This window comes from Oceanithermus profundus DSM 14977, from assembly GCF_000183745.1.
Classification (GTDB): Bacteria; Deinococcota; Deinococci; order Deinococcales; family Marinithermaceae; genus Oceanithermus; species Oceanithermus profundus.
This window is the reverse complement of record NC_014761.1, coordinates 1501698-1720515: the sequence shown is the minus strand read 5'-3', so window position 1 is coordinate 1720515 and position 218818 is coordinate 1501698. Positions and strand designations below refer to the sequence as shown.

The window sequence follows — 218818 nt, the reverse complement described above, 5'->3', positions numbered from 1 at the left end:
GAGAAGGCCAAGCAGCTGCTGGCCGAGCTGGGTTGGAAGGACCTCGACGGCGACGGCTACCTCGAGCGCAAGACCGACGACGGCCGCACGGTCAAGTTCGAGATCGAATACGTGACGACCGCGGGCAACCGCATCCGTGAGCGCACCCAGGTCTTCTTCCAGAACGACCTGAAGAAGGTCGGCATCAAGGTCAAGATCAACAACGCCCCCTCCTCGGTCGTCTTCTCCAACGACTTCTTCTCCAAGGCCTACGACGGCAGCTGGAAGGGCCTCTTCGAGTTCGCCTGGCTCTTCGGCATCGTCGACGACGCCGGCGTCTTCACCTGCAAGGACTACATCACCGGCGAAACCTACGTGCCCACGCCCGAGAACAACTACTCCGGCGTGAACTTCGGCTGGTGCAACGAGGAGTTCGACCAGCTCCGCGCCAAGGCGATGATCGAGTTCGACGCCGCCAAGCGCAAGCAGTACTGGCAGAAGATGCAGGAGATCTGGGCCGAGGAGCTGCCCGCCCTGCCCTTCTACTGGCGCTCCAACCCGCTGGTGGTCAAGAAGGGCCTGGTCAACTTCGTCTCCAGCACCTACTTCGGCAGCTTCGGCTACCCCACCACCAACGCCTGGTTGATCGGCTGGGCCGAAAACGGCGCGCAGCAGGTCTTCGATCAGGCCAAGTACGGCATCAGCGCTTTGGAACAGTAACCTTTGGATCCCATCGTGGCCGCGCCGACGGCGCGGCCACGAATTTCTGAAGCAAAACAAGGGAAGAGGAGAATCTTCACATGATCGCGTACACCCTCAGGCGTCTTCTGCAGATGATCCCGCTGCTCTTTTTTGTTTCCCTGGCCATCTACACGCTGGTGGCCCTGCAGCCCGGCGATCCGCTCGAAGGCCTGATCTTTCAGAACCCCCACCTGACCCAGGAGGACATCGCCAAGCTCAAGGCCGCCTACGGCCTCGACCAGCCGATCCACATCCGCTACTTCAAGTGGTTGGGGCGCGCGCTCCAGGGGGACCTGGGGCTTTCGCGCACTTACGCGCAGCCCGCGGCCCAGTTCATCTACGGACGCATGCAGAACACGTTGCTGCTCACGGGGCTGTCGTTCCTGTTGGCGCTGGCGGTCGCCATACCCGTGGGGGTCTTCTCGGCGGTGCGGCAGTATTCGATCGCCGACTACGTGGTGACCTTCTTCTCGTTCGTCGGCTACTCCACCCCGGTCTTCTGGCTCGGCATCATGCTGATGCTGCTCTTCGCGGTCTGGCTGCCCGAGCGGCTGGGCCGTTTCGAACCCATCTTCCCGGCGGGCGGGTTCGTCTCGCCGGGGATGAGCCCCGACACCGTGGGCTGGTGGGCCTACCTCAAGGACCGCGCCTGGTACCTGGTCCTGCCCGTCTTCACCCTTTCGGTGCTCTCGATGGCCGGCTGGACCCGATTCACCCGCTCCTCGATGCTCGAAGTGCTGCAGCAGGACTACATCCGCACCGCGCGCTCCAAGGGGCTCAGCGAGCGGGTGGTGATCTACAAGCACGCGTTGCGCAACGCCCTGATTCCGATCGTCACCCTCGTGGGCCTGGCCATCCCCGGGCTGTTCAGCGGGGCGGTGATCACCGAGACGATCTTCTCCTGGCCCGGCATGGGGCGCGCACTCTTTGACTCGCTACTCGAGAAGGACTACAACGTGGCCATGGCGGCGCTCGTCTTCCTGGCCTTCCTGACGGCGCTGTTCAACCTGCTGGCGGACCTGGCGTACGCGGTGGTGGACCCCCGCATCCGCTACAACTAGGAGGCGACCGTGGCAAGCAACGTGAACGTGAAGAAGATCGAACGCGGGGAGTCCACCTGGCACCTGGCCTGGCGCCGCTTCCGCAAGCACCGGATGGCCCAGGTCTCGATGGTCGTCATCGTGATCCTGGTCGCGGCCAGCCTGGCCGCGCCGCTGCTGGTCTCGCTGGGCTGGATCCCCGACCCCAACGAGCAGCCCTCCGGGGCCAACCTCAAGGCCTTCTACTTCCTCCCGCCCGGCTCGCCGGGTCACCTCCTCGGCACCGACGAGCTGGGCCGCGACGTGTTCTCGCGCATCCTCTTCGGCGGGCGCATCTCGCTGCTGGTCGGTTTTTCGGTGGCGATCGTGAGCGTCATCATCGGCACCATCATCGGTGCGCTCGCGGGTTTCTTCTCGGGGCGCCCCTTCGACTTCTACGCGGGTCCCTTTTCCAGGCGCCTGCGGGAGATCGTGGCCGAGGGCAGCCTGGCCGCCTTCGGCCTGGCGCTGGCGCTCGGTTTTGCGGGGCTGGGCCTGCTCGTCTCGCTGGCGGCCGCGGGGCAGACCGGCGCGTTCTGGCTCGCCGCCTTGCTGGTCGCGCTGGGGGTGCTCGCGCTCAACCTCTTCGGCGTCTTCGGCGCCCACCTGAGCCGCATGACCTGGACCGTGCTGAGTTGGGGCATCCTGGGGGGCACGGCCTGGCTGATCTGGGACATCACCCGCACCCTGGCGCTGCCCGCGATCGGCGAGGGCGGCCTGAACGGCGCGCTTTCCACCGCCGGCCTGGTGATCGGCGGGGCCGCCGCGCTGGTGCTGGTGGTCTGGGGCCTGGTCGGGCAGCTGAAGCTGGACCTGGACATCGTGATCAGCCGCCTGATCGACTTCATGCTCTCGATCCCGACGCTGCCGCTCCTGCTGGTGCTCTCGGCCTTCCTGAACGACTCGCGCTCGCCGCTGGGGCGGCTGGCGCAGGGGGTGTTCGGGGAGTCGGCCTCGGTCTTCATCATCATCAGCATCCTGATCATCTTCGGCTGGATCACCTCGGCGCGGCTGGTGCGCGGCCAGATCCTGAGCCTGCGCGAGCAGGAGTTCTCGATGGCCGCCTACGCGCTGGGCGCGAGCGAGCCGCGCATCATGTTCCGCCACCTGGTGCCCAACACCCTGGCGCCGATCATCGTCGACGCCACCCTGGCGGTGGGCACGGCCATCCTGGTGGAGGCGGCGCTCTCGTTCCTGGGCTTCGGCATCCAGCCGCCGGTGCCGACCTGGGGCAACATGCTCACCGGGGCGCAGGACTTCATCTTCTACGCGCCCCACCTGGCCATCTACCCGGGGTTGATGATCCTGATCACGGTGCTGGCCTTCAACTACATGGGCGACGGCCTGCGCGACGCGCTGGACCCGCGCAGTCAGCTGTGAGAATGGTGCGTGGTACGTAGTGCGTAGTACGTAGTGAGCGGTACGCAGTTCGGTGGGTTCGGCCAGGGCCCGCGGGGGGAACCCCCCGCGGGCCCTTTTGCCGCCGTCGCGGTAGGCTGGGGGCATGTGGATCTACGGTCGCAATCCGGTGCTCGAGGCCGCGCGCGAAGGCGGGGTGCGCCGGGTGCTGGTGGCCCGCGGCGTCGAGCGCAAGTTCCTGAAGAAGCTCGAGGACGCGGGCATTCCCTACGAGCTGGTGCCCCGCATCGAGCTCGACCAGCTGGTGCGCACGACCCACCACCAGGGCATCGTGGCCGAGATCGAGGCGATCCGGCTGGCCGAGCCCGACGCCCCCCTGCGCCTGGCCCACAAGCGCGGCGAGCTGCCGCTCGTGGTGCTGCTCGACGGCATCACCGACCCGCGCAACTACGGCGCGATCCTGCGCAGCGCCGAGGCGCTGGGGGCGCACGGGGTGGTGAGCGAGACGCGCCGCAGCGCCCCCCTCTCGCCGGTGGCCGTCAAGGCCTCGGCGGGCGCGGCGCGGCACCTGCCGGTGGTGCAGGTGCCCAACCTGCCGCGCTACATCGAGGAGCTCAAGGAGGCCGGCGTCTGGGTCTACGGCCTGGCGGGCGAGGGCGAGGTGGCGCTCGAGGAGGCCGACTACGAGCGGCCGCTGGCCTGGGTGATCGGCTCGGAGGGCTCGGGCCTGCGCCGGCTGGTGCGCGACCGCTGCGACCAGCTCGTGCACATCCCCCTGCGCGGGCGCACCCCCAGCCTGAACGCCGCGGTGGCGGCGGGGATCGCCGTCCACTGGGCCCTGGCGGCCCGGCGCGGGTAGGATGGGGGTATGAACGTCGTCAAGACCGCCGCGCGGCTCATCCGCGCCGAAAGCCCCTCGGGCGGCGAGGCCCCGGCCGCTCGGGTGCTGATGGAAGAGGCCGAGGCCCTGGGCTTCCGGCCCCAGCTCGACGACGCGGGCAACGTGGAGTTCGCCCTGGGCGAGGGCCCCTTCGAGGTGCTGCTCACCGGCCACATGGACGTGGTGCCGGCGGGCGAGCCCGACGCCTGGCCGCACCCGCCCTTCGCGGGCGAGGTGGCGGAGGGCGAGCTCTGGGGCCGCGGGGCGGTGGACATGAAGGGGGCGCTCGCGGCCATGCTGGGGGCGATGGCGGACCTGGCGAAGGATCCGCCGCCGGGCCGGGTGCGTTTTTTAGCGGTGGTGCAGGAGGAGGTGGGCGGCCTCGGCAGCCGCTTCGCCGCCGAACGGCTCCGGGCCGACGCGGCGATCCTGGGGGAGCCTTCGAACAACCGGCTGATGCGCGGACACCGCGGCCGGATCGAGGTCTGGGCCGACTACGAGGGGCGGCTGGCGCACGCCGCGCGCCCCGAGCTGGGTCGCAACCCCCTGCCCGACCTGGGGCGGTTCCTGGCTGCGCTCGAGGCCTTCGAGACCGCCGAGCACCCCGAGCTGGGGCGGGCGAGCTGCACCCCTACCTACGTGGAGAGCCGCCCCCGGGCCACCAACGTGGTGCCGGGTCTGGCCCAGGTCTGCGTGGACTACCGCTTCGTGCCCGGCGAGGATCCCGAGGCGATCCTCGAGCGCCTGCGCCTGATCGCGGGCGACGCCTCCGTCTACGTACCCGAGACCGAACGCGCCAGCGGCGAGGTGACGATGCGCTACCCCATGGTCTTCCCGCCGCACCTGGTGCCCGCGGACCATCCTCTGTTGCAGGCGGCCCTGGCCGAGCTGGGGCAGGAGGAGGCCGGCGTCTGGTGGTTCACCACCGACGCGCCCTACCTGGCTGCGAGCGGCGCCGTGGTGCTGGGGCTGGGCCCCGGCGACCCCGAGCTGGCCCACACCACGCGCGAACGCGTGCCCGTGGACGAGCTGGAACGCGCCCGGGCGCTGTACGCGCGCCTGACGCGCCGGCTCCTGGAGGTGTTGCATGGAAACGCCTAGGACCAAACGGATCGGGGGGCGGGTCTACGCTTTCCTGCTCTTCGGAGAGCGCCCCATCGTGGACGGCTTCGCCGCCGAGCTGCGCGCCGCCGGCATTCCCGCCGAGATCGAGCGGCCGCCGGTGGAGCTGGAGGGGATGCTGCCCACGATGACGCCGACCTCGCTGTGGGTGCCCGAGGACCAGCTCGAGCACGCCCGCCGGCTCCTGCGTCTGGAGGACGAAGAGGCGTGAAGAGGCGTCACGCCGGCACCGACTACGTGATGCTGCTCGAATGCGAGCCGGTCTTGGCCGAACCGATCGTGCGGCGGCTGCGCGAGGCGGGCATCGCCGCGCGCGTCTTCGGGCCCTACGCCGACTTCGCCGGCATCCTGCCCGAGGCCACCGGCCCCGTGGGGGTCTGGGTGCCCGAGGCGGCCGAGGCCGAGGCGCGCGCCCTGCTGGAGGACGCGGGTGGCGACGCTCGGGATTGACCTGGGGGGCACCAAGATCGCCCTGGGGGTGCTCGAAGGCGGACGCCTGATCCAACGCGGCCGCATCACGACCCCCCGGGAGGGTGCGGAGGCCGTCTTGCAGGCGATGATCGCGGCGGCCAACGAGGCGCTGGCCGAGGCCGGGGCGCCGGTGACGGCCGTGGGGGTGGGCACCCCGGGCCCCATCGACTACGAGCGCGGCGTCGTCGTCTTCGCGCCCAACATCGCGCGGTTCCGCGACGTTCCCCTGCGCGCGCGGCTTGAGGAGGCCTTGCAGCGCCCCGTGGCGCTCGAGAACGACGCCAACGCCGCGGCGCTGGCCGAACACCACCTGGGCGCGGCCCGGGGCGCGGCGAGCTCGTTTTTCGTGACCGTCTCCACCGGCATCGGCGGCGGCCTGGTGGCGGACGGCCGCGTCTGGCGCGGCGCCTACGGCCAGGCGGGCGAGTTCGGCCACCTCACCGTCCTGCCGGGGGGTCCGGTCTGCGGTTGCGGCAACGCCGGCTGCCTGGAGGCGGTGGCGAGCGGGCGGGCGCTGGCGCGCGATGCCAGCTACGCCTACGCCGAACCCCTGGACACGCCCGAACTGTTCGCGCGCTGGCGCGCCGGCGAGGCCAAGGCCGCGCGCATCGTCGAGGCCGCCGCGGACTACCTGGGCCAGGCGCTCGCGGACGCTCAGAAGCTGTGGGATCCGGAGGTCGTCGTCGTCGGCGGTGGGGTGGCCCTCGGCGGCGGCGAGGTCTGGCTCGAGCGCGTGCGCCGGGCCTTCGAGCGCCACGCGGCGGGGTGGCGCACCGCCCCGCTTTTGCCTGCGCGCCTGGGCGAGGACGCGGGCGTGATCGGCGCGGCGCTGGCGGCGCGCGCGCTGGCTCCGGAAGGCCCTTAGCCGCTGCGGCCGGCCGGGTCCCCTGGGCGCTCGAGCTGGTAGAAGACCCGCGGCCCCCGGCGGGCCAGATCCACCGCACGGTAACCGTGGGCGAAGGCCCAGGTGAAGGCCTCGCGGGTGAAGAGCCGCCAGGCCTCGGCGAGGCCCAGGTCGCTGGCCTTGAGGGCGTCGAGGTCGGGCGGCACCTCCAGGTAGACGCGCGGGGCGCTCGGGGTGAGCAGGCGCTCGGGGACCAGGCCCAGGCCCTCCCCCCGGGTGAGCGCCAGGGGTTCCCCTTCGGGTTCGGGCGGGGGCGGGATGCGCTCCAGCCGCTCGCGCACCCGCGGGTGCTCGAGCTCCCAGCTTATGAGCAGCCGGTCCGCGGGGATGCCCGCGTACAGGCCGGTGCGCAGGCCGTAGAAGTCGGGGAAGTAGCGGCCCGCCCAGGCGCCGAGCTTTCCGAGGTTGAACCGCGCGTTCTTGGTGAGCAGCGGGTCGAAGGTCCAGGTGACCAGGTCGTAGCCGCGCTCCAGCGCCCAGCGGCGCTGGTAGCGCTTGAGCGCCAGCGCCACCCCCTTGCCCTGCCAGTCGGGGCGCACGCCCATCTGGTGCGAGTGGTGCCAGACGCGGCCGCCCTCAAAGGCCGGGAAGCCCCAGACGAAGCCCACGGCCTCGCCCCCGGCCCAGGCCAGGGCGACGAGGCCGCCCGAGTGCTGGCTCGCCACCAGCGCCGAGTGCGGCGCGATCTCGCGCTCGCTGAACCCCCAGGCGGCGATCTGCAGGTCCTCGGTCAACATCACCTCTTCGGTGCCGCTCGCCTCGCGCACTTCGATCATGAACCTACGTTACCCGCTCGGCGGCGGGATTGGAAAGAACCCCTCCAGCACGCCATAATGAGGGCATGAGCGAGCTGGGCCGCTGGCTGGTGGCCGTGGGGCTGTTGATCGTCTTTGCCGGGTTGCTGCTTTGGTGGTGGCCGGCGCTCTTCGGCTGGTTCGGCCACCTGCCGGGCGACCTGCGCTTCGAGCGCGACGGCGTGCGGGTCTTCGTCCCCGTCACCTCCATGCTGCTCGTCAGCCTGATCCTCACCCTGGGGCTCAACCTGGCGCTGTGGCTGCTCGCCGCCCTTTCGCGCTAGCGTGTACACTGGGCACCGTGAACGCCCACCTGCGCGGGCTTCTTGCGCTCACCTTCGTTACGCTGATCTGGGGCTCGACCTTCGTGGTGGTCAAGGGGGCGCTCGAGCAGTTTCCGCCCAGCCTGCTCATGCTGCTCCGCTTCCTGGTGGGCGCAGCCTTCTTCCTGCCCTTCTGGAAGCGGGCCCGCGGCGCCTGGGGTCCGGGCCTGGACCTGGCCTTCTGGGCCTTTTTGGGCTACGCCACCCAGACGATCGGCCTGCTCTACACCACCGCCGGGCGCAGCGCCTTCATCACCGCGCTCAGCGTGGTGCTGGTGCCGGTTATCGCGGGCCTCGCGGGCCGGCGCGTGCCCGTCTGGGTCTGGCTCGGAGCCCTGGCCAGCTTCGTGGGGGTGGGCATGCTCGCCTACGACGGCAGCCCGCCGAACGCGGGCGACCTCTGGACGCTGGCCACCGCCGTGACCTACGCGGTCTACATTCTGCGGCTGGAGCTGCACACCCGCACGCACGACGCCTTCGTGCTCAGCCTCACCCAGCTCGTGGGGCTCAGCCTCTTCGTGGGCGCCTGGGCCTGGGTGAGCGGCGACCTGGCGGCGCTGGCGGGGCTTGCGGTCCCCTGGGCGGCGGTGCTCTACCTGGGGGTGGCCGCCACCGCGCTCACGACCTGGCTGATGGCCGTGGGCCAGCGCAGCGTGAGCGCGCCCGAGGCGGCGGTGATCTACTCGATGGAGCCCGTCTGGGCGGCGACCTTCGCTTACTTCGTGCTGGGCGAGGTGCTCGGCCTGCGGGGGCTGGTCGGGGGCGCGCTGGTGGTGCTGGCCGTCGCGGTGGTGCAGTGGAGCGCTGCGGCGGCCGAACGGGGCCGCACCGCCGGGTAGGATGGGACCATGCGCAAGCTGGTGCTCGTGCCCACGCCGATCGGCCACCTGGCCGACGTGACGCTGCGGGCGCTCGAGGTGCTGAAGGAGGCCGAGGTGGTGGCCTGCGAGGACACCCGGCGCACGGCCAAGCTGCTGCGGCACTACGGCATCGCCACGCCGCTGGTTCGGGTCGACCAGCACACGCTGGACCGCGCCGAGCGGCTGCTCGAGGAGCACGCCTACGTGGCCTACGCCTCTGACGCCGGCACCCCGGGCATCAGCGACCCCGGCGCCGAGCTGGTGGCGCGGGCGCTCGCCAGGGGCTTTCGCGTCGAGGTGCTGCCGGGGCCGACGGCCTTCGTGCCCGCCCTCGTGGCCTCGGGGTTGCCCACGGCGCGGTTCGTCTTCGAAGGGTTCCTGCCGACCGGCCGCGCCCGCAGGCCGCGGCTCGAGGCCCTGAGGCGCGAGGCGCGCACCGTGGTGCTCTACGAGGCGCCCCACCGGCTCGAGCGCACGCTGTCCGACCTGCTGGCGATCTACGGTCCCGACCACCCGGTCGCGCTGGCGCGCGAGCTGTCCAAGAAGCACGAGGAGATCTGGCGGGGCCGGCTCGAAGAAGCGCTTGCGCGGTTCCGGAAGCCGCGCGGCGAGTTCGTGATCGTCCTGGGGCCCCGCGAGCTTCCCGAAGACCGCCCCGACGCCGCGGCGCTGGCCGCGGAGCTCGCCGCCGAGGGGCTCGGCGGCCGGGCGCTGGCGGAGGCGCTCGAGGCCCGGAGCGTGCCCCGCAACGAGGCCCGCAAGTGGGCCTACCGAAAGGAGAAGGCATGAAGCGGATCGGTGTGATGACCAGTGGGGGCGACGCCCCCGGCATGAACGCCGCCCTGCGGGCGGTGGTGCGCTGGGCGGCGGCGAACGAGGTCGAGGTGGTGGGCATCCGACGCGGCTACGCGGGGATGATCGAGGGCGAGTTCGTTCCGCTGGCGCCGCGCGACGTGGCCAACATCATCCAGCGCGGCGGCACGATCTTGCGTACCGCGCGCAGCAAGGCGTTCCTGGAGCCCGAGGGGCGCGCCGAGGCGGCGCGCCGGCTGGCCGAGGCGAAGATCGACGGCCTGGTGGCCATCGGCGGCGACGGCACCTTCCGCGGCGCCATCAAGATGACCCAGGAGCACCGCATCCCCATTGTGGGGGTGCCGGGGACGATCGACAACGACCTCTACGGCACCGACTTCACCATCGGCTTCGACACCGCGGTCAACACCGCGCTGGACGCCATCGACCGCATCCGCGACACCGCCGCCAGCCACGAGCGCGTCTTCTTCATCGAGGTGATGGGCCGGCACGCCGGCTTCATCGCCCTCGACGTCGGGCTCGCCGGCGGAGCCGAGGTGATCGCGCTGCCCGAGATCCCCACCGGCCCCGAGGAGATCGCCGAGCAGATCCGGCTATCCGAGGCCAAGGGCAAGCACTCCTCGATCATCGTCGTGGCCGAGGGGGCCTACCCCGGCGGCGCCGACACGCTGATGAAGGCCGCGCAGCAGATCCACCCCTTCGAGGGGCGGGTCACCGTGCTGGGCCACATCCAGCGCGGGGGTTCGCCGACCGCGCGCGACCGGGTGCTGGCCAGCCGCCTGGGGGCGGCGGCCGCCGAGACGCTGGTTTCGGGCAGCAGCGGGGTGATGCTCGGGGAGGTCGAGGGCGAGATCGCGCTCACGCCGCTGGCCGAGGCGGTGGAACGGCGCAAGCCGATCGACCGCAGCGTCTACGACCTGGCGACGGTGCTGGCCGAGTAGCGGCTAGCGCGAGGGTTCGGGGCCGAAGAAGACCTTGCGCGCCACGGGGTGCTGCCAGACGACGGCGAAGAGCTTGGGCGCAAAGGGGCTCGAGGCCACCGCGTCCTGGATGATGGGCGGGGCCGAGAGCGCCGGGTAGCGGATCGCGCCGGTGGCCGGGCTGTACTCCGAGGGCAGCCCCACCCAGAGCACGAGCGCCAGGAAGGCGCCCCAGACGAAGCCCGCGAGGCCGCCCAGGATGGGGTCGAGCTTGAAGGGGAAGCTGACCGGCAGCAGCCCGCTCACGAAGGCGGCGGCCAGCCCGCTGCCGAGGCCGAGCAGGAGCAGCCAGGAAGGGCCGGGCACGTAGTCGAGGCCCAGCCAGTAGAGCGCCGCGGCGATCGGCAGGGCCAGCAGGAAGCCGCCCCCGCGCCGCACGCCCATCGCGGTGGCCAGCGCGGCGGTGGTGATCGCCAGGACGTCGAGCCAGCTGAGCATTGGCCTCAGTATACGTCGCGCCCGCGGGGGCGCGGGTTCAGCCGCGCCCGTAGTCGCGGAAGAAGCGCCGCAGGGTCTGGACGCCGAACTCGAGCGCCTCCACCGGGATGCGCTCGTCGGCGGCGTGGATGAGGCGCGAGAAGTTCAGGTCGGGCGGCAGCTTCATGGGGGCGAAGCCGTAGGTCTGGATGCCCAGGCGCGCGAAGTGGCGGCCGTCGGTAACCCCGGAAAGCAGGAGCGGCACCGCGCGCGCCCCGGGGTCGGCTTCCTCCAGGGTGCGCTTGAGCAGCGGGTAGAGGCTCCAGTCCACCTCCCCGGGTCCCGGGTCGTGGCGCACCACCCGGGCCTCGAAAGGGACCGGGATGATCTGCTCGAGCTCGGCGATGAGGTCGTCGGGGGAGAAGCCGGGCAGCAACCTTCCGTCGAGCTGGAGGCGCACCTCGGCGGGCACCACGTTGACCTTGTCGCCGCCCGTGACGATGGTGGCGTTCACGGTGTTGTGGAAGAGCGGCTGGAAGAGCCGGCCGCCCTCGCCCAGCGCCTCGAGGACGCGGTCGGTGAGCGCGGGCTTGAGCGCGGCCAGCACCCCGGCGCGCGCTGCACCGCTGAGCCCGGCGGCGATCTCGCGGAACATGCGCTCGGCGACGGGCGTGACGTGCACGGGGGTAAGCTTCTTGTCGAGCGCCACCAGCGCCTGCCCCAGCTTGGCCATGGCCCCGCCCTTGTGGATGAGCGAGCCGTGGCCGGCGGGGCCGGTAAAGGTAAGCTCGATCCAGCTGATCTGCTTTTCGGCCACCATCACCGGGTAGAAGCGCCGGCCGGCGATCTCGAGGCTGAACCCGCCGAACTCGCCCAGGGCGTGCTTGATGCCGGCGAACCGCTCCGGGTGCTCATCGGCCAGCCAGCTCGCGCCGTAGTCGCCCCCGGCCTCCTCGTCGCTCACCAGCGCCAGCACCACGTCGCCGGCGAGCTCGCCTGCGGCGTGCGCCTCCACCAGCGAGGCCAGGTACATGGCCACCGCGCCCTTCATGTCGAGCGCGCCGCGTCCCCAGACGAAGCCGTCCCTCTCCACGCCCTCGAACGGCGGCACGCTCCAGTCCTGCCCTTCGGTGGTCACCACGTCGAGGTGGCCGTAGACGAGGATCGGCGGCGCTTCGCCACGCCCGCGCAGGCGCGCCACCAGGTTGGGCCGCTCGGGGTCGCGGGCGAGCAGCTCGGAGTCGATGCCGTGGTCTTTGAGCCAGCCCTGCACCCAGCGCATGGCCTCGGCTTCGCGGCCGGGAGGGTTGGTGGTGTCGAATCGGATGAGTTGCTGCAAGAGCTGGACGACGTTCGTACCTTCCATTCGCTTCTCCTTGGGTTTTACTATAAAGCCCATGCAGAGCCTACAAGTCGGGGGCGTGCGGGTCTGGTTGCTCGACTCGGTGACCCAGGGCGGTCCCGAGCAGACCGGCGCGGTGGTGGTGACGGGCTCCCACGGCGGTCTCAGCGCGGCGCGCTACGCCGCCGCCTACCGTCCGGCGCTCGTCGTCTTCAACGACGCCGGCGTGGGCAAGGAGGCGGCGGGGGTGGCGGGTCTGGCCCGGCTCGAGCGCGTGGGGATCGCGGCCGTGGCGGTCAGCGCCGCCAGCGCCCGCATCGGCGAGGCGGCCGACACCTGGGCAAGCGGCGTGATCAGCCGCGTCAACGCCCCGGCGGCGGCGCTGGGCTTCCGGGTCGGGGTGCGGCTCGCAGAGGCCGTGGCGGCGTTCGCGGAGCGGGGCGGAGGGTAGCGCCGGGGACGCCCGGCAAGGGCGGGTCCGGGGCGACGAAAGAGCGGGACGCTTCCTGGCGGCGTGTGCGGCGTCTGCGGGGGCCCCGAACCGCTCCCAGGCGCGGCCAAACGGGCCCGCCGCCTCGAGCGGCGCGGTCCGGTCCTGATCCCCGCCGGCTCCCGTAGAATGCGGTCGTGCACGTCTTCGTTCTGAAAGGCGACTTCGAGCTGCTCGACGCCTACGTCCCCCGGCTCTTCGAGCTGGGCGCGCGGGGCCTGGAGGAGAAACCCGGCGAGGTCTGGGCCTACTTTCCCGAGCGGGTGGAGCTGCCGCTGCCCGGCCGCTGGCGGGAGCTCCCCGACGAGGACTGGCTCGAGGCCTGGAAACGCGACCTGAAGCCGGTGGTGGCCGGCCCCTTCGTGGTGCTGGCCCCCTGGCACGACTGGACGAGCCCCGAGCGCCGCATCGTGCTCGAGCCCGGCATGGCCTTCGGGACCGGCCACCACGCCACCACGCGGATGGCGCTCGAGGCCCTGGCCGGCGAGAACCCCGCCGGCAAACGGGTGCTCGACGTGGGCACGGGTTCGGGCATCCTGGCGATCGCCGCCGCGTTGCTGGGGGCCGAGGCCCTGGGCGTGGACACCGACGCCAGCGTCGTCCCGGTGGCCCGGGAGAACGCCCGGCGCAACGGCGTCGCCCCCGAGTTTCGGGTGGGCAGCGTGGAGGCGGCCGAGCCGCCCTACGACGTGGTCGTGGCCAACCTCTACGCCGAGCTGCACGCCGAGCTGGCCCCCGCCTACGCCCGGCTGCTGGCGCCCGGGGGGCGGGCGCACCTGACGGGCGTCCTGACCGGGCGCGCCCCGCGGGTGCGCCGCGCGCTCGCCGACGCCGGGCTGCGCCCCGCGGGCGAGCGCCGCGAGGGGGAGTGGGCGCTCCTCAGCTTCGAGCGATGAGAAAGCCGCGCGTCTTCGTGCCCCGCATCGACCCGGAGATCGTGCTCGCCGGGGGGGAGGCGCACCATCTGCTGCACGTGCTGCGCGTGCGGCCGGGGCGCGAGGTGGTCGTCTTCGACGGCGCCGGCCTCGAGGCCGAGGCCCGGGTGACCCACGCCGGCGGGGGCGCGGTGCGGTTGGCGGCGGGCGAGCCCCGGGCGGTGCGGCGTGAGCCGCCGCTCGCGCCGGTGCTCTACGTGGCCCTGCTCAAAGGCGACAAGCTCGCCGACGTGGTGCGCGCGGGCAGCGAGCTGGGGGTGGTCCGCTTCGTTCCGCTCGTCACCGAGCGCAGCGTGCCGCGGGAGATGGGGCGGGCCAAGCTCGAGCGGCTGCGTCGCATCGCGGTCGAGGCCGCCAAGCAGTCGGGCCGTTCGCGGCTGCCCGAGGTGGCCCCGCCACGGGCGCTCGCGGCGCTGGAGCCGGTGGACTTCGGCCTCGTCGCCCACCCCGGCGCGGCGCGGACGCTGGCCGAGGTGGCCTGGCCCGAGGCCGGGGAGGCCGCGCTCGCCAGCGGTCCCGAGGGCGGATTCACCGAGGCCGAGGTGGCGCACCTGGCCGGCCTGGGCTTCGCGCCCGTCTACCTGGGCCCGCGCATCCTGCGGGCCGAGACCGCGCCGCTGGTGCTGGCGGCGGCCGCGGCCGCGGTGCGCGGGCTTTAACCCGCTTCGCATCCGCGCGCGATAGCGTGGAGGGGATGAGGCCGCTGCCGGTGCTGCTGCTGTTGCTGTTGTTGGGGGGTTGCCGCTACACCTTCTGGCCGCTGATCCCCCCCGAGGCGCCCTTTCCCGATCGGGTGCAGGTCATGGGCAGGCTCGAGCCCGAGGGCGAGGCGGCGCGGGCCGTGCTCGTGGTGCGGCGCTGGCCGGAGCCGAACTACCTCGAGCTGCGCTGGTACGCGGACGAGGAGCTGATCGAGGAGCGCTCGCTGTGGGTGGAGACGGTCGGCGAGCTGGAGGTGCGTTTTCCTGCCGAGGCGGGCCGCTTCCACCGCCTGCTCGTCGTGGTCGCAGGCCGGCCCGTACTGCAGCTCGACCTGGGCGAACCTAACCTACCCCCGCCGCCCGCAGCGCCCAGCCCAGCACCAGGGGAAGGGTCAGAAAACTGATCAGCGTCGAGAGCACCACCACCCGCGCGGTGCGCGCGGCGTCGCCGCCGAACTCGGCGGCCATCAGGTAGGTGTTCACGGCCGCGGGCATGCCGCTGATGAGCACGAGCACCACCAGGTCCGCGCCCCCCAGCCCCAGCGCGCGGCCGATCCAGAAGGCGGCCACCGGTCCGCCGAGCACCCGCAGCAGGCTGGCCAGCAGGTCGTAGGCCCCCACCTGGATGCGCGACTCGGCGATCTGCATGCCCAGCGCCAGCAGCAGCATGGGGATCGCGCCCTGGGCGAGCATGTGCACGCCCCCGCCCAGGTTGGCGGGCAGCTGGAGGTTGGCGGCGTTGGCGGCGAGGCCGAGCACCACGGCCCAGATGAGCGGCAGGCGCAGGGTCATGGCCAGCTGCTCGCGCAGGCTGCCGCCGTGGAAGAGGGCGGGTCCGAAGCTGAAGAGCAGCACCGTGGCCACGACGAAGACGATCGTCGCGCGCTCGAGCCCCACCTCGCCCAGCGCGAAGAGGGCGACGGAGAGGCCCATGTTGCCGGTGTTGGGAAAGGCCGTGGTGGCGGTCAGGCTCGCCCGAACCGGCGCGGGCAGGCCGAAGAGCCGCCCCGCGAGCCAGCCCGCGAGGGCGAAGGCCGCCGAGGCGAGGGCGAAGGCCAGGGCCAGCCGCAGCGCCCCGGCCAGGTCGGCGGTGTTGCGCCAAAGCTGGTCGAAGACCAGGAAGGGGACGAGAACGAAGAGCGTGAGCCGCGTCAGCGGCCCGCGGTCGAGCCGCAGGATCCGCGCGGCGAGGTAGCCGGTGGCCACCATCAGCGCCACCGGCGCCACCGCCCCCAGCAGCACGCCCGCCCCGCCCACGGTCAGGCCTCGAAGAGGATGGGGATCAGGATCGGGTCGCGGCCGGTCGCCTTGCGGATGAACTTCTTGGCGGGGTAGTAGACGTCGTCGCGGATCTGCTCGAGCGGCTTCTTCTCGCGCACGCCCCGCTCGATCGCCTCGAGGGCCACCCGACGGATCTCGGCGTGCAGCCGCTGCCCCGCCTTGACGAAGCCGCGGCTCACCACCTCGACGACGGGCTGCTCGGAGACCAGCGCGGTCAGGATCACGATGCCGTCGGCCGCCATGGCCTGGCGCTCCTCGAGGATGTCGTCGGTGATGTCGCCCACCCCGAGGCCGTCCACGTAGAGGGCGCCGGCCTTGACCCGGCCCGTCTTCTTCAGGTCGTCCGCGGTCAGCACCAGCACGTCGCCGTTCTCGGGAACGATCGTCTTGACCGGGGGCTTGGGCATCTTCTCGACCAGCCACTTGAAGTTGGTCTGGTGGCGCACCTCGCCGTGCCAGGGCACGAAGAACTTGGGCTGGACCAGGTTGTAGAGGAAGCGCAGCTCCTCGCGGCTGGCGTGACCGGAGGCGTGCACCTTGTAGGCGGGCGGGTAGAGGACGTGGGCCCCCAGCTCGTAGAGCTTGTTGATCACCCGGTTCACCGCCTCCTCGTTGCCGGGGATGGGGCTGGAGCTGAGGATCACGGTGTCGCCCTCGCCCACGCTCAGCTTGGCGTGGCGGCCGAAGGCGAGGCGGCTCAGCACCGCCATGGGCTGCCCCTGGGAGCCGGTGGCCAGCACCAGCACCTCACGGTCGGGGATGTCCTTGATCTCGTCGGTGGTGTAGAGACGGTCCTTCACCTCCAGGTAGCCCAGTTCGAGCGCGATCTTGGCGAACTTGAGCATGCTGCGGCCTTCCATGGCCACCTTGCGTCCGTGCCGCTCGGCGGCGCGGATCACCGACTGCACCCGGTGGATGTGCGAGGCGAAGGTGGTCACGAAGACCCGGCCCTCCGCCGCTCCGATCGCGGCGTCGAGCGCCACGGCCACCTCGGCCTCGCTGGGGGTGATCCCCGGACGCTCGGCGTTGGTCGAGTCGGCGATCAGGAGCAGCACCCCTTCGGCGCCGGCCTGGGCCACCTTGGCCAGGTGGCTCACCTTGCCGTCCACCGGCGTGGGGTCGAGCTTGAAGTCGCCGGTGTGGACGACGTTGCCCACCGGGGTGCGGATGATCAGCCCCGAGTTGTCGGGGATCGAGTGGGTCATGCGGAAGAGGTCGACGGTGAAGTGGCGTCCGATCTTAAGCGTCTCGTCGGGGCTGACCACGTTGAGGTCGAACTCGCCCGGCTTGAGCCCGAACTCCTCGAGCTTGCCGCGCAGGAGGCCCAGGGTCAGCTTGGCCCCGTAGAGCGGGATCTTGGGCAGCTGCGGCAGCAGGAAAGGCATCCCGCCGATGTGGTCTTCGTGGCCGTGGGTGAGGACCCAGCCCTTGATCAGCCCCGCGTTCTCGACCAGGTAGTCGATCCGGGGGATCAGGATGTCCACCCCGGGCATGTGCTCCTCGGGGAAGGCGAGGCCGCCGTCGACGACGAGGATCTCGTCTTCGTAGCGGAAGGCGGTGATGTTCTTGCCGATCTCGCCCATGCCCCCGAGGGGGACGATCTCGAGTTTGCCGATGGAAAGGGGACCCTTGGGCTTGCGGCTGCGCGAGCGGCGCCGGCCGGGCTTGCGGGTGGGTTTGGATTGTTCGCTCATGCGTTCTCCTAACGCGGCCGGGCCGCCCGCTGGGCGGCCGGCCGTAACGTGCCGGGGTTAGCGGCGGCGCGGTCCGCCCGAGCGGGGCGGGCGCCGCGGCGGAATCTTGCCTTCGAGCTCGGGGCGCACCAGGTCGACGCGGCCCTTCTCGTCGATGCGGTTCACCTTGACGGTGATCTTGTCGCCCACCTTGAGGTGGTCCTCCACTTTGTCGACGCGCTCCTCGGCGATCTGGCTGATGTGCAGCAGCCCCTCGGTGCCGGGGAAGAGCTGGATGAAGGCGCCGAAGTTGGTGGTGCGCACGACCACGCCCTCGTAGACCTCGCCCACCTTGGCCTCGCGGGTGAGGTTCTCGATGCGCGCCTTGGCTTCCTCGGCGGCCCCGCCTTCGGCCGAGTAGATGCGCACGGTGCCGTCTTCCTCGATGTCGATCGAGACGCCCAGCTCCTCGAGCGCGCGGATGTTCTTGCCGCCGGGGCCGATGACCGCGCCGATCTTGTCCACCGGGATCTTGAGCGCCAGGATGCGCGGCGCGAAGGGCTTGAGCTCCCTGCGCGGCTCCGGCAGGACCTGCTCCATCTGGTCGAGGATCGCGAGCCGCGCCGCGCGCGCCTGCTCCAGGGCGCGGCGCATCACCGCGGCGTCGAGCCCCTGCACCTTGATGTCCATCTGCAGCGCGGTCACGCCGTCGCGGGTGCCCGTCACCTTGAAGTCCATGTCGCCCAGGGCGTCCTCCATGCCCAGGATGTCGGTGAGCACCACCGGCTCGCCCTCCTCGGGCTTGACCAGGCCCATGGCGATGCCGGCGACCGGCTTCTTGATGGGCACGCCCGCGTCCATCAGCGCCAGGCAGCCGGCGCAGACGGTGGCCATCGAGCTGGAGCCGTTGGACTCGAGCACGTCGCCGACCACGCGGATGGTGTAGGGGAAGGCGTCCTTCTCGGGCAGCATCGGCTTGAGCGCCCGTTTGGCGAGGTTGCCGTGGCCCACCTCGCGCCGGGAGACGCCGCGCAGGCGCTTGACCTCGCCGGTCGAGTAGGGCGGGAAGTTGTAGTGGACCAGGAAGTCTTCCGACTCGTCGAGGCCCAGGTCGTCGATGATCTGCTCGTCGCGGCCGGTCCCCAGGGTGACCGTGCCCAGCACCTGGGTCTCGCCGCGGGTGAAGATCGCCGAGCCGTGCGAGCGCGGCAGCACGTCCACCTCGATCCAGATGGGGCGGATCTCCGCCGGACCGCGGCCGTCGGCGCGCTTCTTCTCCTCGACGATCATGCGGCGCAGCTCGCGTTTGGTCACGTCGCCGAAGGCCTGCTTGTAGAGGGCACGGCGGACTTCGGCGTCCTCGTCCTCTTCCGGGACGATCTCGGCGACGAGGGCGTCGCGGAAGGCGTCCAGGGCCTCGGCGCGTTCGTGTTTGGAGGCGGTGAGCAGCACGTCCTTCAGGCCGCGCTCGATCGCGAGCCGGTAGAAGGCCTCGAGCTCCTCGTCCGTAAGCGTCGGCGGCGGGCTCCAGGCGAACTTGGGTTTGCCCAGCTTTTCGCGCATCTCCTCCTGCAGCGCGATCAGCGGCTGCATCTCGCGGTGGGCGAAGTCGAGGGCCTCGACGAGCAGGTCCTCGCTCACCTCTTTGGCCCCGGCCTCGACCATGATGATCGCGTCCTTGGAGCCGGCGACGATGAGGTCGAGGTCGCTCTCGTCCAGCTGCTGCAGGGTGGGGTTGAGGACCAGTTCGCCGTTCACCCGGCCCACGCGCACGCTGGCGATGGGGCCGTCCCAGGGCACGTCCGAGAGCATCAGCGCCGCCGAGGCCGCCAGCGGCCCCAGCACGTCGGGCGGGTTCTGCTGGTCGGCCGCCAGCACGGTCAGGATCACCTGGACCTCGTGGCGGAAGCCCTTGGGGAAGAGGGGGCGGATCGGCCGGTCGGTCATGCGCGCCGAGAGGATGGCCTTCTCGCCGGGCCGGCCCTCGCGGCGCATGAAGGAGCCGGGGATCTTGCCGATGGCGTAGTGGCGCTCCTCGAACTCGACCGTGAGCGGCAGGAAGGGCATGTCGATGGGTTCCTTCGAGCCCTCGGCGGTGGCCATGACGATCGTCTCGCCGTAACGCACCCAGACCGAGCCCGAGGCCTGGCGGGCGTACTTGCCGGTCTCGATGACGAGCTCGCGCCCGCCCAGCACGGCGCTGAAGCGGTGGGGTTGGGGGGTGTTTTCCGTAGCGATGGGCATATCGGTCACCTGTCTGCTTTCTTCGTTACGCGACAAAGCGGGACCGGAGCCCCGGTCCCGCCGTCGCTTTGTACGTCCAGTCTACTTCCTGAGGCCAAGTTTCTCAATCAGGCTCTTGTAGCGCTCGGCGTCTTCGCGCTCGAGGTACTTGAGCAGGCGCTTGCGCTGCCCCACCATCTTGAGCAGACCGCGGTGCGAGTGGAAGTCGTGCTTGTGGGCGCGCAGGTGCTCCGAGAGGCGGTTGATGCGCTCGGTGAGGAGCGCCACCTGCACCTCGGTGGAGCCGGTGTCGCCGGGGAACTGGGCAAACTTCTCGATGATCGCCTGTTTTTCCGTTGCGGTTAGTGCCATCGTTTCCTCCGTCAGGCCGGGGAGCGCCGGAGCCCTCCCCGCCTCAAAGCAAACCCCAGCCTACACCCCGCGCCGGCGGTTGTCAAACCGCGCGCCCCGCGCCCAACCCAAAACCGCCCCGTTGGGGGCGGTTTTGGGAGTATGGAAGACCGTTCACCACAGGCGCATGCCGGGGACAGGCACCATGTGAATGAACAACTGCACCAGGGTGGGCATGTAGACGATCAGGACGAGCAGCGTGGCGGCTCCCCACCAGAAGAAGAGGCGGTCCATGACCTTGACCCCGTTCTTGCCCTCGGGGCCGGAGATGGCCTCGGCGAAGGGAATCTCGGGAACCTGGTCGGCCGGCAGGCGGCGGCGCGAGAGGAGGGTGGCGTAGAGGACGTAGAAGAGCTGCACCGCGGCGATCGTGAGGAGCACGCCGGCGATGGCGTTGAAGACCATGTAGAAGGCGGAGCTGGCGTAGATGCCCTCGTTGACCGCGTTCATCGCCGAGATGTGGGCGCGCCGGGGCACTCCCTGCAGGCCCATCATGTGCATGCCGAAGGCCATGAACATCATGCCCACGAACCAGAGCCAGACCCCGGCGAGCGCGGTGCGCGGCGCGGCCAGGGGTTTGTGGGTGATGTGCGGAATGAGCCAGAAGGCGATGCCGAAGAAGGTGAGGGTCGAGGCCGTGGCCACCGGCAGGTGGAAGTGCCCCGGAATCCAGGTGGTGTTGTGCACCACGTAGTCCAGGGTGAAGCTGGCGTTCACGATGCCGCCGGCGCCGCCGAAGATGAAGGCGATGGCGCCGAGCAGCTGGGCGACGACGCTCGGGTTGTTCCAGGGCAGGGCCTTGATCCAGCCCAGCATCCCCTTGCCGCCGTTGGCGCGGCCGGCCAGCTCGAGCGAGGCGGCGATGGTGAAGGCGGTCATCAGGCTGGGGATGGCCACCATCATGGTCAGCACGGTGTGGACGCCCTTCCAGAAGGCGCTGATGCCGGGATCGGCAAACTGGTGGTGGAAGCCCACGGGCGTGGAGAAGACGAGGAAGCCCAGGAAGGCCATGCGCGCCAGCGGGTCGGAGATCAGCTTGCCGCCCGCCTGACGCGGCAGCAGGCCGTACCAGGAGACGTAGGCCGGCAGCAGCCAGAAGTAGACGATCGGGTGCCCCGACCACCAGAACAGGGTGCGGGTGATCAGCGGGTCGACGCCCTTGACCCAGCCGAGCGACCAGGGGATCAGGAAGAAGACGGCGGAGACCACGAGGCCGATGGCGGCTAGGCCCCACATCATCCAGGTGGCCGTCGTCATGAAGGTGACCAGCGGGGTGGGCTTGCCGGGGTTCTGCTTCTTCCAGCGCACCCACATCTCCACCGAGAGGAAGACGCTCACGAGGCTGGAGACGATGATCAGCGCGGCGCCCACGTAGAAGGCCCAGTGCCCCTGCAGCGGAGCGTAGAAGGTGTAGAGCACGGTGGCGTCGTTGAGCAGCAGCGGCCAGGCGGCGAGCGCCAGGCCGATCAGGGCGATCCACCAGGCGGCCCAGGCCACGGGCATCAGCGGGCGGACGTTCGAATCGCGCGCCTGCAGGTAGAGGAGCGAGCCCTGAATGAAGAACTGGGTGAAGACGATGGCGTTGAGGACGCCGTGCAGCGTCAGGCCCTGGTAGTACGACTTGAAGAGGGGCTGGAGGGCGGGGTAGAGGTCGATGTCGGCGTAGTTGAAGATCTGGAAGGGGCCAAAGATGACGCCGATGGTGAGGGCGATGAAGCCCAGCACCATGAAGTAGAGCGACACCTTCTTCTCGGGATGGGTCGCGTAAATGTCTTCGGGGGAAACGCTACGTACGGCCATGTTACTTGTCCTCCACGATGATCTTGCCGATCATGTCCTGGTGCCCGAGGCCGCAGTATTCGTTGCAGATGACCAGGTACTCGCCGGGCTCGTCGAAGGTGTGCTCCACCTTGCCGACCTCGCCGGGGATCACCTGGACGTTGACGTTGGTGCCGCGGATGTGAAACCCGTGCTGCACGTCGGGGCTGGTCACGTAGAAGACGACCTTGGCCCCCTTGGGGACGCGGATCTCGCCCGGCAGGAAGGTGAACGCCTGCGCGAGCACGTAGGCCGTGTAGACGTTGTCGCCCGTCTTTTCCACGCGGGGGTTGGCGAAGAGGCTGCCCTCGTTGCGCACCGTCGTCGGATCGATGCGCTCGGCCGCGCTGGGCACGTAGAAGGCGAAGCCGGTCAGGGTGTAGCCGATGAAGATCAGAAAGACCACGATCATGACGAGCGCGAAGAGCAGCCAGCTGCGCTCGTAGCGCTCGATCGCGTGGATCAGTTTCTCGTTGTTCATGGCTAGCCCCTTTGGATGAAGAGGTAGAACACGCCGCCCCAGAAGACGAGGATCGTGGCTACCAGTACGCCGATGACGAACATGGTTCCTGTGGGCCGTTCTTCATTGCTCATCTTGATACACCTCCGCAAGCACTGACTTAAGCGTACGAAGACGACGTAGGACGTTTGTCCCATTTTACGCTCATCTTCGCGGCGCCGCGGCGGGGACGCGCTAAAATGGAAACGGCCATGAAAAACGCCGAGATCGCCCGCATCTTCTCGGAGATCGCCGACATGCTCGACTTCCTGGGGGACTCGCCCTTCCGGGTGCGCGCCTACCGCTCAGCGGCGCGCTACCTGATGGACATGGAGGAGCCGATCGAGCGCGTGGCCGAGGGCGGCGAAAAGGCGCTCGACGAGCTGCCCTACATTGGCCACGACCTGGCCGCGAAGATTCTCGAGTACCTCGCGACCGGCCGGGTCAGGAAGCACGAGGAGCTGAAGAAGCAGGTGCCGCCGGGGGTGCTCGAGGTGATGCGGGTGCCGGGGGTGGGGCCGAAGACGGCCAAGCTGCTCTACGACGAGCTGGGGGTTGACTCGCTGGCCGCGTTCAAGGAGGCGCTCGAGAGCGGCCGCGTCCTTGAGCTGCCGGGATTCGGCGAGAAGAAGCGGGCGCGGCTGCTGCACAACCTCGAGCTCGTGGAGGCCGCGGGCCGGCGCCGTCCGCTGGGGGAGGTGCTCTGGGTCGCGCGCGCGCTCGTCGAGCGGCTCGAGCAACTGCCCCAGGTGGAGCACGCCGCGCTCGCGGGATCGGCGCGGCGCTACAAGGAGACCGTGGGCGACCTCGACCTGCTCGCCGCCAGCCGCCGCGGCCGCGCGGTCACCGACGCCTTCGTGCGCTTCCCCGAGGTGGACGAGGTGCTGCTCTCCGGGGCCAGCCGCGCGACCGTCTTCCTCAAGACGGGCCTGCAGGTGGACCTCAAGATCGTCGAGCCCGACGCCTGGGGTTCGGGACTGCAGTACTTCACGGGGAGCAAGGACCACTCGATCCACCTGCGCACCATGGCCCTGGACCGCGGCCTCAAGATCAACGAGTACGGCGTCTGGAAAGGGGCCCGGCGCATCGCCGGCAAGACCGAGGAGGAGGTCTACTCGGCGCTGGGGCTGCCCTGGATTCCGCCGCCGTTGCGCGAGGACCGGGGCGAGATCGAAGCGGCCCAGGCGGGCGCGCTGCCCGAGCTGGTGCAGCTGGACCAGATCAAGGGCGATTTGCAGGTGCACTCCACCTGGTCCGACGGCAAGGCCACCCTGGAGGAGCTGGCCGCGGCCGCCGCCGAGCGCGGCTACGCCTACCTGGCCGTCACCGACCACTCGCCGGCGGTGCGGGTGGCCGGCGGGGTGCCGCCGGAGAAGGTCGCCGAGCGCATCGCCGCCATCCGTGCGGTCAACGAGAAGACCGGCGGCCGTCCTTACCTGCTGGCCGGCGCCGAGGTGGACGTCCTGCCCGACGGCCGCCTCGACTACCCCGACGAGGTGCTGGCCCAGCTGGAGATCGTCCTCGTCGCCGTTCACGCCCACTTCAGCCTCGACCGACAGCGGCAGACGCGGCGGATCCTCAAGGCGCTCGAGAACCCCTACGTCCACGTCCTCGCCCACCCCACGGCCCGCCACCTGGGAAAGCGCGACCCCATCGAGGCCGACTGGGAGAAGATCTTCGAGACCGCCCGGGCGCTCGGCAAGGCCGTGGAGATCGACGGCTACTACGCCCGGCTCGACCTCCCCGACACGCTGGCGCGGCGCGCCGGCGAGCTTGGGCTCACGGTCAGCCTTTCCACCGACGCCCACGCGGTCGACCACCTGCGCTTCATGGAGCTCGCGGTGGGCACGGCGCAACGGGCCTGGCTGGGGCCCGACCGGATCCTGAACACCCGCAATCTGAAGGAACTGCAAAACTGGCTCGAGGCCGTGCGCGGCTAGCCCCGCCGCCAGGGCAGCTCCAGCGGCGCCTCCCGGTAGGGGCGGACCGCCCGCAGAGGCAGGCCGTGTTTGCGCCCCCAGGCCTCCCAGGCGTCGGCGTCACGCGTGAGGAAGAAGGCCTCGAGCTCGCGTGCGAGCGCAGCGTCGTCTTCCGGATTCGTGCGGGGAGCGGCCCAGTCGGGCCGGCCGGCGGCTTCGCAGAAGCGGGCCCAAAGGTGCGGCTCGAGTGCCGCCAGCGCCACCCTCCCGGTGGCGGCGGGGTAGACGCGGTAGGCGGGGTTCGATCCGTCCAGCCCGGGGATCGGTGGGTAGCCGAAGGCGCCCGCCGCCTCGCTCAGGTAGACCTCGTAGAATCCCCCGCCGCGGCGCAGCCCGTCGAGCGCCGCCAGCGCCGCCCAGAGCGCGCCGCTCACGTCGGCGAGCTGGGCGTGCGGCCAGGCCCCCTCGAGCCGCTCGAGCAGCCCCGAGGCCGCCAGGTAGGTGAGGTCGTGCCCCGGGGCGGCGGGGTCGTCGCGGTGGCCGGCGAGGCGCACGTAGACGAGGCGGGGGTTCTGCGCGCGCAGCACCGGGTAGCCCAGCCCCAGCCGCTCCATCGCCCCGGCGCGGTTCGACTCGAGCAGCACCGCCGCGTCCCGCACGAGCTCGAGCAGCTCGGCGCGGCCGCGCGCGCTCTTGAGGTCGAGGGTGACCGCCTGCTTGCCCTCGTTCAGCCAGGCGTGGGCTTCGGGCCGCCAGCGCGCCAGGTCGTCGCCCGCCGGCGGAAGCACCCGCAGCACCTCGAAGCCCAGGCGTTCGAGCACCCGTCCCGCGAGCGGCCCCGGCAGCAGCCGCGTGAGGTCGAGCACCCGGCAGCTCAATAGACCCGACCCCCCAGCGGCACGTCGCGCTCCACCGCCAGCAGCACGACCCGGCCCCGGTCGTCGGGCACACCGAGGACGAGCACCTCGGAAGGAAAACCGGCGATGCGCCGCGTGCCCAGGTTGACGGCCGCGACCACGGTCCGCCCCTCCAGGTCTTCCGGCCGGTAGAGCTCGGTGAGCTGGGCGCTGGAGGTCTTCACGCCGAGCGGGCCGAAGTCGATCCAGAGGCGGTAAGCGGGGACGCGCGCGCGGTCGTGGACCTCCGCGCGCACGATCCTGCCGACGCGCAGGTCCAGCTCGGACCAGGCCCGCAGCGTGTTCGTGGGATTTTCGTCCGGCTTCGCCATCCCCTCCATCGTAGTACGCCGGCCCCGCGCCGGATTCCGGCGCGGGGCCGGCGCCACTGGAGGCGGCGTCAACGTGCGGGGCTTTGCAGTTCCCAGGCGGCGTCCACGTAGTCGAGGTAGTTGTAGACCTTGCGCAGGTAGCCGGTCCAGAGGTCCGCCAGGCGGATCTGCAGCTCGTAGAGTTGCAGCTCCAGCTCGTCGGCGGACGCCTCGCCCGATCCGCTGCGCGCGGCCGCCAGCTTTTCCTCCACGCTTCGCAGCTCCTCAAGGGCCAGCCGCACGCGGCGCTCGGCGAACGCGGCGCTCTGGCGGTAACGTTCCCGCTTCGTCTCCACGCGCGACCGGGCCTGCGCGAAGCGCTCGCTGCGTTGCTGCAGCTCGAGCTGCGCCCTGCGCACGGCCGTGTAGGCCGTCGCGTCCAGCGGTACGGTGAGGGCGAGCTCGAAGCCGTACTCCCAGCTCCCGTTCCCGCTTCCCGGCGTCTTGACCACGAGCTGGGTCGAAGGGCCGCGGCTGGAGGCGGAAACCTGGAAGCGGCCCCCGTCGTTGCCCACCCCCGCCCAGACCGACAGGTCGGGGGCAAAGCCGGCCCAGAGGCGCCGGAGTTTGAAGCGCGCGCGTTGCAGCGCGTAGAGGTCGCGCCGGTAGTCGGGCACGTCTTCGAGCGGCACCTCGGGCAGCTGGAAGAGCACGGGCGCGGCCGCGGGCGGGCCTTGCAGGCCGTAGGCGGCGGCCTCCTGCTGGGCCAGTTCGAACTGGACGAGGGCTTCTTCGTGGTCTATCTCGGCCTTGGTGTCCGCCTCGCCCGCCGCCCGCGCCCGGTCCCGCAGGCGTTGGCTTAGCTGCAGCCGCGCGTAGCTCTTGTACAGCTCGGCGTAGGCCGCAAGCGCGTCGAAGACGCCGCGGCGCAGGCTGCGGCGTACCGCGCGCTCAGCGTTCTCCAGGGCCTGCTTGCGGCTGAGGAGCTGTTCCGGGGCGTACGACCAGCCCAGGGAGCCGCTCGCGGTGTAGACGCCCCCTTGCTGGACCTTGGCCTTGAGCTGTCCGGAGACCCCCACCTGCGCCGCGACGTAGTCGATCCGGGCGAGGAGCGCCTGCTCCACGAGCAGGTCGTGGTCGGGCGGGAGGTAGCCGAGCGCGTCCTCGGGCGCGGCCGCCCGGGCCCGGCCGCCGAGCGCGACCGCCGCAACCAGGACGAACGCCAGGGCCAGGGACAGCGGAGCGGTCAGGCGGGTGGGGTGGCGCATCGCATCACTCCTCTCCAGACGGAGGCAGCGGGTACGACTCGACGGAGACCTCGCCGTCCTCCTTGAACGTGTGGCAGCGGATGCAGCCGTCTTGGAAGTGTTGGGGGAAGAGCTCCGAACGCGTGAGGTGGAGCCGGTGCAGCAGGGGAGCCAGCTTCAGCTTCCCCTGGTGGCAGAGGGCGCAGTCGCGCGGGGCCTCCTTGATGATGCCCAGCTCGAAGACCGGAGGGTGCCCGATGCGCTCGCTCAGCGCCGCGATGGCCTCGGGCAGGGGGAACCCGCCGAGGGCGTGGCAGCCGACGCAGCTGTTCGGCTCGACCTGTTGTTCGAGCTTTTCCGGGTAGGCGTGGCAGTCGCGGCAGAGAAGCGCGGGGCCGCGTCCGTGCGGGCGGGTTTCGAAGGCCGCCACGTCGGCGTCGGTGGCGCGGGTGGAGGGGTGGGGCCCGTGGCACTGGAAGCAACCCAACGCGGGCGCGGCGACGTGTGCCTGCTGCACCTCGGCCGGGGAGACGGTGTCCACGACGGGGCCGTCGGACTGGGCCAGCACCGCGACGAGGGCGCCGACGAGCAGACCGACCAGCCACCACGACGTTTTTCCGATCACGCTCTCAACCCCTTTGGGCTGCGGGCAGGAAGGGAGGCCCCCTCCTGCCCGGCGACGAAGGCCGTACGGATCGGGCTACTGGTTCTTCCAGGTGCCCGGATCGCCGGTCTTGAACCCCGCCGACACTTCGTGGCAGACGAAGCAGGGGATGGTGTCCGCGTCAGGCGGGGGCGTCGACTGGTAGGTCCCGGGTTCGGGGTGGTTGCCGTGGCAGTCGCTGCACTCGAGCGTGGGGGCCGACCCCGCGGGGGGGTGCTGGCCGCCGCCCGTCTGCGCGAACGCCATGCCCGGCAACTTCACGTTGGGCATGAGACCCACCAGGGCCAGAAGGCCGATACCGAGTCCAACGCCGAACACCACCACCGTTAGCAACTTCACAAGCGACCGAATCATATGCGGCTCCTTTCTCTACAAACCCAAAAGCCTGAATCCATGCACGGAATGGACGCTAAAGGTGTGCGCTGCGCCGAACGTTCGCGTTCTCGCCTTCTCACCCCCCTTATACCCTTGAGTACATGATAATAAAGGGTATGAACACATAATCAAGAGTATGGATGTCCCGGGTCGCAGCCGGTGCCGCGGCCCGGAAGAATCTCGAACGCAAAGGGAAAAACGCGGGCGAAGGAACGAGGCGCTCTAGGAGGGGGGTACGAATGACCCGGCCTCCAGCCCCTCGAGCAGACGCCGCGCTTCGGCGCACGCCTGCTCGAGCAGGCGGTCCAGGCGCTCGTCCTCGAGGAAGACGGCCCGCGCCGCGAGTTTCTGGAGGGCGGCCGCCGGAGGCCAGGCCTCGAAGGCCTCGGCAAGCTCCGACAGCGTCAGCGCGTCCGGGTCGTCGAGAAAGGCGAGCAGGGCTTCTTTTGCGTCCATGCCCCCATGGTAGTATGGCGCGTGTTCGAGCACGACGACCCCCGGCGGCGGGCCCTCGCCGCCGCCCCACCGGAAGAGCTGCGCCGGCAGCTGGAACGTTTGTTCGAAGAGCCTCCCTCGCCGTTGCGCGACGGAACGATCGCCTTCGTCTACCTGAACCTGGCCCGCCGCCTCGAAGGCGACGAGGCGGAGCGTTGCTTCGTGGCCGGCTACAGTTACGCCCGGACCAGCCGCGACCCCCAGGCCCGGCCGCTCGCCGAGCGGGTGCGGGAGGAGTTTCCGGCATGGCGTCGCTAGGCGCGTGGGCCGCCGCGGCCATCCTCGCCAGCGGGGTGCTGGTGGTCGTGGGCGTGCTGCTGATCCGCCGCGGCCGCCGTGACCTGCACCCCAAGGCGATGCTCGCCGCGGTCCTACTGGCGGCCGCCTTTCTCGTTCTCTACCTCATCAAGTGGACGTTCGTGGGGGCCACCCACTACGCGGGCCCCGAGTGGGGGCGCGCGCCCTACCTGGCGCTGCTGCTGACCCATACCGTTGCCGCGACGCTGAATCTGCCGCTGGTGCTGGCCGCGGTCTACTGGGCGGTGCGGGGCGAGTGGGCGCGGCACCGCGCCTGGGTGCGCTGGGCGGTCCCGGTCTGGCTCTACGCCGCGCTCAGCGGCTGGATAATCTACCTGGTGCTCGCCCGATACGGCGTGCCCGCCTGAGCGTCCGAACGAAGAGAGCGCCGTGCCTGGGGGCACGGCGCTCGGGTTTTGGTTGCGGGGGCAGGATTTGAACCTGCGACCTTCGGGTTATGAGCCCGACGAGCTACCAGACTGCTCCACCCCGCGTCGCCATCGATTAATTTAACAAAGGCGCGGAAGGCTGTCAAGCGAGGTTCGAGGCCCGGCCGCTCCTCCGGCGGCGGCGGGCGGCGGGGTAAAGGTGCCGATTTTCTTGTGACGGAAGTGAAGATCCTGATAGAATAGCGCAAAGAATGTCGGTACCGGGAGGAAGTCGTCTTATGAAACCAACGTGGATCATCCTACTGCTTCTCGGGAGTTGGTTCGCCTATGCGCAAACCGCCCCGTCCGCCAGTCCCGATCCAGCGGCTTTGGAGGAGCAGCTGAAAAGTCAGCCGGGGGACCTGCCCACCATGGTCGCGCTGGGGCGCGCCTACCTGGACGTGGGCCGCTACGACGACGCGGCGCGGGTCTTCGAGGACGTGCTGGCGCTCGACTACGAAAACTTCCAGGCCCACTTCGGCCTCGGCCTCGCGCTTTACCGCAAGGGCGACCTGCGCGGCGCGCTCTTCGAGTTCGACCAGGTGACCCGACTCTTCCCGGACCGTTTCGAAGGCTGGTACAACCTGGCCGTCGCCTACGCCGACCTGGGGCGCTGGAAGGAGGCCGCGGCGGCGTTCAAGAAGGCCCTCGCCCTCGGCGAGGAGCAGAACCTGGCCCCCGAGGTGCTGCGGCCCGCCTACCTGGGCCTGGCCTCCTCACTGCGCAAGCTCGGCTCCCCCGAAGAAGCGGCCGCGGTCCTGATCGAAGCGCTGGGGAAGGTGGGCGAGGACGAAGAACTGCTCTACCAGGTGGCCGACAACCTGGCGATGGCCGGGAAACCCAAGGAGGCGATCCCTTACCTGTACAAGGTGCTCAACCGCGACCGCGGGCACGTGGCGGCGGTGAGCCTGCTGGCCGACATCTTCGTGGGGCAGGGCCTCACCGATCGCGCGCTGCGGGAGCTCGACCGCTCGCTGCAGGCCGTGGACGATCCCGCGGTGCGCGCCAACCTGCTGCTCAAGAAGGCCATGGTCCTCAAGCCCACGGACCCGGACCGGGCCTCGCAGCTGTTGCAGGAGGCGACCCGCCTGGACTCGCGCCTCTGGCAGGCCCACTACGACCTGGGCACCCACTGGCTGCGCGCGGGGGACGCGGACCGCGCGCTGGTGGCCTTCCAGAAGGCGTACAGCGTGAAACCCGACGAGCCGCGCATCCTCGTGGGCCTGGCCGCGGCGTACTTCCAGAAGAAGGACTACAAGCAGGCCTCGCGCTACGCCAAGCTGGCCGCGGCCGCCGCGCAGGGCGACGTGCGGGCGGACGCGCTGCTGGTCGCGGGCAAGAGCGCGTACCGCCTCGGGCGCTACGGCGAGGCGCGGGCGCTGCTCCTGCAGGCCGTGGACCTGGTTCCCGACCGCGCCGAGGCCTGGTTGTGGCTGGGGCTGGCGGCCTACGCGCTGCAGGACCTCGACACCGCGGTGCCGGCGCTCGAGCGGGCCGTGCAGCTCGACCCCTCGCCGGTGGCCCGCCTCAACCTGGGGGCGGCGTACCTGGCGTCCAAGCGCTTCAGCGACGCCGAGCAGGTGCTTACCCAGGTGGTCCTGGAGGACCCCAACAACGCCGAGGCCTGGTACAACCTGGGCTGGGCCCTCAAGGCGCTGGCGCGCGAATCGGAGGCCCAGCGCGCCTGGAAGCGGGCTTTGGAACTGGGCTTCGAGCCCGCACGCAGCCTCATCAAGAAATGAGCTCGTCAAGGAGAACCTATGCGCTGGTTACGAGAAAACTGGATTGACGCGCTTATCTTCGCGGTGTTTGCGGTTACGGTCGTCGGGATCGTGCTCTTCCTCACCGGCGTGAACCCCTTCAAGACCAAGGCCCCCTCCGGGGTGACGGCCCCGGTTCCCATCGCCGCGCCCGCGCAGGGCGAAACGACGGCACCGGGTGTGGACGCCGAGGCCCCGGCGGCCGAGGAGCCGGTCACCGTGGTGCCGCTGCTGCCTGAAGCGCCCGAGGCCGCCCCGGAAGAGCCCGCCGGCGCGCCGCCGGCCGAACCTGCGGCCGCGACGCCCGCGGCCGGTTCCGCGGCACCCGCCGGCCGCACGGAGACCGCTCCGCCCCCCGCCGCCCCGGCGGGGCCGGAGACGGGCATCTTCCGGGTTTCGGTGGGGGCCTTCGGCAACCCGCTCAACGCGTTGGCGCTGGCCCAGAAGCTGGAGGCCCAGGGCTACGCCGTCCGCCTCGAGCCCGTAGGGCGCGTCACCCGCGTGGCCGTCGGCCCCTTCACGCGCCGCGGCGACGCGGTGCAGGCGGCCGAGCGGCTGGCCGACTACGAGCCGCAGATCTACCGCGGCGACAGCCCCGAACCCACCCAGACCTACCTGCAGGTGGGGGCCTTCAAGCAGCTGGCCTCGGCCGAGGCCACGGTCCGCGCGCTGCGCGACCAGGGGATCGGCCCGGTGGTGCTGCAATACCGCAAGCCCTGGATCAAGGTCTGGGTCGGTCCCGTCGCCCCCGAGCAGCTCGCGGCGCTCAAGCGCCGGCTCGTCGAGGCCGGTTTCGAAGTCGTCGAGGTGCGCTAGTGGCCAAGATTCCGGACGCGACGATCACCAGGCTGGTGCGCTACCTGCGGGCCCTGGAGCGCATGGAGGAGGCCGGCGCGGTGCGCACCTCGAGCGAGGAGCTGGCCCGCGCCACCGGCGTCACCGCGTTTCAGGTGCGCAAGGACCTGGCCTACTTCGGCAGCTACGGCACCCGCGGCGTCGGCTACACCGTCCCGGTCTTGCGGCGCGAGCTGCGCCAGATCCTGGGGCTGGGGCGCAAGTGGCGCTTGATCATCGTGGGCATGGGCCGTCTGGGGCAGGCGCTCGCCGACTACCCCGGACTCGCGGAGGGTTACGAGCTGGTCGCGGGGTTCGACGTCGACCCCGGGATTCTCGGCCGCAGGGTGGGGCCGGTGACCGTGCGGCCGATGGAGGAGCTCGAGGCCACGGTGCGGGACGAGCACGTCGACGTCGCCCTGCTGGCCGTGCCCGAGGGGCAGGCCCAGGGCGTGGCCGAGCGGTTGGTCCGGGCCGGGGTGCGGGGGCTGCTCAACTTCGCGCCGGTGGTGCTGAGCCTGCCCGAAGAGGTGGCCGTCGAAAACGTAGACTTTATGGCTGGACTTTCCCGTTTAGGTTTCTTTATGCTGAACCCAAGGTGGCGAGAGGAGATGATGGGATGAAGAAGTGGCTGATCTTAGGGGTATTGCTCGCGGCCGGGGCGCTGACCTCGTGCGGGCTGGACGTGGGGTTTAAACCGTACTATAAGGTGAACCTGACCCCCGACGCCTGGGGTTTCGCCGTACAGAACGGCGAGCTGACGGTGGTCGGCAACCTGGCCCAGGTGCTGGTCAGCCCGGGCGCGCCCGAAGGCGTGCTCGAGCGCGTGGAGGTGCACTACCTCGACGGCGCCGGTCAGGAGATCGACCCCGGCGACTCGACCTACACGGCCAACGTTTCGGTACCTATCCCTCCCGGCATCGTCTGTCCCGCCAGCGACGGCGGCACCCAGCAGTGCACCAAGAGCAGCGCGGACTGGGAGTACGGCTGGGCCCTGTCGGAGCCCTTCGAGTTCAGCCTCGACGGCAAGATCGCCGCGATGATGTACCAGGCGTTCCTGAACAACGCCAACCACCTCGACTGGCACGCGCGCGTCGTCTTTTACGCGCGCACCTCGGGTGGAAGGGCGGTCCAGTGGGAGCAGGACATCAAGATCCTCTTCCCGCTTGAGGCGCAGTAGCCCGGCGCTTTGCGGGTATACTCGACTCGGTGAGCGTAGAGCCGTCGTTGTCCGCCCTGCCCGAACCGGGCGAAGCCTTCGAGCGAAGGTTGCGCGCCCTGCTTCGTTCCGACGTCGAGTTCATCCAGCTGATCGAAGACGACCTGATCGCAGCCGGGGGCAAGCGCATCCGCCCCCGGCTCGCGTTGCTGGCCAGCCGCGCCCTGGGCGGCGTGCCCCACGAGATGGAGCTGGCGCTGGCCGTCGAACTGCTGCACTCGGCGACGCTGCTCCACGACGACCTCGTCGACGACGCCGAGACCCGCCGCGGCCGTGAGGCCGCCTTCCGCAAGTACGGCAACGCCGTCTCCGTCCTCTCCGGCGACTACCTGCTCAGCCGGGTCCTCTTCCTGCTGGCCGAGACCGGCCGCATCGAGCTCGTGCACCTCTTCGCCGAGGCGGCGCGTCAGCTCGCCGAGGGCGAGGTGCTGCAGTTCCAGGCCGCGGCCTATCAGGAGTACTCGGAAGCGCAGTACTACCGCATCATCGAGAGCAAGACCGCGGCGCTGATGCGCGCGGCCACCGAGGGCGCGGCCCTCCTGGGGCGGGCGCCCGAGACTCTGCGCATGGCGCTGGTCACCTACGGGCGCGAGTACGGCATGGCCTTCCAGATGCGCGACGACTACCTCGACCTCATGGGGGCCTCCGAACGCCTCGGAAAGCCCGTCGGCGGCGACGTGCGCGAGGGCAAGGTCACGCTGATCACGCTCTGGCTGCTCGACGCCGAACCCGAACGCGTCGGGAAGGTGCTGCTGCGGCGCGGGCGCGAGCCCGACGACGTCGCCTTCCTGCGGGAGCTGGCGGTGCGGACCGGCGTCGCCGAACGCGTCGTCGAGGTGATCGGCGAACGCATCCGCCGCGCCCTCGCGGCGCTGGAGGTGCTGCCCGGCTCCGAGGCGAAGTCCGCGTTGGAAGGTTTGGCCCTTGCGGAACTGGAGCGGTTGCAGTAGACCTAAGCATCGTGGCGGACCAAGGAGGTACCCATGCTCAAGAGCGCCTACAAACCTCCCGGTGAGCCGGGGCTATGGCACGATTTTCTGGCTCAGCTCGAACGCACCTTGGCGCACGTGAACGCCCACCCGGCCACCGTGGAGTACCTGACCCACCCCCGAAGAACGGTGGCCCTGACCGTGCCCGTCCAGCTCGACGACGGCACGGTCAGTTTCTTCAGCGGCTACCGGGTCGTCCACAACATCGCCCTGGGGCCGGCGCGCGGGGGCGTGCGCTACCACCCCCGCGTCTCCCTGGGGCAGTCGGTGGGGCTCGCGGCCATCGCCACGATCCAGTCGGCCGTCTTCCGCCTGCCCTACGGCGGCGCCGCGGGCGGCGTTTCGGTGAACCCGCGCAAGCTCTCGATCGGCGAGGTCGAGCGGCTCACCCGCCGCTACGCCGCCGAGCTGGTGGACGTGATCGGCCCCGACAAGGACATCCTGGGCCCTGACCTGGGAACGGGCGAGCGCGAGATGGCCTGGATGATGGACACCTTCTCCACCAACCGGGGCTTCACCGAGCCCGGCGTCGTCACCGGAAAGCCCCCGCAGCTCGGGGGCGTTTCCAAGCGCGGCGAGGCCGTGGGGCGCGGCGTTCTCTACGCCGTCGAGGCCTTCACCCGCTTTCAGGAGCAGGACCTCGCCGGCAGCACCGTGGCCGTGCAGGGCTACGGCAAGGTGGGCCGCGCGGTGGCGCGGCTCTTTTCCGAGGCGGGGGCGAAGGTGATCGCGGTTTCCGACGAGTGGGGGGCGGTCTACAACCCCGACGGCCTCGACTACAAGGCGCTGCTGGCGCACTTCAAGGAGACGGGGCGGGTCGAGGGCTTTTCCGGGGCCCACACCATCGGCCGCGACGCCCTGGTGGGCCTGGACGCCGACTTCCTGATCCTGGCGGCCCTGGAAGGGTTGATCAACGAGGGCAACGTGGATCAGGTCCGGGCCCGGGTGATTGTCGAATCCGCCGTCGGGGCGGTGACCGCCGACGCCGACGCGCAGCTGCGACGCCGCGGGGTTCCGGTCGTGCCCGACGTGATCGCCGGCGGCGGGGGCCTGACGATGGACTACCTCGAGTGGGTGCAGAACTTCTCGATGTTCAACTGGTCGGAGGACCGCGTCTGGTCGGCGATGCAGCGCCGCGTGGCCCAGACGCTGGAAGAGGTGTGCACGTACGCGGAGGCCCACGCGATCGATCTGCGGCTGGCCTCCTACGCCATTGCGGTGGATCAGATCAACTTCTCCACGCACATGCGGGGGGTGTATCCATGAAGAGCGAACCGTTGTCCTACCTGCCGTCCGGCGACCAAGGCCCCTGGGGGATCTACCTGGAACAGGTCGAGCGCGTCACCCCCTACCTGGGCAAGCTGAAGTACTGGGTCGACACCCTGAAGCGGCCCAAGCGGATCCTGATCGTCGACGTGCCCATCCACCTCGACGACGGCACCGTGGTTCACTTCGAAGGCTACCGGGTCCAGCACAACACTTCGCGCGGGCCCGCCAAGGGGGGCGTGCGCTACCACCAGGACGTGACGCTTTCCGAGGTGATGGCGCTGGCGGCCTGGATGAGCATCAAGAACGCGGCCGTGGGGCTGCCCTACGGCGGCGGCAAGGGCGGGATCCGCCTCGACCCGCGGCAGCTCTCCCCCTCGGAGCTCGAGCGCGTCACCCGCCGCTTCACCTCCGAGATCGGCATCCTCATCGGCCCCAAGAAGGACATCCCCGCGCCCGACGTGGGCACCGGCCAGCGCGAGATGGCCTGGATGATGGACACCTACTCGATGAACGTGGGCTCGACCACCCCCGGCGTGGTCACCGGCAAGCCGATCGCCATCGGCGGCTCGCTGGGCCGGCAGGACGCGACCGGCAACGGGGTCTTCTTCACCGCCGCCGCGGCGGCCGAGAAGATCGGCCTGCCCATCGAGGGCAGCCGCGTGGTGATCCAGGGCTTCGGTAACGTGGGCAACGCCGCGGCGCGCGCCTTCTACGACCACGGCGCCAAGATCGTGGCCATCGCCGACGTGACCGGGGCGATCTACAACGAGGAGGGCATCGACCCCTATGACCTGATCCGTTACGTGGCGGAGTCGGAGACGCGCGGGGTGCGCGGCTACCCGAAGGCCGAGCCGCTGCCCGCCGCCGAGCTCTTCGCGGTGCCCTGCGAGTTCCTGGTCCCGGCGGCGCTGGAGCGCGTCATTACCGAGCAGAATGCCCACAAGGTGCAAACCAAGATCGTCGTCGAGGGCGCGAACGGCCCCACGACGCCGGCGGCCGACGACATCCTCGCCGAGCGCGGCGTCGTCGTCGTTCCCGACGTCCTCGCCAACGCCGGCGGCGTGACGGTCTCCTACTTCGAGTGGGTGCAGGACTTCAACTCCTACTTCTGGACCGAGGAGGAGATCAACCAGAACCTCGAGCGCGTCCTGCGCGAGGCCTTCGAGGCCGTCTGGCAGGTGGCGCAGGACCGCAAGGTGCTCCTGCGCACGGCCGCCTACATCGTGGCGGCGACGCGCATCCTCGAGGCGCGGGCGCTGCGCGGCCTCTACCCCTGAGCCCGTCCGGCCCAGGCCTTGGCCCGTTCCCGCGGGGATGGGCTAGGCTTGAAGTATGGCACGCCCGCTCGCCGCCGCGCCCGACTGGCCGCACTGCGGTCGGGTCACCCTCAAGCCCTTCGCTTACGGCCTCACGGCCGAGGAATGGCGCGGGTTCTGGGAGAGCTTCCGCGATCCCGAGATCGCGGAGTGGAACGGCAACCGCCCGCTGCGGATGCCGCTGTGGCTCTTCAAGCGGGTGGTGCAGGGGGAGATCAAGCGCGGCGACCGCCTGGGCTTCGTCGTCCTCGACGAGCACGGCGACTGGCTGGGCACCCTCGAGCTCTACGAGATGAAGGGGCGCGAGGCCACCCTGGGCATCATCCTGGGCCGCAAGGACCGCTGGGGGCAGGGGTACGGCCGCGAGGCGGTGCGGGCGCTGCTCGACTACGCCTTCGGCACCCTGGGGCTCGAGCGCGTCAAGCTGCGCACCTTCAGCCACAACCTGCGGGCGCGGCGCGCCTTCGCCGCGGCGGGTTTCCGCGAGGTGGGCGTGGAGGCGTTGCCCGGGGGGAAGCAGGACACCCTGATGGAAGTGCGAAAGGAGGAGTGGCGTGCGCCTTGCGGTGGCGGATGACGTGCGGCCGGACTACCTGAGCGGGCTTCCCGGCGGCGTGGAGGTCGTGCGCTTTCCCCTGGAAGGGGCGCCGGGCCCGGAGGTCCTGGCCGCCGAGTTCGTGGTGCCCACCCGCCGGCCGATGGCCGAGGCCCTGGAGCGGATGCCCAACCTGCGCGTGGTGCAGACGATCTCGGCGGGGGTGGACTGGGTGCTGCCCTTCGTGCCCGAAGGGGTGACGCTCGCCGACGCCCGCGGCGTCCACGACGTGGCCGTGAGCGAGTGGGTGCTGACCGCGTTGCTCGTGGCCACCAAACGCGTGCCCGAGCTGGTGGAACGTCAAGGGGCGGCCGCGTGGGACGGCGGCTTCCGGCCGGGCGAGCTCTGGGGGCAGACCGTGCTGATCCTCGGCTACGGCTCCATCGGCCGGGCGGTCGAGGCGCGGCTCGCGCCCTTCGGGGTGCGCGTCCTGCGCCTCGCCCGCCGGCCGCGCGCCGGGGTGCGCACCCTGGAGGCGATGCCGGAGCTGCTGCCGCACGCCGACGCCGTGGTGCTGCTGCTGCCGCTCACCCCGGCGACCCGGGGGCTGGTGGACGCCGCCTTCCTGGAGCGGATGAAGCCCGGCGCCCTGCTCGTCAACGCCGGCCGCGGCGCCCTGGTGGACACGGGCGCGCTCTTGGAGGCGCTGCGCGCCGGCCGCGTGCGCGCCGCGCTCGACGTGACCGATCCCGAACCCCTGCCCCAGGACCACCCGCTCTGGCGCGCGCCCGGGGTCTGGATCACCCCGCACCTGGCCGGCAGCTCGCCGCGGCTGCGGGCGCGCGGCTTCGCCCTGGTGCGGGCGCAGGTGGCGCGCTACCTGCGCGGCGCGCCGCTGTTCAACGTGGTCCGCGAAGGCTACTGAGCGGCGTAGAATGGGGGCGTACGCCATGGACTTCGATCTCAAGCGCTTCCTGCGCGAGCGGTACCAGGTTTCCGGGCTGGTGGCTCCGGGCCGTTTCGAAAGCGAGCTGGCCAAGCGCATCGGCACCCCGAAGAAGCGCAAGCCGGTCCTCGCCGCCTGGCAGGCCTACCTCGGCGAGCCCGGCCGCGAGGCGGTGCGAAGATTTTACGGGCGGACGCTCGAGCCGGGACCGCACCGGCTCGAGGCCCTGGTCTACGCCCTGCACTACCCCTTCCTGCAGTTCTACGCGCGCGTGGTGCCCGAACTGCTGCCCGCGGGCGGCCGCGTTCTCGAGGTGGGGGCCTACACCGGAGCGCTCGTGCACGCGCTGGCGCTGCAGCGCCCCGAGCTGGAGTGGCACGCCCTCGAGCCCCTGCCCGAGGCCGTGCGCCGCGGCGAGGGGGTGGGCCGGGAGCTGGGGCTCGAGGTCCGCTGGCACACGGACTGGTGGGAGACGTTCGAGCCCGCGGAACCCTACGACGCGGTGCTGCTGCTCTCGGTCCTCCCCGAGGGCTACCTGCGCACCGACCTGCCCCCCGAGTTCGAAGACGACGCCGCGTTCTACCGCGCCTTCGAGCTCTGCGAGCGCCTCGAGCGGCTGGGGCGGGTGCTCGCGCCCGGCGGCCGGGTCCTCTACGGCCACGGCCCCTTCCTGGGCAAGCACCCCGCCGCCTTCGAGCGCCTGCTGGAGGCGATGGGCTTCGAGGAGGTGGAGCGGCACGGTTCCGGCGACTACGTGCTGATCGGCGCCCGCCGCGGAGCGACGCTGCGCGACGCGCGGTCCCTGGGCGCGCGCCGCCCCGCGCCGGACGCCCCCGCGGAGGAGCCGCCGGCGGACCGCGGTGCGCGGGCGCGGGCGGCGCTGGCCGCCGGCGACGCGCGGGCAGCGCTGGAGCTGCTCGAGGGCGTGGAGGGCGACGAGGCCGCGGAGCTGCGCGGCCGGGCGCTGGCGGCGCTGGGGCGCTGGCGCGAGGCCGAGGCGGCGCTGGTCCAGGCCGCCGGCGAGGAGGCCCGCGACCTGCGGGCGCGGGCGCTGGTCGAGCTGGGCCGCGGAGCCGAGGCGCTGGAGCGGCTCGAACGCCGGGCGGCGCGCGACCCCGAGCGGCTGCGGCTCCTCGCCCGGGCGTACGCCCAGGCGGGCCGGGAAGCCGACGCGCTGCGCGCCTTCGCCCGGCTCGAGAGCGAGCGTCCCCCCGAGCTCGAGGCGGTGCTCGAGCGTTTCTCGGAGAAGCTGTTCCGCGACCTGCGCGCGGGGCGGCTGGCCGAGGTGAGCCGCCGGGTGGAGTTCGCCGAGGACCTCTCGCGCGACTTCCTCACCCGCGAGCTGCTCTACCTGGGCCTGCACGCGGCGCTGGGGCAGCGGCTCTGGGCGCGCGCGGAGCGTTACGCCCGCCGCCTCTACGACCTGGGCGAGGTCAGCGGCGCGGTGGGGCTGGCGCTCGCGCACCTGCGCATCCGCGACGTGGACGAGGTCGAGACGATCGAGCAGGCCGACCTGGAGGCCGTCGAGCCCTACCTGACCGACGCGGTGGCGCGCAGCGAGGAACCGCTGGCGCTGATGGCGCTGGGGCGGTTGCGCTACGAACAGGGGCGGTACGAGGAGGCGCGCCGGCTCCTGGAGCAGGCGGCGCGGGCCGCGCGCGGGGCTCCGGTGGGGGCCGCCTACCGGCTGCTGGCCGAAGTGCTCGAGCGCCTCGAGGCCCCGCTGCCCCAGGTGCTGGGGGCGCACAAACGGGCCCACGCCTTCCACCCTTACCCGCCGGGCCGCCTGCTCGAGCTCGCGGAGCGGGCCGCCGAGGCGGGGGAGGAGGTGCTGGCGCGCGAGTTCCTGGGCGCCCTGCGCGAGACCGGCCTGGCCGAGCTGCCGCGGGCGCGCACCGGCGACCTGGTGCGCCTGATCGAGGCCCTGGAGGGCGCGTGGGAGGCCTTCCGGGTCCTGTGGGACGCGCTCGCGCGCACGCCCGGCGCCGGACCCGAGGCGCTGGAACAGGCCTACCGGCTCTCGCGCCCCTTCGCCGCCGAGGAGGAAGCGGAGCGCGCCTTGACCGCCTACGTGGGGGCGCTCAACCAGCAGGGGCGCGCGCAGGAGGCGCTGGCGGTGCTCGAAGCCGAGGTCGAGCGCCGGCCCCACGTGCTCGGCCTCCTCTTCGACCTGGCCGAACAGTACGAACGCCTCGGGCGCTTCACCGAGGCGCAGGCCGTCTGGAAGCGCGCCCTTGAGGCCGCCTACTACCAGGAGAAGGACCTGGAGCTGGCGCGCGAGGTGCTGCGCAACCTCCTCTTCCTCAACCCCCACGACCCCGAGCTCGAGCTCTACCTCGCCGAGCTGAAGGCGACCTCGGCCAAGCTCGCCGAGCTCGAAGGCGCCCCCGACGCGCTCGCGGGGCAGACCCCCAAGAGCGTGATGACCGCGGACCTGCCGCGCTTTTCGGGGGAGTACCTGATCGTCCTCGGCGGCCACACCCAGCTGCGCAGCCGCCTCAAGCCGCGGCTCGAAGAGCTGGGCCTCAGGGTCGACTGGTTCGACTCCGACTCCACCACCGCGGCGCGCGAGAGCCTGCGCCGCATCCAGAGCCGGCTGAGCCGCGCCCACGGGGTGATCATCGTCAGTTCCTACGTGGGGCACGACCTCTCCGAGCCGGTCCGGGCCGAGGCGCTGGCCCGGGGCGTGCCGGTCTACATCACCCCCGGCCGCGCCCGCGGGGTGACCGGGCTGGTGCGCGCCCTCGCGGAGTTCGCCCCCGAGATCATCAAGAAGGCGATCGGCTAGGCTCCGGCTGGTATGATAGGCGGCGATGACGCAAGAAACCCCCATCGAAAAGCTTGCGATCAACGCGCTAAGGTTCCTGGCCGCCGACGCGGTGGAGGCGGCGAAGTCGGGCCACCCGGGCATGCCCATGGGCGCGGCGCCGATGGCCTACGTGCTCTGGCACGACTTCCTCAAGCACAACCCCGCCGACCCGCGCTGGCCCGACCGCGACCGCTTCGTGCTCTCGGCGGGCCACGGCTCGATGCTGCTCTACGCGCTCTTGCACCTCAGCGGCTACGACCTGCCGCTCGAGGAGCTGAAGCGCTTCCGCCAGTGGGGTTCGAAGACGCCGGGCCACCCCGAGTACGGCCACACCCCGGGCGTCGAGGTGACGACCGGGCCCCTGGGGCAGGGGATCAGCACCGCCGTGGGGCTGGCCCTCGCCGAGTTCAAGCTCGCGGCCGAGTTCAACCGCGAGCGTTTCCAGATCGTCGACCACCACACCTACGTGATCGCCTCCGACGGCGACCTGATGGAGGGCGTCGCCTCCGAGGCCTCGAGCCTCGCGGGGCACTGGAAGCTGGGGAAGCTGATCGTCCTCTGGGACGACAACCGCATCTCCATCGACGGTTCCACTTCGCTGGCCTTCAGCGAGGACGTGCTGGCGCGTTACAAGGCCTACGGCTGGCAGACCCTGATCGTCGAGGACGGCAACGACACCGGCGAGATCCGCGCGGCCATCGAGGTCGCCCGGGCCCACACCGCCGCCCCGACGCTGATCGCCGTGCGCACCCACATCGGCTTCGGCAGCCCCAAGCAGGACACTCCGGACGCCCACGGAGCGCCGCTGGGTGAGGAGGCGCTGGCGGCCGCCCGTGAGAAGCTGGGCTGGCCCTACGGCCCCTTCGAGATCCCCGAGGAGGTCTACGCCCATTACCGCCGCGCCCTGGACAAGGGGCTCGCGGCCCAGGAGGCCTGGGAACAGCGTTTCGAGGCCTACAGCTGGGAGTTCCCCGAGCTGGGCGAGGAGTTCACCCGCAGGGTCGTCCAGGGGGCGCTGCCCGCGGGCTGGCGCGAGCGCCTGCCGCGCTTCGAGGCGGACGCCAAGGTGGCCACCCGCAAGGCCAGCGGCCAGGTGCTGGCCGCGCTCTCGCCTCACCTGCCCGAGCTGCTCGGCGGTTCGGCCGACCTGACGCCCTCGAACAACACCAAGGCCCCCGACATGGCCGACTTCTCGCCCGAGAACCCGACGGGCCGCTACATCCACTACGGCGTGCGCGAGCACGCGATGGGGGCGATCCTGAACGGGCTGGCGCTGCACGGGGGCTTCCGCCCCTACGGCGGCACCTTCCTGGTCTTCTCCGACTACATGCGCGGGGCGGTGCGCCTGGCGGCGCTGATGGGCACCCCCGTCGTCTACGTCTGGACCCACGACTCGATCGCCATCGGCGAGGACGGCCCCACCCACCAGCCCGTCGAGCACCTGATGAGCCTGCGGGCGCTGCCAAACCTGTGGGTGATCCGCCCCGCCGACGCCGCCGAGACCGCCGTGGCCTGGAGGATGGCGCTCGAGCGCACCTCCGGCCCCACCGCGCTGATCCTCACCCGCCAGGGGCTGCCGGTGCTCGACCGCGGGCGCTACGCCCCGGCCGAGGAGGCCCTGAAGGGGGGGTACGTCCTCAGCGAACCCTCGGATCCGCCGCGCGGCGTCCTCGTCGCCACCGGCAGCGAGGTGGCCCTGGCGCTCGCCGCGCAGGAGCGGTTGGCGGCCGAGGGGCTGCCCGTCCGCGTCGTCAGCCTGCCCTGTTTCGAGGCCTTCGAGGCCCAGGACGCCGCCTACCGGCGCGCGGTGCTGCCGCCCGAGCTGCCGGCGCTCGCCGTCGAGGCCGGGGCCACGCTGGGCTGGGAGCGCTACGCCGACGAGGTGATCGGCCTCGACCGCTTCGGGGCCAGCGCCCCCGGCGAGGTCGTCTACCGCGAACTGGGCTTCACCGCGGAGCACGTGGCCGAGCGGATGAAGGCCCTGCTGGAAAGGTAGCCTATGAAAAGGGTCGTCAGTGTATCCATCGGGTCGTCGAAGCGCGACTCCAAGACCGAGGCCGAGTTCCTGGGCCGGCGCTTTTCCATCGAGCGCATCGGCACCGACGGCAGCTTCGAGAAGGCCATCCAGCTCATCCAGCAGCTCGATGCCGACCCCGAGGTGGCCGCGATCGGGCTTGGCGGCATCGACCTCTACCTCTACGCCGCGGGCCGCCGCTACACCATCCGCGACGCCCTGAAACTGGCGCGCGCCGCGAAGCAAACGCCGGTCGTCGACGGTTCGGGGCTCAAGCACACCCTCGAGCGCAAGGTGGTGCACGACCTCGACGCCGAGCTCTCCTGGAAGGAGCGCAAGGTGGTCATGACCTCCGCGGTCGACCGCTTCGGCATGGCCGAGGCGCTGTGGGAGCACGGCGCGGAGATGGTCTTCGGCGACCTGATCTTCGGCCTGGGCGTGCCCGTGCCCATCCGCACCCTCCGGGGGCTGCGCATCCTCGCCCGCATCCTGCTGCCCGTCTTCACCCAGCTGCCCTTCAAGATGCTCTACCCCACGGGCGAGAAGCAGGAGAAGCAGATCCAGGACTGGCGCGGCAAGTACTACGACTGGGCCGACGTGATCGCCGGCGACTTCCTCTACATCAAGCGCTTCATGCCCCCGTCCATCGCGGGCAAGGTCGTGCTCACCAACACCACGACCGAAGAGGACGTGGAGATGCTGCGCGCACGCGGCGCGGCGATGCTGATCACCACCACCCCCCGCCTGGGCGGCCGCAGCTTCGGCACCAACGTCATGGAGGGCGTGATCGTGGCCCTTGCCGGCAAGTACCCGCTCGACGAGCGCGACTACCTCGAGTACATCGATCGCCTGGGCCTGGGGCCCAACGTCACCCGCTTCACCGGAAGCGAATAAAATGCGGATTGGAGGCTCACCTGCATGATCAGCGTAACCGACCTGAGACCCGGCACCAAGGTGGAGATGGACGGCGCCCTGTGGGAGTGCGTCGACTATCAGCACCAGAAGATCGGCCGCGGCGGCGCCAAGGTGGTGGCCAAGTTCAAGAACCTCGAGACCGGCGCCACCGTCGAGCGCACCTTCAACTCCGGCGAGAAGCTGAAGGACATCTTCGTCGAGGCGCGGGAGATGCAGTACCTCTACCCCGAGGGCGACGATCTGGTGCTCATGGACCTCGAGACCTACGAGCAGTACCACGTCCCCAAGGCGGCCGCGGGCGAGGCCGGGAAGTTCCTCAAGGAAGGCATCACCCTGATCGCCGACGTCTACGACGGCCGGGTGATCAAGGTCACGCCGCCCACCGTCGTCGAGCTCGAGGTCACCGAGGCCCCGCCCGGCATCAAGGGCGACACCGCCTCGGGCGGTTCCAAGCCCGCCACCCTCGAGACCGGAGCGGTGGTCAACGTCCCGCTCTTCATCGAGGCCGGCGAGGTCATCAAGATCGACACCCGCACCGGCGAGTACGCCGGCCGGGCCTAGGGAGGCGCACGTGAACGCCAAGGAGATCAAGGCCATCCTGCAGGCGATGGTGGCCACCGAAACCGACGAACTGACGCTCGAGACCCCCGACTTCAAGCTGTCGGTGCGGCGCAGCGTGCCCGCGCCGCCCCCCGCGCCCGCTCCGGCGCCGGCCCCGGCGGCCGCTCCGGCCGCTCCGGCTCCGGCGGCGCCCCCCCCGGCGGCCGAGGCGCCCGCGCCCGCGGCCGCGGGCGAGCCGGCGGCGGAGGCCGCGCCCGAGGCGGGCGAATGCCCCGGCTGCGTCGAGATCACCGCGCCCATCGTGGGCACCTTCTACCGCAAACCCGCCCCCGACGCCGAACCCTTCGTGAACGTGGGCGACCGCATCGAAAAAGGGCAGGTCGTCTGCATCATCGAGGCGATGAAGCTCTTCAACGAGATCGAGTCCGAGGTCTCCGGCGTGGTCCGCAAGATCCTGGTCGAAGACGGCGAACCCGTCGAGTACGGCCAGCCGCTCTTCCTCGTCGAGCCGGCCTAGGGGGCGTATGTTCAAGAAAGTCCTCATCGCCAACCGCGGCGAGATCGCCCTGCGCATCCTGCGCGCCGCCCGGGAGCTGGGCGTGCGCACCGTGGTGGTGCACTCCAAGGCCGACGCGGACAGCCTGCCGGTGCTGCTAGCCGACGAGGCCATCTGCATCGGGCCGGCCAGCCCCCAGCAGAGCTACCTCAACATCCCCAACATCCTCTCGGCCGCCATCATCAGCGGCGCCGACGCCATCCACCCCGGCTACGGCTTCCTCGCCGAGAACGCCCAGTTCGCGGAGATGACCGCCGAGCACGGCATCACCTTCATCGGGCCCACGCCCGAGAACATGCGCATGCTCGGCGACAAGGCCACGGCGCGCCGCATCGCCCGCGAGGCGGGGGTGCCGATCGTGCCGGGCACCGACGCGCTTGAGAGCGTGGAGGAGGCCCTCGCGGCCGCCTCCGAGATCGGCTACCCCGTCATTCTCAAGGCGTCGGCCGGCGGCGGCGGCCGCGGCATGCGCGTGGTGCACAACCCCGAAGACCTCGAGAACGCGGTGCTGCAGGCGCAGGAGGAGGCCCGCGCCGCCTTCGGCAACCCCGAGATCTACCTGGAGAAGTACGTCGAAGAGCCCAAACACGTCGAGGTTCAGGTGCTGGGCGACGGCGAGCGGGTGGTGCACCTGTGGGAGCGCGACTGCTCGATCCAAAGGCGGCACCAGAAGCTGCTCGAAGAGGCCCCCTCGATCCTCCCCGACGAGGTGCGCGAGGGCCTGGTCTCGGCCGCGGTCAAGCTGGCCGAGCACATCGGCTACACCTCCGCGGGGACGCTCGAGTTTCTGGTCGACCGCGAGGGCCATTACTACTTCATCGAGATGAACACCCGCATCCAGGTCGAGCACCCGGTCACCGAGATGATCACCGGGGTCGACCTGGTGGCCGAGCAGTTCCGCATCGCCGCCGGCGAGGGGCTGCGCCTGCGCCAGGAAGAGATCGAGGCCCGCGGCCACGCCATCGAGGTGCGGATCAACGCCGAGGACCCCGATCGCAACTTCCGGCCCTCGATCGGCAAGATCGAGACCCTGCTCTGGCCCGGTGGCAACGGCGTGCGCATCGACTCCCACGTCTACACCGGCTACGCCATCCCCAGCCAGTACGACTCGCTCATCGGCAAGGTGATCGTCTGGGGCGCCGACCGCGAGGAGGCCATCCGGCGCATGAAGCGGGCCCTCGCCGAGACCGTCGTGGACGGCCCGGGCCTCAAGACGACCGTCCCCTTCCACAAGAAGGTGCTCGACAACGCCTTCTTCCGCCGCGGCGCGATCTACACCAACTTCATCGCGCGCCGCATGTCGGAGTGAGCGGGCGATGCGGTAAGGTGGAGCCATGGTGGAGTACGAGCTCAGCGACGCGGCGATCATCGGCATCATCACCCTGAGCCTCGAGGGGCTCGAAGGCGCGCGCCTCGCCAGCGGCGGCGGCCGCAGCGTGGGCGACGTGCTCTCGGGCCGCCGGGGCCGTCCGGTGCGCATCTCCCGGGAGGAGGGACGCATCCGCGTGGAGTTGCAGCTGGTGGCCCGCTACGGCGAGCCCCTGCGGGAGCTGGCCGAGCAGGTGCAGCGCACCGTCTACGACGTCCTCACGGCCACGACCGGGCTCAAGGTGGAGGCCGTGGACGTGGTCTTCGCCGACGTGACCGCCGAGGGGGAGCATGCGGCGTAGGGCGCGCGAGCTGGCCTTCAAGGTGCTGTTCGAACATCTCCAGGGCGACGTGCCGCTGGAGGAGGCCTGGCGGCACGCGCTCGAGGGGGAGGAGCTCGACGAGGAGGGGCGGGCCTTCGCGCGCCGCCTCGTGGAAGGCTTCGCCCGCCGCGCCGCCGAGGTGGACCGCATCCTGGCCGAGACCGTCGAGGGCTGGGACTTCGGACAGATGTCCAAGACCGACCTGGCGGTGCTGCGGCTGGCCACCTACGAGATGCTCTACGAGGACACCCCCTTCGCGCCGCTGATCGAGGTGGCCGTCAAGATCGCGGGCAAGTACGGCGGGGAAGACTCCGGAAAGTTCGTCAACGGGGTGCTCGCGCGGCTCAAGCGGCGCATCGACGCGGGGGAGCTCACCGCCGCGCCCAAGAAGGACTGAGAGGAGAACGACGTGCCCACACGGATGAGCGGTCACGAGGTTGCGAAATCCGTATACGCGGAGCTGCGTGAGGTGCTGGCGGGCCTCGCCTACACGCCGGCGCTGCGGGTCGTGCGGCTGGGCGAGGACCCGGCCTCGGTCTCCTACACCCGGCTCAAGGACAAGCGGGCCCGGGAGCTGGGCCTCGACAGCCAGGTGATCGCCCTGCCCGAGGGCACCGCCCAGGAGGAGCTGCTCGAGCTGATCGCCCGGCTCAACGCCGACGCCGACGTGGACGGCATCCTGGTGCAGCTGCCGCTGCCGGCGCACGTGGACGCCCAGGCCGTGCTGGAGGCCATCGACCCCGCCAAGGACGTGGACGGCTTCCACCCCTTCAACGTGGGGCGGCTCTGGTCCGGCGGGCGCGCGCTGCGCCCCTGCACCCCCTCGGGGATCTTGCGCATCCTCGACCACTACGGGATCGGGCTCGAGGGCAAGGAGGCGGTCGTGGTGGGGCGCAGCAACATCGTCGGCAAGCCGCTGGCGGCGCTGTTGCTGGGGCGCAACGCCACGGTCACGGTCGCGCACTCGCGCACCCGCGACCTGGCGGCGGTGACCCGCCGCGCCGAGGTGCTGGTGGCCGCGGTGGGGCGGCCCGGCACGATCACGCCGGAGATGGTCCGCGAGGGCGCGGTGCTGGTGGACGTGGGCGTCAACCGCGTGGGCGACCGGCTGGTGGGCGACGTCGACCCCGAGGCCTGGGCGAAGAGCTCGGCCTACACCCCGGTGCCCGGGGGAGTGGGGCCGATGACCGTGGCCATGCTGCTCGCGAACACGGTGCAGGCGGCGAGGTGGCGCCGGGGATGAAGGCGCTCCTGGCCAACGAGGTGCTGTGGGCCGCGTTGATCGCCAACCTCGTGGCCCAGGGCCTCAAGCTGGTGATCCACTACCTCTTCGAGCGCCGCTGGTCGTGGGAGCGCCTGCTCGAGTCGGGGGGCATGCCCAGCAGCCACTCGGCGATGGTGACGGCGCTCGCGACCGGGGTGGGCTTCGTCGCGGGGCTCGACAGCGTCGCCTTCGCGGTCGCCCTGGTCTTCGCGCTGATCGTGATGTACGACGCCACCGGGATCCGGCGGGCGGCCGGCCAGCAGGCCGAGCTGCTCAACGACCTGGTCGAGGAGCTGCGGGCGGTGCTGCACGAGGGCTTCAAGCCCAAACCGCTGAAGGAGTTGTTGGGGCACACCTACCTCGAGGTGTTGATGGGCGCGATCCTCGGCGTGGTCGTAGCCTGGCTCTACGTCGTCCGCTAGCGCGGCGCGGTAAACTTGTCCCAACGGGGTCTGTTAATATTGAACCGAGTATAAGACGAGGGGGTCGCTATGTTGTCGCCGTTGGAAAAACTGCTGTTCGTCCTGGCGTTGCTGGCTTCGGGCTACTTCGGCGGAATCGGGTTCTGGCGCATCTACAAGGCGGTCGCGCGCGGCAAGCCGGCGCCCGGCCGCCTCGACCGCCTGCCCGAACGGATCGGCCACGCGCTCTGGCTCTTCGTCACCCAGCGGACCGTCTTCAAGCGCCGGCCGCTGGTCTCGGCGCTGCACGCCCTCGTCTTCTACGGCTTCATCTACTACCTGGCCGTCAACCTGGTCGACGTGCTTGAGGGCCTCTTCGGTCTGCACGCGGTCGGGGGCTGGTGGAACCCCTACAACCTCCTCGCCGACCTGCTGACCGCCGCCATCCTGGTGGGCATCGTCGGCCTGATGATCCGCCGCTTCGTGCTGAAGCCGCCCGAGTTTACCTTCAACCCCCGCGTCAAGCTGCACGAGAAGGTGGCCGCCGGCATTCCCCGCGACTCGGCGATCGTCGGGGCCTTCATCACCTTCCACGTGGGCTCGCGGTTGCTCTCCAAGGCCGCGCAGCTGGCGCTCGAGGGCGCCGACCCCTACCAGCCCGTCGCCTCGGCGTTGGCGGGGGCGCTGGCCGGCATGGGCGAGGGCGGCCTGGTCGTGCTCGAGCACGTCTTCTGGTGGGGCGCGATCGGCTCGATCCTCGCCTTCATCCCATACTTCCCCCGCTCCAAGCACATCCACCTGATGGTCTCGGCCTTCAAACTCACCTTCCGCGCAGAGAAGCCGGGGGTCCTCGACCCCATCGACTTCGAGGACGAGACGGCCGAGTCGTTCGGGGCGGCCCGGCTCGAGGACTTCAGCTGGCCGCGGCTGATCGACCCCTACGCCTGCATCATGTGCAACCGCTGCGCCGACGTCTGCCCGGCCAACGTCACCGGTAAGGCGCTCAACCCCGCGGCCCTGATCATCAACGAGCGCTACGAGTTCAACGACATCCTGCCGGCCTTTGCCGCCGGTGAGGCGAGCCCGCGCCCGCTGCTCGAGTTCGCGCTCGACGCCGACGCGCTTTGGTCGTGCACCACCTGCATGGCCTGCGTCGAGGTCTGCCCGGTGGGCAACGAGCAGATGCTGCACCTCGTCGACATCCGCCGCGAGCGGGTGCTGATGGAGGGCGACTTCCCCGCCGAGCTGCAAAACGCCTTCCGCGGGATGGAACGGGCCGGCAACCCCTGGGGCATCAGCCAGGAAAAGCGCCTGGACTGGGCCGAGGGGCTCGACTTCAAGGTCCCCACCACCGCCGAGAACCCGCACCCCGAGGTGCTCTACTGGGTGGGTTGCGCCGCCAGTTACGACCCGCGGGCCCAGAAGATCGCGCGCAGCATGGCCGAGATCCTCAACGCCGCCGGCGTGGACTGGGCGGTGCTGGGCACGCGGGAGAAGTGCACCGGCGACTCGGCGCGGCGCGCGGGCAACGAGTACCTCTTCTTCCAGCTGGCCACCGAGAACGTGGCCACCCTGAACGAGGTGGCGCCGAAGAAGATCGTGACCACCTGCCCCCACTGCATGCACACCATCGGCAACGAATACCCGCAGTTCGGCGGGGAGTACGAGGTGGTCCACCACAGCGCCTTCATCGAGCAGCTCCTCGCCGAGGGGCGGCTCGACGTCAAACCCTTCGACGCCGGCGCCAAGGCGACCTTCCACGACCCCTGCTACCTGGGCCGCCACAACGGCCAGTACGAAGCCCCGCGCGACGTCGTGGGTGCGCTCGGCTTCGTGGTCGAAGACCCGGGCCGCAACCGCGAGAACGCCTTCTGCTGCGGGGCCGGCGGCGCGATGTTCTGGAAGGAGGAGGCCCCGGGCGCGGAGCGCATCCCCGAGAACCGCTACCGCGAGCTCGTGGGCACCGGGGCCGAGGTGATCGCCACCGCCTGCCCCTTCTGTACCCAGATGTTCGAGACCGAGGCGGCGGGGACCGAGGGCGGGCCGGAGGTGCGCGACCTCGCCGAACTGGTTGCCGAGGAGCTGCGCAAGAAGCGGGCCTACCTGGGCAGCAGCCGCCCGGCGTTGGGTTAGCCGCACGCCCGTCCCCGAGGGCTATACTTGAGTACCCCACTCGGGTATACTGGACCCATGAGCGAGGAGACCCAGAGCCCCGCCGCGGCTCCCGAAAACGCCGAGCTGCCCACCAAAGAGCAGATCCTCGAGGCCCTCAAGGTGGTCAAGGACCCCGAGATCCCGATCAACGTCGTGGACTTGGGCCTGATCTACAACGTCGACGTCAAGCCGAACGGCATTGTCGACATCGACATGACGCTGACCGCGATCGGCTGCCCGGTGCAGGACATGATCAAGGCCGACGCCGAGCTCGCGGTGATGCGGGTGCCCGGGGTCAAAGGGGTGAACGTCGACTTCGTCTGGAGCCCGCCCTGGACGCCTGCGAAGATGAGCGAAGAGGGAAAGAAGCAGATGCGCATGTTCGGCTTCAACGTCTAGGAACCCGCGAAGAAGAGGGCCGGCGCCGCGGCGCCGGCCTTTTCGTTAGACTGAAGCCATGCGTTACACCCGAGAGCGGCTCACCGAGCTCGAGGACCGCGTGCTGGCGCCCTACGCGATGCGGGCCTCCCGAACCCGCGGTCGCGCGCACCCCGAGCCCGAGTCGGCCTACCGCACGCCCTTCCAGAAGGACCGGGACCGGGTGCTCCACACCACCGCGTTCCGGCGGCTGGAGTACAAGACCCAGGTCTTCGTCAACTACGAGGGCGACTACTACCGCACCCGGCTGACCCACACCCTAGAGGTCGCCCAGGTCGCGCGCAGTCTGGCGCGGGCGCTGGGGTTGAACGAGGACCTGGCCGAGGTCGTGGCCATGGCCCACGACCTGGGGCACCCCCCCTTCGGCCACGCCGGGGAGCGGGTGCTGGCCGAGCTGATGGAGGCCCACGGGGGGTTCGACCACAACAAGCAGTCGCTGCGCATCGTCACCTGGCTCGAGCGCCGCTACCCCGGTTTCCGCGGGCTCAACCTCACCTGGGAGGTGCGCGAGGGCATCGTCAAGCACGAGACCGTCTACGACCTTCCCTCGGCCGAGGACTACGAGCCGCAGCTGCGCCCCACGCTGGAGGCGCAGATCGTCAACCTGGCCGACGAGATCGCCTACAACGCCCACGACCTCGACGACGGTCTGCGGTCGGGGCTGCTTCGCCCAGAGCAGCTCGCCGAGGTCGAGGTGCTGCGCGAGCTCGCCGCCGAGCTGGAGCTCGACCTGGGCCGCCTCTCCGAGTTCGACCGCCGGGTCTTCATCCGCGAGCTGCTGGGCCTGATGATCACCGACGTGGTCGCGGCCACCGACGCCGTGATCGGGGCCGAGGGCATCGAGAGCCTCGACGACGTGCGGCGTTTCCCCGTGCCGCTGGCCCGCTACTCGGAGCGGCTGGGGGCGCAGATGGCCGAGCTGCGCGCCTTCCTTTACGCCAACCTCTACCGGCACTTCCACATCGTGCGCCAGGTGGCCAAGGCCAAGCACGTCCTCGAACGGCTCTTCGAGGCCTACACCCAGATGCCCGAGATGCTGCCGCCCGGGGTGCAGACCGCCGCCGAGGAGGAAGGGCTGTTCCGCGCCGTCTGCGACTACATGGCGGGGATGACCGACCGGTACGCCCTCGACGAGTACGCGCGCATCTTCGACCCCTACGGCCGCTAGCCGCCGGGGTTGGGGTTCTTCCAAAGCGCCAGGCCGCGCACCGGCGCGTAGACCTCGATCGGCTCGAGCGGCTCCCCGTCGGCCGAGAAGCGATGGATGCGGTCCGAGCCCCTGCGGGCCGCGTAGAGGATGCCCAGGCTGTCGACGACGACGTCCACCAAGCTGAGCGGGTCTTCGTTTTGCATCGCCGGCAGGGCCAGGCTCTGGATGACCTTGCCCTCGGGGTCGAGCTTGCGGATCTTCTGGGCGTCGGCGTCGAAGATGTAGAGGTGGTCGGCCTCGTCGATGCCGAGGCCCGAGAGCACGCGCAGCTCGTCCGAGCCCTTGCTCTTGCGGAAGGCGTAGCGCGAAAGGTAGCGGCCCTCCAGCGAGAAGCGCTGCACCTGGCGGTTGCCGTAGTCGAGCACGTAGAGGAAGTGGCGGCTGGCCACGATCTTGCGCGGGGTGTTGAACTGGCCCTTGCCCGCCCCCTTGCCCCCGAAGCGCCCCAGCGGGGTGCCCTCGAGGTTGAAGCGCTGGATGACGTGGTTCTCGCTGTCGAGGACGAGCAGCTCGCCCAGCTCCGAGGCCGTCACCGAGGCGGGGTAGAGGAACTCGCCGGGTTTGACGCCGTAGGGGCCGATCGAGGCGACGAGCTTGCCCTCGGGGCTGAAGCGGTGGACCATGCGGCTCTGCCCCGAGCCGTACTCGAAGACGGTGATCCAGACGTGCCCCTCGCGGTCCACGGTCAGGTCGAGCGGCGGCGAGGCGAACATGCCGGGGGCGGTGCCCACGCCCGAGAACAGCTTCAGCGGGGTGCCGTCGGGCTCAAGCAGGCGGATCGAACCGCGCTTGGCCTCGGCGGCCACGGCCAGGTAGAAGGGGCGCGAGAGCTCCTGGGTGTCCTTGAACTTGCCCTTGAGGGTCTCGATGACCTCCTCGAGGGTGGGGCGCTTGTCGGCCTCCTTGGCCAGCATGCGCATGATCAGGTCGTTGATCGGGGCGGGGATCTCGGGGTTCAGCTGCTTGGGGGGCGTGGGCAGCTCGTAGATCTGTTGGTGGATCACCGACTCGTAGCCGCCCTGGAAGGGCGCCTGCCCGGTAAGGCTCTCGTAGAAGACGATTCCCAGGCTGTAGATGTCGGAGCGGTGGTCGATGCGCTGCCCCTTGGCCTGCTCGGGGCTCATGTAGACCGGGGTCCCGATGCGCGCGCCGGTGATCGTCAACCGGGTGAGCACCTTGCCCGCGGCGATGCCGAAGTCCATGAGGCGCACGCCCTTGGGGTCGACGCGCCCCTCCTCGTCGATGGCGCTGCGCAGGATCATGATGTTGCCGGGCTTGATGTCGCGGTGGATGATCCCCTGGGCGTGGATGTGGCGCAGCGCGTCGGCGACGTGGCGCATGATGTTGATGGCCGCGGGTACGGTGAGCCGGCGGTTCTCGATGAGGCGGTCCAGCTCCTCGCCGTCGAGGAACTCCATGGCGATGTAGTGGGTGTCGCCGAAGGCGCCGTGGTCGTAGACGCGCACGATGTTGGGGTGCTTGAGCTTCTGCAGCACCTCGGCCTCGCGGTGGAAGCGCTTGACGAAGCGGGTGTCGCTGACGAACTTTTCCTGGGGGATCTTGAGCGCCACCATGCGCCCGTCGCTCTTGCGGCGGGCCTTGTAGACCGAGGCCATGCCCCCGATGCCGATGCGGTCGAGGATCTCGTAGCGGCGCTCGAGCTCGGGGGCGGTCGTCTCCCGCAGCGTCGGGTTGCGGCGCGCCTTGGGGCCCCGCGCGCGCCGGGGACGGCGCTTGCGGCGGCCGCGCGCACGCGCCGGGCGGAGCGCCACCGGATAGGCGACGAGGCCGAGCGACCCCAGCCCCAGCGCCGGCCCCACCGCGCCCCCGGCGTAGCCCAGCAGCGCCACCTCCGCGCCGATCACCCCCACGCCCAGCAACGCCATGAGCGAGGTGTTGAGCCGGAGCGCCAGCACCAGCGTCAACAGGAACAGCGAGAGGGCCACCGTGTATTCGATCATCGTATCCGCACCGCCACGACGGTGATGTTGTCCGTACCGCCGCGCTTCACCGCTTGGGCTGTCCAGTAGTCTACCGCGGATTCGAGGTCCTTTTGGTCCAGGTCGACGACCCACTCCTCCGGCGGCACCAGGTTGTACAGCCCGTCGGTGGTGAAGACGTAGACGTCGCCGCGCACCAGCTCCACCGGGGTGATCTCGAATTCCGCGTCCTCCACGCCCAGGGCCTGGGTGAGCATGTTGCGCCAGGGGTGCTCCTCCGCCTCCCAGTCGGTCATCCGGCCCATGCGCACCTGCTGGGCCACCCAGGAGTGGTCCTGGGTGAGCAGCTTGAGCTCGCCGTGGCGGTAACGGTAGGCGCGCGAGTCCCCGATGTGGCCGATGAAGCCCTTGGGGGCGTTCTCGAAGGCGACGAGCGCGGTCATCGTGGTGCCCATTCCCTGGCTGCCGGGGTGGCGTGCGGCGTAGTTGCGGATGCGCCGCTGCGCCAGGGTGAACGCCTTGAGCACGAGCCGGTCGAGCGGCACCCCCGGCCGGTGGCTCGCCAGGTGGTCGGCGTAGGCGCGCACGGCCTCGCTGAGGCTGTCGATGGCGATCTTGGAGGCGATCTCGCCCGCCTCCGCGCCGCCCATGCCGTCGGCCACCCCGGCGACCAGGAGGTTGCCCTTGGGCGTCGGGTAGACCGCGGCGCGGTGGAAGTCTTCGTTGTTGCGCCGGACGCGGCCAATGTTGGAAGCGGTGGCGATTTCCAGACGGTCGGTAAGGTGCATAAGCCGCGGGACTCCTTCCCTTTATAATAACCGTTGAATGGACTTCGAACTGAGCGACCTTATCGAGCTCTTTGCCTACAAGCTGGACGACCTCGAAGCCGGACGGGAGCCGCGCGGGGGGCGCGGTTCGATCCTGCGTCTGCGGCGGCGTCTGCTGGAGACCAAGCTGCCGGGGCCGCTGGCCAAGCGCTTCCGCGAGGAGGACCGCCGCTGGCGGGAGCTGCAGACGGCCGAGCCGTCCGCGGCGGCCGGCCCCGAGGCGCCGGCCCGCTCCGAGCCCGCCGCGGGCGAGCTCGACCTGGGCATCGTCGACCTGCCGCTCGAGGAGGACGTTCCGGCCGAAGGCGCCCTCGCCCAGGGGGTGCTGCAGGCGCTGGCCGAGGACGTCTACTGGGCGGGGCTGCGGCGCGACCTCAAGCGCGTCGCGCGGGGCCTGGTGGGCGGGCAGCGCTACGAGCTGCGGCTGGCCTACGCCTTCTTGCAGAACTTCGAGGCCTACGCCCAGGCGCCGAGCTTCGCACGCGACTTCAACCTCTCGAAGTTCACGCTCAGCGAGCCGATCCCCGCGCTTTCCGACCCTCTGGTCACCCTCGACGACGAGGAGATCGCCGCGGCGCTCCTGCGCGAGGTCTTCCAGATCGCGCTGCGCCTTGGCGACGGCCGCACCTACCCGCTGCCCCTGCCGCCCGAAGGCGTGGTGCCGTACCTGCGGCGGTTCCTGCGCCGCATCATCGAGACCCCCGAGTCGCTGCCGCTGTCCGCGCCCGGCGGGGGCCCCAGCACCGAGGAGCTGCGCGCGGCGCTCGACGAGGCCCGGCGCAGCGCCCTCACCGCCCACGAACGCGAGCAGCTGGTGCGCGACCTGGAGGCCAAGCTGCGCGAGGTGGCGGCGCAGGAGCGGCGGATGCGCATGGTGGCCGAGGAAGACCGCCGCCGCTTCATGGCCGCGGCCGAGCGCCTGAGCGCCATCCTCCGCCGCTACCTGCCCGCGCCCCGCGGCGAGGCGGCCATGCCGGTCGTTCCCGAGCCCTTGGGCGAGTCGGGCGCCGGCCCCAAGCTCGACGAGCTGGACCGCGAGGCGACGATGGTCACCCTGCGGCGAATGCCGACGCGGCTGGCGCTGGGCGGGGTGCCGCTGACGCTCAGCGTGGCGGGCGAGCACACCCAGCTGACCGTGGCCGACGAGGACCGCCCGCTCAAGCCGGGCGAACCGTTGATGGTGCCCTACGAAAACTGGGAGGTCTGGGCCTTCCTGCGCGACGACTACGTGCACGTCCGCCTCGAGATGCGCGAGGGGGCGCAGCTCTCCGCGTTGCTCTCGGAGGGCCGGGTGCTGGCCCACCTGGTGCACCCCCACCGGGACTACGCCTACCTGCGGCTGCTGCGGGCCTTCTCGGCGCGCCTCAAGGGCCCCGTCAACTACGAGGAGTTCGCTCCCGAGTCGGCGGCGAAGTTTCCGGAGGCCTCGCTGGACACGCTCGAGGCCTTCGCCCGCAAGGGCCTAGGCGTGGTCAAGGACCGCTTGAAGCGCACCCCGGGCGGCCTCAAGCTGATGCGCGAGGTGGCGACCTCGCTGGGACTCGAGCCCGAGGGGCAGCGGCTCCTGCGCGTCCTCGGCGACTGGCTCAACTTCCGCCCGCCGACGCGAGAGACCCTGGGCGGCGAGCTGGGGGTCTCGACGATCGCCGGGGAACCCGTCAACGTCAAGGCCGGGAACCTCGTGCTCTCGGTGCGGCAGACCGACGACGCCGTCTACGTGGGGGCCGCGGGGGCGGTGCCCCGCAAGCTGGGCGACCTGCTGATCTGGCCGCTCGAGGACGGGGCCGTGGTGATCGCGCGCGAGGGCAGCCGGCTGGCCCACACCCAGGTCAAGGTAGTTTAAAACGGTTGCCACTTTACGCGCCGTCTCGTTATAATCCGAGCCAATGCTGAAGGTATTACAAAACCCAGACTTCGCACGTCTGTTTATCTCGAACTTTATCTCCGAGGTCGGTAGCCAGATCTACCGCATCGCCATTCCGGTCTGGGCCTACACCCAGACCGACTCGGCGCTCACCGCGGCCATGGTCATCGCCGCGCAGTTTTTCGCCAAGATGGTCGTGGGGCCGTTGCTATCGCCGCTGCCCGACCTCTACGACCGCAAACAGCTCATGTTCTGGTCGGAGGCGCTTTCGGCGGTGGCGGTGGCGTTGCTGCCGCTCTTTTTCATGCAAAGCGTCGCGGGCTGGGTCTTCGTCGCCCTCCTGATCGGGGTGCTGCAGTCGATCGGCGACCCCGCGGTGAGCACCGTAGTCCCGGAGCTGGTGGGTAAGGAGGACCTGGACGCGGCCAACAGCCTCATCGAGCTGCCCCGCCGCTCGCTGGAGATGGTCTTCATGGGCATCGCGGGCGTGCTCGTGGGCTTGCTGGGCGCCTACGCCGCCTTCTGGATCGACGCGGTCTCGTTCGCCTTGTCGGCGCTGGTGCTCTTGACCCTGCGGCCGTTGCCGGCCCCGGGCGACGGCATGGGCAAGAGCGGGTACTGGGGGATGGTGGCCGGCGGGCTGCGCTACGTCCTCAGCAACCCGGTGACCCGCTACGTGATCGGCGTGCTGGCTCCGGCGGCGATGTTCGGGGCGATCGACGCCACGGTGCCGCCGGTTCTGGCCACCCAGGTCTTCGCCGGGGGGGACGACCAGCTGGGCTCGATGTACTACGGCTTCATGGAGGCCTCCTTCGCTACCGGCGCCGTCCTCGGCCTGCTCGCGGTCACCACGGTGACGAAGCGGTTCTCCCGGCCGCTGGCCTTTCTGGGCGGACTCGTCGTCTTCGGCGTGGCCGAACTGCTGATCGGCGTCTTCGAGTTCTGGGGGCCGGTGCTCGTCTTCCTGGCGGTCATGGGCTTCACCAACCAGATCTTCATCGTGCCCGCGCGTTCGCTCATCCAGCTGGGGGTGGAGCCGCGCTTCCTGGGCCGGGTGATGGCCGCCTGGGGGGCGGTGATGGGGGGCGCGGCCCTGGTGGGCATGATGCTGGGCGGCTTCCTGGCCCAGTACTTCGGGCCCCAGCAGGCCTTCATCATCGGGGGCGGCGGCGTCCTCGCCGCGGCGTTGTTCGGCTGGGTGCGCGGCGTTCCCAAGGTATGACCCGCTGGTCAGTTATAGTGGGGCATGCCTGAAGCGAGCCTACCCCGCTGGGACCTTTCCCCGCTCTACGACTCCACCGAGGACGACCGCTTCCTCGCCGACTGGGCGGCGCTGGAGCGCCGCATCGACGCCCTCGCCCGGGCCCTGGAGCGGCGCCGGGTGGGGCAGGCCGACGCCGAGACCGGCCCCGAAGCCTTCCACGACGTGGTCGAGGCCCTGAACGCGGTGCACGAGGCGGCCCTCCCCCTCCGGGCCTACGTCCACCTGCGCCAGGCCACCGACGCGGGCGACCGCGCGGCCGCGGCGCGGATCAGCGAGCTCGAGGGCCTGCTGCTGCGCGTGGATCGCTGGATGCCGCGCATCGTGGCCTGGTGGGGCGGTTTCGAGCCGGGGGGTTGGGCCGGGGAGTACGCCCTGCTGCTGCGTGAGGCGCGGGTGCGGGCTGCCCACCAGATGAGCGAGGAGGAAGAGGCGCTGGCCGCCGAGCTGGCCCTGCCGGGCGAGCGCTCCTGGGTCCGCCTCTACGGCAACGTCTCGAGCCGCATCGCCGTGCGCTTCGAGGGCGAAGAGCGCCCCATCACGGCGCTGCGCAACCTGGCCTACGATCCCGACGAGGCGCGGCGCAAGGCGGCCTACGAGGCCGAGCTGGCCGCCTGGAAGGCGCACGCCGACGAGATCGCCGCCAGCCTGAACGGCGTCAAGGGGGCGCGGATCGTCCTGAACCGCCGCCGCGGCTGGACGGACGCACTCGAGCCCACGCTGCACGAGCGGCGCATCACCCGCGCGGCGCTCGCGGCCATGCAGCGCGCGGTGGAGGCCAGCCTGCCGGTGTGGCGGCGCTACTTCCAGGCCAAGGCGCGCCGGCTGGGCAAGGCGCGCCTCGACTGGTGGGACCTCTTCGCCCCCGTGGCCGAGGAGCGGCGGCGCTGGAGCTGGGACGAGGCCCGCGCCTTCATCGTGGACCACCTGCGCGCCTTTTCGCCCGCCGCGGCCGATCTGGCCGACCGCGCTTTTCGTGAGCGCTGGATCGACGCCGAGCCCCGCTCCGGCAAGCGCGGTGGGGCGTTCTGCATGCACGTCGGCGGCGGGGCGAGCCGCATCCTCGCCAACTACACCCCCAGCTTCGACGCGGTTTCCACGCTGGCGCACGAGCTGGGCCATGCCTACCACAACCTGCGCCTCGCGGGGCGGCCGCCGCTTCTGCGCCGCACACCGATGACGCTCGCGGAGACGGCTTCGATCATGAACGAGACGGTGGTCACCCGGGCGGCGCTCGCCGAGGCGGAGGGCGACGACGCCCTCGCGATCCTCGACACCTGGCTGTCCGGCGCGGCGCAGGTGGTCGTCGACATCCACGCCCGCTTCCTCTTCGAGTCGTGGGTCTTCGAGCGGCGTGCGGGGCGCGAGCTTGCCCCCGAGGAGTTCTCCGAGCTGATGACCGAGGCCCAGGACCGTACCTACGGCGAGGCGCTGGCCTCGCGCCACCCCTACATGTGGGCGGTCAAGCCCCACTACTACGGCAGCGACTTCTACAACTACCCGTACACCTTCGGGCTGCTCTTCGGCCTCGGCCTCTACCGCGCCTACCGGGACGACCCCGCGGGCTTCGGCGAGCGCTACGACGCGCTGCTCGCGGACACCGGCGTCGAGGACGCGGCCGCGCTCGCGTCCCGGTTCGGCTTCGATCTCGAGGACGAGGCCTTCTGGGCCGGGGGGCTCGAGCTGCTCGCCGAGGACGTGGCCCGTTTCGAGCGCGACGCGGGCTGAACGCGGAAGCGGCCGCGCTTCGTGCTAAACTGTACGTACTATGATCGAGCCAACGGTGGCCTTGTACGGCGACGCCTTCAACCGGGCGGCGTCCGTTTTGGAAGAGTTGATCGACCAGGCCCAGGTCCGCTACGTGCTGCTGGTGGACCGCAAGGGCTTCGTGCTGGCCCATCGCGAGGCCCTCTGGGCCCCGCGCCCGCCCGCGCTCGACTCCATCGCGACGCTTGTGGCGGGCAACGCCGCGGCCACCCAGGCGCTCGCCAACCTCCTGGGCGAGCCCAAGTTCAACGAGCTGGTCAAGCAGGGGGAGAAGCAGGGGCTCTACGTCGAGGAGGTCAACGACCTGACCCTGCTCGTCATGATCTTCGACACCGACACCCCGATCGGCCGCGTCAAGCTCTTCGGCAAGAAGGCGGCGAGCGAGCTCGACGAGATCACCCGCAGCGCCGTGGTCATGCCCCGGGAACTGGGCATCGACAAGGACTTTCACGAATCCGCCGACGCCATGCTGGACGACCTCTTTGGAAACTAGACCATGAGCACCATCAACTTCGCGAACCGCGAGATCAACTTCAAGATCGTCTACTACGGCCCCGGCCTCTCGGGCAAGACCACGAACCTGCGCTGGGTCTACCAGACCGTGCCCGAGGGCCGCAAGGGCGAGATGGTCTCGCTGGCCACCGAGGACGAGCGCACCCTCTTCTTCGACTTCCTGCCCGTGGACCTGGGGGAGGTCAAGGGGTTCAAGACCCGCTTCCACCTCTACACCGTGCCCGGCCAGGTCTTCTACAACGCCAGCCGCAAGCTGATCCTGCGCGGCGTCGACGGCATCGTCTTCGTGGCCGACTCCGCCTCCAACCGCCTGCGCGCCAACGCCGAGAGCATGCGCAACCTGCGCGAGAATCTGGCGGAGTACGGGCTCAGCCTCGAGCACATCCCGATGGTGCTGCAGATCAACAAGCGCGACCTGCCCGACGCGCTCCCGGTGGACATGATCCAGGCGGTCATCGATCCCGAGGGGCGGTTCCCCACCTTCGAGGCCGTGGCCACCGAAGGCAAGGGCGTCTTCGAACCGCTCAAGGACGTGAGCCGCAGGGTGCTCTCCAAGCTCGCCGAGCACACCTGAGGCCGCCCCGCCCGCCCGTTCGCCCGCCCCAAGGGGCGGGTTTATGCTGGGGAAGATGAAACGAACCCCGCTCTACGACGAACACCAAAAGCTGGGCGGCCGCATCGTGGACTTCGCCGGCTGGGCGCTGCCGGTGCAGTACACCTCGATCACCAAGGAGCACCTGGCGGTCCGGGAGGCCGTGGGGCTCTTCGACGTGAGCCACATGGGCGAGTTCTTCGTGCGCGGCCCGCAGGCCCTCGCCTTCCTGCGTTGGGCCACCCTCAACGACCCGGCCAAGCTGAAGGTGGGCCGGGCCCAGTACTCGATGCTGCCCAACGACCGCGGCGGCGTGGTGGACGACGTCTACGTCTACCGCACCGGCGAGGAGGAGTACCTGGTCGTGGTCAACGCCGCCAACGTGGCCAAGGACTGGGCCCACCTCAACGCGCTGGTCGGGAGCTTCGACGTCGAGCTCGAGGACGCCTCCGACGCCTGGGCGCTGATGGCGCTGCAGGGGCCGCGGGCCGAGGGCGCGCTGCAGACGCTCACCGACACCGACCTTTCCCGGGTGCGCAAGAACGCCACCCTGGCGCTTACCGTAGCCGGCGTGCCCGCCCGCATCGCCCGCACCGGCTACACCGGCGAGGACGGCTTCGAGATCTTCACCGCCCCCGAAGACGCCCCGGCGGTCTGGCGGGCGCTCCTGGAGGCCGGAGCGACCCCGGCGGGCCTGGGCGCGCGCGACACCCTGCGGCTCGAGGCCGGTTTCCCCCTCTACGGCCACGAGCTCACCGACGCCACCAACCCCCGCTGCACTCCGCTCGCCTGGGTGATCAAGGACAAGCCCTACTACGGCCGCGAGGCCCTGGAAGCCGCAGCCTGCGACGAGCGCCTGGTGGGGATGGTAATGGAGCGCGGCATCCCCCGCGAAGGCTACCCGGTCCTCGCCGGTGGCGCGCCGGCGGGCCGCGTCACCTCCGGCACCCAGTCGCCCGTGCTCAAGAAGGGCATCGCCCTGGGCTGGGTGCGCGCCGACCTGGCGGAGGAGGGGACCGAGCTGGCCGTCGAGGTGCGCGGACGCGCCCTGCCCGCACGCGTCGTCCGGCCGCCGTTCGTCCCGCTCGGAAAGAAGTAGCTGCGCTAAGCTAGAACGAGGAGGCTCGCTATGAACGTTCCCGCTGACCGCAAGTACACCCGCTCCCACGAATGGGCCAAACAAGAGGACGGCCTGATCGTCGTCGGCATCAGCGACTTCGCCCAGGAGTCCCTGGGCGACGTGGTCTTCGTCGAGACCCCGGAGGTGGGCCGCGAGGTCCAGGCCGGCGAGGCCGTGGCCGTCGTCGAGTCGGTGAAGACGGCCTCCGACATCTACGCGCCGGTCTCCGGCAAGGTCGTCGAGGTCAACGAGGCGCTGGCCGACGAGCCCGAGCTGGTCAACGGCGACCCCTACGGCGCGGGCTGGATCTTCAAGCTCGAGCCCAGCGACCCCGCCGAGTTCGACGCCCTGCTCGGCCCCGACGACTACACCAAGGTCATCGAAGAAGAGTCCTGAGGGAGGACCCATGGACTTCACCCCGCACACCCCGGACGACGTGCGGGCGATGCTCGAAGCGCTCGGAATGCAGGACCTGCGCGAGCTCTTCGCCGATCTGCCCGACGCGCTCCTGGAACCCGACCTGCGCCTGCCCGCGCCCATGAGCGAGCAGGAGATCCTGGCCCACCTACGCGAGCTCGCCGCCAAGAACACCCCCGCGGACAAGGCTTTCCTCGGCGGCGGCCTGCGCCCCCACTTCGTGCCCAGCCTCGTCCCCGCGCTCGCCCAGCGCGGGGAGTTCCTCACCGCCTACACCCCTTACCAGCCCGAGGTGAGCCAGGGCGTGCTCCAGGCGGTCTTCGAGTACCAGACGATGATCGCCGAGCTCACCGGCCTTGACGTCTCCAACGCCTCGCTCTACGACGGTGCGGCGGCGCTGGCCGAGGGCGTGCTGCTGGCCCTGCGGCAGACCCGGCGCATGGGCGTGGTGGTGAGCCAGGGGGTGCACCCCGAGTACCGCCAGGTGCTGGCCACCTACCTGCACGCCGTGGGGGCCGAGCTGCGCACCGTGGCCCTTGAAGGCGGCCTGACCCCGCCCGCCGAGTTCGACGACTCGGTGGGCGCGGTGGTGCTGCAGAGTCCCAACTTCCTGGGCGCGATCGAGGACCCCGCCCCCTGGGTGGAGGCGGCCCACGCCCGCGGGGCGCTGGTCGTCTACGTGGCCGACCCCCTCAGCCTGGCGCTCCTCAAGCCGCCGGGTGAGTGGGGCGCGGACATCGCCGTGGGCGACGGCCAGCCGCTGGGCAACCCCATGAACTTCGGCGGGCCCCAGTTCGGCTACATCGCCGTGCGCGAGAAGCTGGTGCGCCAGCTCCCCGGCCGCCTGGTGAGCCAGACCCACGACTCAGGCGGTCGCCGCGGCTACGTGCTGGCGCTGGCCGCGCGCGAGCAGCACATCCGCCGCGCCAAGGCCAAGAGCAACATCACCACCAACGCCCAGCTGACCGCGCTCATGGGGGCCATGCACCTGGCCGCCCTGGGCCCCGAGGGGTTCGCCGAGGTGGCCGCCGCCTCGGTGGCGCGGGCGCACGCGCTCGCGGAGATGCTGGCCCGGCTTCCCGGGGTGGAGCGGGTGACGCCGGAACCCTTCTTCAACGAGTTCGCGCTGCGCCTGCCGCGTCCGGCCCCCGAGGTTCGGGCCGGGCTGGCGGAACGCGGCTGGCACGCGGCCGCGCCCGTCCCCGCCGAGTACGGTGCGAACCTGGCCCTCTTCGCCGCGACCGAGCGCCACGAGGAAGACGACCTGGCCGGCCTTGCGGCCGCCCTGAAGGAGGTGTTCGCGTGAAACGCGACTTCCCGACCCTCTTCGAACGCTCGCGCCCCGGGCGGCGCGGCACCCGCCCGCCCCGCCCGCCCGAGGTGGATCTGGCCGGCCTCCTCGGCGCCGAGAACCTGCGCTCCGCCCCGCCGCGGCTGCCCGAGGTGGACGAGCTCACGGTGGTGCGCCACTACACCAACCTCAGCCGCCGTCAGGTGGGGGTGGACACCAACTTCTACCCCTTGGGCTCGTGCACGATGAAGTACAACCCCCGCGTGAACGAGGCGGCCGCCGCCCTCTTCGCCGAGCTGCACCCCTACCAGGACCCCGAGACGGCCCAGGGCGCGCTCCAGATCGTCTACGAGCTGCAAGAGTACCTGGCCGAGATCACCGGCATGGACGCGGTGACCCTGCAGCCGGCGGCGGGGGCGCACGGCGAGCTGACCGGCATGCTGCTCATCCGCGCCTACCACGAGTCGCGCGGCGAAGGCGAACGGCGCCGGATGGTGCTCGTGCCCGACAGCGCCCACGGTTCCAACCCGGCGACCGCCAGCATGGCCGGCTACCAGGTCAAGGAGGTGCCCAGCGGGCCCGACGGCGAGGTGGACCTGGACGCCTTGCGCGCGGCTTTGGGGCCGGAGGTGGCGGCGATCATGCTCACCAACCCCAACACCCTGGGGCTGTTCGAGCGCAAGATCCTCGAGCTCATCGACGCCGCCCACGACCAGGGCGTGCAGCTCTACTACGACGGCGCCAACCTCAACGCCATCATGGGCTGGGCCCGGCCCGGCGACATGGGCTTCGATGTCGTCCACCTCAACCTGCACAAGACCTTCTCCACGCCCCACGGCGGCGGCGGGCCCGGTTCGGGCCCGGTGGGGGCCAAGGCCCACCTGGCGCCCTTCCTGCCGGTGCCCACCGTCAAGCGCGAGGGCGAGCGTTACGTCCTGGACTTCGACCGGCCCCAGACGATCGGGCGGATGCGCTCGTTCTACGGCAACTTCGCGGTGATGGTGCGGGCCTACGCCTACATCCGCATGCTCGGGGCCGAGGGCCTCAAGCGGGCTTCGGCCATGGCGGTGCTCAACGCCAACTACCTGCGCAAGAAGCTCGCCGCGGCGGGCTACAGGATCCCTTACGACCGGCTGTGCAAGCACGAGTTCATCGCCCAGCCGCCCGAGGGGCTGAAGGCGCTCGACGTGGCCAAGGCGCTCCTCGACTACGGCTACCACCCGCCCACGGTCTACTTCCCGCTCATCGTCAAGGAGGCGATGATGATCGAGCCCACCGAGACAGAGAGCAAAGAGACCCTGGACGAGTACGTAGAGGCGATGGCCGAGATCGCGCGGCGCGGGCTCGAAGACCCCGAGTGGATCGCCCACACGCCCTACCGCACCCCGGTGCGCCGCCTCGACGAGGTGGCGGCGAACCGCAAGCCGGTGCTGCGCTGGAGGCCGGAGGAGGCGTAGATGGGGCGTTCCCGTCTCGCGGACGCGGTGCGCCGGGCGCGCGCCGAGCTCGAGGCCTGCATCGAGCGCGAGGAGCTGGCCTACGGACCTGACTACTACCTGGACGTCGCGCGCATGGAGGACGAGGGGCCCGCGCCCGACCCCTGCCTCGAGCGCTTCAACGAGCTGGTGGCGGCGGTGCGGGCCTACCGCGAGGACGGCGGCGCACTGGGCGACCTCGACCTGGGCGTGCACGCCCGCGCGGTGCGTGCGGCCCTGGAGGACGAGCCCCCGGCATGAGGTGGGCCGCGCTCCTCCTGTTCCTGGGCGCGACGGCGCTGGCCTGGCCGCAGGAGGCCGCGATGCAGGCCTTCTGGGGGGTTGAGCTCTCGGCGGCCGGCCCCGCCTACTTCGGGATCCAGGGGCGCTACGAACGCGAAGCGGGCCCCTGGAGGCTGCACCTGGAAGGGCGGTTGCGCCTGGGGGCGCCGGCCCGGGGCGAGGGCGACGCCTGGCTGGAGCTGGCCCCGGCGGGACCGTTGCGGTTGCGGGCGGGTTTCGCCCCCTGGTTCGCCGCCCCGCCCGCCGAGGGGCGCGGATGGGGCGGGCGCGCCGAGCTGGCGTTCGGGGGCCCCTGGCGGCTCGCGGCCGCAGCCGCGGCCCCCGCCGCGTTCGGCGGGGGCGTCGGTTACGAGACCGGACCGTGGTCGGCCTGGCTGTGGGCGCGGAGCGACGGGCCCGCGCTCTACGTACACGGCGGACGCGGCGGCTGGAGCGTAAACGGATGGTACCGCGCCGGCTACGCCTCGCTCCGGCCCCTTCGCGCCGGCCTGCGGTTCGCGGCCCAGGCCGGTCCCTGGAGCGGGTTCGGCGGCTGGCGCAGCGACGCCGGCGTCTTTCTGGGGGGGTCCTGGCAGGGCCCGTTGCGGCTCGGCCTCGAAGGCCGCTGGAACCCGGGCCGCGCCGCGGCGGCGGGGGTGCGCGCCGAATACCCGCTGGCGCCGGGGTTGACCCTCGCCGGCCGTTTCGACTACGCCTTCCGGCCCTTTCGCGCCGGGTCGCTGGGGCTCGAGCTGCGGGTGGACGCCTACGCGGCCCCGGCCTCCCAGGGCGAGTAGCCGGCGGCCACGAAGTAGAGCCCCTGGGGCGGCGCGGTGGCGCCGCCCTCGCTGCGTTCGGGGTTTTCCAGCAGCCGGGCCACGTCTTCGGGCGGCCGGCGGCCCAGCCCCACCTCGACCAGGGTGCCCACCATCGCCCGCACCTGACCGCGGACGAAGCCGCTGCCCACGAAGTGCAGGTGCAGTTCGCCCCCCACCGCCTCCACGTGCGCCTGGTAGAGGCGGCGCACCGTGGCCCGCTTCTCGCGGTTGGCGAAGGCGCCGAAGTCGTGCTCGCCCACCAGCGTGCGCGCGGCCGCGGCGATCGCCGGGAAGTCGAAGGGCTGGGGCACCCACCAGACCCGGTGGCGGTCGAGTGCGGTGGGCTGGCGGCGGTTGAGCACCCGGTAGAGGTAGCGGCGCCAGCGGGCCGAGTAACGGGCGTGCCAGTCGGGCGGCACCTCCTCGGCCTCGAGCACGCGCACGTCGGGCGGCAGCAGGGCGTTCAGCGCCTGCGGCACCCGCTCCACCGGGACGGTGTCCTCGGTGTCGTAGTGCACCGGCATCGCCAGCGCGTGCACGCCGCTGTCGGTGCGGCCCGCGGCCGTCACCTTGGGGCGCGCCCCCGGGATCCGCGCCAGCGCCGCCTCCAGCACCCCCTGCACCGTGCGTTCGCCCCGGGCCTGCAACTGGAAACCGGCGAAGTCGGTGCCGTCGTATTCAAGAACGAGCTTCAACCTGCGCACGACCCCAGCCTAACCCGCCCCGCCGCCGCGGTTCAGCGTCGCTCCGCGGGCGACGCCAGCACGACGGCCCGCTCGCGGGCCCGCAGCCGCGCCGCGTCGCCGGGGCGGAAGGGGAGCCGGTAGTCCGCCTGCACGCGGAAGCTTCCCGCGGGGCCCCGGACCTGCAGGGTCACGTCGTGGCCTTTGAAGTAGCGCGCCTCCACCACCACCGGGGCGCCCTCCGCGCCGAGTTCGAGGTGTTCGGGGCGCAGCGAGAGCAGCACCCGGCCCTCGGCGGCGCGGTCGAGCTCGATCGGGCCCAAGGGCGTGTCGGCCACCCGCCCGCGCGCGGTCCCGCTGAGGAGGTTCGTGCTCCCCAGGAAATGGGCCACGAACGCCGTCCGCGGGCGGTGGTAGACCTCTTCCGGCGTCCCGATCTGTTCGATGCGGCCTTCCCGCAGCACCGCGATCCGGTCGGCCGCGGCGAGCGCCTCCTCCTGGTCGTGGGTGACGAGCAGCGTTCCCACGCCCCGACGCCGGAGCAGGCCGAGCACCTCGCTGCGCGTGCCCTCGCGCAGCGCGGCGTCCAGGCTGGAGAAGGGTTCGTCGAGGAGGACGAGTCGGGGTTCGGGGGCGAGGGCCCGCGCGAGGGCGACGCGCTGCTGCTGCCCGCCCGAGAGCTCGTGGGGGTAGCGTCGGGCGAAGGCGGTCAGACCGACCTGCTCGAGCACCCGCTGGGTTCGTTCGCGCCGCTCGCGCGCGGGGATGCGGCGGAGGCCGAAGGCCACGTTCTCGTAGACGTTGAGGTGGGGAAAGAGCACGTACTCCTGGAAGACGTAGCCGATGCCCCGGCGCTCCGGCGGCAGCTGGCGCCCGGGGGTGCCGAGCAGCCGGCCGTCCAGGCGCAGCCACCCCCCGTCGGGCCGCTCGAAACCGGCGATCAGCCGCAGCGTCGTCGTCTTTCCGCTTCCCGAAGGGCCGAGCAGGGCCAGGATCTCTCCGGCGTCGAGGGCGAAGGAGAGGTCTTCCACCGCGGTGCGGCGGCCGTAGCGCTTGGTCAGTTCCCGGACTTCGAGCAGGCTCATCTTTGCTTCTCCAGTTGCGGGATCAGCGCGGCCGATCCCAGGCCCACGAGGGCCAGCAGCAGCACGAAGGGGGCGGCGTAGGGGTAGTTCGCCTCCTCGGTGTAGTCGAAGGCGGCCAGGGCCAGGCTTTCGAAGCCGAGCGGCGCCAGCAGGAAGGCGAGCGGCAGCTCCTTCATCGCCCCCAGGAAGACGATCAGGCCCCCGGCCAGCAGGCCGGGGCGGATCAGCGGCCAGCGGATGCGCAGGAGCACCTCGAGCCGCCCCGCCCCCAACCCGCGGGCGGCCTCCTCCAGGCGCGGGGGCAGCGCGAGCATGCGGGCGCGCAGCGGCCCCAGCGCCTCGGCGAGAAAGTGCACCGCGTAGACGAGGATCAGGAGCGGCAGGGTTTGGTAGAGCTGCGGCAGGTAGCTGAGGCTCAGGTAGACGTAGCCCAGTCCGAAGGCCAGCGGCGGGCTGGCGTACCCCAGGTAGGCCAGCCGGGCGGCCAGGCGAGCGAGGGCGCCCGGGTGGCGGGCGGTGAGCACCGCGAGGGGCGTGGCGGCGGCCACGCTCAGCAGCGCGGCGGGGAGGGCCACCGAGAGCGACTGTCCAAGCGCCCGCGGCAGGTCGGCGACCACCCAGTTGGCCGCGAGCTTCGCCGCCCAGTAGCCGGCGGGCAGCAACGGCAGCGCCAGGGCGAAGAGCGGGACCGCCGCGACCGCCAGAAAAGCCGGCGGACCGAGCCGGCCCAGCGGGGCCAAGGGGGCGGGCGGCCCCGTGCGCCCGGGGCGGTTCGGGTTCAGCCAGCGCCCCTCCAGCGTCAGCACCAGCAGCGCCAAACCCAACAGCCAAAGGGCCAGGGCCGCGGCGCGCTCCTGGTCGTACAGCGCCGCGTACTGCAGGTAGATCGCGTAGGAGAAGGTTTCGTAGCGCATCAGGCTGACGACGCCGAAGTCCGCCAGCACGTGCAGCAGCACGATCGCCCCGCCGCCGAAGAGGGCCGGCTTGAGCGCGGGCAGGACGACGCGAAAGAAACGGGCGGCCGGTCCGTGGCCGAGGCTGCCCGCCGCTTCCTCCAGGCGCGGATCCAGCGCGCCGAGCGCCGCCTTGAGGTTGAGGAAGAGGTAGGGGTAGGTGTAGGCCACCAGCGCGATCCAGGCCCCCACGAAGCCTGAAGGGCGCGGCGGGGCCCAGCCGAAGACCTCGGCGAGCACCCCCGCGGGCCCGGTGGCGGCGAGCAGGCCGTAGGCGAGCGCGTACCCCGGCAGGGCGAGGGGCAGCACCAGCAGCACCGCCAGCCAGCCGCGGCCCGGTAGCGCGGTGCGCACCACCAGCCAGGCCAGCGGCAGCGCCAGCAGCACGTCGGCGGCGAGCACCGCCGCGGCGAGGAGCAGCGTCCGCCCGAGCAGCGGGAGGTAGCCGGGCGTCCTCCACGCTTCCCCGCCCTCCACGGCGCGGACGAGCAGGTGCAGCAGCGGCAGGAGCACGGCGCCCGCCGCCAGCACCACGGGCAGCCACAACCAGGGGGAAGGGCGCATGCGTTAGAACCAACCGGCTTCGCGAAGCAGGCGGATCGTTCCTTTCAGATCGGAAAGCTGTCCCAGGGAGACGTTCGGGGCGAGCCGCAGCAGCTCCTCGAGCGAGGGGAGGCCCGCCGGCGGGGCCACGCCGGTGACGAGGGGGTACTCGAAGACTTCCCGGGCGAAGTAGCGCTGGGTCTCTTCTTCCAGCAGGAAGGCGAGGAAGCGCAGCGCCTCGGCCTTCCGCCGGGAATGGACCAGCACCGCCGCGCCGCTCACGTTGACCAGGTTGCCCACGTCGCCGGGGGCGAAGAAGGCCTGCGCCACCGGAAACTCGGGGCGGGTCGCGCGGATGCGCAGCAGGTAGTAGTGGTTCGGCAGGGCGAAGTCGATCTCGCCGGCCGCAATGCCCTCGAGCAGGGCGGTGTTCTTCGCGTAGGCGCGGGCGCCGTTCGCTTTGAGGTCGCGCAGCCAAGCCAGCGTCCGCGCGTCGCCGTGAACGGCGCGCATCGCGGTGACGAAGGTCTGGAACGAGGCGTTGGTGGGGGCGATGCCGACGCGGCCCTGAAAGCGCGGCGCGGTCAGGTCGAAGACGCTTCCCGGAAGTTCCCCCGCCGCGGCGCGCTCCGGAGCGTAGGCCAGGGTGCGGGCCCGGCCGGTGACGCCGATCCAGCGGCCGTCCGGATCCCGGAAGCGCGCGGGAACCCGCTCGAGCAGCGCTTCGGGCAGGGGCGCGAAGCGCCCCGCTTCGGCGAGCAGGCTCAGCGCCCCGGCGTCCTGCGCGAGGAAGAGGTCGGCGGGGCTCCGGTCCCCCTCCTCGAGCAGCAGCAGGGCGAGCGGCGCGGTCTTGCCGTACTTCACCCGAACCCGCAGGCCGGTGGCCTGCTGGAAGCGTTCGATCGCCGGTTCCACCAGGCTCTTGGAACGGCCGGAGTAGACGACCAGCGGCTGGGCCGCCCAGGCCAGCGCGGACGAGACGACGAGCAGCATCAGGAAGGGGATTTTTCGGTTCACTTCCGGGCCACCTCCGAGGGGCAGTATAGGCGGCCCCGGCTCCATAATCAAGTATTCCGACCAAATTACTGTAGTATTGCAAACGGTAACCGTTCGCAAACTCGTTTCGCTTCCCGGCCCCTTCACCGGCCGCGCGGGAAAACCCTGCCGCCCCGGGCCGGGGGCCGCCTTGCGCAGGTCGCGGAACGCTTGTATACTGCTAAAGTTGCGGGACCCCGGTGTCGGCCCCGGCACCGGGCAGCCTTCCGCCTCCTGAAGGTCCGATCGGGAAGGGCCAAGGAGGCGGTTACAATCGGAGCCCAGCGTGGGCTCCGGGAGGTTCTTGCCAAGACGGGGGCGATCGCCCAGGCGGTGTCGCCCGGAAAGTGAAGGGAGTGAGGTAGGCTTGCCGACAATCAACCAGCTGCTACGCAAAGGCCGCAAGGCGGTCAAGAAGAAGACCAAGGTCCCGGCGCTCAAGGGGAGCCCCTTCCGCCGCGGGGTCTGCACGGTGGTGCGCACCGTGACCCCCAAGAAGCCGAACTCGGCGCTGCGCAAGGTGGCCAAGGTGCGCCTCACCAGCGGTTACGAAGTGACCGCGTACATTCCGGGCGAGGGCCACAACCTGCAGGAACACTCGGTCGTGCTCATCCGCGGCGGCCGCGTGAAGGACCTTCCGGGCGTGCGCTACCACATCGTTCGCGGCGTCTACGACACCCAGGGCGTCCAGGACCGCAAGAAGAGCCGCTCGAAGTACGGGACCAAGCGGCCCAAGAGCTGACGAGGTAAGGTATGGCACGCAGAAGAAGAGCAGAAATCCGCAAGCTGGCCCCCGACCTGGTCTACGGCGACGTCGTCGTCTCGGCCTTCATCAACAAGATCATGCGCGACGGCAAGAAGAACCTCGCCGCCCGCATCTTCTACGACGCCTGCAAGCTCATCCAGGAGCGAACCGGGCAGGAGCCGCTCAAGGTCTTCCGTCAGGCGGTGGACAACGTCAAGCCGCGCATGGAAGTGCGCAGCCGCCGCGTGGGCGGGGCCAACTACCAGGTGCCCGTCGAGGTTTCGCCGCGCCGTCAGCAGTCGCTGGCGCTGCGCTGGCTCGTGAACGCCGCCAACCAGCGCCCCGAGCGCACCGCCGTCGAGCGCATCGCCGGTGAGCTGCTCGACGCGGCCGAGGGCAAGGGCGGCGCCGTCAAGAAGCGCGAAGACGTCGAGCGCATGGCCGAGGCCAACCGCGCCTACGCGCACTACCGGTGGTAGCCATGGCGGTCAAGACGGAGTTCGACCTCAAGAAGACGCGCAACATCGGGATCGCCGCGCACATCGACGCCGGCAAGACCACCATCACCGAGCGCATCCTCTACTACACCGGCCGCATCCACAAGATCGGCGAGGTGCACGAGGGTGCGGCGACGATGGACTGGATGGAGCAGGAGCGCGAGCGCGGCATCACCATCACCTCGGCGGTGACCACGGCCTTCTGGAAGGATCACCGCATCAACATCATCGACACCCCGGGCCACGTGGACTTCACCATCGAGGTCGAGCGCTCGATGCGCGTCCTCGACGGCGCCGTGGCGGTCTTCGACGCCAGCCAGGGCGTGGAGCCGCAGTCGGAGACCGTCTGGCGGCAGGCCGAGAAGTACCGGGTGCCGCGCATCGCCTTCGCCAACAAGATGGACAAGACCGGCGCCGACATCCTGCTCGTGCTCAACAGCATGAAGCAGCGCCTGGGCGCCCGGCCGGTGCTGATGCAGTGGCCGATGGGCCAGGAGGACGAGTTCCGGGGCATCATCGACCTCGTCTCCATGAAGGCCTACACCTACGGCAACGACCTGGGCACCGACATCCAGGAGATCGAGATCCCCGCCGAGTACCAGGAGGTGGCCGCGGAGTGGCACGACAAGCTGGTCGAGGCCGCGGCCGACCTGGACGAGGACGTGATGATGAAGTACCTCGAGGGCGAGGAGGTGACCGCCGAGGAGCTGAAGAGCGCCTTCCGCAAGGGCACCATCTCCCTCGACGTGACCCCCGTCTTCCTGGGCTCGGCGCTCAAGAACAAGGGCGTTCAGCTCCTGCTCGACGCCGTGGTGCAGTACCTGCCCTCGCCCCTGGACGTGCCCCCCATCAAGGGCGCGACCCCCGACGGCGGCGAGGTGGAGCGCACCCCCGACGCCGACGGTCCGCTGGCGGCCCTGGCCTTCAAGATCATGGCCGACCCCTACGTGGGCCGCCTCACCTTCGTGCGCGTCTACTCCGGCACCCTCAAGGCCGGCTCCTACGTCTACAACTCCACCAAGGGCAAGAAGGAGCGCGTGGGGCGGCTGCTGCGCATGCACGCCAACCACCGCGAAGAGGTGGAGGAGCTGCTCGCGGGCGACCTCGGCGCCGTCGTGGGCCTCAAGGACACCGTGACCGGCGACACCCTGGTGGGCGACGGCGACGACCCGATCGTGCTCGAGTCCATCGACATCCCCGAGCCCGTCATCTCGGTGGCTATCGAGCCCAAGACCAAGGCCGACCAGGAGAAGCTGGCCATGGCGCTCTCGCGGCTGGCCGAGGAAGACCCCACCTTCCGGGTGCACACCGACCCCGAGTCGGGCCAGACCATCATCTCGGGCATGGGCGAGCTGCACCTGGAGATCATCGTCGACCGCCTGAAGCGCGAGTTCAAGGTCGACGCCAACGTGGGCCAGCCCCAGGTGGCCTACCGCGAGACGATCACCCGGATGGTCGACGTCGAAGGCAAGTTCGTGCGCCAGTCGGGCGGCCGCGGCCAGTACGGCCACGTCAAGATCAAGGCCGAGCCGCTCCCGCGCGGCGGCGGCTTCGAGTTCGTCAACGCCATCGTCGGCGGCGTGATCCCCAAGGAGTTCATCCCCGCGGTGCAGAAGGGGATCGAAGAGGCCATGCAGTCGGGCCCGCTCATCGGCTTCCCGGTCGTGGACGTCAAGGTCACCCTCTACGACGGCTCCTACCACGAGGTGGACTCTTCGGAGATGGCCTTCAAGATCGCGGGTTCGATGGCGATCAAGGAGGCCGTGCAGAAGGGCAGCCCGGCCATCCTCGAGCCCATCATGCGGGTCGAGGTGACCACGCCCGAGGAGTACCTGGGCGACGTGATCGGCGACCTCAACAGCCGCCGTGGCCACGTGCTGGGCATGGAGGCCCGCGGCAACGCGCAGGTCATCAGCGCCCACGTGCCGCTGGCCGAGATGTTCGGCTACGCCACCGACCTTCGTTCCAAGACCCAAGGCCGCGCCTCGTTCGTGATGTTCTTCGACCACTACGCCGAGGTGCCCAAGCAGGTGCAGGAGAAGCTGATCAAGCATTAGCGCGACGCGCAAGGAGGAAACCATGGCCAAAGGTGTATTCGAACGAACCAAGCCCCACGTCAACGTGGGCACCATCGGTCACGTCGACCACGGCAAGACCACCCTCACCGCGGCGATCACCTTCGCCGCCGCCGCCGCCAACCCCAACGTCGAGGTGGCCAGCTACGAGGAGATCGACAAGGCCCCCGAGGAGAAGGCCCGCGGCATCACCATCAACACCGCCCACGTGGAGTACGAGACCGAGAAGCGCCACTACTCCCACGTCGACTGCCCCGGCCACGCCGACTACGTCAAGAACATGATCACCGGCGCGGCCCAGATGGACGGCGCCATCCTGGTCGTCTCCGCCGCCGACGGCCCCATGCCCCAGACCCGCGAGCACATCCTGCTCGCCCGTCAGGTGGGCGTGCCCTACATCGTCGTCTTCATGAACAAGACCGACATGGTCGACGACCCCGAGCTCCTCGAGCTCGTCGAGATGGAGGTGCGCGAGCTCCTCAGCGACTACGAGTTCCCCGGTGACGACGTCCCCGTCATCGCCGGCTCCGCCCTCAAGGCCCTCGAGGCCCTCCAGGCCAACCCCAACACCCAGCGCGGCGAGAACGAGTGGGTGGACAAGATCTGGGAGCTCCTCGACGCCATCGACGAGTACATCCCCACCCCCGAGCGCGACGTCGACAAGCCCTTCCTGATGCCCGTCGAGGACGTCTTCACCATCACCGGCCGCGGCACCGTCGCCACCGGCCGCGTCGAGCGCGGCAAGATCACCGTGGGCGAGGAGGTCGAGATCGTCGGCCTGCGCCCCCACCCACAAGACCGTCGTCACCGGCCTGGAGATGCACCGCAAGATCCTCAACGAGGCCATCGCCGGCGACAACGTCGGCGCCCTCCTGCGCGGCGTCGCCCGCGACGAGATCGAGCGCGGCCAGGTCATCGCCAAGCCCGGCTCCATCACCCCCCCACACCAAGTTCGAGGCCTCGGTCTACATCCTCAAGAAGGAGGAGGGCGGCCGCCACACCGGCTTCTTCACCGGCTACCGCCCCCAGTTCTACTTCCGCACCACCGACGTCACCGGCGTCGTCACCCTCCCCGAGGGCGTCGAGATGGTCATGCCCGGCGACAACGTCGAGTTCTCCGTCGAACTCATCAAGCCCATCGCCCTGGAAGAAGGCCTCCGCTTCGCCATCCGCGAAGGCGGCCGCACCGTGGGCGCTGGGGTCGTGACCAAGATTCTGGAGTGAGGTGAGGGATGCCAAAGATTCGCATTAAGCTGCGCGGTTTCGACCACAAGAGCCTGGACGCTTCCGCGCGCAAGATCGTCGAGACGGCCCGGCGCAGCGGCGCCAAGGTGGCGGGGCCGGTTCCCTTGCCCACCCGCATCCGCCGTTTCACCGTGCTGCGCGGTCCGTTCAAGCACAAGGACAGCCGCGAACACTTCGAGATCCGCACCCACAACCGTCTGGTGGACATCACCAACCCCAACAAGAAGACGATCGAGAGCCTGATGACCCTCGACCTGCCGACGGGCGTGGAGATCGAGATCAAGACGGTGGGAGGTGGCCGGTGAAGGGCATCCTAGGCGCCAAAGTGGGCATGACCCAGATCTGGAAGAACGACCGCGCCATCCCCGTGACCGTGGTGCTGGCGGGCCCCTGCCCGGTGGTGCAGCGCAAGAGCCCGGAGCGCGACGGCTACGCTGCGGTGCAGCTGGGCTTCGTGCCGCTCGAGCCCAAACGGGTCAACAAGCCGATGAAGGGCCACTTCGCCAAGTTCTCGGCCGAGCCGGTCCGCTACCTGCGCGAGATCCGCGACTTCGAGCCCGAGGGCGACGTCGTCACCGTCGAGATCTTCCAGCCCGGCGACAAGGTGGACGTGACCGGCACCAGCAAGGGCCGCGGCACCGCGGGCGTGATGAAGCGCTGGAACTTCGCCGGCGGCCCCGCCTCGCACGGCGCCCACCGCATCCACCGCCACGGCGGTTCGATCGGGCAGCGCAAGGCGCCCGGCCGCGTCTACAAGGGCAAGAAGATGGCCGGCCACTACGGCGCGGAGCGCATCACGGTGCAGAACCTGGAAGTGGTCGAGGTGATCCCTGAGGAGAACCTGCTCCTCATCAAGGGCGCGATCCCGGGCCCCAACGGCGGCCTGGTGGTCGTGCGCGAGACCACGCGCGACAAGGGGGCGAAGTGATGTACAAGGTTCCCGTCATTCCCGCCAAGGGGAAGGCCACCTCGCGCGAGCTGCCCCTCCCCGAGGAGGTGAACCCCCACGTCCTCTACGAGGTGGTGCGCTGGCAGCTGGCGAGCCGCCGCCGCGGCACCGCCTCGACGAAGACCCGCGGCGAGGTGAGCTACTCGACCCGCAAGCTCTTCCCCCAGAAGGGCCTGGGCCGCGCCCGCCACGGCAGCCGCGGCGCGAACATCTTCGTCGGCGGCGGGGTCGTCTTCGGCCCGCGTCCGCGCGACTACGGCTACACCCTGCCTCGTAAGGTGCGCCGCGCCGGCCTGGCCATGGCGCTGGCCGACCGCGCTCGCGAGGAGAAGCTGCTCATCGTGGAGGCCTTCGCCGGGGTCGAGGGCAAGACCAAGCAGTTCGTGGAGTGGGCAAGCAAGCACGGTCTGGACGGCTCCGAGCGCGTCACCCTGGTGACCGCCGACGAGAACGTGCGCCGCGCAGCGCGCAACCTGCCCTGGGTCGTGACCCTGAGTCCCGAGGGCATCAACGTCTACGACATCCTGCGCACCGACCGGCTCGTCCTCGACGAGGCGGCGCTGGCGCTCGCGCTCGAGCGCGCCGGCATCGGAGGTGAGGCGTGAAGACCCCGTACGACGTGATCATCGAGCCGGTGCTCTCGGAGAAGGCCTACGGCGGCTACGCCGAGGGCAAGTACACCTTCTGGGTGCACCCGGACGCCTCCAAGACCGCGGTCAAGAACGCGGTGCAGCAGGCGTTCAAGGTCAAGGTCGTGGACGTCAACGTGATGAGCGTGCGCGGCAAGAAGAAGCGCATGGGCCGCTACGAGGGCAAGCGCCCCGACCGCAAGAAGGCGATCGTGACCGTGGCCCCGGGCCAGAAGATCGAAGCCCTGGAAGGGCTGATTTAGAGGTGAACCATGGCGGTTAAGAAGTTCAGGCCCTACACCCCCTCCCGTCGCTTCATGACGGTGGCCGACTTCTCGGAGATCACCAAGACCGAGCCCGAGAAGTCGCTGACCGAGCCGCTGAAGAAGACGGGCGGGCGCAACAACCAGGGGCGCATCACCGTGCGCTTCCGCGGCGGCGGCCACAAGCGCCTCTACCGCATCATCGACTTCAAGCGGCGCGACAAGGCCGGCATCCCCGCCCGCGTCGCCGCCATCGAGTACGACCCCAACCGCTCGGCGCGCATCGCCCTGCTCTTCTACCGCGACGGCGAGAAGCGCTACATCATTGCCCCCGAAGGGTTGAAGCCGGGCATGACCGTTCAGTCCGGCCCCGAGGCGCCGATCCAGGTGGGCAACGCCCTGCCGCTGCGCTTCATCCCCGTGGGTACGGTGGTGCACGCCATCGAGCTCGAGCCCGGCAAGGGCGCCCAGCTGGCGCGCTCGGCCGGCACCGGCGCGCAGATCCAGGGCCGCGAGGGCGACTACGTGGTGCTGCGCCTGCCCTCGGGCGAGCTGCGCCGCATCCACGCCGAGTCCTACGCGACCGTGGGCGTGGTGGGCAACGCCGACCACAAGAACATCGTCATCGGCAAGGCCGGCCGCACCCGCTGGCTCGGCCGCAAGCCGCACGTGCGCGGCTCGGCGATGAACCCGGTGGACCACCCCCACGGCGGCGGCGAGGGGCGTGCGCCCCGCGGACGTCCGCCCGCCTCGCCCTGGGGCTGGCAGACCAAGGGCAAGAAGACCCGCAAGAAGCGCAAGCCCTCGGACCGGTTCATCATCAGCCGGCGGAAGAAGAAGTAGCGAGGTGAAGCATGCCGCGTAGTCTGAAAAAAGGCGTATTCATCGATGACCACCTTCTCGAAAAGGTCGAGGCCATGAACGCCGCCGGCGAGAAGCGGGTCATCAAGACCTGGAGCCGACGCTCCACCATCGTTCCCGAGATGGTCGGGCACACCATCGCCGTCTACAACGGCAAGCAGCACGTGCCCGTCTTCATCACCGAGAACATGGTGGGCCACAAGCTTGGCGAGTTCGCGCCGACCCGCACCTACCGCGGGCACGGCAAGGACGTCAAGCAGGCCAAGAAGCGCTAGGGGGGCGGAGCATGGAAGCGAAAGCCGTGGCCAAGTACATCCGCATGTCTCCGCGCAAGGTGCGCCTGGTCGTGGACCTGATCCGCGGCAAGAGCGCCGACGAGGCCGACCAGATCCTCAAGTACACCAACAAGCGGGCCGCCCACGCGGTGCGCAAGGTCCTGAAGAGCGCGGTCGCCAACGCCGTCAACAACCACGACCTGCTCGAGGACCAGCTGGTGGTCAAGGCGGCCTACGTCGACGAGGGCCCCACCCTCAAGCGCATCCTGCCGCGGGCCCGTGGCCGCGCCGACATCATCAAGAAGCGCACCAGCCACATCACCGTCATCGTGGAGGAGAAGCATGGGTAACAAGATCAACCCCATCGGCTTCCGCCTGGGCATCACCCGGGACTGGGAGTCGCGCTGGTACTCGGGCAAGAAGGGCTACGCCCAGCTGCTCGAGGAGGACCGCAAGGTGCGCGAACTCATCGAGAACGAGGTGGCGCACGGCGGCATCGCCCGCATCGACATCGAGCGCGCCGCCGACAACCTCTCGGTGACGGTGCACGCGGCCAAGCCGGGCGTGATCATCGGGCGCGGCGGCGAGACGATCAAGCGCATGCGCGCGGAGCTGCAGAAGATGTTCCCGAACCGCACGATCGCGCTCAACGTCCAGGAGGTGGGCAACCCCAACCTCTCCGCGCCGCTCGTGGCCCAGCGCGTGGCCGAGCAGATCGAGCGCCGCTTTGCGGTGCGCCGCGCCATCAAGCAGGCGGTGCAGCGCGTCGTCGAATCGGGCGCCCAGGGCGCGAAGGTTGTGGTCTCGGGCCGCATCGGCGGCGCCGAACAGGCCCGCACCGAGTGGAGCTCCGACGGGCGCGTGCCGCTGCACACCCTCCGCGCCAACATCGACTACGGCTTCGCCCTCGCCCGCACCACCTACGGCGTGCTGGGCGTGAAGGCCTACATCTTCAAGGGCGAGGTCATCGGTCAGCAGAAGCCGGCGCGCAAGGCCGCCGCGGCCGCGGGCAAGCCCGAGCGCACCCGCCGCCGCCCCGCCGTGCGCCGCCGCGTGAAGAAGGAGGCCAGCGATGCTGATGCCTAAACGGCTCAAGTACCGCAAGCAGCACCGCGGCAACATGCGCGGGGCCACCAAGGGGGGCGACTACGTCGCCTTCGGCGAGTACGGCCTGGTGGCGCTCGAGCCCTCCTGGATCTCCAACCGCCAGATCGAGGCCGCGCGTGTGGCCATGGTGCGCCACTTCCGCCGCGGCGGGAAGATCTACATCCGCATCTTCCCCGACAAGCCCTTCACCAAGAAGCCGCTGGAAGTGCGCATGGGTAAGGGTAAAGGCAACGTGGAAGGCTGGGTGGCCGTGGTCAAGCCCGGCCGCGTGATGTTCGAGGTTGCCGGCGTGACCGAGGAGCAGGCGCGCGAGGCCTTCCGCCTGGCCGGCCACAAGCTGCCGATCAAGACCAAGTTCGTCAAGAGGGATGCCTACGATGAAGCTCAATGAGATGCGCAACCTGAGCACCGAGGAGCTCTACGAGCAGGTGCGCGAGAAGAAGCGTGAGCTGATGGACCTGCGCTTCCAGGCCTCGATCGGGCAGCTGGCGCAGAACCACCGCATCCGCGAGACCAAGCGCACCATCGCCCGCCTGCTCACGGTGATCCGCGAGAAGCAGCAGGCGGCGGAGTAGGGGAGGAGAGCCGATGCCCAGAAAAGTACTCACCGGCGTCGTGGTCAGCGACAAGATGGACAAGACGGTCGCCGTGCTGGTGGAGCGCCAGTTCCCGCACCCGCTCTACGGCAAGGTGACCAAGCGTTCCCGCAAGTACCTGGCCCACGACGAGGAAAACGCCTACAAGGTGGGCGACGTCGTCGAGATCGTGGAGGCGCGGCCCATCTCCAGCCGCAAGCGCTGGAAGGTGACCCGCCGCCTCGAGGAAGGCCGCATGGACGCGGTCGAGCGTTACCGCCTGCGCAAGGAGCGTGGTAAGGCATGATCCAGCAGGAAACGAGTCTTACGGTCGCCGACAACTCCGGCGCGCGCCGCCTCAAGGTGATCCGCGTGCTCGGGGGCTCGTACCGGCGCTACGCCAGCATCGGCGACGTGGTGGTGGCCTCGGTCAAGGAAGCCATCCCCGGCGGCGTGGTCAAGGAGGGCGAGGTCGTCAAGGCGGTGATCGTGCGCACCAAGAAAGAGGTCAAGCGCGCGGACGGCAGCGCCATCCGCTTCGACTCCAACGCCGCGGTGGTGCTCAACAACCAGGGGGAGCCGCGCGGGACCCGCGTCTTTGGCCCGGTGGCGCGTGAGCTGCGCGAGCGCAAGTTCATGAAGATCGTCTCCCTGGCGCCGGAGGTGCTCTGATGCAGCCCAAACTGCACGTCAAGAAGGGCGACAACGTGGTCGTGGTCTCGGGCAAGGACCGGGGCAAGACCGGCCGCGTCATCGCCGTCTACCCCAAGAAGCAGCGGGTCGTCGTCGAGGGCGTCAACGTGGTCAAGAAGGCCATGCGCGCCACCCCCGACAACCCCCAGGGCGGTTTCCACGAGATGGAGGCGCCGGTGCACGCCAGCAAGGTGCGCCCCGTCTGCCCCAGCTGCGGCAAGCCCGTCCGGGTCAAGAAGAAGCTGATCGAAGAGGAAGGCAAGGTCCGCCGCATCCGCGTGTGCAACCACTGCGGCGCCGCCCTGGACGAGGAGTGAGGTGAACGATGCCTTTGGAGATTAAACTCAAACAGCGCTACGTCAGCGAGGTGCGTCCGGAGCTGATCCAGCGCTTCGGCTACGACAACGTCTGGGCCGCGCCGCGCCTCGAGAAGATCGTCATCAACCAGGCCCTGGGCGAGGCCAAGGAAGACGTGCGCATCCTCGAGAAGGCCGCCGAGGAGATCCGCCAGATCACCGGGCAGAAGCCGGTCATCACCCGCGCCAAGAAGTCGGTCTCGAACTTCAAGCTGCGCAAGGGGATGCCCATCGGCCTCAAGGTGACGCTGCGCGGCGACCGCATGTGGGTCTTCCTGGAGAAGCTGATCAACGTCGCCCTGCCCCGCATCCGCGACTTCCGCGGCGTCAACCCGAGCGGCTTCGACGGCCGCGGCAACTACAACCTGGGGATCCGCGAGCAGCTGATCTTCCCCGAGATTTCCTACGACCAGGTGGACGCCGTGCGCGGCATGGACATCGCCATCGTGACCACCGCCGAGACCGACGAAGAGGCCAAGGCTCTGCTCGAGCTCTTGGGGTTCCCCTTCCGTAAGTAGAGGAGCGACATGGCTAAGAAGGCACTCGTAGAAAAGGCGAAGCGCAAGCCCAAGTTCAAGGTCCGGGCCTACAACCGCTGCACCCGCTGCGGCCGTTCGCGCGCGGTCTACCGCTACTTCGGCCTCTGCCGCATCTGCATCCGCGAGCTCGCGCACAAGGGCCAGCTTCCGGGCCTGAAGAAGGCTTCCTGGTAGCGAGGGCCGGTCGGGGGGTTTCCCTCGAGACCGCTCGCTGAGCCTTAGGAGACAAAAGGAGAGAAGATATGACCACCGATCCCATTGCGGACATGCTCACCCGGATCCGGAACGCGCTCATGGTGCACAAGGCCACCGTGGACGTTCCGGCCTCCCGGTTCAAGGAAGAGATCGTCAAGATCCTCGTGCGCGAGGGCTACCTGAAGGGGTACGAGCGCGTCGAGAACGACGGCAAGCCGCTCCTGCGGCTCGAGCTCAAGTACGGCCCCCGCCGCGAGAAGGCCATCAAGCACATCCAGCGCGTCTCCCGTCCCGGCCGCCGCGTCTACGTGAGCGCGGACCAGGTGCCGGTGGTGCGGCGCGGTCTGGGCATCGCCATCGTCTCCACGTCCAAGGGCGTCCTCGTCGACCGCGAGGCGCGCCGCAAGGGCGTGGGCGGCGAGGTCGTTTGCGAGGTGTGGTGAGATGTCGCGCATCGGCAAGCTTCCCATCCCCCTGCCCGCGGGCGTGACCCTCGACGTCAAGCCCGGTCAGGTGACCGTCAAGGGCCCCAAGGGCCAGCTGGTCGTGGACTTCGACCCCGACCTGGAGATCGCCGTCGAGGAAAACCAGGTCGTCGTCAAACGCCCCACCGACAGCCGCCGCCACCGGGCGCTGCACGGGCTCACCCGCTCGCTGGTGGCCAACGCCGTCGAGGGCGTTTCCCAGGGCTTCGTCAAGGAGCTCGAGATCAAGGGCATCGGTTACCGCGCCAAACTGCAGGGCGGCAAGATCGAGCTCTCGATCGGTTACAGCCACCCCGTCATCGTCGAGGCCCCCGAGGGCATCACCCTCGAGGTGCCCGAGCCCACCAAGATCCGCGTTTCGGGCATCGACAAGCAGAAGGTGGGCCAGGTGGCGGCGAACATCCGCGCCATCCGCCCGCCCGACGCCTACCACGGCAAGGGCATCCGTTACGCGGGCGAAGTCCTGCGCCTCAAGCCGGGTAAGGCCGGCGTGACCGGAGGTTAGTCATGGCCCGATTGAACACCTTTCAGCGTCGCAAGTACCGCACCCGCAAGCGCGTGAAGCGTTCCGGGCGCCCGCGGCTCACCGTCTACCGCAGCCTCAGCCACATCTACGCCCAGATCATCGACGACGAGGCGGGCCAGACCCTGGTGGCCAGCTCCACGCTCGCGCTCGGGGTGAAGGGCAACAAGACCGAGGCCGCCAAGCAGGTCGGCGCCGACATCGCCAAGAAGGCCGCCAGCAAAGGCATCAAGCAGGTGGTCTTCGACCGCGGGGCCTACAAGTACCACGGCCGGGTCAAGGCGCTGGCCGAAGCCGCCCGTGAAGCGGGGCTCGAGTTCTAAAGGAGGACGGCATGCCAGAAACCGATTTTGAAGAGAAGATGATCATGATCCGGCGTACCGCCAAGACCTACAAGGGCGGCCGTCGCTTCCGCTTCGGGGCGCTCGCCGTCGTCGGCGACCGTCAGGGCCGTGTCGGCGTGGGTCTGGGCAAGGCCAAGGAGGTGCCGCTGGCGGTGCAGAAGGCGCAGAACATCGCCCGCCGCAACCTGATCGAGGTGCCCCTCGAAAACGGCACCATCCCCCACGAGATCGAAGTCGTCTACGAGTCGAGCCGCGTCATCCTGCGGCCTGCCGCCCCGGGTACCGGCGTGATCGCGGGCAAGGTGCCCCGCGCCATCCTCGAGCTCGCGGGCGTGACCGACATCCTCACCAAGGTGCTGGGCAGCCGCAACGAGATCAACGTCGCCTACGCGACGATCGAGGCGCTCAAGCAGCTGCAGACCTGGGACGAGGTCAAGAAGATGCGGAAGGAGGCTTCCTGATGGGTACCCTTCGCGTCAAGCTGGTCCGTAGCCCCATCGACTTCCCGCGCGACCAGAAGGCCACCCTGCGGGCGCTGAAGCTCACCAAGATGAACCGCGAGCGCGAGCTTCCCGACAACCCCTCGGTCCGGGGCATGATCCGCAAGGTCGAGCACCTGGTCCAGATCGTCGAGGTGAAGGAATGAAAGTCACCGACCTGAAACCCAACCCCGGCGCCACGAAGCGCAAGAAGCGCGTCGGCCGCGGCACCTCGAGCGGCCACGGCAAGACCGCGACCCGCGGCCACAAGGGGCAGAAGTCGCGCTCCGGTGGCCTCAAGGACCCGCGCCGCTTCGAGGGCGGCCGCTCCACCCTGATCATGCGCCTCCCCAAGCGGGGGATGCGCGGCCAGGTTCCGGGCGCGATCAAGCGCCCCGAGTACCAGACGGTCAACCTCGGCCGCCTGGTGGAGCGCTTTCCCGAGGGCGGCGAGGTGACCCCCGAGCTGATGGCCAAGGCGGGCCTGATCCGCAAGGCGGGCGGTCGGGTCAAGGTCCTCGCCCACGGCGAGGTGACCGTCGCCCTCAAGGTCCACGCCCACAAGTTCTCCAAGAGCGCCGCCGAGAAGCTCGCCGCCGCTGGCGGCGAGGCCCTGACGCTGGAAGCCGAGCCTGGCGAGGAGGCCTGAGATGCTGCGCGCGTTTAGGGATGCCTTCGTGGTCCCGGAGCTGCGGCAGCGCCTCTTCTTCACGCTGATGATGCTGGCCGTCTACCGGCTGGGCACCTTCGTGCCCACGCCGGGGGTGGACACGGCCAAGGTCTCCCAGTTCCTGGGGACGGCCGCGGGCGGCGTCTTCGGCATCATCAACCTCTTCTCGGGCGGCAACTTCGAGCAGTTTTCCATCTTTGCGCTGGGCATCATGCCCTACATCACCGCGGCGATCATCATGCAGCTCCTCACCACCACCGTGCCGGCGCTCGAGAAGCTGCAGCGCGAGGGCGAGGAAGGCCGCCGCATCATTACCCAGTACACCCGCATCGGCGGTATCGCCCTGGGCGCCTTCCAGGGGCTGTTCTTGGCCGTGGGCTTCCTCGAGAACAACGGCGGGCAGTTCCTCCTGCCCGGCTGGGAGCCCGGCTGGGGCTTCCGACTCATCGTCGTCATCACCCAGGTGGCGGGCATCGCCCTGCTCTTGTGGATGGGCGAGCGGATCACCGAGTACGGCCTGGGCAACGGCGTTTCGCTGATCATCTTCGCCGGCATCGTGGCCAACTGGGTGCCCCAGCTGATCGGCCTCTTCCAGCTCGTCTCCCGCGGTGAGGTGGGGATCGTCAACGTGATCTTCTTCTTCGCCTTCATCGTCCTGGCCTTCGCGGGGATGGTGGCCGTCACCCAGGCCGAGCGAAGAATCCCGGTACAGTACGCCCGCAAGGTGGTGGGCCGCAAGATGTACGGCGGCCAGACGACCTACCTGCCGATCAAGCTCAACGCCGCCAACGTCATCCCCATCATCTTCGCCGCGGCGATCATCCAGATCCCCATCTTCCTGACCGCGCCCTTTCAGGCGAACAGCCCGATCGCGTCCGCGATCGCGAGCTTCTTCAACCCGCGCAACCCCAGCGGCCTGATCATCGAGGTCATCCTCGTCATCCTCTTCACCTACATCTACACCGCGGTGCAGTTCGACCCGCGCCGGATCGCCGAGAACCTGCGCGAGTACGGCGGCTTCATCCCCGGCGTGCGCCCCGGCGAGCCGACGATCAAGTTCCTCGAGCACATCGTCAGCCGCATGACGCTCTGGGGCGCCCTCTTCCTGGGGGTGGTGACGGCGCTGCCGCAGATCATCCAGAACCTGACCAAGGTGCAGTCGCTGGCCTTTTCGGGGATCGGCCTGTTGATCGTCGTGGGCGTGGCGCTCGACACCCTGCGGCAGATCGAGTCGCAGCTGATGATGCGCAACTACGAGGGCTTCCTCTCCAAGGGCCGGATCAAGGGGCGGAGGAACTTCTGATGGCCGCGGGGTCGATGGTCGTGATCTTCCTGGGGCCGCCGGGTGCCGGCAAGGGCACCCAGGCGGCCCGGCTCGCGGACGACCTGGGCCTGGTTAAGATCTCGACCGGCGACATCCTGCGCGACCACGTGGCCCGCGGCACCGAGCTGGGGCGCCAGGCGGGGCCGATCATGGAGCGCGGGGATCTCGTGCCCGACGACCTGATCCTCGCCATCATCCGCGAGGAGCTGGCGGGGATGCCCGAGGTCCGCGCCATCTTCGACGGCTTCCCGCGCACCACCCGCCAGGCCGAGGCGCTCGACGCCCTGCTGGCCGAGCTGGGCGCCCCGGTGAACGCGGCGCTGCTGCTCGAGGTGCCCGAGGACGAGCTGGTGCGGCGGATGCTGAAGCGCGCCGAGCTCGAGGGCCGCGCCGACGACAACGAGGCGACGATCCGCCGCCGGCTCGAGGTCTACCGTGAGCAGACCCAGCCGCTCGTCGACTACTACGCCGCGCGCGGGGTGCTGAAGCGCATCGACGGCCTGGGCGACCCCGGCCGGATCTACTGCCGCATCCGGGAGGCGCTCTAGTGCCGATCGTCCTCAAGAGCCCCGCCGAGATCGAGCGCATGGCCGAGGCCGGCGCGCGCCTCACCGAGGTGATGGACCGCATCGCCGAGGCCGTGCGCCCGGGGGTGAGCACGCTCGAGCTCGACCGCATCGCCCGCGAGGGGATCGAGGCGCAGGGGGCCAAGCCGGCCTTCCTGGGCCTCTACGGCTTTCCGGCCACGATCTGCGCCTCGCCGAACGAGGTCGTCGTGCACGGCATCCCCTCGGAGCGGCCGCTCGAGGAGGGCGAGATCCTCTCGGTGGACGTGGGGCTCTTCTACGGGGGCTACGCCGCCGACATGGCCCGCACCTTTCCGGTGGGCGCGGTCTCCGAAGAGGCGGCGCGCCTCATCCGGGTGACCGAGGAGAGCTTCTGGAAGGGGTTCGAGGCGGCGCGTCCGGGCGCGCGGCTCGGCGACGTCTCCGCCGCCATTCAGCAGCACGTGGAGGATGCGGGCTTCTGGGTGGTGCGCGAGTTCGTGGGCCACGGCATCGGCAGCGAGATGCACGAGGACCCGCAGCTGCCCAACTTCGGCCGGCCCGGCGTGGGGCCCAAGCTGCGCCCGGGGATGACCCTGGCCATCGAGCCGATGGTGACCCTGCACGCCGCGCCTGTAGTAGTATTGGAAGATGGCTGGACCGCCAGCAGCGGGCGGGGGAACCTCGCTGCCCACTACGAAAACACGGTGGCGGTCACCGAGAGCGGCCCAAGGCTTTTGACGGGAAGACGCTAGGGGGAGCAGAGTGGCGAAGGAAAAAGACACCATACGCGCGGAGGGCGTCGTCCTGGAGGCGCTGCCCAACACCCAGTTCAAGGTCAAGCTGGACTCGGGCCTCGAGATTCTGGCCTACGTTTCGGGAAAGATGCGCATGCACTACATCCGCATCCTGCCGGGCGACCGCGTGGTGGTGGAGATTACCCCCTACGACCCCAGCAAGGGAAGAATCATCTACCGGAAGTGAGGTTTGGTCATGAAAGTGCGTGCTTCGGTCAAGAAGATGTGCGACAAGTGCAAGGTGATCCGCCGCCACGGCCGGGTCTACGTGATCTGTGAGAACCCCAAGCACAAGCAGCGCCAGGGGTGAGGTGAGGAGGCAGCATGGCTCGTATCGCAGGTGTTGAAATTCCCAGGAACAAGCGCGTGGAGATCGCGCTGACCTACATCTACGGCATCGGCCGCACCCGCGCCAAGGAGGCGCTCGAGGCCACCGGAATCGACGGCTCCATCCGCGTCAAGGACCTTTCCGAGCAGGACGTGGTGAAGCTGCGCGACTACGTCGAGAACAAGTGGAAGCTCGAGGGCGAGCTCCGCAGCGAGGTGCAGTCGAACATCAAGCGGCTCATGGACATCGGCTGCTATCGCGGGCTGCGCCACCGCCGCGGCCTGCCGGTGCGCGGGCAGAAGACCAAGACCAACGCCCGCACCCGCAAGGGGCCGAAGCGCACCGTCGCCGGCAAGAAGAAGGCGCCGCGCAAGTAGCTTGCGTACCGGATGAAGATCGGGTACACTCCTAAGGTTGCTCCAGCCGCCGGTGCGGCGAGGGCCAGTTGATACTCCAAGGAGGAGAGTATGGCCAAGGCTAAGAAAACCAGAACGACGCGAAAAAAGGTCAAGAAGCAGGTCGCGCACGGGAAGGCGTTCATCCACGCGACCTACAACAACACGATCATCACGATCACCGACCTGGACGGGAACCCCGTAACCTGGTCCTCGGGTGGCGTGATCGGTTACAAGGGCAGCCGTAAAGGCACCCCCTACGCCGCGCAGCTGGCCGCGATGGACGCCGCCAAGAAGGCGCAGAACTTCGGCATGACCCAGGTCGACGTCGTGGTTCGGGGCACCGGCGCGGGGCGCGAGCAGGCGATCCGCGCCCTCCAGGCCAGCGGGCTGCAGGTGCGGTCCATCGTCGACGATACCCCGGTCCCCCACAACGGATGCCGTCCCCGCAAGAAGAAGCGGGCGTAGGAGGAGCTGAACCATGGGCAGATACATTGGTCCCGTTTGCCGGCTTTGCCGCCGTGAAGGCGTGAAACTCTACCTCAAGGGCGACCGCTGCTACAGCCCCAAGTGCGCCATCGAGCGCCGGCCCTACGCGCCGGGGCAGCACGGTCAGCGCCGCGCCCGCCGTCCGAGCGACTACGCGGTGCGGTTGCGCGAGAAGCAGAAGATGCGCCGCATCTACGGCATCAGCGAGAAGCAGTTCCGCAACCTCTTCGAGGAGGCCTCGAAGAAGAAGGGCGTGACCGGTACGGTCTTCCTGCGCCTGCTCGAGAGCCGCCTCGACAACGTCGTTTACCGTCTGGGCATCGCCAGCAGCCGCAAGCAGGCGCGCCAGCTGGTGCGGCACGGCCACATCGCCGTGGGCGGCCGCAAGGTCACCGTGCCCAGCTACCGGGTGCGCCCCGGCGACGTGATCGCCGTGACCGAGGCGGGCAAGAAGATCGGCGCCATCCAGGCCAACGCGGAGGCGGCCAAGGGCCGCAAGACCGGGCCCTGGCTGGAGTTCGACCCCGAGAAGATGGTGGGCAAGTTCCTGCGCCTGCCCGAGCGTGAGGACCTGGCCCTGCCCGTCAACGAGCAGTTGGTCATCGAGTACTACTCGAGGTAAAGGAGGCGGTCTTGTTGGAAACCTTAACGGCGAAAGCCCCGGTACTGACTTCCCGCGTCGAGGGGAACTACGGCGAGTTCGTGCTCGAGCCCCTGGAGCGCGGCTTTGGCGTCACCCTGGGCAACCCGCTGCGCCGCATCCTGATGTCCTCGATTCCCGGTACCGCGGTCACGAGCGTCTACATCGAAGACGCGCTGCACGAGTTCGCGACCCTGCCCGGCATCAAGGAGGACGTGGTCCAGATCGTCCTCAACCTCAAGGAGCTGATCGTCAAGTTCCACGAGCCCGGTTCCAAGACGCTGCTGCTGCGCGTCGAGGGGCCGCGCGAGGTCTACGCGCGCGACCTGGTCGTGCCCTCGAGCGCCGAGCTCGTCAACCCCGACCTCTACATCGCCACCCTGGGCGAAGGCGCCAAGCTGGTCATGGAAGTGCGCGTCGACGAGGGCGTGGGCTACGTGGCGGCGGAGAAGCACGGCATCAAGGACCGCATCAACTCGATCCCCGTCGACGCCCTCTTCTCGCCGATCAAGCGCGTGGCCTTCCACGTCGAGGACACCCGTCTGGGCCAGCGCACCGACCTGGACAAGCTGATCCTGCGCATCTGGACGGACGGCTCGGTCACCCCCGACGCCGCCCTGGCGCAGGCGGTCGAGATCCTGCGCGGGCAGCTGGGCTACTTCGACCAGCTCGCGCCGCAGGCCGCCCCCGAGCCCGAGGCGGCGGAGGCGCCGGCGCCCGAAGCCGCGCCCGCCGAACCCGAAGAGGCCGCGGCCGAGCCCGGCCGTGAGGGCATCGCGCTCGAGGACCTGGGCCTTTCGACCCGCGTGCTGCACAACCTCCGCGAAGAGGGCATCGACTCGGTGGCCAACCTGACCGCGCTCACCGAACGCGAGCTCAAAAAGGTGCCCGGCATCGGGGAGCGCAGCGTGGAAGAGATCAAGGAGCGCCTCGCCGCGCTCGGTCTCGCGTTAAAGGAGTAAGCCATGCGCCACATGAAGACCGGACGCAAACTCAACCGCTTCAGCGATCACCGTCGCGCGATGTTCCGCAACATGGCCACGGAGCTCCTGCGGCACGGGCGCATCCGCACCACGATCCCCAAGGCCAAGGAGCTGCGCCGCTTCGTCGAGCCGCTGATCACCAAGGCCAAGCGCGGCGACCTCTCCGCCCGCCGCCAGGTGATCCGCGAGATTCACGACCTCGACGTGGTGCGCCGCCTCTTCGACGACATCGCCCCCCGCTACGCCGAGCGCAACGGCGGCTACACCCGCATCCTCAAGCTGGCCGAGCGCCGGCGCGGGGACGGGACCCAGCTCTGCATCATCGAACTCGTCGAGTAGCGCCGCCGGCGCACAAGGCGACGCCGCCCCAAGGGGCGGCGCTCGTCGTTTCCGGCCGGACTAGCCCTCTTCGGTTCGGGGCTCCTCGGAGGCCTCGGCACCCGCGTTTTCGGTGTTCGCGAGCTCCTGGGTCACGTCGGGGAAAACGCGGCGGCCGCCGCCCTCGCGCTCGAGCAGCTCCCGGTATTCCTTGAGGTCGATGAAGCGGTCGGTGGCGCTGCGGATGTCGAGGTCGACGAGCTCGGGAATGCCCAGAAGGTGCACCTCCTTGCCCATCGTGCGCACCGCCTCCACCGCGGGCACCAGCTGCGCCGCGCCGCTCGCGAGGAGCGCCACGTCCCAGCGGGGGGCGGTGATGAGCAGGTCGGTGGCGATGTGCGCCTCGAAGCTGGGCGCCTCGCCGCGCACCTCGCGCGAGCGCACCGAGTAGCCCATGAAGATCAGGGCGTCCAGGAACTTTTGTTGCCGTTCGTCGTTCCAGTCGGTGATCGGCGCGTAGTAGAAGGCGTTGAAGAGCGCGAAACCGGAAGGGAAGTGCTCGATCACCTTGCGATGGTCCACGTTCCAGCCCATCCGCTTGGCGCAGTTGTACACGAACGAGCCGTCAATAAACAAAGCCAATCTATCCACGCGCCCATCATACTCTATGCGCCCGGCAAACGAAACGGCGCGGGCGCGCCCGCGCCGTTTCCGGACGTGCGGGCCTCAGCCCTTCTGCGGCTCGCAGGTGTTGACCCCGAGCAGGCGGTACAGCGGGCAGAAGCGGAAAGCGGCCGTGACCACCAGGATGATGCCGACGATGAGCGCGACCGTACCCCAGGTACCGGCGATCCAGCCCAGGAAGTAGGCGAGGAGCAGCACCACACCGAGCACGAAACGGAAGATCTGATCTCCCTTCCCAACGTTGCAGCCCATGATGTCACCTCCTCTTCAAGCCTAGCAGAAGGCGGCGGCGCGTGCGTTCCCCAAGCCACCTTTGCGCTCCGTCCGGGAACGCGGTGCCTGCGGCGCCAAAGGTCAGCGGCGGGGCCTGGCCGCCCAGTACGAGCGGGCCGCGCCGGCGATCAAGACGACGGCGGCGGTCAGAATCATGAGGCCGAGGGCTTGTCCGGGCCAGCCGGAGAAGTAGACGAGCAGCAGCCCGGCGCCCAAGGCCAGGCGAACGGCGGGGCGGCCCTGCTTTGCGTTGCGGTCCATGTCGTCCCCCTTCCGCACCAAGGTACCGCGGGCCGGGCGCGCCGGGTGTTTCTTGGATTACCTTTGATCGTCGCCCACGGTCAGCACCACCTTGCCGAAGACGGCGCGGTCTTCCAGCAGCGCGTGGCCCCGGGCCGCCTCTGCGAGCGGCAGCACCCGGCCCACCACCGGGCGAAGCGCCCCGGCCTGGACGTGGCGCATCACCTCGAAGAGGCGCGCCTTCGAGCCCATCGTCGAGCCGTAGATCGTCAGCTGGCGGTAGAAGACGTGGGCCAGCGGGGTCTGGGCCAGGTAGCCGGAGGACGCCCCGACGAGCGCGATCCGGCCTCCGTTGCGGGTGGCCTTGAGGACCCCTTCCCAGAACTCGGCGCCGGTATGGTCGGCCACCGCGTGCGCGCCGCCGCCGGTGAGCTCGCGCACCCGCCGGTGCCAGCCGGGTTCGCGGTAGTTCACCGTCTGTTCCGCCCCCAGCGCCCGCGCCCGCTCCAGCTTCTCCTCGCTGCCCGCGGCGGCGAGCACCCGGGCGCCGAAGAGCCGCCCGATCTGCAGCGCCGCGCTGCCCACGCCCGAGCCCGCGGCCATGACGAGCAGCCACTCGCCCGGGCGCACCTTCAGCTTGTCGACCACCATCTGCCACGCGGTCAGGAAGACGAGCGGCACCGCGGCGGCCTCTTCGAAGCTCAGGTTCGCCGGTTTGGGGAGGAGGTTGGCCTGGGGAACGACGACGTACTCGGCGTACCCGCCCCAGACGTGTTCGCCGAGGATCCGGTACTCGCCGCAGAGGTTGTCGCGTCCCGCCAGGCAGGCTTCGCACCGCCCGCAGGAGAGGCCGGGATTCAGCACGACCTCGCGGCCCAGCAGGTCCGCCTCCACGCCCGGACCCAACGCGTCCACGACGCCGCTGACGTCGGAGCCCAGGACGTGCGGCAGCGGCAGCTCGGGCGAGGCCGCCCCCTTGCGCACCCAGACGTCGAGGTGGTTGAGCGCGACCGCGCGTACGCGCACGCGCACCTCGCCCGGCCCCGGTTCGGGATCGGGCAGCGTGGCGGGCCCGAGCACCCCGGGCCCGCCGCGGGCGTTCATGACCACGGCTTGCATGGGTTCAGCATAACGCCCCGCGGAGGCGGGGCGTGCGGGCTAGAGGGCGCGGACGGCCGCCGCGACCTCGTCGTAGGGCGGTTCCTGGCCGGGATTGTCGGCGATCCAGGCCCAGCGAATCTTCCCCTTGGCGTCCGCTACGAAGGCGGCGCGCTGCGCCAGCTCCTTGAGGCCCTTGAGTTCGGGCAGCACCACGCCGAAGGCGCGGATGGCCTCCTTGTTGAAGTCGGAGAGCAGCGGGTAGTCGATGCGGTTCTTCTCGGCGAAGGCCGCCTGGCAGAACGGGGTGTCGACGCTGATGCCCACGACCTGGGCGCCGACCTCGTTGTAGGCCGCCATGCTGTCGCGGAAGGTGCAGAGCTCCTTCTCGCAGACCGAGGTGAACGATCCGGGGAAGAAGAGGATCACCAGCGGCCGGCCGCGACCGTACGCGGCGAGGTCGACGGGCTCGAGGTCCTTGTTGAACACGGTGGCCTGGGGTATGGGGTCGCCTACGTTTACGCTCATCTCGATCCCTCCGCGTTCCAGCCTACCCCGGTGGGCCGCGGGAAAGGTGACGCGTGGCAGAATACGGGGGATGGTCGAGGTCCGGGGCCGCCGCGTCGTGATCACCCCGCCCGCGGGTGCGGTGGCCTTCGTGGCCGACGTGACCGACTGGACCCACGATCCCTGGCCCCTGCGCGGCCCCGTCGAGCTCGAGCTGCCGCGGGGGGCGATCCTGGAGTACGCCTTCCTGGACGCCGCTGGCGCGCCCCTGGCCGACCCCGACAACCCGGCGTCGGCGCAGAACCCCTGGCGCCCGTACGCGCGCGTCGTGCGGCTGCGCGGCGCCCCCTCGCCCCCCTCGTACCCCAAGGCGTTGCTGGGGCGGGTGCACCCGCTGCGCACCGGCGGTCGCCGGATCGTCGTCTACGAACCCCCGGCGGGTCCGGCGGCCTCGCTGCTCGTCTTCGACGGGGTGGCCTACCACCGCATCGGCAGGCTGGCGCACGCCGCCGAGGCGCTGTGGCGCGACGGGGCGATCGTGCCGCTGCGGCTCGTCTTCAGCGAGCCCGAGGACCGCGAACGCGAGTACCGCTTTGACCCCGCGCTCGAGCGGCACCTGCTCGACGACGTCCTGCCCGCCGTCGAGGCGGCGTTCGGCCCCGGAGGCCCCTGGGGGGCGTGGGGGGCGAGCCTGGGCGGGCTCGCGGCCCTCTGGCTGGGGCTCGAGCACCCCGACGTCTTCGCGCGGGTCGGCGCCCAGTCCCCGGCGCTGCTGGCCGCACCCGGTGGGCGCGACGCCCGCCGCGACCCCGAGTGGCTTGCGGAACGCTACCGCCGGGCCGAGCGCGGCCCCGCACGGGTCGCGCTGCAGGTGGGCCGGCTCGAGTGGCTGCTGGCTCCGGCGCGCCGCTTCGCGGCGGTGCTGGCGGAGCGGGGGACGGCGCACGAGTACCGCGAGTACCCCAGCGGCCACAACTGGACCACCTGGCGGATCGGCGCGGCGGAGGGGCTGGTGGATCTGTTCGGTGCCGACCTTGACGTAAGATAGGGCCGTGCCGCGCGACTGGGACGCCTACTACCAGGGCAGCCCCGAAGCCTTCGACCCCGCCTTCGTGGTGCGGGCCTACGGTTTCCTGCTGCCCGACGGGGAGGTGCTCGACCTTGCCGGGGGAACGGGGCGCAACGCCTTCTTCCTGGCCTGCCGGGGGCACCGCGTCTTCCTGCTGGAGAAAAGCGCGGTCGCCGTCGAACGGGTGCGCGCCATGGCGCAACGGCGGCGCGCCGCGGTGCACGCCCTGGTGGCCGACCTGGAGGCCGCGCCCGGCGACCTTCCCCCCGGCCCCTTCGCGGGCGTGGTCGTCAGCTACTTCGTCAGCCGGCCGCTGATGGCCCAGCTCGCGCCGCGGCTCAAGCCGGGAGGCCTGGCCCTCGTCGAGGGGTTCAACCGCAGCGAGGCGCTGCGGCGGGGGCGGCCCGAAAGCCCGCACTACTGGGAGCCGGGCGAGTTGATGCGCCCCCCCGAGGGGCTCGAGCTGCTGGCGGCGGGGGAGGGCTGGCAGGGGCTGGCCTACCGCAGCTGGGCGGTCTGGCGCCGGGGCTGAGCCCGGACGGTATACTCAGGACCATGAACAAAATCTGGTCGCACATGCGCGACGCGCTCGAGCGCGTCAGCGGTGCGGGCCCCGAGACCGCGGGCTGGAGCGAGCGCGGCTACCAGGCGGCCGCCTGGGTGGGCCTGGTCGTCCTCGCCTGGGCCTTCGCCTGGCTGGGCAAGGCGGTCACCCTGCGGGCGGCGCGCCGGCTCGAGCCGCGGGTCCGCCGCCGGCTGGCGGGCGGTTGGGACCTGGTCTTCTGGAGCGCGGCGCTCGTCTTCGCCGTGGCCGTCTTCGGCCTCGGGGATCCGCAGGAGGTGGCGCGCGCCGCGGCCAAACTGCTCTTCGTCTACCTCGTCTGGGTGGCGCTCGAGGCGTTCGTCGAGGGGCGGCTGGTGCGCCGGGGCTTCGACCCCAACCTGGTGCTGCTCCTGCGCTACGTGACCCTGACCCTGCTCGTCGTCTGGGGCGCCTATATGGTGGCGGGGGCGCAGATCGCCCCGGTGATCGGCGCTCTGGGTGTCCTCGGTCTGGCCGTGGGGCTGGCGGCGCAGGACACCTTCTCGAACTTCATCGCCGGCATCATCCTGCTGATGGACCGCCCCTTCAAGATCGGGGACTGGGTGCAGATCGGCGGCGAGTACGGCCAGGTCGAGGGGCTGACGCTGCGCACCACCCGGCTGCGCACCCCCGACAACGAGAGCGTCGCCATCCCCAACGCGGTCGTGGCCGGGGGCGAGATCAAGAACCTCTCGGCCGGCGGTCCCCTGCGGCTGCGCATCCCCGTGGGGGTGGCCTACCGCCACGACCCCCGCGAGGTGCGCAAGGTGCTCGAAGCCGTCGTCGCCGCGCACCCCAAGCTGCTCTCCGACCCCGCGCCGGCGGTGCTGGTGACGGGCCTGGGGGACAACAGCGTGGACTTTACCCTGGTGGTCTGGATTCCCGAGCACGAGATCCCGGGGTACCCGGTCGTGGCCGCCGAGCTCACCGAGGCGGCCAAGATCGCCCTGGACGAGGCCGGCATCGAGATTCCCTTCCCCCAGCGCACCGTCTGGTTCCCCGAGCCGTTGCGGGTGATTCAGGAAACGCCGTCCGGCGGGTAGGCCGCCTCCAGCGCCTCCCACAGCGGCAGCAGCGCCGCGTGCAGCCGGTCGAGGCCGGCTTCGCTGGGCCGGAGCTGCGATTCCGTGCGCTCGAGCAGCCCCTCCGCCTCCAGCCGCTCGATGGCCGGGGCGAGCACGCGTTCGAGGTCGGCGAGGCCGCTCCGGCGCGCCAGCGCGGCGAGGTCCACCCCCTCGCGCAGGCGCAGCCCCATCATCAGGCCTTCCTTAGCGTGCTCGAGGGGGCCGATCGTTTCGCGCGCGGGCGGCTCGCCCGCCGCCCAGCGCGGCAGCGGCGGGTTCGTGCGCCGTTCGGCCACGCCCGGGCCCGCGTGGGTGTAGAAGTGGGCGCTGGCCGCGGGCCCCAGCCCGCCCCATTCCGCCATGCGCCAGTAGGCGAGGTTGTGGCGCGCCTCCTCGCCGGGCCGGGCGAAGTTGCTTACCTCGTAGCGCGCCAGCCCGGCCCGGCCGAGCACCGTTCGGGCCAGGGCGAAGGCCGCCGCCTCGCGGTCGGGGTCGGGCTCGAGCCCCACCAGGGCGAAGGGCGTTCCGGGTTCGACCTGCAGCGTGTAGGCGGAGACGTGGCCCACCCCCAGCGCCGCCGCGGTCTCCAGGTCGGCCCTCACGTCCTGGCCGGGCAGCCCCAGGATCAGGTCCACAGAGACCCGAAACCCCGCGTCCAGCGCCTCCTCCACGGCCCGGAGCGCGCCGCGGGCCTTGTGGGCGCGGCCCAGGCGCGCGAGCACCGGGTCCTGGAAACTCTGCACCCCCAGCGAGAGGCGGTTCACCCCCAGCGTGCGCAGCCGTTCGAGCCGGGCCGGGGAGAGGGTGCCGGGGTTGGCCTCGAGGGTCACCTCCGCGCCGGGCGCGAGCGCCCAGGGCAGGGCGGCGAAGAGGCGCGCGAGCTCGCGGTCGCGCAGGTAGCTGGGCGTCCCGCCGCCCAGGTAGAGGGTGGCGAGCGTTCCCGGCCGTTGGGCGTGGAGGGCTGCAGCCTCGGCCGCGAGCCGCTCCAGGTAACGCTCCACCAGCCCCGGCCCCCGGCGCACGACGTGGAAGTCGCAGTAGGGGCAGATCGTGGGGCAGAAGGGGACGTGCAGGTAGAGGTGGCGCATCGGCGGCCTCATTGTATGCGGCGCTAGGATGAGGGGGTGGAAGGGGTCGTCCTCACCCGCAACCCCGAGAAGGACCGCGAGCTCGCCCGTCGCCTCGACGCCTTCGGGGTGCCGTACGCGAGCGTCCCCTTGCTGGAGCACGCGCCCGGACCCGACTTCCCCGACCTCGCCGGTGCGTTGGGCGAGGCCTGGGCCTGGGTGGCCGTGACCTCGCCCACCGCGGCCGGTTTCCTGGCGCGCGCCTGGGAGGCGGCGGGGCGGCCGGCGCTGCGGGTGGCGGCGCTGGGCGGAGGCACGGCCCGGGCGCTCGAGCGCGCGGGGCTCACGCCCGAGTTCACCGCCCCCGAGGCCTACGGCCGGGCGCTGGCCGAGACCCTGCCGGAGCCCGGCCCGCTGCTCTGGCCCACCTCGAGCCGGGCCGGGGAGGAGCTGGGCCGCGTCTTGGAGGCCCGGGGCTTCCGGGTGCGGCGGCTCGACGCCTACACCACCCGCCCCCGGCCGCTCGCGCCGGAAGAGGTCGCGCGGCTCGAGGCCGCCGCCGTCGCGGCGGTCGCCTCGCCCTCGGCGGTGGCGGCTTGGGTGCGCGCCGCCGCGGCCCGCCCTCCGCTGGCCGCGATTGGGCGCGTGACCGCGGAGGCGGCGCGCGCCGCCGGCTTCGTCTGCGTGGTCTGGCCGGAGCGGCCCGGGGTCGCGGGCTGGGCCGAACGAATCCGCGACTTGTACGAGGAAAAGGGACACCTGCCCTGAGGTGGTTTGGGGTAAACTGCCGCTTGGGAGGGCGTCGTGGAACCGCCGCTGGAGCTCGTCGGAATCAGCCACAAGACCGCACCCATCGGGGTGCGCGAATGCGTGGCGGTCTCCGGGGCGCGCCTCGGGGTGCTGCTCGGGGAACTGGCCGACGAGGCCGACGAGGCCGTGGTCGTCTCGACCTGCAACCGCACCGAGGTCTACCTGGTGCGGCCGCGGCGTTCGGCGCTCGAGATCTACCGCGACCACCTGGGCCAATACACCGCGTACGCCTACCGCCACCGCGGTCAGGCGGCGCTCAGGCACCTCTTCCGCGTCGCCGCGGGGCTCGACAGCCTGGTGGTGGGGGAGGCGCAGATCCTGGGTCAGGTCAAGAACGGCCTCTTCGCCGCGCGCGAGGCCGGCACGACCGGCCCCATCAGCGAACAGGCGTTCCAAACGGCGATCGCCGCCGGCAAGCGGGCGCGCGCCGAGACCGCGATCGGCCGCGGCGCCACCAGCGTGGCCTACGCCGCGGTGGACCTCGCCCGCGCCGTCTTCGGGGACCTGGCGGGCCTGCGGGCCCTGGTCCTGGGCGCCGGCGAGATGGCCGAGCGGGTGCTCGAGCACCTGGCCCACTACGGCGCCCGCGAGGTCTGGGTGCTGAACCGCACCCTCGAGAACGCGGAAAAGCTCGCCGGGCGTTACGGCGGCCGGGCCTGCGGCATGGAGCACGTGGCCGAGGCGCTGGCCTGGGCCGACATCGTCATCGCCTCCGCGGCCGCCCCCCACTACGTGGTGCGCGAGTCGCGGGTGCGCGAGGTGCTGGAGACCCGCACCCAACCGCTCTTCCTCATCGACATCGCCCTGCCGCGCAACGTGGACCCGGCGGTGGGCCGGCTGGCCGGCGCCTACCTCTACAACCTCGACGACCTGGAGACCGTGGCCGAGAAGAACCGCGCGGCGCGCGCGGGCGAGCTGCCCCGGGTGGAACGCATCGTGGAGGACGAGCTCGCCGGCTGGATGGAGTGGTACGCCGGCCACGTCGCCGCCGACCGGATCCAGCGGCTCAAGGCCTGGATCGAGGACGGGCTGCGGCGGGAGCTCGAAGCGGCCCTCGGCGGTGCGGCGCGAGGCGAGGAGCTTGAGCGGCTGGTGCGGCGGCTCAGCGGCAAGACCGCGCACCCCCTGATTCAGATGGCCAAGGATCCCAAGCTGGGGCCGCGGCTCGAGCGGATGCTGGAGGGCTAGCGTGACCGCCGCCCTGGCCGGCCTGGGGGCGCTCGTACTCCTGGCCTCGCTGGTCTGGGACGAGCGGCGCTCGGGCTGGTCGCTGTGGTTCTTCTTCGCGGCGGCCGTCTGGCACGCCGTCACCACCGGACAGGTGCTGGGTTCCTCGTTCGAAGCGGCGATGCTGCTCGTCATCGGGCTGGTCGGGGTGGCGCGGGGCTACGCGGCCCGGCCCCGCTGGCGCACCTGGGTGCGCTACGCCTACGCCACCGCGCTCTTCTTCGCGCTGCTCTCGCTGCGTTTCGTGGGCACCACGAGCGGACCGCTGCCCTGGTCGCTGGTGGTGTTTCACGCGGGGGTCCTCACCCTCGCTTACGTGAGCCTGACCGTGGCCTTCCTGGCGGCGGTGGCGGGCTGGGCCCAGCACCGCCGGCTCAAGTCCGCCCCCTGGCGTTCGCTCTCCGCACCGCCGCTCGTGGGCCTGGCGCGGCTCGAGGGCCCCTACCTGCGCGCCGGCTACGTCCTCTACACGGTGGGGGTGCTCACGGGGATGGCCTGGGCCTGGCGCCTGTGGGGGAGCCCGGTCGCCCCCGACGTCAAGGAGCTGGCCACGCTGGTGACCTGGGCGCTGTTCACGCTGCTGCTGCTCGAATACCGGCCGGGCCGCGTCGGCGGCGGCCGGGTGCTCCTCTGGTGGGCGGCCTACGCCGCCCTGGTCTTCGTCTTCTTCGTGGCCCCGTACTGGGGCGGACGCCACCCCGTTTAGCATATGTAAAGCAGCACTTGACAATACATAAAATTAGGGTTTACAATCAGGCCAAGGAGGTCCAGATGCTGGCTTCGGTTTCTTGGCAAGACCCTGCGGCGCTCGCGGCCCGCGTGCGCACGCTCCGCCGCGAGGCGGCGGCCGCCCGGCGCGGCGGTTTCGCAGCGACCCCGGAACCGCGGGCGCGAAACGAAGGCCGCCCCCGGACCTTCCCGGGCGTGGAAAGGCTGGGAGGCGCTCATGGATGAGTTCATGCGGATCGCCAAACTGCTCGAAGAGGGCAAGATCGACCCCGAGGAGGCGGGGCGGCTGCTCGAGGCGCTGGACGAAGGCGGGCGGGCGCCCGCCGCGGCGGGCGCCGCCGGGCGCCTGCGGGCGCGCCTCGAACGCGCCGACCTGGAGGTGCGCGTGCGGGAGGGGCTGAGCGCCCCCGTCGTCGAAGAGGACGGCGGCTTGGGGCTGCGGCTCGAGGCCGCCGACGGGGGCTGGCAGCTCACGGGAACCTCGCGGCAGCGCTTCCTCGGCGCCTTCGGCCTGCTTTCGGCCCGAAAGGCGGCGGTGCTGGCGCTCCCGGTCGGGGTGGGGCTCGAGCTGCGGCTGGGCCAGGGCGAGGTCCGCGTCGAGGGTGTGCTGCCGGCGCTGAAGGCGCAGCTGGGCCAGGGGAGGCTGCGCTTCGCCGCCGCCGAAGCGCTGGACGTGCAGCTGGGCCAGGGCGAGGTCCAGGGAAGCGTCCGCATCACCGGCGGCCGTCACCGCGTGCGGCTGGGCATGGGCAGGGTGAAGCTGGTCCTGGCGGAAGGAAGCGACGTGCAGTTGCACGCGAGCACGAGCCTCGGCGAGCTCAGGGTCCGCGGCGGCCTGCAGCACCGCGGGGAAGGGCGCGCCCAGCACTTCGAGGGCGCGCTGGGCAGCGGGCAGGGCCGGCTTGAGATCGCCGTAGGCATGGGGGAAGTGGAGGTGGAGACGCCATGAACGAAGAACGCAAACGAATCCTGCAGATGTTGGCCGAAGGGCAGATCACCACGGAAGAGGCGGCCGAGCTGATCGAGGCGCTGGGCGACGCGCCGCATGCGGATGCGGAGCTGCGGCCGGGGGGTCCGGCGCGGCTGTTGCGCATCTACGTGCACGACCCGGAGGACGCCACCGAGGTCAAGGTCAACCTGCCGCTGGCGCTGGCGCGCTTCGCGCTCAAGTTCATCCCCGAAGAGCAGCGGGCCCAGATCGCCGAGGCCGGTTTCGACCTCGACGAGCTGCTGGCCTCGCTGAAGAGCGAGACGCCCGAGGGCCGGTTGGTCGAGCTCGAGCAGGCCGACGGCACCCGGGTGATCATCGAGGTCGTATGAGTTCCTTGCTGAACAGGCTGCGCCGCCGCCAGCCCCGCTGGCTGCACTTCGAGGTTCGGCCCGGCCGGGGGCGGGGGCTGCGCTTCGTCCTGCCGCTCGAGCCCTTCGAGACCCCGATCGCCTTCCTGATCGCCCTCGCGGGTTGGATGGCGCAGCGCAAGCTGGGGGTGCGCGGCGGCTGGCGGCTGCTGCTGCAGCCGCCCCGGCTCGGCCTCGAGCGGCTTCGCCCCGACGAGCCGCTGCTGGAAGTCAAATCGCGCGACGCCTACGTCGTTCTGCGTATCGGAGGACTGCTGTGAAACCGCTCATGCCCTACGAATGCCCCGTCTGCCACGCGCGCCTGGAGGTGACGGGACTGGCCTGCCCCAGCTGCCAGACCCGCATCGAGGGGCGTTTCGCCGTCAACGAGTTCGCCGCGCTGCCCCCGGAACAGCTCGAGATCCTGCGCCTCTTCGTCAAGACCCGGGGCAACCTCAAGGAGATGGAGCGCATCCTCGGCGTCAGCTACCCCACGGTGCGGGCGCGCTTCGAGACCCTGCTGCGGGTCCTCGGGTACGAGGCGGAGGCGGGTTCCGACGTGTCCGTGGAGCGGGCGCGGGTGCTCGAACAGCTGGAGAAGGGCGAGATCAGCGCAGATGAGGCGGCGGAGCTGCTGCGTGCTTTAAAGAAACACTGAAGGTGGTGCCCTCGCCCACCTGCGACTCCACCCAGACCTCGCCGCCCAGGGCCTCGACGATGGCCTTGACGATGGCCAGCCCCAGGCCCGAGCCGCCCGCGGCGCGGTCGCGCGCCTTGTCCACCCGGTAGAAGCGTTCGAAGAGGTGGGGCAGGTGCTCCGGCGGAATGCCGGGGCCGTTGTCGCTCACCTGCACGATCACCCGGCCCGGCGGCCGCCGCACCCGCAGCGTGATGCGGGTGGCCCCGGCCTTCACCGCGTTCGCGATCAGGTTGGCGAAGACCTGGTGCAGGCGTTCGTCGTCCCCCTCCACCCAGACCTCGTCGGGCGCCTCGAGGACGATCTCGCCCTCGAAGGTGGGGGCGTACTCGCTGGCGATCTCCTGCAGCAGGCCGCGCAGCTCGACGGGGCGCACCTCGAAGCGCCAGCCCCCTTCGCTGCCGGCCAGCTCGAGCAGGTCGGTGACGAGCTTGGTCATGCGCTCGCCTTCCCGCCGGATCGTCTCCAGGCTCTCGCGCTGCACCTCGTTGACCGGGGTGCGCCGCAGCAGGTAGCCGACGTGCCCCAGGATCGCGGTGATGGGGGTGCGCAGCTCGTGGGAGGCGTCGGCGAGGAAGCGGCTCTGCGTCTGGAAGGCGTGCTCCAGCCGCTCGAGCATGCGGTTGAGCGCGCGCGCCAGCGCCGAGACCTCGTCGTGGGTCTCGGGCTCGGGCAGGCGGGTGCGCCCCTTGATGCTCACCTCCTCGGCCTTCTGGGCGATGGCCTCGAGCGGTTCCAGGGTGCGCGCCACCAGCAGGTAGGTGAGCACGCCCCCCAGGGTGAGGACGAAGATCGAGGTGAAGAGGAAGACGCGCGAGAGCTCGGCGAGGGTGGACTCGAGCGGCCGCAGCGGTTTGGCCACGAAGATGGCCACCCAGGTCTCCAGGTTCAAAGGCGCCGTGGGCGCTTTGACGAGGACGCCGTAGACGAGCAGCCGCAGCGGCGGTCGGTCGCCCTGCGGCAGCTGAGCGGTGGCCCAGACCTCGCCCTTCTGCAGGAGCTGGGCGTAGTCGTTCGGGGTCAGGAGGAGGCGCTGGCCCAGGGTGCGGCTCGTCGCCGCGATCACCTCGTTGGTGAACGACTCCGGCGTCGGGTGGCTGGGGATGAGCAGGTCGATCTCGCCGTAGACCGAAGGCGGCAGCACCTTGTTGAGCACCCCCGAGCGCGAGCCGATGCTGAACTCGATCTCGTACTGCTGGATCACCTGGGCCATCGCGTCCTGCAGCTCGGCCCGCAGCGTCTGGTAGAGGTAGCGCTGCAGCAGCGCGTAGACGCTGGCCCCGATGACGAGCAGCGACAGCGAGAGCACCAGCAGCGTGAGGAGGGTGATGCGGGTGCGCAGGTTCACGGGGTATGGCCGGGGCCGCTCGCCACCTTTCCTCGGGGAGTGGGGATCAGTCCTCGCGCAGCACGTAGCCGACGCCGCGCACGGTGTGGATCAGCCGGCGCTCGCCTTCGGCCTCGAGCTTCTTGCGCAGGTAGCCGATGTAGACGTCGACCACGTTGGAGCCGCCCTGGTAGCCGGGCCAGACCTTTTCCTCGATCTCGAAGCGGCTGAAGACCTTGCCGGGGCTGCGGGCGAGCAGCTCGAGCAGCTCGAACTCCTTGTTGGAAAGCTCGATGCGGCGGCCGCCGCGGAAGACCTCGCGCCCCTCGAGGTTGATGATCAGGTCGGCGACGCGGATCTCGCCGGTGATCGCCGGGGTGACCCGGCGCAGGTGGGCGCGCACCCGGGCGAGCAGCTCCTCGATGGAGAAGGGCTTGACCAGGTAGTCGTCGGCGCCGGCGTCGAGGCCCTCGACCTTGTCGGTGACGGCGTCCTTGGCGGTGAGGATGAGGATGGGGATGTTCGAGGTCTTGCGGATGCGCCGCGCCACCTCGAGGCCGTCCATGACCGGCAGCATCAGGTCGAGGATGACCAGGTTGGGGCTGGTCTCGCGGAACTTGGAGAGGCCGGTGATGCCGTCGTACGCCACCTCGGTGCGGTAACCCTCGGCCTGGAGCTCGAGCTCGATGAAGCGGGCGATGTCCTTCTCGTCTTCGACGATGAGGATCAGCGGTCCGTCCATGTGTTCGCTGGCTTCGTAGTCGTGTTCCATCATGGTTTAGGTATAGCCTACTTTCTCATGAGAAAGTGGCGTATATCTTAAGAATACACTCATTTATGAAAACCGTCAAGCCGGCGGGCTAGCTGCTGGCGGCGAACAGAACCCAGACGGCGGCGAACATCGTGGCGCTGCCCCCGAGTACGAAGAGGTGCCACAGCTCATGAAAACCGAAGCCGCGGAAGTTGGGCCGCTTGAGCGCGTAGACCAGCGCGCCCACCGAGTAGAGCGCGCCGCTGGCGAGCAGCCAGCCCAGGGCCGCCGGCGGCAGCTGCAGCTGGGGCACCAGGAAGACCGCGAGCCAGCCCAGGCCCAGGTAGGAGAGCGTCGAGAGCCAGCGGGGTGCGGTCATCTTCCAGAGCTTGAGGGCGATGCCGAGCGCCGCCAGCCCCCAGACGAGGCCGAGCCAGCCCCAGCGCGCGACGCCGTCGAGGCGGGTGAGCAGCACCGGGGTGTACGACCCGGCGATGAAGAGGAAGATGGCCGCGTGGTCGAGCTTGCGCAACCAGGCGAGGCCGCGCTCCCCCAGGCGCGCGGCGTGGTAGCCGGCGCTGGCGGCGTACATCAGGAACATGGTCACGCCGAAGACGACGGCCCCCGCCACCAGACGGGGATCGGGCCAGGCCAGCGCCACCAGCCAGGCCAGCGCCGCGAGGGCCAGCAGCGCACCGGCGGCGTGGGTGTAGGTGTTGACGGGTTCGCGCGGGGTCTTCACCCTTCGAGCCTACGCCGAACCCGCTTGAGCTGGGTGAGCCTCGGGGGCGCGGGCGAAGACCCAGAAGCGGTCGGTCAGCGGGTCGGGGGTGCGGCCGCCGGGGTAGGTGAGGCAGAAGACGGGGCCGTAACCCAGCCGCTCCAGCATCGCCCTAACCTCTTCGGGCTCGTAGCCGCGCTCCAGGTGCACCTCGACCTCTTCCCCCACCCAGGCTTCGAGCCGGCCCAGGCGGGTTTCGGGGTCGTAGCCGTAGACGAGGCGGACGCCGTCCTCCTCCCAGACCTCCTCGCGCCAGAGCTCGCGCAGGCCCTCGGGGGTGTTCAGGTCGGCGGCGAGCCAGCCCCCGGCGTGGAGGTGCCGCAGGGCGGTGCGGAAGGCCGCCTCCAGGTCCGCGGGTTCGGTGAGGTTGTTGAGGCTGTCGAAGGCGGAGTAGACGAGGTCGAAGCGGCGCCTCAGGTCGAAGCCGCGCACGTCGGCGCGCTCGAACCACACCCCCGGCAGCTTGGCGCGGGCGCGGGCGAGCATCTCCGCGGAGACGTCCACCCCCGCGGCCTCGAGGCCGCGGGCCACGAAGGGCTCGAGGGCGCGGCCCGTCCCCACCCCCAGCTCGAGCACGCTGCGCGGGAAGCAGCCCTCGCCCCCCAGCACCGCGAGCACGAAGCGCGCCCATCCCTCGTAGGGGACGTCTTCCATGAGGTGGTCGTAGACCCGGGCGAGGATCGAGAACGGCGGGTGCGGTTCCACGCCCCCCAGTCTACGGCGGTACAATGGAACCATAGCACCCCCCTTTGGGGAGAAAGGACCGAGCATGAAACGTTTCCGTACCCGTGCGCTGCACGTGGGTTCGCGGCCCGACCCCGCCACCGGGGCCCACGTCACCCCCGTGTACCGCACGTCCACGTTCGCGTACGGATCCTTCGACCGCGGCGCGCGAATGTTCGCGGGCGAAGAGTCCGGCTACGTCTACACCCGCATCGGCAACCCCACGGTGCGGGTGTTCGAAGAGAAGCTGGCGAGCCTCGAGGGCGCCGAGGACGCGGTGGCCTTCGCCAGCGGCATGGCGGCGATCGCGGCGCTGACCCTGACCTTCCTGCAGCCGGGCGACGAGCTGGCCTTCCTCGGCCCCCTCTACGGCGGCACCGAGGGGCTCTTCCTGGAGACGCTCGCGCGTTTCGGCATTCAGGTGCGCGACGTTTCCGAGGAGCCGCCCGCGGCGTGGGTGGGCCCCAAGACCCGGATGCTCTACGTGGAGACGCCCACGAACCCGACGCTGCGCATCCACGACCTGGCGCAGGTCGGCGAGGTGGGGCGCGCGCACGGGGTGCTGACCGTCGCCGACAACACCTTCGCCACCCCCTACCTGACGCGGCCGCTCGAGTTCGGGCTGGACGTGGTGGTGCACTCGGCGACCAAGTACCTGGGGGGCCACGGCGACGCGATCGGCGGCGTGGTCGCGGGGCCCGGGGAGATGATGCAGGAGCTGCGGATGCACGGTCTGCGCCACGTCGGCGGGGCGATGAGCCCCGAGGACGCCTTCCTCTTCATGCGGGGAATCAAGACGCTGGCGCTCCGCATGGAGGCCCACTGCGACGGCGCCGAGGCCGTGGCCGCCTACCTGGCCCGCCACCCGGCGGTGGCCCGGGTCTACTACCCTGGGCTGCCCCAGCACCCCGGGCACGAGGTCGCCGCGCGGCAGATGGACCGCTACGGCGGGATGGTGGCCCTCGAGCTGCACGGCGGCTTCGACGCGGCCCGCGTCTTCCTCGACGGCCTCGAGCTCTTCACCCAGGCGGTCTCCCTGGGCGACGTCGAGTCGCTGGCCACCCACCCGGCGAGCACCACCCACGAGCTACTGCCGCCCGAGGTGCTCGAGCGCCAGGGGATCACCCCCGGGCTGGTGCGGCTCTCGGTGGGGATCGAGGACCCGCGCGACCTGACCGAGGACCTGGAGCAGGCCCTCGCGCGCGTCGAGCGCAGCCTCGTCTCCTGACGGGACCGGTCAAGAAGAAGGCCGCCGCGCTTTGCGCGGCGGCCCGTCCTTCGAGCGGCGGCTACGAGACCTTCTTGTAGCGCAGGTACCAGCGCTTGAACTCGACGTACTCGTCCTTCTTCGCTTCGTCGGCCTTGATGTCGTCGATGGTGCCCGGAGGCGGCACGATCGCCGACTCGCCCGGACGCCAGTCGGCCGGGGTGGCCAGGCCGGTCTTGTCGGTGAACTGCAGCGCGTCCACCAAGCGCAGCACCTCGTCGATGTTGCGGCCGTTGGTCAGCGGGTAGTAGAGCATCGCGCGCAGGATGCCCTTGTCGTCGATGACGAAGACGGTGCGCACGGCGGCGGTGTCGGCCGCGGCGGGGTGCACCATGCCGTAGAGGCTGGAGACCTTCATGTCCAGGTCGGCGATCACCGGGAAGTCGATGGTGATGCCGGTCAGGTCCTCCAGGTCCTTGATCCAGGCCAGGTGGCTGTAGATGCTGTCGATCGAGAGACCGACGAGCTGCACGTTGCGCTGGGCGAACTCGTCCGCGCGCTTGGCGAAGCCCAGGAACTCGGTGCTGCAGACCGGGGTGAAGTCCGCCGGGTGACTGAACAGCACCACCCACTTGCCCTTCAGGTCCGAGAGCTTGAGCGTGCCCTTGGTGGTCTTGGCCTCGAAGTCAGGCGCCGGTTCGTTGAGCCGCGGAAGCGAGACGACTTTTTCCGTGTTTTCCATACCCGTATACCTCCAAGGGGTAGGATAGCGCAAATCACGTTTTAGTGCAAGTCATTACTATTAGCTGTTTCTGAGGCGGGGCGGCGTCGTAGAATGCTCGTGCATGCACTGGCTGATCGACGCGGCGGACGGCGGGGCTTCGGAGCGGATGCTGGAGCGCGCCCGCGAGCTGACGGCCCAGAGGCGCCGCGTGTGGTGGTTGACGCTGCCCTCGAACCGCAACTTCGCACTGCGGCGGCTCGCGGCCCGGGGCGCGACCCTGGGGGCCGAGGCGGTGCACTTCCAGCAGGTGCACCAGCGGGTGCTGGCCCAGGCCGGCCGCACCGGAACCTTTCTCTCGACCGGCCTGCGGGTGGCGCGGGTGGGGGAGGCGCTGCGCGAGCTGGCGGGCGGGCGCATGCCCGCGCCCGGCGAAGCGCGCCTCTTCGCCCGGGCCATCGCGGAGCTCAAGCGCTTCGAGGTCGCGCCCGCGGAGGTGCCGGTCGGCGACGAGGAGTCCCGTAGGCTGCAGCGCGTCTACGCCGCCTACGAGCGGGCCAAGGGCGCGGCGCTGGACCCCGACGACGTGGCCCGGCTCGCCGCCGACCTGGTGGGGGAGGGCGCCTGGCGCCCCGAGACCGACGCGCTCTTCGCCGCCGGTTTCTGGGAGCTCTCGCCGCTCGCGCTCTCGCTGCTGACCGCGATGGAGCGGGCCGGCGTCGAGGTCTGGGCGTCGCTCCCCGAGCCCCCGGGGCCCGCGGAGGACCCGCCGCGGCTGCCTTCGGCCGTCGAGGTTTGGCGCGCCGAGAACCCGGTGCACGAGCTGCGTTGGGTGCTGGCGGGCCTCAAGCGCGACCTTCTGGTCGAGGGGCTCGAGCCCCTCGACCTCGCGCTCGTCGTCCCCCCCGAGCGCCTGGAGGCGACCAAGATGCTGGCCCGGGAGTACGACCTCTACCTGATGGACGAGACCTACCACGCCCCCAGCGAGGAGGAGCCGGGCAAGTTGCTGGTCGACCTGCTGCGCTTCCCCGACCACCCCACGGCCGAGGGGCTCTTCCTCTTCGAGGAGCTGGCCCCGCTGGGGCGGGCGGCGCTGGCCCGGGGGTTGGCCGGCCTGGACGCGATCCGCAAGCTGGCCCGGCAGCTCGACGAGGCCGAGGGCGGCCGCCTGGCGCCGGCGCTGGAGGAGGTGCTCGCCTCCCTCGACCCGCTCGCCGGCGCCCCCGTCGACGAGGCGGCGCGGCGCGCCCACCTGCTCGCCTGGGCGGAGCGGCTCGTGGACGGGCGTCCGCTGCTGGCACAGAGCCGCTGGCGCGAGGTCTTCCTGCTGCGCGCCCGCGAGGCGCTCGAGGCCGGGGGCCCCGAGGGCTTCCGGGCCTGGTGGGCGGGGCTCTTGGAGCGGGTGCGCCTGCGCGCCCGCCGGCCCGGGGGCGTGGCCCTGCTCAGCCCCCGCGAGGTCAGCGGCCGCCGTTACCGCAAGGCCTACGTCCTGGGCGCGAGCGAAGGGGTCTACACCCTGGGCGAGCGTGAGGACTACTTCATCCCCGAGGAGGCGCGCCTCCCCTGGTCCGAGGTCTTCGCGCGGGTCTATGCCGAACGCGGGGTGCTGCCGCGCCGCCTGCGGGGGCGGGACGTGCACCTGTGGCGCAGCCTTCGGGCCCTGGCCGACGAGGTCGTGATCAGCTACCCGGAGGCCGACGGGGGGCGGCCCCTCGAGCCCGAGCGCGACCTGGTGGGCGCGGCCGAGCCCCGGCCCATGGGGCCGGTGCCGCTGGTGAGCCGGGCGCTCTCCCGCGAAGGCGCGGGGTACCGCGCCCCCCGCGAGGGCGTTCCGCTGCCCCCGCCCAGCGGCCTGAGCCAGGTCTACCGTTTCGAGCGCAGCTACGGCGGCTGCGGCTTCCGCTCCTGGCTCGAGGCCCGCGAGGGCCTGCGCCCCGACGAGGACGAGCGTCCCGAATGGTACCGGGCGCTCGAGCGGCTCGCCGAGGCGAAGCGCGAGGGGCGCGCCCCCGACCCGGACGCGCTCGCCCGCTGGGGGATGACGCCCGACCGCTTCGAGCGCCTGACCTTCTTCCCGGGGGTGAGTTTCGGGGAGCTGACCGTGCACGTCCACGCCGGTGAGCGCGAGGGGCGCACCGCGCGCGTCTTCCGCTTCGGCGAGGAGCGGCTTACGGAGGCCGAGGCGCGCGAGCGGCTGCGCGACCGCTGGGCCGAGTTCATCGTCGCCGGAACCTACCTGCGCCGCGGCTACGCGGTGGAGCTGTGGTACTGGCCGCTGGGCGGGCCGCCGGTGCGCGGGTACGGCGCCGACCCGCGGCGCGACCGCGAGGCCTGGGTGCGCAAGTTCCAGGAGATGGCCGACCAGCGCCGCCGTTGGGCGGAGCGGGCGCTGGAACGCTGGCGCGCCGCCCGCGCCGAGGCGGTGCCGGGCTGGCACTGCCGCAGCTGCCCCTTCGCCGACGTCTGCCGCAAGGACGAGGTGGAGACGTGAAGGTTCGCATCGCTTCCGCCGGCACCGGCAAGACCTACGCGCTGACGAGCCGCTTCACCGCCGCGCTCGCCGAACATCCGCCCTACCGCCTGGCGGCGGTCACCTTCACCCGCTCGGCGGCCGCCGAGCTGAAGGCGCGCCTGCGCGAGCGGTTGCTGGCCATCGCCGCGGGCCGCTTCCAGCCCTCTGGGGCGGAGGACGTCCCGCCCGAGGCGGTGGTGCGGCGCGCCGGGGCGTTGGCCACCGAGGTGCTGGGCGCGACCGTGACCACGATCCACGGCTTCTTCGCCGAACTGCTGCGCCAAAACGCCCTGGCCCTGGGGCTCGAGCCCGACTTCCTGCGCATCGACGCCTCGGAGTCGCAGCAGATCTTCGCCGAGGAGGCGCGCGCCTACGTCTACCTGAACGAGGAGGACGACGCGCTCGCCGAGGTCCTCGGCCGACTCTTCGCCAAGCGCTCGCTGGCGGCCGAGCTGCGGCCGCAGGGGGAGGCGGCGGAGGCGTTGTGGGCCCATTTCCGGGCGGTGCTGGAACGCTACGCCCGCCGGCTCGGGGGCGAGGCGCTGGGGCCGGCCGACATCGAGCTGCACGCCTGGCGGCTGCTCGAGCGCGCGGGCCGCGAGGAGGCGCTGGCGGCGCGCATCCGCTCGCGCCTCGCCCGGGTCTTCGTGGACGAGTACCAGGACACCAGCCCGCTGCAGGGCCGGGTCTTCGCGGCGCTGGAGGCGTTGGGGGTGGAGGTCGAGGTCGTGGGCGACCCCAAGCAGTCGATCTACGCCTTCCGCAACGCCGACGTGGAGGTCTTCCGGGAGGCCATGCGCCGCGGGGAGCCGCTGCCGCCGCTGGTGACCAGCTGGCGCCACGACCGGGCGCTGGTGCGGTTCCTCAACCGCTACGTCGACTGGGTGGCGGAGGAACGCCCCGAGGCGTTCGCGCGCGCGGAGGCGCCGCCGGTCGAGGCCCGGCCCGACGCCGGGCCGGGGCGGGTGCGGCTCCAGCTCGTGCAGGGCGAGGCCCGGCAGGACGCGCTGCGGCCCTACGAGGCCGACCAGCTCGCCCGCTGGCTGCAGGAGCGGCACGCGGAGCACGCCTGGCGCGATATGGCCGTGCTCGTGCGCAGCCACAGCTCGGTGCCCCTCCTCGTTCGCGCCCTTGCCGCCCACGGTCTGCCGCACGTCGTCGTCGGCGGGCGCGGGTTCTACGACCTGATCGAGGTGCGCGACCTGGTGCATGCGGCGCGGGTGGCCCTCGACCCGCGCGGACGGTTCAGCCTGGCCGCCTTCCTGCGCGGGCCCTTCGCGGGGCTGGACCTGGGCCGCGTCGAGCGGGTGCTGGCGGCGGAGGACCCGCTCGCCGAGCTCGAGCGCGCCGCGCCCGAGGTGGCCGAGCGCGTCGACCGCCTCGTCCGCTGGGTGCAGACCCTCCGCCCCCTCGACTTCTTCGAGCGGATGGTGCGCACCCCCTTCCTCGAGGGGGCGAGCTACCTCGAGCGGCTCGAGCCCCCCGCCCGCGCCAACGTCGACCAGCTGCTCTTCAAGCTCGCGAGCCGGCGCTACGGACGGCTCGAGTTCTTGCTGCGCGACCTCGAGGACCTGCGCGGCAGCGACGAGGCCGGCGTCCCCGAGGGCGGCTTCGACGCGGTGCGGATCTACACGATGCACGGCAGCAAGGGGCTGGAGTGGCCGGTCGTCGCCGTCTTCGACCTCAACCGCGGCCAACCCGACGGCGCCGAGCCCTTCTACGTGCGTCCCGGCTCGGGCGAGTTCGCCGCTGAGGGCGACCCCGACTACCCGCGCTTCGCCGCCGAGTGGAAGGAGCGCGAGCGGCAGGAGGCCTACCGCCTGCTCTACGTCGCCCTCAGCCGCCCCCGGTCGCGGCTGCTGCTCAGCCTGAGCGTGCAGCTCAAGCCCGACGGCGAGGGGCTCCGCCCCAAGTTCTGGCGGCGCACCCTGGGGCGCACCCTGATCGAGGAGATGAACCTGGCGGCGTGGGACGCGCTCGAGGTGGAGCGGCTCGACGCCGCCCGGCTGCCCGCGCCGAAGGCCGCCGCGGCCGCGCCCCGCCGCGCCGCCGACGTCGACGAGCGCCTGCGCGCCCCGGTGGAGCCGCTGGCGCGGCCGCCGGTCTACTCGCCCAGCGCCCTCAAGGCCGAGCGCCCCGCCCCGCCCGAGCTGGACGACGAGGGCGACGTCGCCGTCGAGCTCGAAGAGCCGGGGGTGGATCCGGGGCTGGTGGCGCGCACCGTGGGCATCCTCGTCCACTACGCCATCGGTCAGGACTGGGGCCCCGAGCGCCTGCAGGACCTTTGGAACCAGGAGGCGGTGCAGCGCCTCACCGAACCCGAACGCACGCGGGTGAAAACCGAGGTGGCCCAGCGGCTGGAAACCTACTGGAGGCTGCTGGGAACGGAACTTCCGGCCCTCGACGAGCGGGACGAGGACTACGCCGAGTTCCCGCTGCTCCTGCCCACCCGCACGGCGCGGCTGGACACGGTCTGGGAGGGCGTGATCGACCGCCTCTACCGCGTGGGCGACGTCTGGGTGCTTGAGGACTACAAGACCGACCGCGAGCTGCACCCCGAGCGCTACCACTTCCAGCTCGCCCTCTACCGGCGGGCCGTGGCCGCGGCCTGGGGCATCGAGCCCGAGGCGCGGCTGGTCTACCTACGCTTCGGCGAGGTCGTCCCCCTCGAGGCCCAGCTCCTGGAGGAGGCCTTCGAGCGTGGGACGCGCGAGGCCGAGGAGGTCTAGCGCCGCGTCGGCGCGCTCGATCGCGAGCGTCCCTTCGACTTCGCGGCCGCTCCGGATCAGCAGCAGCCCCGACCAGCGCTCGAGCACCGCGCCTTCCGCGCGCGGCGCGGCCTGCGCCGCGGCGCGCAGCAGCAGGGCGGCCTCCCGCTCCCGACCCGCGGCGAGCGCGGCCCGCAGCCGCGCCCTAAGCTCCGGCGTCAGGGGCGTCTTCGAGGCGGACCTCCCAGGTGATCTCGGCGTTGAGGTTGGCCGAGGCGCTGCAGAACTTCTCGTGGCTCAGGCGCACGGCCTGGGCGAACTGTTTCTCGGTGACGCCCTCGCCGCCGCCCACGTGGACCACGTGGATGTGGGTGTAGCGCCGGGGGTGCTGCTCGGCGCGCTTGCCCGTGACCTCGACCCGGTAGTGGGCGAGCGGGGTGCGTTTCTTCTTCATGATGTCGACCACGTCGTAGGCGGTGCAGCCCCCGAGCGCCGCCAGCAGCAGCTCCATCGGGCGCAGGCTCACTGCGGGGCTTCCCCCGTCCACGATCACGGTTTCGCCGCTCTCGTTGCTGGCCGAAAAACGCTTCTCGCAAAGTTGCCGTACCACCACGGTTCTCTTCTCGCCCATCTTCCCTCCGGCCCCCACTCTACTAGAGCAGGCCGTGGGTGTAACCGCCGTCCACCATGACCGCCTGCCCGGTCAGGTACGACGCCGGTTCGCTCACCAGGAAGGCCGCCACCGCGGCGATCTCCTCGGGGCGCGCCATGCGCCGGGCGGGGATCTGGGCCAAAAGCCGCTGCTCCAGCGCCTCGGGCGTGGTGTTCTGACGCGCGGCGTTGTCCTCGAAGAGGTGCTTCACCCGCTCGGTCGCGGTGTAGCCGGGGCCCAAGGTGTTTACGGTGACGCCGTCCGCGGCGACCTCGCGCGACAGCGTCTTGGCGAACCCGGTCACGGCCGCGCGCAGGGCGTTGGAGAGCGCCAGGTTCTCGATCGGTTCCTTGACCGAGATGGAGGTGACGAAGAGGATCCGGCCCCAGCCGCGTTCGCGCATGCCGGGCAGCACCCGCCGCGTCAGGCGGATCTGGGGGTAGAAGAGCAGCTCCGCGGCGGCGCGCCAGGCCGCCTCGTCGAGGGCGTGGGCCTCGCCGCTGGGGGGGCCGCCGGTGTTGCCCACCAGCAGGTCGACGGGTCCGAACTCGCGCTCGGCGAAGGCGACCAGCTGCTCCGCGGTCTCGGGGTCGTTCAGGTCGCCGGCGTAGTAGGCGGCGTCGCCCGCGGCCGCGCAGATCTCGGACGCGGCGCGCGCCAGCTTCTCTTCGTTGCGGGCGGAGAGCACCACCCGCGCTCCTTCGGCGGCCAGGGCGTCGGCGATGGCGCGGCCGATGCCCTGGGAGGCGCCGGTGACGATGGCGGTCTTGCCCTTGAGTCCCAGGTCCATGCCCCCATTATCGCAGGCCCGCGCGGTGTAGGCTGCGTTCATGGAGATCCGCGTCCTGGAAGAGCTGGTCGAGTTCGGCCAAGAAAAGATGAAGAAGATCCCCGTCTTCGACTCGCCCCACATGTTCTACGACCTCTACGCCCTGCTGCCGGGGCAGATGCAGAAGGTGCACGCCCACGAGGGCTCCGACAAGGTCTACCTGGTGCTCGCCGGCGAGGTGCGGGTGCAGGTGGGCGAGGCGCAGGCCACCCTGACCACGGGGCAGGCCACCCGGGCCCCGGCGGGAGAGGTGCACGGGGTCTGGAACGCCGGCGAGCAGCCGGCGGTGCTCCTGGTGGTGATGGCGCCGCGGCCTAGCTGAGCCGTTTGTAGTACCAGCTCAGGGTGGGGCCGCCGTCCTTGAGGTAGCGGTAGCCGAGCTTCTTCCAGAAGGCGACGGCGCCGGGGTTGTGGCCGTAGACCGCCGCGTAGAGGCGCCGCGACTCGTGCGCGAGCAGCGACTCCAGGTCCTCGATGGCGGCGCGCCCGAAACCGCGGCCCTGGTGGGGCTCGGCGATCAGGATCAGCGTCACCGTGGCCTCGTCCTCGCCCGGGTAGCGGCGTTTGAAGTCGAGGTAGCCGACGGTCGCACCGGCGTGCTGCACCAGGTAGGCGCGCCGCGCCGGATCCGCCAGGATCGCCTCGACCTCGCGCTCGACGTCGGGGAGGCCCGGTACCTCGATGCCGATCCGTTCGAAGTGGCGCGGGCTCGCCCGGTAGACGGAGTGGATGCGGGGCGCGTCCCCCGCGCCTACGGGCTGCAGCTCGACCGCTCGTGTGGGCATCATCTCAGCGTCATTCTATCCAGTCGCGGGTGAAGGTTGTGTGATGAGCGCGACGAAGGCCAGGGCGTAGTCGCGTTCGTGGCTCAGGGTGACGAGCGCGGTCAGGCCCCGTTCGGCGAGGGCGCGCTCGAGTTCGGGGCTGAAGCGCAGCACCGGCCGCGGCCCCTGGTGCGCCACGGCCACGTCACGCCAGCCGAGCGGCTGGGGCCAGACCTTGGCGAAGGCCTCCTTGGCCGCCCAGCGGACCGCGAGGCGGGGGGCGGGGTCGGCGGCGGCGAGCGCGTAGGCCCGTTCCTCGGGGGTGAAGTGGCGTTCGAGGAAGCGCCGGGGATGGCGCCGGTAGACCCGGCGGATGCGCTCCACCGCGACGAGGTCGCTGCCGATGGCGACGATCACGCCTGCAGTATACTTTCGGGGCGATGGCGGAGCTGCCGGGGGCCTTCCTGAACAAGATGGCCGAGCTGCTGGGGGACGAATACCCCGACTTCCTGCGGGCCCTGACCGAGGAGGAGCGCAGCCACGGCTTGCGCGTCAACACCCTGAAGCTCACCCCGGCCGAGCTGCGGGCGCGGGCGCCCTGGCCGCTCGAGCCCATTCCCTGGAGCCCCGCGGGCTTCTACTACCCCCCGGAGGCCCGCCCCGGACCCCACCCCTACCACTACGCCGGCCTCTACTACATCCAGGAACCCAGCGCCCAGGCGGTCGGCGAGGTGCTGGACCCCCGGCCCGGCGAGCGGGTCCTCGACTTGGCCGCGGCGCCCGGGGGCAAGACCACCCACCTCGCCGCCAAGATGGCCGGGCGCGGCCTGCTCGTGGCCAACGAGGTGGACTCGGGCCGCATCCGCGGCCTGCTCGACAACCTCGAGCGCTGGGGGAGCACCCAGGCGGTGGTGCAGGCGCCGGTGGCGCGTTTGGCCGAGCGCTGGGGGGCGTTCTTCGACCGGGTGCTGCTCGACGCCCCCTGCAGCGGCGAAGGGATGTTTCGCAAGGAGCCGGCGGCCGCGGCGCGCTGGGGCCCGGCGGCCCCCGCGCGCGCCGCGGCGGTGCAGGCGCGCCTGCTCGAGGCGGCCGCGGCGCTGGTGCGGCCGGGCGGGGTGCTCGTCTACGCCACCTGCACCTTCGCACCGGAGGAGAACGAGGGCGTCGTGGGCGCCTTCCTGAGAACCCACCCCGAGTTCGACGTCGAGGACGCCCGCCTCCACCCCAGCTTCGCCCCGGGCGTTCCCGCCTGGGGCGGGGGCGAGCCGCGGCTCGAGCGGGCCGCCCGGCTCTGGCCCCACCGCCTGCGCGGGGAAGGGCACTTCCTGGCGCGGCTCGTGCGGCGCGAGGGCGCGGCGGGTTCGCCTCCGCGCTTTCGCCCGCCGCGGCCCGACCACCGGGCACTGGCCGAGTGGCGCAGCTGGGCGCGCGACCACCTGAAAGACCCGCCCGAGGGGGCGCTATGGGAGCGCAGCGGGCACCTCTACCTTCTGCCCGATGGCCTGCCCGACCTGGGCCGGATCGCCACGCCGGCGCCGGGCCTCTACCTGGGCCAGGCCAGGAAGGGCCGCTTCGTTCCCGCGGCGCACCTGGCCCACGCGCTCCCGCCCGGGGCGGCCGGACCGGAGCTCGCCCTCGGCGCCGACGACCCCCGGGCCCTCGCCTTCGCGCTGGGCGAGCCGGTGCCGCACCCGGGCCCTGGCGGCTGGTACTGGGTGACGGTGGAAGGCTTCGGACTGGGCTGGGGGAAGGCCAAGGGCCGGGTGCTGCGGCCGGCGCACGCCCGGCTCTAGCGTTCCAGGATCTCGTAGACGAGGTCGAGGTCGTGCACGACCTCGGGGCCCGGTTCGCCCAGCCGCACCAGGTAGGCGTGCCAACCGCTGCGGCGCGCGACGCGAACGTTGTCGGGGTAGTCGTCGAAGTAGGCGATCGCGTCCGGAGGAACCCCAAGCTCCTCGCTCACGCGTCGGTAGATCCGCCCGTCGGGTTTCAGCAGGCCCAGGGTGTTGCTCGCGAAGAAGCGGTCGACGAACTCGGCGAGGCCGTGGTAGGCCAGGCTCTCGCGCAGGCTGGGAGTGGTGTTCGAGAGCACGGCGACGGTGTACCCCTGCACCTGGAGCCATTCGAGCAGCGGCCGCGCCCCGACCGTGGGCTCGATGAAGCGGTAGTAGGGCCAGGTGGCCACCAGCTCGGCGGGCGAGCAGCGGCTCCCGAGCCGCCGCAGCAGTTCCCGCGCCATCTCCTGCCAGAAGCGCGGCTCTTCCCCGGGCGGCACCTTCAGCCTGCGGATCTCGGCGGCGTAACGTTCCCAGAGCGGCGCCAGGGTCGCGAGCAGGCCGTCGGCGTCGAGCCCGCCGGGGGTGCAGCGCGCCAGCCACTCGGCGAACCGCCGCACCACGCCGCGGGCCGGCTGCATCAGCACCCCGTCGCGATCGAAGACCACCGCCCGGATCATGGAGCCATTTTATCGGGATCGTGGTCCCGGAGCGCGGGGCGCACGCCCCGTTCGGTGGCCAGGAAGTCCACGGGGACGTCCCAGGGGTCGCGGGGCAGGGCCTCGAGCACCAGGGCTTCGGGCACCAGGCCGATGCGCAACACCCGCGGCGGCAGCGTGGCCAGGAAGCGGTCGTAGTAGCCGGCCCCGTAACCGAGCCGTCCGCCGGCGCGGTCGAAGGCGAGGCCGGGGACGACGACGGCGTCGAGCGTCGCCGGATCGACCTCGGGCGCACCCGCGGCGGGCTGCGCGAAACCGTAGCGGTGACGTTCGCGCGGGGCGTCGAAGGGGTGCACGCTCAGGCCCTCGGCGGTCGTGCGCGGCAGGAAGTAGCGGGCCTCGGGGTGGAGCCGCAGCAGGCCCAGGGGCGAGAGCTCCCCTCGAAACGGCAGGTAGAGCATCACCCGGCCGGCCCCCCGCCGGCGCAGGAAGCCCGCCAGCGCCGCGACCGCGGCCTCGCCGATCCGCTCCGTGTCCAGGCGGGCGCGCCGCTGCAGCAGTTGCTTGCGCAGCTCCGGCTTCATGCGGATTAGTCTAACGCCCGCCGCGGTCTTGACACTTGAGCGCCATGAGTGTCAAAATGCCCAGCGGAGGAACGATGCCGACTTACGTGTACAAAGGACTGGAAAGCGGCGAGTACTTCGAAGTGGAGCAGAGCATCCACGACGACCCGCTGACCCATCACCCGGAGACGGGCGAGCCGGTAAAGCGTGTGATCCAGCCGGTGGGCGTGATCTTCAAGGGTTCCGGCTGGTACGTGAAGGATTCCCGCAGCTCCGGCTCGCAGGCCGGGAAGAAGAAGTCCGAAGGCGGTTCCGAGAAGGCTGCGAAAAGCGCCGCCGCGGACTGAGCGGACGGCGGAGGGTCAACGGGGGCGGCACGGCCGCCCCCGCGCTTCATTTCCAGGGCCCGAAGCTGATCGAGTCCCCCTCCTTGACGCCGCGGGCGGCGAACCAGCCCTGGTTCACCTCCAGCGCCCCCACATAGGCGAGGCCGGGCGCGTAGACCGGACAGCGGTCCGATTCCTCGGGCGGAAGGGTGCAGGGGTCCATGTCGAGGATGCGCACGATGCGTCCGTTCTGGTCGAAGAAGGCGATGGAGAGCGGAATCTTGGTGTTCTTCATCCAAAAACCCACGTCGGTCGCCCTGGGGAAGAGGAAGACCATGCCGTGGTCTTCGGCCAGCTCGGTGCGGTACATCAGCCCCCGCATCTGCTGTTCGGGGGTCTCGGCCACCTCCACGACGAGTTCGTAGGTCTGCGTCGGGGTGGTCACGTAGAGCACCCGCTGGCGCAGTTGCAGCGGCGGCGGGGCGGATTCGAGCCGCAGCTGGGTGGCGGCGAAGTAGCCGTAGGTTCCCAGCGCCACGACCGCGCCGATCAAAAGCCACTTAAACTTGGCCATCGTGAGATCACCTCCCGGGCGATGCGGGCTTCCAGTTCGTCTTCGGGCAGCTCCGCGTCGAGGACCACGAAGCGTTCGGGTTCGCTTTGGGCCAGGCTCCGGTACCCCTCGCGCACCCGCCGGTGAAAGGTGAGCGACTCGCCTTCGAGCCGGTCGCGCCCGGCCAGCCGCGCCAGCCCCCGTTCGGGCGGCAGGTCCAGCAGGAAGGTGAGGCTGGGGCGGACGCCGCGCAGGATGCCGTCGCTCACCGACCGCAGCCAGGCGAGGTCGAGGCCGCGGCCGTAGCCCTGGTAGGCGTAGGACGAGTCCACGAAGCGGTCGCAGATCACGAACGATCCCGCGGCCAGGGCGGGCTCGAGCACCGTGCGCACGTGCTCCGCGCGGTCGGCGGAGTAGAGCAGGAACTCGGCCTCCGGGCTCATGGCCGCGCCCTGGTGCAGCAACCAGCGACGCACCTCCCGCCCCAGCTCCGTCCCCCCGGGTTCGTGGGTCAGCACCGTGGACACCCCCCGCGCCCGCAAGCGGGCGGCCAGCCGCGCGGCCTGGGTGCTCTTGCCCGAACCCTCGGGGCCTTCGAAGCTGATGAAGCGCAGCGGTTCCGCCATGGTCACAACCCCGTGGGGCGGTCGAAGAAGGTCCACGGCAGGCCGAACTCGGCCTCGATCCGGGCGGCCAGCGCCTTCACCCCGAAGGTCTCGGTGTCGTAGTGGCCGGCGTAGACCACGTTGATGCGGCGTTCGAAGGCTTCGTGGAAGACCTCGTGCTTGGGTTCGCCGGTGATGAAGACGTCGAGCCCTTCCTCGTCGGCTTCGACCAGCGTCCAGGCGGCGGCGCCCGAAACGATGCCCCCGCGGGAGATCAGGTCGCCGCCGCCCTGGTGCACCAGGCTCTGCATGCCGGTGAGCTGGCCCAGGCGGTCGGCCACGTCGTGCAGCGTGGTGCCGGCGGGGAAGCGGCCCTTGAACCCGATCTTGACGCCCTTGTAGCTGCCGAAGGGCTCCAGGTCCACCATGCCCAGCTCGCGGGCGAGGACGGCGTTGTTGCCCACCTCGGGGTGGGCGTCGAGGGGCAGGTGCGCGGCGTAGAGGCCGATGCCGGCGTCGAGCAGCGTCTGGATGCGTTTCTTCACGTGCCCCCGGATCGCCAGCGGCTGGCCCCAGAAGAGGCCGTGGTGCACGATCAACAGGTCCACCCCCGCGGCCACCGCGTCGTCGAAGGTGGCCTGGGCGGCGTCCACGGCCACGCCGATGCGTTCGATGGTTTCCTTGCCCTCCACCTGCAGGCCGTTGAGGGCGAGGTCGGGGTAGTCGTGGATCTTCAGGAAGTCGTCGAGCCAGGTTACGAGGCGGTCTCTTTGCATGGTTGCTCCTTCGAACGGCGTCCGCGGATCAGGAAGATGGCGACCGCGAGCACGAGGGTGATCGCCCCCAGCAGCCCCAGCTCCACCATCGTCTCCTGGAAGGCGAGCGGCGCGGGGGCGGGGGAGGAGGTGCTGAGCGTCGCGGTGATCACCAGGATGCGCCGCACCGAGGCGATGATGCCCACGATCAGCACCGGTTCGATCTGCAGGACCCCGGTCTCGAGGAAGGTGAGGGTGGTGTAGACGACCTGGGCGAGCATCAGCGTGAGCAGCGAGCCGTTGAGCAGCGCCAGCGTGCCGTCGGTGTAGCTGGCCTGGGCGTAGAGCCCGAAGACGTAGACCAGCGTGTAGCCGAGGTAGACCAGCGCCCCGATCATCAGCGAAACCGCGACGAGCCAGTAGATGACCCGCTCCCCGTGCTCGAGGGGAGGGATCAGGTTGGGGCGCAGGCGCGGCACGACCCCAGTCTACCGCCGCCGAATTAGGAAGATGGCGAAGGCGAAGCAGACGATGGCCAGCGACAGCAGCCCCAGCTCGGCCAGAACCGCGAGGAAGTGGGCGCTGTCGAGGCTCATTTCCACGGTGCTCTCGGCGGTGATCACCAGCATCCGCCGCACCGCGGCGATCACGCCCACGACCAGGAAGGGCTCGGCCTCGAGGTGGCCTTCGCGTGAGAAACGGGCGACGGTGTAGATGATCTCGGCGATCATCAACGCCAGCAGCACCCGGTCCAAGAGCCGCACGATGGCCCCGGCCAGGTTTTGACTGGAGAACAGCCCGATCGCCTCCCAGACCGCGAAGCCCAGGAGCGCCGCGGCGGCGAGCGAGAGGATGTAGCCCGCGGCCAGGTAGATCGACGCCTCGATGCGTTCGAGCAGGCTGGTCGGGAAACGCTCCATGCCTTAGTTTAGCCCGGGAGGTTCGCACCGGGAACGTGATCCCCGGTACCGGGCCGGTCTGGCGGCCCCGGCGGAGGCTGGTGCGCAGCACGCGGTGCGCAAGCGCCGTAGGGGGCGGACCCGGGTTCCTGCCCGGCTTGTGGCGGGCCAACCAACGGCGTCCGAAGTTCGGCTTTGCGTCCGGCATGGACCCCTGCTTTCGCAGGGGCAGGCCCGGTCCCGCCTTGCACGTCCAGGGTGACGGAGTTTGTCTAGCACCCGCGAGACCCTGAATCAAGTTCAGGACAAGCCCCGGATCTCGCTCCGCTCGTCCGGGGTGACGAAGAAAAAGAGAGGGCAGAAAAGACGCCCCCGTCGTTCCGGACAAGCGGGCCGTTGACCCGCTCGAGCCGGGCCTGCCCCGGACCTGATCCGGGGGTCCATGCCGCGCCTGAACCCCACGATTCGGTCACCGAAAAGCAATGCTCCCTCCCCTGGGGGAGGGTTGGGGTGGGGGTTGTTGGTGATGCTTGGGCCAAAAGCTGGTCGCTGGTGCATGGCCGGCCCACACCCCACATCCGGCATTCCAGCAAACAACCCCCCTCTGGCGGCTACGCCGCCATCTCCCCCAAGGGGGAGGCTTTAAAGTCGGCCATCAAACAAACCGTAGCGTTCACCATGCTTTAAGCTTTGGATCCCCCCGCTTTCGCGGGGGCAGGTCCAGCTCGCGCAGGTCTACGACCTGCTTGGCTGGAATGACGAAAAAATGGCTGAATAAAATCCACTTGTAGCCCAACTGCCAACTCGTCATCCCAGGCAAGCGGCGAAGCCGCGCGACCTGGGATCCAGACCGGGTCACCGACCCGCGATTGAGGTTGCGTCAGCATTCTGGCGAATAGATGGCGACTCGTTGGTATCAACCTAATTTCGGCTTACCGCTCAGCATTGACCCCGGATCTCCCTCGGCTTCAAGCCTCGGTCGTCCGGGGATACGGCTTTGGTTGCGGAAAAGAAAAAGTGGTTCGCGTCCCCGGCCAAGCGTCCATTGCGGCCGCGCGAGCCGGGCCTGCCCCGGACCTGATCCGGGGCCCGTGCCGCGCCCGAACTCCACGATTTAGTCGCCGCGAAAACGAACCTCCCTCCCCTTGGGGAGGGCCGGGGTGGGGGTTGTTGGTGATACAACGGCCAAAAGTCGGTCGCCGGTGCATGGCCGGCCTACTTCCTACCAACTACACCCCACACCCCTCTATTCCAGCCCAAGTAATTTCCGCGCCAGGGCGACTTCGTCCCAGGGTAGGGTTTCGCTGGCTCGTTCCAATGTGCGTTCGTGCCCCTTGCCGGCCAGGACGACGGTGTCGCCCGGGCGGGCGAGCTCGAAGGCCAGGGCGATGGCGCGCGCGCGATCGGGCTCGAGCAGATAGTCTTACCCCTCACGCCCGCCGGATTCCCCAGCCCGACAGACTTTGAAAAGCCCCCAAATTGGCCCAAATCGCGCCGCTTACCACCGCCGTAAGCGGGTCGGGTGAATGCAGGGTTTGTCTGTCAACTGCTCACACAAAACACATACCCCTTCAACCATATCGCTTAGGGCGACAAGCCATCTTCATATACTTATCACCCTGCTCTAACTCTTCCAGCATCTGCGCAAATCGCTTTTCTCTCGTCTCCGTCCGCTTCGCTCTGGTTATCCATCCAATATAATCATTCTGCTGGTACGGCGGGCGGCTACGATAAGCTTCCATCAGCCTGCGCTCAACCAGCGCATCACGAATATATCCGGCATTTCATAGCGCGGTCGCTTCAGACGAGTGCCAGGGCCACCCATCTCACACTTGCTCTATCGGTTGATTGATTTCTATCAAATTCCCGTCCGGATCGCGGAAATGCGCTGTGCGAATACCCCAGTCCGGATGATCTGTTGGTTCTACAACCATTCTCACGCCCTTCAAACGCAAATACTCACTGGTTTCGTCCACGCTCGCTACACCAAATATCAGACACACACTATCCTTACTTTCCACTCTCTCCGGCAGTTTTTCCGCTCCGACTGTTGCCGCCATTTCCCTTTTGTCAAACAAAGCAATATTGACTGTTCCCGTAGAAAAATCGGCGTAAGTGTCATTCTCTGTCCCAAATGTCGGCGTGAACCCCATCACATCTCGATAGAAGAGGAAGCACTCCCGAAAATTCGTCACCAGCAAACGCGTAAAATCGTACCTAAATTGCATGTTTTCTCCTTTGGCTCAATCTACATACCTCTTATCTGGCAGGCTAACGAGGGCGTAAGCTGACCGCCGTGTTTGCAAACGCAACCCGATTTTACACGAAAAAATGTACACGAAAAACGCGCCGCATACCCTGAGCCGAAGGCGTGTCAGCTTTACGCGGGGTTAGCCCGCTCTGCCTTTAAGGTTCATCATACTGCCATCTCAAAGAGATTACTCATTTTTCAGTTTCTCGCGCAGACGCATACATAATGCGTCTATCTCTTCTGCGCCACCACGAGGTGCGCCTGGCCACTCGTCCACGTGGATACCCCAATATTCACGTGGCGCACCAGGATAACGCGGTACTACATGAACGTGAAGATGGTGTACAAAATCTCCCAGCACAAATACATAAACATGCTCTGCTTTTTCGCTGGCTTTGAGCACTTTGCTTAGGCGTGCCACCATCAAACCTATCGCCTGGGCTTCTACATCTGTTAATTCTGCCACTCCTGGAACATGCCGCTTTGGTTCAACCATAAGATAACCCAGATAAGCTGTGGCTTGCCCTTCGCGGATTTGAGCATGTCCTATGTAAACCAGGTCATCTTCGTAGATTGCCCCGCCGGGAATATGTATTTCTTTTCGATGTTTGCGGCAAATGAAGCAGTCGGGGTCATACTGTATCAAGTTGACGATTCCTTCCCTTCCAAAAGGCTGTATTTGTTTGTCTTTCTTACCACACAGCTGTACGGGATGAACAAGCGGGCTAACGTGAGCGTAGGCGGCAGTGGCGGGTTTGCACAACCCACACTGACATTGTAGCACCAGCGTTGGCAAAATTGCGCCGATTCTGGGAGCGGCGTAAGCCGCTGTCCGCTGCACACAGGGTTGGGTTGCCATCTTCCAATTCAAGCAGTATTTATATGATTTCGTTCCCGTATGTCTGCCGTAAATGCCAATTCGTCAAACCCAGTTCTCTTCCGTATATCTTCGTCTGCGTTCCCACTATTTCATCATCTCTCCTATTTCCTTTGTATTCTCCACTCGCGGTTCGGGAATTGCCAGCACTTTTTTCATGTTTTCCTTTTCATATCTTTCCAGCACAAATCTTGCTGCACCACCATACCTGTCATTCACTCCCCATACGATCGCTGTAATATCCGCCGCTATTATTGTCCCCATGCACATGAGGCACGGCTCTACAGTTACATAAAGCACGCTTTGGTGTTCGTGTTTTCGCGAATACTTTCCTGCTTTGCGTATTACCTCGATTTCAGCATGTGCAGTTGGATCATTTCTTGGTATCACCAGGTTGTAGGCCTGCGCAATGCCAATCCGGATTACATCCATGATAACAGCATCTACCGAATACGTTTTAGACGCTTCGCCTTTCTTGCTTGTTCTAACGCAAGTTGGAGACCATTTGTTATTTGCTCATCCGAAAGGTTAATCTCAGCTGGACCCATCGCTGGTCTTTTTTCAAAAATGTACGCTTCACTCCGCCAAAGCTAATCGGCAACCCAACAACGGCGTCAGCGGCTTGCGAGCCAAGCGAGCGAAGCGAGTGCTGGCGAGCAAGTTACGCATAAAAAGTCAGCTTACACTTTACAACTCAAAAGCACTTTTCGCGTGCCGCTTATGCTTCTAAGCTAAGTCTGCCTTTGGCCTGTTCGCTTGTTGACCGTTCGGAACTGCATCCTCTCCGTTTGGACGCTTACCCTTGCCAATAGTATGGTGCTTGCAGCACCGGTCGGCCAGAGTGTCAAAGCGCTCACCATGCTTTAGGCTCTGGATCCCCCGCTTTCGCGGGGGCAGGTCCAGCTCGCGCAGGCCTCTGGCCTGCTTGGCTGGAATGACGAAAAATGGCTGAACAAAATCCACTTGCAGCTTAACTGCCACCTCGTCATCCCAGGCAAGCGGCGAAGCCGCGCGACCTGGGATCCAGACCGTGTCACCAAGCCGTGACCAGTTTTTCAAAAGCGTCAACGATGGATGATATTTGCTTTCTCCCCTCGGGAAGGGCCGGGGCGGGGGTTGTTGGTGATACAACGGTCAAAAGTCGGTCGCCGGTGCATGGCCGGCCTACTTCCTACCAACTACACCCCACACCCCTCTATTCCAGCCCAAGTAATTTCCGCGCCAGGGCGGCCTCGTTCCAGGGGAGGGTCTCGTTCTCGCGCTCCAGCGTGCGTTCGTGCCCCTTGCCGGCCAGGACGACGGTGTCGTCCGGGCGGGCGAGCTCGAAGGCCAGGGCGATGGCGCGGCCGCGGTCGGGCTCGAGCAGGTAGTCTTTTCCTTCGCGCCCGCTGGCTTCCTCCGCCCCCCGGGCCAGCTCGGCCAGGATTTCCTCCACCGGTTCGCTGCGGCTGTCCTCCTCGGTGAAGACGGCCAGGTCAGCCAACTCCACCGCGGTGCGGCCCAGCGGCGCGCGTTTGCCGGGGTCGCGCTCGCCGGCGGAGCCGACGACGACGACGAGCCGCCCCTCGGTGGTCGGCCGGAGCGCGGAGAGCGTGGCGGCCAGGCCCTTCGGGGTGTGGGCGAAGTCCACCACGACCCGGAAGGGTTCGGTCCGCACGATCTGCATCCGCCCCGGCACCCCCGCGAACCGCGGCAGCTCCGCCGCGGCGCGCTCCGGGCTCACGCCCGCGGTGTAGGCGGCGGCCAGGGCCGCGAGGGCGTTTTCGGCGTTGTAGCGCCCCAGCATTGGCAGCCGGGTTTCGAAGCGGCCCTCGGGACTCGCAAAGGCGAAGGCGAGCCCGGCGGCCTCCTCGTGCACCTCGAGCAGCTCGAATTCGCCCCCCGGGCCGTAGCTCAGGTGCGGCCGGTGCACCAGCCGCATGGCGTAGGGGCAGGCGGTGTTGAGCACCGCGAGCCGCGCCCGCTCGACCAGCAGGGCCTTGGCGCGGAAGTAGCCCTCCATGTCGCCGTGGAAGTCGAGGTGTTCGGGGCTGAGGTGGGTCCAGACGGCCAGGTCGAAGTCCACGGCGTCGAGCCGGTGCTGGGCCAGGGCGTGGGAGCTGGCCTCGAGCACCGCGTGGGTCAGGCCGCCTTCGACCATCCGCGCCAAGAGCCCCTGCACCTCCGGCGCCTCGGGGGTGGTGAAGTGGCCTTCGGGGAAGGCGAGCCCCGCGCCGGCGTCGTAGCCGACGGTGCCGATCATCCCGGTTCGCCGGCCGCTAGAGGCCAGCAGGTGGTGCAGCAGGAAGGTGGTCGTCGTCTTGCCGTCGGTGCCCGTGACCCCCGCGACCCAGAGCTTTTCGGAGGGGCGGCCGTGGAACTCCGCCGCCAGCCGCGCCAACGCCGGCCGCAGCTCGGTCTCGGGCAGGCGCAGGTAGGGCACCCCGGGGCTCAGCGCCCGCGCGCCCGCCACGGCCACGGCGCCCCGGGCCACGGCGTCCGCGACGAAGGCGTGCCCGTCGAAGCGCCGGCCCGGCAAGGCCACGTAGACGAAGCCGGGCTCTACCCGCCGCGAGTCGTGGGTCACCCCCCGCACCTCCACGTCGGGAGCCGCGAGGCCGAAGGGGGCGAAGAGTTCGCGAAGGGTCATGGGTTCACTCGAAGAGCTCGAAGGGCTGGAGGCCGCGCACCTCGAGCTGCTGGTAGATCCAGCGGCGGTCCTCGGGGTTCTCCACGAAGTCCAGCTCGTCGCCGGGCAGCGTGAGGACCGGCACGTCCTTGAGGCCGCCCACCCACTCCTCGTAGAGCTGGTTCAGCGCCGCCAGGTATTCTTCGGGAATCGCGCGCTCGTAGTCGCGTCCCCGCTTGGCGATGCGCGCCTTGAGCGTCGTTACGCCGGCGTGGATGTAGATGAGCAGGTCGGGCTGCCGGAGCGCCCGCGCCACCCCCTGGAAGAGCGCGGTGTAGGTGGCCCAGTCGCGGTCCGAGAAGTGCCCCTGCTGCCGCAGGTTGCGCGCGAAGACGTGGGCGTCCTCGAAGACGGTGCGGTCCTGCACCACCCGCCGGCGGGGGTTGATCTCGCTCAGGTGCTGGTCGAGCCGCTTGGCCAGGAAGAAGACCTGCGAGTGGAAGGCCCAACGCCCCATGTCGAGGTAGAAGTCGGCGAGGTAGGGGTTCTCCTCCACGGCCTCGTAGACCGGGTGCAGCCGGTAGCGCGCCGCCAGCAGCCTGGTGAGCGTGGACTTGCCCGATCCGATGTTTCCGGCGATGGCGATGTACATGCCCGCCCTCAGTCTACGCTGGCCCGGGCCAGCACCTGGCGGGTGACCCAGTGGGCGGCGGCGGGATCGTCGGCGTAGTTGACGTCGGTGTTGTCGAAGACCCAGAGGCGGCCCCGGTAGCGGGCGAAGTGGCGGTCGTAGGCCTCGGTGAGGCGCTCGAGGTAGCCCGGGTCGATGCCGCGCTCGAAGCTGCGGCCGCGGCGGCGGATGCGCTCCAGCAGCACCTCCAGCGGCGCCCGCAGGTAGATCGTCAGGTCGGGGGTGGGGATGCGCGGCGAAAGGCTCTGGTAGAGCTCCTGGTAGAGCTCCCATTCGTGCCCCTCGAGGTTGAGGGAGGCGAAGATGAAGTCCTTGTCGAAGAGGTAGTCGGCGACCACCGCGCGCTCGAAGAGGCGCGGCTGCGCCAGGTGTTCGAGCTGCTTGTAGCGCGAGAGCAGAAAGAAGACCTGGACCTTGAAGGCGTAGTGCTCCGGGTCCTCGTAGAAGAGCGGCAAAAAGGGGTTTTCCTCGACGACCTCGAAAAGCGCCTCGCCCTCCAGGGCCTGGGCGAGGTGGCGGGTGAGCGTGGTCTTACCGACCCCAATGGGTCCTTCGATGGCGATGTACACGTCGTCTCCCGGGTGTCAGCGTCGTGCGGTGAGTTGCACGGTCACGGTGATCTTCTGGCCGTTTCTCCAAAGGGTGAGCTCCACCTTCTCGCCCGGGCGGCGGCGGGCGATCTCGCGGATCACGTCGAAGCGGTTCTTGACGGCCTTGCCGCCCACGGCGACGATGACGTCGCCCAGCTCGACGAGTTTGCCGTAGCGGTCGCGCCGCGCACCTTGCAGCCCCGCGGCCTCGGCGGGCGAGCCCGGTTGCACCCGGTCGACCATCGCCCCCTGGGTGCTTTCCAGGCCCGCCAGGCGCAGGGTGAGCGGATCCAGCTCGGTCAGGTCGACGAGCGCCGCGCCCAGCCAGCCGCGCTGGGGCACCCCGAACTGCTCGAGGTCGTAGATGCTCTGCACCACCAGGTAGGCGGGCACGGCGATGCCCAGCCCGCCAATGCCGCTGGCGCCGCCCAGCACCGCGTCGATCACCCCGATGACCCGGCCCTGACCGTCGAGCAGGGGGCCGCCCGAGTTGCCGGGTTCGACGCGGGCGTCGGTGTAGAAGATCTCGGGAATCTCGATGCCCACGTCCCCCTCGCCTAACTGCCCCACGTAGTCGAAGGGGCCGCTGCCGGAGATGACGCCGACGGAGACGAGGTTGCGCTTGCCGAAGGGGGAGCCGAGCACGATCGCGGTCTGCCCGGCGAGCACCTTGGTTTCGCGGGCGAAGGTGAGGGTGGCCGGGGCCGTGGCTCCGTGCACCTCGAGGATGGCCAGGTCGATGCCGCGGTCCACGGCGAAGACGTCGGCGGGGTAGCTGCGGCCGTCGTAAAGGGTGACCGTCAGGTTCTTGAGGCCGTCCACGACGTGAAAGTTGGTGACGACCCGGCCGCTCGAGTAAAAGAACCCCGAGCCCCAGACGGCGTCCTCGCCGCCGGCGTAGGTGGGGGTGCCCTGGATCTTGACCACGGCGGGCATGGCCTCCTGGATCACCCGGACGCGGGCGGCCTCGGCCGCGCCCGAGACCTCGGCCCAGGCGGGCAGGGCGAGCACGGCGATCAGCCAGAGGGCCGTGGCGAGGGAGGGGCGCAGGTCGCGGGGTCGCATTCGCCTTAAAGTATACGGCCCGGGTCTTAAACTCGCGTAAGATTACATGGCTTCGGGGGCGCCGATGCCGAGCAGACCGAGGCCGGTGGCCACCGTCTGCTTCAACCGGCGCACCAGCGCCAGCCTGAGGCCGCGCAGCCCCTCGGGAGCGGTGAGCACCGGGGTGGCCGGCCGGCCGTCTTCCTTGGCGTTGTAGTAGGCGTTCCAGGCGGCGGCCAGGTCGAGCAGGTACTGGGCCAGCACGTGCGGCGTCTTGAGCTGGGCCGATTTCTGCACCGACTCCTCGAAGCGCAGCAGCACCTTGGCCAGCTCCACCTCGTAGGGCGTGGCCCGGTCGAAGTCGGGTGCGTCGGCCAGGCCTTCGGCCTCGGCCTTACGCAAAATCGAGGCGGCGCGGGCGTGGGCGTACTGCAGGTAGGGGGCGGCGTCGCCCTCGAAGCTGAGCGCCTGGTCCCAGCGGAAGTCGATCTGCTTCTTCGGCTCGGTCTTGACCATCGCGAAACGGACCGCGCCGATGCCCACCATCCGCGCCACCGCGTCCGCGTTCTCCAGGCCGGGGTTCTTCTCGGCGATCACCGCGCGGGCGCGGCGGACCGCCTCTTCGAGCACCTCGTCCACGCTGACGGTGTGCCCTTTGCGGCCCGAGAGCGGCCGGCCCTCGAGCAGCACGGTCTCGTAGGCCAGGTGGTAGGCCCCCTCGGCTAGGTCGTGGCGGCCGGCGGCCTCGAGCGCCGCCTTGAGCACCTGCTGCGGGTAGCTCTGGCGCACGTCGATGACGTTGATCGTCTCCTGGGCGTTGCCGAAGGGCATGGGCTCGCCTTCGGGGTGGCTGGTGTAAAGCTCGCGCCCCGAGGGCTGGCGGGTGAAGGGCCGGAAGCGCAGCCCCTCGAGAAGGCCCATCTTCCAGAACTGAAAGGCGATGTCCTTGGCCGTGTAGGTCGCGGTGCCGTCCGAGCGGAGCAGCACCAAATAGGGGTCTTCCATCCCCTCGATGAAGGCCGAGGTGTCCATCACCAGCGCGCCGGCGTACTTGCCCTCGGTCGGGCGGCTCACGTAGGGGGTTTGCTCCAAGAGCGCCAGCGCCCGCTGCAACAGCCCCTCGCGCACGAGGTCGGACTCCCAGACGAGGACGTCGTACTCGGCGTTCAGGTCCCACATCGTCTCGAGCTGGGCGGTGAGCAGCTTCTCGATCTCGCCGCGCAGCTCGCCGGCCTCGAGCCGGTGCAGCACCGCGCGAATGGCCGGCTCCAGCCGCGCTTTGGCTTCTTCGTCCTCCATTTCACGGTGCAGGCGCACGTAGGCCTCGCCGACCCAGTGGTCGTACTTCTTGGCCCCGTCGTAGGTGAGGCCGTAGTGCTCGAGCGCGAACAGGCTCTCGGCCGACTGGCGTCCGGTGTCGTCGATGTAGTTGAGCACTTCGACCCGGCGCCCGGCGAAGTCGAGGATGCGGGCGATGGCGTCGCCCAGGGCGACGTTGCGCAGGTGCCCCACGTGCAGCTCCTTGTTGGGGTTGACCGAGGTGTGCTCCACCAGCACCTTGCCGCCCTGCTTGGGCGCGGGCTCCACCGGCCGGGCGGCGGCGCGGGCGAGCCAGGCGGGGTCGAGGAAGAAGTTGACGTAGCCGCCCACGACCTCCACACGCGCGACGCCCTCGGGCGGTTCGATCCGCTCGGCCAGCTCGGCGGCGATCCGCGGCGGCGCCTTGCGCAGGACCCGCGCCAGCTGGAAGGCGACCGGGGTGCCGTAGTCGCCGGGTTTGTCCGCGGGGGTTTCCTGTACGTCGATCTCGGGGGGTTCGCTCACGCCCATGCGCTCGAGGGCCTGGGCGACGGCTCGTTGGAGGGGGGCCTTGACGCCGGTCATCAAGGGGCCATTCTAACCGGAAGGGCGGCCCGGAGGCCGCCCTTCGCCGGCGCTTGCGGATTCAGTGGCCGCAACCGCAGCCCCCGCCGCAGCCGCAGCCCTCGTGGGCGCGGGCCGGCTGGATGACGAAGCCTTCGCCCTGTTCGCCTGCGGTCCAGTCGATCGTCGCGCCCTCCAGCTGGGTCCAGCTGACGGGGTCGACGCGGATCGTCACCGTGCCGGCCTGGAGCACGACGTCGCCGTCCAGCGCGTGTTCGTCGACGCTCATGCCGTACTGCACGTGGTGGCCGTGGCCCTGGGCGTAGACCCGGACCGCGGCCCGGGGTTTCTCGAGCTGCTGGAGCACCTCGGCCAGCTTGGCCGCGGCCGCTTCGGTCACGGTGAGTCCCACTGCGGTCTGCGTTTCCATGGCGCAAGGGTATCACGGCCTGGAGCAGGCGAAGGGAAGCGAGGTGACAAACGTCCCGCCTCCTTGGGGGGCGGGACGTTTGGGTTCCGGGCGGCCGTCAGGCCACGGGCTCGAAGCGCGCCTGGAAGAAGCGCAGGTACTTGGGCTCGTAGACCATCCTGAGGCCTTTCGCCTCGTGCCGGCGGTCGAAGACGGCCTTCACCGACTCGGCCACCACGTCCATGTGCGCCTGGGTGTAGACGCGGCGGGGGATGGTGAGGCGCACGAGCTCGAGCTTGGGGTAGTTGTGCTCGCCGGTCTCGGGGTTGCGGCCGGCGCTCACCACGCCGCGCTCCATTCCGCGCACCCCCGAGTCGGCGTAGATGTGGGCGGCGAGCGCCTGGGCGGGGAACTGGTCCTGGGGGATGTGCTCGTAGATCTTGCGGGCGTCGAGGAAGATGGCGTGGCCGCCGATGGGTTGGACGATGGGGATGCCCCAGTCGGTGAGCAGCTCGCCCAGGTAGCGCACCTGGCCCACGCGGGCACGCACGTAGTCGTCCTGCACCGCCTCCTGGATGCCGATGGCCAGCGCCGCCATGTCGCGCCCGGCCATCCCGCCGTAGGTGTGCAGCCCCTCGTAGACCACCACCAGGTTGCGGGCGGCCTCGAAGTGGTCTTCGTGGTTGAGCGCCAGCCAGCCGCCGATGTTGACCAGGTTGTCCTTCTTGGCGCTCATCCAGGCGCCGTCGGTGTAGCTGCAGAACTCCTTCAGGATCTCGGCGACGCTCTTGTCTTCGTACCCCGGCTCGCGTTCCTGGATGAAGTAGGCGTTCTCCATCATCCGCGTGGCGTCGAGGTAGACCCGGATGCCGTACTTGTCGGTCAGCGCCCGCACCGCCTTGATGTTCTCCATGCTGATCGGCTGGCCGCCGGCCATGTTAACCGTGCCGGCCACGCTGACGTAGGCGATCTTCTCGGGCCCGACGCGCTGGATCAGGTCTTCCAGCTTGGCGAGGTCGATGTTGCCCTTGAAGGGGTGCAGGCTGGCCGGGTCATGGGCCTCGTCGATGATCACGTCCACGAACTTGCCGCCGGCCAGCTCCTGGTGCAGCTTGGTGGTGGTGAAGTACATGTTGCCGGGGACGTACTGCCCGGGTTCGATGGCCACCTGGCTGATCAGGTGCTCGGCGCCGCGGCCCTGGTGCGTGGGCACGATGTACTTGTAGCCGTAGTAGGTGCGGATGGCCTCTTCCAGGTCGTAGAAGTTGCGGCTGCCGGCGTAGGCCTCGTCGCCCAGCATCAGCGCCGCCCACTGGCGGTCGGACATGGCGCTGGTGCCCGAGTCGGTGAGCAGGTCGATGTAGACGTCCTCGGAGCGTAGGAGGAAGGTGTTGTACCCCGCCTCCTCGATGGCGCGCTGGCGCTCCTCGGGGCTCATCGTCTTGATGGGCTCGACCATCTTGATCTTCCAGGGCTCGGCCCAGGAGCGGCGGCCGAACTGCTGCCCCATGGTGACCACGTGTTTCTCGCTCATGTGAACCTCCTTGGCGTTCAGCCGCAGGCTAACACGCGCGCCCCGTGTCGGCTAGACGACGCCCGACCCCCGCGCCGGCGTCTAGCGTAGGGGCATGAAACGAATGGGGTGGTTGGCGTGGGCGCTGCTGGGATCGGCGCTGGCGCAGGGCGCCTGGCAGCTGCTCGAGATCCCCCGGGAGGGACCGCTCGTCTCGTTGCGGGCGATCGAGGCGGGCGGCCCGCCGCCCCAGGGCATTCCCGCGCTGGGGTTCGGCGGCAGCCACAACGGCGCGGTGGAGCCGAGTCCGCCGCCGCGCTTCGAAAGCGTCGAAGCGGCCCGCGGCTGGCTGGACGCGCGGGAGCCGGTGCTGGTGCTCGAGCTCGCGGGCGAGGCCCGCGCCTACCCGCTGCAGATCATGATCTGGCACGAGATCGTCAACGACGTGGTGGCGGGCCGGCCGGTGGCCGTGACCTACTGTCCGCTGTGCAACAGCGGCCTGGGCTTCGACCGGCGCCTGCGCCTTTCGGACGCGCAGGCGGAGCGGGTGCGGGCGCGCAACCCCGAAGCCGCGCTCGTGCGGTCGGGCGCGGGCTGGACGCTCGAGGTCACCCTGGGCACCAGCGGCCTGCTCTACAAGTCGAACCTGCTGATGTTCGACGACGCCACGGCCACCCTCTGGTCCCAGATCCTGGGCCGGGGGGTGGTGGGGACGCTGGCGGGGGTGCGGCTCGAGCCCCTGCCGGTGCAGCTGCTGGCCTTCGAGGCCTTCGCGCGCGCCCATCCAGAGGGCCGGGTGCTTTCGCGCGCGACCGGCTACGAGCGAAACTACGGCGAGAACCCCTACTTCGCCTACGACGCCCCCGAGGGGCGGCCCTTCCTCTTTCGCGGCGAGCCCGACGCGCGCCTCCCCGCGATGGAGCGGGTGGTGGCCGTGCGGCTCGGGAACGAGGCCGTGGCCTATCCCTACGGCCTGCTGCGCGCGGCGCGGGTGGTCAACGACGCCGTTGGCGGGGTTCCGCTGGTCGTCTTCTGGAGCCCCGGCGCCGCCAGCGCGCTCGACCGCGCGCGCGTCGCCCGCGGCCGCGACGTGGGGGCGGCGGGCGTCTTCGACCGGCGGATCGCGGGCCGCGAGCTCGCCTTCGTCTGGGACGGCGGGGGTTTCGTGGACCTGCAAACGAGGAGCCGCTGGGACCTGCTGGGGCGGGCGCACGCCGGGCCCCTGGCGGGCCGCAGGCTCACGCCCCTGACCCACGACAACACCCTCTGGTTCGCCTGGGCGGCCTTCTTCCGGGACACGCGCGTCTACGGCGCGGGGCGCTAGGCTTCTTCCTTGCCCGCCGAGAGCACGGCCAGGAAGGCCTCCTGGGGCACCTCGACCTTGCCGATCGCCTTCATGCGGCGCTTGCCCTCTTTTTGCTTTTCCAAAAGCTTCTTCTTGCGGGTGATGTCGCCGCCGTAGCACTTGGCCAGCACGTCCTTGCGCAGCGCGCGCACGGTGCTGCGGGCGATGATCTTGCCGCCGATGGCGGCCTGGATGGGCACCGCGAACTGCTGGCGCGGGATCACGTCCTTCAGCTTTTCCACGATGGCTCGGCCGATCGTCTGGGCCTTGTCTCGGTGGGCGATGAAGGCCAGCGCGTCCACCGGCTCGCCGTTGACCAGGATGTTCACCTTGACCAGGTCGCCCGGCTTGTAGCCGATCTGCTCGTAGTCCATGCTGGCGTAGCCGCGGCTGAGCGACTTGAGGCGGTCGTGGAAGTCGTAGAGGATCTCGCCGAAGGGCACCTCGTAGACGAGCTCGACCCGCTTGCCCAGGTAGTTCATGGTGACCATCTGACCGCGCTTTTCCTGCAAAAGCTGCATGATCGGGCCCACGTAGTCCTCGGGGGTGTAGACCGAGAGGCGCACGTAGGGCTCGCGGATCTCCTCGATCAGGGTGGGGTCGGGCAGGTCGGAGGGGTTGTGGACCTCGATCTCCTCGCCGCTTTTCAGGGTCACCTTGTAGATCACGCTGGGGGCGGTGGCGATGAGGTTGAGGTCGAACTCGCGCTCGAGCCGCTCCTGCACGATCTCGGCGTGCAGCAGGCCCAGAAAGCCCACGCGGAAGCCGAAGCCCAGCGCCTCGGAGGTCTCGGGCTCGAAGTCGAGCGCGGCGTCGTTGAGCTTTAGCTTCTCCAGCGCGTCGCGCAGCTTGTTGTACTCCTGGGTGTCCACCGGGTAGAGGCCGGCGAAGACGACCGGTTTGGCGGGCTTGAAGCCGGGGTAGGGGGCGTCGGTGGGGTTGGCGTCGAGGGTGACGGTGTCGCCGACCTGGGCGTCGCCGATCTCGCGAATGCCGGCGGTGAGCCAGCCCACCTCGCCGGGGCCCAGTTTTTCGGTGCGCTCGAGCGCCCCCGGGCGGAAGACGCCGGTGCGGTCGACCTCGAAGGTCTTGCCGGTGGACCAGATGCGGATGACGTCCCCGGGCTTGACGGTGCCTTCGAAGACGCGCACGTAGGGCACCACGCCCTGGTAGGCGTCGAAGATGGAGTCGAAGATCAGCGCCTTCAGCGGCGCGTCGGGGTCGCCTTGCGGCGGGGGGATGCGCCGGACGACGGCCTCGAGCACCTCGTCCACCCCCTCGCCGGTCTTGCCGCTGGCGAAGATGCACTCCTCGGCGGGGATGTCGAAGGTCTCTTCGATCTCCAGCGCCACCTCCTCGGGGCGGGCCGAGGGGAGGTCGATCTTGTTGATCACCGGGATGATGACGTGGTCGTGCTCGAGCGCCAGGAAGAAGTTGGCCACCGTCTGCGCCTCGACGCCCTGGGTGGCGTCCACCACCAGCAGCACGCCCTCCACCGCGGCCAGGGCGCGGCTGACCTCGTAGTGGAAGTCCACGTGGCCGGGGGTGTCGATCAGGTTGAGAATGTATTCTTCCCCGTCTTTCGCCTGGTAACCGAGCCGCACCGCCGCGGCCTTGATGGTGATGCCGCGCTCGCGCTCGAGGTCGAGCGAGTCGAGGAACTGCTCGCGCATCTGCCGCTCGCTGACGGCGCGCGTCTTCTGCAAGATGCGGTCGGCCAGCGTGGACTTGCCGTGGTCCACGTGGGCGATGATGGAGAAGTTGCGGATGCGCTCCTGCACAAGCTCTAGTCTACAGGCCCTGCGGAGGTCTGAACAGGCGGCCTCCTCCGCCGCAAGGAACGACCCCCGCGCGTGGCGGGGGTCTGGTGCCGGGAGCGGGACTCGAACCCGCACGGGGGAAACCCCCAACGGATTTTAAGTCCGTTGCGTCTACCGATTCCGCCATCCCGGCCCGGCGGGCGCTACGCTCATCCTAGCCGGGCCGGGGGCGTTTGCCAACCGCGCTAGTAGCAGCCGTAGGCGTTCGTGACCGTGTCCAGCACCCGGTCGGCCCGCACCAGCCCGGCTCCCGTTTCGACGTCGACGCCCGCAGGGTCGAGGTCCTGCGCGGCCGAGCGCAGGCAGGTGGTCACCTGGCCGGGCGTGGGCAGACCGGCGTTCTTGGCGTAGTACTGGCTGATGTAGAGCGCGGCGACGCCCGCGGCGTAGGGCGTGGCGAACGAGGTGCCGTCGCCTTGCAGGTAGGGTTCGGCGTCGTTGATCGTGGGGATGCCCGCGCCGATGACGTTCACCCCGGGCGCGACCACGTCCAGGTCGCTGCCGTAGTTCGAGAAGCTGGCGCGCGCGGGCGGCGTGCTGGTGTTGGGGTCGCCGTTGTCCGTCGCCCCCACCGCGATCGTGTACTGCGAGCTCGCCGGATAGCCCACGAAGCTGTCGTTGAAGTTGCCCGAGGCCGCCAGGCTGACGACGCCCTGGTTGTAGGCCGCTTGCAGGGCGGCTTCGATGGTGGCGTCGGGGCTCGCGGTCATGTCGGCGCAGGCGGTGCCGCTGCTGTCGAGCAGGCAGAGGCTGAGGTTGAGCACGTGCGCGCCCCGCTGGCGCGCCCAATCGACGGCGTCGGCGATCGTGGCGCTCGTGCCGTTGGGGAAGACCTTGAGCGGCATGACGTAGGCCAGGTTGTTCGTGCTGCCCGCCATGCCCTGGGCGTTGTTGGTCTCGGCGGCCACGATGCTGGCCACGAAAGTGCCGTGGTCGTCGCCCGCCGCCGGGTAGGGGTCGTCGTCGCCGTCCGAGAAGTCGTAGCCGAAGATCACGTGGGCGGCGAGGTCGGGGTGGTCGTTGGCCACGCCCGAGTCGATCACGCCCACCACCGGGCGGCAGCCGCCGGAGAGGAGCAGGTCCCAGCCCTGGGTGATCTGCATGAGGCCGAACTGGTCTTGCTGGTAGGTCGCGAAGAGGGTGTCGTTCGGGGTGTAGAGGGGGCCGTAGCGGTAGTTGGGCTGAACGTAGACACCCAGACCGCTCGCGAGGATGCGCCGGGCCGCTTCGGCCTCGCCGCCGGCTTCGGTGCGGTAGCGGATCCAGCCGTCCAGGCCGGGGGCGGACAGGCGCTCGAGCCCCAGCTCGGCCTCCAGCGCCGCCACCTCCGCGCTTTGCAGCGTCACGCCGTCGGGGCGCAGCACCAGCAGCTCGCCGGGGACGTAGGCCACCCCGTCGAACCGCCCCATGCCCGAGGGCGCCGCGTCCCCGGCCGGAGCCTGGAGCGCCAGGCTCAGGCTCCCCGGGGCGGGGCAGGCGTCCGCAGGGGGCGTGGGGGCGCTGGCCGTGATCTGGGTGCCGGCGCTGGCGGTGCCGCCGCGCCCGTCGCTGACCGTGAGCGTCGCGGTGAAGCTGCCCACGTCGTAGCTGTGCAGCACCGTCAACAGGCTGCCGCAGGCGAACTGGGCCGGGGTCGTCCCGTCCCCGAAGTTCAGGGTGCAGCTGAGCGTGTCCCCGTCCGGGTCGAGGGCCGAGACGGTGAACTGCACCGACAGCGGGGCGTACCCCGTCGTCGGCGCGGCGGTGAACGAAACGATCTCGGGCGGGGTGTTGATGCGACATCCCGCCAGGACGAACAGCAGAAAGAGCAGGGCGGTACCGACTTTCCTGTACATGGCTTTACTTTACCCTTTGGGGGGTAACGCGCAGGTTAACGTGCGTTAAGGCAGGGTTAAGGCGGGCATGCGGAAAAGGGGCTCGGGGGCGACCTGGACGGAGGCCTCGGTTCGCGGCTCGCCCCGGTCGCAAAAGCCGTTGGCGGTGTCGTCGCGGCAGGCGACGACCGCGTAGGGGGCGCTGGGCAGGTAGACGGCGAAGTTGCCGTCGGCGTCGGGGGTGACCCAGCGCTCGAAGGGGCCCCGGAAGCGCACGCGGTAAGGGCCCGGGGGCAGCTCCAGCGCCAGGGCCTGCGGAAGGTTGAGGAAGCCGTAGCCGTAGTACGCGTCGCGGCCGGGCGGGCCCAGGTCGGTGGCCGTGGCGGTGAGCCGTTCGAGGGCCGCCTCGGTGCTGCGGCCGGGGTCCTGCGCGAGCAGCAGCGCCAGCGCCGCCGCCACCTGGGGGCTCGCCTGCGAGGTGCCCATGTAGAAGGCGTAGTTCGGCCGCTGCGTCTGGAAGTTCCAGGTCGTCGAGAGCACGCCGTCGGGGTAACCGTCCCCGTCGGCGTCCTGCTGGACGTCGCCGCCCGGGGCGCTGAGGGCGACGCGGTCGTTGTGCTGGCTGTACCAGGTGGGTCTGGGTTCGCCCGCGGCGTTGTCCACCGCGGCCACGGAGAGGGCGCCCGGGCAGCTCGCCGGGTAGAAGTAGGCCGTTCCGCCGCTGTTCCCCGCGGCGGCCACGACGAGCGCCCCCGCGGCGCGGGCGTCGGCGACGGCCTCGCACATGGCGTTGGAGAACAGCGTGGCCCCCAGCGACAGGTTGATGACCTGGGCCGGGTGGGGATTGCTGAGCGTCTGCCCCTCCCATTCCACGGGCAGCCCGGCGGCGTAGCGGATGGCGGCGGCCACGGCGCTGAAGCTGCCGTTGCCCGTTTCGTCGAGCACGCGCAAGGGCAGAACCTTGACGTCCGCCGGCCAGGCCAGGCCCGCGAGCCCGGTTTCCGAACAGATGGGGTCGCCGTTCGGGTCGTAGCACGCGGGAGGCAGCGGGTTCACGCCCGTGCGGGCGGCGATGATCCCGGTCACGTGGGTTCCGTGGCTGCCGGCTTGGGGGTTGCGGTTGTCGCCGGGATCGGTGGGGTCGGGGTCGCCTTCGACGAAGTCGTAGGCCCCGTCCGCCGGGCCCCAGAGGCGGTCGGTGAGGTCGGGGTGGTCGTAGCGCACGCCGGTGTCGATGACGGCGACGGTGACGCTGCGGGGGTAGCCGTCCAGATAGGCCCAGCGCGCCCCGGTGCGGCGCAGGTGCCACTCGAGCGGGTAGTACTCGTCGCTCGGCTCGCCCAGGGCCCGGACCGTGCCGTCGGGCTCGGCCCAGACCACGTTGGGGTCGCTTTGCAGCCGCGCGAGCAGCGCCGCCGCGTCGGCCGTCTCCAGGACCCGCAGCGTCGGCGTTCCCGCGGACTTCGCCCCCAGAGGGGCGGCTCCGGCGTCGCGGTAGCGCACGAGCACGCGGGTGGGGGCGGGGGCGGGGGCGGGCTCCGGAAGCGGGCGGGCGGGCAGGTCCAGACCCGCGCGCGCCGCGGGGGGTTCGACGACGCGGCCCTCCACGCGCACCAGCGGCCAGCGGACGGTGAGCGTTCCCTGCAGGTCCCCCCGCCACTCGAGCGTGAAACGCTCGGCGGGGAGGTTGGGGGCGCGCTCGAGCGGGGCCTCCAGGGCCAGCACGGCGGGGCCGATGCCCTGGGCGGGCTCCACGCGCAGCCCCTCCGGACCCTGGATCCGCCAGATCGTTCCGTCGGGGACCGGCAGGTTCAGGGTCCCGCGCCCGTCGAAGTTGAGCGTCAGGTCCCGGGGCGCTTCCGGCAGGCCGCTCGAGCAGGCGGCCAGCAGCGCGGGCAGCAGCACGGCGGCAAGGCGGCGCATGCCCCTAGCCTACCTCCGGCACGCCCTTGGGGTGGGCCGCGCGTTCGCGCCAGCGCTGCAGCAGGAAGAGCGCCAGCGCCAGCGCCCAGAGGTAGGAACCGACGGGCGTCGGTTTGCGCCCGGGCGCCGGCAGCTCGGCGGGCTCCGTGAGCCAGGCGCCGCCCGAGTCGCGGGCGAGTTCGCGCAGGCGCTCGGCGCCGTCGACCGCGGGCCACTCGCTGGGCTTGGGGGCGGAAACGGTGAAGACGGTGCGGTCGCCGCTGGTGACGCGCACGCTGCCCGAGAAGCCGCGGGGCAGCCGGAGGCGGAAGGTGAAGGGGGCGGTGGGCTCGAGCGGCTCCACCCGCCCCGCCCACTGGGCCAGCGGCAGCGGGTCGAAACGTCCGTAGACCCAAAGGACGGGCCCCGCGTCCGTGGTGGACCAGTCGTAGCGCGGACGGGCGGGGGTCGCGGTGAGCCAGCGCGCCAGCTGCGCGAGCAGCCGCGCGGCCCCGGGGTCGTCCTTCCAGCTGCGCCCGAGGTCGGTGGCCAGCGCCGCGACGCGGCCGCCCTCGACCTCGCCCAGGGTGAGCAGGGGCCGCCCTGCGGCCGTCTGCACGACGACCTGGGCCCATCCCGGCGCACGCGCCGGCAGCAGCACCGGGACCGGGGCGAGCTCCCGCAGCCCCTGGGTGACGGGGTGTTCGCGCAGCTGGAGGCGGAAACGGCCTTCGACCACGGGGGGCTTGAAGGCCTCCTCGCCCAGGAGCGCCAGCACCTGCGGCAGCGCCGCGGGGTCGGCCAGGTCCAGGAAGCGCCCCCCGCCCTCGCGGGCCAGCCGCGCCAGGAAGGGACGGTCGGCGTCGGCGCCCAGCGCCAGGGTGAGGGTCTTGACCCCCCGGGCGGCCGCCTGGCGGGCCCGCGCCAGCGTGCGCTGGGGATCGTCCTCGAGCTGGCCGTCCGAAAGGACCAGGATCCAGCGGGTGCGCGCGTCGAGGGGCTCCAGCGCCTCGGCGGCGGCGGCGTAGGCCGTGGCGAGCTGGGTGCCGCCGCGGGCCTCGAGCGCGTCCAGGCGGGTCTCCGCTTCGCGCTTCGCGCGGTAGGTCATGGCCTTGGGCGCGAGCAGCCAGCGGCTGCGCGAGGCGAAGGTGACGATGCCCAGGGTGTCTTCGGGTCCGGCCGCGTCCACGAGTTTGCGCGCCCCCTCGACCGCGCGCGCCAGCTTGCTGGGCGCGCCAAGGCCCATCGACCCCGAGACGTCCAGGACCAGCACGAGCGCCGCGCCCTCCTGGGGCTCGGGCTCCAGGGGGATCTTTTCGGCCAGCAGGGTGCGCTGCCAGCCGCCGAAGAAGAGGCCCTTGGGGGTCGCGGTCCACAACGCCGCGCCGCCCTGGCGGAGGTAGCGCTCGAGCCGCGCCCGGTCCGCAACGTTCCAGGCCTCCGCGGGGCCGCCGATCACCAGCAGTTCGGGCACCTCGGCCAGGTCGGCGGGGGTTCCCTCGGTCACCGTCCAGCCCGCCGCCCCCAGGTAGGCGGCCGCCGCCGGGTCGTCCACCACCAGCACCCGCCCCGGGCCCAGTGGGTCGAGCGTCACCTCGGCGCGGTCGCGGCCGATGGGCGTCTCCAGCCGCACGCGCACGGTGGTGCGCCGTTCCAGTTCGAAGCGGTAGGGCACCGAGCTGGTTCCCGCCGGCAGCCGGCGTTCGTAACGGGTCGTCGTTCCTCCGCCCTGAAAGCTCAGCCGCGCCGTGGTGGGCTCGGTGCTCTCGATCACGGCGCGCACCTCCACCGTCTCCCCGAGTCTGGGTGCCGCCGGGGCGATCAGCCGCGCGATCCGGGCGTTCGGCCGCGGGGCGACGTGCAGGGCGTAGACGGGTACGGGGCTGTAGACCCGGCCGCTCCAGAGGCCGTCCGAGATCAGCACGATGCGGTCGGGCGCGTGCGCGAGAACCGCGTCCAGGGCGGGCTGCACCAGTGTGCGCCGGCCCAGGTCGTTGCGCCGGGCGTCGGGCCCGGGCAGCGGCTCGGCGCGCTCGGCGAAGGCCCAGAAGCGGGTGCCGGGGGCTGCGAGCTCGGCCGCGATGCGGCTGGCTTCGGCGGGGGCCGAAGGGCTTTGGTCGATCAGCACCACGGTGCGCTCGTGCTCGAGCGGCAGCGTGGGGCCGGCGGCTCCCAGCACCAGCAGCAGCACCACCAGGCGCAGGAGCGGCTCGCGCACCCCAAAGAGCAGCGCCAGCGCGAACAGGAAGCCCGGCTGTTCAAAGCCCAAGGCCTAGCCTCCAGCGCCGGCGCCGAAGCGCCGCTCGACGTACTCCTCCAGGATCTGCACGAACTGTTCGGGGATGCCCTCGCCGCTCAGGGTGGTGTAGAGCTCGCCGTCCACGTAGACCGGAGCGCGGGGCGCCTCGCCCGAGCCGGGCAGGCTGATGCCCACGTCGGCGTGCTTGGACTCGCCGGGGCCGTTGACGACGCAGCCCATTACCGCCACCTTCAGCTCCTCCACGCCCGGGTAGCGCGCGCGCCAGGCGTCCATCTTGAGCGCCAGGTAGCGGCTCACCTCCTGCGCCAGTTCCTGGAAGAAGGTGCTGGTAGTGCGCCCGCATCCGGGACAGGCGCTCACCGAGGGGGCGAAGCGGCGCGCTCCCACCGCCTGCAGGATCTCCTTGGCCACCTCCACCTCGCGCGTGCGCGGCTCGCCCGGCACCGGGGTGAGCGAAACCCGCAGGGTGTCGCCGATGCCCTCGGCCAAGAGCGGCGCCACCGCCGCGGCGCTGAAGACCACCCCGCGGTCGCCCATGCCCGCCTCGGTGAGGCCCAGGTGCAGGGCGTAGGGGCTCTTCGCAAGCTCGCGGTAGACCAGCCAGAGGTCGGCCGGGGCCGAGACCTTGGCGCTGAGCACGATGCGGTCGCGCGCGAGCCCGATCTCCTCGGCCAGCTCGGCCGAGCGCAGCACCGAGACGACCAGGGTCTCCAGCAGCACCTCGTGGGCCGTCTTCGGCTCGGGGCGGCGGGCGTTGGCGTCCATGATCTCGGCCAGCAGCGCCTGGTCGAGGCTGCCCCAGTTGCCGCCGATGCGCACCGGCTTGCCGTGTTCGAGGGCCGCCTCCACCATCGTGCGGAAGTTGCCGGCGGCCCCCGCTCTTGCGCCCACGGTGCCGGGGTTGATGCGGTACTTGTCGAGGGTGCGGGCCATCTCCGGGAAGCGCGCGAGCAGCAGGTGGCCGTTGAAGTGGAAGTCGCCCACCAGCGGCACGTCCAGCCCCTCGTCCTCGAGGCGCATGCGGATCTCGGGCACGGCCCGGGCCGCGGCCTCGTCGTTGACGGTGATGCGCACGATCTCGCTGCCCGCGCGCGCCAGCTCGGCCACCTGGCGCGCGGTGGCCGCGGCGTCGGCGGTGTCGGTGTTGGTCATCGACTGCACGCGCACGGGCTCGCCGCCCCCCAGGGCTACGGAGCCCACGCGCACGGTCGGGGTGCTTCGTTTCACGTCTTCAAGGGTAACAGGGGAGGGGATGAAGGGGGTGGGAAGGGGGCGGGTGCCGGTGCGCTGCGGCAGGGCGGACCCATGGGTTCGCCGGTAACGTCGTGGCGAAGGGCGGGCGCGAAGCTGCGGCGACCCCGACCGGATGCCGGCGTCGGTGGTAGGGCGGTTTCAACCCCCCACGCTCCTACGACTCGGTATTCGTGCGGTTCGCGGCGCCTCCGAGATCCCGAATCAAGTTCGGGACAGGCCCTGAATCGAGTTCAGGAAAAGCCCCGGATCAAGTCCGGGACAGGCCTGGAACTTCGATACGCGCACGGGGCAGCCGAGCACGTTTTGTAAACAGCACCGTCGAGACCCCGGATCTCGCTCTGCTCGTCCGGGGTGACGAGGAATGTAGAGGACGCAAAACACACCCCGTCGTTCCGGACGAGCAGGTCGCCTGCCCCGCGAGGCTCCGAAGCACGTCCGGTGCAGACCCCGGATCTCGCCCGCTGCGCGGGCTTGTCCGGGGTGACGTGGAAGGAGAGGTGAGGCGCAGTAGTACTCCCCGTCGTTCCGGACAGGGAACCGCAAGGTTCCCGTGATCCCGGGTCAAGCCCGGGACAGGTCCGGAACCTCGCAGCGCGCATAGCGTGGGCGATGACCGGTGGAAGCGGGGCTTGCGCGGTTCCGGGTGAAGGCGGGGGCGGGCCACCGGGCCCGCCCCCGCCGCAGCGGCCGGAACCGTCGCGCTATTCGCGGATCTTGTACCCCGCTTCGAGGACCGCCGTGACGATGCGGCCCATCTCCTCGTCCACCTCGGCGTCGGTGAGCGTGCGCTCGGGGTGGCGGAAGGTCAGGTGGTAGGCCAGGCTCTTCTGCCCTTCGGCGAGCGGCCGGCCGCGGTAGACGTCGAAGAGCTCGGCCGCCTCCAGGTAGGGGCCGCCAAAGCGGCGGACGAGGTCGAGGACCTCGACGTGGGGCACGTCCTCGGGCACCACCACCGCCAGGTCGCGCCGCGCGGGCGGGAACTTGGGCAGGTCGCGGAACTCGCGCGCCGCCTCGGGGAGCGGGAGCACCAGCTCGAAGAGGTAAACCGGGCCCAGCTCCAGCGCCTCCTCCACCTCGGGGTGGAGCCGGCCGATGAAGCCGCGCGGCTCGTCGTTCCAGAAAACGGTGCCGCTCACCCCCGGGTGCAGCGGCTGGTGCGGCTGCGGCCGCACCTCGACCCGCGCCCCGGCGCGGGCGGCCAGCGCCTCGAGCAGCCCCTTGACGGCCGGGTAGCCTTCGCCGTAGGCGGGCTGCCAGGTGGCCTCGACGAGCGGCCCGCCCAGCACCGCCGCCAATCGGGTCTCCTCGACGTCGAGGAAGACGTGGCCCAGCTCGAAGAAGAAGCGGTGGCGCTCCTCGCGGTTCGCCGCCAGGTTCTCGAGCAAGCCCGGGTAGAGCGCGGTGCGCAGGGCGTTCTTGCTTTGGTCCATCGGGTTCTTGAGGAAGCGGCGCGGCTCGGGGGCGCGGGTGAGGCTCAGGTAGGCGGGGCTCTGCCAGGTGTAGTTGATGACCTCCCAGCCGCCCAGGCCGCGCATCGCCCGCCGCAAGGCCTCCTCGCGCCGGTAGGGCTCCTCGGCGTTCAGGTTGTCGGGGGCGGGGATCAGCGCCAGCGGCTCGGTGGGCACGTGCTCGTAGCCGAGGATGCGGCCCACCTCCTCCACCAGGTCCTCCTCGATGTTCAGGTCCACCCGCCAGGTGGGCGGCCGCACCGTATAGGGCTCCTCCCCGCCCGCGACCTCGCAGCCCAGGCGCGCGAGCGCCGCCAGCTGGCTTTCCGTATCGAACGCGGTGCCGAGCAGCCGGTTGGCGTAGCTGGGGCGGAAGGGCACCCCGCGCCGCGGCTTGTCGCCGCCGACGTCGACCACCACGTCGCCCACGGCGCAGCCGGTCCAGCGCTGCAACAGGTGCAAGAAGCGCGCCGCGGCCCGCGGGGGCAGGTTGGGGTCGACGCCGCGCTCGAAGCGGTAGCTGGAGTCGGTGGAAAGCCCCAGGCGGCGGGCGGTCAGGCGCACCCGCACCGGGTCGAAGTGGGCCGCTTCCAGCACCACCTCGCGCGTCTTCTCGGTGACCTCGGAGTTGGCCGCGCCCATCACGCCAGCGACGGCCACCGGCTCCGTGCCGCTGCCGGTCTTGCGGGCGATGACCAGGTCTTCCGGTGTGAGCCGGCGCTCCTCGCCGTCGAGGGTGACGATCTTCTCGCCGGCCTTCGCGCGGCGGACGACGATGCCTTCCTTGACCTCTTCCAGGTCGAAGGCGTGCAGCGGGCTTCCCAGCTCCCACATGGTGTAGTTGGTGGCGTCGACGACGTTGTTGATGGGCCGGAGGCCGACGGCCAGCAGCTTGCGCTGGGCCTCGAGCGGGCTGGGGCCGATCTCCAGGCCGCCGGCGTAGCGGGCCAGGTAGCGGTCGCAGCCCTCGGGGTCGGCCACCTCGACGGTGACGAAGCGGGCGACGGGGCTTTCCTCGATCTCGGTGGAAGGTTCGACCAGCTCCAGCTCCAGCTTGGCCGCCAGGTCGCGGGCCACCCCCAGCACGCTGAAGGCGTCGGCGCGGTTGGGGGTCAGCTCCAGCTCGAAGACGACCTCCGCGGGCCAGACCTCGGCCAGTTCGCGGCCGGGCTCGAGCGCGTCCGCCGGCAGTTCCAAGAGCCCCCCGGCGTACTCGCCCACGCCCAGCTCCGCCGGGCTGAGCGCCATGCCCTCGCTCGCCACGCCGCGGATCTCGCGGGCGGTAATCTCCGTTCCGTCGGGCAGCACCGCCCCCGGGCGGGCCACCGCCAGGCCGATGCCGGCGCGGGCGTTCGGCGCGCCGCTGACCAGGGTGACGACCTCGCGACCGACGTCGACCTCGAGCTTCTTGAGTTCGGTGCCCGGGACTTCCTCGGCCTTCAGTACCCGCCCGAAGACGACGCCTTCGGGCGGCGGGGGCAGGCGGTGCACCTCCTCCACCGCCAGCCCCAGGGCGTCGAGCACCTCGCGCACCGCCTCGGGCCCGGGAAGGTCGGGCAGGAACTCGCGCAACCAGGAATAGGGTACGTTCATCAAGGGCCTCCTAGGGACGCGGGAACTGGCGCAGAAAGGCCAGCCGGTTCGAGTAGAAGTAGCGGACGTCGGGGATGCCGTAGCGCAGCATGGCGATGCGCTCGACGCCCAGGCCGAAGGCGAAGCCGGTCACGTTCTCGTAGACGCGCGGCAGGCCCGCCTTTTCGCGGGCGTCGTCGGCGGCCTTGAAGACCGCCGGGTGGACCATGCCGGCGCCGCCCACTTCGAGCCAGCGGCCCTCGCCGGTGCGCGGGTCGGTCCACCAGACCAGGAACTCGACCCCCGGCTCGACGAACGGGAAGAAGCTGGGCTGCAGCCGCACCTTGGCGTTTTCGCCGTAGAGCGCCCGCGCCATCGTGAGGAGCGCCCCCTTGAGGTGGGCCAGGGTGATGCCCTCGCCCACCGCCAGCCCCTCGAGCTGGTGGAACATCGCCTCGTGGGTGGCGTCGGTGGCCTCGTGACGGTAGACCTTGCCGGGCACGACGATCTGGAAGGGCGGGGTGTGGGCCTCCATGTAGCGCACCTGCATCGGCGAGGTGTGGGTGCGCAGCAGGTGCCCGTCCTCGAGCCAGAAGGTGTCCCACATGTCGCGCGCCGGGTGGTGGGGCGGGATGTTGAGGGCGTCGAAGTTGTGGAACTCGTCCTCCGCCTCCGGCCCCGTCACCGCCTGGTAGCCCATGCGCCGGAAGACGTCGACCAGCTCGTCCAGAATCTGGGTCGCGACGTGGAACCCCCCCGGCGCCAGCGCCAGGCCCGGCAGGCTGACGTCCTCGCGCTCGCGCTCGAGTTTGGCCGCCAGCTCGGCCGCCTTGATCTCGGCCTCGCGCTCTTCGAGCGCCTTCTCGATGGCCTGCTTGACGCGGTTCAGCTCCTGGCCCCGCGCCTTGCGCTCCTCGGGGTCGAGCCCCTTCATCGCCTTGAAGGCCTGGGTGAGCCGCCCCTTCTTGCCCAGGAAGCGCACCTTGATCTCCTGCAGCGCTTCCAGGCTCGCCGCGGCGCGTATTTCGGCCAACGCTTCTTCCAACATGCTGCCTCCCAAGAATTTGGGGCGGCCCCATGCCGCCCCGCGGAAGCCCGGTGGAGCTTCCGCTAGTAGCTAAAAAAGAACCCGTAGGCCCGCATACTGGGCGTAGTATACCGCCGCGGCCCCGCTTTTCGCCAGGGTCTCATGCGCCGCGGTTAGGCTGGGGAGAGGAGGCGAGGCGAATGCGCGCAGGGATCTGGCTGGTGCTCTTGTTCTTGCCGGTGCTGGCCCTCAGCCCCGAAGCGGTGCAGTTGCTGAACGAGGCCCGCGCCCTGGCCGAACAGGCGCAGGAAACCTACGAGGCCCAGTTTCCCGACAAGCCGCTCTGGGCCCAGGCCATCGCCAAGGCCGAGGCGGCGGCGAAGCTGGAGCCCGACGAGCCCGAGGTCTGGCGGGTCTTGGCGCAGATCTACACCACCACGGGCTGGTGGATCCGGGCGGAGAAGGCCTGGAAACGCTACCTGGTGCTCGCCGGGGAGTCCAACCCCGCTCCGCTCGCCGAGGCGCTGCGGGCGCTGGGCTTTCTGGCCTACCAGCGGGGCGACGTGAAGGCGGCCCTGGACTACTTCGAGCAGGCGTTGGTCCTCGAGCCCGAGAGCGAGGAGGCCCTGGCCTGGCTGGGCCGGATCTACCTGGAGCTGGGCGACGGCATCCGCGCCGCCGAGTACTGGCGGCTGGCGGCGAAGGTGAACCCCAGTCCCCGCAACACCTACTTCGCCGAGCAGGCCGAGAAGATGGCCCAGTACGGCTCCGAGGCGGTCAAGGCCTTCTACCAGGGCTACGCCGCCTGGGAGGCCGGCGACTACCCGACGGCCATCCAGCAGTTCGAGACCGCCGCGGGGCTCGCCCCCGACTGGTCCGAGGCCCACCGCTGGCTCGCCCGCAGCTACATGGACGCGGGCATGCCCGCGAGGGCGATCCCCCACTGGGAGAAGGTGATTGCCCTCGAGGGCAACCCCGCGGACGCCCGCCACTTCCTCAAGCTCGCGCGGGAGGCCGCGGGGGTAGGGCTCTCGGCCGCCGACGCCTTCTTCAAGGGGGTGGCCGCCTACGAGGCGGGACGGCTCGAGGAGGCCGAGCACTGGTTCGCCCGGGCGGTGGAGGCCGACCCCGAGTACGCCAAGGCCTGGCGCTGGTTGGGCCGCGTGCGCTACGAGCAGGGGCGCTACGCCGAGGCCGCGCGGGCCTACGAGCGGGCCGTGGAGCTCGACCCCGAAGACACCTCGGCCCGCTACTTCCTGCGGCTGGCGCGCCAGGCCGCGGGCGAGTGAGCGCGGGAAGGCGACGAAGAGGGCGCGCCGCGGCGCGCCCTTTATGCGCGGGAGGAAGCTAGGCGCGCACCGCCCGTTCGATGCGCGCGGCCACCGCCGCGGGCAGGTCCAGGGCCCGCTGCAGTTCTTCCAGGTAGCGGTTCTCGGCGGCCGTGTCCACCTCGACCGCGAGCAGCGTGGCCGCGTAGACCTGCGCGGCCAGCTCGGGGTCGCCGCGCGCGGCCTCGACCACCGGGCCCGCATCGGGCGGGCCCGACATCTGCTCGAAGACCCAGTCGCGCACCTCGCGGTCCGCGTTCATCGCGTCGAGCCGGCCCACGATCCGCCGGGCCTCGTCGGGGTCGATGCGGCCGTCGGCTTTGGCGGCGTTGATCATCGCCATCAGCACGACCTGCGCCGCGTTTTCGAGCTCCTCTTCCTCTTCGGAGGTCTCGGGGGCGCGCAGCCCCACGGGGGCACGCGCCGGCCGCCGGCCGTCCGGGGCCATGGCGGCCATCGCCAGGCCGCCCAGGAGGGCCATCAGGCCGCCGCCGAGGTCGCGCGCCCGGGCCGGACGTCCGCCCCCGAGCAGCTGGCCGGCCAGGGCCTCGAGCCCGCCGGTGTTCGCGCGGCCGCCGGAACCGCCCAAGAGCTGGCCCAGCACCCCCGCCGCGCCCCCGCCCCCGGAACCGCCCAGCAGCTGGCCCAGAGCGCCGCTTGCGCCACCGCCGCCCAGGGCCTCGCCCAGCATCTGCTCGAGCCCGCCGCCCTGCAACCCGCGTTTCAATTTTTCCGCGGCCCCGCCCGAAAGCTGGCTTTCGAGCAGGGCGCCCAGTACGTCGCTGAATCCCCCCATGCCGCTCCTTTCTGCACGTCGGAAGCCGAAGCAGCCCATTCTAACCGCGGGGTTTTAAAGCGGCGTAAAGGCCCGATCAGGCTTCGGGTTCGTCGATTTCGACGGGAAGCAGCAGGTTCACGATCACGCCCACCAGCGCCGCCAGCGCCATGCCGCTGGCCTGCAGCGGCACCTCGGCCCCGGCGACGGTGATCGTGCCCAGGTCGGCCACCGCTCCGCCCAGGCCCAGAACCAGGATGAGCGCCACCACGATCATGTTGCGCGAGTGGGTGAAGTCGATCTGCGCCTCCGAAAGGGTGCGGATGCCCACGCTCGCGATCATTCCGAAGAGGAGGATCGAGATCCCGCCCAGCACCCCAACGGGCAGCGTCTGCAGGAGCGCCGCCAGCTTGGGGCTGAAGCCGAGCAGGATGGCGAAGACCGCGGCGATGCGCAGGATCGCCGGGTCGTAGACCTTGGTGACCGCGAGGACGCCCGTGTTCTCGGAGTAGGTGGTGTTGGCGGGGCCGCCGATCAGGCCGGCGAGCGCCGTGGCCGCGCCGTCGCCCAGAAGGGTGCGGTGCAGCCCCGGTTTCTTGAAGAAGTCCTGGCCCACAACCCGGCCGTTGGTGAGGATGTCGCCGATGTGCTCCATCACGGTCACGAAGGCCACCGGAGCGATGAGGAAGACCGCGCCCAGCTCGAAGCGCGCCCAGGTGAAGGCGGGCAGGCCCACCCAGGCGGCCTCGCGCACCGGAGTGAGGTCGACCGCGCCGGTGAAGAGGGCGACGACGTAGCCCACGCCCACGCCCACCAGGATGGGCAGCATCTTGAACAGCCCGTGGAAGAAGACCGCGGCGACGATGGCGGCCGCGAGGGTGACGATGGCGAGCAGCCAGCCCTTGGTGGCCATGTCGATGGCCACGGGCGCCAGCGTAAGACCGATGACGACGATGACCGGTCCGGTGACGACCGGGGGGAAGACCCGGCGCACGCGCTCGGAGCCGATGGCCGTGACGACGAGCGCCATCAGCGCGTAGACCAGGCCGGCGGCGGCGATGCCCCCGCCGATGGCGGCGATCGAAAACCCCGCCTTACTGGCCGCCACCATGGGGGCGATGAAGGCGAAGCTCGACCCCAGGAAGACCGGCACCCGGCCGCCGGTGATGAGGTGGAAGAGGAGCGTTCCCGCGCCTGCGCTCACCAGCGCCACCGAGGGGTCGAGGCCGGTGAGCAGGGGCACCAGCACGGTGGCCCCGAACATCGCGACGGTGTGCTGCAGACCCAGGATCCACTTGTTCGGTGCGTGTCGTTCCATACCCGTTCCTCCCGGCAGGGATCAAAAAAACACGCCCCAAAGGGCGCGTGGCTGTGCGTGCGTCCGGCCCTGGGGCGATCCCATACCGGGAGTCCAGTCTACCACACCCCGGCGCGCGCCATCGCGTCTTCGAACCAGCCGGGCGCGCCTTCGGGCCAGCGGCGTTCGGCGAAGGCGCGGGCGAAGGCGCCGTAGCTGCCGGCCTCGACGGCCGCACGCGCCCGTTCCATCAGCCGGTGCAGGTAGCGCAGGTTGTGCAGCGAGAGCAGCCGCAGCCCCAGCAGCTCCTCGGTGCGCACCAGGTGGGTCAGGTAGGCGCGCGAGTGGTTCTGGCAGGCGTAGCAGTCGCAGGCTTCGTCGATGGGGGCGGGGTCGTCCTTGTGGCGGGCCGAGCCCAGGTTGAGCCGGCCCCCGTCCACCAGGGCGTAACCGAAGCGGCCGGTGCGGGTCGGGTAGACGCAGTCGAACAGGTCCACGCCCAGGGCCACCCCCGCCACCAGGTCCTCGGGGTGGCCCACGCCCATCAGGTAGCGGGGCCGGTCCTCGGGCAGCAGGTCGGTGGAAAGGTCCACCACCGGCACCATCTTCTCCTTGGGTTCGCCCACGGCCAGGCCGCCGATGGCGTAGCCGGGGAGGTCGAAGCGGATCGTCTCCAGCGTGCTCGTCCGCCGCAGGTCGGGCTCGACGCCGCCCTGGGTGATGCCGAAGAGGGCCTGATCGGGGCGCGTCTTGGCCGCCAGCGAGCGCTCGAGCCAGCGCAGGGTGCGCTCGAGCGAGCGCTTCAGGTAGTCGGGCTCCGAGGGGTAGGGCGGGCACTCGTCGAAGGCCATGACGATGTCCGCCCCCAGCTGCTCCTGCACGGCGATGCTGCGCTCCGGGGTGAGCAGGATGCGGTCGCCGTTGAGGTGGCTCGAGAAGGCCACCCCCTCCTCGCTGATCACCCGCCGGTGCCCCAGGCTCATCACCTGGAAGCCGCCGGAGTCGGTGAGCCAGGGGCCGGTGTAGCCGGTGAAGCCGTGCAGCCCCCCGAGCCGCGCGACGCGCTCGGGACCGGGCCTGAGCAGCAGGTGGTAGGTGTTGGCGAGCACGATCTGGCTGCCGATCTCGACGAGCTCGCGGTTCGAAAGCCCCTTGACCGTGGCCTGGGTGCCCACGGGCATGAAGAGCGGCGTGGCCACCTCGCCGTGCGGGGTCGTGAGCCGGCCCGTGCGGGCCTTGCCCTGCTGGTGGAGGACGCGGAACTCGAAGGCCATGGCGTACCTGCCCCACTCTAGGGTGCGCCTCGGGGTTGTGCAACCGGCGCTAGGGCCCGGTGCAGCCGACGCGGTAGTTGCGCGGAACGGCCTTGAGGGCGAGCGGCGGGCGGTCCGGTGGTGGAACCCGCACCGTTCGCTTCGCCGTCTTTTTCAGCATGCGCAGGCGCAGCTCCACCGAACCGTCGGGCAGGACGCGGAAGATCGTGTACCCCGGCGAGGCGTCCTGGGGTTGCACGTACTCCACCAGCAGCCGGCCGCTGCCGGAGAGGCCGCCGTTGGGGACCGGGGTGTTGGTGCAGGGCGGGTTGGCGCCGGTGTTGGGGGCAAAGCCCGCCAGGGTGCTGCGGAACTCCATGAGGACCCAGGTGCCGTCGTTGCGCGGGTCGGGGTCTAGGCGCTGGTCGCTGTCGCGATCGATCACCTCGTCGTCCAGGTAGTGGCTGCGCGGAAAGGCGTAGTAGGCGTAGAAACGGTAGCAGCCGTCGCGGTCGCTGGCGCAGTCCTCGTCCGGGTCCTTGGGCGGCAGCACCAGGGCCAGGAAGGGCTGGTCCGGGCCGCCGCCCACCGTCCAGGAGCTGGAGCCGGCGAGCGCGTTCGCGGTGGTCTTGCCGCCGTTGATCTTGATCGTCGTGCCCGCCGGGTAGACGTACCAGGCGAGCTTGACCTTGCTGGCGATCAGCTGCTGGGCGATCTGGGCCTCGTGCAGCAGCTCGTTGCGGGCGCTGATGTTCCCGGTGGCGTCGAAGGTGGAGGAGAAGATGCGGACGAAGACGAGGCCCAGGAACCCAAGGATCGCCAGGGCGATCAGCACCTCGAGCAGGGTGAAGCCCCGGCGTGCGCCGCTCACGGTCCGCCTCCGCCGGACGCCGGCCGGGCGACGTCGAGCACCACCTCGGCCTTGGGCCCGCCGCTGGCGGCCACGATGTGCACGCGCCGCAGCGGCGCGCTCGAGGCCGCACCCCCCGGGCAGGCGGCGAGGGCCCGGGGGGCGGAGGTGGGCGCGGCCAGGGCGTCCAGGTCCTGTACGGTTACGCTCACGCCCGCGGGGAGCGGTTCGGCGGCGAGGTCGAGGCAGCCGCCGGAGAACCGCGCGGGGTCCGTCCAGGCGCTCACGACGCGTTCGGCCACCTGCTGGGCCAGCGTGGTGTTGTTCAGGGTCTGCTGGTTGCTCTTGCTCATCTTGAAGAGCCCGCCGATCGGCCCCAGCACCGCCGCCAGCAGCACCCCCAGGATGACCGTGGCCACCAGGGCTTCGGCGAGCGAGAATCCGTTCCTGTTCATGGCGCCCTCCTCACGTTCGAGCGAATCACCTTTCCGGTGACGCCGACCACGCGCACGTCGGCCTCGAACCCGTACCCCCGGATCGTGATGCGGTGGGGGACGGCGTCGATCTCGCCGTAGGGGGCGGTGTAGGTGATCCGGCCGCCGACCGGGGGGTTGGCGAAGGTCAGGCCTGCGGGCAGGCGGGCGTCCACCGCGTTCGCGCCCAGGGTCAGCCGGTAGCTGGCCGCGCCGGTGCGCTCCCAGCGCGCCGGCAGGTTGGCGCGCTGGGCAAAGCTGCGGGCACGCTGCAGCGAGGCGGCCACCGCCGCCGTCGCCTCGCCCACCCGGCTGCGTTGCGTCAGGGGGCGCAGCGAGGCGTAGCCCACCGCCAGCACCGCGCCGAGGACGGCCAGCACGATGAGGAGCTCGACGAGCGAAAATCCCCTTCTGCGCATCATGGCCCTTCGACCGGCTTCCAGAAGCCCGAACCCGACCCGCCGGCGGGGCCCGCGAACTCGGCCGTGCTGCCCCAGGGAAGCTCGCCGTCGAAGGTGGGGAAGAAGGGCGGTACGAGCCCGTTGTTGCGCATCCGCGGGTCGTAGGTGAACTTGCGTCCGTAGCCGTTGCGGATCGTCAGGTCGGGTTTGAGTTTCCCGAAGCGCCCGTACCAGTTCTGGATCAACCCGCCGGTCAGGTGCAGGTAGCCCTTGGGGGGCCCGCTGTTCCAGCGCTGGTAGTAGACGCTGCGACTCGCGGACATGAGCACCCCGTCGATGTGCAGGTTGTAGGGGGCGTTGCCCTTGATGACGATCGCGCCCCGGTCGGAGTAGACGCCCAGCACGTTCCGCGCCCCGGTGTTCGGGCAGTCGGCCGGGGCCACCGACCCGTCGGCCCGCCGCTCGGGGGCCGAGGTGCAGGGGCGGTCCTCGTAGACGAGGTCGCGGTTGAGGCCGATGTTGCGGCCCACGACGGTCAGCTGCATGAAGTCGGCGATCGAGGGTTGAATGCAGTCGTAGCCGCCGTCGTTGGCGGTGACGGTGTACGGGCAGAGCCCGGGACGGGCGACGCTGTATCGCGGCCGGTGGGTCTCCCAGGGGCGGACGTCGCTGGTGGGCGGCGCCACCCCGCCCCCCTGGAGGGTGAACGAGGAGGTGCGGCCCCCGGGGACGTCCCGCCCCACGTAGATCACCCCGTTGAATCCGGTTCCCACGCTGTACCAGCCCGAGCCGTCGTTGCGCTCGACGTTGCCGGCCGCGTCGATGCGGAAGGCGTAGGTGAAACGCCGGATGTCGGGCGCGGTCGTGGGGCCGACCCAGTGCTGCCCCGGCGGGCAGGTCCCGGCCTGGGCGCGGACCGTCGCGGCGAGGCCCTCCGCGATCCAGGCGGCGGCCGCGCGTCCGGGGCCGGGGGCGCCCAGCCGGGCCGCGAGGTGCAGCGCGCCCTGGAGCAGGGGCGGCGCCCAACGTTCGACGCTGGGTCCCGCGGGTGGCGGGGGCGGCGGCGGTGGGGGCGGGGGAGGTGGCGGTCCGGGCGGTCCGGGCGGGGGCGGCGGCGGTGGATCGGCGACGCAGCGCCCGGGCACGGTTCGGGTGCCCACGTTGCGGCGTCCGTGAACCTGGACGAACTGGTACTTCACGCCGGCGACCACGTCGGTGCTCAGGGTGACGGCCTCGACGTTGACCGCCCCGGTGGACGAGGTGGAATCGTCGTCTTCGATGAAGAGGCCCCCGCGCTTGGCGGCGCGGTACTGGTCGCCGCTCGTCTTCGGGAGCGCGATGTAGTCCTTGTCCCAGGCGTGTCCGCCCTCGAAGGCGGGCTCGGCCCAGGCCGGCGGGATGGGGTCGATGGGGGGCGTGACCTTGACGTGGCGCTTGGCGCCCGCGTCCCAGTAGTAGTACCCCGGGCGCCGGTCCAGGCAGGCGTCCTTGTCGGCGTTCTCGGCTTCGCAGCCGACGCTGGTCACGCTGTCGCCGAACCAGGGCCGCCCGGTGAAGTTGAACTTGTCGTTGGTGTGCACCGGTCCGTCGAAGAGGGTTCCGTCGTAGAAGTAGACGCGTTCCGCGCCGGCGCCGGCGCCGGCGCGCTGGTAGTTGGTGAAGAGCATGAAGTGGGAGAAGCTGGGCGGGCGCAGGTCGATGCGCAGCTCGCCGGTGAACGCCTGTTCGATCTTGTGCCGGGCGACGTCGGTGCCCTCCTTGGCGAGGAAGCCGCTGGACACGGTCGGCCGGGCGCGGAAGGTCAGGCGCACCGCCGCGTTGGGCAGGACCTCGGCGCGCCAGGATTCGAAGCCGTAGGTCACGGTGTAGGCGGTGACGAGGCGGCCGCGGCTCTTCAGGGTGCGTTCGAGGGTTTGCGGCCCCAGCCGCGTGCGCCAGTAGTCCTCGGGCGCCGCGCCCCCGGGGTAGCGGGAGGCGTCAATGTGGCCGTCGAGAAAGATGCTGTAGGGGGCCGCGCGCGGGTCGGACCAATCGACCAGGTCGGGGTCGGCGGTGCAGATCACGCTTCCGACGGCCGGCTTGTCGGTGGGCACGAAGGCCGGGTCGCCGGGCTCGCTCGTGACCCCGCAGAACTTCTGGAGGTAGGTCCGCAGGGAGGCCCAGTCCGTTCCGGAGGGCATTTCGAAGTCGCTGACGTTCGCGATGAAGTCCGCCACCTCGCTCCCGACGAGGCTCAGCCGCGTCGTCGCCAGGGCGAGCCCGGACTCGGCGGCGTACTGGGCTTCGAGCGCCGCCTTTTGGTTGGCGGTCACGCGTTTGCCGGACAGGGAAAGGCTGCTGCTGACGGTAACGATGGCGATGAAGAGCAATAGGGCGAAAAGGAGGGTCACGACCAGGGCAATGCCGAGGGGTTTTTTCATGCTGCCGCCTCCGATGTATTCAATTCTAATCCAAACACGGCTGGATCCGGTACTCGTCCAACCTAACTGCACCTCAATGACCTTCAGTGTACCGTGACGGCCCCCGCGGCTTGGGTCACGCGCCGCGGGCCGGCGGACTATACTCTTGAGGGTGGAGCGCTGGCTATGGATCATGGCGGGCGGCGCCCTGGGGGCGCTCGGCCGCTACTGGGTCTCGGGCTGGGTGCAGCAGTGGGCCGGCTCGAGCTTTCCCTGGGGTACGGTCGGGGTCAACCTGATCGGCAGTTTCTTGTTGGGGTTCGTGATCCAGGCGAGCCTGATCGGCGGCTGGACCGGCGAGTTGCGCCTCCTCGTCGCCGTGGGCTTCCTGGGGGCGTTCACCACATTTTCGACCTTTGCGTTCGAGGCCCTGGAGCTGTTGCGGGCCGGCCAGGGGGCGGAGGCGCTGGCCTACGTGGGCCTGAACCTGGTGCTGGGGGTGCTGCTCGTGGCCCTGGGCATGGCCGCGGTGGCCGCGCTGCGCGGCGCGTGAGGAGGCGGGTATGCAGCTGAACGGTACGGCGGTACTGGCGCGGATTTTCCTGGGGGAGAGCGACAAGATGCACGGCCGTCCGGCGTACGCCGTGATCGTCGAGGAGGCGCGCCGCCGGGGAATTCGAGGCGCCACCGTCCTGCGCGGCATCATGGGCTTCGGCGCGGGCAGCCGCATCCATTCGGCGGCGATCCTGCGGCTTTCCGAGGACCTGCCGATTGTCGTGGAGCTCGTCGACGAGGAGGCGCGCATCCGCGGCTTCCTGCCCTGGCTGGGAGAGATGCTGGGCGGCGGGCTCGTCACCCTCGAGAAGGTCGAGGTCGTGCGCTACGCCGCAAAGGGCGGGGCATAGGCCCCGGACGCCGGTGGTATAAAAATACAAAACCGAAGGGAGGCAGGCAGGTGCGTATCAAGCTGCTGGCGTTCGTGGCCGTGTTGGTGGGCGCTTCGGCGGGGGCCGTTTCGCCCGACGGGTTGGTGCTGTACTGGTTGGGAAAGACGCCGGCTCCTGCGCCGTCGGTCGCGACGGTGGACGAGGGGCTGGACTTCCAGGCCGCCTTCGTGCGCGGGCTGGTTCCCATAGCGGGCGGACCGGTGGGGTACAAGGTGGGGCTCACCAGCAAGGCGGTGCAGGAGCGGTTCGGCGTGGACCATCCGCTGCGCGGGGTGCTGCTCGAGCGCATGCTGCTCGAAAGCGGCGCGCTGGTGCCCGCGCGCTTCGGCGCGGTGCCCGTCGCCGAGGCCGACCTGATGGTGCGGGTGAAGGACGCCGGGGTCAACCGGGCGAGGACGCCCGAAGAGGTGCTCGCCCACCTCGACGCGGTCATTCCCTTCATCGAGCTGCCCGACCTGATGCTGAAGAAGGGCGAGCCCCTGAACGGCGCGACGATCACCGCGATCAACGTGGGCGCGCGGCTGGGGGTGCTGGGCCGCCCCATCCCGGTCGAGGCCACCCCGGAGTTCGCCCGGGCGCTTTCGGAGATGCAGGTCTACGTGAGCGTGGACGACGCGTTGGTGATGAAGGTGCCGGGCAAGGCGATCCTGGGGCACCCCCTCAACGCGGTGATCTGGCTCGCCGAGGACCTGGCGCGCCGCGGCCAGGCCCTGAAGGCCGGCGACCTCGTCAGCCTGGGCAGCCTGGGCAAGCCCTTGCGCCCGCAGGCGGGGCAGACCCTGTGGGTGGGCTACAGCTTCGGCCGCTGGGGCGGCGAGGTGAAGGTCCGCTTCGAATAGGCGCGCGAATGTGTTTTCGGGCGGGCTGGGCCCGCCCGTTTTCGTTTAGATTGCGGGCATGAGGGACGACCTGCCTCCCGGCCAGACGCCGACGCGCAACTTCCCGCTCTTCACCGTGGACCCGGCCCCGCCCCTCGAGGCCGCGGCGCTGCGGCTGCGCGTCCTGGGTGCCGTGGAGCATCGCCTCGAGCTGGGTTGGGAGGAGCTGGCGGCGCTGGGGGAGGAGGCGCTCGAGCACGACTTCCACTGCGTCACCGGCTGGAGCCGCACCGCCACGCGCTGGCAGGGGGTGCCGCTCGCGCGGGTGCTCACGCAGGCGGTACCGAAGCCGGGCGCGACCCACGCGCTCGCCTGGTCCCGCGGCGGCTACAGCGCCAGCCTGCCGCTCGAAGACCTCACCGCCCCCGGGGTGCTGCTCGCCTGGTCGCTGGACGGCGCGCCCATTCCCCACGAGCACGGCGGACCACTGCGGCTGGTGGTGCCCCACCTCTACGGTTGGAAGAGCGTGAAGTGGCTCGCCAAGATCCAGCTCTTCGAGCGCGAGGTCGAAGGCTACTGGGAGATGCGCGGCTACCACCGCCGCGGCGATCCCTGGCGCGAGGAACGGTTCGGCTGACCATGCGGGTGCTCCTCGTCGGCGGCAGCGGCTTCCTGGGCACCCACCTGGCCCGGGCGCTTCTGGCTGCCGGGCACGAGGTCGCCGCGCTTTCGCGCCGGGGCGCGGGCCCGCTCGCGGGGGTGCGCTACCTGGCGGGGAACGCCGACCGCGGGCAGGGGCTCGAGGCCGTCCGCGCGGCCGACGCCGTGGTCTACCTCGCCGGGATCATCCGCGAGGGCGAGCAGACCTACGAGGCGGTGCACGTCCGCGGGGTTCGCCGGGTGCTGGAGGCCATGGCCGCGGCGGGCGTGCGGCGGATCGTACACGTCTCGGCCCTGGGGGCCCGGCCGGACGCGCCCAGCCGCTACCACGCGAGCAAGGCGCGGGGCGAGGCGCTGGTGCAGGCGAGCGGGCTCGAATGGACGATCTTCCGCCCCGGCCTGATCTTCGGCGAAGGCGACGCCTTCTTCGGCGGGGTGCTCAGGGACCTGGTGCGCCTGCCGCTGCCCTTCGTCCCGCTGGTGGGCGCGGGCGGCTACCCCTTCCGCCCCGTCTGGGCGGGGGACGTGGCCGCGGCCACGCTGCAGGCGCTCCAGCGGCCGCGAACCGTGGGCCGGCGCTACGACCTGGTGGGGCCGCACGAATACACCTACCGCGAGCTCGTCCGCCTGGTGGCGCGCACCCTGGGCGTGCGCAAGCCGCTGTGGCCGCTGCCCGTGGCCTTTTTCGCGTTGCTGGCGCGCCTCCCCGGCGCGCCCCTCACCCGCGACCAGCTGCTCATGCTGCTCGAGGGGAACACCGCGGACCCCGGCCCCCTGCTTGCCGACTTCGAGCTGGAACACCGCCCCCTCGAGGTCGAACTACCCCGGATCCTCGGCGCCGGCTAGTTCGTGGCCCGCGGCGGTCAGGGCGGTGCGGGCCGCCGCCAGCCGCGCGCCGGGCACGAGCAGGAAGTCGGTCGCCCAGGTAGAGAGCACGAAGACCGGCACCCCCGCTTCCGCGAGCGGGGCGGTGAGCGCGGCCAGCACGCCGGTCAGCCCGAAGTCGAGCGGCCCCTCCACCGCCAGCGCGCGCCAGCCGCCGCGGCAGGTCGCGCCCTGCGGGGCTTCCGCTTCGGGCCCCACCCAGGTGTAGCCGTCCGCGTCGCGCAGCACCGCGGCCAGCGCGCCGGGCCCGGGTTCGAGCGGGTGGGGCGCGGTACAGACCGCGTAGGGCTCCGCGAGCAGCATGAGCTTCATCCGTCCCCCAGATAGATGCGCGGCAGCCGGCGGCTGAGCGCCGTGGCCAGCTCGTAGTGGATCGTGCCCAGCGCCCGTGCCCGGCCGGTCAGGCCGGTGCGTTCGTCCAGGTCGGGCGTCACCACCTCGAAGACCTCGTCCAGCCCCACGGGCTCGGGCAGGCGCACCGTGGTCTGGTCCATGCTCACCCGCCCCGCCACCGGCGCGTAGCCGCCGCGCCAGCGCACCCAGCCGCGGTTCGAAAGCGCCCGCGAAAAGCCGTCGGCGTAGCCGAAGGGCAGGGTGGCGATCCACTCCTCGCCTCCGGCGCGGTAGCTGAGGCCGTAGCCCACACCGTGGCCCGCGGGCAGCCGCTTCACCTGGGTAGGCCGCGCCTTCCAGGCGAGGACGGGCTCGAGCCCCGGCGCTTCTTTCATATCCGGCGGCAGGCCGTAGAGCGCGACGCCGGGACGCACGAAGTCCAGCCCGGTGCCGAGGCCGGCCAGGATCGCCGCCGAGTTGGCCGCGTGCAGCGGGTAGCGGCGCGGCAGGGCGCGCGCGGCCTCCAGGAAGACCGCGAGCTGCCGCCTCGTTTCGGCTTCGTCCTCGTCGGCGACGGCGAAGTGGGTGTAGATCGCCTCGACCTCGAGCCCCAGCCCCTCCACCGCGGCCATGAAGCCCGCCAGCTCCGCCGGGGCCACCCCCACCCGACCCATGCCGCTGTCCACCTTGACCTGCACCCGGCCGCCCGGGCGCGCCGCGGCGAAGGCGCGCGCCGCGGCCAGGGTGACGAGCGTGGGGGTGAGGCCGTGCCGGGCGGCGCCTTCCGCGTCGTCCGGGTGGAGCGCGCCCAGAAGCAGCACCGGCTCGGCAATCCCGGCCGCCCGCAGCTCGGCCCCCTCGCCGCTGGTGGCCACGGCGAAGCGCCGGACCCCGCACCGTTCCCGCAGGTAGCGCGCCACCCGCACCGCGCCGTGGCCGTAGGCGTCGGCCTTGACCACGGCGATCAGCTGCGCGTCCGGGGCCCGGCCCGCCAGGTGCGCGCAGTTGCGCCCCAGCGCCCCCAGGTCGATCTCCAGCCAGGTCGGCCGCATGCCCCAAGCCTACCGGCCCCTCCGCGCCGCCGCAACGCGCATCAGGGACACCTGTCCTTACGCGTCGCGATACACTCACCTTGCTGCGTCCAAGATCCACTGATTGATCCCTCCCTCCGCAGGCCCGCGAAAGCGGGCCTGCACCCCTTCGCAGGCGTGCAGAGGCGGTAGGCTTTAGGGTATGAAGCTCTACACGCGCACCGGCGACGCCGGCGAAACCGGGCTCTACGGCGGCGAGCGCCTGGGCAAGGACCACCCACGGGTCCGGGCCTACGGCGAGGTGGACGAGGCGAACAGCCAGATTGGCTTCGTCCGCAGCCTGCTGCCGGAAGCCCTTGAGGACCTGGACGCCCACCTGGCGGCGATTCAGAACGCGCTCTTCGATCTGGGGGCCGACCTGGCCACCCGTTTTGGCGGCCCCCACGAAGCCAAGGTGCGGCGGATGGGGGAGGACGACACCGCCCTCCTCGAGGCCTGGACCGACCGCTACACCGAAGAGGGGCCGCCCTTCACCGGTTTCGTGCTGCCCGGGGGGCACCCCGCGGCCGCGGCGCTGCAGGTGGCGCGCGCGGTGGTGCGCCGCGCCGAGCGCGCGGTCGTCGCCCTCGCCCGCGTCGAGGACGTGAACCCCGAGGCGCTGCGCTACCTCAACCGGCTCTCCGACCTGCTCTTCGCGATGGCGCGCTGGCTCAACGCGCGCGAGGGGGTGAGCGAGCCGCTTTGGCAGCCCCGGCCGTCCTCGCCGAACAGCTGAGCAAGACCTTCCTGGTCGCGGAGAAGGACCCTGGCTTCGCGGGGACGCTGCGCCACTTCGTGCGCCGCCGCTACCGGCGCATCGAGGCGGTGCGCGGGGTGAACTTCGAGATCGCGCCCGGCGAGGTGGTGGGCTTTCTGGGCCCCAACGGCGCGGGCAAGACGACGACGCTCAAGATGCTGACCGGGCTGGTCCAGCCCACGAGCGGCCGCGCGCGGGTGCTGGGGCGCGACCCCTACCGGCGCGAGGCGGCGTTGCTGCGGAGCCTGACGCTGGTCATGGGCAACAAGCAGCAGCTCATCTGGGACCTCCCGGTCCTCGACTCGCTGCGCGTCAACGCCGCGGTCTACGAGATCCCCTGGGCCGAGGCCGAGCGCCGCACCGCGGAGCTGGCGGAGATGCTCGGGGTCGCGGACGTGCTGCGCCAACCGGTGCGCAAGCTCAGTCTGGGCGAACGGATGAAGGCCGAGCTGCTGGCTTCGCTTTTGCACCGGCCGCGGGTGCTCTTCCTCGACGAACCCACGCTGGGCCTCGACGTGAACGCGCAGCTGGCGGTGCGCCGTTTCCTGAAGGCCTACCGCGAGCGTTACGGGGCGACGCTGCTGCTCACCAGCCACTACATGGCCGACATCGAGGCGCTGGCGGAGCGGGTGATCGTGATCCACGAGGGGCGGCTGCTCTACGACGGGCCGCTCGGGGGGCTGGTCGAGCGGTTCGCGCCCTTCAAGGAGGTGCGGCTGGTGCTGGCGCGGCCGGCGGCGGCCGCCGCCTTCGCCCGCTACGGCGAGGTGGAGGAGGCCGGCGGCCTGCGGGTGCGCCTGCTCGTCGAGAAGGAGCGGCTCACCGCCGTGGTGGCGGAGCTGCTGGCGAACTTCGAACTGCGCGACCTCTCGGTGGACGAACCGCCGCTGGAAGAGGTGATCGGGCGGGTCTTCGCGAAGGGGGCGGTCTAGGTGCTCCTGGCCAAGGTGCGCACGCTGCTGGCGGTCCATTTCGCGTACATGATGGAGTACCGCGCCGAGATCTTCTTCTGGATCCTGGGCGGCCTCGTCCCCTTCTTCTTCATGGCCGCCTGGAGCGAGGCGGCGCGGCAGGGGTACACGCCGTACAGCCCCCTGGAGTACGCCCGCTACTTCTTCGCCGTCTTCGTCGCGCGCCAGCTCGCCATCGTCTGGGCCAACTGGACCTTCAGCGACTGGGTGCGCACCGGCAAGCTCTCCTTTTACCTGCTCCAGCCCCTCGACCCGATGTGGCGGCTGCTCGCCGACCACGTAGGGGAGCGGGGGGTGCGCTTTCCCGTCCTAGCGGTCATCGGGGCCGTCTTCGCCGCCCTCTTCCCGGGGGCGCTCGTCTGGCCCGGCTGGGGGGCGCTGGCGCTGGGGCTCGCCGCCAGCACGCTGGCCTTCCTCCTCAGCTTCTTCGTGGCCTACTCGGTGGGCCTGCTGTCGTTCTGGCTCGAAGACGCGACCGAGATCTTCGAGCTCTGGTACGTGCTGGTGCTCTTCTTCTCGGGGATGCTCGCGCCGCTTTCGCTCTACCCGGAGGCCGTGCAGCGGGTGCTCCTGTGGACGCCGTTTCCCCACCTCGTCTACCTGCCGGCGGCGCTCTGGTCGGGGCTCGAGCCCGCGGACGCGCGCGGCTTCGCGGTGCTGCTCGTCTGGACGCTCGTCTTCTTCGCGGCCTCGCGGCTGCTCTGGCGGCTGGGGCGCCGCCGCTACAGCGCGATGGGGGCCTAGGTGCGCTACCTGCGTCTTCTCGGCATCTTCTGGGCCGCTTCGGCGGCGGCGCGGATGGAGTACCGGGCGGCCTTCGTGGTGGCGATGTTCGCCTCCGTCATCGAGACGGCGGGCAAACTGTTCGGGGTCTACCTCTTCTATTCGAGCGGCTTCGAGCTGGGCGGCTGGCCCTGGCAGGAGGCCCTCCTCGTCCTCGGCTTCGCGCAACTGGTGGACGCCTTCTTCCTGCTCTTCTTCGTCCCCAACCTGCGGCGGATCTCGGAGATGGTGCAGGACGGCACCCTCGACTTCGTGCTGCTCAAGCCGGTGGACAGCCAGTTCTGGGTGAGCGCGCAGAAGCTCGATCCCATCGGCCTGCCTTACCTGCTGCTGGGCGCGGCGGTGCTCGGCTACGCCGGGTGGGCTTCGGGTCTGGCGGCGGGCGGCTGGGCGTGGCTCGCCTTCGCCGGCGCCGGCGCGGTCTTCCTGGTCTACGCCCTGGCCTTCCTGCTGGCCACCACCTCGATCTGGTTCGTCAAGATCTTCAACGTCGTGCACTTCCTCAGCTCGATGATCTGGAGCGCCCAGTATCCGGTGCAGGCGTACGCGCGCCCCTTCCGGCTCTTCCTCACCTTCGTGCTGCCCGTCTACTTCATGACCACGGCGCCGGCGGAGCTGGCGCTGGGCCGGGTGGGGGGCGGCGCGCCCTGGGCGATGTTCCTCGTGGCCCTGGGGCTCTTCGCGTTTTCCCGGGCCTTCTGGCGCTTCGCCCTGCGTTTCTACACCTCGGCCTCGAGTTGAGGTCTTAGAATGCGGGCGTGAGCCTCTACGCCCTCGTCACCCTGCTGCTCGCCTACCTGTTCGGATCCGTGCCCGCCGGCGTGCTGATCGCACGCCTCTACGGGGTGAACATCCGCGAGGTCGGCTCGGGCAACATCGGCGCCACCAACGTGCTGCGGGCGCTGGGGTGGGGTCCGGCGCTCGTCGTCTTCGCCTTCGACATGTTCAAGGGCGGTCTGGCGGTGCTGATCGCGCGGGCGCTGGGCGTCGACGGCTGGCTGCTGGGCGGCGTGGCGCTGGCGGCGGTGCTGGGGCACAACTTCTCCGTCTTCCTGGGGTTCAAGGGCGGCAAGGGCGTGGCCACCAGCTTCGGCACCGTCCTCTTCCTCGATCCCGAGGTCGCCCTCTTCGGTTTGGTCGTGGCCCTCGTCGTCATCGCCCTGACGCGGTACGTTTCCGCGGGCAGCCTGACGGGCACCTCCGCGGGCCTCGTCTACGCCGCCTTCGTGGGCCGCCCCGCCTGGGAGCTGACGGCGCTGGCGCTGCTGGTCGCCCTCGTCTTCTGGACCCACCGCGAGAACGTGGTGCGGCTGCAGCAGGGCAAGGAGCGCCGGTTGGGGGAGAAGGCCGACAGGAAGCCGAGGTACCCGTGACGCTCGACCTGCTCGTGGTGGCCCCGCACCCCGACGACGCCGAGCTCGGTGCCGGCGGCACGCTGGCCAAGGCGGCGCGGGCCGGGCGTGCGGTGGGCGTGATCGACCTCACCCAGGGCGAGCTCGGGAGCAAGGGCGACCCCGAGACCCGCGCCCGCGAGGCCGAGGCGGCGGCGCGGGTGCTGGGGCTGGCGTGGCGCGCCAACCTGGGTCTGCCCGACGGCGGCGTGGCCGACGCCCCCGAGCCCGCCCGGGCGCTGGCGGCGCTGCTGCGCCGCACCCGCCCGCGGGTCGTCCTGGCGCCCCACCCGGAGGACCGCCACCCCGACCACGTGGCCGCGGCGGCGCTGGCGCGCCGGGCGGTCCACCTGGCCGGCCTTGCGCGCGCGGACGTCGAGGGCCGGCCTCACAAACCCGAGCGGTTCCTGCACTACCCCGGCAACGCGCCCGTCCGCCCGGACCTGCTCGTCGACGTCAGCGACGTGATCGAGGTCTGGGAAGCGGCCGTGCGCGCCTTCGCCAGCCAGTTCGAGGGAGAGGACGTCAGCGAAACCGTGGGCCCGGCGGGGCTGGAGGCCCGCCGGGCGCTGCGCCGCTACTGGGGCAACCTCGCGGGGGTGGCCTACGCCGAACCGCTGGCGAGCCCCCGCCCCTGGTTGCTCGACCTTCCTTAGTCCCCGGGGCTGAAGTGGGCGCGCCCTTCCAGCCGCGCGTCGGGAATGAGGAAGGTGGCCGCCAACCCCAGAACCACCAGCCAGGCGGCGTAGAGGTAGACCTGCTTCATCGCCTCGGTGATGGCGAGGTTGAGCGCTTCGGTGACCTGCCGCTTGAGCTGCTCCGCCTGTGCGGCGAGCTCTTCCTTGACCTTGGCGAGCACCATCTCGCGGTAGGCCGCCGGCGGGGGCGGCCCTTCGAGCATCTGCTTCAGCTCGGCCGGCAGCAGCGGGTTCTTCAGAAGGGCGGCCTTGGCCGCCTCGTCGCCGGAGAGGGCGCGCTCCAGTTCGTCGAGGGTCGCCTGCAGCTCGGTGTCGAAACTGCGTTCCAGCGCGCCGGGGTCGCGCATCGCCCCGAGGTCGACCTTGCCGTTCGTGAGGTTGCTCGGCAGGTTGGCGCTCAGCTGGGTTTGCAGGCTCGCCGCCAGCACCGCGCCCATCAGGGCGATGCCCATCGTCGAGCCGATCTGGCGGAAGAACTGGGTGGCGCTCGAGGCCGTTCCCATGCGTTCAGGCGGCACCGCGTTCTGCACCGCGAGCGTGAAGAGCGGCATCCCCGGGCCCAGTCCCAGCCCCATGCTGACCATCAGCGCCAGCACCTGCCACAGCGGGGTGTCCACCTGGATCAGGAAGTGCATGGCGAAGAAGTTGACGAGCAGCCAGCTCATCCCCCCGATCATCAGGGGCTTGTAGCGCCCCCAGCGGCTGGCGATCTGGCCGGAGCCGATCGCGCCGACGATGGCGCCCAGGGTGAGCGGGGTGATCGTGAGGCCGCTCATCGTCGCCGAGATCCCCTTGACCTGGATCAGGTAGAGGGGCAGGAAGAACATCGCGCTCAGGAAGGCCGCCCCGAAGAAGAAGAGGGCCACGCTGGCCCAGCGGAAGACGGGGTTCTGGAAGAGGGTGAGGTCGAAGAGCGGCTCCGGCGTGTGCGTCTCCACGTAGACGAAGAGCGCCAGACCCGCCGCCGCCCAGGCGAAGAGGCCGAGGATGACGGGGCTCGTCCAGGCGTACTCGTGGCCGCCCCAGGAGGTGGCGAGCAGCAGCGGGATCGTCCAGAGGGCCAGGGTGAGGGCGCCGCCCAGGTCGAAGCGGTGCGTCGAGGCCGGGCGCAGCACGGGCATGTGCACGGCGATGAAGTACACGGCCACGGCGCCTACCGGCACGTTGATGTAGAAGACCCAGTGCCAGGAGAGGTGGTCGGTGAGGAGTCCGCCCAGCCAGGGGCCCACCACGCTGGCGATGGCGAAGACGGCCCCGAACAGCCCCTGGAACTTCCCGCGCTCCCGCGGCGAGAAGAGCAGGCCGATCGTCGTGGTGGCCACCGCGAAGAGGGCCCCGCCGCCGATGCCCTGCAGTCCGCGGAAGGCGATGAGCTGCTCCATCGTTCCCGAGAGGCCGGAGAGCATGGAGCCCACCAAGAAGATGACGATGGCCCAGAGGAGCAGCATGCGGCTCGAGACCAGGTCGGCCAGACGGCCGAAGATGGGCACCGCGATTGTGGAGGCGAGCAGGTAGCTGGTTCCCACCCAGGCGTACTTGTCCATCCCGCCTAGGTCCTGCACGATGCGCGGCAGCGCGGTGGCCACGATCGTCTGGTCGAGCGCCGCCAGGAAGATGCCGAGAAAGATGCCGATCAGGGTTAGCCGTTGGGTGCGGTTCATGCGTGTTCCTCCAGCATGCGGTCCAGAAGGGCGATCAACGTCGCCCGTTCCTCGGGGGCCAGGCGGCTCAGCCGGTCGCGCAGGCGTTCGACCAGGCAGACGCGCCCGGCCTCCAGCGCCTCCCGCCCCTTGGGGGTGAGGGTGAAGAGGAAGCGCCTCAGGTCCTGGGGGTCGTGCTCGCGAACGATCAGACCCGAGCGTTCCAGGCGTTTGAGGGCGTGGGTGACGCTGGGTGCGGGCAGGTGCAGCTCGCGGGCCAGCTGCCCCGCGTGGGGGCGCTTCTCCACGAAGGCGAGCAGCATCAGCTCCTTGGGGTTGAGGCCGTACTCGCCGATGCAGGGCGCCGCCTCCTGCGCCAGGGCGCGTTGCAGCCTCCAGATGCGGGTGAGCAGGGGCCAGGCTTCCACGGGGAAGAGGATAGCACGACGGTTGAAATGTTTCAAGTGAAACTATAACGCTTTGAAAGCGTAGGATTGGGTTGAATAAACATGCGAACCCCGCCTATACTGAAGCACGTTGTCTTGGGAGGCGCATCCTGTATGTCCAACCACCTCTTGTCGATCTCCGATCTCGATACCGACCGGTTGCACGCCCTGCTCAGAACCGCGGAGCAGTTCAAGAACGCGCGTTACCGGGGCAGTGAACTTCGCGGCAAGACGCTGGCCATGATCTTCGAAAAGCCCTCGCTGCGGACGCGCACCACCCTCGAGGTCGCGGCCGTGCACCTGGGCGGGCACGCGGTCTACCTCGACGCCCGGCAGGTGGGTCTGGGCGTGCGCGAGCCGGTGCGCGACGTGGCCGAGAACCTGGGCCGCTGGGTCGAGGGGGTTTCGGCGCGTGTGAATAAACATGAAACGGTGGCCGGACTCGCGGAGTTCGCGGGCGTGCCCGTGATCAACGCGCTGTCCGATGCGCACCACCCGTTGCAGGCGCTCGCCGACCTGATGACCCTGAAGGAGAACTTCGGCCGGCTCGCCGGGGTTCGCCTCGCCTACGTGGGCGACGGCAACAACGTGCTGACCTCGCTGCTCGAGGCCGCGGCGCTTGCGGGGCTCGAGGTCGTGGTGAGCACCCCCGAGGGTTACGAGCCCGACGCCGGGCTGCTCGAGCGGGCGCGCGCCCGGTTCGTGCGCGATCCCTTCGAGGCCGTGCAGGGGGCCGACGCGGTCTACACCGACGTCTGGACCTCGATGGGGCAGGAGGCCGAGGCCGAGCGCCGCCTGCGCGACTTCGCGGGCTACACGGTCACCCCCGAGCTGATGGAGGCCGCCGGGGGCGAGGCCATCTTCCTGCACTGCCTGCCGGCCCACTACGGCGAGGAGGTGGTCGAGGAGGTGGCCCACGGCCCCCGCAGCCGCATCTTCGATCAGGCCGAGAACCGCCTTCATACGGTCAAGGCGGTGCTCGCCCACTACCTGGGAGGCCGTCCTTGGTCCGGGTAGCCATCCTGGGGGCCAGCGGCTACGGGGGTTCGGAGCTGATCCGCATCCTCGGCCGCCACCCCGAGGTGCGGCTCGTGGGTTTCAGCAGCCGCGCCTACGCCGGTCGTCCGCTCAGCGCCGCCTGGCCCCAGATCGACCTGAACACCCCCTTCGCCCAGGTGGAGGAGGCGGTGGCCGAGGCCGAGCTGGTCTTCATGGCCCTGCCGAACGGCATCGCCATGGAGCTCGCGCCGCGGCTCGTGGAGGAGGGGCGCCGGGTCGTCGACCTTTCCGGCGATTTCCGGCTGCCGCCCGACGTCTACGAGGCCTGGTACGGCATCCGCCACGCGAGCCCCGACTGGTACCCCCGCGCCCGTTACGGGCTCACCGAGCTGTTTCGGGACGACCTCCCCGGCGCCGAGCTGGTGGCCAACCCCGGCTGCTACGTGACCGCGGCCAGCCTGGCGCTGGCGCCGCTCGTGACCGCGGGGCTCGACGGGCGCGTGGCCGTCGCCGCCATGAGCGGCGTCTCGGGGGCGGGGCGCGACGCCGGGGGCACGGCGTTCGCCGAGGTGAACGAGAACCTGCGCCCCTACAAGCCCGCGGGCCGGCACCGCCACACCGCCGAGATCGAGTTCAACCTGGCGCGGTTGCGCGCCCAGGGGCGGAAGGTTCGGACCCACGGCCCCGCCGAGGCGCGGCCGCTCTCGTTCACGCCCCACCTGGTGCCAATGACCCGGGGCATCCTGGTGACCGCCTACGTCGACCCGCCCCGCGGGGTCGCGCCGGGGGAGCTGGCGGAGCTGTTCGGGGAGTTCTACGCCGGCGAACGCTTTGTCCGCCTGACCGAAGACCTGCCCCAGACCAAGGGCGTCTACGGCGCCAACACCGTCTGGATCAGCCCCAAGCTCGACGAGCGCACGGGGCAGATCGTCGTCTTCGCCGCCATCGACAACCTGGTCAAAGGGGCCTCGGGCCAGGCGGTACAGAACATGAACGTCGTGCTCGGGTACGACGAGGGGTTGGGCCTGGAGACCCACGGGCTCTGGCCCTAGGAGGTGCGGCATGCGGTTACCCGAAGGATTCACGGCCGGTGCGGTGGCCAGCGGCATCAAGCCCAGCGGTCGCCCCGACCTCGCGCTGGTGCGGATCGAACCCCAGGCCGACTGGGCCTACGTGGCGACCACCAACCGCGCCGCCGCGCCCTGCGTGGGGCGCGGCCGGCGGCTTTACGCCGGCGGAGCGCCGATCGCGGGCCTGATTGTCAACGCCGGAAACGCCAACTGCGCCACCGGGGAACGGGGCGTGGCCGACGACCGCAGGCTCGCGGAGTTGGCGGCGCGCAGGCTGGGCCTTGCGCCCGAGGCGGTGCTGACGGCCTCGACCGGGGTGATCGGCGTGCCCCTCCCGGTCGACAAGGTCGAGGCCCGCATCGATGCGATCGAGCTCGGGCGCGACCTGGAGGCCTTCGCCGAGGCGATCCTCACCACGGACACCCGCGTCAAGCTGAGCGAGCGGCCGCTGCCCGGCGGCGCGCGCGTGGTGGGGGTGGCCAAGGGAAGCGGAATGATCCATCCCAACATGGCGACGATGCTCGCCTACCTGTTCACCGATGCGGCGGTGGACCGGGAGGCGTTGCGCGACCGCTGGCCGCGGGTGGTGGGGGCCACCTTCAACCAGGTCACCGTGGACGGCGACACCTCCACCAACGACATGGCTGTGCTCTTCGCGAGCGGTCGGGCCGGGCCGGTCTCCGACGGGGCCTTCTGGGAGGCGGTCCACGCGGTGGCCCGGGACCTGGCGCGGCAGATCGCCCGCGACGGTGAGGGGGCCCAGAAGCTGATCACGGTGCGGGTGCGCGGGGCGGTGAGCGAAGCGGAGGCGCGGGTCGCGGCGCGCGCGGTGGCGGCGAGCGCGCTTTGGAAGGCCGCGGTGCACGGCAACGACCCCAACTGGGGGCGCATCCTGGTGGCCCTGGGGTATTCGGGGGCCCGCTTCGAGCCCGAGCGGTTGGAGATCCGCCTTCAGGAGACCGTGATCTACGACGGCGGGGCGGTGCCCTACAGCGGCATCGCCTTGTCGCAGGCGATGCAGGCGGAGGAGGTCGTGGTGGACGTCGACTTCCGCGAGGGCGCGGGCGCGGGCGAGGCTTGGGGCTGCGACCTCACCGAGGGCTACGTCAAGATCAACGCCGAGTACACCACCTAGCCGTCCGTGGGGGTGGAAAACCCGTTCCCATGGGATGTTTTGCCCTGGTGCTGTGCTATACTTTAATGCGTAACATAACTTGGAGGTGATGGTATGAGGAAAGTTCTAGCAGTTGCAGCGTTGATGATGGTGTTGTCCTTCGCCTCGGCCAAGAGCTACATGGGTGTGTTCTCGGGTTACCCCGAAGCCATCGGTGTGCAGTACACGATGGACAGCGGCATGCGGTTCAGCATCGGGTTGCCGGTCTTCGGCGGATTCGGCGTGGCCGGTTCGGCGGACATGATCATGGGCAGCGGCCCGCTGGGGGTCGAGGGCTTCGACCTCAACTACTACTACGGCGCCGGCGTCTCGGCCTTCTTCGTGAACTACACCTTCTACGGGAGCGCCTTCGGCGTGAACGGCCACGGTCTGCTGGGCGTCGAGTGGATGATCCCCGACACCAACTTCGGGGTGTTCTCCGAAGCCCAGATCGGGGCCGAGTACGACTCGTACTTCGCCTTCGGTCCCTTCTTCGGCGGTCGTTTCGGCGTCAACTTCCGCTAATCTTCGGCTGTTACGATGGGGGAGATGCGCAGGTATCTCCCCCTTCTCCTTTTGTTCCTGTTCGCCGGATGTTCCCGCAGCGGCGACGCGATGGCTCCGCTTCTGGGCATCACCCAGCCGCGCAGCGGCGCGGTGAGCGAAGGGCAGAAGGTGACCGTCGAGGGCTACGCCTTCGACGACTCCGGGGTCGAGAGCGTGCGCGTGGGGGGGCAGGAGGTGCTGCCCCAGGCCGAGCGCGGACGCAAGCTGGTGCAGTTTCGCTTCCTGGTCGAGGCCAAGAAGGGCGGTCAGGTCGAGCTCGAGCTCGAGGCTCGGGACACCGGCGGCCAGGTGCGCAAACTGAAGCTGCCGCTCACCCTCGACACCGAGAAGCCGAAGTTGGTGCTCGAGCGCGTCGAGCTGACCGAGGACAAGCTGCTCCGCATCGTGGGCAAGGCGACCGACGACGTGGAGGTGGACCGGGTGGTCGTGAAGTACGGCAAGACCTTCAGCCGTCTGCCGCTGCCGCGCGGCAAGGAGGTCAGCTTCATGATTCAGGTGCCGGCCACCTCGGCCACGGTAATCGCCGTGGATGCCGTCGGGCAGCGGGTCGAGCGCGTGGCCAAACCTTGACAGCCCCCCGCGGGGTTGATACGATATCCCGTGCTGGGCGACCGACGAGGGCGATTAGCTCAGCTGGTTAGAGCGCACGCCTGATAAGCGTGAGGTCGGTGGTTCAAGTCCACCATCGCCCACCACCAGGACGGGGTTTAGGCCCCGTCCTCTTTTTGTTGGCTGACCCCAGTGACCCCAGTTGGGGTCTCGCCGGGCACCGGGAAAAGCCCGTGCAGGGCGCGCGCCGCGCGCACCAGCTCGCCGGGCTCGACGTGGTGCGTGTAGATGTCGTGGACGTCCCGGATCTGGTGGCCAAGGATCTGCATCCGCACCTCGCGCCCGATGCCCGCCTGGCGCATCAGGTTGGCCGCGGTGTGGCGCAGGTCGTGGAGGCGGATGCGCGGCACGCCGGCCTCGGCGATGGCCGCGCGGAGGTCGCGCCGAACGTTGTTGTGGCTCAGCAGGCGGCCGTTACTGGCCGGGATGAGCCAGCCCTGTTCGTCCCAGCTGGGCAGCCCGGCTTCGGCCTCGCGCCGTTCCAGCCAGGTTGAGAGGGCCACGGCGAGATCGTCCGGGGCGTAGACCGTTCGGCGCGCCGCGGGCGTCTTGACTCCGGCCAAAGAACCTTCGACCGTGGCCGTGCACTCGGTACGCAGCCTCAACGACCCCACCGCGGGGTCGTGCGCCCAGTCGCCCACCTCGAAGGCTATGGCCCCGCCCACGCGCAGGCCTAGGGCGAGCATGATGCGGTAGAGGGAGCAGAGGCGGCGCTTCTGGGCGGCGGCCAGGAACCTGCGGGCCTCGTCGAGCGTCCACGCCTGCCCGCTGGTCTGCCGCGGCTGCCTGGGCAGCTTGACCGGCGCCGCGGCGTTGCGGTGCAGCAGCTCCAGGGCCTCGGCCTCGGCCAGGGCATTGCGCAGCATCTGCAGGGCGCGCAGCTTGGTTCGGTGCGAGTAGTCGAGGCCATCGAGCCAGTCCTGCACCTGCATCGGGGTCAGGTCCTCGAGGAGGCGGTCTCCGAGCGCCTGGTTGATGATGTCGGCTAGCCTGGAGTCCTCGTGCACCTTGGTTGACGCAAGTATGCACGGACTGGCCAACTGGCACTCAAGCCAAGCCGCCACCGTCCACCCCGAGTGCAAGCGCTGCCCGGTTCCACGTCTGGCTCGGTGTACAGGGCACAGTCGCCCTATGGCGACCGTACTTAGCGGCCGATGCGCCGCCCGTCCACTTGCACCCGTACCTCTATGCGGTCGTCGCGACGCAGCTTCGAGTTTGGAAGAAGGTCGGGTGACGGGGCGTGGCTATCCTTCCCCGATCTCTGCTTCTAAGCGGTTTAAATTGTCTTGAACTATATTTATTAAGTGTGCTTGCAATTCATCCGGTATGTCGTCATTTTTTAGCTCAAAAAGAGCATCCATATAGATCTCTCTAGCTTTTTTAAGGTAGCCTTTGAATTCATATTTTTGAGCTTTTGTTATCAAATCTTGAATGATATGTTCACGAATCTTCACAATGATATCGTATTTAATTGCAGATATTTGCGACGGATCACTCATCAACGATTCAAAATCGACAAGCTTGCTGAGGAAACGCTTGTAATGAGTTGCCTTCTGTTTCGGAGTATCAGAAACTACCGCCTTGGAATCCGTTTTCTTGGCTTCTTCAGCTAAAAGGTCAATCAATAATTCGTCGGCAGCACTTAACATATCCCTGCGCATTTGAGAAACACTGTAATCAAAGACAGAGATGCCTTTTGACTCAAATTCATCTTCTAAATGGTTAAGCACTTCTAAAATATCGTCTCTTTTGGAAATAATAGTTTTAGGATGCTTCGTTTTTTGCATCGCTGAGAAATAGCCTTGCACTCTTGTTAGGTAATGTTTTATCTGAGGGTATACAAATTTTGCACAATCACGACAGATGCCGTTCTTGTCTACTGCGAGAAACAAACCACCCCGACCACAATATTTGCACTTAGCCATTGCTGCTCACTCAACTCACCCGACTGTAGCTAAGCTTCCCGTAGGTTTGCCCGACCACCCACACCACGTCCCCGGCCGGGAAGAAGTCGTTGGTGGGCTTGTCGGACAAGAACCAAGGTGCATCACTGACGCGCCGCAGGCGCTTTGCCATGAGGCCCTGGCCGGGGAGCTCCACGAGGAAGACCTCTCCGCGTACTAAATCTGTGAGGAGCGTAGCCACGATAACCACGTTGCCGTCACGGATCGTGTTGGGGGTGCCATCATCCATCGAGTCACCCTGGACCTCGAACGCGATAGCTTCAGGGCGCATCATGTCTTCTCGGATGGGCACTGCGTACTCCACCGGTTTGCCTCCATTGGCTGCGCCTACTACAGATCATAGTATATCCCGCGGGGAGGGTGGTGGGAACTTGAACATTCAGCGTAGATAGTTTGGGCAGCTCGTGCCCCGTTTTATTCCGAGAACTCATCAGGCGTCCACTGCAGCGCCCGCGGCAGTCCCATGATTTTTGTGCGGACAAGTTCTACGGGCTTGTGCGCTCCGCCTCTATTCTGAGTAAGCCGACTACAGCTAATCCCGGTAACTTTCGCATGAGGTCGGTGGTTCAAGTCCACCATCGCCCACCAGAGAGCCGGGGAAACCCGGCTTTTTTTGTTGGCGTTTCACCGTGGGCTGGTAGCATGAGGGCGTGATCGACCCCGAACTGCAACGCCTGGCGGGCGAGGTGCGCGGGCTGCTCGCCGAAGGCCTGGAAGCGCTTGCGCAAGCCGGGGAGACGACGACCCCCCTGCGCCAGGCGCTTCAGGACCTGGAGGGCCCCTTCCTGCTCGTGGTCGCGGGCGAGTTCAACAGCGGCAAGTCGAGCCTGCTCAACGCCCTGCTGGGCCGGGAGCTGTTGCGCGAGGGGGTGACCCCGACGACCGACCGCATCCAGTGGATCGCCTACGGGGAGGAGCCGGGCAGCCGGGCCCTGGAGCCGGGCCTGGTGGTGCTGCGGCTGCCCCACCCCTTGCTCAAGGACGTCCACCTGGTGGACACCCCGGGCACCAACGCGGTGATCGAGCACCACCAGATCCTGACCGAGCGCTTCCTGCCCCGCGCCGACCTGATCCTCTTCACCACCAGCGCCGACCGCCCCTACACCGCCAGCGAGCGCGACTTCCTCGAGCTCATCAGGGGTTGGGGCAAGAAGGTCGTGCTCGTCGTCAACAAGCTCGATCTGCTGGGGCCTGACGAGGCCGAAGAAGTGCTCGCTTACGTCCGCGAGCAGGCCGCCCGTACGCTGGGCGTCGAACCCCCGGTCTTCGGGGTTTCGGCCCGACGGGCGCGCGCCGGGGAGGACGGGGGCGTAAAGGAGCTCGAGGCCTTCATCGAGCGCGTGCTGCGCGAGGAGGCGGCGCGCATCAAGCTGGGCTCGCCGCTGGGCGTGCTCGAGCGCTTGCTGGAGCAGGGCGAGGGGCGGCTCGGGCCCGAGGCCCAGGCGCTGGAGTCCGAACTCGAGACCTGCGCCCGCCTGGAAGCCCTGCTCGAGCGGCACGAGGGGCGCGTGCGCGAGGAGTTTCGGGGCCAGACGGCGCAGCTGCGCGAGGTCGTGGCCCGGGTCCGCCGGCGTGCGGCGCGGTGGCTCGACGAAACCCTGCGCTTCGGCCGCCTCTTCGACCTGATGAACGCGAGCAAGATCCAGAAGTCCTTCGAGGCCGAGGTGGTGGGGGAGGCCCACCGCGAACTCGAGCGCAAGATCCAGGAGAGCCTGGCCTGGCTCGCCCGCGCCGAGCGCGACCTGCTGGCCTCCGCCCTCGACCTCCTCAACACGCGCGGCGGCGCCCGCGCCTACGAAGGCGATGGCCCGACCCTCTCGGAGCAGGTGACGCGGGCCCTGGAGGCCTACGACCCCGAGGCCGAGGCCCGCGACCTCCAGGGCCTGCTCAGCCGCGCACTGCAGCACACCGCGCTGGCCGAACTGGGGGCGGTGGGTCTGGGGGCGGGGCTGGCGCTGGCCCTGCACGGCCTGGCCGCCGACGTGACCGGCGTCACCGCCGGCCTGGTGGCGGCGGTGCTGGGGCTCTCGATCCTGCCGCGCCGCAAGCGCACCGCCCAGCGGCGGATCGACGAAGGGCTCGACCGCCTCGAGCGCGAGCTCACCGAGGGGCTCGAGGCCACCCTGGAGGGCGAACTGGCGCGTTCGGCCGAGCGCTTCCGCGCCCTCTACCGCGACCGCTGCGCCGAGCTGGAAGACCGCCGGCAAAAGCTGCAGGCGCTCCGCGAGCGCCTGCAGGAGTTGCGCCGGCGGGCCGGCGCGCTGCGGATCGAGCTCGAAGCCTAGGGTTCGATGCGGGTCCCCAGCAACTCCAGGAACTGCCGGATCCACTCAGGGTGCGCCGGCCACGCCGGCGCGGTGACGAAGTTGCGGTCGGTGTGGGCGTTGGTGAAGGTGTCGTTGGGCCCGATGTACTTCGCGCCCGCCAGTTCGACTTCGGGACCCACGGCCGGGTAGGCGCTGATCTCGTAGCCCTCGATCACCCGCGCCGCGGCCAGGATCTGGGCCCCGTGGCAGATCGCGGCGATGGGCTTGCCCGCGGCCGCGAAGGCCTGGGTGTGCTTGATCACGCGCGGGTTGAGCCGCAGGTACTCGGGCGCGCGGCCGCCGGGGATGAGCAGGGCGTCGTAGTCGTCGGGGTTCACCAGGTCGAAGTCGGCGTTGACCGCGAAGTTGTGCCCCACCTTCTCGCTGTAGGTCTGGTCGCCCTCGAAGTCGTGAATGGCGGTCTTGACGCTGTCGCCCGGCTTCTTGCCGGGGCAGACCGCGTCCACCTGGTGGCCCGCCATCAGCAGCATCTGGAAGGGCACCATCGCCTCGTAGTCCTCCATGTAGTCGCCGACGAACATAAGGATCCTCTTCTGCGCCATCTTGAACCTCCTTTTCCGTTCGTCCACCATTCTACAAAAGAAAGGCGCGGGGCCGGGGCCCCGCGCCGGTGCGCCTGCGGATGCTCAGACCTGGTTGAGCATGATCGCGCGCTTCACCTCTTCGATCAGGTGGGTGACGGGAATCTCGCGCGGGCAGGCCTCGGTGCAGTTGTAGGCGGTGCGGCAGCGCCACACGCCGCCGCCGCCCGAGAGGGCCCGGAAGCGCTCGGCGTTGCCCTGGTCGCGGCTGTCGAAGATGAAACGGTGGGCGTTGACGATGGCCGAGGGACCGATGTAGGTGCCGTTGATCCAGAAGACGGGGCAGGAGGTGGTGCAGGCCGCGCAGAGGATGCACTTGGTGCCCTCGTCGAAGATCTCCCGCTCCTCGGGGCTTTGCAGCCGTTCGCGGGCGGGCGGGGGGTCGTTGTTGATGAAGTAGGGCTTGACCGCCTTGTAGGCCTTGAAGAAGGGCTCCATGTCGACGACCAGGTCCTTCTCCACCGGAAGGCCGCGGATGGGCTCGACGGTGATCGTGTCCCCGCTGAGGTCCTGCACCAGCGTCTTGCAGGCGAGCCGGTTGACGCCGTTGATCATCATGGCGCAGGAGCCGCAGATGGCGTGGCCGCAGCTGCGCCGGAAGGCCAGCGTTCCGTCGGTCTCCCACTTCACCTTGTGCAGCAGGTCGAGGACCCGGTCCATAGGTTCGGCATCCAGCTGGTAGCTCTCCCAGTGGGGGGCCTGATCCGCTTCGGGGTTGTACCGCAAGAGTTTCAGTGTTACGCGCATCGTCCCCTCCCTAGTAGGTGCGCGGCTTGGGCTCGAAGCGGCCCAGCACCACGGGCTTGTACGCGAAGCGCACCTTGCCGGGGGCCTCCCGGTAGACCAGGGTGTGCTTCAGCCAGTTGTCGTCGTCGCGATCGGGGTAGTCTTCGCGGGCGTGCGCGCCGCGCGACTCCTTCCGGTTCTTGGCGGAGTGCACCAGCGCTTCGGCGTTGTCGAGCAGGAAGCCCAGCTCGAGCGCATCGATGAGGTCGGCGTTGAACCGGTCCCCCTTGTCCTGGATGACGACGTTCCGGTAGCGCTCCATCAGCTCCTGGACGATGCCCACCTGCTTCTCCAGCAGCTCCTCGGTGCGGAAGACCGAGGCGTTGTCCATCATGGTCTCCTGGAGGTCCTTGCGGATGGCGAACGGCGTCTCGCCCTTGCTGCGCGACTTGATGCCGTCGATCAGCTCGCGGCTCGGGTCGGCGGCGTCGGGGGGCAGGTCGACGAAGGACTCGACCTCCGAGAAGCGCGCCGAGGCCAGGCCGGCGCGGCGCCCGAAGACCACCAGGTCGCCCAGCGAGTTCGTACCCAGGCGGTTGGCGCCGTGGAGGCTGACGCAGGCGGCCTCGCCCACCGCGTAGAGGCCCGGGATCACGGTGCCGTCGCCGTCCTTGATCACCTCGCCGTTCAGCGTGGTGGGGATGCCGCCCATGGCGTAGTGGGCGGTGGGCACCACCGGGATCGGCTCCTTGATCGGGTCCACCCCCAGGTAGGTGCGCGAGAACTCGGCGATGTCGGGGAGCTTGTGCTCGATGATCTCGGGATCCAGGTGGGTGAGGTCGAGGCAGATGTAGTCCTTGTTGGGTCCGCAACCGCGCCCTTCCTTGATCTCCAGGTACATGGCCCGGCTGACCATGTCGCGCGGGGCCAGGTCCTTGATCGTCGGTGCGTACCGCTCCATGAAGCGCTCGCCGCTCGCGTTGCGCAGGATCCCGCCCTCGCCGCGGGCGCCCTCGGTGACCAGGATGCCCAGGCGGTAGAGGCCGGTGGGGTGGAACTGGAAGAACTCCATGTCTTCCAGGGGGATCCAGCCCTTGCGGTAGAGGATCGACTGCAGGTCGCCGGCGAGCGTGAAGGCGTTCGAGGTGACCTTGAACATGCGGCCGAAGCCGCCCGTGGCGATCACGATCGACTTGGCCATGAAGGTGTGGAGCTCGCCGGTGGCGAACTCGAGCGCCACCACCCCGATGGCCCGGCCGTCTTCGGTGAAGATCACGTCGAGGACGTGGAACTCGTTGTAGAAGGTGATGCCCTGCTTGATCGACTGCTGGTAGAGGGTCTGCAGGATCATGTGCCCGGTGCGGTCGGCCGCGTGGGCGGCGCGGTGCACCGGGGCCTTGCCGTACTCGCGGGTGTGTCCGCCGAAGCGCCGTTGCGAGATCTTGCCGTTGGGCAGGCGGTCGAAGGGCAGGCCCATGTGCTCGAGGTCGATCACGGCGTCGATGACCTCACGCGCGAACACCTCGGCGGCGTCCTGGTCGGTCAGGTAGTCGCCGCCCTTGACGGTGTCGAACATGTGCCATTCCCAGTGGTCTTCCTCGACGTTGCCCAGGGCCGCGCCGATGCCGCCCTGGGCCGCACCGGTGTGGCTGCGGGTGGGGTAGAGCTTGCTCACGACCCCGACGTTGGCGCCGTGGCGCGCCGCGAACAGCGCTGCGGTCAAGCCCGAGCCGCCGGCTCCGATGACGAGAACATCATGTACGTGTGCCACGGCTAACCTCCTACCTTGTTGAACGGGAAGCTGAAGAGGACCATGGTGCCGGTAGCGATCAGCAACGCGACCAGGAAGTAGAGCACGAACTTGATAAAGCTGCGCCAGCCGGCGTGGTGGACGTAGTCGTCGATCACGTAGCGCAGGCCGTTGGTGCCGTGGAGCATCGCCAGCGCGAGCATGACCAGGTCGTAGACCTTGATCAGCGGCTGCGAGAATCTGGACGCGACGTAGTCGTAGTCGATCGAGGTGTTGCTGATCATGATGTTGTTCATGTAGATGTGGCCCAGCACCAGGAAGACCAGCAGCACCCCGGAGACGCGCATGAAGACCCACCAGATGAGCTCGATGTTGGTGCTGGCCTGCTGGCGGGCTTCGTTGAAGTTACGGGTCTTGATCGCCATCAGTGACCTCCGCCCCCGAAGATTTCGGGCAGGATCTTGATCATCGTGGGGATGTAGAGGAGCGCAAACAGCACCAGGACGCCGTACCACAGCTTCTGCTGCATGCGCGTCCCCCAGGAGGTGAAGTCCATGATGAGGATGCGCAGTCCGTTGAGGGCGTGGTAGAGCACCGCTCCGATCACGCCGAGCAGACCGAGCTGGAACAGGGGCTGGTGAAAGAACTCGAGGATCGCGTTGGAGTACTTGGCACCGAACATCGCGGCCGTGAGCTCGCCTACGTGAACCAGCAGGTAGAGCAGGATCGCGACCCCGGTGATCCGGTGGAGGTAAAAAGCCCATTGCCCTTCTCTTCCGCGGTACATATCGCCTCCTTTTACGCCCATAAGTTTAGCACCGCACGCAGCCGTCTCATCCATTTAACGCCCGCGGGCACGCGCCATCCAAGGGGCGAAAGCCCCCTGCCGGCAGCCTAGCACCGGGCCCGGAATGGTAAGGTGACCCCAGGAGGGATCCGCCTTGCAGCAGCTGGCCTACGGCACCCGGATCACGATCGACGCCCGCCATCTGGCCCTCGAAAGCATGGAAGTCGAGGCGCGCGCCCAGGCGCTGGCGGACGCCTGGCCCCTGGGCGGGGGCCTGCGCCGCCACCGCGTCGAGGACGGCGGCGTGACCCTGGCGTTCTTGGGTTCCCAGGGCTCCCTTTTGCTCCACGTCTTTCCCGGGGAAGCGCGCCTCACCGTCGTGGCCTTCACGGTGGGGGCGGTCTCCGCGGCGGCCTTCGTCGCCCGCGTCGAGGAGCTGTTCGAACTGGGCGTCTACGACCTGCGCCGCAGCCGCTACGGCCACTTCTTCCCCCAGGAGGAGGCGCTGCTCGAGCGGGTGCTGCTGGGCGAGCGCTTCCTGGCGAAGGCCCGCGCCGCCGCTACCGTGGGCTGAGCAGACCGGCTTCCCAGTAAGGGCGCAGGTAGCCGAGCTCGAGCTTCTCCCGCACCACGGGCAGGGCCTCGGCCAGTTCGTGCGCGGTCAGCCCGATCCGGCCCAGGTGGTCGCCGGCGAGACCGTGCAGGTAAACGCCCAGACGCGCCGCGTCCCAGGGGGCGAGGCCCGCGGCCAGGAAGGCCGCGATCGCGCCCGAAAGCACGTCGCCGGCCCCGCCCGTCGCCATCGCCGGGTTGCCGGTGGTGTTCACGGCGGCGCGGCCGGGTTCGCAGAGGACGGTAGGCCCGCCCTTGAGCACCGCGGTCGTGCGGAAGCGGCGCGCCAGCTCGCAGGCGGAGCCCAGCGGGTCCTGCACCACCGTTCCCACGCCGGTCTCCAGGAGCCTGGCCGCCTCGCCCGGGTGGGGGGTGATCACCGTGGGCACAGCGGCCGCGGCGTAGGCCTTCACCACCTCGGGGTAGAGGGCGTCGGCGTCGAGGACGGTGGGCTTCTTGAGCTTCAACGCCGCCCGCGCCGCGGCCCCGCCGCCGCTGCCGCCGCCCATCCCCACGGCCAGGGCCTCGGCCTTGGCCTCGAAGAGGCGGGCGTCCTGCCAGCGGCTGACCGGGAGCCGCACGGCTTCGAGCGGGGGGTCCACCCGGGCGTCGCTGGGGTAGGCCACGGTCACCAGCCCCGCCCCGGCGCGGTAAGCGCCCAGGGCCGCCAGCGCGGGGGCCCCGGTGTACTCGGCCGCGCCGCCGACCACCAGCACCCGGCCCACCGAGCCCTTGTGGGCGTGGCCGGGGCGAGACGGCAGCAGCGCGCGCATGGTTTCGGGGTCCAGCAGCTCGGGCAGTTCCCGCGGCTCCAGCAGCGCCGGCGGCAGGCCGATGGGGGCCAGCTGGATGCGGCCGCAGGCGCTGCGGCCGGGGTAGAAGACGTGGTCGGGCTTCAGGCCCGCCAGCGCCACGGTCAGGTCGGCGCGGACGTGGGGGGCGTAGGGCAGGCCCGAGGGCACGTCCACGGCGACGACGGGCCGGTCCGCGGCGTTGATCCGCTCCGCGAGCTCGGCCCACGCGCCCTCCAGCGGTCGGGTCAGTCCGGTGCCGAAGAGGGCGTCCACCACCACGTCGGCTTCACGCAGATCCACGGCCTCCAGCGGTTCGATCTCCAGGTGGGCCGCCAGCGCCGCGCGCGCAAGCGCGGCGTCGCCGCGGTGCCCCTCGGGGGCGTAGACGCGCACCTCCCGTCCCCAAAGGTGCAGCCAGCGGGCGGCGACCAGCCCGTCGCCGCCGTTGTTGCCCTTGCCGGCGACCACCGCGTAGCTTTCGGCCTCGGGCCAGGCGGCCCGGGCCGCCTCGGCCACCGCCCGGCCCGCCGCTTCCATGAGCAGCAGGCTGGGGTAGCCCAGCTCCACCGCCTGCGCGTCGGCGGCGCGCATCGCCTCGGGGGTGAAGAGCCGCATCGTCTACGCTCCCTTCGCTTCGCGCTCGAGGCGTTCCCTGCGGTTCACGCCCTCCTGGAGCTCCATCTCGCGCACGAACTGCTCGAGCTGTTCCACCGTCGCCATCACGATCACCTGGTCCCCGGGCTTGAAGACGCACTCGGCCGCGGGGGAGACCAGGGTCTCGTCGCCGCGGATGATGGCGAGCACCACGATGCCGTAGCGGCGGTTGAGGTTCAGCTCGGCGATCGACCTGCCGGCCAGCGGGCTGTCGCGGGTGATCAGGATGTCCTCGATCGAGATCGGCGCCCCGCCCCGCCGCAGCGTGGTTTCCAGGAAGTCCACCACCGCGGGGTGCAGCACCAGGCTGGCGAGCCGCCGGCCCCCGATCGCGTAGGGATCGATCACCCGATTGGCCCCCGCCTTGAGCATCTTGGGGATGACCCCCGCGTCCTCCGAGCGGGCCACGATGTAGAGCTCGGGGTTGAGGGCACGCGCGCTCAGGACGATGAATAGGTTGGCGGCGTCGTCGCCGGTGGCCGCGATCAGCCCCTTGGCGCGCTCGATGCCCGCCTTCCTCAGGGTCTCGTCCTCGGTGGCGTCGCCCTCGAGCACGACGTAGCCCTGGTCCGCCGCCCACTGCACCCGCTCGGGGTCGCGCTCGACGACCACGAAGGGTTCGCGCGCCTGGCTCAGCTCCTCGGCCGCCTGGTGGCCGACGCGGCCCAGGCCGGTGAGGATCACGTGTTCCGACAGCGCCGTTACTTTTCGCTCCATCTGCCGCTTCCTCCGTTCGCCGCTCGCCCCCATCTCGACCAGGTAGTCCATGAAGACGCCGAAGACGTAGAACAGGCTGGCGATGCCCGTGGTTCCGATGACCATCGTGAAGATCCGGGCCCCTTCGTCGAGCGGGAAGGGTTCGCTGTAGCCGATCGTGGTGATGGTGATGAAGGTCATGTAGAGCGCGTCGAGCCAGGAGGCCCCGTAGGGCCGCCAGAGCAGCCAGTAGCCCAGGGTGCCCACGGCGGTCACCGTGGCGACCAGGGCCAGAGGCAGGGCCAGGCGGACCTCCAGCCGTTGCGTACGCGCCATACGTCCAATCTAGCACCCTGCGGCGCTATTCTAAGAACATGGAAGTCCAGCAGGCCCAGAGACGGCTCGAAGCCGCCCGGAGGGTGGCCGTGCTGACCGGCGCGGGCGTCAGCGCCGAGTCGGGCATTCCCACCTTCCGCGGCGCGGGCGGGCTCTGGGAGGGGTTCCGCCCCGAGGAGCTGGCCACCCCCGAGGCCTACGCCCGCGACCCCGAGAAGGTGTGGCGCTGGTACGCGATGCGCTACGCCCAGGTGATGGAGGCCGAGCCCAACCCCGCCCACCTGCGGCTCGCGGACCTCGAGCGGCAGAAGGGGGACGGCTTTTTGCTCGTCACCCAGAACGTGGACGGTCTGCACCTGCGCGCCGGCAGCCGGCGCGTGGTCGAGCTGCACGGCAGCATCGCCCGCGCCCGCTGCGAACGCTGCGGCCACCGCCAGTCGTTGCCGCCGCCGGATGCCTTCACCCCGCCGCCGGTCTGCGAACGCTGCGGCGGCCGCATGCGGCCCGACGTGGTCTGGTTCGGCGAGTTCCTGGACGCCGAGCTGCTGGCCCGGGCCGAGCGCGCTTTCATGACCGCTGAGGTGGCGCTGGTGATCGGCACCAGCGCGGTGGTGGAGCCCGCGGCCAGCCTGGGGCGGATGGCCAAGTCCGCGGGGGCCTACCTCATCGAGGTCAACCCCGAGCCCACGCCGCTCACCCCGCTGGCCGACGTTTCGCTGCGGGCCACGGCGGCCCGGGGCATGGAAGCGCTCGTTGGCGCGTCCGCACCGCCCCCGGGGAGCTAGCCCGTCCTGCCCTTGCGCCCGCGCCAGGCGAGCCTGAAGGGGACCTCGCGCAGGTCCAGGTCCTCGCGGATGCGGTTCTTGATGTAGTTTTCGAAGGCGCGGGTGACGAAGTCGGGCTGGTTGACGAAGAAGACGAAGAGCGGCGGGGCCACCTCGGGCTGGGTGACGAAGAAGATCTTGAGGGGCCGGCCGCGGAAGTTGGGCACCCGGGTCTTGGTGAGCCAGACCTGCACCCAGCGGTTCAGGTCGGCGGTGTCGAAGCGCTCGCGCGCCTTATGGTAGAGCCGCGTCGCCAGCTGGAAGATCTTGTGGATGTTCTGCCCGGTCGCCGCCGAGGTGTAAACGATGGGCAGATGCTCGAGGTGAGCCAGCTTTTCGCGAATCTGGCGCCGCACCTCCGGCCGCTCCTCCTTCGGCACGGCGTCCCACTTGGTGACGGCCAGGATCACCGGTTTGCCGGCGTCCAGGGCCTCGTTCGCCATCTTCAGCTCGCGGTCGCCCAGCTCGAACGGGTCCACGGCCAGCACCGCCACGTCGGCTTCCTGGATCACCCGGTGGGCGCGCTGGATGGCGAAGTGCTCCACCGCGGTCTCGGGCCGCTTGCGGATGCCCGCGGTGTCCACCAGCACGAAACGGGTGCCGCCGTAGTCGAGTTCGACGTCGATGCTGTCGCGGGTGGTGCCCGGCTGATCGGAGACGATGACCCGATCCTCGCCCAGGATGGCGTTGAGCAGGCTCGACTTTCCGGCGTTGGGGCGGCCGATGATGGCGATGCGGATGGGCGGGACCTCGACCTCGGTCTCGCCCTCCTCCGCCGGGAGGGCCGCCCAGATGGCGTCCTCGAGCTCTTCCAGCCCGCGGCGGTGCTCCACCGAGGTGGGGATGGGGTCGCCGAAGCCCAGGGCGTAGAGCTCGCCCAGGTAGGCCTCGTGCTTGGGGTGGTCCACCTTGGTGGCCACCAGGCGCACCGGCTTGTTCTTGCGGCGCAGGTAGTCGGCCACTTCGTAGTCGGCCTGGGCCAGCTCGGCGCGGCCGTCCACCAGAAAGAGGACCAGATCGGCCTCCGCGAGCGCCCGGTCCACCTTTTCCTTGATCTTGGGCTCCCAGGCGTCGCCCGACCAGAGGCCGCCGGTGTCCACCAGCTTGAACTTTCCGCGCTCGGTCTCGACCACGGCCTCCTTGAGGTCGCGGGTCACGCCGGCCTCGTCGGCCACCACCGCGTCGCGGCGGCCGAGCAGGCGGTTGTAGAGGCTGGACTTGCCCACGTTGGGGCGACCGACGATGACGACCTTGCGCATGATCCTGGGGCTCCCGACCCGAACCCCTAGTTTAACGTACGGACGCGGCGTTGCCTAGGGCGGGCCCTACGGCATCGGGTGCGCCAGGGCGAAGGCGCGCACCCCTTCGCGCAGCTCTTCCGCGGGCCGGGTCTCGCGCAGCGCCGCGTCCATGAACTCGGCCACCTGCGCCATCTCGCCGGGCTCGAAGCCGCGGGTGGTGATCGCCGCGGTGCCCACGCGGATGCCGCTGGTGACGCGCGGCGGCTGGGGGTCGAAGGGGATGCCGTTCTTGTTGACGGTGATGCCGGCGCGGCCCAGGCGGTCCTCGGCCTCGGCGCCGGTCAGGCCGGCCGGACGCAGGTCCACCAGGAAAAGGTGGTTGTCGGTGCCGCCGGAGACGATGCGGTAGCCGCGGTCCGCCAGGTGCCCCGCGAGCGCCCGGGCGTTTTCGACGACGGTGCGGGCGTAGGCCTTGAACCCGGGCTGCATGGCCTCGAAGAAGGCCACGGCCTTGCCGGCGATCACGTGCTCGAGCGGCCCGCCCTGGATGCCCGGGAAGATGGTCTTGTCGATCTTCTTGCCCAGCTTGGGGTCGCGCGAGAGGATGAGGCCGCCGCGGGGGCCGCGCAGCGTCTTGTGGGTGGTGCTCGTCACCACGTCGGCGTAGGGAACCGGGTTGGGGTGCACGCCCGCGGCCACCAGCCCGGCGAAGTGGGCCATGTCGACGACCAGGTAGGCGTCCACCGCGTCGGCGATGGCGCGGAAGCGTTCGAAGTCGATCGTGCGGGGGTAGGCGCTGGCCCCGGCGACGATGACGCGCGGCCGGTGCTCGCGCGCCAGGCGTTCGACCTCGTCGTAGTCGATGCGCTCGGTTTCGGGGTCCACCCCGTAGCTGACCACCTTATAGAGCTTGCCCGAGAAGTTGACCCGCGAGCCGTGGGTGAGGTGCCCGCCCGCGGCCAGGTCCATGCCCAGCAGGACCTCGCCCGGCTCCATCAGCGTGAAGTAGACGGCCATGTTGGCCTGCGAGCCCGAGTGCGGCTGCACGTTGGCCCACGCGGCGCCGAAGAGTTCGCGGGCGCGCTCGAGGGCCAGGGTCTCGACGCGGTCGACCACCTCGCAGCCGCCGTAGTAGCGACGGCCGGGGTAACCCTCGGCGTACTTGTTGGTGAGGACGCTGCCCACGGCCTCGCGCACCTGGGCGCTGGTGAAGTTCTCGCTGGCGATGAGCTCGAGGCCTTCCGCCTGGCGGCGCGCCTCGAGCTCGATGAGCTGGAACACGGTTTCGTCTCGGGGGCTCATGTCGAGGCGATTATAACCGCCGGGCGCGTTATCATGAACGCATGGAATCCACGCCGTGGTGGGTGCAGGTCCGGCTCTACCTGACCCTGGTGGTGCTGCTCTTGCTGGCCGTGGTGGTCGGCCTCAACTTCGCGCAGCGCACGCGCTTCTGGTGGTTCGGGGTGCACGAGGTGGCCACCGCCTGGTTCCTGCTGGCCGCGCTGGCCCTGGGGTTCGTCCTGGGGTTGGGCGCGGCCTGGTGGTGGGGGCGGCGCCGTGCGGGTTAACCTCTACGCCACCTTCCGCGACGTGGCCGGGGTGAAGCACCTGGAGCTGGACGGGGCCACCGTCGGCGAGGTGCTCGAGAAGCTGCTCACGCTGCACCCCGAGATGCAGGGCGAGCTCTTCGAGGCCCCGGGGGTGCTCTCGGAGCGGGTCTCGGTCTTCGTGAACGGCCGCGACGTGCGCTACCTCCAGGGCCTGGCCACGCCGGTGGGTCCGGAGGACGTGCTCGACCTCTTCCCGCCGGTGGCCGGCGGGGCGCTCGGCTTCTCGGGGCCCGACCGCGCGGGGGTCTGGCGCGCCGAGCTGGGCGGCGTCTCGCCCTGGCTGCTGGCGGACTACCTGCGCCGTTGGGGGGCGGTCGAGGCGGACGACGGCTGGCGCGTGGACGGGGCCTGGGTGCGTTTTCGCGCGCTGCCCCCGCGGGTGGTGGGCGGGCTGCGCACCAGCCGGCTCGAGGTCGAGGTCGGCGGCGCGGAGGCGCGCCGCTGGGCGGAGCGCATCAGCGTCGGCGCGATGCGCGGCGGGGGTTAGGCGTGGGCGAGCCCGCGGGCGCGCAGGACCGGACGCCGCCGCAGACCGCCGAGCTGTGCATCTGCTGCGACGCCGAGACGCTCGAACGCCACCCCTTCCATCCCGAACTCGACGTCTTCCGCCCGCCCGAGCGCCAGCACGAGGCCCTGGTCAAGCTCGTTCGCTCGGGGGAGGGGTGCGTGAGCGCGGCCTTCGCGGAAGGGGTGACGGTCGCCTACGTCGCCCTGCAGAAGCCCGAACGCTTCGAGCGCTGGAGCTGCGACCCGACCTGCCGCATCTGGGAGCTGGGCGCCGTCGAGGTGGCTCCGGCGTGGCGCGGGCGGGGCCTCGCCCGGAAGCTGCTGGAACGGACCTTTGCGACGGGCTTCTTCGACGATAAGGTCGTGATCGCCCAGCTGCTCTCCTGGCATTACGACACCGAGCGCACCGGCGTGAGCCCCTTCACCTACCGCGAAGCCCTGATCCGGCTCTACCGCAAGGTGGGCTTCCGGGTCTGGCGCACCGACGACCCCGAGATCGCAGGCCGCATCGAGAACGCGCTCATGGCGCGCATCGGGCCCCAGGCGCCTCCCGAGACCGTCGAGCGCTTCCACCAGCTGCGCCTCAAGGGCACCGCCCCCTGGGACTTCCCCTTCTAGTCCGGGCGGTAGACTGGAGAAAACGGAGGTGCGATGCTCGTACGCGATGTGATGCACTCCCCGGTGATCACCATCTCCACCGGGGCCACGCTCGAAGAAGCCAACGCCCTGATGTGGGAGCAGGGCATCCGCCACCTGCCCGTCGTCGAGGGCGGGCGGATCGTCGGCATCATTACCGACCGCGACGTGCGGCTCGCGACCAGCGAGCTCTCGCCCATGCCCTTCACCCCTCAGGCGCGGGTCGAGGAGGTGATGACCACCCCGGTGCTCACCGCCGACCCGCTCGACCCCGTCGAGGAAGCCGCGCGGGTCATGCGCGACCGCAAGATCGGCTGCCTGCCGGTGGTGGACGGCCGTGAGCTGGTCGGCATCATCACCGGCATCGATCTGCTCGACGCGCTGGTGGCGCTCACCGGGGCGCGGCTGCCCAGCGGCCGCGTCGAGGTCCGCCTGCCCGACCGGCCCGGGAAGCTGGCCAAGCTGGCCGCTTTCTTCGCCGAGCGGGGCGTGAACATCCACTCCCTGCTCACCTACCCCGACGAACCCGGTTGGGTGCGCAACGTGCTGCGCGTGGGAAGCCTGGAAACCCGCAAGCTCGCCGACGAACTGCGGGCCGCGGGGTTCGAGGTGCTCTGGCCGCCCGAAAAACCATGGTCCCGGTAGTCTACAGGCCCGAGTACCTGACCTACGACTTCGGGCCGCAACACCCCTTCAGCCCCCAGCGGCTCGCCATGCTGGTCGAGCTGCTCGAGGAGCTCGACCCCGCCTGGGGTCCGGTCGCGGCCGTCCAGGCGCGGCGCGAGGACGTGCTCACGGTCCACGCCGAACGGTTCGTGCGCCGGGTGGAGGCGGCGAGCCAGGGAGCCCCCCCCGACGACCTGGACGAGTACGGTCTGGGGACGAGCGACACGCCGGTCTTCCCCGGCATGGACGCCGCGGCGCGCTGGCTGGTGGGGGGGACGCTCACCGGGGCGCGGCTGGTGAGCGGCGGGACCGCCCGCAGGGTGCTGCAGCTGGGCGGAGGGCTGCACCACGCCCAGTTCGACCGCGCCTCCGGCTTTTGCGTCTACAACGACCTCGCCGTGGCGATCCACCACTTCCTGGAGGCGGGGATGCGGGTGCTTTACGTCGACGTCGACGTCCACCACGGCGACGGGGTGCAGTGGATCTTCTACAAGGATCCGCGGGTGCTCACCCTCTCCCTGCACGAATCGGGCCGTTACCTGTTCCCGGGAACGGGCGGCGTTTTCGAGCTGGGTCAGGGCGGCGGCACCGGGTACAGCTGGAACCTGCCGCTCGAGCCCTACACCGGCGACGCCTGCTACCTCGAGGGCTTCGAGCGGGTCTTCGAGAAGGCGCTGGCCTGGTTCCTGCCCGACGTGATCCTGGTCCAGGCCGGAGCCGACGCCCACTTCCTCGATCCGCTGGCCGACCTGATGCTGACCACCCGGGCCTACGAGCGGATCTTCACCCGCATCCTCGAAGGGGCGGAGCAGTACACCGAAGGCCGGGTGCTCTTCACCCTCGGCGGGGGGTATTCCTTCGACGCCGCGGTGCGGGTCTGGGCGCTGCTCTACTTCCTGCTCAAGGAGCAGCGGCTCCCCGAGCGCCTGCCCGAAGGCTGGCGCAGCCGCTGGGGCCAGCGCCTGGGGCAGACGCTCGGCGCCGAGCTGCACGACACCCACGGACCGCCGCTGGTGCCGCGCCGCCCCGAGATCGAGCGCTACAACCGCAGCAACGTCGACCGGCTGCTCGACGTGGTCAGCAAGTACCTGACGCCGGGTTGACGCCTTCGAACGCGAGCAGCCAGGCCTTGACGCCCTCCATGCCCGCGAAGCCCCCCACGCGCCCGTCCGCGTGGATCACGCGGTGGGCGGGCACGGCCAGCAACCAGGGGACGGCGCGCATCCCCGCCCCGACGGCCCGGGGGTGCAGCCCCAGCGCCCGCCCCACCTGGGCGTAGCTTTGGGTGCGGCCGTAGGGGATGGTTTGCACGTAGCGCCACAGCGCCGCCTGCCGGGGCGTGGCCCCGCTCAGGTCGAGGGCGCCGGCGTAGGCGACGGGTTCGCCCGCGAAGTAGCGCTCGGCGAAGTCCAAAAAGCGCGTCACGTGCGCCCAGCCGGCGCCTTCCGCCTCGTCCTGGGGCGCCCCCGCCAGGTGCACGCGCGTCAGGCCTGCGGCGCTGGCCTCCACGCGCAGCAGACCGATCGGGGTTTCCAGGAAGGCCCAGGAGCGGTTCACGGACGGGCGAGCACGCCCTCGAGGACGATGGTCAGGAACTTCTGCAGCTCGCCGGCGAGGCTGCGGTCGGGGGTGTGCCCGGCCCAGCGCAGCACGGCGAGCAGGAAGGCGTCGGCGATGGAGTTGGCCATGCGGTCGAGGGAGAGGTCGGTGCGCAGGCGGCCGGCGCGCGCCAGCGGGCGCAGGATCTCGGCGACGAACTGGGCCAGGGGCAGGGCTTCGTAGGCGGCGTGCGCCCGCTCCGGGTCGGGGTTGACGAGCTCGTAGGCCAGGTGCGAGAGCAGCTCGCGCCCCAGCTCCTGTTCGCTCAGCTCGGCCAGGCGGTTCCAGAAGGCCTCGAGCACCTCCACCGGTGGGACGCCGTTCTCGAGGGCGGCCTTGGCCTCGCCCCAGGCGAGCTCCAGCAGTTCGGCGCCGTAGTCGAGCAGCACCGCCTCCTTGTAGGGGTAGTAGTTGAAGAAGGTGCCGCGGGAGACGTGGCTGGCCTTGGCGATGTCCACCGCGGTGGTCTGCTGAAACCCGCGCTCCTTGAAGAGCTCGACGGCGGTGCGCAGGATCCGCTCGCGGCGGCGCTGTTTTTGGCGTTCCCGAAGGCCCTGCATGAAGATAGTATACCCGATTCAAAAAGTGATCACGAAGGTGGAGCCGGGGTGTGCTCGAGTTCCCAGGTCAGGTCCCGCAACAGCCAGCCGCGGCCGGGGAAGAGCAGGTCGCCGGCGGCGATGCCTTCGATCAGGTAACGCCGCAGCCGGTTCGGCTCCACGCCCGCGGCGACCAGGTCGCCCAGGTTGGCGCGGCCGTCCATCAGCTGGCTCAGGTCGCCGTCCTCGGGCGGCTTCCTGCGCGCCTGGGGGTGGCGGATGCGCAGGCCGTACCAGGCGTACCGCCCGAGCGGGGTGAGGTCGCCGCTGCGAAGCCCCGTCCAGACGCGTTCCATGGCGATGATCAACGGGACGCCCCAGGCCTTGGCGGCGCCGCGGACGCTGCGCCCGCCCACGAAGACGTCGTAGGGGGGTTCGCCGCCCAGCCCCTCGTAGACGCGCGAGGGGGAGTCGATGACCTCGAGGAAGCGGCGGCATTCGTCGTTGAGGCGCGCCCACTCGCCCAGGAGCGCCTGCATGGGCCGGATCACCTTGCCCGACTGCAGCCCCGGTTCGAAGTGGAAGGCCCCTTCGGGGGCGTGCAGGTCGAAGGCGGCGATGGCCTCGAGCCCTTCCCAGTCGAGGATGCCGCCGCCCACCACCTCCCCGGCCTGCAGGCGCAGCACGAGCGGAGGGCGGCCCTCGATCCGCAGCACGCCGGACTTGCGGCCCGCGTGCAGCAGCTCGAGCAGGTCCACCAGCGGCATCGTGCTCAGGTTGCCTTCCACGTCAACCCCCCTCCTATGCTAAGGGTCAACAGCCGTCCCTCGGGTCCGGCGTAGTCCGCGAGCGCGCGAACGACCTCGGACGCGGCCGCGTCGGTCAGCGCCGCCACGCTGGGCCCGGCGCCCGCCACGAAGGCGGCGAGCGCGCCCGCGGCGCGCGCGGCCTCCAGCGCTTCGGCCGCCCCCGGCATCAGCTCGAGGCGGTAGGGCTGGTGCAGGCGGTCGCGGGCCGCCTCGGCGAGCAGCTCGAGCCGGCCCTGCGCCAGCGCCGCGGCCCAGAGCGCGGCGCGCGCCAGGTTGTAGCGGGCGTCGGCGTGGGGCACCTGCGCCGGCAGCGCGGCCCGCGCCTGGGCGGTGGCCAGCGGCTGGCCGGGTACGGCCACGACGAAGCGCAGCCCGTCGGGCTGCGCGAGCGGGACGTGGGTCAGCGGCTGGGCGAGGGCGAGCTGGAAGCCGCCGAAGACCGCGGGCGCGACGTTGTCGGGGTGGCCTTCGAGCTCCGTGGCGACCGCGAAGACGCCCTCCCTGCCAAGGCGGCCGTCCAGCAGGCGGTCGGCGAGCGCGGCCCCGGCGACGCGCGCCGCGGCGCTCGAGCCGAGGCCGCGTGCCAGGGGGATGGGGTTGAAGAGACGGATCTCGACGGGCGGCGCGGCCTCCCCGGCGCGGGCGAACGCCGCGCGAAAGGCCTCGTGCACCAGGTTGTCGGGGGTGTCGGGGACGTAGCCCTCGCCGCTGTAGTGGAAACGGTCGCTTTCCGCGGGTTCGGCCTCGGCCTCCAGGTAGAGCGCGAGCGCGACCCCGAGCGCATCGAAGCCGCTGCCGAGGTTGGCGAGCGTGGCGGGTACGTAGACGCGCTCCATCTCTTAGGAGTTTAGCCTACCGCCAGGGCCAGGAAGTCGAGGACGCCGTCGGCGATGTACTGCACAGCGAGGGCGGACAGCAGGACGCCCAGCACCCGGGTCACGACGTTGACGCCGGTGCGCCCGAGCAGCCGCGCCAGGCGGGAGGCGAGCACCAGCGCGGCGTAGGCGAGCAGCAGCACGACCACCACCGCCCCCAGGACGATGAAGAAACCTCCGGGGACGTCGCGCGATTCCGCGGTGAGGATCATCACGCTGGTCATGGCGCCGGGGCCCGCGAGCAGCGGGATGGCCAGCGGAAAGACGCTGATGTCCTCGCGCAGGCTGGCCTCGGCCTTTTCCTCGTCGGTTTCGCGTTCGCGGTGGGCGAAGACCATGTCCACGGCGATCTTCAGGAGCAGCAGGCCGCCCGCGACCCGGAAGGCGTCGAGGCTGATCCCCAGGTATTCGAGCAGCGCCGGCCCGAAGAGGGCGAAGGCCAGCAGCACCCCGCCGGCCACCCGAACGGCGCGCCGGGCCATGCGCACCTGGTCCGCGGTGGGGCGTCCGCCGGCGAGCGCGACGAAGACCGGCGCCAGCCCCACCGGGTCCATGACGACGAAGAGGGTCAGCAGCGCCTTGGCCGCGAGCAGGGTCACGCGAGGAAGGCCGCGAAGTCGTCCACGAGCTTTTCGGCGTCGTCCGAGGTGCGCGCGACGACCAGGATGGTGTCCTCGCCCGCGAGGGTGCCCACGATGTCGTCACGGTGCAGCTTGTCGATCAGGAGCGCGATGCCGGTGGCGTGGCCGTCTTCGGTGCGGATCACGAGCACGTTCTCGCCGCGGTCGATGTCCTTCACGAACTCGCGGAAGCGACCCTCGATCTCGCGGGCCACGTCCTCCTCGAGCTGGATCGGGGCCAGCGCGTACTTGTGCTTGCCCTTCCCCAAGGGGATGCGCACGAGCCGCAGCTCGTTGATGTCGCGCGAGACCGTGGCCTGGGTGACGTTGAAGCCTTCCTTCTGCAGCCGCGCGACCAGTTCGGCCTGGGTGGAGATCTCCTCCTTGGATACGATTTCTTGGATCTTCTTGTGCCGTTTCTCCTTATTGGGCATCGCGTTCGGCCTCCTTTGCGATCAGCAGCTCGCGAACGTGGTCGAGGACGCGCTCGGCGACGGCGCGTTTGCGCACGCGTCCGGTCGCCTCGACGCGGCCGTCCGGGAAGAGCAGCTCGACCTCGTTGTGGTCCCCACCGAAGGCGCTGCCGGCCCGGGTGGGGAAGTTGAGGGCGATCAGGTCCAGGTTCTTGCGTTCCAGCTTGGCGCGGGCGCGCTCCCGCCCGGCGCGGGTTTCCATGGCGAAGCCGACGAGGACCTGCCCCGGCGCCTTGCGCCGCCCCAGCTCGGCGAGGATGTCGGGGGTGGGCGCCAGCTCGACCACGTTCTTCCCCTCCTGCTTCGGGGTCTTCTCGCTGGCGGTGCGAGCGGGCCGCCAGTCGGCGACCGCCGCGGCCATGACCACCGCGTCGGTTTCGGGAAAGCGCTCGAGCACCGCCGCATGCATCTCCTCGGCGCGCTCGACGTGCACGACCTCGACCCCCCAGGGCGCGGGCAGCGCCGTGGGGCCGCTGACCAAGATCACGCGGGCGCCGCGGTCGCGTGCGGCCTCGGCGACGGCGTAGCCCATCTTGCCGGAGGAGGGGTTCGAGATGAAGCGCACCGGATCGAAGTACTCGCGGGTGGGGCCCGCCGTCACCAGCACGGTGTAGCCCTCGAGGTCCTTGGGGGTGAGGTGGTAGCGCACGTGTTCGACGATGGTTTCGGGCTCGCTCATGCGGCCCAGACCTTCCCCCTCGCCGACCGCGGCCAGCGCGCCGTGTTCGGGACCCACGAAGGCGTGCCCCCAGGCGCGCAGGCGTTCGACGTTGGCCTGGGTGGCGGGGTGCTGCCACATCTCGGGGTTCATCGCCGGCGCCCAGAGCACCTTGCGCGCGCCGCCCAGGATCGTGGCCGTCGTCAGGTCCTCGGCCAGGCCCGCGGCCGCCCGCGCCAGCCCCGCCGCCGTGGCGGGGGCGACGACGAGCAGGTCGGCCCAGCGCGCCAGGTCGAGGTGGAGCGCGTCGCCCTCGGCGGCGAACCAGCGCGCCTCGGTGGCCACCGGGCCGCCCGCGGCCACCGCCAGGGCGGTCTCGGTGGTGAAGGCAAGGGCGCGGTCGCTGGCGAGCGCGCGCACCTCGAACCCCGCCTCGCGCAGCCGGCGCAGCAGGAACGGCGTCTTCATCGCCGCCACGCCCCCTCCGGCGGCGACCACGACCCGTCCCGACGTGCTGCGGCTCACCTGCGGACTACTCCAGCTCCGGCTCGGTGGGGTAGACCTCTTCCATGACGCGGCTCAGCTTGTCCTCGGGGATGAGGTTCTCCCCGATCACCAGCCGGCCCGATTGCAGCTCGCGCATGGCCCAGGTGACCGGGTTGGGGTCGGGCAGCTCCCCTTCGATGGTCCGCATCTTGGGCCATTCGGGGGGCGCGAGGACGGTGTTCTTGAAGTTGAAGCGCAACAGCTGCTGCGCGCGCTTGGCGATGACCACCGTGAGCTTGTACTTGTTGTCGGTAAGGGCCAGCAGTTTGTCGATTCCAGGTTCCGCCACGGTTACCTCCGTTGCATCCGCTTCGCGATCTCGTCGAGTTCGGCTTCGAGGTCCGGATCGCGCTCCAGGGCGCGCTCGAGCGCCGGGCGCATCCGGTTAACTATACGACGCCTCGCCATGATTATACGTTCAAGGTCGGCCACCGCGTCGGCGAGGAGGTCGTTGACGACCACGTAGTGAAAGCGATCGGCCAGCGCGATCTCCTCGCGCGCGCGCTCGAGCCGCTTCTCGATCTTCTCGAGGGTGTCCTTCCCGCGCAGCAGCAGACGCTGCCGCAGCTCGCTGAGGGAGGGGGGAATGACGAAGATCAGCTGGGCCTCGGGCATCTTCTCGGCCACCTGCAGGGCCCCCTGCACCTCGATCTCGAGCAGCACGTCCTCGCCGCGCTCGAGCGCCCGTTCCACCGGCGCGCGGGGCGTGCCGTAGCTGTGGTCCACGTAGGTGGCGTACTCGAGGAACCCGCCTTCGCGCTTCGTGCGCTCGAAGGTGGCCTCGTCGACGAACCAGTAGTCGATCCCGTGGCGTTCGCCCTCGCGCGGCGGGCGCGTCGTCATCGAGATCGAGTAGTGCAGCTTGACGCGCTCCATCAGGCGGGCACGCAGCGTACCCTTCCCCACCCCCGAAGCGCCGGTCATGACGAACAGGTCTCCTCGCACCGTCTCCCCCTAGCCGCGCTGGAAGCGCGTACCCCTGAATATTGCATGGATAACGGGGGTTATGCAACCGCGCAGCGACCCGTGGCTTGGGGGTAGCATGGTGCACGATGAAGCCACCGGACTGGGTCACCGACGCCGCCTTCTACCAGATCTTCCCGGACCGTTTTTACCGCTCCGGCCGGCCGGCCGCGCATCCGCGGCCCGCGGACGCCTACGAGCCCTGGGACGGCCCGCCCACCGTCCGCGGGTTCAAGGGGGGCGACCTCTGGGGCGTGGCCGAGAAGCTCGACTACCTCGTCGAGCTGGGGGTGAACGCGATCTACCTCAACCCCGTCTTCGCCTCGAGCGCCAACCACCGCTACCACACCAGCGACTACTTCCGCGTCGATCCCATCCTGGGCGGGGACGCGGCGCTGCGGCACCTGCTTGATGCGGCCCACGCGCGCGGTCTGCGGGTGATCCTCGACGGCGTCTTCAACCACACCGGGCGGGGGTTCTTCGCGTTCCAGCACCTGCTCGAGAACGGCCCCGCGAGCCCTTACCGCGACTGGTACCACGTGAAGGGCTTCCCCCTGCACGCCTACGGCGGCCGGCCCAACTACTCCGCCTGGTGGGACAACCCCGAGCTGCCCAAGCTGCGCACCGAAACGCCCGCGGTGCGGGACTACCTGCTCGACGTGGCCGAGTACTGGATCCGCTTCGGCGCCGACGGCTGGAGGCTCGACGTGCCCGAGGAGATCGCCGACATGAAGTTCTGGTCGGCGTTCCGCGAGCGGGTCAAGGGGGCGAACCCGGAGGCCTACCTGGTGGGCGAGATCTGGCACGAGGCCCCCGACTGGGTGGCGCCTGCGGGCCCCTTCGACGGGGTGATGAACTACCCCTTGGGCCGGGCGGTGCTGGGCTTCGTCGGCGGCGAAGCCTTCGACCGCGACCTGGCGGCCCGCAGCGGCCTGGGGGCCGTGCCCGCGCTGGACGCCCCCGCTTGGGTGGAGCGGGTGGCCGAGGTGCTGGGGCGGTACCCCGAGGCGGTTGTCCGGGCCCAGCTCAACCTGCTGACCAGCCACGACACCCCCCGCCTGTACACGATGATGCGCGACCACGCCGGCCGTGCGGCGCTGGCGCTCGAGCTCCTCGCCGTCCTGCCGGGGGCGCCCAACCTGTACTACGGCGACGAGATCGGCCTCCCGGGCGTCCACGACCCCGACAACCGCCGGGCTTTCCCCTGGGGCCACCCCGAGCGCTGGAACCACGAGGTGCGCGACCGGGTCCGCGCCGTCCTGAAGTTGCGCGGGGAGCACGACGACCTGCGCGGCGGCGGGTTCGAGGCCTGGTGGGCCGAGGGGGCCCGGGCGGCCTTCGCGCGGGGACGGTACCGGGTGACGGTCAACGCCGACGCCCGGACCTGGACGCTGGACCTGCCCTGCCCGGCCCCGCACGCCCGTTTCCGGGGCCTGCTGCACGAAGGTCGGCTCGACTGCCGCGGAGGCCGTCTGCGCGGGGCGGAACTGCCCCCGTGGACGCTGGAGGTCTGGGCGCCGCTCCAATAGGTGCGCAGAACCGCCCCCGCACCCCCAACGAGTGGTATATTGGTCAGCGTACACAACCAGATGTTGTGTTAAATCGGGGTTAAAACGTTTCGTTCTTTGTTGCATACGAGGGGTTCGCACGCATGAACACATCCATCTTTGACGAGCACGCCAAAGCCATTGCCGAACGCCAGTACTTGCAGCCCGGGGACGGCGACGTCTTCGGCATCTTCCGCCGCGTCGCCGACTGGGTGGCGCTGCCGGAGGACGAGGCCACCCGCAGCGGCTGGGCCGACACCTTCTACGAGCTGATGGCCACCAAGCGCTTCTGCCCGGGCGGCCGCGTCCTCGCGGGCGCCGGCACCGCGCACGGCAACGTCCTCAACTGCTTCGTGCAGGGGGCGACGGCGCACCCGCCCGCGAGCTTCGAGGGCATCATGGAGGTCGCCAAGAAGCTGGCCCTGGTAACCAAGGTGGGCGGCGGAAACGGCGTGAACCTGGACCCCTACGTGTACCGGGAAAGGCCCGTGGGGGTGGTGCGCGGCATCGCCTACATGGACGCCGCCCACCGCGACGTCGAGGACTTCATCCGCGGCTTGATGCGGCCTTCCAACAACCCCGACGGCGACAAGGTGCCCCATCCGGTGCGCAACTGGACGCGGGTCATCTACGGCGACCTGGGGCCCGAGCTCACCGCCTTGGCGCGCCGCCACGGCGTGCTGACCGTGCCCGTGCGGCCCGACGACGTCATCGTGGTCCGCGACGACATGGGCGGCATCATGGACGCCGCGGCCGAAGCGGCGCGGCTGGCGCTCGCGGGCGAGGAGCCGCGGGTGGACTTCAGTCAGCTGCGGCACGAAGGGGCCGAGGTCAAGAGCTCGGGCGGCACCGCCAGCGGGCCGGTCAGCTACCTGCTCGAGATCTACGACAACTTCCTCGAGTGGGCCAACCGCGGCGGCCCCGACGCCGGTCCGGTGGCCACGCTGCGCTACGTCTACGCCCCCGTCCTGCGCGTGGTGCGGCAGGGCGGCACCCGGCGCGGCGCGGGCATGGCCACGATCGACGTGGCCCACCCTGACGTGCTCGACTTTCTCACCGCCAAGGACCTCGACCGCGAGGCGGCCGAGGGCGACATCTCCACCTTCAACATCTCGATCCTGGCCACCGACGCCTTCGTGGAGGCGTTGGAAAAGGACGAGCTCTGGCCGGTGCGCCTGCGCCCGGTCCCGGGCAAGTACTACCTGCAGCCCGTCGAGGGGGCCTACACCGGCGAGTGGCCCGAGCTGGGCGTGGCCGAGGACGGCGCCCGGCCGGTCCCGGTCTACGAGGGCGGCGTGCCCGCGCGCTGGATCTGGCACGAGGTGGCCTGGCACGCCTGGGCCACCGGGGAGCCGGGGCTCATCTTCATCGACCGCGTCAACGAGAAGTCGGCCCTCAAGGGGTTGGGCGAGCGGTGGCAGATCCGCGCCACCAACCCCTGCGGCGAGATCCCGCTCACCGTGGGCGAGCCCTGCGACCTGGGCGCGCTCAACCTGGCGGCCTACGTCGAAGACGGCGCCTTCGACTACGAGGCCTTCCGGCGCGACGTGCGCACGGCGGTGCGCTTTCTCGACAACGTGCTCGACGTCAACGTCTTTGCCCTCGAGGACAACCGCGAGGCCAGCCAGCAGCTCCGCCGCCTGGGGCTCGGGGTGATGGGGTTGGCCGACGCGCTCATCAAGATGGGCCTGCCCTACGACTCCGAAGCCGCGCGCGAGGCGGTGTGGAAGATCATGTCGGTGATGCGCGAGGAGGCCCTGGCGGCCTCGGAGGCGCTGGGCGCCGAGCGCGGCGTCTTCCCGCTCTACGAGGAAGAGGCCGAATACTTTGGCCGCATGGGCATCAAGCCGCGGCGCAACCTGGCCGTGCTCACCGTGGCCCCCACGGGCACGACGAGCATGCTCATGGGCGTCTCCAGCGGCATCGAGCCGGTCTTCAGCCCCTTCGTCTGGCGCCGCATCGGCGGCGAGTACAAGCCGCTGGTGCACCCGCTCTTCCAGGAGCTGATGGAGCAGCACCCGCCCCACCCCGACTGGGAGAAGGACGGCACCTGGGACTGGGACAAGCTCATCGCCGCCATCCAGGAGAACCACGGCTCGGTGCAGGGGCTCGAGGTCGTGCCCGAGTCCATCCGCGCCGTCTTCAAGTGCGCCCACGACGTCAGCCCGCTCGACCACGTGCGCATGCAGGGCGTGGTCCAGCGCGCCTTCGATGCCGAGGGTTACGTGGGCAACTCGCTTTCCAAGACGATCAACCTGCCCCACGAGGCGAGCGTCGAGGACGTGGAAGCGGCCTACACCGAGGCCTACCGCACCGGTTGCAAGGGGGTCACCGTTTACCGTGACGGCAGCCGCGACTACCAGGTGCTTTCGGTGACGAAGGAGGAGGAAACGGAGGACGACGCCGCGCCGGCGGCCGCCCCCGACCCCTCGGAACCCGCGGCCGAGGCCCCCGCGGCGCGCCCCGGCAAGCCGGTGCACGAACGCCCCGCCCGCCTCTTCGGCTTCACCGACATGGTCAAGCTCACCAGTTCGGAGGGGTCGCGCCACTCCTACCTGGTCACCGTCAACATGGCCGGGGGGCACCCCATCGAGGTCATCATCACCTCGGGGAAGGCGGGCGATGAGGCCAACGCCGACAGCGAGGCGCTGGGCCGCGTGGTCAGCATCGCGCTCCAGTACGGGGTGCCGCCCGAGGCCATCGTCAAGACCCTGCGCGGCATCAACGGCGGGCTCTACGGCAACTACCACAAGCGCTTCGTGGCCAGCAAGGCCGACCTGATCGCGGTGGCGCTCGAGTCCATCCCCCATTTCCCGGAGGGCGCCGAGGCGGACGCGGAGGCGGCGCCGGTGGCCCAGGAGCCGCCCAAGGTGCAGGTGCCCACGGGCCCGGGCAACAGCGCGAACGCCTGCCCCGAGTGCGGCGCGCCGCTGAAGGTGGAGGACGGCTGCCTGACCTGCGAGGTCTGCGGCTATTCGAAGTGCGGCTAGATCGGGTTCCATTCGCGCCTTTGGGGGCGGCGTGGCCGCCCCCATGCGGTTTATTTGGGTACGGGACGTAGACTTGCCGCGGGGCGGAAGGCCAATCTTCGACTCTTGCATCACCCCACCCTGACCCTCCCCCAGGGGAGGGAGGTTTATTTCGCAGCGAGTAATTCGTCATTCCAGCCAAGCAGGCCCTTGGCCTGCGCGAGCTGGACCTGCCCCCGCGAAAGCGGGGGATCCAGAGCTTAAAGCATGGTGAACGCTGCGGTTTGTTTGACGGCCGACTTTAAAGCCTCCCCCTTGGGGGAGATGGCGGCGTAGCCGCCAGAGGGGGGTTGTTTGCTGGAATGCCGGATGTGGGGTGTAGGGGGTGGGATGTGGGCGGGTCATGGTTCGGATGGTGAACGTTCGGCTTCATAACACCCACAACCCCCTCCCCGGCCCTCCCCAAGGGGGAGGGCGTTTTGTTTTCGCGGCGACCAAATCGTGGCGTTCGGGCGCGGCATGGGCCCGATGGGTCGGCTTCGCCGGGATGTGGGGTGTGGGGTGTAGGGGGTAGGTGGTAGGAAGACTCAACTTCGTGTTCTGATGTGTTGTGTCCAAGCCCCTTCGTGTGCTTCTGAAAAATGAACTCCACCTCCCACATCCCACCCCCTACATCCTGCCTTTCCTGTATCCCCCGGCGAGCGAGCTGTTAGCGAATGAGACCCGGGAGCCCGCCCTGAACTAGATTCAGGGCCTGCCCCGGACTTGATCCGGGGTCCATGCCGGGCGGGAAGCCGAGATTCGGTTGCCGCTGACGGGCCCGCCACAGGCTACGGGCTACAGGCCACGAGCTTCCTCGTCGCCACGTACTGCGTCGCCTGCTCCACCCCCTCCACCTGCGCCCGTGCCCCGCAGCCGTTAACATAAGCGCATGCCGGCTTCGCGCATCCCCCCGGACGCTGGGCGTCTGGTGCCCCCCAACTTCATCACCGAGATCATCGACGAAGACCTGCGCTCGGGGAAGTACGACGAGATCGTCACCCGCTTTCCCCCCGAGCCCAACGGTTTTCCTCACATCGGCCACGCCATCGCCAGCTTCATTGACTGCGGCATCGCCCGCGACTACCGGGGGCGCTGCCACCTGCGCATGGACGACACCAACCCGCTCACCGAGGAGATGCGCTACGTCGAGGCCATCAAGCGCGACATGGCCTGGCTGGGGTGGGACTGGGGCGAGCACTTCTACTTCGCCTCCGACTACTTCGACCGCCTCTACGAGCTGGCCGAGCAGCTCATCAAGGAGGGCAAGGCCTACGTCGACTCGCTGAGCGAAGAGGAGATCCGCGAGTACCGGGGAACGGTGGAAAAGCCGGGCCGGCCCAGCCCCTACCGCGAGCGCTCGGTGGAAGAAAACCTCGATTTGTTCCGCCGCATGGCGGCGGGGGAGTTCGAGGAGGGGGCGCACGTGCTCCGGGCCAAGATCGACATGAGCGCGCCCAACATGAAGCTGCGTGACCCCATCCTCTACCGCATCCTCAAGGCCGAGCACTACCGCACGGGTGACCGTTGGAAGGTCTACCCGATGTACGACTTCGCCCACCCGCTTTCCGACTACATCGAGGGCGTCACCCACTCGCTGTGCTCCTCGGAGTTCATCGACAACCGGGCGGTCTACGACTGGCTGGTGGAGAACCTGGCCGGCAAGTGCGGCCTGCCCGAGTGGCCGCGGCCGAAGCAGATCGAGTTCGGCCGCCGCAGCCTCGAGTACACCGTGGTCAGCAAGCGCAAGCTGATCCAGCTGGTCGAGCGCGGCCTGGTGGACGGCTGGGACGACCCGCGCCTGCCCACGCTGGCGGGCCTGCGCCGGCGCGGGGTGCGGCCCCAGGCGCTCATCGCCTTCGCCCGCAAGGTGGGCATCAGCCGCACCGACCGCACCGTGGACATCGCCTTACTGGAGTGGGCCATCCGCGACGACCTCAACCCCATCGCCCCGCGGGTGATGGCGGTGACCGAACCGCTCAAGCTGGTGCTCACCAACTACCCCGAAGGCAAGCTGGAGGAGCTGGAAGCCCCCTACTTCCCGCCCGACGTGGGCAGGCCGGGCAGCCGCAAGGTGCCCTTCGGGCGCGAGCTGTGGGTGGAGCGTTCCGACTTCGCGCTCGAGCCCCCCAAGGGCTGGAAGCGGCTCGTCGTCGGCGGTCACACCCGCCTACGCCACGCCTACGTGGTGCGCATCGACGAGGCGGTCACGAACGACGCCGGCGAGGTGGTGGCGCTGCGCGGGGTCTACCTGCCGGACACCCTGGGCAAGAACCCCGAGGGCGTTAAGGTGAAGGGGGCGGTCCACTGGGTGGCGGCGGCCGAAGCGCTGGCGGCCGAGTTCCGCCTCTACGACCGGCTCTTCAAGGTGCCCTTCCCCGACGCCGGCGAGGGCAGCTTCCTCGACCACTACAACCCCGACTCGCTCAAGGTCTTGCAGGGCTACGTGGAGCCGAGCGTGGCCACCGACGACCCCGATACCCGCTACCAGTTCGAGCGGCTGGGCTACTTCTGGCGCGACCCGGAGCGGGGCCGCGGGGAGAAGCCGGTCTTCAACCGCATCATCACCCTCAAGGACACCTGGAAGAAGGCAGGTGCGCAAAAGCAGGAGGCCAGGCCCGAGCCCAGGCCCGAAAAGAAGGCCGAACCCGAGGACAAGGTGGCGGCGCTCGCGCCCGAGGCGCGCGAGGTCTACGAGCGCTGCCGGCACCTGGGCGTGGGCGAGGCCGAGGCGCTGCAGATCGCGCGGGACGAGCGGCTGCGCACCTACCTGGAGGACTGCTCGGCCTACGGCCCCCCGGCGCTGGCCGCGCCCTGGGTGGTGCACGTGCTGGGCAAGGCCATCCGGGCCGGCGAGGCGGGGGTCGAGCCGCAGGCGCTGATGGCGCTGCTGGCCGAGCTGGAGAAGGGCGCCTTCGACCGCAGCGTGGCCAAGCAGGCCCTCGAGGAGGCGCTCGCGCGCGGGGGCGACCCGCTCGAGCGGGCGCGGGCGCGGGCCGCGGACCGGCTGTCCGCGGAGGCGCTCGCGGAGCTGGTGCACGAGGTGCTGGCGGCCCACCCGGACGAGGTGGCAGCCTACCGCGCGGGCAAGCGCGGACTGATGGGCTTCTTCGTCGGCCGGGTGATGCGCGCGAGCGAAGGGCGGGCCGACCCGAAGCAGGTCCAAAGCGTGCTCAGCCAACAATTGGACCGCGGCTCCGCGTAAAATTGGGGACGTGGAAACCGCCTGGCCGCAGGTGCGCCGGGCGCTCGAGGCGGAGGGTTGGAACCTGGAAGCCTTCGAGCGACCGCTCACCTGGCCGTTTGATCCCCGGCCGCTGACGGTGGGCCGGGTGCGCGGGACGCTGTTCGGCGTCGCCATCGGCGACGCTTTGGGCGCCCCGGTCGAGGGGCGTCCGGGCGCCGACGGGGCCGCGGGCCCGGTGCGCCGTTTGCGGCCGCACAACGGACGCCCCGCGGGCACGGTTACCGACGATACGCAGCTCACCCTGGCGGTCGCGACGAGCTTGCTCGAGCGCGGCACCCTCGACCCCGAGGACCTGGTGCGGCGTTTCCTGGATGCGGAGCCGGAGCTGGTGGCGGCGGGATGGGCCACCCGTCAGGCCCTGGAGCGGCTGGGCCGCGGCGCGGCTTGGTGGCTGGCCGGGAGCGCGTCCGCGGGAAACGGAGCGGCCATGCGCGCCGCCCCGGCGGGGTTGTTCTGCGAGTCCCCGGACGCGATCCGCCGGGCGGCCTTCCTGCAGGCCCTGGTGACGCACCGCGACCCCAGCGCCGTGGCCAGCTCGATCGTCCATGCGCTCTGGGTCGGCTGGCTGGCGCGCGGGGGTCCGGCGGACGCGGAGGTGCTGGCTTGGCTGGCGGCGGCGGTGGAAGGGTTGGAGCGTCCGCTGGCGAGCCGGCACCGCAAGCGCCGGAGCGTGACGCTGGCGGGGCTCCTGCAGGAGGTGGAGGGTTTCCTGGGGCGGCCGCAGGAGGCGTTCGAGCACTTCCGGACCGGCGCCTTCGTGCTCGAGTCGTTCCCCAGCGCCGCCGCCGTCTTCCTCAGCCATCCCGAAGACCCCGAGGCGACCTACCTCACCCTGGTGAACGCGGGGGGCGACACCGACACCATGGGGGCGCTCGCCGGAGCCTGGCTCGGCGCCTACCTGGGCGACCGGGGCCTGCGCTCGCGCACCCCTTCGGACTGGTGGCGGGTGAGCGCTGCCGCCGAGATCGAGCGCATCAGCCGCCTGGGCACGTCCTAGCCGCCGTTTGCTTGCCCCATTCGGGGGCGCGTGCTAGAATCGCCGTTGCGTAGGGGCCGCTAGCTCAACTGGCAGAGCACCGGTCTCCAAAACCGGGGGTTGGGGGTTCGAGTCCTCCGCGGCCCGCCAAACGCCCCAGCTGCGGCTGGGGCTTTTGTCGTGCAGGCGACCTTCCGGGGCGCGCGCAAGGGGTGTACTGGGGCATGCGCTTCGTATCCGTGGTGACCCTGATCGCCGGATTTCTGGGCGCGGCGTACGCCGTGCCGCCGGTCGTCGAACCCGTCGAGCCCTTTCTGGCCGCGCCGCCCGAGGTGCGGTTCGGTCCCGAAGGGCAGGCCTGGCTGGAGCTCGCGACGACGATCGACCTGGCCTGCGTCGTCGTCTACGGCGAGGACGAAGGCTTCGGCCGCATGGCCCTCGACGCGGCCATGGGGGCCGCCGCCCACCGGGAACACCGCATCGCCTTCGGCCGGCTCGAGCCCGGCCGCAGCTACGCTTACCGCTTGCAGGGCAGCGACCCCTCGGGCCGCCTTTTCGCGAGCCGCACCTACCGCTTCACCGCGCCCCGGGCCTCCGCCGCCGCCCCGCTCAACCTGGCGCGGCTGGGGCTGGGGGCCCGGGTGGCCGCCGTTTCCAGCAACTACGGGGGCGCGGCGAACGACGCCCGCTGGGGCGCGAACGCCGCCCTCGACGGCGACCCGGCGACGGAGTGGTCGTCGGACGGCGACGGCGACGCCGCCTTCCTCACCGTCGAGCTGCCCCGCGAGGTCGAGGTGGCCGCCTTCGGGTTCTGGACGCGCACCATGGGCTCGAGCGCCCAGGTGCGGAGCTTCGTCGTCGAGGACGAAGCGGGCCGGGTCTACGGCCCCTTCGAGCTCGATGGGGCCGAGCGGATGGACCTCTTCCCGGTCGAGAACGCGCGCGGCCGCCGCTTCACCTTCCGGGTGCGAAGCTCGAGCGGGGGCAACACCGGCGCGGTCGAGGTGGGGGTGTTCGCGAAGCCGTGAGGCGGGCGCTTGCGGGGGCCATGCTGGCCGCGCTGGCGCTGGCCGCGGCGCCGCAGGCGCGGCTGCCCGCTGCGGCGGTCTGGATCGAGGTCGCCCGGGGCGGGGTCTACGCGCTCACCTCCGCGGGCACGGTCTGGCGGCTGGAGGCGGGCGGGGCCGTACCGCTCGCCGGCCGCTGGCGGCCCGGCTTCCTCACCGCCTGCGGCCCGGACGTGCTGGCCGTGAGCGCCGAGGGCCGCCTCGGTCGTCCGGGCGCGCCCTGGCTTTCGAACGTCGCCGTGGCCCCGGACGCCCGCCCCGCCTGCCGCGATGGCAGGGTCTTCGCACTGGGGCCCGGAGGCGCGGAGCTCCTGCGGCTGGACGGCGAGCTGCGGCTCGAGCTCCGGCGCCCCGCGGGCGCGCTGCCCGACGCCCAGCCGGTCTGGGTCGAGGGTCCGCAAGGCGCGGCGCTCGCCCTCCTGACCGGCCCCACCGCCCGCTACCGGCACGGTGTGCTGGGCGACGGCGTCGAAGCCGAGGCCCTGACCCTCTTCGATCCCGAGACCCTCGAACCCGTAGCCGCCTACCGTCCCGGACCGCCGGCCGTGCTGGAGCAGCTGCGGGCGCTCCCCGCCGGCCCCGGTCGCGTGCTGGTGACGCGCTCGCACCCCGACGCCGGCGCCGGGCTGGTGCTGCTGGCCTGGAGCGAAGCCGGCCTCGAGCCCGCCGCCGAGGGGCGGCCCATGGGGCGCGCCTTTCGCTGGCTCAACGCCTTCGCGGCCGCCCCCGACCGCGTCTATGCGGTGCACACGCCCCACATCGGCGGCCCCCTGGCCGTCTACGTCCTGCCCGGCCTGGGCCTGCGCACCCACGCCCTGGGCGTCACCGCCCACGCGCTGGGTTCGCGCAACCTCGACCTGGCCGTGCGCCTGGGCCGCGGCGCGGCGGGCGACGTACTGGTGCTCGCGGGCTTCGGCGCGCCCGAGCTGGTCGTCGTCGACTGCGGGGCCGAAACCTGCAGGGTGCGCCGCCGGCTGCCGCTGCCGGAGCGGATCGCGTCCAACCTGGCCTACGCCCCCACCCCGCGGGGGTGGCGGGTCTACGCGGGCGGGGCGCGGGGCGGCGTCTTCGCCTTCGAGGTGGCGCGTTAGGGCCGGCGGGCGCGGCCCGAGTCGGGGTCGAGCATCAGCGAGCTCGTGTCCACCGCTTCGAAGTCCGAGCCCTTGACGCGCCGCAACTCGGCGACCAGGGTGTCGTTGTCCCAGCGGTCGTCGGGTGCGCCGCTGATGAACCAGTCGCTGCCGTTGTCGGCCAGGATCATGCCGTACTTCTTGAGCGCCTCGAGGACGACCCGCACCTCGGGGGAGAAGCCGCTGGTGTCGAAGTCGGCCCGCAGCCGCAGCCGCAGCCCCATCGGCGGCAGGTCGGGGTCGGTCGCCGAGGAGGCGTAGTGGCGCGCCGGCCAGAGGTAGGCCCGCTGGGTTACCGAGGCCGTAAAGCGCAGGGCGTGGCGGATTTCGCCCGCGGCAACCTCGTCGTAGCGCACCAGGCCCGGCAGGATCGCGAGCCCCGCGGCGTCGGCGGAGGTCCAGCCGTCCGGCCGCAGCGCGTACCCTTTCAGGTCGAAGACGGCGCCGCTGCCGGCGCTCCAGGTGGCCCCCGTGAGGTCGACGTCGAAGAGCTCGTAGAGCTTGCAGGCGTCGGTGTCGAGCACGATCAGGTGACGGTCGGACCCGCCTTCGATCCTGGGGTTCGCAGGCACCGGGTAGGGGCCGGGGTCGCTTTCGTCGGCGTAGTCGAAACGAAAGGCGTACCTCGGGGTGGCGGTATCCGCAAGGTTGTAGGGGATGCCGATCGGCGCACCTTCCCAGAGACCGGCGCCGAAGTCGGGGTGCAGGCCGGTGTCGGCGCCAATGCTGGCAATGTAGGCCGCGGAGTTGGGGTGGACGGGCAGCCCGTCTACGGGCGTGTTCCAGACGTGGTCTTCGGGGAAGACGGGGCATCCCCCGAGCCGGGGACCGCTTCCCGGCGGTTCGGGGCGGGGTTCGGGCCGCGCGGCCAGACAGCCGGATAGGAGCGTAAGCGCTAGAAGCGACAGCAGCAACAACCTTGATCGGAACATGCCCCAGTTTACACAAAGTTACCGGGGGCCGCGGCCCCCGGTGCAGGGTTTCCGGTTCCCTACTTGGGTTCGTATTCGTCCATCGCCTTGCCCAGGTTCTTGGCGAGCTCCAGGAGGAAGCCCAGCCCCTTCTGCACGCCGGGGTCGCTCAGGTACCTGAGCGCTCCGAACATGCCTACTTTAGGCGTTTCCTTGGGGTTGGTCTGGGCCAGGGCCTCGACGAGGGGGCCCATCAGGTGCACCAGGTTGTGGCGGATCTTGGGCACGTGCGTGGGCGGCATGTTTTTGATGGGGTCCATCACCGCCTCGGCCAGGGCGGCCCCGCGGATGACCTCGCGCTCGCCGGCGATGTGCTCGAGCAGCAGGTCGCCGTTGGTGGTCATCTCGGTGAAGATGCCCAGGTACCCCCCCACCTTCAACTGCCGCGCCAAGCGGATGAGTTCTTCTACGGTCTTGGCGTCTTCTTCGGTGATCGTAATCTCGGCCATGGCTTCCTCCTTACCTCAGGGCGTCGAGCCAGCCCCGGTAGAACGAGTCCTTCATCAACCGGACCATCGGACCGGTGGCCACGGTGTAGCAGGCGTGGCCCCACTTGCCCTCCTCGGGGATCCACCAGTACTCGCAGTTGCCCGCGAAGCCCGACTCGAAGCTGTGCCCCATGCAGAGGGTGTCGCCGTAAGAGGGGATCATGTAACCGCCCAGGGCCTCGTTGAGGATGCTGGCGCCGGCGATCACCGCGGCGTTGTGGATGGGCACGCCGGCGGTGAGCAGGCCGACCGGGGGCATCGCGTGTTCGCCCACGAGGTAGACCTCGGGGTGCTCGGGGTGCTTGAAGAGCGGGCCCGTGACCACCGACCAGCGCGGGTCGCCGGGGTGCGCCATGCCGTTGTCGGCCAGCACCTTGGGCAGCCGCGAGGGCGGCGACTTGATGAGCAGGTCGTATTCGTATTCCCCGTGCTTGGTCACGACCTTGTTCTCCGTCACCTCCACGAGCTGCTCGAAACCGGTGACGTAGCGGATGCCGGTGCGCTTGAAGCGGCGCTTGAAGAAACGGTCGAGCCCTTCGCCCAGCGCCATGCGGATGGCGTCGGCGGGGTAGAGGATGGTGATCTCCGGATGCTGGCCCCGGGCCTCGAAGTACGCCCGCAGGTTGAGCGCCATCTCGGGGGGGTAGATGCCGCAGCGGAACGGCAGCTCGGGCACCAGGAAGACGATCTTCTTGCCCTTGAAGGTGGCCAGCTGTTCCTTGAGCTCGAGCGCGCCTTCCTCGGTGTAGTTGTGAAAGCCGTACTTGTCGAGGCCCTTGTAGTCGCTCCAGCCGTAGGCCGTGCCCAGGGCGATGACCAGGAAGTCGTAGTCGAAGTTCTGGCCGCCCTCGGTGACCACCTTCTTGCCCGCGAGGTCGAAGGTCTTGACCGGATCCACCACCACCTTGAAGCCGTAAGCCCTTTCGGCGTTCTTGATGGGGGCCCAGGTCTCCTCGGGGCTGGCCGTGCCCAGGGCCACCTCGGACCAGAGCGGGGGCATGTAATGCTTCTCGCTGGCGGAGATCAGGGTGACGTCGATGTCGCGCCCCAGCCGCGTGGCTTCCGTTTGCACCATGCGGGCAGCGACCAGACCGCCGCTGCCACCGCCTACCACGACCACTTTCTTTGCCATAGCTTCCTCCCGGGCGCAGTGCGCCGTTTAAACACCCCTATCGTAAGTGGCTACTCATACACGGTACAGGTACGTATGTCTTTATCGGAACGGCCGCGCCGCGGAGCGTAGAATCGGGGTATGAAGCTGGCCAGCTGGAACGTCAACGGCCTGCGCGCGGCGCTGAAAAAGGGCTTCTGGGACGTGGTTCGCGGACTCGACGCCGACGTGCTGGGTCTGCAGGAGGTGCGCGCCGAAGAACCCCCCGAGCTTCCCGAAGGCTTAGGGGGCTACCGCTGGTACTGGAACCCGGGCGACCGCAAGGGCTACGCGGGGGTGGCGGTGCTGGTCCGCGTCCCGCCCCTTGACGTGACCTACGGGATCGGCCACGACGAGTTCGACGAGGAAGGACGGGTCATCACGCTCGAATACGAGCGCTACTACGTGGTCAACGCCTATTTCCCCAATGCCGGGCGCGGCCTGCCGCGGCTGGGGTACAAACTCGCCTTCGACCAAGCGATCGAGAACTACCTCGAAGGCCTGCGCGCCCGGAAGGGCGTGGTCCTCATGGGCGACCTCAACGTCGCCCACCGCGAGATCGACATCGCCCGGCCCAAGCAGAACCAGAAGAGCGCCGGCTTCACCCCCGAGGAACGGGCCTGGATCGACGCCTTTTTGAAGAAGGGCTGGATCGACACCTTCCGCCACCTGCACCCCGACGCGACGGGGGCCTACACCTGGTGGACCTACCGCTTCAACGCCCGGGCCAAGAACATCGGCTGGCGCATCGACTACATCCTCATCTCCGAAGACCTGCTGCCTCATCTAATGGACGCCTACATCTACTACGACGCCTACGCCTCGGACCACGTCCCGGTCGTGGCCGTGCTCGACGTTTAAGCTGAAGGGGGAGGGGGAACCGTGTCCGTGTTTCGTTACGCCGGCCGTACGGCCCGCATGGAAAACCCGATCATCCGACAGCTGCTCAAGCTGGGGCAGCGTGAGGGCGTGATCTCGCTCGCGGGGGGGATTCCCGCAGCCGAGACCTTTCCGATCTCCGAGATCGCCGAGGGCGCGCAAAGGGCGCTGGCGCGCTGGGGGAGCGGCGCGCTCCAGTACAGCCCCACCGAGGGGCTCGCGCCGCTGCGCGCGTACATCGCCCGCCGGCGCGGGGTCGCGCCCGAGCAGGTGCTCGTCACCTCGGGCTCGCAGCAGGGGCTCGACCTGATCGGCCGCGTCTTCCTCGACGAGGGCGACGCGGTGCTGGTGGAGCGCCCCACCTACATGGGCGCTTTGCAGGCCTGGAACGTCTACGACGCCCGTTACCGCGAGGTGCCCACCGACGCCGAAGGGCTGGTGCCGGAGGCGCTTCCCGAGGATCAGGTGAAGCTCGCCTACGTCCTGCCCAACTTCCAGAACCCCACGGGCAGCCTCCTGCCCGAGGCGCGCCGCGGGGCGGTGGTGGCCTGGGCCAGGGAGCGCAGCGTGCTCGTGGTGGAGGACGATCCCTACGGCCACCTCTACTTCGACGCCGCGCCGCCGGCGAGCCTGCAGAGCCGCTGGCCTGAAGGCGTGCTCTACCTGGGCACGTTTTCCAAGATCGTCGCCCCCGGCTTGCGCATGGGCTACGTCATCGGCCCGGAAGAGGTGATCCATGCCCTTGCCCAGGCCAAGCAGGCGGCCGACCTGCACAGCCAGGCCTACGGCCAGGCCATCCTGGCCGAGCTCGCCGAAGCGGGCGTGATCGAGCGGCAGGAGGCGCGCACCCGCGAGCTCTACCGCCAGCGCGCCGAACGCATGCTGAAGCTGCTCGAGGCCCACATGCCCGCGGGCGTTCGCTGGGTCCCGCCGCATGGGGGCATGTTCGTCTGGCTTACGCTGCCCGAAGGGGTGGACACCCTGGCGCTCTTCGAGCGCGCGGTCGAGGCGGGCGTGGCCTACGTACCCGGCCCCGTCTTCGCGGCAAACGGCGGTTTGGAAAACGCGCTGCGCCTCACCTTCGTGAGCGTGCCCGAGGCGCAGATGGAGGAGGGCGTGCGCCGGCTCGCGGCTGTGCTGGAAGCGGCGCTGGCGGCCCGGGCCTGAAACGATCTTCTTGCGAAGCAGGGGGCGGACCGAAGGCCCGCCCCCAAGCTCTGTCGAGAACCCGAGAGGGTTATTCGATATCCGAACAATCCCCCGGCACCCCCAGATCGCACCACTCCTCCCAGTCAAAGATGCCGGGCGCGGGGGACACGACCTCGGTATAGCCAGCGTACATCGAGATATCGGGATCGGCGCTCATGTCTCGTACGGAGAAGATTGCGCCAAGTACATGGTTGCTCATGACGTAGTTATCGAGCGCAAATCGACGCTCGCTCTTACCCGGTGCCATTCCCTCCCGCATGCACCACGCGGTGATGCGCAGCGCGCCCCCGGGTACCACCCGGTCGTAGGGGTCGTCCATCCAGCGCATCCACCCCACCTTCCCCGGCTTCACCCACAGCCAGTTGGCGCCGCCCCCATACACGTTCTCGTCCTCGGGTACGCTGGCGGCGGGTCCGTCCGAGAGGCCAAAGGTATTGAATTCCACCTCCACCTTGATCCCGTCGTCGCACCGCTCGGTATTGGTGGCGTAGATGCCAACGCCCAGGCTCCCCGGCGCCTTCGTCTGCGGGCAGGCGGTAAGCCCGAGCGCCAGCAGGCCCAGGAGAGCAGCACGAAGTGCGATGTTGCGGCCGTATTTACCAAAGCCCATACAACCCTCCGGCAGTCAATTTGAACGCCGAGATGTTGACGAACTTTCCGCCAATCTCATCGAACTTCTCGTTGGCGGGAACGCGTACTAGTACGTCAGCCTTGACTCTCCAGTTATAAAGTCTCGCTTCTAGTACTGGGCTGTAATGATAACTGCCGCCCCCTGTGGCGTAGATGGCTATAGCGGGCTCGTTTCGACTGCCCATGGCGTTCAAGGCCGTCGAATACATTTTCCAAACCTCAGCGTTCCACGCGGTCCAGCCAATGTACGGAACCAGATTCACCAGAAATATGTACCCTCCACCGCGAATACGCATCGCGCTTCCTCGTTCGGACAACCAACGGTTTGCCCCGCGTACGAAGTCGCCAACGAGGGTGAGCCCGGAACCGGCGAAGGCGCGCGTCGCATGTACTCGGCTAGCTGTGGTCGGTAATACACCACACTCGAACTTCCAGAGCCGTCCACGTACCGCTTGAGCGCCAACATACGGTGCCCCAAGGCCTTGTTGCGTTCGTACATCTTGGCGCCTGTGCCTGTGTAACCACCGCTTCCGTAGCCGACGCCTAGATGGTCACCGTACCAGTCAATGTTCGAGCTGCCGGTGTATCCATGTCGTTCAAACTGAAACCACGTTGCCAGCCGGATGAAGGCCGCGGGCGCGCAGCCGATGGGGCGATCGCCAACTTTTCCATGTCCGTGTAGAGCGTAAAGCGTGAAGTTGTCGAGGTCGGCGTCGGACTCGCGGGGCTTGAAGTCATACTCCCACCTATATTGCCAATTCTGTCCAATGAAATCATACTCGGGCTTCCCCGTCCGCCGGTGTTGGGCTTCGACGATCCAATATTTCCCAAAACACAACCAGTTGACACAATGTTCGGCTTTGTACTGCGGTTTCACCGTCCCGTCACTCGAAAAGATTCGCAGTTGACTGTCCGCGATCACCCCCTGCGCCCTGACGAAGTCCAGCTCCCCGTCCGGCCCCGTCATCGCCGCCAGTTCCATCCCCTCGGCCTGGGGTTGCGCCTCTACCTGTTGCACGCTCACCGGGTCGTAGCCCAGCTTGCCGAGCAGCTCCGCCTCCGTCTGGCGCGCCTCCTGCGCCGCCGCCGAGGCGTCTTCGGCTTGACATTCTTCCTCGCTCGCCTCGCCCAGCAAACAGGCCCAGACGTGCGCCATCTCGGCCCGGTAGTCGTCCTCTTCCGCCAGCCGCTCCACGGTTTCGTGGAATGCCTGCGCCAGCTGCGCCACCTCGTCGTCGCCTACCACCTCGCCGCTGTAGCCGTCCCGGTACCTTCCCTCCCGGTCCACCAGGAAGAAGCGCCCCGGCTCGTTGAAGCCCACCACCCGCGCCACGGCCTCCGGGCCGCCCATTGCATCCACCACCGAAAGCAGGTGCTCCAGGGTGTCCGTCCCGGTGTCCGCGAACAGGGTAGGGGAGTAGAGGGTGCTCGCCCCCGTGGCCACCAGGTAGTGCCCTTCGCCCACGGCCACCGCCCTCCGCGCCGCCTCCCAGAAGCCGCCGGCGGCCTCGGGCCCCAGCACCGTCAGGTAGACCAGCGGGTAGCCGTCCACGTCTTCCACCAACAGCGAGGCCGCCTCCTGGCTTCCCACCTCCTGCAGCCCGACCTCGCTTCCTAGCCCGAACCGCAGCGTCAAAGCCTGCGCCGCCACCGCCGGCACCGTTTCCGCTACCGCCCGCGGGTCGCCGCCTCCGCACGGCTCACCGCCCGTCGAGCAGCCGGCGAAGAGCGCAAGCAGAACAGAGAGAGAACCCCGATGAATCTCTTCATAATCTCCCCCAATCCGAATACTGTCGTTATGACAAGGAAGGGACGGTAGCAGAAGGTGTAATGAGTATAGCATGCAAACGACCGCCATCCATGCACAACCGATCGTCCTTTCGCCACCGCAAACGAGGGCGGAGGGCTTTGGCCCTCACCTGCTTCTCCTGAGAGTCTGGACCTGCCTTGTGACTACGCGAGACCGACGAGGTTCCGGATCGCGCAGGTCTTGCGACCTGCTTGTCCGGAACGACGGGGTGTGTTTTCGCATCCTCTACGTTCCTCGTCACCCCGGACGAGCGGAGCGAGATCCGGGGTCTCGTTGCTGCTGAAAAACGCACAACACCATGGCGGCAGGTAGCGGCAACCAATAAGGCCCCAGGTCTTCTCAGCCGCGCGCTGTGAGATTCCGGACCTGTCCCTCACATGATCCGGGGCCTGTCCCGGACTTGATCCGGGATCCCGCGGGCTTGCGGCCCGCTCGTACGGAACGGGGGTTTTGTTTTTCGCACACAATCTCTTCGTCACCCCGGGCAAGCGCCCGAAGGGCGCGCGACCCGGGGTCTCGCGGGTACCAAACGAAACCCGTCGCCCTGGATGCGCAAGGCGATCCCTGGGACTACCCTGAGCGTGATTCAGGGTCTCGCCGTGGTCGCTGGTTGTGGCGATTGGCTCGGGGGAGCGGTGATGGATTGACTGCAAAGAGAGTAGACTTTCACCAGAAACGTTGGTGGGCTTCACGATACGTTCAAAGGTTCGGGGCTCCAGAGCACGTGGCTGCCGCCGGGGCGGTCGCCCGCGCCCAGACCGGGGGCCAGGGGCTCGGCCCCGAGGGCGCGCAGCGCGTCTTCCAGAAAGGCCTCGCGCCGCGTGCCGCCGTAGAAGAGGTAGACCGCCGCAAGCTCCGCGGGGCTTTCCATCAGGTGGTCGGCGTGCCAGTGGAGCGTCTTGCGCGCGGGGGGGCGCACGGCCCAGCCCAGGGCCTGGAAGTACGCGAGCAGCTCGCCCCGCATCCGGTGGGGCGGGCCGCCGGCGCGGGTGGCGTGGCGCAGCAGGCGGCTGGGCAGCCGCCCCGCAAGGGCCGAGCCCACGTAGTAGACCCGGCCGGGCGCCAGCCGGAAGACCCGGCCGCCCTGGAAGCGGCCGAAGGCGAGCTCGAGCGGGGCCTCGATCGCCAGCTCGAGCACGTAGGCCCCGCTCTTTTGCGGCGTGCCGTGGGCGAGGACGCTCACTTCTTCAGCTTGCGCACCTCGTCCAGCACCTCGGGGTTGACGAGCGCCGAGGTGTCGCCGGTGCTCTCGCCCAGGTAGGCGGCTTTGAGGAGGCGGCGCATCACCTTGGCGTTGCGGGTCTTGGGCAGGTCGCTGACGAAGTGGACCGCCGCCGGCCTCATGGGCTTGCCCAGCACTTCGGCCACCTTCTCGGCGATCTCGGCGGCCAGCGCTTCCGAGCCTTCGAACTCGGGGCGCAGCACCACGAAGAGCACCGGCACCTCGCCCTTGACCTCGTGGGGCACGCCCACCGCGCCGGCCTCCTGGACCGCCGGGTGGCGGATCGCCGCCGACTCGAGCTCCGCCGGACCCACGCGCTTGCCCGCGATCTTGAGGGTGTCGTCGCTGCGGCCGAGGATGAACCAGTAGCCCTCCTCGTCCACCAACGCCCAGTCGCCGTGGACCCAGACGTCCTTGAAGCGGCTCCAGTAGGTGCGCTCGTAGCGCTCCGGGTCGTTCCAGAAGCCCTTGGTCATCCCCGGCCAGGGCGCGAGCACCGCCAGCTCGCCCACCTGACCGACCACCGGTTCTCCTTCGTCGTTGAGTACCGCCGCCTTGATGCCGGGGGCGGGGGTGTTGAACGAGGCCTCGGCGATGGGCTTGTAGACCGTGCAGCCGAGGATGCCGCCGGAGACCTCGGTGCCGCCGGAGTAGTTGACGATGGGGCAGCGCCCGCCGCCCACGTTTTGGAAGAACCACTGGTAGGGCTCGGGGTTCCAGGGCTCGCCGGTGGAGCCGAGGACGCGCAGCGAGGAGAGGTCGTGCTTCTTCACCGGCTCCTCGCCGTGGGGGATGAGGGCGCGGATCAGGGTGGGGGAGATGCCCAGGTGGGTGATGCCGTGGCGCGCCACCATCTGCCACAGCCGGTCGGGGCCGGGGTAGTCGGGCGCGCCCTCGTAGAGGAAGACGGTGGAGCCGAGCAGGAGGCTGCCCAGGATGGCCCAGGGGCCCATCATCCAGCCCATGTCGGTGAACCAGAACATCAGTTCGCCGGGGCGCAGGTCGAAAAGGTGGGCCATGTCCTGCGCCGCCTTGAGGGGGAAGCCGGCGTGGTAGTGGACCGTGCCCTTGGGCCGGCCGGTGGTGCCCGAGGTGTAGATGAGCATGAAGGGGTCCATGCTCCCCATCGCCTCGGTGGGGGCGTCCCCCGGCTGGCGGGCCACCGCCTCGTCCCACCAGAGGTCGCGGCCTTCTTTCATGGCGTAGCCGCCGTCCACCCGCCGCACCACCAGCACCTTCTCGACGCTGGGGGCGCGCTGGAGCGCCTCGTCGGCCACGGGCTTCATGGGCACGACCCGGCCGCGGCGCAAGAAGCCGTCGGCGGTCACCAGCAGCTTGGCGCCGGCGTCGGCCAGGCGGGTGGCCGTGGCCTCGGCGCCGTAGCCCGAGAAGATAGGGATGGCGATCGCGCCGATGCGCGCGACGGCCAGAAAGGCCACCGCGGTCTCGGGCAGCATGGGCAGGAACAGGCCCACCCGGTCGCCGCGGCCCACGCCCAGCTCGCGCAGGGCGGAGGCGGCCTGGGCCACCTGGCGGTCGAGCTCGCGGTAGGTGAGGCGCACCACCGCGCCGTTCTCGCCTTCCCAGATCAGCGCCAGCTGGCGCGCCCGCTCGCCGGTGGCGTGGCGGGTGGTGGCGTTGTGGGCCAGGTTCAGCTTGCCGCCGGGGAACCACTCGGGCCACATCACCCCGCGGCTGAGGTCGACGTAGTCCTCGTAGGGTTCGAACCACTCGAGGCCTATCTGCTCGAGCGTCGCCTTCCAGAAGGCGTCGGGGTGTTCGACGCTGAAGGCGTAGAGGGCGTCGTAGTCGGGCAGCTCGAGCCGCTGCATCAAGCGCTCGAGGTGGCTGCCTCGGGTGTAGGCTTCGCTGGGGGTCCAGACGGGCTTCATCGCTTCTTCCTCCTCAACCAACCGAGAAAACGGAACCCGCGCGGGTTCTTCTGCGGACGTTCGGGGGCCGCCTCGACGGTGTAGTAACCCCCGAGGGTGCGCCGGAGGCTTTCCAGGTGGGTGCGGCGGGCGGGGTCCTTGGTCAGCAGCCCGCGGATGCGCTGGACCAGCTTGGGGTGCAGGTCGAGTTCGGCGGGCAGGCGCGGCGGGGCCTTGGTGAGGTGGGCGGCCATCAGCGCCTCGTAGCTGTCGCCGTAGAAGGGGCGCTTGCCGGTGAGCAGCTCGTAGGCGAGGACGCCCAACGAGTAGGCGTCCGAGGCGGGGGTCGCCGCGTGCCCCTGGAAGATCTCGGGCGCCATGTAGAAGGGGCTGCCGGCGCGTTCGAAGGGGTTGGGGTTGTCCTGGGTGCGGGCGACCCCGAAGTCGCCGAGCTTGGCGACCTCCCCCTTCATGAAGACGTTGGCGGGCTTGATGTCCTGGTGGACGATGCCGCGACCGTGAAGGTAGATCAGGGCTTCGAGCAGCTGCGTCAGCAGGTTCAGCGCCAGCTCCCGATCGAGCGGCCCCTGCCGCAGCAAGGTGTCGAGGGTGCCGTCGGGCATGTACTCGAGCGCCACGAAGGCGCCCTCGCCGAACGGCTTGCCCGCGAGCCCGCGCAGCAGGTGGGGGTGCTTGAGGCCCATCGAGAGCCGAACCTCCTGGGCGAACATCTGCGCCAGGCGTTCGTCCTCGCGCACCTCCTTGCGGGGCAGCTTGAGCGCCACCTCGGTGCCGTCGGGGGCGCGGGCCAGGTAGACCTGCGCCGTCTTGCCGAGGCCGAGCAGCAGCTCGAGCCGGAAGTCCTCGCGGCGCAGGCTACGCAGACTCATGGGCTAGACTTCGATCGCCTCTCCGGGTTTCAGGGCCGCGCCCTCGACGCCGAGCGTCCGGGCGCGGGCGACGAAGGCCTCGCCGTCCTGTTCGATCACCGGGAAGGTGTTGTAGTGGATGGGGACGACCTTCTTGGGCTTCAGCAGCTCGAGCGCCGTCAGGGCGTCGTCGGGGCCCATGGTGAAGGTGTCGCCGATGGGCAGGAGGGCCAGGTCGAGGCCTTCCTCGCCGATTAGCCGCATGTCGCTGAAGAGCGCGGTGTCGCCGGCGTGGTAGATCTTCTTGCCGTCCAGCTCGACGACGACGCCCATCGGCATGCCGCCGTAGGTGCCGTCGGGGAACGAGCTCGAGTGCCACGCGGGGTAGAACTTGAGCCAGCCGCCGGGGAAGGCGTAGCGTCCGCCGATGTTCATGGCGAAGGCCTGGGCGCCGTGCTTCTCGGCGTAGACGGCGATCTCGTAGGTCGATACCACGGTCGCGCCCTTGCCGGCCAGGGCCAGGGTGTCGCCCCAGTGGTCGCCGTGGGCGTGCGTAAGGACGACCAGGTCCGCTTGCAGCGCCTCCGGCCCCACGGTGGCGACGGGGTTGCCGGTGAGGAAGGGGTCGATCACCAGCGTGGTCTCCCGACCCTCCAGCAGAACCGCAGCATGTCCCAGGAACGTGACTTTGGCCATGTGCAAGCCCTCCTTTCCGAGCGCTTCTTATGCTTTTCTCAGTCTAACAAACCGCCGTGCGCGCCACGGTTTACGTCCGCGAGGGTGCGTTCGAGGGTTCGCGCGAAGGCCGCTTCGGCCATCTTCTTGAACGCGCGGCCGCCCCACTTTTCCCCTTCGGGAAGGCGCACCCGTAGCCGCACCCGGGCGCGGTAGCAGACCTGCGAACCCTCCCGCCGGGCGCGCCCCGAGAGCTCGGCGGCGAGATCGTCCGCACCGGGGTCGAGGGGTTCGAGCACGGCCGTCTCCCCGCGGGTCGTGAAGCGCGCGCGGAAGGGGAAGCGCACCTCGCCCAGCAGCGCAAAGGGGGCGACGAGCGCGCCCCGCAGCTCGTCGCCCGAGAGCTCGAGGTCGCGAAAGACCGCCAGCCGCCCCAACGCCTCCTGCGGACGCTCCAGCAGCGCCTGCGCGGCCGCGGGATCAGCGGCGGCGAGGCAGAAGGCGACGTCGCGCTCGAGCTCCATCGCCTACTCCACCCACTCCACCCGGACCCGGCCTTCCTTGACCAGCTCCTCGATCTTGCGTTCGCCGACGTTGCGCAGGGTGGGGAGCTCGTTGAACCGCGGGGTGTTCGAGGCCAGGCCCACACGCACGATCAGCACGTCCTCGGCCTCGTTGGTGCCGATGCGCCAGACCAGGTACTCCCCCAGCTCGCCCAGCTTGCGCTGGAGCTCGTCGGGCAGCGGCTCGGCCCGGGACTCTTCGCGTTCGTTCACTCGAGCACCTCCATCAAGGCCAGCTTAAGGTACCGGGTCTCGGGAACGGTGAGCAAGACGGGGTGGTCCCAGCCCTGCCCGCGCTGCTCGCGGACGCGCACGATCCGGTGGGCGTCGGCGGCCGCCGAGGCGAGCATGGCGTAGAAGTCGGCCTCGGAGACGTGGTGGCTGCAGGAGGCCGTGACCAGCAGCCCGCCCGGTGCGAGCAGCTTCAACGCCCGCAGGTTCACTTCCTTGTACGCCGCCAGGGCGCGCTCGCGGTCGGCTTTGCGGGCCGCGAACGCGGGCGGGTCGAGGACGACCACGTCGTAGCGCTCCCCGGCGCGCTGGCGCTCGCGCAGCAGGTCGAAGGCGTTGGCCTCGGTGAAGCGAAGGTTTTCGAGCCCGTTCAGGGCCGCGTTTTCCCGGGCCGCCTCCAGCGCCGCGGCGGAGCTGTCCACCGCCTCCACCTCGGCGACGTGGCGCGCCATGTGCAGGGCGAAGAGCCCCTGGTAGGCAAAGACGTCCAGGGCCCGCGCGTAGCCGCGGCCCTCCAGGTAGGCCTCGAGGCGCAGGCGGTTGTCGCGCTGGTCCAGGAAGGCTCCGGTCTTCTGCCCGCCCTGGAGGCGGACGCGGTAGCGCACGGCCCCCTCGCGCACCTCCACGGCCTCGGGCACGCGCCCGGCGAGGGTGCGCAGGTAGCGCTCCAGCCCCTCGCGCTCGCGCAGCGGCGCGTCGTGCTTGGCCAGGATGCCCGCGGGCTTCA

At 70.3% G+C, this 218818-nt stretch carries 243 protein-coding genes, 4 tRNA genes and 2 pseudogenes (2 of these 249 only partly in view); 139 read left to right on the top strand and 110 right to left on the bottom strand.

What is annotated here, in order from left to right; genetic code table 11:
* From OCEPR_RS08615 to OCEPR_RS08580, 8 genes are all read left to right on the top strand, one after another.
* Positions 1-699: the end of a peptide ABC transporter substrate-binding protein gene (locus OCEPR_RS08615; protein ID WP_013458330.1), read on the top strand. 1173 nt of this gene lie to the left of the window's left edge; only the last 699 of its 1872 coding nucleotides appear in the window; its start codon lies off the left edge, out of view; its stop codon occupies positions 697-699.
* 80 nt (positions 700-779) lie between these two features.
* A complete protein-coding gene (locus OCEPR_RS08610) occupies positions 780-1781 on the top strand; it encodes an ABC transporter permease (RefSeq protein ID WP_013458329.1) in 1002 nt (333 codons plus the stop codon).
* A gap of 9 nt (positions 1782-1790) precedes the next feature.
* Positions 1791-3179: an ABC transporter permease gene (locus OCEPR_RS08605; RefSeq protein WP_013458328.1), complete on the top strand. Its 1389-nt coding sequence runs from the start codon at positions 1791-1793 to the stop codon at positions 3177-3179.
* Positions 3180-3303: 124 nt separating this feature from the next.
* Positions 3304-4017 (top strand): 23S rRNA (guanosine(2251)-2'-O)-methyltransferase RlmB, encoded by a 714-nt coding sequence (rlmB, locus tag OCEPR_RS08600; protein ID WP_013458327.1) that lies wholly within the window; start codon positions 3304-3306, stop codon positions 4015-4017.
* A gap of 9 nt (positions 4018-4026) precedes the next feature.
* On the top strand, positions 4027-5139 hold the full coding sequence (locus OCEPR_RS08595; protein ID WP_013458326.1) for a M20 family metallopeptidase: 1113 nt from the start codon (positions 4027-4029) through the stop codon (positions 5137-5139).
* Positions 5126-5371, top strand: coding sequence for a putative signal transducing protein (locus OCEPR_RS08590; protein WP_013458325.1), 246 nt, complete (start codon positions 5126-5128; stop codon positions 5369-5371). Before OCEPR_RS08595 ends, OCEPR_RS08590 begins: the two co-directional genes overlap by 14 nt.
* The gene (locus OCEPR_RS08585) at positions 5368-5610 is read left to right on the top strand and encodes a putative signal transducing protein (protein WP_013458324.1); all 243 of its coding nucleotides are present in this window, start codon (positions 5368-5370) and stop codon (positions 5608-5610) included. The genes OCEPR_RS08590 and OCEPR_RS08585 overlap by 4 nt, the downstream gene beginning before the upstream one ends.
* Entirely contained in the window at positions 5591-6496 is a 906-nt protein-coding gene (locus OCEPR_RS08580; RefSeq protein ID WP_013458323.1) for an ROK family protein, read from the top strand. Before OCEPR_RS08585 ends, OCEPR_RS08580 begins: the two co-directional genes overlap by 20 nt.
* Here OCEPR_RS08580 and OCEPR_RS08575 read toward each other — a convergent pair.
* Positions 6493-7311, bottom strand: a complete 819-nt coding sequence (locus tag OCEPR_RS08575) for a GNAT family N-acetyltransferase (RefSeq protein ID WP_013458322.1) — start codon at positions 7309-7311, stop codon at positions 6493-6495. The genes OCEPR_RS08580 and OCEPR_RS08575 overlap by 4 nt on opposite strands.
* A 65-nt stretch (positions 7312-7376) precedes the next feature.
* Between OCEPR_RS08575 and OCEPR_RS08570 the strand changes: the two genes are divergently transcribed.
* Genes OCEPR_RS08570 through pfkA form a run of 4 tightly spaced genes read left to right on the top strand, consistent with a single transcriptional unit; the run spans position 7377 to position 10266 of the window.
* Positions 7377-7613 (top strand): DUF2905 domain-containing protein, encoded by a 237-nt coding sequence (locus OCEPR_RS08570; RefSeq protein WP_013458321.1) that lies wholly within the window; start codon positions 7377-7379, stop codon positions 7611-7613.
* A 17-nt stretch (positions 7614-7630) separates the two neighbouring features.
* Complete coding sequence (locus OCEPR_RS08565; protein WP_013458320.1) at positions 7631-8491, top strand: DMT family transporter; 861 nt, start codon at positions 7631-7633, stop codon at positions 8489-8491.
* Between the two features lie 9 nt (positions 8492-8500).
* Entirely contained in the window at positions 8501-9301 is an 801-nt protein-coding gene (gene rsmI, locus OCEPR_RS08560) for a 16S rRNA (cytidine(1402)-2'-O)-methyltransferase (protein ID WP_013458319.1), read from the top strand.
* Positions 9298-10266: a 6-phosphofructokinase gene (pfkA, locus tag OCEPR_RS08555; RefSeq protein WP_013458318.1), complete on the top strand. Its 969-nt coding sequence runs from the start codon at positions 9298-9300 to the stop codon at positions 10264-10266. The genes rsmI and pfkA overlap by 4 nt, the downstream gene beginning before the upstream one ends.
* A gap of 3 nt (positions 10267-10269) precedes the next feature.
* On the opposite strand, the gene OCEPR_RS08550 is transcribed toward pfkA, so the two are convergent.
* Together OCEPR_RS08550 and OCEPR_RS08545 are read right to left on the bottom strand one after the other, a co-directional pair.
* Entirely contained in the window at positions 10270-10743 is a 474-nt protein-coding gene (locus OCEPR_RS08550; protein WP_013458317.1) for a hypothetical protein, read from the bottom strand.
* Between the two features lie 37 nt (positions 10744-10780).
* A complete protein-coding gene (locus tag OCEPR_RS08545; RefSeq protein ID WP_013458316.1) occupies positions 10781-12088 on the bottom strand; it encodes a M20/M25/M40 family metallo-hydrolase in 1308 nt (435 codons plus the stop codon).
* A gap of 31 nt (positions 12089-12119) precedes the next feature.
* Here OCEPR_RS08545 and OCEPR_RS08540 point away from each other — a divergent pair, with 31 nt between their 5' ends.
* The 4 genes from OCEPR_RS08540 (at position 12120) to OCEPR_RS08525 (ending at position 14594) form a co-directional block, all read left to right on the top strand.
* A complete protein-coding gene (locus OCEPR_RS08540; RefSeq protein ID WP_013458315.1) occupies positions 12120-12515 on the top strand; it encodes a hypothetical protein in 396 nt (131 codons plus the stop codon).
* A gap of 176 nt (positions 12516-12691) precedes the next feature.
* Positions 12692-13450 carry a 50S ribosomal protein L11 methyltransferase gene (locus tag OCEPR_RS08535; protein ID WP_013458314.1) on the top strand — a complete coding sequence of 253 codons (759 nt, stop codon included), beginning with the start codon at positions 12692-12694 and terminating at the stop codon, positions 13448-13450.
* Positions 13447-14148 (top strand): 16S rRNA (uracil(1498)-N(3))-methyltransferase, encoded by a 702-nt coding sequence (locus OCEPR_RS08530; RefSeq protein ID WP_013458313.1) that lies wholly within the window; start codon positions 13447-13449, stop codon positions 14146-14148. Before OCEPR_RS08535 ends, OCEPR_RS08530 begins: the two co-directional genes overlap by 4 nt.
* Before the next feature lie 35 nt (positions 14149-14183).
* Positions 14184-14594 carry a hypothetical protein gene (locus OCEPR_RS08525; protein ID WP_013458312.1) on the top strand — a complete coding sequence of 137 codons (411 nt, stop codon included), beginning with the start codon at positions 14184-14186 and terminating at the stop codon, positions 14592-14594.
* On the opposite strand, the gene OCEPR_RS08520 is transcribed toward OCEPR_RS08525, so the two are convergent.
* The 7 genes from OCEPR_RS08520 to OCEPR_RS08490 all read right to left on the bottom strand — a co-directional run bounded on the left by OCEPR_RS08520 (position 14533) and on the right by OCEPR_RS08490 (position 22190).
* Positions 14533-15447, bottom strand: a complete 915-nt coding sequence (locus OCEPR_RS08520; RefSeq protein ID WP_013458311.1) for an AEC family transporter — start codon at positions 15445-15447, stop codon at positions 14533-14535. The two genes, OCEPR_RS08525 and OCEPR_RS08520, sit on opposite strands and share 62 nt — an antisense overlap.
* 2 nt (positions 15448-15449) lie before the next feature.
* Positions 15450-17165: a ribonuclease J gene (locus tag OCEPR_RS08515; protein WP_013458310.1), complete on the bottom strand. Its 1716-nt coding sequence runs from the start codon at positions 17163-17165 to the stop codon at positions 15450-15452.
* 57 nt (positions 17166-17222) lie between these two features.
* The gene (gene pnp / locus OCEPR_RS08510) at positions 17223-19388 is read right to left on the bottom strand and encodes a polyribonucleotide nucleotidyltransferase (protein WP_013458309.1); all 2166 of its coding nucleotides are present in this window, start codon (positions 19386-19388) and stop codon (positions 17223-17225) included.
* A gap of 81 nt (positions 19389-19469) precedes the next feature.
* Positions 19470-19739 (bottom strand): 30S ribosomal protein S15, encoded by a 270-nt coding sequence (rpsO, locus tag OCEPR_RS08505; RefSeq protein ID WP_013458308.1) that lies wholly within the window; start codon positions 19737-19739, stop codon positions 19470-19472.
* Positions 19740-19892: 153 nt separating this feature from the next.
* Complete coding sequence (locus tag OCEPR_RS08500) at positions 19893-21578, bottom strand: b(o/a)3-type cytochrome-c oxidase subunit 1 (RefSeq protein WP_013458307.1); 1686 nt, start codon at positions 21576-21578, stop codon at positions 19893-19895.
* Position 21579: 1 nt separating this feature from the next.
* Positions 21580-22077: a cytochrome c oxidase subunit II gene (locus OCEPR_RS08495; protein ID WP_013458306.1), complete on the bottom strand. Its 498-nt coding sequence runs from the start codon at positions 22075-22077 to the stop codon at positions 21580-21582.
* Positions 22078-22079: 2 nt separating this feature from the next.
* The gene (locus OCEPR_RS08490) at positions 22080-22190 is read right to left on the bottom strand and encodes a cytochrome c oxidase subunit 2A (protein WP_013458305.1); all 111 of its coding nucleotides are present in this window, start codon (positions 22188-22190) and stop codon (positions 22080-22082) included.
* Positions 22191-22307: 117 nt separating this feature from the next.
* On the opposite strand from OCEPR_RS08490, the gene polX reads away from it, so the two are divergent.
* Positions 22308-24035: a DNA polymerase/3'-5' exonuclease PolX gene (polX, locus tag OCEPR_RS08485; protein WP_041554134.1), complete on the top strand. Its 1728-nt coding sequence runs from the start codon at positions 22308-22310 to the stop codon at positions 24033-24035.
* On the opposite strand, the gene OCEPR_RS08480 is transcribed toward polX, so the two are convergent.
* From OCEPR_RS08480 to OCEPR_RS08455, 6 genes are all read right to left on the bottom strand, one after another.
* Positions 24032-24880, bottom strand: a complete 849-nt coding sequence (locus OCEPR_RS08480) for a CoA transferase (RefSeq protein ID WP_013458303.1) — start codon at positions 24878-24880, stop codon at positions 24032-24034. The genes polX and OCEPR_RS08480 overlap by 4 nt on opposite strands.
* Positions 24881-24888: 8 nt before the next feature.
* On the bottom strand, positions 24889-25242 hold the full coding sequence (locus OCEPR_RS08475; protein ID WP_013458302.1) for a tRNA-binding protein: 354 nt from the start codon (positions 25240-25242) through the stop codon (positions 24889-24891).
* Between the two features lie 68 nt (positions 25243-25310).
* Positions 25311-26489: a TolC family protein gene (locus OCEPR_RS08470; protein WP_013458301.1), complete on the bottom strand. Its 1179-nt coding sequence runs from the start codon at positions 26487-26489 to the stop codon at positions 25311-25313.
* Positions 26490-26493: 4 nt separating this feature from the next.
* A complete protein-coding gene (locus tag OCEPR_RS08465; protein ID WP_013458300.1) occupies positions 26494-27093 on the bottom strand; it encodes a hypothetical protein in 600 nt (199 codons plus the stop codon).
* A gap of 75 nt (positions 27094-27168) precedes the next feature.
* The gene (locus OCEPR_RS08460) at positions 27169-27471 is read right to left on the bottom strand and encodes a hypothetical protein (RefSeq protein ID WP_041554132.1); all 303 of its coding nucleotides are present in this window, start codon (positions 27469-27471) and stop codon (positions 27169-27171) included.
* Positions 27472-27729: 258 nt separating this feature from the next.
* On the bottom strand, positions 27730-27963 hold the full coding sequence (locus OCEPR_RS08455; RefSeq protein WP_013458298.1) for a hypothetical protein: 234 nt from the start codon (positions 27961-27963) through the stop codon (positions 27730-27732).
* A gap of 21 nt (positions 27964-27984) precedes the next feature.
* Here OCEPR_RS08455 and OCEPR_RS08450 point away from each other — a divergent pair, with 21 nt between their 5' ends.
* Positions 27985-28260 carry a hypothetical protein gene (locus OCEPR_RS08450; RefSeq protein WP_049773527.1) on the top strand — a complete coding sequence of 92 codons (276 nt, stop codon included), beginning with the start codon at positions 27985-27987 and terminating at the stop codon, positions 28258-28260.
* Positions 28248-28667: a DUF420 domain-containing protein gene (locus OCEPR_RS08445; RefSeq protein ID WP_013458296.1), complete on the top strand. Its 420-nt coding sequence runs from the start codon at positions 28248-28250 to the stop codon at positions 28665-28667. The genes OCEPR_RS08450 and OCEPR_RS08445 overlap by 13 nt, the downstream gene beginning before the upstream one ends.
* A 49-nt stretch (positions 28668-28716) precedes the next feature.
* On the opposite strand, the gene OCEPR_RS08440 is transcribed toward OCEPR_RS08445, so the two are convergent.
* A tRNA-Met gene (locus OCEPR_RS08440) sits at positions 28717-28793 on the bottom strand.
* 173 nt (positions 28794-28966) lie between these two features.
* Between OCEPR_RS08440 and OCEPR_RS08435 the strand changes: the two genes are divergently transcribed.
* The 22 genes from OCEPR_RS08435 (at position 28967) to OCEPR_RS08330 (ending at position 51566) form a co-directional block, all read left to right on the top strand.
* Complete coding sequence (locus OCEPR_RS08435) at positions 28967-30469, top strand: tetratricopeptide repeat protein (RefSeq protein ID WP_013458295.1); 1503 nt, start codon at positions 28967-28969, stop codon at positions 30467-30469.
* A gap of 18 nt (positions 30470-30487) precedes the next feature.
* A complete protein-coding gene (locus OCEPR_RS08430; RefSeq protein ID WP_013458294.1) occupies positions 30488-31303 on the top strand; it encodes an SPOR domain-containing protein in 816 nt (271 codons plus the stop codon).
* The gene (locus OCEPR_RS08425; RefSeq protein WP_013458293.1) at positions 31303-31944 is read left to right on the top strand and encodes a redox-sensing transcriptional repressor Rex; all 642 of its coding nucleotides are present in this window, start codon (positions 31303-31305) and stop codon (positions 31942-31944) included. Before OCEPR_RS08430 ends, OCEPR_RS08425 begins: the two co-directional genes overlap by 1 nt.
* Entirely contained in the window at positions 31941-32501 is a 561-nt protein-coding gene (locus OCEPR_RS08420) for a hypothetical protein (RefSeq protein ID WP_013458292.1), read from the top strand. The genes OCEPR_RS08425 and OCEPR_RS08420 overlap by 4 nt, the downstream gene beginning before the upstream one ends.
* Before the next feature lie 29 nt (positions 32502-32530).
* Positions 32531-33490, top strand: coding sequence for a polyprenyl synthetase family protein (locus OCEPR_RS08415; protein ID WP_013458291.1), 960 nt, complete (start codon positions 32531-32533; stop codon positions 33488-33490).
* A gap of 33 nt (positions 33491-33523) precedes the next feature.
* On the top strand, positions 33524-34795 hold the full coding sequence (locus OCEPR_RS08410; protein ID WP_013458290.1) for a Glu/Leu/Phe/Val family dehydrogenase: 1272 nt from the start codon (positions 33524-33526) through the stop codon (positions 34793-34795).
* Entirely contained in the window at positions 34792-36075 is a 1284-nt protein-coding gene (locus OCEPR_RS08405) for a Glu/Leu/Phe/Val family dehydrogenase (RefSeq protein ID WP_013458289.1), read from the top strand. Before OCEPR_RS08410 ends, OCEPR_RS08405 begins: the two co-directional genes overlap by 4 nt.
* 55 nt (positions 36076-36130) lie before the next feature.
* The gene (locus OCEPR_RS08400; RefSeq protein WP_013458288.1) at positions 36131-36691 is read left to right on the top strand and encodes a GNAT family N-acetyltransferase; all 561 of its coding nucleotides are present in this window, start codon (positions 36131-36133) and stop codon (positions 36689-36691) included.
* Positions 36669-37574: a 2-hydroxyacid dehydrogenase gene (locus OCEPR_RS08395; RefSeq protein WP_013458287.1), complete on the top strand. Its 906-nt coding sequence runs from the start codon at positions 36669-36671 to the stop codon at positions 37572-37574. The genes OCEPR_RS08400 and OCEPR_RS08395 overlap by 23 nt, the downstream gene beginning before the upstream one ends.
* A 25-nt stretch (positions 37575-37599) precedes the next feature.
* Positions 37600-40383: a DUF2325 domain-containing protein gene (locus OCEPR_RS08390; RefSeq protein WP_041554130.1), complete on the top strand. Its 2784-nt coding sequence runs from the start codon at positions 37600-37602 to the stop codon at positions 40381-40383.
* A gap of 25 nt (positions 40384-40408) precedes the next feature.
* Positions 40409-42400, top strand: coding sequence for a transketolase (gene tkt, locus OCEPR_RS08385; RefSeq protein ID WP_013458285.1), 1992 nt, complete (start codon positions 40409-40411; stop codon positions 42398-42400).
* A 3-nt stretch (positions 42401-42403) separates the two neighbouring features.
* A complete protein-coding gene (locus OCEPR_RS08380) occupies positions 42404-43312 on the top strand; it encodes a hypothetical protein (RefSeq protein ID WP_013458284.1) in 909 nt (302 codons plus the stop codon).
* Between the two features lie 24 nt (positions 43313-43336).
* The gene (efp, locus tag OCEPR_RS08375; RefSeq protein ID WP_013458283.1) at positions 43337-43894 is read left to right on the top strand and encodes an elongation factor P; all 558 of its coding nucleotides are present in this window, start codon (positions 43337-43339) and stop codon (positions 43892-43894) included.
* Positions 43895-43904: 10 nt separating this feature from the next.
* Positions 43905-44411 carry an acetyl-CoA carboxylase biotin carboxyl carrier protein gene (gene accB / locus OCEPR_RS08370; protein WP_013458282.1) on the top strand — a complete coding sequence of 169 codons (507 nt, stop codon included), beginning with the start codon at positions 43905-43907 and terminating at the stop codon, positions 44409-44411.
* A gap of 7 nt (positions 44412-44418) precedes the next feature.
* Positions 44419-45759 carry an acetyl-CoA carboxylase biotin carboxylase subunit gene (accC, locus tag OCEPR_RS08365; protein ID WP_013458281.1) on the top strand — a complete coding sequence of 447 codons (1341 nt, stop codon included), beginning with the start codon at positions 44419-44421 and terminating at the stop codon, positions 45757-45759.
* 25 nt (positions 45760-45784) lie between these two features.
* Positions 45785-46120 carry an Asp23/Gls24 family envelope stress response protein gene (locus OCEPR_RS08360; RefSeq protein ID WP_013458280.1) on the top strand — a complete coding sequence of 112 codons (336 nt, stop codon included), beginning with the start codon at positions 45785-45787 and terminating at the stop codon, positions 46118-46120.
* A complete protein-coding gene (gene nusB / locus OCEPR_RS08355; protein ID WP_013458279.1) occupies positions 46110-46538 on the top strand; it encodes a transcription antitermination factor NusB in 429 nt (142 codons plus the stop codon). Before OCEPR_RS08360 ends, nusB begins: the two co-directional genes overlap by 11 nt.
* A 24-nt stretch (positions 46539-46562) precedes the next feature.
* Positions 46563-47384: a bifunctional 5,10-methylenetetrahydrofolate dehydrogenase/5,10-methenyltetrahydrofolate cyclohydrolase gene (locus tag OCEPR_RS08350; protein WP_041554128.1), complete on the top strand. Its 822-nt coding sequence runs from the start codon at positions 46563-46565 to the stop codon at positions 47382-47384.
* A complete protein-coding gene (locus OCEPR_RS08345) occupies positions 47381-47827 on the top strand; it encodes a divergent PAP2 family protein (protein WP_013458277.1) in 447 nt (148 codons plus the stop codon). The genes OCEPR_RS08350 and OCEPR_RS08345 overlap by 4 nt, the downstream gene beginning before the upstream one ends.
* A gap of 69 nt (positions 47828-47896) precedes the next feature.
* Entirely contained in the window at positions 47897-49939 is a 2043-nt protein-coding gene (locus OCEPR_RS08340) for a (Fe-S)-binding protein (protein WP_013458276.1), read from the top strand.
* Positions 49940-49996: 57 nt separating this feature from the next.
* Positions 49997-50359, top strand: a complete 363-nt coding sequence (locus OCEPR_RS08335) for a metal-sulfur cluster assembly factor (RefSeq protein WP_013458275.1) — start codon at positions 49997-49999, stop codon at positions 50357-50359.
* 58 nt (positions 50360-50417) lie between these two features.
* Positions 50418-51566, top strand: coding sequence for a deoxyguanosinetriphosphate triphosphohydrolase (locus OCEPR_RS08330; protein WP_013458274.1), 1149 nt, complete (start codon positions 50418-50420; stop codon positions 51564-51566).
* Here OCEPR_RS08330 and OCEPR_RS08325 read toward each other — a convergent pair.
* Both OCEPR_RS08325 and OCEPR_RS08320 read right to left on the bottom strand, forming a co-directional pair.
* On the bottom strand, positions 51563-53569 hold the full coding sequence (locus tag OCEPR_RS08325; RefSeq protein WP_013458273.1) for a protein kinase domain-containing protein: 2007 nt from the start codon (positions 53567-53569) through the stop codon (positions 51563-51565). The genes OCEPR_RS08330 and OCEPR_RS08325 overlap by 4 nt on opposite strands.
* On the bottom strand, positions 53566-54336 hold the full coding sequence (locus tag OCEPR_RS08320; RefSeq protein ID WP_013458272.1) for a PP2C family protein-serine/threonine phosphatase: 771 nt from the start codon (positions 54334-54336) through the stop codon (positions 53566-53568). The genes OCEPR_RS08325 and OCEPR_RS08320 overlap by 4 nt, the downstream gene beginning before the upstream one ends.
* A 37-nt stretch (positions 54337-54373) precedes the next feature.
* On the opposite strand from OCEPR_RS08320, the gene OCEPR_RS08315 reads away from it, so the two are divergent.
* From OCEPR_RS08315 to OCEPR_RS08265, 11 genes are read left to right on the top strand one after another with little or no spacing between them, the layout of a single operon-like run.
* Complete coding sequence (locus OCEPR_RS08315) at positions 54374-56218, top strand: coiled-coil domain-containing protein (RefSeq protein ID WP_013458271.1); 1845 nt, start codon at positions 54374-54376, stop codon at positions 56216-56218.
* A 43-nt stretch (positions 56219-56261) separates the two neighbouring features.
* A complete protein-coding gene (locus OCEPR_RS08310) occupies positions 56262-57461 on the top strand; it encodes an MFS transporter (protein WP_013458270.1) in 1200 nt (399 codons plus the stop codon).
* Positions 57462-57485: 24 nt separating this feature from the next.
* Positions 57486-59228: a M3 family oligoendopeptidase gene (locus OCEPR_RS08305; protein ID WP_013458269.1), complete on the top strand. Its 1743-nt coding sequence runs from the start codon at positions 57486-57488 to the stop codon at positions 59226-59228.
* A 40-nt stretch (positions 59229-59268) separates the two neighbouring features.
* Positions 59269-59760 carry a GTPase-activating protein MglB gene (mglB, locus tag OCEPR_RS08300; RefSeq protein ID WP_013458268.1) on the top strand — a complete coding sequence of 164 codons (492 nt, stop codon included), beginning with the start codon at positions 59269-59271 and terminating at the stop codon, positions 59758-59760.
* A gap of 3 nt (positions 59761-59763) precedes the next feature.
* Positions 59764-60354, top strand: a complete 591-nt coding sequence (mglA, locus tag OCEPR_RS08295; protein WP_013458267.1) for a GTPase MglA — start codon at positions 59764-59766, stop codon at positions 60352-60354.
* Positions 60355-60409: 55 nt separating this feature from the next.
* On the top strand, positions 60410-61471 hold the full coding sequence (gene gcvT, locus OCEPR_RS08290) for a glycine cleavage system aminomethyltransferase GcvT (protein WP_041554125.1): 1062 nt from the start codon (positions 60410-60412) through the stop codon (positions 61469-61471).
* Positions 61472-61501: 30 nt separating this feature from the next.
* Positions 61502-61888, top strand: a complete 387-nt coding sequence (gene gcvH / locus OCEPR_RS08285) for a glycine cleavage system protein GcvH (RefSeq protein ID WP_013458265.1) — start codon at positions 61502-61504, stop codon at positions 61886-61888.
* Between the two features lie 10 nt (positions 61889-61898).
* Positions 61899-63215: an aminomethyl-transferring glycine dehydrogenase subunit GcvPA gene (gcvPA, locus tag OCEPR_RS13030; RefSeq protein WP_013458264.1), complete on the top strand. Its 1317-nt coding sequence runs from the start codon at positions 61899-61901 to the stop codon at positions 63213-63215.
* Positions 63212-64657: an aminomethyl-transferring glycine dehydrogenase subunit GcvPB gene (gene gcvPB, locus OCEPR_RS08275; RefSeq protein ID WP_013458263.1), complete on the top strand. Its 1446-nt coding sequence runs from the start codon at positions 63212-63214 to the stop codon at positions 64655-64657. Before gcvPA ends, gcvPB begins: the two co-directional genes overlap by 4 nt.
* Positions 64658-64936 (top strand): hypothetical protein, encoded by a 279-nt coding sequence (locus OCEPR_RS08270; protein WP_013458262.1) that lies wholly within the window; start codon positions 64658-64660, stop codon positions 64934-64936.
* Positions 64933-65754, top strand: coding sequence for a hypothetical protein (locus OCEPR_RS08265; protein ID WP_013458261.1), 822 nt, complete (start codon positions 64933-64935; stop codon positions 65752-65754). Before OCEPR_RS08270 ends, OCEPR_RS08265 begins: the two co-directional genes overlap by 4 nt.
* Here the strand turns inward: OCEPR_RS08265 and truA are convergent.
* From truA to OCEPR_RS08245, 4 genes are read right to left on the bottom strand one after another with little or no spacing between them, the layout of a single operon-like run.
* Positions 65724-66479, bottom strand: a complete 756-nt coding sequence (gene truA / locus OCEPR_RS08260) for a tRNA pseudouridine(38-40) synthase TruA (RefSeq protein WP_013458260.1) — start codon at positions 66477-66479, stop codon at positions 65724-65726. The genes OCEPR_RS08265 and truA overlap by 31 nt on opposite strands.
* Before the next feature lie 32 nt (positions 66480-66511).
* The gene (locus OCEPR_RS08255) at positions 66512-67543 is read right to left on the bottom strand and encodes an ABC transporter ATP-binding protein (protein ID WP_013458259.1); all 1032 of its coding nucleotides are present in this window, start codon (positions 67541-67543) and stop codon (positions 66512-66514) included.
* Entirely contained in the window at positions 67540-69060 is a 1521-nt protein-coding gene (locus OCEPR_RS08250) for an ABC transporter permease (protein WP_013458258.1), read from the bottom strand. The genes OCEPR_RS08255 and OCEPR_RS08250 overlap by 4 nt, the downstream gene beginning before the upstream one ends.
* Positions 69061-69063: 3 nt before the next feature.
* Entirely contained in the window at positions 69064-70056 is a 993-nt protein-coding gene (locus OCEPR_RS08245; RefSeq protein WP_013458257.1) for an iron ABC transporter substrate-binding protein, read from the bottom strand.
* A 385-nt stretch (positions 70057-70441) separates the two neighbouring features.
* On the opposite strand from OCEPR_RS08245, the gene rpsL reads away from it, so the two are divergent.
* The 35 genes and pseudogenes from rpsL to rplQ all read left to right on the top strand — a co-directional run bounded on the left by rpsL (position 70442) and on the right by rplQ (position 89419).
* Positions 70442-70816: a 30S ribosomal protein S12 gene (rpsL, locus tag OCEPR_RS08240; protein ID WP_013458256.1), complete on the top strand. Its 375-nt coding sequence runs from the start codon at positions 70442-70444 to the stop codon at positions 70814-70816.
* 11 nt (positions 70817-70827) lie between these two features.
* On the top strand, positions 70828-71298 hold the full coding sequence (gene rpsG, locus OCEPR_RS08235; RefSeq protein ID WP_013458255.1) for a 30S ribosomal protein S7: 471 nt from the start codon (positions 70828-70830) through the stop codon (positions 71296-71298).
* 2 nt (positions 71299-71300) lie between these two features.
* Positions 71301-73373: an elongation factor G gene (gene fusA, locus OCEPR_RS08230; protein WP_013458254.1), complete on the top strand. Its 2073-nt coding sequence runs from the start codon at positions 71301-71303 to the stop codon at positions 73371-73373.
* Between the two features lie 22 nt (positions 73374-73395).
* Positions 73396-74615, top strand: a pseudogene (gene tuf, locus OCEPR_RS08225) (elongation factor Tu).
* Positions 74616-74623: 8 nt separating this feature from the next.
* The gene (gene rpsJ / locus OCEPR_RS08220; RefSeq protein ID WP_013458252.1) at positions 74624-74941 is read left to right on the top strand and encodes a 30S ribosomal protein S10; all 318 of its coding nucleotides are present in this window, start codon (positions 74624-74626) and stop codon (positions 74939-74941) included.
* The gene (gene rplC, locus OCEPR_RS08215; protein WP_013458251.1) at positions 74938-75564 is read left to right on the top strand and encodes a 50S ribosomal protein L3; all 627 of its coding nucleotides are present in this window, start codon (positions 74938-74940) and stop codon (positions 75562-75564) included. The genes rpsJ and rplC overlap by 4 nt, the downstream gene beginning before the upstream one ends.
* On the top strand, positions 75564-76190 hold the full coding sequence (rplD, locus tag OCEPR_RS08210) for a 50S ribosomal protein L4 (RefSeq protein WP_013458250.1): 627 nt from the start codon (positions 75564-75566) through the stop codon (positions 76188-76190). Before rplC ends, rplD begins: the two co-directional genes overlap by 1 nt.
* Entirely contained in the window at positions 76187-76477 is a 291-nt protein-coding gene (locus OCEPR_RS08205) for a 50S ribosomal protein L23 (protein WP_013458249.1), read from the top strand. Before rplD ends, OCEPR_RS08205 begins: the two co-directional genes overlap by 4 nt.
* 9 nt (positions 76478-76486) lie before the next feature.
* Positions 76487-77320: a 50S ribosomal protein L2 gene (gene rplB, locus OCEPR_RS08200; protein WP_013458248.1), complete on the top strand. Its 834-nt coding sequence runs from the start codon at positions 76487-76489 to the stop codon at positions 77318-77320.
* A gap of 11 nt (positions 77321-77331) precedes the next feature.
* On the top strand, positions 77332-77613 hold the full coding sequence (gene rpsS / locus OCEPR_RS08195; protein ID WP_013458247.1) for a 30S ribosomal protein S19: 282 nt from the start codon (positions 77332-77334) through the stop codon (positions 77611-77613).
* 11 nt (positions 77614-77624) lie between these two features.
* Positions 77625-77963 carry a 50S ribosomal protein L22 gene (rplV, locus tag OCEPR_RS08190; RefSeq protein ID WP_013458246.1) on the top strand — a complete coding sequence of 113 codons (339 nt, stop codon included), beginning with the start codon at positions 77625-77627 and terminating at the stop codon, positions 77961-77963.
* Complete coding sequence (gene rpsC, locus OCEPR_RS08185; protein WP_013458245.1) at positions 77956-78699, top strand: 30S ribosomal protein S3; 744 nt, start codon at positions 77956-77958, stop codon at positions 78697-78699. Before rplV ends, rpsC begins: the two co-directional genes overlap by 8 nt.
* Positions 78686-79111 carry a 50S ribosomal protein L16 gene (gene rplP / locus OCEPR_RS08180; RefSeq protein ID WP_013458244.1) on the top strand — a complete coding sequence of 142 codons (426 nt, stop codon included), beginning with the start codon at positions 78686-78688 and terminating at the stop codon, positions 79109-79111. Before rpsC ends, rplP begins: the two co-directional genes overlap by 14 nt.
* Positions 79098-79295, top strand: a complete 198-nt coding sequence (gene rpmC, locus OCEPR_RS08175) for a 50S ribosomal protein L29 (RefSeq protein WP_013458243.1) — start codon at positions 79098-79100, stop codon at positions 79293-79295. Before rplP ends, rpmC begins: the two co-directional genes overlap by 14 nt.
* Before the next feature lie 13 nt (positions 79296-79308).
* Entirely contained in the window at positions 79309-79602 is a 294-nt protein-coding gene (rpsQ, locus tag OCEPR_RS08170; protein WP_013458242.1) for a 30S ribosomal protein S17, read from the top strand.
* Positions 79599-79967 carry a 50S ribosomal protein L14 gene (rplN, locus tag OCEPR_RS08165; RefSeq protein WP_013458241.1) on the top strand — a complete coding sequence of 123 codons (369 nt, stop codon included), beginning with the start codon at positions 79599-79601 and terminating at the stop codon, positions 79965-79967. The genes rpsQ and rplN overlap by 4 nt, the downstream gene beginning before the upstream one ends.
* Positions 79967-80305, top strand: a complete 339-nt coding sequence (rplX, locus tag OCEPR_RS08160) for a 50S ribosomal protein L24 (protein ID WP_013458240.1) — start codon at positions 79967-79969, stop codon at positions 80303-80305. The genes rplN and rplX overlap by 1 nt, the downstream gene beginning before the upstream one ends.
* An 8-nt stretch (positions 80306-80313) precedes the next feature.
* Complete coding sequence (gene rplE / locus OCEPR_RS08155) at positions 80314-80862, top strand: 50S ribosomal protein L5 (RefSeq protein WP_013458239.1); 549 nt, start codon at positions 80314-80316, stop codon at positions 80860-80862.
* Positions 80863-80871: 9 nt separating this feature from the next.
* The gene (locus OCEPR_RS08150) at positions 80872-81057 is read left to right on the top strand and encodes a type Z 30S ribosomal protein S14 (protein WP_013458238.1); all 186 of its coding nucleotides are present in this window, start codon (positions 80872-80874) and stop codon (positions 81055-81057) included.
* 68 nt (positions 81058-81125) lie between these two features.
* Positions 81126-81521 (top strand): 30S ribosomal protein S8, encoded by a 396-nt coding sequence (rpsH, locus tag OCEPR_RS08145; RefSeq protein WP_013458237.1) that lies wholly within the window; start codon positions 81126-81128, stop codon positions 81519-81521.
* Between the two features lies 1 nt (position 81522).
* On the top strand, positions 81523-82068 hold the full coding sequence (gene rplF, locus OCEPR_RS08140) for a 50S ribosomal protein L6 (protein WP_013458236.1): 546 nt from the start codon (positions 81523-81525) through the stop codon (positions 82066-82068).
* A gap of 2 nt (positions 82069-82070) precedes the next feature.
* The gene (gene rplR, locus OCEPR_RS08135) at positions 82071-82409 is read left to right on the top strand and encodes a 50S ribosomal protein L18 (RefSeq protein ID WP_013458235.1); all 339 of its coding nucleotides are present in this window, start codon (positions 82071-82073) and stop codon (positions 82407-82409) included.
* An 11-nt stretch (positions 82410-82420) separates the two neighbouring features.
* Positions 82421-82891 (top strand): 30S ribosomal protein S5, encoded by a 471-nt coding sequence (gene rpsE, locus OCEPR_RS08130; protein WP_013458234.1) that lies wholly within the window; start codon positions 82421-82423, stop codon positions 82889-82891.
* A complete protein-coding gene (gene rpmD, locus OCEPR_RS08125) occupies positions 82891-83076 on the top strand; it encodes a 50S ribosomal protein L30 (RefSeq protein WP_013458233.1) in 186 nt (61 codons plus the stop codon). The genes rpsE and rpmD overlap by 1 nt, the downstream gene beginning before the upstream one ends.
* The gene (gene rplO / locus OCEPR_RS08120; RefSeq protein ID WP_013458232.1) at positions 83073-83558 is read left to right on the top strand and encodes a 50S ribosomal protein L15; all 486 of its coding nucleotides are present in this window, start codon (positions 83073-83075) and stop codon (positions 83556-83558) included. Before rpmD ends, rplO begins: the two co-directional genes overlap by 4 nt.
* 1 nt (position 83559) lies before the next feature.
* A complete protein-coding gene (gene secY / locus OCEPR_RS08115) occupies positions 83560-84882 on the top strand; it encodes a preprotein translocase subunit SecY (protein ID WP_013458231.1) in 1323 nt (440 codons plus the stop codon).
* On the top strand, positions 84882-85451 hold the full coding sequence (locus OCEPR_RS08110) for an adenylate kinase (protein ID WP_013458230.1): 570 nt from the start codon (positions 84882-84884) through the stop codon (positions 85449-85451). Before secY ends, OCEPR_RS08110 begins: the two co-directional genes overlap by 1 nt.
* On the top strand, positions 85451-86203 hold the full coding sequence (map, locus tag OCEPR_RS08105; protein ID WP_013458229.1) for a type I methionyl aminopeptidase: 753 nt from the start codon (positions 85451-85453) through the stop codon (positions 86201-86203). The genes OCEPR_RS08110 and map overlap by 1 nt, the downstream gene beginning before the upstream one ends.
* Before the next feature lie 10 nt (positions 86204-86213).
* A complete protein-coding gene (gene infA / locus OCEPR_RS08100) occupies positions 86214-86432 on the top strand; it encodes a translation initiation factor IF-1 (RefSeq protein WP_013458228.1) in 219 nt (72 codons plus the stop codon).
* Positions 86433-86441: 9 nt separating this feature from the next.
* A complete protein-coding gene (gene rpmJ / locus OCEPR_RS08095) occupies positions 86442-86555 on the top strand; it encodes a 50S ribosomal protein L36 (RefSeq protein WP_013458227.1) in 114 nt (37 codons plus the stop codon).
* Between the two features lie 14 nt (positions 86556-86569).
* On the top strand, positions 86570-86950 hold the full coding sequence (rpsM, locus tag OCEPR_RS08090; protein WP_013458226.1) for a 30S ribosomal protein S13: 381 nt from the start codon (positions 86570-86572) through the stop codon (positions 86948-86950).
* Positions 86951-87040: 90 nt separating this feature from the next.
* Complete coding sequence (rpsK, locus tag OCEPR_RS08085; RefSeq protein WP_013458225.1) at positions 87041-87436, top strand: 30S ribosomal protein S11; 396 nt, start codon at positions 87041-87043, stop codon at positions 87434-87436.
* Between the two features lie 13 nt (positions 87437-87449).
* Positions 87450-88079, top strand: a complete 630-nt coding sequence (rpsD, locus tag OCEPR_RS08080) for a 30S ribosomal protein S4 (protein ID WP_013458224.1) — start codon at positions 87450-87452, stop codon at positions 88077-88079.
* Positions 88080-88090: 11 nt separating this feature from the next.
* Positions 88091-89059 (top strand): DNA-directed RNA polymerase subunit alpha, encoded by a 969-nt coding sequence (locus OCEPR_RS08075; protein ID WP_013458223.1) that lies wholly within the window; start codon positions 88091-88093, stop codon positions 89057-89059.
* 3 nt (positions 89060-89062) lie between these two features.
* Complete coding sequence (gene rplQ, locus OCEPR_RS08070) at positions 89063-89419, top strand: 50S ribosomal protein L17 (RefSeq protein WP_013458222.1); 357 nt, start codon at positions 89063-89065, stop codon at positions 89417-89419.
* 60 nt (positions 89420-89479) lie between these two features.
* Here the strand turns inward: rplQ and OCEPR_RS08065 are convergent, their stop codons facing one another.
* The 5 genes from OCEPR_RS08065 to OCEPR_RS08045 form a co-directional block, all read right to left on the bottom strand.
* Positions 89480-90049, bottom strand: a complete 570-nt coding sequence (locus tag OCEPR_RS08065) for a LabA-like NYN domain-containing protein (protein WP_013458221.1) — start codon at positions 90047-90049, stop codon at positions 89480-89482.
* Between the two features lie 75 nt (positions 90050-90124).
* Positions 90125-90334 carry a YgaP family membrane protein gene (locus OCEPR_RS08060; RefSeq protein WP_013458220.1) on the bottom strand — a complete coding sequence of 70 codons (210 nt, stop codon included), beginning with the start codon at positions 90332-90334 and terminating at the stop codon, positions 90125-90127.
* Between the two features lie 102 nt (positions 90335-90436).
* Positions 90437-90616 (bottom strand): hypothetical protein, encoded by a 180-nt coding sequence (locus OCEPR_RS08055; RefSeq protein ID WP_013458219.1) that lies wholly within the window; start codon positions 90614-90616, stop codon positions 90437-90439.
* A gap of 57 nt (positions 90617-90673) precedes the next feature.
* Positions 90674-91714: a zinc-binding dehydrogenase gene (locus tag OCEPR_RS08050; RefSeq protein ID WP_013458218.1), complete on the bottom strand. Its 1041-nt coding sequence runs from the start codon at positions 91712-91714 to the stop codon at positions 90674-90676.
* Positions 91715-91753: 39 nt separating this feature from the next.
* Positions 91754-92221: a redoxin domain-containing protein gene (locus OCEPR_RS08045; RefSeq protein ID WP_013458217.1), complete on the bottom strand. Its 468-nt coding sequence runs from the start codon at positions 92219-92221 to the stop codon at positions 91754-91756.
* 70 nt (positions 92222-92291) lie between these two features.
* Here OCEPR_RS08045 and OCEPR_RS08040 point away from each other — a divergent pair, with 70 nt between their 5' ends.
* Genes OCEPR_RS08040 through OCEPR_RS08030 form a run of 3 tightly spaced genes read left to right on the top strand, consistent with a single transcriptional unit; the run spans position 92292 to position 94895 of the window.
* Positions 92292-93248, top strand: a complete 957-nt coding sequence (locus tag OCEPR_RS08040; RefSeq protein ID WP_013458216.1) for an alpha/beta hydrolase — start codon at positions 92292-92294, stop codon at positions 93246-93248.
* 4 nt (positions 93249-93252) lie between these two features.
* Complete coding sequence (locus OCEPR_RS08035) at positions 93253-93801, top strand: class I SAM-dependent methyltransferase (RefSeq protein ID WP_013458215.1); 549 nt, start codon at positions 93253-93255, stop codon at positions 93799-93801.
* 23 nt (positions 93802-93824) lie between these two features.
* Positions 93825-94895: a mechanosensitive ion channel family protein gene (locus OCEPR_RS08030; RefSeq protein WP_013458214.1), complete on the top strand. Its 1071-nt coding sequence runs from the start codon at positions 93825-93827 to the stop codon at positions 94893-94895.
* Here the strand turns inward: OCEPR_RS08030 and hemW are convergent.
* On the bottom strand, positions 94871-96004 hold the full coding sequence (gene hemW / locus OCEPR_RS08025; protein ID WP_013458213.1) for a radical SAM family heme chaperone HemW: 1134 nt from the start codon (positions 96002-96004) through the stop codon (positions 94871-94873). The genes OCEPR_RS08030 and hemW overlap by 25 nt on opposite strands.
* A gap of 36 nt (positions 96005-96040) precedes the next feature.
* On the opposite strand from hemW, the gene OCEPR_RS08020 reads away from it, so the two are divergent.
* The 7 genes from OCEPR_RS08020 to OCEPR_RS07990 all read left to right on the top strand — a co-directional run bounded on the left by OCEPR_RS08020 (position 96041) and on the right by OCEPR_RS07990 (position 100745).
* A complete protein-coding gene (locus tag OCEPR_RS08020; RefSeq protein ID WP_013458212.1) occupies positions 96041-96751 on the top strand; it encodes a uroporphyrinogen-III synthase in 711 nt (236 codons plus the stop codon).
* Between the two features lie 36 nt (positions 96752-96787).
* Entirely contained in the window at positions 96788-97981 is a 1194-nt protein-coding gene (gene hemA / locus OCEPR_RS08015) for a glutamyl-tRNA reductase (RefSeq protein WP_013458211.1), read from the top strand.
* Between the two features lies 1 nt (position 97982).
* On the top strand, positions 97983-98726 hold the full coding sequence (gene ccsA, locus OCEPR_RS08010) for a cytochrome c biogenesis protein CcsA (RefSeq protein ID WP_013458210.1): 744 nt from the start codon (positions 97983-97985) through the stop codon (positions 98724-98726).
* Between the two features lie 240 nt (positions 98727-98966).
* Complete coding sequence (locus tag OCEPR_RS08005; protein WP_013458209.1) at positions 98967-99698, top strand: SHOCT-like domain-containing protein; 732 nt, start codon at positions 98967-98969, stop codon at positions 99696-99698.
* Positions 99695-100069 (top strand): SHOCT-like domain-containing protein, encoded by a 375-nt coding sequence (locus OCEPR_RS08000; RefSeq protein WP_013458208.1) that lies wholly within the window; start codon positions 99695-99697, stop codon positions 100067-100069. The genes OCEPR_RS08005 and OCEPR_RS08000 overlap by 4 nt, the downstream gene beginning before the upstream one ends.
* The gene (locus OCEPR_RS07995; RefSeq protein ID WP_013458207.1) at positions 100066-100368 is read left to right on the top strand and encodes a hypothetical protein; all 303 of its coding nucleotides are present in this window, start codon (positions 100066-100068) and stop codon (positions 100366-100368) included. Before OCEPR_RS08000 ends, OCEPR_RS07995 begins: the two co-directional genes overlap by 4 nt.
* An 8-nt stretch (positions 100369-100376) precedes the next feature.
* On the top strand, positions 100377-100745 hold the full coding sequence (locus tag OCEPR_RS07990) for a DUF2089 domain-containing protein (RefSeq protein WP_041554119.1): 369 nt from the start codon (positions 100377-100379) through the stop codon (positions 100743-100745).
* Here the strand turns inward: OCEPR_RS07990 and OCEPR_RS07985 are convergent.
* The 4 genes from OCEPR_RS07985 to OCEPR_RS07970 form a co-directional block, all read right to left on the bottom strand.
* The gene (locus OCEPR_RS07985) at positions 100696-102132 is read right to left on the bottom strand and encodes a sensor histidine kinase (protein WP_013458205.1); all 1437 of its coding nucleotides are present in this window, start codon (positions 102130-102132) and stop codon (positions 100696-100698) included. The two genes, OCEPR_RS07990 and OCEPR_RS07985, sit on opposite strands and share 50 nt — an antisense overlap.
* Before the next feature lie 46 nt (positions 102133-102178).
* Entirely contained in the window at positions 102179-102853 is a 675-nt protein-coding gene (locus OCEPR_RS07980) for a response regulator transcription factor (protein ID WP_041554805.1), read from the bottom strand.
* A 118-nt stretch (positions 102854-102971) separates the two neighbouring features.
* Positions 102972-103604: a PAQR family membrane homeostasis protein TrhA gene (gene trhA, locus OCEPR_RS07975; RefSeq protein WP_013458203.1), complete on the bottom strand. Its 633-nt coding sequence runs from the start codon at positions 103602-103604 to the stop codon at positions 102972-102974.
* 9 nt (positions 103605-103613) lie between these two features.
* On the bottom strand, positions 103614-104348 hold the full coding sequence (locus OCEPR_RS07970; RefSeq protein ID WP_013458202.1) for a class I SAM-dependent DNA methyltransferase: 735 nt from the start codon (positions 104346-104348) through the stop codon (positions 103614-103616).
* 64 nt (positions 104349-104412) lie between these two features.
* Between OCEPR_RS07970 and OCEPR_RS07965 the strand changes: the two genes are divergently transcribed.
* Positions 104413-105594, top strand: a complete 1182-nt coding sequence (locus tag OCEPR_RS07965) for a trans-sulfuration enzyme family protein (protein ID WP_013458201.1) — start codon at positions 104413-104415, stop codon at positions 105592-105594.
* Positions 105595-105655: 61 nt separating this feature from the next.
* Here the strand turns inward: OCEPR_RS07965 and OCEPR_RS07960 are convergent, their stop codons facing one another.
* Complete coding sequence (locus tag OCEPR_RS07960; protein WP_013458200.1) at positions 105656-106315, bottom strand: peroxiredoxin; 660 nt, start codon at positions 106313-106315, stop codon at positions 105656-105658.
* 103 nt (positions 106316-106418) lie between these two features.
* Here OCEPR_RS07960 and OCEPR_RS07955 point away from each other — a divergent pair, with 103 nt between their 5' ends.
* Both OCEPR_RS07955 and OCEPR_RS07950 read left to right on the top strand, forming a co-directional pair.
* Entirely contained in the window at positions 106419-108785 is a 2367-nt protein-coding gene (locus OCEPR_RS07955; protein WP_013458199.1) for a PD-(D/E)XK nuclease family protein, read from the top strand.
* Positions 108782-111535: a UvrD-helicase domain-containing protein gene (locus tag OCEPR_RS07950; protein ID WP_013458198.1), complete on the top strand. Its 2754-nt coding sequence runs from the start codon at positions 108782-108784 to the stop codon at positions 111533-111535. Before OCEPR_RS07955 ends, OCEPR_RS07950 begins: the two co-directional genes overlap by 4 nt.
* Here OCEPR_RS07950 and OCEPR_RS13130 read toward each other — a convergent pair.
* From OCEPR_RS13130 to OCEPR_RS07940, 3 genes are all read right to left on the bottom strand, one after another.
* Complete coding sequence (locus OCEPR_RS13130) at positions 111449-111622, bottom strand: hypothetical protein (protein ID WP_222829114.1); 174 nt, start codon at positions 111620-111622, stop codon at positions 111449-111451. The genes OCEPR_RS07950 and OCEPR_RS13130 overlap by 87 nt on opposite strands.
* Before the next feature lie 97 nt (positions 111623-111719).
* Positions 111720-112145, bottom strand: coding sequence for an OsmC family protein (locus OCEPR_RS07945; RefSeq protein WP_013458197.1), 426 nt, complete (start codon positions 112143-112145; stop codon positions 111720-111722).
* A 22-nt stretch (positions 112146-112167) separates the two neighbouring features.
* A complete protein-coding gene (locus OCEPR_RS07940; protein WP_013458196.1) occupies positions 112168-112956 on the bottom strand; it encodes an SDR family oxidoreductase in 789 nt (262 codons plus the stop codon).
* Positions 112957-112996: 40 nt separating this feature from the next.
* Here OCEPR_RS07940 and OCEPR_RS07935 point away from each other — a divergent pair, with 40 nt between their 5' ends.
* On the top strand, positions 112997-113317 hold the full coding sequence (locus tag OCEPR_RS07935; RefSeq protein WP_013458195.1) for a cupin domain-containing protein: 321 nt from the start codon (positions 112997-112999) through the stop codon (positions 113315-113317).
* On the opposite strand, the gene OCEPR_RS07930 is transcribed toward OCEPR_RS07935, so the two are convergent.
* On the bottom strand, positions 113310-113783 hold the full coding sequence (locus OCEPR_RS07930; protein WP_013458194.1) for a GNAT family N-acetyltransferase: 474 nt from the start codon (positions 113781-113783) through the stop codon (positions 113310-113312). The genes OCEPR_RS07935 and OCEPR_RS07930 overlap by 8 nt on opposite strands.
* A 12-nt stretch (positions 113784-113795) precedes the next feature.
* Positions 113796-114176 carry a 4'-phosphopantetheinyl transferase superfamily protein gene (locus OCEPR_RS07925; protein ID WP_013458193.1) on the bottom strand — a complete coding sequence of 127 codons (381 nt, stop codon included), beginning with the start codon at positions 114174-114176 and terminating at the stop codon, positions 113796-113798.
* 23 nt (positions 114177-114199) lie between these two features.
* Here OCEPR_RS07925 and rsmF point away from each other — a divergent pair, with 23 nt between their 5' ends.
* Positions 114200-115552, top strand: a complete 1353-nt coding sequence (gene rsmF, locus OCEPR_RS07920) for a 16S rRNA (cytosine(1407)-C(5))-methyltransferase RsmF (protein WP_013458192.1) — start codon at positions 114200-114202, stop codon at positions 115550-115552.
* Here the strand turns inward: rsmF and OCEPR_RS07915 are convergent.
* Entirely contained in the window at positions 115549-116214 is a 666-nt protein-coding gene (locus OCEPR_RS07915; RefSeq protein WP_013458191.1) for an HAD-IA family hydrolase, read from the bottom strand. The two genes, rsmF and OCEPR_RS07915, sit on opposite strands and share 4 nt — an antisense overlap.
* On the bottom strand, positions 116211-116777 hold the full coding sequence (locus tag OCEPR_RS07910) for a 5-formyltetrahydrofolate cyclo-ligase (protein WP_013458190.1): 567 nt from the start codon (positions 116775-116777) through the stop codon (positions 116211-116213). The genes OCEPR_RS07915 and OCEPR_RS07910 overlap by 4 nt, the downstream gene beginning before the upstream one ends.
* Positions 116778-116851: 74 nt before the next feature.
* Between OCEPR_RS07910 and OCEPR_RS07905 the strand changes: the two genes are divergently transcribed.
* Positions 116852-117103 (top strand): FmdB family zinc ribbon protein, encoded by a 252-nt coding sequence (locus OCEPR_RS07905; protein ID WP_013458189.1) that lies wholly within the window; start codon positions 116852-116854, stop codon positions 117101-117103.
* Between the two features lie 46 nt (positions 117104-117149).
* On the opposite strand, the gene OCEPR_RS07900 is transcribed toward OCEPR_RS07905, so the two are convergent.
* From OCEPR_RS07900 to OCEPR_RS07845, 17 genes and pseudogenes are all read right to left on the bottom strand, one after another.
* Complete coding sequence (locus OCEPR_RS07900) at positions 117150-117656, bottom strand: DUF192 domain-containing protein (protein WP_013458188.1); 507 nt, start codon at positions 117654-117656, stop codon at positions 117150-117152.
* Positions 117632-118261: a dTMP kinase gene (gene tmk, locus OCEPR_RS07895; protein ID WP_013458187.1), complete on the bottom strand. Its 630-nt coding sequence runs from the start codon at positions 118259-118261 to the stop codon at positions 117632-117634. The genes OCEPR_RS07900 and tmk overlap by 25 nt, the downstream gene beginning before the upstream one ends.
* A 2-nt stretch (positions 118262-118263) precedes the next feature.
* Positions 118264-119016 carry a Nif3-like dinuclear metal center hexameric protein gene (locus tag OCEPR_RS07890; RefSeq protein ID WP_013458186.1) on the bottom strand — a complete coding sequence of 251 codons (753 nt, stop codon included), beginning with the start codon at positions 119014-119016 and terminating at the stop codon, positions 118264-118266.
* Positions 118995-119474: a phosphate-starvation-inducible PsiE family protein gene (locus tag OCEPR_RS07885; RefSeq protein ID WP_013458185.1), complete on the bottom strand. Its 480-nt coding sequence runs from the start codon at positions 119472-119474 to the stop codon at positions 118995-118997. Before OCEPR_RS07885 ends, OCEPR_RS07890 begins: the two co-directional genes overlap by 22 nt.
* A 9-nt stretch (positions 119475-119483) precedes the next feature.
* Positions 119484-119915: a phosphate-starvation-inducible PsiE family protein gene (locus OCEPR_RS07880; protein WP_013458184.1), complete on the bottom strand. Its 432-nt coding sequence runs from the start codon at positions 119913-119915 to the stop codon at positions 119484-119486.
* Positions 119916-121465: 1550 nt separating this feature from the next.
* On the bottom strand, positions 121466-121636 hold the full coding sequence (locus OCEPR_RS13225; RefSeq protein WP_148229283.1) for a YdeI/OmpD-associated family protein: 171 nt from the start codon (positions 121634-121636) through the stop codon (positions 121466-121468).
* 84 nt (positions 121637-121720) lie between these two features.
* Positions 121721-122122 carry a VOC family protein gene (locus OCEPR_RS12535; RefSeq protein ID WP_083804290.1) on the bottom strand — a complete coding sequence of 134 codons (402 nt, stop codon included), beginning with the start codon at positions 122120-122122 and terminating at the stop codon, positions 121721-121723.
* A gap of 210 nt (positions 122123-122332) precedes the next feature.
* Positions 122333-123016 carry an HIT family protein gene (locus OCEPR_RS12530; protein WP_222829113.1) on the bottom strand — a complete coding sequence of 228 codons (684 nt, stop codon included), beginning with the start codon at positions 123014-123016 and terminating at the stop codon, positions 122333-122335.
* A 93-nt stretch (positions 123017-123109) separates the two neighbouring features.
* Positions 123110-123514: pseudogene (locus OCEPR_RS12525) on the bottom strand (nucleoside deaminase); the annotation flags it as partial.
* A 234-nt stretch (positions 123515-123748) separates the two neighbouring features.
* Positions 123749-124090, bottom strand: a complete 342-nt coding sequence (locus OCEPR_RS12830) for a hypothetical protein (RefSeq protein WP_148229282.1) — start codon at positions 124088-124090, stop codon at positions 123749-123751.
* 127 nt (positions 124091-124217) lie between these two features.
* Entirely contained in the window at positions 124218-125651 is a 1434-nt protein-coding gene (locus tag OCEPR_RS07875; protein ID WP_013458182.1) for a UDP-N-acetylmuramoyl-L-alanyl-D-glutamate--2,6-diaminopimelate ligase, read from the bottom strand.
* A gap of 4 nt (positions 125652-125655) precedes the next feature.
* Positions 125656-126282, bottom strand: a complete 627-nt coding sequence (locus tag OCEPR_RS07870; protein ID WP_013458181.1) for a deoxynucleoside kinase — start codon at positions 126280-126282, stop codon at positions 125656-125658.
* 8 nt (positions 126283-126290) lie between these two features.
* Positions 126291-126890, bottom strand: a complete 600-nt coding sequence (locus OCEPR_RS07865) for a deoxynucleoside kinase (protein ID WP_013458180.1) — start codon at positions 126888-126890, stop codon at positions 126291-126293.
* A 15-nt stretch (positions 126891-126905) separates the two neighbouring features.
* Positions 126906-127976, bottom strand: coding sequence for a S1C family serine protease (locus OCEPR_RS07860; RefSeq protein ID WP_013458179.1), 1071 nt, complete (start codon positions 127974-127976; stop codon positions 126906-126908).
* A gap of 42 nt (positions 127977-128018) precedes the next feature.
* Entirely contained in the window at positions 128019-129839 is a 1821-nt protein-coding gene (locus OCEPR_RS07855) for an arginine--tRNA ligase (protein WP_013458178.1), read from the bottom strand.
* A 61-nt stretch (positions 129840-129900) separates the two neighbouring features.
* A complete protein-coding gene (locus OCEPR_RS07850; protein ID WP_013458177.1) occupies positions 129901-130248 on the bottom strand; it encodes a HesB/IscA family protein in 348 nt (115 codons plus the stop codon).
* Between the two features lie 97 nt (positions 130249-130345).
* Positions 130346-131761, bottom strand: a complete 1416-nt coding sequence (locus OCEPR_RS07845) for a tyrosine phenol-lyase (RefSeq protein ID WP_013458176.1) — start codon at positions 131759-131761, stop codon at positions 130346-130348.
* Between the two features lie 94 nt (positions 131762-131855).
* Between OCEPR_RS07845 and OCEPR_RS07840 the strand changes: the two genes are divergently transcribed.
* Positions 131856-133064: a DUF3179 domain-containing protein gene (locus OCEPR_RS07840; protein ID WP_013458175.1), complete on the top strand. Its 1209-nt coding sequence runs from the start codon at positions 131856-131858 to the stop codon at positions 133062-133064.
* Here the strand turns inward: OCEPR_RS07840 and lepA are convergent.
* The 8 genes from lepA to pheS all read right to left on the bottom strand — a co-directional run bounded on the left by lepA (position 133061) and on the right by pheS (position 146203).
* Entirely contained in the window at positions 133061-134866 is a 1806-nt protein-coding gene (gene lepA / locus OCEPR_RS07835; RefSeq protein ID WP_013458174.1) for a translation elongation factor 4, read from the bottom strand. The two genes, OCEPR_RS07840 and lepA, sit on opposite strands and share 4 nt — an antisense overlap.
* An 84-nt stretch (positions 134867-134950) precedes the next feature.
* A tRNA-Leu gene (locus OCEPR_RS07830) sits at positions 134951-135038 on the bottom strand.
* Positions 135039-135090: 52 nt separating this feature from the next.
* The gene (locus OCEPR_RS07825) at positions 135091-136740 is read right to left on the bottom strand and encodes a S8 family serine peptidase (protein WP_013458173.1); all 1650 of its coding nucleotides are present in this window, start codon (positions 136738-136740) and stop codon (positions 135091-135093) included.
* 45 nt (positions 136741-136785) lie between these two features.
* Entirely contained in the window at positions 136786-138642 is a 1857-nt protein-coding gene (locus OCEPR_RS07820) for a S8 family serine peptidase (protein ID WP_013458172.1), read from the bottom strand.
* A 4-nt stretch (positions 138643-138646) separates the two neighbouring features.
* Positions 138647-140890, bottom strand: coding sequence for a VWA domain-containing protein (locus OCEPR_RS07815; RefSeq protein ID WP_013458171.1), 2244 nt, complete (start codon positions 140888-140890; stop codon positions 138647-138649).
* Between the two features lie 3 nt (positions 140891-140893).
* Complete coding sequence (gene ispG, locus OCEPR_RS07810) at positions 140894-142108, bottom strand: flavodoxin-dependent (E)-4-hydroxy-3-methylbut-2-enyl-diphosphate synthase (protein WP_013458170.1); 1215 nt, start codon at positions 142106-142108, stop codon at positions 140894-140896.
* Positions 142109-142836: 728 nt separating this feature from the next.
* Positions 142837-145176 (bottom strand): phenylalanine--tRNA ligase subunit beta, encoded by a 2340-nt coding sequence (gene pheT / locus OCEPR_RS07805; RefSeq protein ID WP_013458169.1) that lies wholly within the window; start codon positions 145174-145176, stop codon positions 142837-142839.
* A gap of 10 nt (positions 145177-145186) precedes the next feature.
* Complete coding sequence (gene pheS / locus OCEPR_RS07800; RefSeq protein ID WP_013458168.1) at positions 145187-146203, bottom strand: phenylalanine--tRNA ligase subunit alpha; 1017 nt, start codon at positions 146201-146203, stop codon at positions 145187-145189.
* Between the two features lie 179 nt (positions 146204-146382).
* Here pheS and OCEPR_RS07795 point away from each other — a divergent pair, with 179 nt between their 5' ends.
* Positions 146383-147471, top strand: a complete 1089-nt coding sequence (locus tag OCEPR_RS07795; RefSeq protein ID WP_013458167.1) for a tetratricopeptide repeat protein — start codon at positions 146383-146385, stop codon at positions 147469-147471.
* Positions 147472-147529: 58 nt separating this feature from the next.
* Here OCEPR_RS07795 and OCEPR_RS07790 read toward each other — a convergent pair whose 3' ends face one another.
* From OCEPR_RS07790 to OCEPR_RS07760, 7 genes are all read right to left on the bottom strand, one after another.
* Positions 147530-148306 (bottom strand): DUF533 domain-containing protein, encoded by a 777-nt coding sequence (locus OCEPR_RS07790; RefSeq protein ID WP_013458166.1) that lies wholly within the window; start codon positions 148304-148306, stop codon positions 147530-147532.
* Positions 148307-148382: 76 nt separating this feature from the next.
* Complete coding sequence (locus OCEPR_RS07785) at positions 148383-149603, bottom strand: uracil-xanthine permease family protein (RefSeq protein WP_013458165.1); 1221 nt, start codon at positions 149601-149603, stop codon at positions 148383-148385.
* 98 nt (positions 149604-149701) lie between these two features.
* On the bottom strand, positions 149702-150856 hold the full coding sequence (gene tgt / locus OCEPR_RS07780) for a tRNA guanosine(34) transglycosylase Tgt (protein ID WP_013458164.1): 1155 nt from the start codon (positions 150854-150856) through the stop codon (positions 149702-149704).
* A gap of 49 nt (positions 150857-150905) precedes the next feature.
* The gene (locus OCEPR_RS07775; RefSeq protein WP_013458163.1) at positions 150906-151706 is read right to left on the bottom strand and encodes a PulJ/GspJ family protein; all 801 of its coding nucleotides are present in this window, start codon (positions 151704-151706) and stop codon (positions 150906-150908) included.
* A complete protein-coding gene (locus tag OCEPR_RS07770) occupies positions 151703-152140 on the bottom strand; it encodes a type IV pilus modification PilV family protein (RefSeq protein ID WP_013458162.1) in 438 nt (145 codons plus the stop codon). Before OCEPR_RS07770 ends, OCEPR_RS07775 begins: the two co-directional genes overlap by 4 nt.
* Positions 152137-152580 carry a prepilin-type N-terminal cleavage/methylation domain-containing protein gene (locus OCEPR_RS07765; RefSeq protein WP_013458161.1) on the bottom strand — a complete coding sequence of 148 codons (444 nt, stop codon included), beginning with the start codon at positions 152578-152580 and terminating at the stop codon, positions 152137-152139. The genes OCEPR_RS07770 and OCEPR_RS07765 overlap by 4 nt, the downstream gene beginning before the upstream one ends.
* Entirely contained in the window at positions 152577-154979 is a 2403-nt protein-coding gene (locus OCEPR_RS07760) for a DUF4900 domain-containing protein (protein WP_013458160.1), read from the bottom strand. Before OCEPR_RS07760 ends, OCEPR_RS07765 begins: the two co-directional genes overlap by 4 nt.
* Positions 154980-155130: 151 nt before the next feature.
* Here OCEPR_RS07760 and crcB point away from each other — a divergent pair, with 151 nt between their 5' ends.
* From crcB to OCEPR_RS07735, 5 genes are read left to right on the top strand one after another with little or no spacing between them, the layout of a single operon-like run.
* Complete coding sequence (crcB, locus tag OCEPR_RS07755) at positions 155131-155511, top strand: fluoride efflux transporter CrcB (protein ID WP_013458159.1); 381 nt, start codon at positions 155131-155133, stop codon at positions 155509-155511.
* A gap of 10 nt (positions 155512-155521) precedes the next feature.
* Positions 155522-155863, top strand: coding sequence for a DUF190 domain-containing protein (locus OCEPR_RS07750; RefSeq protein ID WP_013458158.1), 342 nt, complete (start codon positions 155522-155524; stop codon positions 155861-155863).
* 50 nt (positions 155864-155913) lie between these two features.
* A complete protein-coding gene (locus OCEPR_RS07745) occupies positions 155914-156744 on the top strand; it encodes a 2-keto-4-pentenoate hydratase (protein ID WP_013458157.1) in 831 nt (276 codons plus the stop codon).
* Between the two features lie 58 nt (positions 156745-156802).
* Positions 156803-157360, top strand: a complete 558-nt coding sequence (locus OCEPR_RS07740; protein ID WP_013458156.1) for a molybdopterin-dependent oxidoreductase — start codon at positions 156803-156805, stop codon at positions 157358-157360.
* Between the two features lie 2 nt (positions 157361-157362).
* A complete protein-coding gene (locus OCEPR_RS07735) occupies positions 157363-158229 on the top strand; it encodes a complex I NDUFA9 subunit family protein (RefSeq protein WP_013458155.1) in 867 nt (288 codons plus the stop codon).
* On the opposite strand, the gene OCEPR_RS07730 is transcribed toward OCEPR_RS07735, so the two are convergent.
* Together OCEPR_RS07730 and alr are read right to left on the bottom strand one after the other, a co-directional pair.
* Positions 158203-158580 carry an ACT domain-containing protein gene (locus OCEPR_RS07730; protein ID WP_013458154.1) on the bottom strand — a complete coding sequence of 126 codons (378 nt, stop codon included), beginning with the start codon at positions 158578-158580 and terminating at the stop codon, positions 158203-158205. The genes OCEPR_RS07735 and OCEPR_RS07730 overlap by 27 nt on opposite strands.
* Entirely contained in the window at positions 158577-159653 is a 1077-nt protein-coding gene (alr, locus tag OCEPR_RS07725) for an alanine racemase (RefSeq protein ID WP_013458153.1), read from the bottom strand. The genes OCEPR_RS07730 and alr overlap by 4 nt, the downstream gene beginning before the upstream one ends.
* Positions 159654-159834: 181 nt before the next feature.
* Between alr and OCEPR_RS07720 the strand changes: the two genes are divergently transcribed.
* The 6 genes from OCEPR_RS07720 to bshB1 are packed head-to-tail and all read left to right on the top strand — an operon-like array spanning position 159835 to position 164229.
* The gene (locus tag OCEPR_RS07720) at positions 159835-160407 is read left to right on the top strand and encodes a cob(I)yrinic acid a,c-diamide adenosyltransferase (RefSeq protein ID WP_013458152.1); all 573 of its coding nucleotides are present in this window, start codon (positions 159835-159837) and stop codon (positions 160405-160407) included.
* A complete protein-coding gene (locus OCEPR_RS07715) occupies positions 160374-161360 on the top strand; it encodes an ABC transporter ATP-binding protein (protein WP_013458151.1) in 987 nt (328 codons plus the stop codon). The genes OCEPR_RS07720 and OCEPR_RS07715 overlap by 34 nt, the downstream gene beginning before the upstream one ends.
* Positions 161361-162143, top strand: a complete 783-nt coding sequence (locus OCEPR_RS07710) for an ABC transporter permease (protein ID WP_013458150.1) — start codon at positions 161361-161363, stop codon at positions 162141-162143. It begins immediately after the preceding gene.
* Positions 162144-162923, top strand: coding sequence for an ABC transporter permease (locus OCEPR_RS07705; protein ID WP_013458149.1), 780 nt, complete (start codon positions 162144-162146; stop codon positions 162921-162923).
* Positions 162924-162940: 17 nt separating this feature from the next.
* Positions 162941-163555 carry a glycerol-3-phosphate 1-O-acyltransferase PlsY gene (plsY, locus tag OCEPR_RS07700; RefSeq protein ID WP_013458148.1) on the top strand — a complete coding sequence of 205 codons (615 nt, stop codon included), beginning with the start codon at positions 162941-162943 and terminating at the stop codon, positions 163553-163555.
* A complete protein-coding gene (bshB1, locus tag OCEPR_RS07695) occupies positions 163552-164229 on the top strand; it encodes a bacillithiol biosynthesis deacetylase BshB1 (protein ID WP_013458147.1) in 678 nt (225 codons plus the stop codon). The genes plsY and bshB1 overlap by 4 nt, the downstream gene beginning before the upstream one ends.
* Here bshB1 and OCEPR_RS07690 read toward each other — a convergent pair.
* Together OCEPR_RS07690 and OCEPR_RS07685 are read right to left on the bottom strand one after the other, a co-directional pair.
* Complete coding sequence (locus OCEPR_RS07690; RefSeq protein ID WP_013458146.1) at positions 164226-165932, bottom strand: DHA2 family efflux MFS transporter permease subunit; 1707 nt, start codon at positions 165930-165932, stop codon at positions 164226-164228. The genes bshB1 and OCEPR_RS07690 overlap by 4 nt on opposite strands.
* Positions 165929-166339, bottom strand: a complete 411-nt coding sequence (locus OCEPR_RS07685) for a MarR family winged helix-turn-helix transcriptional regulator (RefSeq protein WP_013458145.1) — start codon at positions 166337-166339, stop codon at positions 165929-165931. The genes OCEPR_RS07690 and OCEPR_RS07685 overlap by 4 nt, the downstream gene beginning before the upstream one ends.
* A gap of 132 nt (positions 166340-166471) precedes the next feature.
* Between OCEPR_RS07685 and argF the strand changes: the two genes are divergently transcribed.
* From argF to OCEPR_RS07655, 6 genes are all read left to right on the top strand, one after another.
* Positions 166472-167374, top strand: coding sequence for an ornithine carbamoyltransferase (argF, locus tag OCEPR_RS07680; RefSeq protein WP_013458144.1), 903 nt, complete (start codon positions 166472-166474; stop codon positions 167372-167374).
* Entirely contained in the window at positions 167362-168408 is a 1047-nt protein-coding gene (gene argC / locus OCEPR_RS07675) for an N-acetyl-gamma-glutamyl-phosphate reductase (RefSeq protein ID WP_013458143.1), read from the top strand. The genes argF and argC overlap by 13 nt, the downstream gene beginning before the upstream one ends.
* A 10-nt stretch (positions 168409-168418) precedes the next feature.
* Positions 168419-169561, top strand: coding sequence for a bifunctional glutamate N-acetyltransferase/amino-acid acetyltransferase ArgJ (gene argJ / locus OCEPR_RS07670; protein ID WP_013458142.1), 1143 nt, complete (start codon positions 168419-168421; stop codon positions 169559-169561).
* 93 nt (positions 169562-169654) lie between these two features.
* Positions 169655-170104, top strand: coding sequence for a hypothetical protein (locus OCEPR_RS07665; RefSeq protein ID WP_013458141.1), 450 nt, complete (start codon positions 169655-169657; stop codon positions 170102-170104).
* A 24-nt stretch (positions 170105-170128) separates the two neighbouring features.
* Positions 170129-170716: a hypothetical protein gene (locus OCEPR_RS07660; protein WP_041554111.1), complete on the top strand. Its 588-nt coding sequence runs from the start codon at positions 170129-170131 to the stop codon at positions 170714-170716.
* 48 nt (positions 170717-170764) lie between these two features.
* A tRNA-Ile gene (locus tag OCEPR_RS07655) sits at positions 170765-170841 on the top strand.
* 12 nt (positions 170842-170853) lie between these two features.
* Here the strand turns inward: OCEPR_RS07655 and OCEPR_RS07650 are convergent.
* From OCEPR_RS07650 to OCEPR_RS07645, 3 genes are all read right to left on the bottom strand, one after another.
* Positions 170854-171762 carry a tyrosine-type recombinase/integrase gene (locus tag OCEPR_RS07650; RefSeq protein WP_013458139.1) on the bottom strand — a complete coding sequence of 303 codons (909 nt, stop codon included), beginning with the start codon at positions 171760-171762 and terminating at the stop codon, positions 170854-170856.
* A gap of 237 nt (positions 171763-171999) precedes the next feature.
* Positions 172000-172563 (bottom strand): hypothetical protein, encoded by a 564-nt coding sequence (locus OCEPR_RS12825; protein WP_148229281.1) that lies wholly within the window; start codon positions 172561-172563, stop codon positions 172000-172002.
* A 127-nt stretch (positions 172564-172690) separates the two neighbouring features.
* The gene (locus OCEPR_RS07645) at positions 172691-173023 is read right to left on the bottom strand and encodes a S24 family peptidase (protein WP_041554109.1); all 333 of its coding nucleotides are present in this window, start codon (positions 173021-173023) and stop codon (positions 172691-172693) included.
* Positions 173024-173369: 346 nt separating this feature from the next.
* On the opposite strand from OCEPR_RS07645, the gene OCEPR_RS07640 reads away from it, so the two are divergent.
* Complete coding sequence (locus OCEPR_RS07640; RefSeq protein WP_013458137.1) at positions 173370-175004, top strand: dynamin family protein; 1635 nt, start codon at positions 173370-173372, stop codon at positions 175002-175004.
* Here OCEPR_RS07640 and OCEPR_RS07635 read toward each other — a convergent pair.
* From OCEPR_RS07635 to sdhC, 5 genes are all read right to left on the bottom strand, one after another.
* A complete protein-coding gene (locus OCEPR_RS07635; RefSeq protein ID WP_013458136.1) occupies positions 175001-175588 on the bottom strand; it encodes a DJ-1/PfpI family protein in 588 nt (195 codons plus the stop codon). The genes OCEPR_RS07640 and OCEPR_RS07635 overlap by 4 nt on opposite strands.
* An 84-nt stretch (positions 175589-175672) precedes the next feature.
* Positions 175673-176374: a succinate dehydrogenase iron-sulfur subunit gene (locus tag OCEPR_RS07630; protein ID WP_013458135.1), complete on the bottom strand. Its 702-nt coding sequence runs from the start codon at positions 176372-176374 to the stop codon at positions 175673-175675.
* Positions 176375-176384: 10 nt separating this feature from the next.
* Entirely contained in the window at positions 176385-178124 is a 1740-nt protein-coding gene (gene sdhA, locus OCEPR_RS07625; RefSeq protein WP_013458134.1) for a succinate dehydrogenase flavoprotein subunit, read from the bottom strand.
* A gap of 2 nt (positions 178125-178126) precedes the next feature.
* Complete coding sequence (sdhD, locus tag OCEPR_RS07620; RefSeq protein WP_013458133.1) at positions 178127-178528, bottom strand: succinate dehydrogenase, hydrophobic membrane anchor protein; 402 nt, start codon at positions 178526-178528, stop codon at positions 178127-178129.
* Positions 178528-178890, bottom strand: coding sequence for a succinate dehydrogenase, cytochrome b556 subunit (gene sdhC, locus OCEPR_RS07615; RefSeq protein WP_013458132.1), 363 nt, complete (start codon positions 178888-178890; stop codon positions 178528-178530). Before sdhC ends, sdhD begins: the two co-directional genes overlap by 1 nt.
* Positions 178891-179044: 154 nt before the next feature.
* On the opposite strand from sdhC, the gene OCEPR_RS07610 reads away from it, so the two are divergent.
* On the top strand, positions 179045-179464 hold the full coding sequence (locus OCEPR_RS07610) for a hypothetical protein (RefSeq protein ID WP_013458131.1): 420 nt from the start codon (positions 179045-179047) through the stop codon (positions 179462-179464).
* Here the strand turns inward: OCEPR_RS07610 and OCEPR_RS07605 are convergent.
* Positions 179451-180911 (bottom strand): bifunctional ADP-dependent NAD(P)H-hydrate dehydratase/NAD(P)H-hydrate epimerase, encoded by a 1461-nt coding sequence (locus OCEPR_RS07605; protein ID WP_013458130.1) that lies wholly within the window; start codon positions 180909-180911, stop codon positions 179451-179453. The two genes, OCEPR_RS07610 and OCEPR_RS07605, sit on opposite strands and share 14 nt — an antisense overlap.
* 3 nt (positions 180912-180914) lie before the next feature.
* Complete coding sequence (locus tag OCEPR_RS07600; protein ID WP_013458129.1) at positions 180915-181982, bottom strand: potassium channel family protein; 1068 nt, start codon at positions 181980-181982, stop codon at positions 180915-180917.
* A gap of 38 nt (positions 181983-182020) precedes the next feature.
* On the opposite strand from OCEPR_RS07600, the gene OCEPR_RS07595 reads away from it, so the two are divergent.
* Positions 182021-182767, top strand: coding sequence for an SIR2 family NAD-dependent protein deacylase (locus OCEPR_RS07595; RefSeq protein ID WP_013458128.1), 747 nt, complete (start codon positions 182021-182023; stop codon positions 182765-182767).
* Here the strand turns inward: OCEPR_RS07595 and der are convergent.
* Both der and glyA read right to left on the bottom strand, forming a co-directional pair.
* A complete protein-coding gene (der, locus tag OCEPR_RS07590; RefSeq protein WP_013458127.1) occupies positions 182764-184065 on the bottom strand; it encodes a ribosome biogenesis GTPase Der in 1302 nt (433 codons plus the stop codon). The two genes, OCEPR_RS07595 and der, sit on opposite strands and share 4 nt — an antisense overlap.
* 66 nt (positions 184066-184131) lie before the next feature.
* Complete coding sequence (gene glyA, locus OCEPR_RS07585; RefSeq protein WP_013458126.1) at positions 184132-185349, bottom strand: serine hydroxymethyltransferase; 1218 nt, start codon at positions 185347-185349, stop codon at positions 184132-184134.
* Between the two features lie 41 nt (positions 185350-185390).
* Between glyA and OCEPR_RS07580 the strand changes: the two genes are divergently transcribed.
* Genes OCEPR_RS07580 through OCEPR_RS07560 form a run of 5 tightly spaced genes read left to right on the top strand, consistent with a single transcriptional unit; the run spans position 185391 to position 188569 of the window.
* Complete coding sequence (locus OCEPR_RS07580; RefSeq protein ID WP_013458125.1) at positions 185391-185615, top strand: hypothetical protein; 225 nt, start codon at positions 185391-185393, stop codon at positions 185613-185615.
* Positions 185605-186144 (top strand): ubiquitin-like small modifier protein 1, encoded by a 540-nt coding sequence (locus OCEPR_RS07575; RefSeq protein ID WP_013458124.1) that lies wholly within the window; start codon positions 185605-185607, stop codon positions 186142-186144. Before OCEPR_RS07580 ends, OCEPR_RS07575 begins: the two co-directional genes overlap by 11 nt.
* 2 nt (positions 186145-186146) lie before the next feature.
* Entirely contained in the window at positions 186147-186782 is a 636-nt protein-coding gene (locus OCEPR_RS07570; RefSeq protein WP_013458123.1) for a GNAT family N-acetyltransferase, read from the top strand.
* Positions 186783-186815: 33 nt separating this feature from the next.
* Positions 186816-187445, top strand: a complete 630-nt coding sequence (locus OCEPR_RS07565; RefSeq protein WP_013458122.1) for a CBS and ACT domain-containing protein — start codon at positions 186816-186818, stop codon at positions 187443-187445.
* Positions 187433-188569 (top strand): acetoin utilization protein AcuC, encoded by a 1137-nt coding sequence (locus OCEPR_RS07560; RefSeq protein ID WP_013458121.1) that lies wholly within the window; start codon positions 187433-187435, stop codon positions 188567-188569. Before OCEPR_RS07565 ends, OCEPR_RS07560 begins: the two co-directional genes overlap by 13 nt.
* Here the strand turns inward: OCEPR_RS07560 and OCEPR_RS07555 are convergent.
* The 9 genes from OCEPR_RS07555 to gmk are packed head-to-tail and all read right to left on the bottom strand — an operon-like array spanning position 188544 to position 194530.
* A complete protein-coding gene (locus tag OCEPR_RS07555; protein WP_013458120.1) occupies positions 188544-189023 on the bottom strand; it encodes a methylated-DNA--[protein]-cysteine S-methyltransferase in 480 nt (159 codons plus the stop codon). The genes OCEPR_RS07560 and OCEPR_RS07555 overlap by 26 nt on opposite strands.
* Entirely contained in the window at positions 189020-189625 is a 606-nt protein-coding gene (locus tag OCEPR_RS07550; protein ID WP_013458119.1) for a TetR/AcrR family transcriptional regulator, read from the bottom strand. Before OCEPR_RS07550 ends, OCEPR_RS07555 begins: the two co-directional genes overlap by 4 nt.
* A 29-nt stretch (positions 189626-189654) precedes the next feature.
* Positions 189655-190392 (bottom strand): DUF4388 domain-containing protein, encoded by a 738-nt coding sequence (locus tag OCEPR_RS07545; RefSeq protein WP_013458118.1) that lies wholly within the window; start codon positions 190390-190392, stop codon positions 189655-189657.
* Positions 190377-191249 (bottom strand): homoserine kinase, encoded by an 873-nt coding sequence (gene thrB / locus OCEPR_RS07540; protein WP_013458117.1) that lies wholly within the window; start codon positions 191247-191249, stop codon positions 190377-190379. The genes OCEPR_RS07545 and thrB overlap by 16 nt, the downstream gene beginning before the upstream one ends.
* Positions 191250-191260: 11 nt before the next feature.
* Positions 191261-191887 carry a MarC family protein gene (locus tag OCEPR_RS07535; RefSeq protein WP_013458116.1) on the bottom strand — a complete coding sequence of 209 codons (627 nt, stop codon included), beginning with the start codon at positions 191885-191887 and terminating at the stop codon, positions 191261-191263.
* Positions 191884-192342, bottom strand: coding sequence for an arginine repressor (gene argR / locus OCEPR_RS07530; RefSeq protein ID WP_013458115.1), 459 nt, complete (start codon positions 192340-192342; stop codon positions 191884-191886). Before argR ends, OCEPR_RS07535 begins: the two co-directional genes overlap by 4 nt.
* Positions 192332-193564, bottom strand: coding sequence for a bifunctional phosphopantothenoylcysteine decarboxylase/phosphopantothenate--cysteine ligase CoaBC (gene coaBC, locus OCEPR_RS07525; protein WP_013458114.1), 1233 nt, complete (start codon positions 193562-193564; stop codon positions 192332-192334). The genes argR and coaBC overlap by 11 nt, the downstream gene beginning before the upstream one ends.
* A gap of 7 nt (positions 193565-193571) precedes the next feature.
* Positions 193572-193874, bottom strand: a complete 303-nt coding sequence (gene rpoZ, locus OCEPR_RS07520; protein WP_013458113.1) for a DNA-directed RNA polymerase subunit omega — start codon at positions 193872-193874, stop codon at positions 193572-193574.
* Positions 193875-193876: 2 nt separating this feature from the next.
* On the bottom strand, positions 193877-194530 hold the full coding sequence (gene gmk, locus OCEPR_RS07515) for a guanylate kinase (protein ID WP_013458112.1): 654 nt from the start codon (positions 194528-194530) through the stop codon (positions 193877-193879).
* A 107-nt stretch (positions 194531-194637) separates the two neighbouring features.
* Between gmk and OCEPR_RS07510 the strand changes: the two genes are divergently transcribed.
* From OCEPR_RS07510 to OCEPR_RS07480, 7 genes are all read left to right on the top strand, one after another.
* Positions 194638-196077 carry a glycoside hydrolase family 13 protein gene (locus tag OCEPR_RS07510; protein ID WP_013458111.1) on the top strand — a complete coding sequence of 480 codons (1440 nt, stop codon included), beginning with the start codon at positions 194638-194640 and terminating at the stop codon, positions 196075-196077.
* 122 nt (positions 196078-196199) lie between these two features.
* Positions 196200-199085 (top strand): adenosylcobalamin-dependent ribonucleoside-diphosphate reductase, encoded by a 2886-nt coding sequence (locus OCEPR_RS07505; protein ID WP_013458110.1) that lies wholly within the window; start codon positions 196200-196202, stop codon positions 199083-199085.
* A 910-nt stretch (positions 199086-199995) separates the two neighbouring features.
* Positions 199996-202308, top strand: coding sequence for a glutamine--tRNA ligase/YqeY domain fusion protein (locus tag OCEPR_RS07500; RefSeq protein ID WP_013458109.1), 2313 nt, complete (start codon positions 199996-199998; stop codon positions 202306-202308).
* A 10-nt stretch (positions 202309-202318) separates the two neighbouring features.
* Positions 202319-203347, top strand: a complete 1029-nt coding sequence (locus OCEPR_RS07495) for an ADP-ribosylglycohydrolase family protein (protein ID WP_013458108.1) — start codon at positions 202319-202321, stop codon at positions 203345-203347.
* A gap of 53 nt (positions 203348-203400) precedes the next feature.
* Positions 203401-203476: transfer RNA gene (locus tag OCEPR_RS07490), tRNA-Trp, on the top strand.
* A 74-nt stretch (positions 203477-203550) separates the two neighbouring features.
* Positions 203551-204354, top strand: coding sequence for a discoidin domain-containing protein (locus OCEPR_RS07485; protein WP_013458107.1), 804 nt, complete (start codon positions 203551-203553; stop codon positions 204352-204354).
* Positions 204351-205484: a hypothetical protein gene (locus OCEPR_RS07480; protein WP_148229279.1), complete on the top strand. Its 1134-nt coding sequence runs from the start codon at positions 204351-204353 to the stop codon at positions 205482-205484. Before OCEPR_RS07485 ends, OCEPR_RS07480 begins: the two co-directional genes overlap by 4 nt.
* On the opposite strand, the gene OCEPR_RS07475 is transcribed toward OCEPR_RS07480, so the two are convergent.
* From OCEPR_RS07475 to OCEPR_RS07465, 3 genes are read right to left on the bottom strand one after another with little or no spacing between them, the layout of a single operon-like run.
* Complete coding sequence (locus tag OCEPR_RS07475) at positions 205481-206455, bottom strand: hypothetical protein (protein WP_013458105.1); 975 nt, start codon at positions 206453-206455, stop codon at positions 205481-205483. The two genes, OCEPR_RS07480 and OCEPR_RS07475, sit on opposite strands and share 4 nt — an antisense overlap.
* A gap of 59 nt (positions 206456-206514) precedes the next feature.
* Positions 206515-206943 carry a helical membrane plugin domain-containing protein gene (locus OCEPR_RS07470; protein ID WP_013458104.1) on the bottom strand — a complete coding sequence of 143 codons (429 nt, stop codon included), beginning with the start codon at positions 206941-206943 and terminating at the stop codon, positions 206515-206517.
* Positions 206944-206953: 10 nt separating this feature from the next.
* Complete coding sequence (locus OCEPR_RS07465; protein ID WP_013458103.1) at positions 206954-208114, bottom strand: NAD(P)/FAD-dependent oxidoreductase; 1161 nt, start codon at positions 208112-208114, stop codon at positions 206954-206956.
* Between the two features lie 120 nt (positions 208115-208234).
* On the opposite strand from OCEPR_RS07465, the gene OCEPR_RS07460 reads away from it, so the two are divergent.
* Positions 208235-208993 carry an exodeoxyribonuclease III gene (locus OCEPR_RS07460; RefSeq protein WP_013458102.1) on the top strand — a complete coding sequence of 253 codons (759 nt, stop codon included), beginning with the start codon at positions 208235-208237 and terminating at the stop codon, positions 208991-208993.
* Between the two features lie 21 nt (positions 208994-209014).
* Complete coding sequence (locus tag OCEPR_RS07455; RefSeq protein ID WP_013458101.1) at positions 209015-210178, top strand: aminotransferase-like domain-containing protein; 1164 nt, start codon at positions 209015-209017, stop codon at positions 210176-210178.
* Between the two features lie 70 nt (positions 210179-210248).
* On the opposite strand, the gene OCEPR_RS07450 is transcribed toward OCEPR_RS07455, so the two are convergent.
* From OCEPR_RS07450 to OCEPR_RS07410, 9 genes are all read right to left on the bottom strand, one after another.
* Complete coding sequence (locus OCEPR_RS07450; protein WP_013458100.1) at positions 210249-210830, bottom strand: hypothetical protein; 582 nt, start codon at positions 210828-210830, stop codon at positions 210249-210251.
* Between the two features lie 279 nt (positions 210831-211109).
* Entirely contained in the window at positions 211110-212510 is a 1401-nt protein-coding gene (locus OCEPR_RS07445) for a hypothetical protein (protein WP_013458099.1), read from the bottom strand.
* Between the two features lie 838 nt (positions 212511-213348).
* Positions 213349-213843 (bottom strand): GIY-YIG nuclease family protein, encoded by a 495-nt coding sequence (locus OCEPR_RS07440; protein ID WP_013458098.1) that lies wholly within the window; start codon positions 213841-213843, stop codon positions 213349-213351.
* A complete protein-coding gene (locus tag OCEPR_RS07435; protein WP_013458097.1) occupies positions 213840-215774 on the bottom strand; it encodes an AMP-binding protein in 1935 nt (644 codons plus the stop codon). Before OCEPR_RS07435 ends, OCEPR_RS07440 begins: the two co-directional genes overlap by 4 nt.
* Positions 215771-216643, bottom strand: a complete 873-nt coding sequence (locus tag OCEPR_RS07430) for a serine/threonine-protein kinase (RefSeq protein ID WP_013458096.1) — start codon at positions 216641-216643, stop codon at positions 215771-215773. The genes OCEPR_RS07435 and OCEPR_RS07430 overlap by 4 nt, the downstream gene beginning before the upstream one ends.
* A gap of 3 nt (positions 216644-216646) precedes the next feature.
* On the bottom strand, positions 216647-217318 hold the full coding sequence (locus OCEPR_RS07425; RefSeq protein ID WP_013458095.1) for a metal-dependent hydrolase: 672 nt from the start codon (positions 217316-217318) through the stop codon (positions 216647-216649).
* A gap of 38 nt (positions 217319-217356) precedes the next feature.
* A complete protein-coding gene (locus tag OCEPR_RS07420) occupies positions 217357-217821 on the bottom strand; it encodes a DUF3809 family protein (RefSeq protein ID WP_013458094.1) in 465 nt (154 codons plus the stop codon).
* Positions 217822-217824: 3 nt separating this feature from the next.
* Positions 217825-218073 carry a DUF3248 domain-containing protein gene (locus tag OCEPR_RS07415; RefSeq protein WP_013458093.1) on the bottom strand — a complete coding sequence of 83 codons (249 nt, stop codon included), beginning with the start codon at positions 218071-218073 and terminating at the stop codon, positions 217825-217827.
* Positions 218070-218818 carry the 3' portion of a 23S rRNA (cytosine(1962)-C(5))-methyltransferase gene (locus tag OCEPR_RS07410; protein ID WP_041554104.1) on the bottom strand. The gene runs 421 nt beyond the window's last position, so 749 of the gene's 1170 nt are visible here — the last part of the coding sequence; its start codon lies beyond the right edge, outside the window; the stop codon is at positions 218070-218072. The genes OCEPR_RS07415 and OCEPR_RS07410 overlap by 4 nt, the downstream gene beginning before the upstream one ends.

Bases quoted from the DNA above. Each gene is read 5' to 3' on its own strand.
- OCEPR_RS08610 (WP_013458329.1), top strand. From the start codon at position 780: ATGATCGCGTACACCCTCAGGCGTCTTCTGCAGATGATCCCGCTGCTC.
- rlmB (WP_013458327.1), top strand. From the start codon at position 3,304: ATGTGGATCTACGGTCGCAATCCGGTGCTCGAGGCCGCGCGCGAAGGC.
- OCEPR_RS08595 (WP_013458326.1), top strand. From the start codon at position 4,027: ATGAACGTCGTCAAGACCGCCGCGCGGCTCATCCGCGCCGAAAGCCCC.
- OCEPR_RS08590 (WP_013458325.1), top strand. From the start codon at position 5,126: ATGGAAACGCCTAGGACCAAACGGATCGGGGGGCGGGTCTACGCTTTC.
- OCEPR_RS08575 (WP_013458322.1), bottom strand. From the start codon at position 7,311: ATGATCGAAGTGCGCGAGGCGAGCGGCACCGAAGAGGTGATGTTGACC.
- OCEPR_RS08570 (WP_013458321.1), top strand. From the start codon at position 7,377: ATGAGCGAGCTGGGCCGCTGGCTGGTGGCCGTGGGGCTGTTGATCGTC.
- rsmI (WP_013458319.1), top strand. From the start codon at position 8,501: ATGCGCAAGCTGGTGCTCGTGCCCACGCCGATCGGCCACCTGGCCGAC.
- pfkA (WP_013458318.1), top strand. From the start codon at position 9,298: ATGAAGCGGATCGGTGTGATGACCAGTGGGGGCGACGCCCCCGGCATG.
- OCEPR_RS08550 (WP_013458317.1), bottom strand. From the start codon at position 10,743: ATGCTCAGCTGGCTCGACGTCCTGGCGATCACCACCGCCGCGCTGGCC.
- OCEPR_RS08545 (WP_013458316.1), bottom strand. From the start codon at position 12,088: ATGGAAGGTACGAACGTCGTCCAGCTCTTGCAGCAACTCATCCGATTC.
- OCEPR_RS08540 (WP_013458315.1), top strand. From the start codon at position 12,120: ATGCAGAGCCTACAAGTCGGGGGCGTGCGGGTCTGGTTGCTCGACTCG.
- OCEPR_RS08530 (WP_013458313.1), top strand. From the start codon at position 13,447: ATGAGAAAGCCGCGCGTCTTCGTGCCCCGCATCGACCCGGAGATCGTG.
- OCEPR_RS08525 (WP_013458312.1), top strand. From the start codon at position 14,184: ATGAGGCCGCTGCCGGTGCTGCTGCTGTTGCTGTTGTTGGGGGGTTGC.
- OCEPR_RS08515 (WP_013458310.1), bottom strand. From the start codon at position 17,165: ATGAGCGAACAATCCAAACCCACCCGCAAGCCCGGCCGGCGCCGCTCG.
- pnp (WP_013458309.1), bottom strand. From the start codon at position 19,388: ATGCCCATCGCTACGGAAAACACCCCCCAACCCCACCGCTTCAGCGCC.
- rpsO (WP_013458308.1), bottom strand. From the start codon at position 19,739: ATGGCACTAACCGCAACGGAAAAACAGGCGATCATCGAGAAGTTTGCC.
- OCEPR_RS08500 (WP_013458307.1), bottom strand. From the start codon at position 21,578: ATGGCCGTACGTAGCGTTTCCCCCGAAGACATTTACGCGACCCATCCC.
- OCEPR_RS08495 (WP_013458306.1), bottom strand. From the start codon at position 22,077: ATGAACAACGAGAAACTGATCCACGCGATCGAGCGCTACGAGCGCAGC.
- OCEPR_RS08490 (WP_013458305.1), bottom strand. From the start codon at position 22,190: ATGAGCAATGAAGAACGGCCCACAGGAACCATGTTCGTCATCGGCGTA.
- polX (WP_041554134.1), top strand. From the start codon at position 22,308: ATGAAAAACGCCGAGATCGCCCGCATCTTCTCGGAGATCGCCGACATG.
- OCEPR_RS08475 (WP_013458302.1), bottom strand. From the start codon at position 25,242: ATGGCGAAGCCGGACGAAAATCCCACGAACACGCTGCGGGCCTGGTCC.
- OCEPR_RS08470 (WP_013458301.1), bottom strand. From the start codon at position 26,489: ATGCGCCACCCCACCCGCCTGACCGCTCCGCTGTCCCTGGCCCTGGCG.
- OCEPR_RS08455 (WP_013458298.1), bottom strand. From the start codon at position 27,963: ATGGACGCAAAAGAAGCCCTGCTCGCCTTTCTCGACGACCCGGACGCG.
- OCEPR_RS08445 (WP_013458296.1), top strand. From the start codon at position 28,248: ATGGCGTCGCTAGGCGCGTGGGCCGCCGCGGCCATCCTCGCCAGCGGG.
- OCEPR_RS08435 (WP_013458295.1), top strand. From the start codon at position 28,967: ATGAAACCAACGTGGATCATCCTACTGCTTCTCGGGAGTTGGTTCGCC.
- OCEPR_RS08430 (WP_013458294.1), top strand. From the start codon at position 30,488: ATGCGCTGGTTACGAGAAAACTGGATTGACGCGCTTATCTTCGCGGTG.
- OCEPR_RS08420 (WP_013458292.1), top strand. From the start codon at position 31,941: ATGAAGAAGTGGCTGATCTTAGGGGTATTGCTCGCGGCCGGGGCGCTG.
- OCEPR_RS08410 (WP_013458290.1), top strand. From the start codon at position 33,524: ATGCTCAAGAGCGCCTACAAACCTCCCGGTGAGCCGGGGCTATGGCAC.
- OCEPR_RS08405 (WP_013458289.1), top strand. From the start codon at position 34,792: ATGAAGAGCGAACCGTTGTCCTACCTGCCGTCCGGCGACCAAGGCCCC.
- OCEPR_RS08400 (WP_013458288.1), top strand. From the start codon at position 36,131: ATGGCACGCCCGCTCGCCGCCGCGCCCGACTGGCCGCACTGCGGTCGG.
- OCEPR_RS08390 (WP_041554130.1), top strand. From the start codon at position 37,600: ATGGACTTCGATCTCAAGCGCTTCCTGCGCGAGCGGTACCAGGTTTCC.
- tkt (WP_013458285.1), top strand. From the start codon at position 40,409: ATGACGCAAGAAACCCCCATCGAAAAGCTTGCGATCAACGCGCTAAGG.
- OCEPR_RS08380 (WP_013458284.1), top strand. From the start codon at position 42,404: ATGAAAAGGGTCGTCAGTGTATCCATCGGGTCGTCGAAGCGCGACTCC.
- efp (WP_013458283.1), top strand. From the start codon at position 43,337: ATGATCAGCGTAACCGACCTGAGACCCGGCACCAAGGTGGAGATGGAC.
- accC (WP_013458281.1), top strand. From the start codon at position 44,419: ATGTTCAAGAAAGTCCTCATCGCCAACCGCGGCGAGATCGCCCTGCGC.
- OCEPR_RS08360 (WP_013458280.1), top strand. From the start codon at position 45,785: ATGGTGGAGTACGAGCTCAGCGACGCGGCGATCATCGGCATCATCACC.
- nusB (WP_013458279.1), top strand. From the start codon at position 46,110: ATGCGGCGTAGGGCGCGCGAGCTGGCCTTCAAGGTGCTGTTCGAACAT.
- OCEPR_RS08350 (WP_041554128.1), top strand. From the start codon at position 46,563: ATGAGCGGTCACGAGGTTGCGAAATCCGTATACGCGGAGCTGCGTGAG.
- OCEPR_RS08345 (WP_013458277.1), top strand. From the start codon at position 47,381: ATGAAGGCGCTCCTGGCCAACGAGGTGCTGTGGGCCGCGTTGATCGCC.
- OCEPR_RS08340 (WP_013458276.1), top strand. From the start codon at position 47,897: ATGTTGTCGCCGTTGGAAAAACTGCTGTTCGTCCTGGCGTTGCTGGCT.
- OCEPR_RS08335 (WP_013458275.1), top strand. From the start codon at position 49,997: ATGAGCGAGGAGACCCAGAGCCCCGCCGCGGCTCCCGAAAACGCCGAG.
- OCEPR_RS08330 (WP_013458274.1), top strand. From the start codon at position 50,418: ATGCGTTACACCCGAGAGCGGCTCACCGAGCTCGAGGACCGCGTGCTG.
- OCEPR_RS08325 (WP_013458273.1), bottom strand. From the start codon at position 53,569: ATGATCGAATACACGGTGGCCCTCTCGCTGTTCCTGTTGACGCTGGTG.
- OCEPR_RS08320 (WP_013458272.1), bottom strand. From the start codon at position 54,336: ATGCACCTTACCGACCGTCTGGAAATCGCCACCGCTTCCAACATTGGC.
- OCEPR_RS08315 (WP_013458271.1), top strand. From the start codon at position 54,374: ATGGACTTCGAACTGAGCGACCTTATCGAGCTCTTTGCCTACAAGCTG.
- OCEPR_RS08310 (WP_013458270.1), top strand. From the start codon at position 56,262: ATGCTGAAGGTATTACAAAACCCAGACTTCGCACGTCTGTTTATCTCG.
- OCEPR_RS08305 (WP_013458269.1), top strand. From the start codon at position 57,486: ATGCCTGAAGCGAGCCTACCCCGCTGGGACCTTTCCCCGCTCTACGAC.
- mglB (WP_013458268.1), top strand. From the start codon at position 59,269: ATGATCGAGCCAACGGTGGCCTTGTACGGCGACGCCTTCAACCGGGCG.
- mglA (WP_013458267.1), top strand. From the start codon at position 59,764: ATGAGCACCATCAACTTCGCGAACCGCGAGATCAACTTCAAGATCGTC.
- gcvT (WP_041554125.1), top strand. From the start codon at position 60,410: ATGAAACGAACCCCGCTCTACGACGAACACCAAAAGCTGGGCGGCCGC.
- gcvH (WP_013458265.1), top strand. From the start codon at position 61,502: ATGAACGTTCCCGCTGACCGCAAGTACACCCGCTCCCACGAATGGGCC.
- gcvPA (WP_013458264.1), top strand. From the start codon at position 61,899: ATGGACTTCACCCCGCACACCCCGGACGACGTGCGGGCGATGCTCGAA.
- OCEPR_RS08270 (WP_013458262.1), top strand. From the start codon at position 64,658: ATGGGGCGTTCCCGTCTCGCGGACGCGGTGCGCCGGGCGCGCGCCGAG.
- OCEPR_RS08265 (WP_013458261.1), top strand. From the start codon at position 64,933: ATGAGGTGGGCCGCGCTCCTCCTGTTCCTGGGCGCGACGGCGCTGGCC.
- OCEPR_RS08255 (WP_013458259.1), bottom strand. From the start codon at position 67,543: ATGAGCCTGCTCGAAGTCCGGGAACTGACCAAGCGCTACGGCCGCCGC.
- OCEPR_RS08250 (WP_013458258.1), bottom strand. From the start codon at position 69,060: ATGCGCCCTTCCCCCTGGTTGTGGCTGCCCGTGGTGCTGGCGGCGGGC.
- rpsG (WP_013458255.1), top strand. From the start codon at position 70,828: ATGGCACGCAGAAGAAGAGCAGAAATCCGCAAGCTGGCCCCCGACCTG.
- fusA (WP_013458254.1), top strand. From the start codon at position 71,301: ATGGCGGTCAAGACGGAGTTCGACCTCAAGAAGACGCGCAACATCGGG.
- rpsJ (WP_013458252.1), top strand. From the start codon at position 74,624: ATGCCAAAGATTCGCATTAAGCTGCGCGGTTTCGACCACAAGAGCCTG.
- rplD (WP_013458250.1), top strand. From the start codon at position 75,564: ATGTACAAGGTTCCCGTCATTCCCGCCAAGGGGAAGGCCACCTCGCGC.
- rplB (WP_013458248.1), top strand. From the start codon at position 76,487: ATGGCGGTTAAGAAGTTCAGGCCCTACACCCCCTCCCGTCGCTTCATG.
- rpsS (WP_013458247.1), top strand. From the start codon at position 77,332: ATGCCGCGTAGTCTGAAAAAAGGCGTATTCATCGATGACCACCTTCTC.
- rplV (WP_013458246.1), top strand. From the start codon at position 77,625: ATGGAAGCGAAAGCCGTGGCCAAGTACATCCGCATGTCTCCGCGCAAG.
- rpsC (WP_013458245.1), top strand. From the start codon at position 77,956: ATGGGTAACAAGATCAACCCCATCGGCTTCCGCCTGGGCATCACCCGG.
- rplP (WP_013458244.1), top strand. From the start codon at position 78,686: ATGCTGATGCCTAAACGGCTCAAGTACCGCAAGCAGCACCGCGGCAAC.
- rpmC (WP_013458243.1), top strand. From the start codon at position 79,098: ATGAAGCTCAATGAGATGCGCAACCTGAGCACCGAGGAGCTCTACGAG.
- rpsQ (WP_013458242.1), top strand. From the start codon at position 79,309: ATGCCCAGAAAAGTACTCACCGGCGTCGTGGTCAGCGACAAGATGGAC.
- rplN (WP_013458241.1), top strand. From the start codon at position 79,599: ATGATCCAGCAGGAAACGAGTCTTACGGTCGCCGACAACTCCGGCGCG.
- rplX (WP_013458240.1), top strand. From the start codon at position 79,967: ATGCAGCCCAAACTGCACGTCAAGAAGGGCGACAACGTGGTCGTGGTC.
- rplE (WP_013458239.1), top strand. From the start codon at position 80,314: ATGCCTTTGGAGATTAAACTCAAACAGCGCTACGTCAGCGAGGTGCGT.
- OCEPR_RS08150 (WP_013458238.1), top strand. From the start codon at position 80,872: ATGGCTAAGAAGGCACTCGTAGAAAAGGCGAAGCGCAAGCCCAAGTTC.
- rpsH (WP_013458237.1), top strand. From the start codon at position 81,126: ATGACCACCGATCCCATTGCGGACATGCTCACCCGGATCCGGAACGCG.
- rplF (WP_013458236.1), top strand. From the start codon at position 81,523: ATGTCGCGCATCGGCAAGCTTCCCATCCCCCTGCCCGCGGGCGTGACC.
- rplR (WP_013458235.1), top strand. From the start codon at position 82,071: ATGGCCCGATTGAACACCTTTCAGCGTCGCAAGTACCGCACCCGCAAG.
- rpsE (WP_013458234.1), top strand. From the start codon at position 82,421: ATGCCAGAAACCGATTTTGAAGAGAAGATGATCATGATCCGGCGTACC.
- rpmD (WP_013458233.1), top strand. From the start codon at position 82,891: ATGGGTACCCTTCGCGTCAAGCTGGTCCGTAGCCCCATCGACTTCCCG.
- rplO (WP_013458232.1), top strand. From the start codon at position 83,073: ATGAAAGTCACCGACCTGAAACCCAACCCCGGCGCCACGAAGCGCAAG.
- secY (WP_013458231.1), top strand. From the start codon at position 83,560: ATGCTGCGCGCGTTTAGGGATGCCTTCGTGGTCCCGGAGCTGCGGCAG.
- OCEPR_RS08110 (WP_013458230.1), top strand. From the start codon at position 84,882: ATGGCCGCGGGGTCGATGGTCGTGATCTTCCTGGGGCCGCCGGGTGCC.
- rpmJ (WP_013458227.1), top strand. From the start codon at position 86,442: ATGAAAGTGCGTGCTTCGGTCAAGAAGATGTGCGACAAGTGCAAGGTG.
- rpsM (WP_013458226.1), top strand. From the start codon at position 86,570: ATGGCTCGTATCGCAGGTGTTGAAATTCCCAGGAACAAGCGCGTGGAG.
- rpsK (WP_013458225.1), top strand. From the start codon at position 87,041: ATGGCCAAGGCTAAGAAAACCAGAACGACGCGAAAAAAGGTCAAGAAG.
- rpsD (WP_013458224.1), top strand. From the start codon at position 87,450: ATGGGCAGATACATTGGTCCCGTTTGCCGGCTTTGCCGCCGTGAAGGC.
- rplQ (WP_013458222.1), top strand. From the start codon at position 89,063: ATGCGCCACATGAAGACCGGACGCAAACTCAACCGCTTCAGCGATCAC.
- OCEPR_RS08060 (WP_013458220.1), bottom strand. From the start codon at position 90,334: ATGGGCTGCAACGTTGGGAAGGGAGATCAGATCTTCCGTTTCGTGCTC.
- OCEPR_RS08055 (WP_013458219.1), bottom strand. From the start codon at position 90,616: ATGGACCGCAACGCAAAGCAGGGCCGCCCCGCCGTTCGCCTGGCCTTG.
- OCEPR_RS08050 (WP_013458218.1), bottom strand. From the start codon at position 91,714: ATGCAAGCCGTGGTCATGAACGCCCGCGGCGGGCCCGGGGTGCTCGGG.
- OCEPR_RS08045 (WP_013458217.1), bottom strand. From the start codon at position 92,221: ATGAGCGTAAACGTAGGCGACCCCATACCCCAGGCCACCGTGTTCAAC.
- OCEPR_RS08040 (WP_013458216.1), top strand. From the start codon at position 92,292: ATGGTCGAGGTCCGGGGCCGCCGCGTCGTGATCACCCCGCCCGCGGGT.
- OCEPR_RS08030 (WP_013458214.1), top strand. From the start codon at position 93,825: ATGAACAAAATCTGGTCGCACATGCGCGACGCGCTCGAGCGCGTCAGC.
- hemW (WP_013458213.1), bottom strand. From the start codon at position 96,004: ATGCGCCACCTCTACCTGCACGTCCCCTTCTGCCCCACGATCTGCCCC.
- OCEPR_RS08005 (WP_013458209.1), top strand. From the start codon at position 98,967: ATGGATGAGTTCATGCGGATCGCCAAACTGCTCGAAGAGGGCAAGATC.
- OCEPR_RS08000 (WP_013458208.1), top strand. From the start codon at position 99,695: ATGAACGAAGAACGCAAACGAATCCTGCAGATGTTGGCCGAAGGGCAG.
- OCEPR_RS07995 (WP_013458207.1), top strand. From the start codon at position 100,066: ATGAGTTCCTTGCTGAACAGGCTGCGCCGCCGCCAGCCCCGCTGGCTG.
- OCEPR_RS07990 (WP_041554119.1), top strand. From the start codon at position 100,377: ATGCCCTACGAATGCCCCGTCTGCCACGCGCGCCTGGAGGTGACGGGA.
- OCEPR_RS07980 (WP_041554805.1), bottom strand. From the start codon at position 102,853: ATGGACGGACCGCTGATCCTCATCGTCGAAGACGAGAAGGACATCGCC.
- OCEPR_RS07965 (WP_013458201.1), top strand. From the start codon at position 104,413: ATGAAACGTTTCCGTACCCGTGCGCTGCACGTGGGTTCGCGGCCCGAC.
- OCEPR_RS07960 (WP_013458200.1), bottom strand. From the start codon at position 106,315: ATGGAAAACACGGAAAAAGTCGTCTCGCTTCCGCGGCTCAACGAACCG.
- OCEPR_RS07955 (WP_013458199.1), top strand. From the start codon at position 106,419: ATGCACTGGCTGATCGACGCGGCGGACGGCGGGGCTTCGGAGCGGATG.
- OCEPR_RS07945 (WP_013458197.1), bottom strand. From the start codon at position 112,145: ATGGGCGAGAAGAGAACCGTGGTGGTACGGCAACTTTGCGAGAAGCGT.
- OCEPR_RS07940 (WP_013458196.1), bottom strand. From the start codon at position 112,956: ATGGACCTGGGACTCAAGGGCAAGACCGCCATCGTCACCGGCGCCTCC.
- OCEPR_RS07935 (WP_013458195.1), top strand. From the start codon at position 112,997: ATGGAGATCCGCGTCCTGGAAGAGCTGGTCGAGTTCGGCCAAGAAAAG.
- OCEPR_RS07930 (WP_013458194.1), bottom strand. From the start codon at position 113,783: ATGATGCCCACACGAGCGGTCGAGCTGCAGCCCGTAGGCGCGGGGGAC.
- rsmF (WP_013458192.1), top strand. From the start codon at position 114,200: ATGGCGGAGCTGCCGGGGGCCTTCCTGAACAAGATGGCCGAGCTGCTG.
- OCEPR_RS07915 (WP_013458191.1), bottom strand. From the start codon at position 116,214: ATGATCCGGGCGGTGGTCTTCGATCGCGACGGGGTGCTGATGCAGCCG.
- OCEPR_RS07910 (WP_013458190.1), bottom strand. From the start codon at position 116,777: ATGAAGCCGGAGCTGCGCAAGCAACTGCTGCAGCGGCGCGCCCGCCTG.
- OCEPR_RS07905 (WP_013458189.1), top strand. From the start codon at position 116,852: ATGCCGACTTACGTGTACAAAGGACTGGAAAGCGGCGAGTACTTCGAA.
- OCEPR_RS07900 (WP_013458188.1), bottom strand. From the start codon at position 117,656: ATGGCCAAGTTTAAGTGGCTTTTGATCGGCGCGGTCGTGGCGCTGGGA.
- tmk (WP_013458187.1), bottom strand. From the start codon at position 118,261: ATGGCGGAACCGCTGCGCTTCATCAGCTTCGAAGGCCCCGAGGGTTCG.
- OCEPR_RS07890 (WP_013458186.1), bottom strand. From the start codon at position 119,016: ATGCAAAGAGACCGCCTCGTAACCTGGCTCGACGACTTCCTGAAGATC.
- OCEPR_RS07880 (WP_013458184.1), bottom strand. From the start codon at position 119,915: ATGGAGCGTTTCCCGACCAGCCTGCTCGAACGCATCGAGGCGTCGATC.
- OCEPR_RS13225 (WP_148229283.1), bottom strand. From the start codon at position 121,636: ATGGAAGCTTATCGTAGCCGCCCGCCGTACCAGCAGAATGATTATATT.
- OCEPR_RS12535 (WP_083804290.1), bottom strand. From the start codon at position 122,122: ATGCAATTTAGGTACGATTTTACGCGTTTGCTGGTGACGAATTTTCGG.
- OCEPR_RS07875 (WP_013458182.1), bottom strand. From the start codon at position 125,651: ATGACCCTTCGCGAACTCTTCGCCCCCTTCGGCCTCGCGGCTCCCGAC.
- OCEPR_RS07870 (WP_013458181.1), bottom strand. From the start codon at position 126,282: ATGTACATCGCCATCGCCGGAAACATCGGATCGGGCAAGTCCACGCTC.
- OCEPR_RS07860 (WP_013458179.1), bottom strand. From the start codon at position 127,976: ATGCGACCCCGCGACCTGCGCCCCTCCCTCGCCACGGCCCTCTGGCTG.
- OCEPR_RS07855 (WP_013458178.1), bottom strand. From the start codon at position 129,839: ATGACCGGCGTCAAGGCCCCCCTCCAACGAGCCGTCGCCCAGGCCCTC.
- OCEPR_RS07850 (WP_013458177.1), bottom strand. From the start codon at position 130,248: ATGGAAACGCAGACCGCAGTGGGACTCACCGTGACCGAAGCGGCCGCG.
- OCEPR_RS07845 (WP_013458176.1), bottom strand. From the start codon at position 131,761: ATGAGCGAGAAACACGTGGTCACCATGGGGCAGCAGTTCGGCCGCCGC.
- OCEPR_RS07840 (WP_013458175.1), top strand. From the start codon at position 131,856: ATGAAACGAATGGGGTGGTTGGCGTGGGCGCTGCTGGGATCGGCGCTG.
- OCEPR_RS07825 (WP_013458173.1), bottom strand. From the start codon at position 136,740: ATGTACAGGAAAGTCGGTACCGCCCTGCTCTTTCTGCTGTTCGTCCTG.
- OCEPR_RS07820 (WP_013458172.1), bottom strand. From the start codon at position 138,642: ATGCGCCGCCTTGCCGCCGTGCTGCTGCCCGCGCTGCTGGCCGCCTGC.
- pheT (WP_013458169.1), bottom strand. From the start codon at position 145,176: ATGAACGTACCCTATTCCTGGTTGCGCGAGTTCCTGCCCGACCTTCCC.
- pheS (WP_013458168.1), bottom strand. From the start codon at position 146,203: ATGTTGGAAGAAGCGTTGGCCGAAATACGCGCCGCGGCGAGCCTGGAA.
- OCEPR_RS07795 (WP_013458167.1), top strand. From the start codon at position 146,383: ATGCGCGCAGGGATCTGGCTGGTGCTCTTGTTCTTGCCGGTGCTGGCC.
- OCEPR_RS07790 (WP_013458166.1), bottom strand. From the start codon at position 148,306: ATGGGGGGATTCAGCGACGTACTGGGCGCCCTGCTCGAAAGCCAGCTT.
- OCEPR_RS07785 (WP_013458165.1), bottom strand. From the start codon at position 149,603: ATGGAACGACACGCACCGAACAAGTGGATCCTGGGTCTGCAGCACACC.
- tgt (WP_013458164.1), bottom strand. From the start codon at position 150,856: ATGGCCTTCGAGTTCCGCGTCCTCCACCAGCAGGGCAAGGCCCGCACG.
- OCEPR_RS07770 (WP_013458162.1), bottom strand. From the start codon at position 152,140: ATGAACAGGAACGGATTCTCGCTCGCCGAAGCCCTGGTGGCCACGGTC.
- OCEPR_RS07765 (WP_013458161.1), bottom strand. From the start codon at position 152,580: ATGATGCGCAGAAGGGGATTTTCGCTCGTCGAGCTCCTCATCGTGCTG.
- OCEPR_RS07760 (WP_013458160.1), bottom strand. From the start codon at position 154,979: ATGAAAAAACCCCTCGGCATTGCCCTGGTCGTGACCCTCCTTTTCGCC.
- OCEPR_RS07750 (WP_013458158.1), top strand. From the start codon at position 155,522: ATGCAGCTGAACGGTACGGCGGTACTGGCGCGGATTTTCCTGGGGGAG.
- OCEPR_RS07740 (WP_013458156.1), top strand. From the start codon at position 156,803: ATGAGGGACGACCTGCCTCCCGGCCAGACGCCGACGCGCAACTTCCCG.
- OCEPR_RS07735 (WP_013458155.1), top strand. From the start codon at position 157,363: ATGCGGGTGCTCCTCGTCGGCGGCAGCGGCTTCCTGGGCACCCACCTG.
- OCEPR_RS07730 (WP_013458154.1), bottom strand. From the start codon at position 158,580: ATGAAGCTCATGCTGCTCGCGGAGCCCTACGCGGTCTGTACCGCGCCC.
- alr (WP_013458153.1), bottom strand. From the start codon at position 159,653: ATGCGGCCGACCTGGCTGGAGATCGACCTGGGGGCGCTGGGGCGCAAC.
- OCEPR_RS07720 (WP_013458152.1), top strand. From the start codon at position 159,835: ATGAAGCTCTACACGCGCACCGGCGACGCCGGCGAAACCGGGCTCTAC.
- OCEPR_RS07690 (WP_013458146.1), bottom strand. From the start codon at position 165,932: ATGAACCGCACCCAACGGCTAACCCTGATCGGCATCTTTCTCGGCATC.
- argF (WP_013458144.1), top strand. From the start codon at position 166,472: ATGTCCAACCACCTCTTGTCGATCTCCGATCTCGATACCGACCGGTTG.
- argJ (WP_013458142.1), top strand. From the start codon at position 168,419: ATGCGGTTACCCGAAGGATTCACGGCCGGTGCGGTGGCCAGCGGCATC.
- OCEPR_RS07665 (WP_013458141.1), top strand. From the start codon at position 169,655: ATGAGGAAAGTTCTAGCAGTTGCAGCGTTGATGATGGTGTTGTCCTTC.
- OCEPR_RS07660 (WP_041554111.1), top strand. From the start codon at position 170,129: ATGCGCAGGTATCTCCCCCTTCTCCTTTTGTTCCTGTTCGCCGGATGT.
- OCEPR_RS07635 (WP_013458136.1), bottom strand. From the start codon at position 175,588: ATGGCGCAGAAGAGGATCCTTATGTTCGTCGGCGACTACATGGAGGAC.
- OCEPR_RS07630 (WP_013458135.1), bottom strand. From the start codon at position 176,374: ATGCGCGTAACACTGAAACTCTTGCGGTACAACCCCGAAGCGGATCAG.
- sdhD (WP_013458133.1), bottom strand. From the start codon at position 178,528: ATGGCGATCAAGACCCGTAACTTCAACGAAGCCCGCCAGCAGGCCAGC.
- sdhC (WP_013458132.1), bottom strand. From the start codon at position 178,890: ATGTACCGCGGAAGAGAAGGGCAATGGGCTTTTTACCTCCACCGGATC.
- OCEPR_RS07605 (WP_013458130.1), bottom strand. From the start codon at position 180,911: ATGCGGCTCTTCACCCCCGAGGCGATGCGCGCCGCCGACGCGCAGGCG.
- OCEPR_RS07600 (WP_013458129.1), bottom strand. From the start codon at position 181,982: ATGGCGCGTACGCAACGGCTGGAGGTCCGCCTGGCCCTGCCTCTGGCC.
- OCEPR_RS07595 (WP_013458128.1), top strand. From the start codon at position 182,021: ATGGAAGTCCAGCAGGCCCAGAGACGGCTCGAAGCCGCCCGGAGGGTG.
- der (WP_013458127.1), bottom strand. From the start codon at position 184,065: ATGCGCAAGGTCGTCATCGTCGGTCGCCCCAACGTGGGCAAGTCCAGC.
- glyA (WP_013458126.1), bottom strand. From the start codon at position 185,349: ATGAGCCCCCGAGACGAAACCGTGTTCCAGCTCATCGAGCTCGAGGCG.
- OCEPR_RS07580 (WP_013458125.1), top strand. From the start codon at position 185,391: ATGGAATCCACGCCGTGGTGGGTGCAGGTCCGGCTCTACCTGACCCTG.
- OCEPR_RS07565 (WP_013458122.1), top strand. From the start codon at position 186,816: ATGCTCGTACGCGATGTGATGCACTCCCCGGTGATCACCATCTCCACC.
- OCEPR_RS07560 (WP_013458121.1), top strand. From the start codon at position 187,433: ATGGTCCCGGTAGTCTACAGGCCCGAGTACCTGACCTACGACTTCGGG.
- OCEPR_RS07550 (WP_013458119.1), bottom strand. From the start codon at position 189,625: ATGCAGGGCCTTCGGGAACGCCAAAAACAGCGCCGCCGCGAGCGGATC.
- thrB (WP_013458117.1), bottom strand. From the start codon at position 191,249: ATGGAGCGCGTCTACGTACCCGCCACGCTCGCCAACCTCGGCAGCGGC.
- argR (WP_013458115.1), bottom strand. From the start codon at position 192,342: ATGCCCAATAAGGAGAAACGGCACAAGAAGATCCAAGAAATCGTATCC.
- OCEPR_RS07510 (WP_013458111.1), top strand. From the start codon at position 194,638: ATGAAGCCACCGGACTGGGTCACCGACGCCGCCTTCTACCAGATCTTC.
- OCEPR_RS07505 (WP_013458110.1), top strand. From the start codon at position 196,200: ATGAACACATCCATCTTTGACGAGCACGCCAAAGCCATTGCCGAACGC.
- OCEPR_RS07500 (WP_013458109.1), top strand. From the start codon at position 199,996: ATGCCGGCTTCGCGCATCCCCCCGGACGCTGGGCGTCTGGTGCCCCCC.
- OCEPR_RS07485 (WP_013458107.1), top strand. From the start codon at position 203,551: ATGCGCTTCGTATCCGTGGTGACCCTGATCGCCGGATTTCTGGGCGCG.
- OCEPR_RS07475 (WP_013458105.1), bottom strand. From the start codon at position 206,455: ATGTTCCGATCAAGGTTGTTGCTGCTGTCGCTTCTAGCGCTTACGCTC.
- OCEPR_RS07470 (WP_013458104.1), bottom strand. From the start codon at position 206,943: ATGGCCGAGATTACGATCACCGAAGAAGACGCCAAGACCGTAGAAGAA.
- OCEPR_RS07465 (WP_013458103.1), bottom strand. From the start codon at position 208,114: ATGGCAAAGAAAGTGGTCGTGGTAGGCGGTGGCAGCGGCGGTCTGGTC.
- OCEPR_RS07460 (WP_013458102.1), top strand. From the start codon at position 208,235: ATGAAGCTGGCCAGCTGGAACGTCAACGGCCTGCGCGCGGCGCTGAAA.
- OCEPR_RS07450 (WP_013458100.1), bottom strand. From the start codon at position 210,830: ATGGGCTTTGGTAAATACGGCCGCAACATCGCACTTCGTGCTGCTCTC.
- OCEPR_RS07435 (WP_013458097.1), bottom strand. From the start codon at position 215,774: ATGAAGCCCGTCTGGACCCCCAGCGAAGCCTACACCCGAGGCAGCCAC.
- OCEPR_RS07430 (WP_013458096.1), bottom strand. From the start codon at position 216,643: ATGAGTCTGCGTAGCCTGCGCCGCGAGGACTTCCGGCTCGAGCTGCTG.
- OCEPR_RS07425 (WP_013458095.1), bottom strand. From the start codon at position 217,318: ATGGCCAAAGTCACGTTCCTGGGACATGCTGCGGTTCTGCTGGAGGGT.
- OCEPR_RS07420 (WP_013458094.1), bottom strand. From the start codon at position 217,821: ATGGAGCTCGAGCGCGACGTCGCCTTCTGCCTCGCCGCCGCTGATCCC.